203 protein-coding genes, 1 tRNA gene and 2 pseudogenes (1 of these 206 running past the window's edge) are annotated in these 229,212 nt (G+C 65.5%); 108 read left to right on the forward strand and 98 right to left on the reverse strand.

What is annotated here, in order from left to right:
- Together SPO_RS07020 and carA are read right to left on the reverse strand one after the other, a co-directional pair.
- Positions 1-798: the beginning of a glycosyltransferase family 2 protein gene (locus SPO_RS07020; RefSeq protein WP_051420428.1), read on the reverse strand. 1,137 nt of this gene lie to the left of the window's left edge; the window shows 798 of its 1,935 coding nt (coding positions 1-798); it begins with the start codon at positions 796-798; its stop codon lies beyond the left edge, outside the window.
- A gap of 101 nt (positions 799-899) precedes the next feature.
- Positions 900-2,066, reverse strand: a complete 1,167-nt coding sequence (gene carA, locus SPO_RS07025) for a glutamine-hydrolyzing carbamoyl-phosphate synthase small subunit (RefSeq protein ID WP_011047115.1) — start codon at positions 2,064-2,066, stop codon at positions 900-902.
- A 188-nt stretch (positions 2,067-2,254) separates the two neighbouring features.
- On the opposite strand from carA, the gene SPO_RS07030 reads away from it, so the two are divergent.
- Positions 2,255-2,734: a GatB/YqeY domain-containing protein gene (locus SPO_RS07030; protein ID WP_011047116.1), complete on the forward strand. Its 480-nt coding sequence runs from the start codon at positions 2,255-2,257 to the stop codon at positions 2,732-2,734.
- 213 nt (positions 2,735-2,947) lie between these two features.
- On the opposite strand, the gene SPO_RS07035 is transcribed toward SPO_RS07030, so the two are convergent.
- From SPO_RS07035 to SPO_RS07070, 8 genes are all read right to left on the reverse strand, one after another.
- Positions 2,948-3,175, reverse strand: coding sequence for a hypothetical protein (locus tag SPO_RS07035; protein ID WP_044028070.1), 228 nt, complete (start codon positions 3,173-3,175; stop codon positions 2,948-2,950).
- A 141-nt stretch (positions 3,176-3,316) separates the two neighbouring features.
- Positions 3,317-4,069 (reverse strand): prephenate dehydrogenase, encoded by a 753-nt coding sequence (locus tag SPO_RS07040; RefSeq protein WP_044028071.1) that lies wholly within the window; start codon positions 4,067-4,069, stop codon positions 3,317-3,319.
- Between the two features lie 162 nt (positions 4,070-4,231).
- A complete protein-coding gene (locus SPO_RS07045) occupies positions 4,232-4,729 on the reverse strand; it encodes a hypothetical protein (protein ID WP_011047118.1) in 498 nt (165 codons plus the stop codon).
- Positions 4,730-4,743: 14 nt separating this feature from the next.
- Complete coding sequence (locus tag SPO_RS07050) at positions 4,744-5,220, reverse strand: DUF2244 domain-containing protein (RefSeq protein WP_011047119.1); 477 nt, start codon at positions 5,218-5,220, stop codon at positions 4,744-4,746.
- A gap of 70 nt (positions 5,221-5,290) precedes the next feature.
- Positions 5,291-6,205 (reverse strand): glycosyltransferase family 2 protein, encoded by a 915-nt coding sequence (locus SPO_RS07055; RefSeq protein ID WP_044028072.1) that lies wholly within the window; start codon positions 6,203-6,205, stop codon positions 5,291-5,293.
- 206 nt (positions 6,206-6,411) lie between these two features.
- The gene (gene ctaD, locus SPO_RS07060) at positions 6,412-8,070 is read right to left on the reverse strand and encodes a cytochrome c oxidase subunit I (RefSeq protein ID WP_011047121.1); all 1,659 of its coding nucleotides are present in this window, start codon (positions 8,068-8,070) and stop codon (positions 6,412-6,414) included.
- Positions 8,071-8,308: 238 nt separating this feature from the next.
- The gene (locus SPO_RS07065; protein WP_011047122.1) at positions 8,309-8,770 is read right to left on the reverse strand and encodes a MarR family winged helix-turn-helix transcriptional regulator; all 462 of its coding nucleotides are present in this window, start codon (positions 8,768-8,770) and stop codon (positions 8,309-8,311) included.
- Entirely contained in the window at positions 8,767-9,915 is a 1,149-nt protein-coding gene (locus SPO_RS07070; RefSeq protein ID WP_011047123.1) for an Acg family FMN-binding oxidoreductase, read from the reverse strand. The genes SPO_RS07065 and SPO_RS07070 overlap by 4 nt, the downstream gene beginning before the upstream one ends.
- A gap of 210 nt (positions 9,916-10,125) precedes the next feature.
- Here SPO_RS07070 and SPO_RS07075 point away from each other — a divergent pair, with 210 nt between their 5' ends.
- From SPO_RS07075 to SPO_RS07085, 3 genes are all read left to right on the forward strand, one after another.
- Positions 10,126-10,548 (forward strand): HIT family protein, encoded by a 423-nt coding sequence (locus SPO_RS07075; protein ID WP_011047124.1) that lies wholly within the window; start codon positions 10,126-10,128, stop codon positions 10,546-10,548.
- Positions 10,549-10,627: 79 nt separating this feature from the next.
- Entirely contained in the window at positions 10,628-11,590 is a 963-nt protein-coding gene (locus tag SPO_RS07080) for a cation diffusion facilitator family transporter (protein WP_011047125.1), read from the forward strand.
- 232 nt (positions 11,591-11,822) lie between these two features.
- The gene (locus tag SPO_RS07085; protein ID WP_011047126.1) at positions 11,823-13,595 is read left to right on the forward strand and encodes an alpha/beta fold hydrolase; all 1,773 of its coding nucleotides are present in this window, start codon (positions 11,823-11,825) and stop codon (positions 13,593-13,595) included.
- A 5-nt stretch (positions 13,596-13,600) separates the two neighbouring features.
- On the opposite strand, the gene lipB is transcribed toward SPO_RS07085, so the two are convergent.
- Positions 13,601-14,251, reverse strand: a complete 651-nt coding sequence (gene lipB, locus SPO_RS07090) for a lipoyl(octanoyl) transferase LipB (RefSeq protein ID WP_011047127.1) — start codon at positions 14,249-14,251, stop codon at positions 13,601-13,603.
- Between the two features lie 46 nt (positions 14,252-14,297).
- Positions 14,298-14,957 carry a DsbA family oxidoreductase gene (locus SPO_RS07095; RefSeq protein WP_011047128.1) on the reverse strand — a complete coding sequence of 220 codons (660 nt, stop codon included), beginning with the start codon at positions 14,955-14,957 and terminating at the stop codon, positions 14,298-14,300.
- 141 nt (positions 14,958-15,098) lie between these two features.
- Here SPO_RS07095 and SPO_RS07100 point away from each other — a divergent pair.
- A tRNA-Leu gene (locus SPO_RS07100) sits at positions 15,099-15,185 on the forward strand.
- 191 nt (positions 15,186-15,376) lie between these two features.
- Here SPO_RS07100 and SPO_RS07105 read toward each other — a convergent pair.
- Positions 15,377-15,823 carry a carboxymuconolactone decarboxylase family protein gene (locus SPO_RS07105; RefSeq protein WP_011047129.1) on the reverse strand — a complete coding sequence of 149 codons (447 nt, stop codon included), beginning with the start codon at positions 15,821-15,823 and terminating at the stop codon, positions 15,377-15,379.
- 87 nt (positions 15,824-15,910) lie between these two features.
- Between SPO_RS07105 and SPO_RS07110 the strand changes: the two genes are divergently transcribed.
- From SPO_RS07110 to SPO_RS07120, 3 genes are all read left to right on the forward strand, one after another.
- On the forward strand, positions 15,911-16,405 hold the full coding sequence (locus tag SPO_RS07110) for an RrF2 family transcriptional regulator (protein WP_011047130.1): 495 nt from the start codon (positions 15,911-15,913) through the stop codon (positions 16,403-16,405).
- A 151-nt stretch (positions 16,406-16,556) separates the two neighbouring features.
- Complete coding sequence (locus tag SPO_RS22150) at positions 16,557-18,677, forward strand: serine hydrolase (protein WP_051420330.1); 2,121 nt, start codon at positions 16,557-16,559, stop codon at positions 18,675-18,677.
- 55 nt (positions 18,678-18,732) lie between these two features.
- Positions 18,733-19,962 (forward strand): helix-turn-helix transcriptional regulator, encoded by a 1,230-nt coding sequence (locus tag SPO_RS07120; protein WP_011047132.1) that lies wholly within the window; start codon positions 18,733-18,735, stop codon positions 19,960-19,962.
- On the opposite strand, the gene SPO_RS07125 is transcribed toward SPO_RS07120, so the two are convergent.
- The 3 genes from SPO_RS07125 to SPO_RS07135 are packed head-to-tail and all read right to left on the reverse strand — an operon-like array spanning position 19,874 to position 25,462.
- Positions 19,874-21,151, reverse strand: coding sequence for an MFS transporter (locus SPO_RS07125; protein WP_011047133.1), 1,278 nt, complete (start codon positions 21,149-21,151; stop codon positions 19,874-19,876). The genes SPO_RS07120 and SPO_RS07125 overlap by 89 nt on opposite strands.
- Positions 21,152-21,181: 30 nt before the next feature.
- Complete coding sequence (locus SPO_RS07130; RefSeq protein ID WP_011047134.1) at positions 21,182-24,310, reverse strand: efflux RND transporter permease subunit; 3,129 nt, start codon at positions 24,308-24,310, stop codon at positions 21,182-21,184.
- A 3-nt stretch (positions 24,311-24,313) separates the two neighbouring features.
- Positions 24,314-25,462 (reverse strand): efflux RND transporter periplasmic adaptor subunit, encoded by a 1,149-nt coding sequence (locus SPO_RS07135; protein ID WP_051420331.1) that lies wholly within the window; start codon positions 25,460-25,462, stop codon positions 24,314-24,316.
- 201 nt (positions 25,463-25,663) lie between these two features.
- On the opposite strand from SPO_RS07135, the gene SPO_RS07140 reads away from it, so the two are divergent.
- The 4 genes from SPO_RS07140 (at position 25,664) to SPO_RS07155 (ending at position 29,151) form a co-directional block, all read left to right on the forward strand.
- The gene (locus SPO_RS07140) at positions 25,664-26,635 is read left to right on the forward strand and encodes a GlxA family transcriptional regulator (RefSeq protein WP_011047136.1); all 972 of its coding nucleotides are present in this window, start codon (positions 25,664-25,666) and stop codon (positions 26,633-26,635) included.
- Positions 26,636-26,705: 70 nt separating this feature from the next.
- A complete protein-coding gene (locus tag SPO_RS07145; RefSeq protein WP_011047137.1) occupies positions 26,706-27,464 on the forward strand; it encodes a 3-keto-5-aminohexanoate cleavage protein in 759 nt (252 codons plus the stop codon).
- The gene (locus tag SPO_RS07150; RefSeq protein WP_011047138.1) at positions 27,461-28,783 is read left to right on the forward strand and encodes an aspartate aminotransferase family protein; all 1,323 of its coding nucleotides are present in this window, start codon (positions 27,461-27,463) and stop codon (positions 28,781-28,783) included. Before SPO_RS07145 ends, SPO_RS07150 begins: the two co-directional genes overlap by 4 nt.
- 134 nt (positions 28,784-28,917) lie before the next feature.
- The gene (locus tag SPO_RS07155) at positions 28,918-29,151 is read left to right on the forward strand and encodes a hypothetical protein (RefSeq protein ID WP_044028076.1); all 234 of its coding nucleotides are present in this window, start codon (positions 28,918-28,920) and stop codon (positions 29,149-29,151) included.
- Between the two features lie 111 nt (positions 29,152-29,262).
- Here the strand turns inward: SPO_RS07155 and metG are convergent, their stop codons facing one another.
- Positions 29,263-30,981: a methionine--tRNA ligase gene (metG, locus tag SPO_RS07160; RefSeq protein WP_011047140.1), complete on the reverse strand. Its 1,719-nt coding sequence runs from the start codon at positions 30,979-30,981 to the stop codon at positions 29,263-29,265.
- A gap of 81 nt (positions 30,982-31,062) precedes the next feature.
- Positions 31,063-32,289 carry an MFS transporter gene (locus SPO_RS07165; protein ID WP_011047141.1) on the reverse strand — a complete coding sequence of 409 codons (1,227 nt, stop codon included), beginning with the start codon at positions 32,287-32,289 and terminating at the stop codon, positions 31,063-31,065.
- A 473-nt stretch (positions 32,290-32,762) separates the two neighbouring features.
- On the opposite strand from SPO_RS07165, the gene SPO_RS07170 reads away from it, so the two are divergent.
- On the forward strand, positions 32,763-34,226 hold the full coding sequence (locus SPO_RS07170) for a tyrosinase family protein (RefSeq protein WP_011047142.1): 1,464 nt from the start codon (positions 32,763-32,765) through the stop codon (positions 34,224-34,226).
- The gene (locus SPO_RS22155; RefSeq protein ID WP_011047143.1) at positions 34,223-35,089 is read left to right on the forward strand and encodes a DUF2182 domain-containing protein; all 867 of its coding nucleotides are present in this window, start codon (positions 34,223-34,225) and stop codon (positions 35,087-35,089) included. Before SPO_RS07170 ends, SPO_RS22155 begins: the two co-directional genes overlap by 4 nt.
- A 112-nt stretch (positions 35,090-35,201) precedes the next feature.
- On the opposite strand, the gene SPO_RS07180 is transcribed toward SPO_RS22155, so the two are convergent.
- Positions 35,202-35,504 carry a DUF6476 family protein gene (locus tag SPO_RS07180; RefSeq protein WP_011047144.1) on the reverse strand — a complete coding sequence of 101 codons (303 nt, stop codon included), beginning with the start codon at positions 35,502-35,504 and terminating at the stop codon, positions 35,202-35,204.
- On the opposite strand from SPO_RS07180, the gene SPO_RS07185 reads away from it, so the two are divergent.
- Positions 35,503-36,531, forward strand: coding sequence for an RluA family pseudouridine synthase (locus tag SPO_RS07185; RefSeq protein ID WP_011047145.1), 1,029 nt, complete (start codon positions 35,503-35,505; stop codon positions 36,529-36,531). The genes SPO_RS07180 and SPO_RS07185 overlap by 2 nt on opposite strands.
- 150 nt (positions 36,532-36,681) lie before the next feature.
- Positions 36,682-37,578 (forward strand): RNA polymerase sigma factor RpoH, encoded by an 897-nt coding sequence (rpoH, locus tag SPO_RS07190; RefSeq protein WP_011047146.1) that lies wholly within the window; start codon positions 36,682-36,684, stop codon positions 37,576-37,578.
- A 132-nt stretch (positions 37,579-37,710) separates the two neighbouring features.
- Here rpoH and SPO_RS07195 read toward each other — a convergent pair whose 3' ends face one another.
- Positions 37,711-38,889: a dipeptidase gene (locus tag SPO_RS07195; protein ID WP_011047147.1), complete on the reverse strand. Its 1,179-nt coding sequence runs from the start codon at positions 38,887-38,889 to the stop codon at positions 37,711-37,713.
- 139 nt (positions 38,890-39,028) lie between these two features.
- On the opposite strand from SPO_RS07195, the gene SPO_RS07200 reads away from it, so the two are divergent.
- A complete protein-coding gene (locus tag SPO_RS07200; RefSeq protein WP_011047148.1) occupies positions 39,029-39,298 on the forward strand; it encodes a DksA/TraR family C4-type zinc finger protein in 270 nt (89 codons plus the stop codon).
- Positions 39,299-39,344: 46 nt separating this feature from the next.
- Positions 39,345-39,527 (forward strand): DNA modification methyltransferase, encoded by a 183-nt coding sequence (locus tag SPO_RS07205; protein ID WP_011047149.1) that lies wholly within the window; start codon positions 39,345-39,347, stop codon positions 39,525-39,527.
- A gap of 24 nt (positions 39,528-39,551) precedes the next feature.
- Here the strand turns inward: SPO_RS07205 and SPO_RS22825 are convergent, their stop codons facing one another.
- The 4 genes from SPO_RS22825 to SPO_RS07220 form a co-directional block, all read right to left on the reverse strand.
- Positions 39,552-40,217, reverse strand: coding sequence for a hypothetical protein (locus SPO_RS22825; protein ID WP_030003204.1), 666 nt, complete (start codon positions 40,215-40,217; stop codon positions 39,552-39,554).
- 373 nt (positions 40,218-40,590) lie between these two features.
- Complete coding sequence (locus SPO_RS07210; protein WP_011047150.1) at positions 40,591-42,411, reverse strand: M3 family oligoendopeptidase; 1,821 nt, start codon at positions 42,409-42,411, stop codon at positions 40,591-40,593.
- Between the two features lie 135 nt (positions 42,412-42,546).
- Positions 42,547-43,509, reverse strand: coding sequence for an alpha/beta hydrolase (locus SPO_RS07215; protein WP_011047151.1), 963 nt, complete (start codon positions 43,507-43,509; stop codon positions 42,547-42,549).
- On the reverse strand, positions 43,509-43,799 hold the full coding sequence (locus SPO_RS07220; protein ID WP_011047152.1) for an SCP2 sterol-binding domain-containing protein: 291 nt from the start codon (positions 43,797-43,799) through the stop codon (positions 43,509-43,511). Before SPO_RS07220 ends, SPO_RS07215 begins: the two co-directional genes overlap by 1 nt.
- 79 nt (positions 43,800-43,878) lie before the next feature.
- Here SPO_RS07220 and SPO_RS07225 point away from each other — a divergent pair, with 79 nt between their 5' ends.
- From SPO_RS07225 to SPO_RS07250, 6 genes and pseudogenes are all read left to right on the forward strand, one after another.
- On the forward strand, positions 43,879-44,448 hold the full coding sequence (locus tag SPO_RS07225; protein WP_011047153.1) for a tetratricopeptide repeat protein: 570 nt from the start codon (positions 43,879-43,881) through the stop codon (positions 44,446-44,448).
- 33 nt (positions 44,449-44,481) lie between these two features.
- On the forward strand, positions 44,482-47,361 hold the full coding sequence (locus tag SPO_RS07230; RefSeq protein WP_011047154.1) for a helicase-related protein: 2,880 nt from the start codon (positions 44,482-44,484) through the stop codon (positions 47,359-47,361).
- Positions 47,362-47,367: 6 nt separating this feature from the next.
- A pseudogene (locus SPO_RS07235) lies at positions 47,368-47,634 on the forward strand (RNA-binding S4 domain-containing protein); the annotation flags it as partial.
- A gap of 171 nt (positions 47,635-47,805) precedes the next feature.
- Positions 47,806-48,144 carry a ferredoxin FdxA gene (gene fdxA / locus SPO_RS07240; protein WP_011047156.1) on the forward strand — a complete coding sequence of 113 codons (339 nt, stop codon included), beginning with the start codon at positions 47,806-47,808 and terminating at the stop codon, positions 48,142-48,144.
- Between the two features lie 291 nt (positions 48,145-48,435).
- Positions 48,436-48,945 carry a CarD family transcriptional regulator gene (locus SPO_RS07245; RefSeq protein WP_011047157.1) on the forward strand — a complete coding sequence of 170 codons (510 nt, stop codon included), beginning with the start codon at positions 48,436-48,438 and terminating at the stop codon, positions 48,943-48,945.
- 116 nt (positions 48,946-49,061) lie between these two features.
- Positions 49,062-49,835 carry an ion channel gene (locus SPO_RS07250; protein WP_011047158.1) on the forward strand — a complete coding sequence of 258 codons (774 nt, stop codon included), beginning with the start codon at positions 49,062-49,064 and terminating at the stop codon, positions 49,833-49,835.
- An 11-nt stretch (positions 49,836-49,846) separates the two neighbouring features.
- On the opposite strand, the gene cobS is transcribed toward SPO_RS07250, so the two are convergent.
- Positions 49,847-50,611, reverse strand: coding sequence for an adenosylcobinamide-GDP ribazoletransferase (cobS, locus tag SPO_RS07255; protein ID WP_011047159.1), 765 nt, complete (start codon positions 50,609-50,611; stop codon positions 49,847-49,849).
- 78 nt (positions 50,612-50,689) lie between these two features.
- On the opposite strand from cobS, the gene cobT reads away from it, so the two are divergent.
- Positions 50,690-51,700, forward strand: a complete 1,011-nt coding sequence (gene cobT / locus SPO_RS07260; RefSeq protein WP_011047160.1) for a nicotinate-nucleotide--dimethylbenzimidazole phosphoribosyltransferase — start codon at positions 50,690-50,692, stop codon at positions 51,698-51,700.
- Between the two features lie 40 nt (positions 51,701-51,740).
- Here cobT and SPO_RS07265 read toward each other — a convergent pair whose 3' ends face one another.
- Positions 51,741-53,621, reverse strand: a complete 1,881-nt coding sequence (locus SPO_RS07265) for a monovalent cation:proton antiporter-2 (CPA2) family protein (protein ID WP_011047161.1) — start codon at positions 53,619-53,621, stop codon at positions 51,741-51,743.
- A gap of 19 nt (positions 53,622-53,640) precedes the next feature.
- Positions 53,641-54,096: an Lrp/AsnC family transcriptional regulator gene (locus SPO_RS07270; protein WP_011047162.1), complete on the reverse strand. Its 456-nt coding sequence runs from the start codon at positions 54,094-54,096 to the stop codon at positions 53,641-53,643.
- A 144-nt stretch (positions 54,097-54,240) separates the two neighbouring features.
- On the opposite strand from SPO_RS07270, the gene hppD reads away from it, so the two are divergent.
- Entirely contained in the window at positions 54,241-55,341 is a 1,101-nt protein-coding gene (gene hppD, locus SPO_RS07275) for a 4-hydroxyphenylpyruvate dioxygenase (RefSeq protein WP_011047163.1), read from the forward strand.
- A gap of 117 nt (positions 55,342-55,458) precedes the next feature.
- On the opposite strand, the gene SPO_RS07280 is transcribed toward hppD, so the two are convergent.
- Positions 55,459-57,711, reverse strand: coding sequence for a hypothetical protein (locus tag SPO_RS07280; protein WP_011047164.1), 2,253 nt, complete (start codon positions 57,709-57,711; stop codon positions 55,459-55,461).
- Between the two features lie 167 nt (positions 57,712-57,878).
- Here SPO_RS07280 and SPO_RS07285 point away from each other — a divergent pair, with 167 nt between their 5' ends.
- Positions 57,879-58,577, forward strand: coding sequence for an SIMPL domain-containing protein (locus SPO_RS07285; protein WP_011047166.1), 699 nt, complete (start codon positions 57,879-57,881; stop codon positions 58,575-58,577).
- A 95-nt stretch (positions 58,578-58,672) separates the two neighbouring features.
- The gene (locus SPO_RS07290) at positions 58,673-59,890 is read left to right on the forward strand and encodes an MFS transporter (protein ID WP_011047167.1); all 1,218 of its coding nucleotides are present in this window, start codon (positions 58,673-58,675) and stop codon (positions 59,888-59,890) included.
- 34 nt (positions 59,891-59,924) lie between these two features.
- Here SPO_RS07290 and SPO_RS07295 read toward each other — a convergent pair whose 3' ends face one another.
- Together SPO_RS07295 and SPO_RS07300 are read right to left on the reverse strand one after the other, a co-directional pair.
- Positions 59,925-61,217 (reverse strand): O-acetylhomoserine aminocarboxypropyltransferase/cysteine synthase family protein, encoded by a 1,293-nt coding sequence (locus tag SPO_RS07295; protein WP_011047168.1) that lies wholly within the window; start codon positions 61,215-61,217, stop codon positions 59,925-59,927.
- Positions 61,218-61,422: 205 nt separating this feature from the next.
- Positions 61,423-61,821, reverse strand: a complete 399-nt coding sequence (locus SPO_RS07300; RefSeq protein WP_011047169.1) for a rhodanese-like domain-containing protein — start codon at positions 61,819-61,821, stop codon at positions 61,423-61,425.
- A 114-nt stretch (positions 61,822-61,935) separates the two neighbouring features.
- On the opposite strand from SPO_RS07300, the gene SPO_RS07305 reads away from it, so the two are divergent.
- Positions 61,936-62,982, forward strand: coding sequence for an aldo/keto reductase (locus SPO_RS07305; RefSeq protein ID WP_011047170.1), 1,047 nt, complete (start codon positions 61,936-61,938; stop codon positions 62,980-62,982).
- Positions 62,983-63,064: 82 nt separating this feature from the next.
- Here the strand turns inward: SPO_RS07305 and SPO_RS07310 are convergent, their stop codons facing one another.
- Positions 63,065-64,051: a GlxA family transcriptional regulator gene (locus tag SPO_RS07310; RefSeq protein ID WP_044029132.1), complete on the reverse strand. Its 987-nt coding sequence runs from the start codon at positions 64,049-64,051 to the stop codon at positions 63,065-63,067.
- 133 nt (positions 64,052-64,184) lie between these two features.
- Here SPO_RS07310 and SPO_RS07315 point away from each other — a divergent pair, with 133 nt between their 5' ends.
- The 3 genes from SPO_RS07315 to SPO_RS07325 all read left to right on the forward strand — a co-directional run bounded on the left by SPO_RS07315 (position 64,185) and on the right by SPO_RS07325 (position 67,416).
- Complete coding sequence (locus SPO_RS07315) at positions 64,185-65,102, forward strand: 3-keto-5-aminohexanoate cleavage protein (protein ID WP_044028078.1); 918 nt, start codon at positions 64,185-64,187, stop codon at positions 65,100-65,102.
- A 92-nt stretch (positions 65,103-65,194) separates the two neighbouring features.
- Complete coding sequence (locus tag SPO_RS07320) at positions 65,195-66,658, forward strand: carnitine 3-dehydrogenase (RefSeq protein ID WP_011047173.1); 1,464 nt, start codon at positions 65,195-65,197, stop codon at positions 66,656-66,658.
- On the forward strand, positions 66,655-67,416 hold the full coding sequence (locus tag SPO_RS07325; protein WP_011047174.1) for an SDR family oxidoreductase: 762 nt from the start codon (positions 66,655-66,657) through the stop codon (positions 67,414-67,416). The genes SPO_RS07320 and SPO_RS07325 overlap by 4 nt, the downstream gene beginning before the upstream one ends.
- A 106-nt stretch (positions 67,417-67,522) precedes the next feature.
- Here SPO_RS07325 and SPO_RS07330 read toward each other — a convergent pair whose 3' ends face one another.
- Complete coding sequence (locus tag SPO_RS07330; protein ID WP_044028080.1) at positions 67,523-67,705, reverse strand: hypothetical protein; 183 nt, start codon at positions 67,703-67,705, stop codon at positions 67,523-67,525.
- An 87-nt stretch (positions 67,706-67,792) separates the two neighbouring features.
- Positions 67,793-68,656 carry a helix-turn-helix domain-containing protein gene (locus SPO_RS07335; RefSeq protein ID WP_044028081.1) on the reverse strand — a complete coding sequence of 288 codons (864 nt, stop codon included), beginning with the start codon at positions 68,654-68,656 and terminating at the stop codon, positions 67,793-67,795.
- A gap of 104 nt (positions 68,657-68,760) precedes the next feature.
- Between SPO_RS07335 and SPO_RS07340 the strand changes: the two genes are divergently transcribed.
- The 3 genes from SPO_RS07340 to SPO_RS07350 are packed head-to-tail and all read left to right on the forward strand — an operon-like array spanning position 68,761 to position 70,782.
- The gene (locus SPO_RS07340) at positions 68,761-68,964 is read left to right on the forward strand and encodes a DUF2061 domain-containing protein (RefSeq protein ID WP_011047177.1); all 204 of its coding nucleotides are present in this window, start codon (positions 68,761-68,763) and stop codon (positions 68,962-68,964) included.
- Positions 68,957-69,859: a fatty acid desaturase gene (locus SPO_RS07345; RefSeq protein ID WP_011047178.1), complete on the forward strand. Its 903-nt coding sequence runs from the start codon at positions 68,957-68,959 to the stop codon at positions 69,857-69,859. Before SPO_RS07340 ends, SPO_RS07345 begins: the two co-directional genes overlap by 8 nt.
- 20 nt (positions 69,860-69,879) lie before the next feature.
- Positions 69,880-70,782, forward strand: coding sequence for an EamA family transporter (locus SPO_RS07350; RefSeq protein ID WP_011047179.1), 903 nt, complete (start codon positions 69,880-69,882; stop codon positions 70,780-70,782).
- 214 nt (positions 70,783-70,996) lie between these two features.
- On the opposite strand, the gene SPO_RS07355 is transcribed toward SPO_RS07350, so the two are convergent.
- The 10 genes from SPO_RS07355 to SPO_RS07400 all read right to left on the reverse strand — a co-directional run bounded on the left by SPO_RS07355 (position 70,997) and on the right by SPO_RS07400 (position 81,880).
- Complete coding sequence (locus tag SPO_RS07355) at positions 70,997-72,412, reverse strand: DEAD/DEAH box helicase (RefSeq protein WP_011047180.1); 1,416 nt, start codon at positions 72,410-72,412, stop codon at positions 70,997-70,999.
- Positions 72,413-72,602: 190 nt separating this feature from the next.
- Positions 72,603-73,535, reverse strand: a complete 933-nt coding sequence (locus SPO_RS07360; protein ID WP_044028084.1) for a glycosyltransferase family 2 protein — start codon at positions 73,533-73,535, stop codon at positions 72,603-72,605.
- A gap of 57 nt (positions 73,536-73,592) precedes the next feature.
- The gene (locus SPO_RS07365; RefSeq protein WP_011047182.1) at positions 73,593-74,315 is read right to left on the reverse strand and encodes an SDR family NAD(P)-dependent oxidoreductase; all 723 of its coding nucleotides are present in this window, start codon (positions 74,313-74,315) and stop codon (positions 73,593-73,595) included.
- Positions 74,312-75,088: a cyclase family protein gene (locus tag SPO_RS07370; protein WP_011047183.1), complete on the reverse strand. Its 777-nt coding sequence runs from the start codon at positions 75,086-75,088 to the stop codon at positions 74,312-74,314. Before SPO_RS07370 ends, SPO_RS07365 begins: the two co-directional genes overlap by 4 nt.
- On the reverse strand, positions 75,085-76,341 hold the full coding sequence (locus SPO_RS07375) for an SDR family oxidoreductase (protein ID WP_044028085.1): 1,257 nt from the start codon (positions 76,339-76,341) through the stop codon (positions 75,085-75,087). Before SPO_RS07375 ends, SPO_RS07370 begins: the two co-directional genes overlap by 4 nt.
- Entirely contained in the window at positions 76,338-77,513 is a 1,176-nt protein-coding gene (locus SPO_RS07380) for a thiolase family protein (protein ID WP_044029133.1), read from the reverse strand. Before SPO_RS07380 ends, SPO_RS07375 begins: the two co-directional genes overlap by 4 nt.
- Complete coding sequence (locus SPO_RS07385) at positions 77,513-79,126, reverse strand: AMP-binding protein (RefSeq protein WP_044028087.1); 1,614 nt, start codon at positions 79,124-79,126, stop codon at positions 77,513-77,515. The genes SPO_RS07380 and SPO_RS07385 overlap by 1 nt, the downstream gene beginning before the upstream one ends.
- Complete coding sequence (locus SPO_RS07390) at positions 79,123-79,599, reverse strand: aromatic-ring-hydroxylating dioxygenase subunit beta (RefSeq protein WP_011047187.1); 477 nt, start codon at positions 79,597-79,599, stop codon at positions 79,123-79,125. The genes SPO_RS07385 and SPO_RS07390 overlap by 4 nt, the downstream gene beginning before the upstream one ends.
- Positions 79,600-79,616: 17 nt before the next feature.
- Positions 79,617-80,942: a Rieske 2Fe-2S domain-containing protein gene (locus tag SPO_RS07395; RefSeq protein ID WP_011047188.1), complete on the reverse strand. Its 1,326-nt coding sequence runs from the start codon at positions 80,940-80,942 to the stop codon at positions 79,617-79,619.
- An 11-nt stretch (positions 80,943-80,953) separates the two neighbouring features.
- On the reverse strand, positions 80,954-81,880 hold the full coding sequence (locus tag SPO_RS07400; protein ID WP_011047189.1) for a PDR/VanB family oxidoreductase: 927 nt from the start codon (positions 81,878-81,880) through the stop codon (positions 80,954-80,956).
- Positions 81,881-81,947: 67 nt separating this feature from the next.
- Here SPO_RS07400 and SPO_RS07405 point away from each other — a divergent pair, with 67 nt between their 5' ends.
- From SPO_RS07405 to SPO_RS07420, 4 genes are all read left to right on the forward strand, one after another.
- Positions 81,948-82,406: a MarR family winged helix-turn-helix transcriptional regulator gene (locus SPO_RS07405; RefSeq protein WP_011047190.1), complete on the forward strand. Its 459-nt coding sequence runs from the start codon at positions 81,948-81,950 to the stop codon at positions 82,404-82,406.
- Between the two features lie 113 nt (positions 82,407-82,519).
- The gene (locus SPO_RS07410; RefSeq protein WP_044028089.1) at positions 82,520-83,536 is read left to right on the forward strand and encodes a TRAP transporter substrate-binding protein; all 1,017 of its coding nucleotides are present in this window, start codon (positions 82,520-82,522) and stop codon (positions 83,534-83,536) included.
- Positions 83,537-83,592: 56 nt separating this feature from the next.
- Positions 83,593-84,087, forward strand: coding sequence for a TRAP transporter small permease (locus tag SPO_RS07415; RefSeq protein ID WP_044029135.1), 495 nt, complete (start codon positions 83,593-83,595; stop codon positions 84,085-84,087).
- Positions 84,084-85,397, forward strand: coding sequence for a TRAP transporter large permease (locus tag SPO_RS07420; RefSeq protein ID WP_011047193.1), 1,314 nt, complete (start codon positions 84,084-84,086; stop codon positions 85,395-85,397). The genes SPO_RS07415 and SPO_RS07420 overlap by 4 nt, the downstream gene beginning before the upstream one ends.
- Positions 85,398-85,399: 2 nt before the next feature.
- On the opposite strand, the gene SPO_RS07425 is transcribed toward SPO_RS07420, so the two are convergent.
- A complete protein-coding gene (locus tag SPO_RS07425; RefSeq protein ID WP_011047194.1) occupies positions 85,400-85,831 on the reverse strand; it encodes an acyl-CoA thioesterase in 432 nt (143 codons plus the stop codon).
- Positions 85,832-86,009: 178 nt separating this feature from the next.
- Here SPO_RS07425 and SPO_RS07430 point away from each other — a divergent pair, with 178 nt between their 5' ends.
- From SPO_RS07430 to SPO_RS22160, 5 genes are all read left to right on the forward strand, one after another.
- Entirely contained in the window at positions 86,010-86,489 is a 480-nt protein-coding gene (locus SPO_RS07430) for a MarR family winged helix-turn-helix transcriptional regulator (RefSeq protein WP_011047195.1), read from the forward strand.
- 7 nt (positions 86,490-86,496) lie between these two features.
- Positions 86,497-88,644: an indolepyruvate ferredoxin oxidoreductase subunit alpha gene (locus SPO_RS07435; RefSeq protein ID WP_011047196.1), complete on the forward strand. Its 2,148-nt coding sequence runs from the start codon at positions 86,497-86,499 to the stop codon at positions 88,642-88,644.
- A complete protein-coding gene (locus SPO_RS07440) occupies positions 88,641-90,194 on the forward strand; it encodes an indolepyruvate oxidoreductase subunit beta family protein (protein ID WP_011047197.1) in 1,554 nt (517 codons plus the stop codon). Before SPO_RS07435 ends, SPO_RS07440 begins: the two co-directional genes overlap by 4 nt.
- Before the next feature lie 100 nt (positions 90,195-90,294).
- The gene (locus SPO_RS07445; RefSeq protein ID WP_044028091.1) at positions 90,295-91,068 is read left to right on the forward strand and encodes an aspartate/glutamate racemase family protein; all 774 of its coding nucleotides are present in this window, start codon (positions 90,295-90,297) and stop codon (positions 91,066-91,068) included.
- Between the two features lie 75 nt (positions 91,069-91,143).
- Positions 91,144-92,358 (forward strand): OmpA family protein, encoded by a 1,215-nt coding sequence (locus SPO_RS22160; RefSeq protein ID WP_084790955.1) that lies wholly within the window; start codon positions 91,144-91,146, stop codon positions 92,356-92,358.
- Between the two features lie 12 nt (positions 92,359-92,370).
- On the opposite strand, the gene SPO_RS07455 is transcribed toward SPO_RS22160, so the two are convergent.
- The 3 genes from SPO_RS07455 to dctP form a co-directional block, all read right to left on the reverse strand.
- Positions 92,371-93,708, reverse strand: coding sequence for a TRAP transporter large permease (locus tag SPO_RS07455; RefSeq protein ID WP_011047200.1), 1,338 nt, complete (start codon positions 93,706-93,708; stop codon positions 92,371-92,373).
- Positions 93,709-93,735: 27 nt separating this feature from the next.
- Positions 93,736-94,239 (reverse strand): TRAP transporter small permease, encoded by a 504-nt coding sequence (locus tag SPO_RS07460; RefSeq protein ID WP_011047201.1) that lies wholly within the window; start codon positions 94,237-94,239, stop codon positions 93,736-93,738.
- Positions 94,240-94,303: 64 nt separating this feature from the next.
- Positions 94,304-95,332, reverse strand: coding sequence for a TRAP transporter substrate-binding protein DctP (dctP, locus tag SPO_RS07465; protein ID WP_011047202.1), 1,029 nt, complete (start codon positions 95,330-95,332; stop codon positions 94,304-94,306).
- A gap of 208 nt (positions 95,333-95,540) precedes the next feature.
- Here dctP and SPO_RS07470 point away from each other — a divergent pair, with 208 nt between their 5' ends.
- Together SPO_RS07470 and SPO_RS07475 are read left to right on the forward strand one after the other, a co-directional pair.
- On the forward strand, positions 95,541-96,620 hold the full coding sequence (locus SPO_RS07470; protein WP_011047203.1) for an NAD/NADP-dependent octopine/nopaline dehydrogenase family protein: 1,080 nt from the start codon (positions 95,541-95,543) through the stop codon (positions 96,618-96,620).
- Position 96,621: 1 nt separating this feature from the next.
- Complete coding sequence (locus SPO_RS07475; RefSeq protein WP_011047204.1) at positions 96,622-97,605, forward strand: 3-hydroxybutyryl-CoA dehydrogenase; 984 nt, start codon at positions 96,622-96,624, stop codon at positions 97,603-97,605.
- Positions 97,606-97,689: 84 nt separating this feature from the next.
- Here SPO_RS07475 and SPO_RS07480 read toward each other — a convergent pair whose 3' ends face one another.
- From SPO_RS07480 to SPO_RS07510, 7 genes are read right to left on the reverse strand one after another with little or no spacing between them, the layout of a single operon-like run.
- Positions 97,690-98,778, reverse strand: coding sequence for a pyridoxal phosphate-dependent aminotransferase (locus SPO_RS07480; protein ID WP_011047205.1), 1,089 nt, complete (start codon positions 98,776-98,778; stop codon positions 97,690-97,692).
- A 50-nt stretch (positions 98,779-98,828) separates the two neighbouring features.
- A complete protein-coding gene (locus tag SPO_RS07485) occupies positions 98,829-100,217 on the reverse strand; it encodes an FAD-dependent oxidoreductase (protein WP_011047206.1) in 1,389 nt (462 codons plus the stop codon).
- Positions 100,201-101,064, reverse strand: a complete 864-nt coding sequence (locus SPO_RS07490; RefSeq protein WP_011047207.1) for an isocitrate lyase/PEP mutase family protein — start codon at positions 101,062-101,064, stop codon at positions 100,201-100,203. Before SPO_RS07490 ends, SPO_RS07485 begins: the two co-directional genes overlap by 17 nt.
- Positions 101,061-101,681, reverse strand: a complete 621-nt coding sequence (locus SPO_RS07495) for a cysteine hydrolase family protein (protein ID WP_011047208.1) — start codon at positions 101,679-101,681, stop codon at positions 101,061-101,063. Before SPO_RS07495 ends, SPO_RS07490 begins: the two co-directional genes overlap by 4 nt.
- Positions 101,678-103,744: a hydantoinase/oxoprolinase family protein gene (locus tag SPO_RS07500; protein ID WP_011047209.1), complete on the reverse strand. Its 2,067-nt coding sequence runs from the start codon at positions 103,742-103,744 to the stop codon at positions 101,678-101,680. Before SPO_RS07500 ends, SPO_RS07495 begins: the two co-directional genes overlap by 4 nt.
- Positions 103,741-105,435, reverse strand: a complete 1,695-nt coding sequence (locus tag SPO_RS07505; protein ID WP_011047210.1) for a hydantoinase B/oxoprolinase family protein — start codon at positions 105,433-105,435, stop codon at positions 103,741-103,743. Before SPO_RS07505 ends, SPO_RS07500 begins: the two co-directional genes overlap by 4 nt.
- Entirely contained in the window at positions 105,432-105,998 is a 567-nt protein-coding gene (locus SPO_RS07510; protein ID WP_011047211.1) for a tautomerase family protein, read from the reverse strand. Before SPO_RS07510 ends, SPO_RS07505 begins: the two co-directional genes overlap by 4 nt.
- Positions 105,999-106,130: 132 nt before the next feature.
- Here SPO_RS07510 and SPO_RS07515 point away from each other — a divergent pair, with 132 nt between their 5' ends.
- From SPO_RS07515 to SPO_RS07535, 5 genes and pseudogenes are all read left to right on the forward strand, one after another.
- Complete coding sequence (locus SPO_RS07515) at positions 106,131-106,910, forward strand: GntR family transcriptional regulator (protein ID WP_011047212.1); 780 nt, start codon at positions 106,131-106,133, stop codon at positions 106,908-106,910.
- Positions 106,907-108,314, forward strand: a pseudogene (gene leuC, locus SPO_RS07520) (3-isopropylmalate dehydratase large subunit). The gene SPO_RS07515 and the pseudogene leuC overlap by 4 nt, the downstream one beginning before the upstream one ends.
- Positions 108,314-108,925, forward strand: coding sequence for a 3-isopropylmalate dehydratase small subunit (leuD, locus tag SPO_RS07525; RefSeq protein ID WP_011047214.1), 612 nt, complete (start codon positions 108,314-108,316; stop codon positions 108,923-108,925). Before leuC ends, leuD begins: the two are co-directional and overlap by 1 nt.
- Positions 108,926-109,201: 276 nt before the next feature.
- The gene (locus SPO_RS07530) at positions 109,202-109,786 is read left to right on the forward strand and encodes a sigma-70 family RNA polymerase sigma factor (protein ID WP_230981783.1); all 585 of its coding nucleotides are present in this window, start codon (positions 109,202-109,204) and stop codon (positions 109,784-109,786) included.
- On the forward strand, positions 109,783-110,418 hold the full coding sequence (locus SPO_RS07535; RefSeq protein WP_011047216.1) for a ChrR family anti-sigma-E factor: 636 nt from the start codon (positions 109,783-109,785) through the stop codon (positions 110,416-110,418). The genes SPO_RS07530 and SPO_RS07535 overlap by 4 nt, the downstream gene beginning before the upstream one ends.
- 139 nt (positions 110,419-110,557) lie before the next feature.
- Here SPO_RS07535 and SPO_RS07540 read toward each other — a convergent pair whose 3' ends face one another.
- Positions 110,558-111,283 (reverse strand): SDR family NAD(P)-dependent oxidoreductase, encoded by a 726-nt coding sequence (locus tag SPO_RS07540; RefSeq protein WP_011047217.1) that lies wholly within the window; start codon positions 111,281-111,283, stop codon positions 110,558-110,560.
- Entirely contained in the window at positions 111,280-112,050 is a 771-nt protein-coding gene (locus tag SPO_RS07545; protein WP_044029146.1) for a DUF1365 domain-containing protein, read from the reverse strand. Before SPO_RS07545 ends, SPO_RS07540 begins: the two co-directional genes overlap by 4 nt.
- Before the next feature lie 125 nt (positions 112,051-112,175).
- Between SPO_RS07545 and SPO_RS07550 the strand changes: the two genes are divergently transcribed.
- The 16 genes from SPO_RS07550 (at position 112,176) to SPO_RS07625 (ending at position 130,615) form a co-directional block, all read left to right on the forward strand.
- Entirely contained in the window at positions 112,176-113,519 is a 1,344-nt protein-coding gene (locus SPO_RS07550; protein ID WP_011047219.1) for an NAD(P)/FAD-dependent oxidoreductase, read from the forward strand.
- Complete coding sequence (locus SPO_RS07555) at positions 113,458-114,615, forward strand: SAM-dependent methyltransferase (protein ID WP_011047220.1); 1,158 nt, start codon at positions 113,458-113,460, stop codon at positions 114,613-114,615. Before SPO_RS07550 ends, SPO_RS07555 begins: the two co-directional genes overlap by 62 nt.
- Positions 114,608-115,102 (forward strand): hypothetical protein, encoded by a 495-nt coding sequence (locus tag SPO_RS07560; protein WP_011047221.1) that lies wholly within the window; start codon positions 114,608-114,610, stop codon positions 115,100-115,102. The genes SPO_RS07555 and SPO_RS07560 overlap by 8 nt, the downstream gene beginning before the upstream one ends.
- Positions 115,102-116,328 (forward strand): MFS transporter, encoded by a 1,227-nt coding sequence (locus SPO_RS07565; protein ID WP_044028096.1) that lies wholly within the window; start codon positions 115,102-115,104, stop codon positions 116,326-116,328. The genes SPO_RS07560 and SPO_RS07565 overlap by 1 nt, the downstream gene beginning before the upstream one ends.
- A complete protein-coding gene (locus SPO_RS07570) occupies positions 116,325-116,885 on the forward strand; it encodes a DUF3833 domain-containing protein (RefSeq protein WP_011047223.1) in 561 nt (186 codons plus the stop codon). Before SPO_RS07565 ends, SPO_RS07570 begins: the two co-directional genes overlap by 4 nt.
- A gap of 52 nt (positions 116,886-116,937) precedes the next feature.
- Positions 116,938-117,654: a hypothetical protein gene (locus SPO_RS07575; RefSeq protein WP_322786982.1), complete on the forward strand. Its 717-nt coding sequence runs from the start codon at positions 116,938-116,940 to the stop codon at positions 117,652-117,654.
- A 206-nt stretch (positions 117,655-117,860) separates the two neighbouring features.
- On the forward strand, positions 117,861-118,619 hold the full coding sequence (locus tag SPO_RS07580) for a helix-turn-helix transcriptional regulator (RefSeq protein ID WP_051420334.1): 759 nt from the start codon (positions 117,861-117,863) through the stop codon (positions 118,617-118,619).
- A 59-nt stretch (positions 118,620-118,678) separates the two neighbouring features.
- A complete protein-coding gene (gene iaaH / locus SPO_RS07585) occupies positions 118,679-120,058 on the forward strand; it encodes an indoleacetamide hydrolase (RefSeq protein WP_011047226.1) in 1,380 nt (459 codons plus the stop codon).
- A gap of 29 nt (positions 120,059-120,087) precedes the next feature.
- Complete coding sequence (locus tag SPO_RS07590; protein ID WP_202807077.1) at positions 120,088-121,236, forward strand: substrate-binding domain-containing protein; 1,149 nt, start codon at positions 120,088-120,090, stop codon at positions 121,234-121,236.
- Between the two features lie 10 nt (positions 121,237-121,246).
- Positions 121,247-122,095: a branched-chain amino acid ABC transporter permease gene (locus SPO_RS07595; RefSeq protein WP_011047228.1), complete on the forward strand. Its 849-nt coding sequence runs from the start codon at positions 121,247-121,249 to the stop codon at positions 122,093-122,095.
- A complete protein-coding gene (locus SPO_RS07600; RefSeq protein WP_011047229.1) occupies positions 122,070-123,818 on the forward strand; it encodes a branched-chain amino acid ABC transporter ATP-binding protein/permease in 1,749 nt (582 codons plus the stop codon). The genes SPO_RS07595 and SPO_RS07600 overlap by 26 nt, the downstream gene beginning before the upstream one ends.
- On the forward strand, positions 123,815-124,498 hold the full coding sequence (locus SPO_RS07605; RefSeq protein WP_011047230.1) for an ATP-binding cassette domain-containing protein: 684 nt from the start codon (positions 123,815-123,817) through the stop codon (positions 124,496-124,498). The genes SPO_RS07600 and SPO_RS07605 overlap by 4 nt, the downstream gene beginning before the upstream one ends.
- A gap of 281 nt (positions 124,499-124,779) precedes the next feature.
- The gene (locus SPO_RS07610; protein ID WP_044028097.1) at positions 124,780-126,051 is read left to right on the forward strand and encodes a 2-hydroxychromene-2-carboxylate isomerase; all 1,272 of its coding nucleotides are present in this window, start codon (positions 124,780-124,782) and stop codon (positions 126,049-126,051) included.
- Positions 126,052-126,289: 238 nt separating this feature from the next.
- Positions 126,290-126,997, forward strand: a complete 708-nt coding sequence (locus SPO_RS07615; RefSeq protein ID WP_011047232.1) for an ABC transporter ATP-binding protein — start codon at positions 126,290-126,292, stop codon at positions 126,995-126,997.
- A 7-nt stretch (positions 126,998-127,004) separates the two neighbouring features.
- Positions 127,005-129,368, forward strand: coding sequence for an ABC transporter permease (locus tag SPO_RS07620; RefSeq protein WP_011047233.1), 2,364 nt, complete (start codon positions 127,005-127,007; stop codon positions 129,366-129,368).
- Positions 129,365-130,615, forward strand: a complete 1,251-nt coding sequence (locus SPO_RS07625) for an efflux RND transporter periplasmic adaptor subunit (RefSeq protein WP_011047234.1) — start codon at positions 129,365-129,367, stop codon at positions 130,613-130,615. Before SPO_RS07620 ends, SPO_RS07625 begins: the two co-directional genes overlap by 4 nt.
- A gap of 35 nt (positions 130,616-130,650) precedes the next feature.
- On the opposite strand, the gene SPO_RS07630 is transcribed toward SPO_RS07625, so the two are convergent.
- On the reverse strand, positions 130,651-132,159 hold the full coding sequence (locus tag SPO_RS07630) for a fumarate hydratase (RefSeq protein WP_011047235.1): 1,509 nt from the start codon (positions 132,157-132,159) through the stop codon (positions 130,651-130,653).
- 235 nt (positions 132,160-132,394) lie between these two features.
- Between SPO_RS07630 and SPO_RS07635 the strand changes: the two genes are divergently transcribed.
- Positions 132,395-133,288: an alpha/beta fold hydrolase gene (locus SPO_RS07635; protein ID WP_011047236.1), complete on the forward strand. Its 894-nt coding sequence runs from the start codon at positions 132,395-132,397 to the stop codon at positions 133,286-133,288.
- Here SPO_RS07635 and pqqE read toward each other — a convergent pair.
- The 15 genes from pqqE to SPO_RS07705 form a co-directional block, all read right to left on the reverse strand.
- Entirely contained in the window at positions 133,285-134,379 is a 1,095-nt protein-coding gene (pqqE, locus tag SPO_RS07640) for a pyrroloquinoline quinone biosynthesis protein PqqE (protein ID WP_044029152.1), read from the reverse strand. The two genes, SPO_RS07635 and pqqE, sit on opposite strands and share 4 nt — an antisense overlap.
- Before the next feature lie 94 nt (positions 134,380-134,473).
- Positions 134,474-134,761, reverse strand: a complete 288-nt coding sequence (gene pqqD, locus SPO_RS07645; RefSeq protein WP_011047238.1) for a pyrroloquinoline quinone biosynthesis peptide chaperone PqqD — start codon at positions 134,759-134,761, stop codon at positions 134,474-134,476.
- Entirely contained in the window at positions 134,758-135,483 is a 726-nt protein-coding gene (pqqC, locus tag SPO_RS07650) for a pyrroloquinoline-quinone synthase PqqC (protein ID WP_011047239.1), read from the reverse strand. The genes pqqD and pqqC overlap by 4 nt, the downstream gene beginning before the upstream one ends.
- Complete coding sequence (gene pqqB, locus SPO_RS07655; RefSeq protein ID WP_011047240.1) at positions 135,480-136,367, reverse strand: pyrroloquinoline quinone biosynthesis protein PqqB; 888 nt, start codon at positions 136,365-136,367, stop codon at positions 135,480-135,482. The genes pqqC and pqqB overlap by 4 nt, the downstream gene beginning before the upstream one ends.
- Positions 136,368-136,394: 27 nt before the next feature.
- Positions 136,395-136,502 (reverse strand): pyrroloquinoline quinone precursor peptide PqqA, encoded by a 108-nt coding sequence (pqqA, locus tag SPO_RS22465; RefSeq protein WP_011047241.1) that lies wholly within the window; start codon positions 136,500-136,502, stop codon positions 136,395-136,397.
- Between the two features lie 85 nt (positions 136,503-136,587).
- Positions 136,588-138,801, reverse strand: coding sequence for a hybrid sensor histidine kinase/response regulator (locus SPO_RS07660; RefSeq protein ID WP_011047242.1), 2,214 nt, complete (start codon positions 138,799-138,801; stop codon positions 136,588-136,590).
- A gap of 6 nt (positions 138,802-138,807) precedes the next feature.
- Complete coding sequence (locus tag SPO_RS07665) at positions 138,808-139,977, reverse strand: FIST N-terminal domain-containing protein (RefSeq protein ID WP_011047243.1); 1,170 nt, start codon at positions 139,975-139,977, stop codon at positions 138,808-138,810.
- Between the two features lie 30 nt (positions 139,978-140,007).
- The gene (locus SPO_RS07670) at positions 140,008-140,724 is read right to left on the reverse strand and encodes a response regulator (protein WP_230981784.1); all 717 of its coding nucleotides are present in this window, start codon (positions 140,722-140,724) and stop codon (positions 140,008-140,010) included.
- Positions 140,725-140,934: 210 nt separating this feature from the next.
- Positions 140,935-142,713 carry a PQQ-dependent methanol/ethanol family dehydrogenase gene (locus SPO_RS07675; RefSeq protein ID WP_044028101.1) on the reverse strand — a complete coding sequence of 593 codons (1,779 nt, stop codon included), beginning with the start codon at positions 142,711-142,713 and terminating at the stop codon, positions 140,935-140,937.
- Between the two features lie 289 nt (positions 142,714-143,002).
- On the reverse strand, positions 143,003-143,410 hold the full coding sequence (locus tag SPO_RS07680; protein ID WP_011047246.1) for a c-type cytochrome: 408 nt from the start codon (positions 143,408-143,410) through the stop codon (positions 143,003-143,005).
- Positions 143,411-143,524: 114 nt separating this feature from the next.
- The gene (locus SPO_RS07685; RefSeq protein WP_011047247.1) at positions 143,525-144,316 is read right to left on the reverse strand and encodes an ABC transporter permease; all 792 of its coding nucleotides are present in this window, start codon (positions 144,314-144,316) and stop codon (positions 143,525-143,527) included.
- A complete protein-coding gene (locus tag SPO_RS07690) occupies positions 144,313-145,044 on the reverse strand; it encodes an ABC transporter ATP-binding protein (protein WP_011047248.1) in 732 nt (243 codons plus the stop codon). The genes SPO_RS07685 and SPO_RS07690 overlap by 4 nt, the downstream gene beginning before the upstream one ends.
- Positions 145,041-145,487: a hypothetical protein gene (locus SPO_RS07695; protein WP_011047249.1), complete on the reverse strand. Its 447-nt coding sequence runs from the start codon at positions 145,485-145,487 to the stop codon at positions 145,041-145,043. The genes SPO_RS07690 and SPO_RS07695 overlap by 4 nt, the downstream gene beginning before the upstream one ends.
- Positions 145,488-145,500: 13 nt before the next feature.
- The gene (locus SPO_RS07700; RefSeq protein ID WP_011047250.1) at positions 145,501-146,457 is read right to left on the reverse strand and encodes a YVTN family beta-propeller repeat protein; all 957 of its coding nucleotides are present in this window, start codon (positions 146,455-146,457) and stop codon (positions 145,501-145,503) included.
- A gap of 5 nt (positions 146,458-146,462) precedes the next feature.
- Positions 146,463-147,644: an ABC transporter substrate-binding protein gene (locus SPO_RS07705; RefSeq protein WP_011047251.1), complete on the reverse strand. Its 1,182-nt coding sequence runs from the start codon at positions 147,642-147,644 to the stop codon at positions 146,463-146,465.
- A 156-nt stretch (positions 147,645-147,800) separates the two neighbouring features.
- Between SPO_RS07705 and pedF the strand changes: the two genes are divergently transcribed.
- From pedF to SPO_RS07735, 6 genes are all read left to right on the forward strand, one after another.
- Positions 147,801-148,475: a cytochrome c-550 PedF gene (pedF, locus tag SPO_RS07710; RefSeq protein ID WP_011047252.1), complete on the forward strand. Its 675-nt coding sequence runs from the start codon at positions 147,801-147,803 to the stop codon at positions 148,473-148,475.
- A gap of 2 nt (positions 148,476-148,477) precedes the next feature.
- Positions 148,478-149,386 (forward strand): substrate-binding periplasmic protein, encoded by a 909-nt coding sequence (locus SPO_RS07715; protein WP_044028103.1) that lies wholly within the window; start codon positions 148,478-148,480, stop codon positions 149,384-149,386.
- 116 nt (positions 149,387-149,502) lie between these two features.
- On the forward strand, positions 149,503-150,027 hold the full coding sequence (locus SPO_RS07720; RefSeq protein WP_011047254.1) for a CoxG family protein: 525 nt from the start codon (positions 149,503-149,505) through the stop codon (positions 150,025-150,027).
- 51 nt (positions 150,028-150,078) lie between these two features.
- Entirely contained in the window at positions 150,079-150,549 is a 471-nt protein-coding gene (locus SPO_RS07725; RefSeq protein ID WP_193385782.1) for a (2Fe-2S)-binding protein, read from the forward strand.
- Positions 150,550-150,645: 96 nt separating this feature from the next.
- Entirely contained in the window at positions 150,646-153,012 is a 2,367-nt protein-coding gene (locus SPO_RS07730; protein ID WP_011047256.1) for a xanthine dehydrogenase family protein molybdopterin-binding subunit, read from the forward strand.
- Positions 153,013-153,111: 99 nt separating this feature from the next.
- A complete protein-coding gene (locus SPO_RS07735; protein ID WP_011047257.1) occupies positions 153,112-153,894 on the forward strand; it encodes an FAD binding domain-containing protein in 783 nt (260 codons plus the stop codon).
- 90 nt (positions 153,895-153,984) lie between these two features.
- Here SPO_RS07735 and SPO_RS07740 read toward each other — a convergent pair whose 3' ends face one another.
- Positions 153,985-156,054: a 4Fe-4S binding protein gene (locus tag SPO_RS07740; RefSeq protein ID WP_011047258.1), complete on the reverse strand. Its 2,070-nt coding sequence runs from the start codon at positions 156,052-156,054 to the stop codon at positions 153,985-153,987.
- A gap of 181 nt (positions 156,055-156,235) precedes the next feature.
- Here SPO_RS07740 and SPO_RS07745 point away from each other — a divergent pair, with 181 nt between their 5' ends.
- Positions 156,236-156,823, forward strand: coding sequence for a PQQ-dependent catabolism-associated CXXCW motif protein (locus SPO_RS07745; protein WP_011047259.1), 588 nt, complete (start codon positions 156,236-156,238; stop codon positions 156,821-156,823).
- 7 nt (positions 156,824-156,830) lie between these two features.
- Here SPO_RS07745 and SPO_RS07750 read toward each other — a convergent pair whose 3' ends face one another.
- The 8 genes from SPO_RS07750 to SPO_RS07785 form a co-directional block, all read right to left on the reverse strand.
- Positions 156,831-157,787 (reverse strand): quinoprotein relay system zinc metallohydrolase 1, encoded by a 957-nt coding sequence (locus SPO_RS07750; RefSeq protein ID WP_011047260.1) that lies wholly within the window; start codon positions 157,785-157,787, stop codon positions 156,831-156,833.
- Entirely contained in the window at positions 157,787-158,569 is a 783-nt protein-coding gene (locus SPO_RS07755; protein WP_011047261.1) for a quinoprotein dehydrogenase-associated SoxYZ-like carrier, read from the reverse strand. Before SPO_RS07755 ends, SPO_RS07750 begins: the two co-directional genes overlap by 1 nt.
- Positions 158,570-158,644: 75 nt before the next feature.
- Complete coding sequence (locus SPO_RS07760; protein WP_011047262.1) at positions 158,645-161,851, reverse strand: efflux RND transporter permease subunit; 3,207 nt, start codon at positions 161,849-161,851, stop codon at positions 158,645-158,647.
- The gene (locus SPO_RS07765; RefSeq protein WP_011047263.1) at positions 161,844-162,824 is read right to left on the reverse strand and encodes an efflux RND transporter periplasmic adaptor subunit; all 981 of its coding nucleotides are present in this window, start codon (positions 162,822-162,824) and stop codon (positions 161,844-161,846) included. The genes SPO_RS07760 and SPO_RS07765 overlap by 8 nt, the downstream gene beginning before the upstream one ends.
- A 146-nt stretch (positions 162,825-162,970) precedes the next feature.
- Entirely contained in the window at positions 162,971-163,567 is a 597-nt protein-coding gene (locus SPO_RS07770) for a polyphosphate polymerase domain-containing protein (RefSeq protein WP_011047264.1), read from the reverse strand.
- Positions 163,564-165,804: a hypothetical protein gene (locus SPO_RS07775; RefSeq protein WP_011047265.1), complete on the reverse strand. Its 2,241-nt coding sequence runs from the start codon at positions 165,802-165,804 to the stop codon at positions 163,564-163,566. Before SPO_RS07775 ends, SPO_RS07770 begins: the two co-directional genes overlap by 4 nt.
- A 5-nt stretch (positions 165,805-165,809) precedes the next feature.
- Complete coding sequence (locus tag SPO_RS22165; protein WP_051420335.1) at positions 165,810-166,445, reverse strand: DUF4956 domain-containing protein; 636 nt, start codon at positions 166,443-166,445, stop codon at positions 165,810-165,812.
- A gap of 243 nt (positions 166,446-166,688) precedes the next feature.
- Entirely contained in the window at positions 166,689-168,218 is a 1,530-nt protein-coding gene (locus tag SPO_RS07785) for a lipid II flippase MurJ (RefSeq protein ID WP_011047267.1), read from the reverse strand.
- 203 nt (positions 168,219-168,421) lie between these two features.
- On the opposite strand from SPO_RS07785, the gene SPO_RS07790 reads away from it, so the two are divergent.
- Together SPO_RS07790 and SPO_RS07795 are read left to right on the forward strand one after the other, a co-directional pair.
- The gene (locus SPO_RS07790; RefSeq protein WP_044028106.1) at positions 168,422-169,498 is read left to right on the forward strand and encodes a GNAT family N-acetyltransferase; all 1,077 of its coding nucleotides are present in this window, start codon (positions 168,422-168,424) and stop codon (positions 169,496-169,498) included.
- On the forward strand, positions 169,465-170,577 hold the full coding sequence (locus SPO_RS07795; RefSeq protein ID WP_044028107.1) for a GNAT family N-acetyltransferase: 1,113 nt from the start codon (positions 169,465-169,467) through the stop codon (positions 170,575-170,577). Before SPO_RS07790 ends, SPO_RS07795 begins: the two co-directional genes overlap by 34 nt.
- Here SPO_RS07795 and SPO_RS07800 read toward each other — a convergent pair.
- Together SPO_RS07800 and SPO_RS07805 are read right to left on the reverse strand one after the other, a co-directional pair.
- Positions 170,541-171,248 carry a hypothetical protein gene (locus tag SPO_RS07800; RefSeq protein WP_011047269.1) on the reverse strand — a complete coding sequence of 236 codons (708 nt, stop codon included), beginning with the start codon at positions 171,246-171,248 and terminating at the stop codon, positions 170,541-170,543. The genes SPO_RS07795 and SPO_RS07800 overlap by 37 nt on opposite strands.
- Before the next feature lie 30 nt (positions 171,249-171,278).
- Positions 171,279-172,421: a glycosyltransferase gene (locus tag SPO_RS07805; protein ID WP_011047270.1), complete on the reverse strand. Its 1,143-nt coding sequence runs from the start codon at positions 172,419-172,421 to the stop codon at positions 171,279-171,281.
- A 233-nt stretch (positions 172,422-172,654) separates the two neighbouring features.
- Between SPO_RS07805 and SPO_RS22170 the strand changes: the two genes are divergently transcribed.
- From SPO_RS22170 to SPO_RS07840, 7 genes are read left to right on the forward strand one after another with little or no spacing between them, the layout of a single operon-like run.
- Complete coding sequence (locus tag SPO_RS22170) at positions 172,655-173,854, forward strand: sugar transferase (protein WP_011047271.1); 1,200 nt, start codon at positions 172,655-172,657, stop codon at positions 173,852-173,854.
- 9 nt (positions 173,855-173,863) lie between these two features.
- Positions 173,864-175,144 carry a polysaccharide deacetylase family protein gene (locus SPO_RS07815; protein WP_044028108.1) on the forward strand — a complete coding sequence of 427 codons (1,281 nt, stop codon included), beginning with the start codon at positions 173,864-173,866 and terminating at the stop codon, positions 175,142-175,144.
- Entirely contained in the window at positions 175,141-176,376 is a 1,236-nt protein-coding gene (locus SPO_RS07820) for a glycosyltransferase family 4 protein (RefSeq protein WP_011047273.1), read from the forward strand. Before SPO_RS07815 ends, SPO_RS07820 begins: the two co-directional genes overlap by 4 nt.
- Complete coding sequence (locus SPO_RS07825; RefSeq protein ID WP_011047274.1) at positions 176,373-177,344, forward strand: sulfotransferase family protein; 972 nt, start codon at positions 176,373-176,375, stop codon at positions 177,342-177,344. The genes SPO_RS07820 and SPO_RS07825 overlap by 4 nt, the downstream gene beginning before the upstream one ends.
- Positions 177,332-179,116, forward strand: coding sequence for a GumC family protein (locus SPO_RS07830; protein ID WP_084790957.1), 1,785 nt, complete (start codon positions 177,332-177,334; stop codon positions 179,114-179,116). The genes SPO_RS07825 and SPO_RS07830 overlap by 13 nt, the downstream gene beginning before the upstream one ends.
- Positions 179,113-180,510 carry an O-antigen ligase family protein gene (locus SPO_RS07835; protein ID WP_011047276.1) on the forward strand — a complete coding sequence of 466 codons (1,398 nt, stop codon included), beginning with the start codon at positions 179,113-179,115 and terminating at the stop codon, positions 180,508-180,510. The genes SPO_RS07830 and SPO_RS07835 overlap by 4 nt, the downstream gene beginning before the upstream one ends.
- Positions 180,507-181,649, forward strand: a complete 1,143-nt coding sequence (locus tag SPO_RS07840) for a glycosyltransferase family 2 protein (protein WP_011047277.1) — start codon at positions 180,507-180,509, stop codon at positions 181,647-181,649. The genes SPO_RS07835 and SPO_RS07840 overlap by 4 nt, the downstream gene beginning before the upstream one ends.
- 124 nt (positions 181,650-181,773) lie before the next feature.
- On the opposite strand, the gene SPO_RS07845 is transcribed toward SPO_RS07840, so the two are convergent.
- Complete coding sequence (locus SPO_RS07845) at positions 181,774-182,685, reverse strand: LysR substrate-binding domain-containing protein (RefSeq protein ID WP_011047278.1); 912 nt, start codon at positions 182,683-182,685, stop codon at positions 181,774-181,776.
- A gap of 113 nt (positions 182,686-182,798) precedes the next feature.
- Here SPO_RS07845 and SPO_RS07850 point away from each other — a divergent pair, with 113 nt between their 5' ends.
- From SPO_RS07850 to SPO_RS07890, 9 genes are all read left to right on the forward strand, one after another.
- Complete coding sequence (locus SPO_RS07850; protein WP_011047279.1) at positions 182,799-183,857, forward strand: dipeptidase; 1,059 nt, start codon at positions 182,799-182,801, stop codon at positions 183,855-183,857.
- A gap of 49 nt (positions 183,858-183,906) precedes the next feature.
- Positions 183,907-185,511 carry an ABC transporter substrate-binding protein gene (locus SPO_RS07855; protein ID WP_011047280.1) on the forward strand — a complete coding sequence of 535 codons (1,605 nt, stop codon included), beginning with the start codon at positions 183,907-183,909 and terminating at the stop codon, positions 185,509-185,511.
- The gene (locus tag SPO_RS07860) at positions 185,512-186,570 is read left to right on the forward strand and encodes an ABC transporter permease (protein WP_011047281.1); all 1,059 of its coding nucleotides are present in this window, start codon (positions 185,512-185,514) and stop codon (positions 186,568-186,570) included.
- On the forward strand, positions 186,567-187,481 hold the full coding sequence (nikC, locus tag SPO_RS07865) for a nickel transporter permease (RefSeq protein WP_011047282.1): 915 nt from the start codon (positions 186,567-186,569) through the stop codon (positions 187,479-187,481). Before SPO_RS07860 ends, nikC begins: the two co-directional genes overlap by 4 nt.
- Positions 187,478-188,332: an ABC transporter ATP-binding protein gene (locus SPO_RS07870; protein ID WP_011047283.1), complete on the forward strand. Its 855-nt coding sequence runs from the start codon at positions 187,478-187,480 to the stop codon at positions 188,330-188,332. Before nikC ends, SPO_RS07870 begins: the two co-directional genes overlap by 4 nt.
- Entirely contained in the window at positions 188,329-189,093 is a 765-nt protein-coding gene (locus tag SPO_RS07875) for an ABC transporter ATP-binding protein (RefSeq protein WP_011047284.1), read from the forward strand. Before SPO_RS07870 ends, SPO_RS07875 begins: the two co-directional genes overlap by 4 nt.
- 373 nt (positions 189,094-189,466) lie before the next feature.
- Positions 189,467-190,408, forward strand: a complete 942-nt coding sequence (locus SPO_RS07880) for an ABC transporter substrate-binding protein (protein WP_044029162.1) — start codon at positions 189,467-189,469, stop codon at positions 190,406-190,408.
- Positions 190,409-190,491: 83 nt separating this feature from the next.
- Positions 190,492-191,505: a quaternary amine ABC transporter ATP-binding protein gene (locus SPO_RS07885; protein WP_044028109.1), complete on the forward strand. Its 1,014-nt coding sequence runs from the start codon at positions 190,492-190,494 to the stop codon at positions 191,503-191,505.
- On the forward strand, positions 191,505-193,481 hold the full coding sequence (locus SPO_RS07890) for an ABC transporter permease (protein WP_011047287.1): 1,977 nt from the start codon (positions 191,505-191,507) through the stop codon (positions 193,479-193,481). The genes SPO_RS07885 and SPO_RS07890 overlap by 1 nt, the downstream gene beginning before the upstream one ends.
- A gap of 170 nt (positions 193,482-193,651) precedes the next feature.
- Here SPO_RS07890 and SPO_RS07895 read toward each other — a convergent pair whose 3' ends face one another.
- The gene (locus tag SPO_RS07895; protein ID WP_011047288.1) at positions 193,652-195,004 is read right to left on the reverse strand and encodes an NAD(P)-binding domain-containing protein; all 1,353 of its coding nucleotides are present in this window, start codon (positions 195,002-195,004) and stop codon (positions 193,652-193,654) included.
- Positions 195,005-195,169: 165 nt separating this feature from the next.
- Here SPO_RS07895 and SPO_RS07900 point away from each other — a divergent pair, with 165 nt between their 5' ends.
- Positions 195,170-196,471, forward strand: a complete 1,302-nt coding sequence (locus SPO_RS07900) for an ABC transporter substrate-binding protein (protein ID WP_044028110.1) — start codon at positions 195,170-195,172, stop codon at positions 196,469-196,471.
- A 44-nt stretch (positions 196,472-196,515) separates the two neighbouring features.
- Here the strand turns inward: SPO_RS07900 and SPO_RS07905 are convergent, their stop codons facing one another.
- The 3 genes from SPO_RS07905 to SPO_RS22830 all read right to left on the reverse strand — a co-directional run bounded on the left by SPO_RS07905 (position 196,516) and on the right by SPO_RS22830 (position 199,190).
- Complete coding sequence (locus SPO_RS07905) at positions 196,516-197,235, reverse strand: FadR/GntR family transcriptional regulator (RefSeq protein ID WP_011047290.1); 720 nt, start codon at positions 197,233-197,235, stop codon at positions 196,516-196,518.
- Positions 197,236-197,368: 133 nt separating this feature from the next.
- On the reverse strand, positions 197,369-198,742 hold the full coding sequence (locus tag SPO_RS07910) for an ammonium transporter (protein ID WP_044028111.1): 1,374 nt from the start codon (positions 198,740-198,742) through the stop codon (positions 197,369-197,371).
- Positions 198,743-198,803: 61 nt separating this feature from the next.
- On the reverse strand, positions 198,804-199,190 hold the full coding sequence (locus SPO_RS22830; protein WP_144083978.1) for a hypothetical protein: 387 nt from the start codon (positions 199,188-199,190) through the stop codon (positions 198,804-198,806).
- Between SPO_RS22830 and SPO_RS07915 the strand changes: the two genes are divergently transcribed.
- From SPO_RS07915 to SPO_RS07940, 6 genes are all read left to right on the forward strand, one after another.
- On the forward strand, positions 199,184-200,866 hold the full coding sequence (locus tag SPO_RS07915; protein ID WP_011047292.1) for an NAD(P)H-dependent oxidoreductase subunit E: 1,683 nt from the start codon (positions 199,184-199,186) through the stop codon (positions 200,864-200,866). The two genes, SPO_RS22830 and SPO_RS07915, sit on opposite strands and share 7 nt — an antisense overlap.
- 1 nt (position 200,867) lies before the next feature.
- Positions 200,868-203,648: a formate dehydrogenase subunit alpha gene (fdhF, locus tag SPO_RS07920; RefSeq protein ID WP_011047293.1), complete on the forward strand. Its 2,781-nt coding sequence runs from the start codon at positions 200,868-200,870 to the stop codon at positions 203,646-203,648.
- Positions 203,649-203,676: 28 nt separating this feature from the next.
- The gene (locus SPO_RS07925) at positions 203,677-205,353 is read left to right on the forward strand and encodes a formate--tetrahydrofolate ligase (RefSeq protein WP_011047294.1); all 1,677 of its coding nucleotides are present in this window, start codon (positions 203,677-203,679) and stop codon (positions 205,351-205,353) included.
- Positions 205,354-205,412: 59 nt separating this feature from the next.
- On the forward strand, positions 205,413-205,718 hold the full coding sequence (locus SPO_RS07930; protein ID WP_011047295.1) for a chorismate mutase: 306 nt from the start codon (positions 205,413-205,415) through the stop codon (positions 205,716-205,718).
- Positions 205,719-205,781: 63 nt separating this feature from the next.
- Complete coding sequence (gene folD / locus SPO_RS07935) at positions 205,782-206,672, forward strand: bifunctional methylenetetrahydrofolate dehydrogenase/methenyltetrahydrofolate cyclohydrolase FolD (RefSeq protein WP_011047296.1); 891 nt, start codon at positions 205,782-205,784, stop codon at positions 206,670-206,672.
- Positions 206,669-207,547, forward strand: a complete 879-nt coding sequence (locus SPO_RS07940; protein WP_011047297.1) for a bifunctional 5,10-methylenetetrahydrofolate dehydrogenase/5,10-methenyltetrahydrofolate cyclohydrolase — start codon at positions 206,669-206,671, stop codon at positions 207,545-207,547. The genes folD and SPO_RS07940 overlap by 4 nt, the downstream gene beginning before the upstream one ends.
- Before the next feature lie 16 nt (positions 207,548-207,563).
- Here the strand turns inward: SPO_RS07940 and SPO_RS07945 are convergent, their stop codons facing one another.
- Entirely contained in the window at positions 207,564-208,409 is an 846-nt protein-coding gene (locus SPO_RS07945; RefSeq protein ID WP_011047298.1) for a DMT family transporter, read from the reverse strand.
- Between the two features lie 123 nt (positions 208,410-208,532).
- Here SPO_RS07945 and tdm point away from each other — a divergent pair, with 123 nt between their 5' ends.
- The gene (tdm, locus tag SPO_RS07950; protein WP_030003205.1) at positions 208,533-210,902 is read left to right on the forward strand and encodes a trimethylamine-oxide aldolase Tdm; all 2,370 of its coding nucleotides are present in this window, start codon (positions 208,533-208,535) and stop codon (positions 210,900-210,902) included.
- A 45-nt stretch (positions 210,903-210,947) separates the two neighbouring features.
- Positions 210,948-211,400 carry a group II truncated hemoglobin gene (locus SPO_RS07955; RefSeq protein ID WP_011047300.1) on the forward strand — a complete coding sequence of 151 codons (453 nt, stop codon included), beginning with the start codon at positions 210,948-210,950 and terminating at the stop codon, positions 211,398-211,400.
- A 5-nt stretch (positions 211,401-211,405) separates the two neighbouring features.
- Here SPO_RS07955 and SPO_RS07960 read toward each other — a convergent pair whose 3' ends face one another.
- From SPO_RS07960 to SPO_RS07970, 3 genes are all read right to left on the reverse strand, one after another.
- Entirely contained in the window at positions 211,406-212,620 is a 1,215-nt protein-coding gene (locus SPO_RS07960) for a glycerate kinase type-2 family protein (RefSeq protein ID WP_230981785.1), read from the reverse strand.
- A 46-nt stretch (positions 212,621-212,666) separates the two neighbouring features.
- Complete coding sequence (locus SPO_RS07965; RefSeq protein ID WP_011047302.1) at positions 212,667-213,644, reverse strand: HpcH/HpaI aldolase/citrate lyase family protein; 978 nt, start codon at positions 213,642-213,644, stop codon at positions 212,667-212,669.
- A 128-nt stretch (positions 213,645-213,772) separates the two neighbouring features.
- Positions 213,773-214,387 (reverse strand): response regulator transcription factor, encoded by a 615-nt coding sequence (locus SPO_RS07970; RefSeq protein WP_011047303.1) that lies wholly within the window; start codon positions 214,385-214,387, stop codon positions 213,773-213,775.
- Between the two features lie 228 nt (positions 214,388-214,615).
- Here SPO_RS07970 and SPO_RS07975 point away from each other — a divergent pair, with 228 nt between their 5' ends.
- From SPO_RS07975 to glyA, 6 genes are read left to right on the forward strand one after another with little or no spacing between them, the layout of a single operon-like run.
- Complete coding sequence (locus tag SPO_RS07975; protein WP_011047304.1) at positions 214,616-215,863, forward strand: aminotransferase class V-fold PLP-dependent enzyme; 1,248 nt, start codon at positions 214,616-214,618, stop codon at positions 215,861-215,863.
- 41 nt (positions 215,864-215,904) lie between these two features.
- Positions 215,905-217,104: a malate--CoA ligase subunit beta gene (locus tag SPO_RS07980; RefSeq protein ID WP_011047305.1), complete on the forward strand. Its 1,200-nt coding sequence runs from the start codon at positions 215,905-215,907 to the stop codon at positions 217,102-217,104.
- Positions 217,101-217,991: a succinate--CoA ligase subunit alpha gene (gene sucD, locus SPO_RS07985; protein ID WP_011047306.1), complete on the forward strand. Its 891-nt coding sequence runs from the start codon at positions 217,101-217,103 to the stop codon at positions 217,989-217,991. Before SPO_RS07980 ends, sucD begins: the two co-directional genes overlap by 4 nt.
- Positions 217,992-218,008: 17 nt before the next feature.
- Positions 218,009-218,983: a 2-hydroxyacid dehydrogenase gene (locus tag SPO_RS07990; RefSeq protein WP_044029164.1), complete on the forward strand. Its 975-nt coding sequence runs from the start codon at positions 218,009-218,011 to the stop codon at positions 218,981-218,983.
- Entirely contained in the window at positions 218,983-221,622 is a 2,640-nt protein-coding gene (locus SPO_RS07995; RefSeq protein ID WP_011047308.1) for a phosphoenolpyruvate carboxylase, read from the forward strand. Before SPO_RS07990 ends, SPO_RS07995 begins: the two co-directional genes overlap by 1 nt.
- A 25-nt stretch (positions 221,623-221,647) precedes the next feature.
- A complete protein-coding gene (gene glyA / locus SPO_RS08000; RefSeq protein WP_011047309.1) occupies positions 221,648-222,943 on the forward strand; it encodes a serine hydroxymethyltransferase in 1,296 nt (431 codons plus the stop codon).
- Positions 222,944-223,007: 64 nt separating this feature from the next.
- Here glyA and glnT read toward each other — a convergent pair whose 3' ends face one another.
- The 6 genes from glnT to SPO_RS08030 form a co-directional block, all read right to left on the reverse strand.
- Positions 223,008-224,336 carry a type III glutamate--ammonia ligase gene (glnT, locus tag SPO_RS08005; protein WP_011047310.1) on the reverse strand — a complete coding sequence of 443 codons (1,329 nt, stop codon included), beginning with the start codon at positions 224,334-224,336 and terminating at the stop codon, positions 223,008-223,010.
- 73 nt (positions 224,337-224,409) lie between these two features.
- On the reverse strand, positions 224,410-225,762 hold the full coding sequence (locus tag SPO_RS08010) for an FMN-binding glutamate synthase family protein (protein WP_011047311.1): 1,353 nt from the start codon (positions 225,760-225,762) through the stop codon (positions 224,410-224,412).
- 7 nt (positions 225,763-225,769) lie between these two features.
- Positions 225,770-226,447: a GXGXG domain-containing protein gene (locus SPO_RS08015; protein ID WP_011047312.1), complete on the reverse strand. Its 678-nt coding sequence runs from the start codon at positions 226,445-226,447 to the stop codon at positions 225,770-225,772.
- A complete protein-coding gene (locus tag SPO_RS08020; protein WP_011047313.1) occupies positions 226,448-227,377 on the reverse strand; it encodes a class II glutamine amidotransferase in 930 nt (309 codons plus the stop codon).
- Between the two features lie 144 nt (positions 227,378-227,521).
- Complete coding sequence (locus SPO_RS08025; RefSeq protein ID WP_011047314.1) at positions 227,522-227,740, reverse strand: hypothetical protein; 219 nt, start codon at positions 227,738-227,740, stop codon at positions 227,522-227,524.
- Positions 227,741-227,752: 12 nt separating this feature from the next.
- Positions 227,753-229,126 (reverse strand): ammonium transporter, encoded by a 1,374-nt coding sequence (locus SPO_RS08030; RefSeq protein WP_011047315.1) that lies wholly within the window; start codon positions 229,124-229,126, stop codon positions 227,753-227,755.
- Positions 229,127-229,212: the final 86 nt, after the last annotated feature.

Below are 229,212 nucleotides of genomic sequence, written 5' to 3' on the forward strand. Positions count from 1 at the left end.
CTTGTAAAGCGGTACCAGGACCGAGATCTTGGGCAGTCGCAGGCCCTGGATCTCTGCGGCCAGCCCGGGGGCATGCGGCGCGGTCAAATGGGACTGGTTCATCAGATGCGCCAACAGGGCCACCGCCTTGAGGCCAGCGAACAAGGACAAGGTGAACACCGCGGCCAGAAACAGCAGGGTAAGGCCCTTTATCGGTGCCAGCAGCAGCAGGATCAGCAGTGAAAGCAGGACCACACTGCCCGCGATCCGGCTGCGCCAGTTCCAGGTACGGCAGCTGTAGAGCGGCGCGACCCGGGTTTCGGCCAGTTGTGCCAGGGTCGGCGCGTAATGCCGGGCCAGGGCGGTGTCGATCTGGTCGCGGCTGGAAAGTGCCGGCATCAGGAGGATGCCGGTCTGCGCCATTTCGGCGCGCAACTGGTCGAACCGGTCGGGGCGGGCGGTGGCGATGATCACCATCGGCCCCAAACGCATCCAGGGGATGGCCCCATGCCGCAGCCAGAAATCGAGCGGCATCAGACCGCAGAGTTCGGCGCGCGGCGGGTCGGAGGCCAGATCGGCCCATTGCACCCCGTTCTGCAGGGCCAGCGCGCGCAGGATATCATTGGGTTCGGCCCAGCCCTCGGCGATCAGGATCTCTCCAATCGGCGCATCGAGCCGCAGTTGCATCTGCAGGGCCTGCACCAGCTGCGCCTGGCTGATCACCCCGCTGCGCACCAGATAGCGCCCCAGCGGCAGATGCGGTTCCGGCGCCGGATGGGCCAGGCTGGCAGAGCTTAGCCTGAGATGTAGGTCGCTCATGATGTGCAGCCCCGACAACCGTTCCGGCAGTCAGGGTTGCTCAATTCAGGTTAATAGAGCGTTAACAGCAGACAAAATCGTCTGAGAAAACAACTTCTTTGTCAGACTTCCGCTTTTTGCGCATCCATTGCCGCGGCAAAGCGTTCGAACAGATAGAAGCTGTCCTGCGGGCCCGGGCTGGCCTCGGGGTGATACTGCACCGAGAAGACAGGCCGCTCGCTCATGCGGATGCCGCAGTTGGAGCCGTCAAACAGCGAGCGGTGGGTTTCCACCACCCCCTCGGGCAGGCTTTGCGCATCCACGGCAAAGCCGTGGTTCATCGAGGTGATCTCGACCTTGCCGGTTTCCAGGTCCTTGACCGGGTGGTTGGCACCGTGATGGCCGTGGTTCATCTTGACGGTGCGGCCGCCAAGCGCCAGCGCCAGCATCTGGTGTCCCAGGCAGATGCCAAAGACGGGCAGGGAAGTGGTATCGAGGATCTCGCGGATCATCGGCACGGCATATTCACCTGTCGCTGCCGGGTCGCCGGGACCGTTGGACAGGAACACGCCGTCGGGTGCATGGGCCAGCACCTCGGCCGCGGTGGCCGTGGCGGGCAGCACGGTCACGTCACAGCCCGACGAGGCAAGGCAGCGCAGGATATTGCGCTTGGCACCATAGTCGATGGCGACAACCTTGTGCTTGGGCGCCTCCTGCCGGGCATAACCCTCGGGCCAGGCCCAGCGCATCTCGTCCCAGCGATAGCTTTGGGCACAGGTGACGTCCTTGGCCAGGTCCATGCCTTCGAGCCCGGCAAAGCCGCGCGCGGCGGCAATCAGGGCGGCCAGATCGAACTTACCTTCGGGATCGTGGGCCAGGGCCACATGCGGCGCGCCCTGCTGACGGATGGCGCGGGTCAGGCGGCGGGTATCGACACCACCGATGGCGATGCGACCGCGCCGGGCCAGCCAGCCCTTGAGCTCTTCGGCGGCGCGCCAGTTCGAGGCAGCGGTCGGGTCCCATTTCACCACCATGCCGGCGGCAACCGGATCGGTTGTTTCGTCATCTTCGGGGGTGACGCCTACATTGCCGATATGGGGGAAGGTGAAGGTCACGATCTGGCCCGCATAAGAGGGATCGGTCATGATCTCTTGATAGCCGGTCATCGCCGTGTTGAAGCACAGCTCGGCCACGGTCTGGCCGGTGGCGCCGAAGCCGGTGCCGTAAAACACTGTTCCATCGGCCAGAACCAGGCATGCGGTGGGCTTGGACAGGGGGTTCTGGGCCATGGCGCGACTCTCTATCTCTGGGTAAATCGGCGCATACCTAAGGGTCTTGTGGCCTTGGGTCAACCCTGATCAATTTTTGTGCTTTTGTTGTTTTTCAATAACTTAACTATATTGCGCCCCGGTTGTGTCGTGCTTTTTCTTTCGCTATGTTCGGGAACTTGAACAATGTCAGGGGATGGGCAGTTCCAATGGATATGCGGGCACGTGTGAATACCGCGCTGAAACAGGCGATGAAGGACAAGGCGGCCGATCGGTTGTCGACCCTGCGCCTGATCAATGCGGCGATCAAGGATCGCGATATCGCGGTGCGCGGCAGCGGCGATGAAGAGGCCGCCTGTTGCGGCGATGCCGAGGTTCTGGCCATTCTGGGCAAGATGACCAAGCAGCGCCAGGAAAGCGCGCGCGCCTATGAAGAGGGCGGACGGCTGGATCTGGCCGAGCGCGAGCGTCAGGAAATCTCGGTGATCGAGGAGTTTCTGCCCAAGCAGCTGGACGAGGACGAGGTCGAAAGCGCCGTGCGTGCCGCGATCACTGCGACCGGCGCCGGGTCGATCCGCGACATGGGCAAGGTGATGGGCGAGCTGAAGGCGCGCTATACCGGCCAGATGGATTTCGGCAAGGTCGGCCCGATGGTCAAGGATCAGCTCTGCGCCGCCGGCAATTGCTGATCCGACCTTGTGAGGACCAATAGAAAAGGCCCGCCCGCGCGGGCCTTTGCGAAAATGGTGCAACGTCGGGCCGGTCGCATTGTAGCCGTGACGCCATGTCGAATAGCAGCTTGCGAAGATATCTTCGGGAGCTGTCTGCGTCGGATGTCGGTGAAGCGGACTTAGCCGCCACTAATCTACCAATTTACCAAAGGTGTCGCTCACGCTCAAAGCTTATGTGCGAGGAAATACGGCAAACAACAGAAAACCGCTTGAAAGTATTGCTGCAAATACCAAGAACACCTTCCGGTTAAACCTGTAGTTTTCGTGAGTTGGATCAAGAAGTTCCCAATGGTTAAACGGTTGAACAAAAAAATGTCTGTAGAAAACGAAAACCATAAAGCTGAAAAAGGCGATCATCCAGATGCCTTCCGCCGCCACCCTTGCTTCTTCATTTACCATACTTAGGGTATCCTTTCCGGCAACATTTCTGCATGTGCACCAATGTCACGCAAGGGCTCGAAGCGGCAATTGCGCTTCGAGCCTTCAAGGGTCTCAACTGCACCACTTACCGCAAAGGGCTGGCGCCCGCGCGGGCCTTTACTAGTCTCGCCCCGCATAGGCGCGGTCCAGTCCCTCGATAAGGCCCAGGAATTCTTCACGCACGCGCGGGGCGAAGGGATTGGCGCTTTCGATGGCGGCCAGCACGCCGGGCGGGTCGTGGCGTACCATCTCGACCGCCTGTTTCAGCAGATCGAAACTGGCGGTGGTCATGCGGTCGGGCAGGGGGCCCATCCGGTTCATTGCCTGCGCGATCAGGTGGGTCAGCCCCTGTACCGTGGCGGCCTCGCGGTCATGGGCCTCGGGTGTGGTCAGGATCACCCGCAGCCCCAGCCGCGCGCGCAGGAACGCGGCCACCGGCAGATGGGCGCGACCCCGCAAGGGGCAAAGCGCGATCTTGTGCCCGGCGATGCCATGTCGCGCGCTTTGCGGGCCGAACAGGGGGTGGGTGCCGATCAGCGCTACATGGCCGGGCAGGGTCGCCTGCATGATCGCCGCCGGGGTCATCTTGACCGAGCCCACATCGGCCACCACCGCGCCGGGGCGCAGATGCGGGGCGATGGCGCGGCAGGCCTCGGCGATGCCCGCCACGGGCATCGCCAGAATGACCAGATCGCAGCCCGCCGCCTCGGCCTGCGAGGCGATGCTGAGGCCTGCGGGAAGATTCGCACCATCGGGCAGGGCGGGATCGTGGACCAGGCAGGGCAGATGCGGGGTCAGATGCGTCGCGATCAGCCGGCCAAAGGCGCCAAAACCGAAAAGGCCGACCGAGCGAAAGGTAAGGTGACAGGACATGACAGGCTCCGAAGGGGCCGCGATGCCGGGTCGTGTGGTCATGTGAGAAGCTGTTCGGACCGCCGGATCGCGGCGGTTGAACAGGAAATGCAGCCGCCGTTATGTGAACGGCGGATAATAGACGGTGCTGATAAAGGCGCGTGTCTGTTGCATGTGGCTTGCCTAGCTTGCGGCAGCGGGCCTGTCAATCACCGCGTTTCGCGGGCGAGTTTGTAGCGCTTTGTTACGTGCGGTGACGTGGTCGATCCGAGCAATGGAGTTGTAAGCCCGCTTCAAAGCATCTCCCGGGTACTGATCTGGCCCCCAAAACTTGCGCATGTTCAGTGCGGTGGTGTCGAGCAAATCAAAATCGACGAGTTCAATGCGTCCGGTCCAACCTGGATAGCGTGCCTGCCATCCCGCTTCGTAATGGCGCAGCAGGTTTTCGCGCAGCGCATATCCGTGATAGTCGAAACTTACGACCCCATCCGTGGCATAGATATGACTGCCAGGGAACCCGGAAGCTGGCAGGATCTGTTCGGCATAGAACCCTTCCAGCGGGGGCCATTTCAGATAGGCTCCGCACAGAATGTGACAGGCCCCAAAGCCAAAGAATATCCGGTCCGGCTTTTGCCAACGTTTTTTGAGGTCTCTCTTGCTGCCGGGTTTGGGCCAATACATGTCCGTTTTTCTTTCTACTTCGAAAGCATCTCCCGCAGATCATCGTAAAGCGCGATCCGCTCATCCTCGGACAGAAAGGCGCCGATCTCGACCTCGCGCCCGCAGCCCTGAAGGGTCACATAGTGGGGCACCGGCCCGCCATGGGCATGCAGGGTGGCGCGCGCCCAATAGCGGTTGCAATCCCATTCCTGCACCGCGCCGCGCGGGTTGTGGCGCACCAGATGCGCGCGCTCGGGGTCGAGCGTCAGCACCTCGAGGATGCGGCGCTGGCGGTAATTGGCCTCGATGGCCAGCCACAGCCCGGCCACCGCCAGCAACAGGAACGGCAACAGCCCCCAGAGCAGCGGCGACCCCAGTACCGCGATCAGCGGCAGCAGCCCGAGCGCAAAGACCAGAAGGACAAACCCCGCCGCCCCGCGCGGTGGCAGCGAATTATGCGGCCACAGGCGCAGCTCTTGCCGGGTTTCGGTGCGTTTCCAGTCATAGGGCATGGTGTCTAGGTATCACGTCCGCGGCCGCCGTCCAGAGCCCCGGATGCCGCAGAACGGTTGCATCCCCGCTTTAGTCCAGCAGCCTGACCTCGTGATATTGCAGCAGGTCGAGATCCTCCATCCGCTGGCGCAGATCCTCGGACAACACGCTGACCCGGTCGTAAAAGCCGGTGAGCAGTTGCAGCAGATCCTCTTCGGTGGGATTGTCCAGCGCCGCCGCCTCGGGCGCCACATAGGGCAGGATGTCGTAATTGCCGGTGCGCAGGTTATACGACCCGTCGCGCATCTTGTTCAGCGTCCGGTTCACCCACAGATCGCGGTTCTCGCAATGCATATGCGCGATCCAGGCATTGTCCATCTCATGAATGGCGTTTTCGATCTCGGCCGAGGCGGGACGGGGAAAGTGGATGCCATGGCCCCAGCCCTGAAGCCCGGCGCGCAGGATCGACTTGCCCTGGTAATGCCCGAACAGCCCGTTGCGAAACACCTGCAGATCGTCGCCATAGACATGCAGGCGGGCGCGGAATTTCAGGTGCCGGACCGAGCGGCGAAAGGGAACCGGCCCGTCATGATCCTCGGGCGGGACCATCGGTTCGAGCGTGCCCAGATGCGCCGTCTGGTGGCTGTCGGGGACGGTGGCCAGTTGTGAACCCAACGCGCTGTCCCGTGTCACCACCAACTCGTCGGCGTCGAAATGCGCCTGCCAGTCGGTCAGGCAGCGTTCATAGGCGACGCGCCCATTGACCAGTTGGCGCCGCTCGACATAGGGCGGGCGCCGCCGGTTCAGACCTCTCCAGTACGCGCTGTCGCAGCGCTGAGCGATTACGCCGGGCTGGTTGGCGAAAGTATCATAGGCCGGGTCATCGGGATCATCGAAGAAAAGATGCACATAACTGGCGCCGGCACTCAGGTTGTGCTCCACGAAGCGGCCCAGGATATGAACCGGTTCCCTGACCATGGAGAAGACGCTCCAGGTCGCTTTCATGATCTGCCTCAAATCTGCTTCTAATTTTCAGCAAATCTTCAACACTGGGCGCAGCGGCGCAAGCCCTGGTACGAATTTGTGACCGTCTGCGGATCACAACGTTGGTATTTTGCAACTGGGGCGGTCATGTCCGCGCGCATGAGACAAAAAGAAAGGCCCCCGGGCGGTTGCGCCGGGGGCCTTTCTGATTTCCTTGGCTCAGGCGCTTAGTGCGCGTGGCCCTTGTCCCAGTCTTCCTGCTTGGGCAGGGTCTCGAACGTGTGTTCCGGCGGCGGGGTGGGCAGCGTCCACTCCAGCGTATCCGCATACTCGTTCCAGTAGTTGTTGCGGGTTTCGCGGGCGCCACGGGTCAGCGCATAGAACACGATGCCGAAGAACAGCAAGAACGAAGCGAAGGAGATGAACGCGCCATAGGACGAGATCTTGTTCCAATAGGCAAAGGCTTCCGGGTAGTCGATGTAGCGGCGCGGCATGCCCTGACGGCCCAGGAAGTGCTGGGGGAAGAAGGTCAGGTTTGCGCCGATGAAGAACATCCAGAAGTGGATCTTGCCCCAGAACTCGGAGTACTGGCGGCCCGTCATCTTGGCAAAGTAGAAATACATGCCGGCGAAGATGGCGAACACGGCACCCAGGCTCATCACATAGTGGAAGTGCGCAACCACGTAATAGGTGTCGTGATAGGCCCGGTCCACGGCCGCCTGGCTGAGCACCACGCCGGTCACGCCGCCCACGGTGAACAGGAACAGGAAGCCGAAGGCGAACAGCATCGGCGTCTTGAACTCGATCGAGCCGCCCCACATTGTGGCGATCCAGCTGAACACCTTCACCCCGGTGGGTACCGCGATGACCATCGTGGCCAGCATGAAATAGGCCTGCTGGTTGAGGCTCATGCCGACGGTGTACATGTGGTGCGCCCAGACGACGAAGCCCAGAACGCCGATCGCGATGATCGCCCAGACCATCGGCAGATAGCCGAAGACGGGCTTGCGCGAGAAGGTGGCGATCACGTGGGAGATGATGCCGAAGCCGGGCAGGATCACGATGTACACTTCCGGGTGGCCGAAGAACCACAGGATGTGCTGGTACAGGATCGGGTCGCCGCCGCCTGCCGGATCAAAGAAGGTGAAGCCGAAGTTGCGGTCCATCAGCAGCATGGTGATGGCGCCGGCAAGAACCGGCAGCGACAGCAGGATCAGCCAGGCGGTCACGAAGATCGACCATGCGAACAGCGGTACCTTGAACAGGGTCATCCCCGGCGCGCGCATGTTCAGGAAGGTGGTGATCATGTTGATCGCACCCAGGATCGAGGAGGCGCCCGACAGGTGCACGGCAAAGATTGCCAGATCCATCGACATGCCGCCTTCGGTCGTCGACAGCGGCGGGTACAGAACCCAGCCCACGCCCGAGCCCAGCTGGTCGTTGCCACCCGGCGTCAGCATCGAGGCCACGCCCAGCGAGGTGCCGGCGACATAGAGCCAGAAGCTGAGGTTGTTCATGCGCGGGAACGCCATGTCCGGCGCACCGATCTGCAGCGGCATGAAGAAGTTGCCGAAACCGCCGAACAGGGCCGGGATGACGACAAAGAACATCATCAGGACGCCGTGATAGGTGATCATCACGTTCCACAGATGGCCGTTCGGCGTGCAGGGATCGGCCATGAAGCCTTCCAGACACATGTACTGAACGCCCGGCTCCATCAGTTCGAGCCGCATGTAGACGGTCATCAGCACCGAGATCAGACCGGCCAGCGCCGAAAAGATCAGGTACAGGATCCCGATGTCCTTGTGGTTGGTCGACATGAACCAGCGGGTAAAGAAACCGCGATTGTCCTCATGCCCGTGACCATGAATGGCTGCGTCTGCCATTTAGGTGCCTCCTTGCAGATTTCTACGCACAGCCGAAACGCTCCGGGCCGCGCGGATTCCTTGCGGTTTTAGAATGTGAGGCAGGGCGCATCAATGGCCGAGTTTGATCTGGATCAAGATAAATGGCCGCACCCCTCTTGAATGACGACCGCTCTTGCCGCCTTGGGTCGCCTTTCGGGCGCGAAACGGACCGGCCCGACAACATGCGACCGAGAGGCGCCGCCATTGGCAGACAGGATCAGCGGTTTTCGTCGAGATGGCGGCGGATACTGCTCAGATCCTCGCGGATGCGCAGCATCGCCTCGACATGTTCGGGCTTGAACAGATGCCCAAAGCGCGCGGCGACGCGCTGGATGGACTCCTCGCGAAAGCGCCGCCCCTCGGGCGTCAGAAACACCAGCTTGCCACGCGCGTCACCGGGGTTGGGGACCACGGTGACAAGGCCATGGTCCACCAGTACCCTGAGCGAATGGGTCATGGTGTTCTTCGAGACCTGCATCGCGGATGCGATGCTGATCGGTGTCTTGCCGTCTCCCAGCCGATACAGGTGGTTGACGATCCCGAAATGCGACGGGTGGACCCCCTGCGGCAGTGTCCGCGCCAGCAATGTCGAGGACAGCTGGTTGATGATCCCGATCTCGTTGAAAAAGGCGAAGATATCGCTTGCCGAGACTTCGCCGCTTTTGTCGTTCTTGCTCAATCCGTTACCATCTTTGCCTCGATCGGCCAGCGGGGGCTGACCGGAATATCCGGACCATAGCCAATGCGCGCCAGCATTTGAACCGTGCCGCCATCCGGCGCCAGCCGGTTGTGAACCCGGTGATACAGCTCTGCCATCTCCGGGTATTCCTGCAAGGCCTGGCTGAGCGGTTGCACGCCAAGACCGGCCCGGGTCACGGCGAGGTTGGCCCGCAACCAGTCACGACCGGCGGCGATCTGATCCATACGGGTGTTGGCGGCGGTGGTCATCCAGATATGCCCCATGGCACTGCGGCAATTGTCCATGACAGCCTCGATCCCCTGCGAATAGGCTACCGAGCCGGTGTCCAGCGCGACGTTGCGGTCGAAAAGACCCGCCAGCCGGAGGGATTCGAACATCGGGCCGGAAAAGTCGATCCCGTCCGGGTTCTCGTTGATTTCCGCCTTGCCGATGCGGAACAGCTCGACGCTTTCCTTGTAGGTCCGCGGGGTTTCGATTTCGATCCGCAGGGCCTGCGCCGACAACTCGCGCCAAAAGCCGATCTCGTCCGGGGCGACCGACCCGCCAAGGCGGGTGCCATGTTTGGTGCTGGCAAGGAGCGCGTCGAGGTCGGTCGCGGACACTGCGCGCGCGGTGTCGAAGGGTTCCTTGTTCGAGCGCCGTGCCGGCACATAAGGCCAGAGCGGGTCAGGTGCCAGCGTCGGATCCTCCCTGAACCGGGCCCGGGCCACGATCCGGTCGTCAAGGCCGGTTTCGGAGCTGCCATCGGGGAACAGGTCGAGCGTGACGGCATACCCGTTTGCCTGCGCCGCCATCACCATCAGTTCGAGGAAGCAGCCCAGGCCGATCGTCAATTGCCGGTCGAACGGGTCCGTATGGGGCAGCTGACGTTCGGTATCAAAGCGCAGAACGGCGGTCTTCTCGCCCTCCAGCGAGACCAGCCAGGGCTGCCGGTTATGCGGGTTTGGGGCGAGAATGGCATAAGACAACGCGTTCATCCGCGGGTCGGCATAGGCGGTTCCACCCGCTGTCGCCCAAGGTGCGAGCGCCTTGCCCGGGCTGCGTGTTGCCGCGAACAACGCCGCTCCGCCTGCCGCGAGTATGACGCCGCCACCTGCAAGTTTCAGAAAACCTCTACGTTTCATGGGAAAGCTCCTTAGGTTCGATGTAGAACTATATATGGTTCTACATCGAACCTAATCAAGGCCGGACCCGCTCACGCCCTCTGCCTTCCTTTCGGTTCCCCTGAGATGCCGCACGACCCGGGGTCCGTTGGGGCGGCAAAAACCCATGGCGGCGGCTTGACCAGATCGGATGCCTCGCCCACTACTCGGGCGACGTACAGAACAGGACGGATGACCATGGCCTATGATCCCGACAACATCTTTGCCAAGATCCTCAGGGGCGAGATCCCCTCGACCCGGGTCTATGAGGATGACGACACGCTTGCCTTCATGGATATCATGCCGCGGGCCGACGGGCATCTGCTGGTGATCCCCAAGACACCCTGCCGCAACCTGCTGGATGCCAGCCCCGCGCAGCTGGCCGCCGTGATGGCGACGGTGCAAAAGCTGAGCCATGCGGTGATGGCCGCCTTCGGTGCCGAGGGCGTGACCATCCAGCAGTTCAACGAAGCGGCGGGCGGGCAAGAGGTGTTCCACCTGCATTTCCATGTCCTGCCACGCCACGAAGGCGAGCGCCTGCGCCCGCCGGGGCAGATGGGTGACATGGCGGTGATTGCCGAACAGGCTGAAAAGATTCGCGCCGCCCTGGGGTGAAAAGTCAGATCGCCTCTTGAACCTACAGCCGCTGTAGCAATTAGGTGGGAAAGCGAACCGGAATCAGGAACGCTTTCTCATGCCACACGATCACGGGGCCGCACCGGCCCATTCCCATGCCCACGGGCATCATCACCATCATCACCACCACCATATCGACCCGGCCGCCGGCGATGCGCGCATCACCTGGGCGATTGCGGTCAACATGGTGCTGACCCTTGCGCAGGTGGTGGGGGGCCTCCTGTCGGGCTCGCTGGCGCTGATCGCCGATGCGCTGCACAATTTCTCGGACGCGGTGGCGCTGATCATCGCCTTTGGCGCCCGTCGTATCGCCCGGCGCCCGGCCGATGCGCGGATGAGCTATGGCTATGGCCGGGCCGAGGTGATTGCGGCGCTGATCAACTATACCACGCTGATCGTGCTGGCGCTTTACCTCGTCTACGAGGGAATCATGCGCTTTCTCGATCCGCAGCCCATCGACGGCTGGCTGGTGGTCTGGATCGCCGCGCTGGCGCTGGTCATCGATCTGGTGACGGCGGCGCTGACCTGGTCGATGGCCAAGACCTCGATGAATATCCGCGCCGCCTTTCTGCACAACCTGGCCGATGCGCTGGGCTCGGTTGCGGTGATCGTGGCGGGGTCGGCGGTGATCTGGTTCGGCTGGACCTGGGTCGACCCGCTGGTGACGCTGATGATCGCGGCCTATATCCTGTGGCATGTCTGGGTCGAGATCGGCGCCGCCATCGGGGTACTGATGCTGGGCACGCCGCCGGGCTACGAGCCCGAGACCGTAGCCCGGGAGATCGAGGCCGTCGAAGGCGTGCAATCGTTGCATCTGTTACATCTGTGGAGCCTGCAGGAGAATGCGGCCGCGCTCAGCGCGCATCTGGTGATCGAACCCGGCGCCTGGGGACAGGCCGATGCGATCAAGGCGCGGGTCAAGACCCTGCTGGAGGACAAGCACGGCATCGCCCATGTCACGCTCGAGACGGAATGCGCCGCCCATGCCTGTCACGATGCACAGCGGATTGGCAGCGCCTGAGTCGCATCCGCAAAAGAAATTGCCGTCCCGCTTGGGGCGGGACGGCAGAACCGGAAGAATAGGCACAGCGCTCGTCATGGGGACTGGCAACCGCGCCGGACTTGCTGAAAACACCACTCACTCACTGAACGGTAAGCTCAACCTGCCACAGGAGTTTTTTCCTCACATGACCCATTTGGGTCATTTTGTGCCGTTGCAGAAAAAAAACGGTTCTCCCCTCTGACCCATTCGGGTGATTGCCGCCTGCGAAGAACGTACTAGTCTTGTAGTAGAGGCAGAGGAAAACACGATCCGGGACGAAGCGACATATCTCACGCCGCCCAGCCGGGAACAGGTGATTGCGGCAATCTACGAGACGGTGCTGCGGCCCGACCTCTATGAGCATGTCATGGCGATGTGGGAAGCGCATATAGATGCACTGACCCGCGATGCCGATCCCGAAACGGGCAGCGCCACGGATATCGATCTCGATCGCGAACTGCAAAAACATTTCCAACGGGCCCATGTGATCCTGGAACAACTGGGCCGCAAATCGCCGCAATCCGAACTGGAGCTGCGGGTCGAAGGGGCACCGGGTCTTGTGATGCTGGCCGGGCCGGACCGCAGGGTGCGCGCCGCCAGCGCGCGGGCGCGTACGGTGCTGGGCGGGGCCCGGGACCTCTCGCTGGTCAGTGGCCATCTTGCCGGCAGCGGCGCGCAGATGCTCGACCGGATGGTCGAGGCCGCGCGCAGCGGCGATCTCCGGGTTCCGGCGGTGGTGCTGACCACCGATATCCGGCCACGTCATCTGATCGCGCGGGTGATCACCTGCCCGGACGGCGCTGGCCAGGTGATGATCGAGGGGCTTGATTATCAATGGACCCCGGCGGCCGAGCGGGTGCTGGTGGCCTCGTTCGGCCTGTCACCCGCCGAGGTCGAGATCGTGCGCAACCTGATGGAGGGGCGCAGCCTGCGCGAGATCGCCCAGAGCTCGGGGCGGTCCGAACATACGGTGCGCAATCAGGCGAAATCGGTGCTGGCCAAGACCGGCGCGCCGGGGCAGGTGGACCTGATCCGGCTGGTCGCCTTTCTGATCGACCGTGGCAATCAGCTGCGGCTGGGCGGGCATCCCGGGGCGGTCGACCTGAACGACGATGTGCTGGACATGGGCACCGGGCTCAGGATGCAGCTCTATCAATGCGGCGATCCCCGCGGGCGGCCGGTTCTCTACCTGCATGGCATGCTCGACGGGATGGCCCCGCTGGAATATCTCAAGCATGACTTCGCCCGGCGCGGATTGCGGGTGCTGGCGCCGGTGCGGCCCGGCTATGGCCTGTCCGAACCGGTCGCGGGGGTCGAGCCCGGGCTGCGGGCCATGGCCTCTCATGCTGTCGAGCTGATCGATCGCTTCGCCTTGGACAGGGTGGCGATCCTGGGCCATATGGCCGGGGCGGTGACCGGCTACGTGCTGCGCGCGGGCGGCGATCCGCGCCTTGCGGGTATGGTCGCGGTCGCCGCCAGTGGCCCGCTGTTGCGGCGTGCGCAGCTCAGCGGCATGGCGCGCCGGCAACGGATGATGGCGATGACCGCAAGGTGGACACCCGCCCTGTTGCCCTTTTTCGTGCGGGCCGGCATCGCCCTGATCGACAGTGAAGAGGTGGGGCGTTTCATGGACGCGCTCTATCCGCCCGGCAGCCACGAGCGTCAGGTGGTCGACCGGCTGGAGCTTGCCGCGCTGATGCATGCGGGATACCGGTTCGCGGCCCAATCCGGCACCGCCGGGTTCGAGGCCGACGCGCTGACCATGGTGTCCCCCTGGCAGCGCCTGAGCGATGGCGGCACCTGTCCGGTGGTGCATCTGCATGGCGCGCTCGACCCGGTGGTGCCGGCGGCCGAAACGGCCCGTTTCGCGGCCAGCATTTCGGGCGCCAGTTTCCGCCGGTTCGAGGATGTGGGGCAGTTCCTGATCTATGAACGCCCCGATGCGGTGCTGGATGCGATCGAGGCGATGCTGCCCCCACGCTGAGCCGCTCAATCGGCGCCGAACACCCGTTCGAAGCTCTGGCGCAGGGCCACGTCCACATCGCCCATGGTCACCGGCAGGCCCAGATCGACCAGCGAGGTCACCCCGTATTCGGTGATGCCACAGGGCACGATGCCCGAGAAATGGCTCAGATCCGGTTCCACATTGATCGAGATGCCGTGAAAGCTGACCCATTTGCGCAGGCGGATGCCGATGGCGGCGATCTTGTCCTCGGCGGGTTGGCCGCCAAGGGTCAGCGGCTTGTCCTCGCGCCTGACCCAGACACCGACCCGGCCCGGGCGAATCTCGCCGCGAATGTTGAACTCGGCCAGGGCCGCGATCACCCATTCCTCGAGCTGCTCGACGAAACGGCGCACGTCATGGCCGCGCTTGCCCACGTCGAGCATGACATAGACCACCCGCTGACCGGGGCCGTGATAGGTATACTGGCCGCCGCGCTTGCTTTCATAGACGGGAAAGCGGTCGGGATCGGTCAGATCGGCAGGCCGGGCAGAGGTGCCCGCCGTGTAAAGCGGCGGATGCTCCAGCAGCCAGATACATTCCTCGGCCTCGCCCGCCGCGATGGCCGCGGCGCGCGCCTCCATAAAGGCCACGGCCGCGTCGTAATCGGTCAGCCCGTCGGTGATCTTCCATTCCATGGCGCTGTCATATCGCGGCGACTGGGGCAGGGGAAGGGGGGCGACCCTAGGCCGCTTCGGCCAGACACCGCTGGATCACCTGCGCATAGGTGTCGGCCCCCTGCGCGCCGGTCAGCAGGTATTTGCCGCCAAACACCATCGAGGGCACGCCGGAAATCCCGTGCTGTGCCCAGAACTTCTGTTTCTCGCGCACCGGTGCCTGATGCGCGCCCGAAGTCAGCGCCGTTTGCGCGGCCTCCCGGTCCAACCCGGCCGCCTCGACCGCGTCAAGCAACACCGACAGGTCGGACACATCGCGCCCATCGGTGAAATAGGCCGCAAACAGCGCCTGTTTCAGCGGGTGCTGACGGCCTTGGCCCTCGGCCCAGTCGAGCAGTTGATGCGCGGCAAAGGTGTTCACGATGCGGCTGTCATCGGTGAAGTTGAAGGTGAACCCCAGCTCGGCCCCGATTGCCGTCAACCGGGCGCGCGCCTCGGCGCTCTGCTCTGGCGTCGAGCCGTATTTCTCCATGATATGTTCGCGCAGGTTCTGCCCCTCGGGGCCCATCTGCGGGTTCAGCTCGAACGGATGCCACCGCAGCCGCGCCAGCACGCCGGTCGCCGCAAGCGCTTGATCCAGCTGGCGAAACCCGACGATGCACCAGGGGCAGACCACGTCCGAGACGATGTCGATCTGAAGTTCGGGGCGAGGGGGGTGGGCGGTCATCGGCGGGCTCCTGGGGATTGGATACATGCTGTTCTGCGCTAGCAGATAGGGCGCCGGTCAAGAAATCAAAGTCATGTGTTTTTGTCTCTTCACATCGCGCCGACCCTCGTCTATACGCCGCTCTACCAAGTCACTGGCAGTGCGGTCGTGGCGGAATTGGTAGACGCGCAGCGTTGAGGTCGCTGTGGGGTAACACCCGTGGAAGTTCGAGTCTTCTCGACCGCACCATTGGCTCCTAGAGCCGGCATGAATGCCCAAACCCCTTCTGACATTTCGAAACGGCAGTTGCGCGGGATGCGCGACCGGCGCGGTTTGTTCTCGGGTCCGTCCTGCCCTTTGCCCCGTTCTTAACCCGGAAACGGCGCGCTCCTGGCGCCCTCATCCGGCGTGGAGGCTGCCGGATGAGGGGCCGGAGACGTTCAGACCGGTAGATGGGCGCTGATTGCCATTCGGTTCCACAGATTGATCATCGCGATCGAGGCGGTGAGGGCGGCCACCTCCTGTTCCGAAAACTCGGCGCGCGCGGCGTCGAAATCGGCCTGCGAAACTTCGGAGTCTTCCAGCCGGGTCAGCGTTTCGGCCCAGGCCAGCGCGGCCCGGTCGCGGGCGGTGAAGGCACTTGTTTCGCGCCAGACCGCGATCAGGTGCAGCAGCATGTCGGGCAGCCCGTCTTGCTGCGCCTCTTTCACATGCATGTTGACGCAATAGGCACAGCCGTTGATCTGCGATGCTCGGATCTTGGTCAGGTGAACCAGGCGGCTGTCGGGATTGGCCTGCGAGATGGCGGTGTTGAGCGCCAGCATGGCGTCATAGACCTGGGGTGTTTCCTTGGTGAAGTTGAAGCGCATGGTTGCATGTCCTTTCATGGGATGGTTGCGAACGAATCGTAGATAGTTTATATCCATGAATAGCCATGGCAAGCGGGATCGGCAAACCCAGAGAGGAGGCAGGGCATGCGGAGATTGGGTGACGGGGTAGAGGCGGCGCTGCATTGCGCGGCGGTTCTGGCAGAGCTTCCAGAGGGCAAGGTCCTGTCAGGCCGCGATCTGGCGGCCCTGCATGGTGTCTCGGAAAGCTACCTGCTCAAACATATGCGCGCATTGACCGCCGCCGGGGTGACCGAGGCGGTGCCGGGGCCGCGCGGCGGGTTCCGTCTGGCGCGCGCGCCGCGGCAGGTCTCGCTGCTGGATGTGGTCGAGGCGGTGGACGGCCCCGGTCCGGCCTTTGTCTGCCGCGAGATCCGGCGCAAGGGCGATGTGACCAGCAACGACCCCTGCGCCTATCGCAAGGATTGTTTCATCAAACGACGCATGCTGAGCGCCGAACAGGCCTGGCGCACCGCGCTGCGAGGGCAGACACTGGCCGATCTGATGGCGGATGCCCGCGCCGAGATCGGATTTGAGAATCTCCAGGCCGTCGGCGGATTTATCGAGGAAAAACAGCGCTAAGACGCACGACCCTCATCCGCTGAGTCCAAGCGGAACGGTCAACAAGGCGCGTCCCGCCTGTCCTCCCCTATAGGGAGAGACGACGGGCGGGGCGTGTGTCTGCTTCTGGTGGGGCGGAAATCGACACTCTCCAACCAGAAGGACCCTTTTGATGTCATATCTCGACAACAACGCGTTTGAAGCGACCCCGCAGCGGGTGCTGGACCAGTTCGCCGCCGCCAACACAGCCGCCCCTGCCGCGCTGATGGAGGTCTGGCGCGCGGGCCTTAGCGTGGCCAAGGCCCATGGCGAAACCGAACTGGGCAGCGGCCAACCGGCCAGCGCCGATGACCGGTTCGAGGTCGGCTCGCAAAGCAAGATGATGACCGCCGTCCTGGTGCTGCAACTGGTGCAGGAGGGCAAGGTCGCGCTTGACGACAAGCTCAGCGACCATCTTGACCTGTCGGGCCTGCCCGATATCGCCAATCTCGAAACCGCCACCATCCGGCATCTGCTGGCCAACCGGTCGGGCATTCCCGATTTCGACACCGTCATGGGCGATAGCGGCCTGCCGGTATTTATCGAGAATATCATCGCCAATCCGGATGTGCCGCAGGGGCCCGACGAGATGCTGGACATTGCCGCCGGGCATCCGGCGGCATTTGCGCCGGGGCAGGGGTATGAGTATTCCAACACCAACTTTCTGCTGCTCGAGAAACTGATCGAAAAGGTCACCGGCAACAGCATGGGGCACGAGCTGACAACCCGCATCTTTGACCCGCTGGGGATGGATGATACCCTGCCGGGTGCGCTGGAGCGGCCCGCCGACATCCTGCATTCCTATGCCACCCTGCCGGACGGGACGCCGCTTGAGGTCACCAATGTGCCGATCAATCTGGGCGGCGCCGGTGGAGTGGTCTCGACCACCGCCGACATGATCCGGTTTCTTGACGCGCTTCTGGTCTCCAAGACGCTTCTGTCGCCCGAGATGCTGGCGCAGATGACGGATTACCGCGACGGCGACAACCAGCCCAGCGGCAATGGCAACGGGCTGGGGCTTGGCGCCACGGAACTCAACGGCCAGCATTTCGTGGGGTTTTTTGGCGGCACGCTGGGCACCAATTCCGGTACCATCCTGCATGTGGAAAGCGGCACCATCGTCTCGGTCGCTGTGACCCATTCGGGGGTCGAGCCCTCGACGCTGGTGCTGACCGCCTTCGAGCTGATATTCAGCGATGGTCACTGGGCCAGCTTCGATCCCACCGATGACAGTTTCACCATCGAAGGATCCGCCGCAGAGGTCGACCTGTATCAGGATACCTCGGCCACGGGTGCGGTTGAAACGGTGCTGACCAAGGGGGATGTCTCGCTGTCGTTTGCCGGTGACATGGCCGGGTTTGACGAGGCACAGTTGAGTTTCTCCGACGGATCGGTGCTGCGCGTGGCCGATGCGGGTGGCGAATGGATCGACATCCTTCATGACACGCGCCTTGGTGACGGGGGCGAGACGGTCCAGGCCGGCCCACAGGATGCCGATAACCGGCTGATCGGCCTGGGCGGGAATGACGGGTTGTTCGGCGCATACGGTGACGACCGCATCAGCGGTGGCGGCGGCAATGACCGTTTGGGCGGCCGGGATGGCGATGACGCGCTGGAGGGCGGCGATGGGCATGACGTGCTCGACGGGGGGCGGGGCGATGACCAGCTCTCGGGCGGCGCGGGCAGCGACCAGCTGAACGGCGGACGCGGTGATGACACGTTGGAGGGCGGTGCCGGGCACGACCTGCTCGACGGGGGCCGGGGCGATGATCAGCTCTCGGGCGGTGCGGGCAGCGACCAGCTGAGCGGCGGGCGCGGTGACGACACGCTGGAGGGTGGCGCCGGGCACGATCTGCTTGACGGGGGCCGGGGCGATGACCAGCTCTCGGGCGGTGCAGGCAGCGACCAGCTGAGCGGCGGGCGCGGTGATGACACGCTCGAGGGCGGCGCGGGGCACGACCTGCTAAAGGGCGGCCGGGGCGACGACCGGCTTGAAGGGGGCGCCGGGCATGACATGCTGATCGGCGGCAGCGGTGATGATGTGTTCGTGTTCGCGGCAACCGCTGGTCATGATCATGTGCTGGACTTTCAGGCAGGCGCCGACCGTCTGGACCTCTCCGGCGCTGGCGTCAGCTTTGCCGAGTTGACAATAACCGCGCCGACAGACGGCTTTGCCCATGTCGCATTTGGTCAGACCGAGATCACCCTGACCGGCCAGTTCTCGGAATTGACCGAGGCCGACTTCCTGTTCTGATCATGCTAACACCGGGCGGCGTGACCCGCGCCGCCCACCATCTTCAAGGACCCGCATGAGCCCTCCTGACCTTGCCCCGGATATCGCGACCTTCGAAGTGGCGCTTGCCATGGCGCTGTTGGTTCTGTCGCTGTTCTGCGCCCATGCGCTGTGCCAGCCGCGCAAGGCGCTGGTGGTGCGCTGGCCGCTGGTGGTGTTCTTTGCGCTGAATGCCATCGGTCTTCTGCGCTATGTGATGCGCGGGCTCGACCCCGGGATGGAATGGCCGCGGACCCTGCTGCTGCTGGAACTGGCGAATATCCCGATCAGCCTGGCCCAGCCCGCGCTGCTGTGGTTCTATGTCTGTCTGCTGACCGGCGCCGGGCCGTTGCACCTGCCCAGGCGCGCGCTCTGGCATCTGCTGCCCGCGCTGCTGGCGGTGGGGCTTGTGACAGTTGCAGCCTTTCAGCCGCAATCGACCTTTGACAACCTGATCCTGCCCTTTGCCGAGATGAGCTGGCTCGAGCGGGGGCTGGTACTTGGGTTCTACCTGGCCACGGTGCTGTTTCACCTGATGGGGCCGGTCTACAGCCTGCTCGTGATCCGGCAGCTGATGCGCTATCGGATCGCGCTGAAGGACCTGTTCGCCAGCACCGAGCGGCGCGAGATGAGCTGGCTGCGCTGGCTGGCGCTGATGGCGCTGGCGTTCTGGTGCGTCAATATCGTCGACGTTCTGCTCGAGGTGCTCGAGATCGGCTTGCCCCCGATCAACCCCTGGCTGGACCTGACGGTGCTGGCGGCGGCGCATTTCCTGCTGGTCTGGGTGCTGGGCCTTTGGGGCTTGCGGCAGAAACCGGGCCTGTTGCCGCCCGAACGCCCGACGCCGACCGCACCCACGCCCCTACCCACGCCCAAGCCGATGCCGCCTGCACCGCGCAAATACGGAAAGTCGGCGCTCAGCGACAGCCGGATGGACCGGTTGGCCGACAAGATCCGCCTGCTGATGGAGGTCGACCATCTCTATCGCGATCCGAACCTGACGCTCTGGGATCTGGCGACCCGGCTTGGCGCCTCGACCAACCATGTTTCGCAGGCGCTGAACGAGGGGGTGGGGCAGTGTTTCTTCGACTATGTCAACGAATGGCGCGCGCGCGATGCGGCCACCCGGCTGCGCGGATCCGAGGACACGGTGCTGGATGTGGCCTTTGCGGTGGGCTTCAACTCGAAATCGGCGTTTTACAAGTCGTTTCGCCGGGTGTTCGAGACGACGCCGACCCAGTATCGCCAACGCCATCGCCGGGCTTAGCCCCGGACCACAGCCGCGCCGCGATCAGGCATCCGATCGCGCCCAGCAGTGCCAGCACCGTCAGCACCCCCTGCGGCGGGACGATGGTGGCCAGCCAACCGGCCAGCGGATAGGCCAGCAGCCAGCAGGCATGGGACAGCGAAAACTGCGCCGCAAACAGCGCGGGCAGGTCCTCGGGCCCGGCCGAACGGCGCAACAGCCGGCCCGAGGGTGTCAGCGCCGAGGCAAAGCCGATGCCGCTGACGAACCAGGCCAACAGCAGCGGCGGAGCGCTCAGCCCCGCCAGCGCCACCCAGAGCGCCAGCGCCAGCCCGGTGAGCGCCATTGCCGCGCCGCCCGCCAGCATGATCGGCCGGTCGCCCAGACGCGCCAGCAGCCGGGGCAGGGCAAAGGCCGCCAGCATCGAGCCGCCACCATAGGCCCCCAGCGCCAGTGCCACCATCCGGTCCGATCCGCCCAGTTCGCTCTTGACCAGAACCACCGTGTTGACCAGCACCATCGCGCCTGGCATCGCCACGCCAAGGTTCAGCGCCAGAAGCCCGCGCAGCCGGGGGATCGAGAGATAGAGACGCAGGCCCCGCAGGCTGCGCGTCGCCAGCCCGCCGGTGCGGCTGGCGCCGGGCTTGGGCAGGGCGACCGAGATCACCAGCAGCGCCGAGCCGACAAAACCCAGCGCGGTGCCCAGGAACAGCGCGTTGAAACTGACCAGACCCAGCAGCAGCGCGGCCAGCGCGGGGCTGACCAGGCTTTCCAGATCATAGGTCAGGCGGCTCAGCGACAGCGCCTTGGTATAGTCTTCCTCCTCGGGCAGCAGGGCGGGGATGGTGGCCTGAAAGGCCGGGGTGAACCCGGCCGAGGCCGCCTGTAGCACGAAGATCAGCAGGTAGATCTGCCAGATCTCGGTGACCATCGGCAGGCAGGCCGCCGCCGCCGCCCGCACCAGATCCAGCGTCACCAGCACCCGGCGCCGGTCCATGGCTTCGGTCAACGCGGCGGCGAGTGGCGACAGAAAAACATAGGCCAGCATCTTGATGGTGAGCGCGATGCCCAGCACTATACCCGCGCGCGGCCCGGCCAGATCATAGGCCAGAAGCCCCAGCGCCACGGTGGCGAGCCCGGTTCCGGTCAGCGCCACCACCTGCGCCGCAAAGAGGTGCCGGTAGGCGCGGTGTCGCAGCACGTCGAACATGAACCGCGCCCCTCTCTCAGCCCGCCGCACTCATTCAGCGGGGGCCGGGGCGTCGGAACTGCCCTTGATCCGCTCGCGCGCGCCCTGCATCACCGCGTAAAGCACCGGCACCAGCACCACGCCGATCACCGTGGCCGCCAGCATGCCGCCGAACACCGCCACGCCGATCGCCTTCTGGCTGGCGGCGCCGGCGCCATTGGCGGTCAACAGCGGCACCACGCCCAGCAGGAAGGACAGCGCAGTCATCATCACCGCGCGAAAGCGTTGATGCGCGGCCTCGGCGGCAGCCTCGCGGATGCTCAGCCCCTTGGCGCGCTGCTCCATTGCGAATTCGACGATCAGGATGCCGTTCTTGGAGGCCATGCCCACCAGCATGATCATGCCGATCTGGGTATAGAGGTTGATATCCGAGCCGACCACGGCCACCGCCGCCACCGCCCCGAACAGCGCCACGATCACCGAAAGCAGGATCGAAACCGGCATCGACCAGCTTTCATACTGGCCCACCAGGAACAGATAGGCAAACAGCACCGCCAGCCCCAGGATCACCGCGACCAGCCCGCCCGAGCTCAGCTGTTGCTGGGCGCTGCCGGTCCATTCAAAGGCATAGCCGGGCGGCAGGGCATTGGCGCTTTCCTCGGTCATCACCTGGATCGCGTCGCCGGTGGACAGGCCCGGCGCCGGCACCGCCGTCACCGTGGCCGAGCGGAACAGGTTATGCCGTTTCAGCAGCACCGGCCCCAGCACGTTCTCGACGTCGATCAGCGTGCCCAGCGGCACCATCTGGCCCTGTTGCGAGCGCACATAGAGGTTGCCGATATCCTCGACCTTGTCGCGATAGCTGCCCTCGGCCTGGATCATCACCCGGTAGACGCGGCCAAACAGGTTGAAGTCGTTGATGTAATAGGACCCCAGATGCGCCTGCATGGTCTGGAACACCTCGGCCACCGACACTTGCAGCGTCTTGGCCTTTTCCCGGTCCAGATCGACGAACAGCTGCGGCACGTTTGCGCGGAAGGTGGTATAGCTCTGCCCGATCTCGGGGCGCTGGTTGGCGGCATAGACCAGCGAGCCGACCGCCGCGGCCAGATCCTGGGCCGAACCGCCACCGGTCTGCTGCACCTCCATCTCGATGCCCGCCGACATGCCCAGGCCCTGGATCGGTGGCGGGTTGAAGGCCACGATCGAGGCCGCGCTTTCGCCCCAGGCGATGTTGAGGATGCGTTTGAGCAGTGCATCGGCGCTCAGCTCCGGGTCCTGTCGCTGGTCCCAGTTGGTGAGGTTGACGATGATCATGGCACCGTTGGGGCTGAGCCCGTTCAGCATCGAGAACCCGTTCACCAGAACCGTATTGGCCACGCCGTCAAGCTGTTGCAGCTTGTCGTTCAGCCGTTGGGTCACGGTTTCGGTGCGGCCCAGCGTGGCGGCATCGGGCAGTTGCACATCTACAAACAGGTATCCGTTATCCTCAAGCGGCAGGAACCCCTTGGAGGTGTTGGAGAAGATGCCGCCAGCCCCGGCGCCGATCGCCGCCACGATGGCCAGCGAGATCACCGGCAGGATCAACAGCTTGCGCACCAGCGCTACATAGCCGTCGCGCACCCCGCCGATGCCGCGTTCGAACAGGGCCAGCACCCCCTTGGGCGGGCCCGAGCGGGCCCGCAGCACCAGGCCACATAGTGCCGGCGACAGGGTCAGCGCGTTGATTGAGGAGATCGCGACCGCGACCGAGATGGTGACGGCGAATTGCGAATAGAGCCGCCCGGTGATGCCGGGCATGAAGGTGACCGGCACGAACACCGCCAGCAGCACCAGCGTGGTCGCGATCACCGGCCCGGTGATCTGGCCCATCGCCTTGCGGGTTGCCTCGGGCGGGCTCAGCCCCTCTTCGGCGATGATGCGTTCGACGTTTTCCACCACCACGATGGCATCATCCACCACGATGCCGATGGCCAGCACCAGCGCAAACAGCGAGATGGTGTTCAGCGACATGCCAAAGGCCAGCAGAAACGCGAATGTGCCGATCAGTGAGACCGGGATCGCCACCGCCGGAACGAGCGTGGCCCGCCAGTTGCCCAGGAACACAAACACCACCGAGACCACCAGCACAAAGGTCAGCATCAGGGTCGTCACCACGTCATTGAGCGACTGTTCCACGAAATCGGTGGTGTTGAAGGGGATCTCGTAGTCCACATCCTCGGGAAAGGCGCGCGACAGCCGCTCCAGCTCGGCGGTGACCCGCTCGGACACCGCCAGCGCATTGGCGCCCGGCGCCTGATAGATGCCCAGCACAGTGGCAGGCTTGCCCTGGTAATAGCCCGAGGCACTATAGAATTGCGCCCCCAGCTCGACCCGGGCGATATCGCGCACCCGCACCACGGCGCCGGCGGCGCCGGTGCGGATCACGATGTTCTCGAACTCTTCAACCGTGCTCAGCCGGCCCTTGGACTTGATCGTGTACTGGAATGTCTGCCCCTCGGGTGCGGGCGGCGCGCCGATCTGGCCCGCCGACACCTCAAGGTTCTGCTCGCGCACGGCGGCAATCAGGTCACCCGGCGTGATCGACAGGGCCGCCATCTTGTCGGGGTCCATCCACATCCGCATGGCATATTGCAGATCGGTCAGCACATCGGCCTTGCCCACCCCCTGTACCCGGGCCAGCGCGTCCTTGAGGTTGATCGAGGCATAGTTGGACAAAAACACGCTGTCATAGGTGTCATTGGGCGAGGTGAGCGTGACCACCATCAGCATGTTGGTCGAGGATTTCTGCGTCACCACGCCGGAATTGGTCACTTCGCTGGGCAACGAGGACAGCGCCTGCGCCACCCGGTTCTGCACGTTGACCGAGGCAATGTCGGGATCGGTGCCCACCTCGAAGGTGACGCTCAGCGAATAGGAGCCGTTGTCGGCCGAGGTCGACGTCATGTAGAGCATGTCGTCGACGCCGTTCACCTGCGCCTCGATCGGGGCGGCGACGGCGTTTTCCACCGTCTCGGCATTGGCGCCGGTATAGTTGGCCGAAACGCTGACCACCGGCGGCGTGATATCGGGGAACTGCGCCACCGGCAGCACCAGGTAACCGATGCCGCCCAGGATGGTCAGGACCAGCGAGATGACAAAGGCCAGCTTTGGCCGGCTGATGAAAAGAGCCGAGAACATGGGTTACTCTCCCGGCTGTTCTGCGGCGACGACCGCATCGACGGCAACGCCGGGGCGCACCCGTTGCAGCCCTTCCACGATCACGCTTTCCCCCTCGCGCAGGCCTTCCAGCACGATGGCTGCGGTGCCGACCGTGTCGCCCAGCGTCACGTAACGCTGTTCGACCATCTGCTTGTCATTGACCACCAGCACGAAATCGCCGCGCTGGTCGCGTTGTAGCGCCGCCTGCGGCACCAGCACCCGCAGCGTCGGTTTCAGCGCCGAGATGCGCACATGCACAAAGGCCCCGTCCACGATCAGCCGCCCGGTATTGGCGAACTCGGCCCGCATCACGACCGATCCGGTCAGCGGGTCGATGCGGTTGTCGACAAAGACCAGCCGCCCGGTCTCGCCCAGCGGGGTGCCGTTGGGCAGGGTGACATGCACCTCGGGGCTGCGCTGGCTTTCGGCCAGGGTCTCGGCGGTTTCGCCCAGCTGTTGCAGCACATCGACCAGCCGCTTCTCGTTCAGGGCAAAGGTGACATGGATCGGCGTCTCGCGTACCAGCGTCACCAGCGGCGGGTTGGCGGGCCCCACCACATCGCCGACCGAGGTCGCGACCCGGCCCAGCCGCCCGGCAAACGGCGCGTCGATCTCCGTATAGCTGAGGTCCAGTTCGGCCTGCCGGATCGCCGCCTTGGCCGATTTGACCGCCGCCTCGGCCACCAGCTCGTTGGCGCGGGCAATGTCCACTTCCGAGGCCGGGGTGGCCTCGCGGCGCAACAGCTCTTCCTTGCGGGCCAGTTCCACGCCCGCCAGCTCCAGATTGGCCTCGGCCTTGTCCAGATCGGCGCGCCGCGCCTCCAGCACCGCCTGATAGAGGTCCGGTTCGATGCGGAACAGCAGATCGCCCTCGGCCACCGTGCTGCCATCCTCGACCAGCTGTTCGTCCAGAAATCCGCTGACCCGTGCCACGATATCGACCTTGTCGATCGCCTCGCCCCGGCCGATGAACACCGCCTCTTCGGTGATTTCCTTGCTATAGGCCGCCGCGACCGAGACCTTGGGTGCCGCCTGTTGCGCATCCAGCTGCACAGTATTCAGGCCAAACGCGAGGGCCATGGCCGGTATCCAGTGCAGGCGCTTCGAAAAGGACAGGGGGCCGGTCTGCATGGAAAACCTCTTTCGTCTGATGCGATATGCTGTCGGAACCGGAGCGGTCCGGGGCCGAGTCGGAACGATTTCCCTTCGACAATGCAGGTATCGGGTTATTTTCTCAAGCAAACCCTCAACTTGCGATGCGCGTCACGGTGTTGCGGTTGGTTGCGCGCCCGTGGTCTTATGCAAGCGGGAAACCAGAGGGCGGCACAGCGCATGGGGCAGAACGCGGCGGGGCGGCATTTCGTCTTTGTCCTCGACGAGGGGTTCACCATGCAGGCGTTCTCTTCGGCGGTCGAGGTGGTGCGCCTGCTGGAACGGGTGCGGCCCGGAACCGGATATCGCTATAACGCGCTCAGCCTGTCGGGCGGGCCGGTGGCGGCATCGAACGGGTTTCGCCTGATCCCTGATCTTGCTGCCGAAGCGGTGCCGCCCCGGGCGGTCATCGTGGTGGTGGCCGGGGTTCGGGCCGGGCATAGCGCGGAACCGGCGCTGGCGGCGCGGTTGCGTGGCTGGGCGCGGCGGGGGCATCCGGTCTGGGGCATTTCCTCGGGCGTGGTGCGGCTGGCGCAGGCGGGGCTGCTGGAAGGGCGCCGGGTGGCCGCCCATTGGGAGGACGTCGCCTATCTGCGCGACAGCCATCCCCGGGTTCAGGTCACCGCCTCGCTGTTCGTGAGCGATGGCGAGGTGATGACCTGTGCCGGTGGCGGGGCGGCCAGCGATATGATGCTGACCGTGCTGCGCCGCGATCTGGGCGGCGAGATCGCCGACGAGATCGCGGCCCGGCTGGTGATCGACGCGGTGCGCGGCGGTGGCACCCGCCAGCGCCGGGCGCTGGACATGCGGTTCGAGACCCGCAACCGGGTCGCCTTTGCCGCGCTGCGTCTGATGCGCGCCAATCTGGTGCCGCCCCTGCCGATTGCCGCCATTGCCCGGGCGCAGGGCGTGTCGGAACGCCAGCTGGAACGTGTCTTTGCCCGCGAGTTCGGCAAGACCCCCAGCGCGCTTTACCTGGACGTGCGGTTTCAGGATGCCCGCGCCGAAGTGCGCGACAGCCGCCGCAGCCTGACCGAGATCGCGCTGGATCACGGCTATAGCCCGGCGGGGTTTGCGCGGGGCTACAAGCGGTTGTTTGGCCTTCTCCCGTCCGAGGATCGGCGGCAGGCCATGTCGGATGAGATCACTTGAGATGTCGAAAATGGTCACTTGGAACCGAGGTGACCGCACTATCCTGCCTCTCGTAACACGAGGAGATACGATGACCGCTCCCCTGATCATGGTCGCGCCAAATGGCGCGCGGCGCGGCAAGGCCGATCATGCCCGCCTGCCGATCACACTGGACGAGATGCTGGCCGAGGCGAGCGCCTGCCGCGCCGCCGGTGCCGATGCGCTGCACCTGCATGTGCGCAACGCCGACGGGACCCATTCGCTGGATGCGGGCCGGTATCGCGAGGCGTTGGACGAACTGGCGCGCGCCGTGCCGGACATGGCGGTGCAGATCACCACCGAGGCGGCGGGTGTCTACAGTCCGGCGGAGCAATATGCCTGCCTTGATGCGTTGCGCCCGCCCTGGGCCAGCGTCTCGCTGCGCGAGATCGCCCGCGACCCCGATCTGGCACCACGCCTTTATGCGCTGGCCGCCGATCAGGGCATCCGTCTTCAGCACATCGCCTATGATCGGGCCGATCTGGAGCTTTTGGCACGCAGTCGAGCGGCGGGCATCATCCGCGCCGAACAGGACGAGGTGATTTGTGTGCTGGGCGCCTATGCGCCGCCGCGCGCGGGCCGACCTGAGGATCTGGACGCACTTGCCCCGGCGCTTGTCGGCCTGCGGCTGGGCCTGTGTGCCTTTGGCGCACAGGAACAGGACTGTCTGCTGGACGGCGCCCGCGCGGGTGCCGAGATCCTGCGCGTCGGCTTCGAGAACAACCTTCTTTCGCCCGATGGCACCCCCTGGCCCGACAATGCCGCTGCGGTGGCCTCGCTCGGGCATCACCTGGAAAGGAAAGCGGCATGAGCCATGTCTTCCCCCGTCACTGTCACGCGCAGCTCCCCATCGCGGTGGGCGGCGAGGGCTGTTACCTTATAGACAGCACCGGCAAGCGCTATTTCGATGCCTCGGGTGGGGCGGCGGTGTCCTGCCTTGGCCATTCCAACGATCGGGTGAAACAGGCGATCAAGGATCAGGTGGACCGGCTGGCCTTTGCCCATACCGGGTTCTTCACCTCGGACCCGGCCGAGGAGCTGGCCGATCTCTTGATCGCCAACGCGCCCGAGGGGATCGAGCGGGTCTATTTCGTCTCGGGTGGGTCCGAGGCGGTCGAGGCCGCGATCAAGCTGGCCCGGCAGTACTATCTGGAAGTGGGCCAGCCCGAACGGCGTCACCTGATCGCCCGGCGGCAGAGCTACCACGGTAACACGCTGGGGGCGCTGGCAGCGGGCGGCAATGCCTGGCGGCGGGCGCAGTTCGACCCGCTGCTGATCGGGGTCAGCCATATCGCGCCCTGTTATGAATATGCCGAACGGGCCGCGGGCGAGAGCCTCGTCGACTATGGCCGCCGCGCCGCGGACGAGCTGGAGGCCGAAATCCTGCGTCTGGGCCCGGATACGGTGATGGGTTTCATCGCCGAGCCTGTGGTGGGCGCCACGCTGGGCGCGGTTGCGGCGGTCGAGGGCTATTTCTCCCGCATCCGCGAGATCTGCGACACCTACGGCGTGCTCCTGATCCTGGACGAGGTAATGTGCGGCATGGGGCGCACCGGGCATCTCTTTGCCTGCACGGGTGAGGGGGTGCGGCCCGATATCGTCACCATCGCCAAGGGGTTGGGCGCTGGGTATCAGCCGGTGGGCGCGATGCTGTGTTCGGGGGCGATCTATGACGCCGTCGCCAGCGGTTCGGGCTTCTTCCAGCACGGGCATACCTATATCGGCCACCCGGTTGCCACAGCCGCCGGGCTGGCGGTGGTGCAAGAGATGCTGGAACACGACCTGCCCGCGCGGGTGCAGGCACTTGGCGGCGCGATGGAGGCGGCGCTGCGGTCGCGGCTCGACCAGCATCCGCATGTGGGCGATATCCGGGGGCGGGGCCTGTTCTGGGGCGTCGAACTGGTGGCCGATCGCGCCGGCAAGACGCCGTTCGACCCGGGCCTTGGCCTTGCGGGCAAGCTGAAGAGAGCGGCCTTTGCCCGCGGGCTCATCTGTTACCCGATGCCCGGTACACGCGACGGGCGGAATGGCGATCATGTTCTGCTGGCGCCCCCCTTCATCATGGAGGAAGCGGATGCGACATTGATCGCCGAGCGGCTGACGGCTGCGATGGGGGATGTGCTGCCGTGATCAAAGCAGTGCTGTTCCCGGGATTGTCGCCGATTCGGTAACAATCCCGGTGAAGAGCGGCCGCCAGGTGCAAGGAATCTTTGGCTTTTGTCGCAAATTGCGCCAGACTGGCGCAAAGCTGTGGGGAATATGTGATGATCAGAACCGTTTCCGGCCTTGTGGCCCTTGGCCTTCTTGCCGCCTGCAACAACCCGATCCGGCCGTTGCCCGCGAATCTGGCGGATCAGAAGCCGGCCTGCGCATCCGGCGATTATTCGGTCTGTTCCGAGATTGGCCATGCGGTGCGCGATCAGGAGGGTGGGGTCAACACCTATCCCATCGCCCAGACCCCCACGACCTATGTGATCTCGCAACCCATCATCGACTGAGCGGGCGCAGGAATTTAAGAAAATTCCTGCCTCCAGCGCCTTGAAAAGGCGCTGGAACACGATTTGGGACAAATCGTGGAGACAAGGTTTCCATGAAACCTTGTCCGGTGGTCAGCTCCGCACGCCCGCGAAACGCTGTTGCCAACCTTCGCGATCCTCGTCGCTGATCTTGGCGAACAGGACCTCGGGCACCGTGAAGGCGTGACCCGGCGCCAGCGCGTTCAGCGCGGTTGCGATATCGACGGGCCAGTTGTCATCGCTCGTCTGCATCGCCTCAAGCATCCGCGCCGAGGCGGCGGGGATGAAGGGCGCGCTGAGCACTGCGTAAAGGCGGATCAGGTTCAGGCCCAACCGCACTTGTGCCGCCGCCTGCACCGGGTCGGTCTTGAACAGGGTCCAGGGCGCCGCGCTTTGCAGATACTCATTGCCGGCGGCCCAGATCGCGCGCAGCTCCTGCGCCGATTTGCGCACCTCCATCGCCTCCATATGCCCCTCATAGGCGCGCAGCCGGGTGGTCAGCTCGGCGATCAGCGCCTCTTCCTGCGGACCGTATGCGCCGCCCTCGGGCACTTCCTCGCCGAACTTCGAGCGGCAGAACTTGGTGATGCGGCTGACGAAGTTGCCCAGCACATCGGCCAGGTCCTTGTTCACACTGGCCTGGAAATTCTCCCAGGTGAATTCGCTGTCGCTGTTTTCCGGCGCATGGGAGAGAAGCCACCAGCGCCAATAGTCGGCGGGCAGGATTTCCAGCGCCTGATCCATGAACACGCCACGACCCTGCGAGGTCGAGAACTGGCCGCCGTCGTAATTCAGGTAGTTGAAGGATTTCAGGTGGTCGACCATCTTCCACGGCTCGCCCGAGCCGATCAGTGTGGCCGGAAAGCTCAGCGTGTGGAACGGCACGTTGTCCTTGCCCATGAACTGCACATAGCGCACGTCATCCGCACCCTTGTCGGTGCGCCACCAGCGTTCCCATTCCGCGTCGCTCTTGCCATGCGCCTCGGCCCATTCGCCCGCACAGGCGATGTATTCGATGGGTGCGTCGAACCAGACATAAAAGACCTTGCCCTCCATCCCCGGCCAGTCCTGTTCGCCCTTCTTCACCGGGATGCCCCAGTCCAGATCGCGGGTGATGCCGCGATCCTGCAAGCCGTCGCCGTCATGCAGCCATTTCTTGGCGATCGAGGTGGTCAGCACCGGCCAGTCGGCCTTGCTGTCGATCCAGGCATCCAGCTGATCCTTGAGCGCGGACTGGCGCAGGTAGAGGTGCTTGGTCTCGCGCACCTCCAGATCCGTCGATCCGGAAATCGCCGAGCGCGGCTCGATCAGGTCGGTCGGGTCCAGCTGCTTGGTGCAGTTCTCGCACTGATCGCCGCGCGCCTTGTCGTAACCGCAATTGGGGCAGGTGCCCTCGATATAGCGATCAGGCAGGAACCGGCCATCGGCATTGGAATAGACCTGCCGCTCGCTCACTTCGCGGATCAGGTCGTTCTCGGCCAGCTTACCCGCGAAATGCTGGGTCAGCTTGTGGTTCTGCGCGCTGGACGAGCGTCCGAAATGGTCAAAGCTCAGGCCAAAGCGGCGGGCGATATCGGCCTGCACCCCGTGCATCTCGGCGCAGTATTCGGCCACCGGCTTGCCCGCCTTGGCGGCGGCCAGCTCGGCGGGGGTGCCGTGCTCGTCGGTGGCGCAGAGGAACATCACCTCGTTGCCCCGGCCACGCTGATAGCGCGCATAGAGATCGGCGGGCAGCTGCGAGCCCACCAGATTGCCGAGGTGCTTGATCCCGTTGATGTAAGGGATCGCCGAGGTGATCAGAATTCTTGCCATTGTCCCACTTCCGCGAAAATCGTCTGCGGTTCCTTTAACCCAGCCGCGCAGGGGGAGAAATCCCCCTTTTCGCGCGCGCCGCTACTCGCGCCCCTCGCGCGAGCGTTTCTGCAGCCGCCCGATGGTGAACGAGGTGCGCGGTGCAAAGACATAGTTGGTGCGCGCTTCGGGCGTCGGGCGTGCCCGCATCCGGGTCAGCCCGAAGCCGATCAGCAACAGATGCGCGAGCGCGATCAGGGCGAACAGGGCGGGGGGGCCGAACCCTTCGATCAGGTTCGAGGCCAGATAGGGCGCCGCGATGGCCCCCAGCGCATACCAGAACATCAGCGCCGCCGACAGCTCGACCCGCTGTTCCGAGGTGGCAAAGTCATTGGCATGCGCCGCCGAGATCGAGAAGATCGGGAACGAGGTGAAGCCGAAAAGCCCCGCCGCCAGCATCACGCCCAAGGTGCCGGTGCCGCCCGCCGCCGCGATCACGCCACAGGATGCCATCGCCGCAACCGAGATCCAGATCAGCACCCAGCGGCGGTCGTACTTGTCGGCGAGCCAGCCGATCGGATATTGCGCCGCCACCCCGCCCAGCACAAAGGCGGCCAGGAAAAAGGCGATCTGGTTCACCGCCAGACCCACCTCTTGCCCGTAAAGCGGCCCCACCATGCGGAACGAGGCGGAGCTGACCGCCGAGACGATCACGCCAGCCACCGCCAGCGGCGAGCAGAACCAGGCCAGGCCGGGGCGCAGGCGGGGGGCATCGGGGGTCTCGGGCTGGCTGGCCTTGGACAGGGTCAGCGGCAACAGCGCGGCACAGCACAGCACCGCCAGCAGGTTGTACGAGACGTAAGAGGCCGGCGGCAGCACCGCGATGATCAGCTGCGCACAGAGCGAGGCGCCGGAATCGGCAATCCGGTAGGTGCCCATGGCGCGGCCCCGGATCTCGTTGGTCAGCTTGGCGTTCAGCCAGGCCTCGATCACCGTGTAACACCCCGCGACGCAGATGCCCGAGGCGATCCGCATCACCGCCCAGGCATAGGGGTTCTCGGTCAGGGTATGGCCGATCAGCCCCATCGCCCCCAGCGCGGTGCAGGCGGCAAAGGCGCGCGAATGGCCGACCGAACCCATCAGGCGCGGCGCCCACCAGCAGCCGATGAAAAAGCCGAAGAAATGTGCCGACCCCAGCATGCCGATCTGAGCCTTGGAGAAGTTCAGCACCAGCCCCGAGATCGCATCCAGAGGTCCGACGCCACCGGTCGACAATTGCAGCAGGATGACCGAAAGAAACAGGGCGGCAAAGGAAATGACTGTACGCATGGGATCCGCTGATAACCGGGACGGAGGATTCGATCCCCCGATTTACCGATGATTCGTCGCCGGATACGAGCGCAATCGACCTTGCACCGGCACTCAGGCCACAACCGCCTGCCCGCGCGGGCGCGCGCAAGCATCGGCCACAGGATGATGGCGATGTTCAGGCCGTTCCAGACGATGACGAAGACCAGGCCCAGCGGATAACAGGGCACAATGCTGCCCTGGGCCGGTCCGAACAGGGGGCTGACCAGGTATAGTGACTGTGGTGAACCGGGTGCGTCATACCGGCATGCCAGGCGCGCGCGTCCTGACCAGTGACAAAGGCGGGATCGGCGCGGTCGCAACGGGGCCAAAAGCAACAGGTGAGAATCTCCTCAACCTGTGGTAGTATCCGCGCATTGATCCCGCCCCGGGCCCGTCTTTGGCCAGGGCACACCGTTTGAAATTCGGACTTTTCAGCAGATGGAGGCACTCTTATGGCCGGAACTCGCAAGGACATCGCCAAATTGAACGGACCCTGGTCCGACGAGATGTTGTGGTATGCGCGCGCGGTGCGCGCCCTGCAGGGGCGGGCGCCCGCCGATCGCACCAGCTGGTGGTATCTCGCCGCCATTCACGGCATCGACATCCCCGGCTGGGTGCAGCAGGGCATCGTGCCCTCGGCGGGCACCCTGCCGCCGCAGGGCGAACAGGACCTGATCTTCAACCAGTGCCAGCATGCGGGCTGGTTCTTTCTGCCCTGGCACCGGGGCTATCTGGCGGCGTTCGAGGCCATTCTGGATGCCTGGATCTCGGCCCAGCCCGGCGGCCCGCAAGACTGGGCGCTGCCCTATTGGAACTATCTGTCCGACAGCAATCCGAACGGTCGGGCAATTCCACCGGAATTCCTTGACCCGACCCTGCCCGACGGCAGCGCCAACCCGCTGTCGCAGGTGCGCCGCAACGGCATGCATGTGCTGGGGCCGCAGCCCTGGTTTCCGGGCGATATCAGCCTGTCGGCCCAGACCCGCAGCCTGCCCTTTACCGCCGCTCCGGGGACCGAGGGCTATGGCGGCGCGATCAGCGGCTTTGCCCAGCAGGGCAGCCTGACCGGCGCGGTCGAGGGCGACCCGCATAACCGGGTGCATGTGATGGTGGGCGGGGTGCAGCCGGTGCCGGGCTGGATGAGCGATCCGGATTTCGCCGCGCTTGACCCGATCTTCTGGGTGCATCACTGCAATATCGACCGGTTCTGGGCGGCCTGGATGAGCGATCCGGCCAATCAGCAAGAGGACAGCGGCGCCTGGTCGAACGGGCCGTTCCCGCGCCAGTTCCTGATGCCGAACCCGGCCGGGGGCGGCAATGTGTTCCTGCCGGGTGAAACCCTGCCCGGTGGTGCGCTGGCCCCGGCCTATGACGATCTGCATGACGGCACCGGCATCCCTCAGGTGGTGGCCGGCGGCCCGGTGACGGAGGGCGTGATGATCACATCCAAACAGGCGGGCGGCTCGGCGCTGCTGGGCTCCAACAGTGCGCCGCTGACGGTGGCGGCGGGACCGGCAGCGACCGAGATCGCCATCCCGGCCACGGCCGCGACCGAATTCGCCGCGCCGCCGGGGTTGGGCCCGGAACCGCGGCTCTACCTCAACCTCGAAGGGGTGCGTGGCGCGGCGGCGGCGGGCGTGTTGCAGGTGCATCTGCGGCTGCCGGGCGCCGATGGCGGTCTGCGACTGGTCGATACGGTGGCGCTGTTCGGGCTGGGCAAGGCCAGCTCGACCGAGGGCGTGCATGCGGGCAATGGCCTGTCGCTGGCGATCGACATCACCGAACTGGCGCGCGAGGTGCAGTCGGCGGCCCCCGGTGCGTTGGAGCGGCTGTCGGTCGAGTTGAGCCAGCCCGGCGCCCCCGAGACCGAGATCACGGTTGAACGGGTCAGCCTCTACCGGCAGGACATGGGATGATCCCCGCGCGCCCGCGCGCGGCGCGTGGCCTGCACGTGGCGCGACGCCTGCGCGCGGCGGGGGCGCATCTGCGGCTGGGGCCGATGCCCTGGCTGCTGGCGCTGGCTGCAACCGCGCTGGGCGTGTCGCGTCTGTTGCCTGCCGGTGATGGCCTTGCCGCGCTTTGTGGGCGGCTGTCGCTGGTCCAGCTTGCCGACCCGGCGGCGCGGGCGCTGGTGTTGCCGGCGCCGGGGCTGTTGGTGGGGGGCTGGGTCCTGATGGTGCTGGCGATGATGCCGCCGCTGGTCTCGGCACCGCTGGCGCATCTGTGGCAGACCACCCCGCGAAGCGGGCGCGCCGTTGCGGTGGCGCTTTACGGGCTGGCTTATCTGGGGGTCTGGATCCTGGCCGGGCTGGCGCTGGTGCCGCTGGCGCTGCTGCTGGCCAGCGGCTCGGCGGCGCTGCCGCTGTTACTGGGCGCAGCGCTGATCTGGAGCGCTTCGCCCCCCGCGCAGGCGGCGCGCAACCGCTGTCACCGGATGCGCTGGCTGCCCGCCGGGCGGGCCCGCGCGGCCCGGGCGGCGCTGGGGCACGGGCTGGCCCATGGCGGTGCCTGTCTGGCTGCGTGCTGGCCCTGGATGCTGGTCCCGCTGACGGTTCAGACCGGGCATGGCGTGGCGATGGTGCTGGTGGCGGCCTATCTGCTGGCCGAGAGGGGCATGCAAGCGGCACCCGCCCTGTGGAGGGTGCCGCCCGGCATAGTCGCATTCAACGGTCTTCTGCCGCCTGGAATGCGCCGGATCACCGGTCTGCGCCGGTTTGGACCTGGCCTGATGTCGGACGGGTTCGCGGAGATACCCCCTCAACCACGAACCCGTCCCTGAGTGAGTGGTGGAGTTTCACCTGCCTGTTACATTAGCAGAGGTTGCACGGCATGTTGGCGTGCAGGGGTATAGGCACTTATACAAAAGTATAGGAACCAGGGATGACCTTGCGTCAGTCCGTCGTGACCGTCTGGCGCAGCTTGCCGGTGGTCTTGTCAAAGATCAGGATGCGCTCGTCCTCGGTGACCACGGCGAACCAGTTGCTGCCGATGGTGACCGCCACGGCGCGGGCGCCGTCGGGAAGCTCCACCTGATCGGGGAGCGTGGGGGTTCGGTCGCTCAGGCGGATGACAATCAGTGCGAATGTCACTAGAACCCCGCCAATCATCACCGCGGTCAGTGCCATGACCATGCGCCGCAGCAGTTTCAGCTGTGGGGTTTCCTGCGGTATCTCGGGCTCGGAAGGGGCGGTCATGCAAAGCACCAGGCTGGAATTCGTCATCGCGGCAGCACCGCCGCCCCGCCTTGATAAGGCGCTTTCGCGGGATGTGCCAGAGACGGCGGCGCTGTCGCGTACCCGGCTGGCGCGGCTGATCACCGAGGGCGCGGTCAGCGTCGACGGGCAGGTGGTCACCGACCCCAAGGCCCGTGTCGTCGAGGGCGCGCAGGTGGCCATTGCCCTGACCGAGGCCGAGGAGAGCCATATCGCGCCCGAGGCGATCCCGCTGGTGGTGGTCTACGAGGATGACGACCTGATCGTGATCGACAAGCCCGCCGGCATGGTGGTGCACCCGGCGCCGGGCACGCCCTCGGGCACGCTGGTCAATGCGCTGCTGGCCCATTGCGGCGACAACCTGTCTGGGGTGGGCGGGGTGAAACGGCCCGGAATCGTGCACCGCATCGACAAGGACACCAGCGGCCTTCTGGTGGTGGCCAAGAGTGACGCCGCCCATCACGGGCTGGCCGCGCAATTTGCCGCCCACAGTGCCGAGCGGCATTACACCGCGCTGTGCTACGGGGTGCCCGATGGCAGCGACCCGCGCCTGCGCGGCGTTAAGGGCGCCAGCTTCGAGCCGGGTAACATTCTGCGCCTGACCACTCAACTGACCCGCCACCCGACCGATCGCCAGAGACAGGCGGTGGTGTTCCATGGCGGGCGGCACGCGGTGACACGGGCGCGGGTGGTCGAAAGCTTTGGCCAGCCTGCCGCCGTGTCGCTGATCGACTGCTGGCTGGAAACCGGACGGACCCATCAGATTCGGGTCCATATGGCCCATGCGGGCCACGGGCTGCTGGGCGATCCGGTCTATGGCGGGCGGCGCAAACTGTCGCCGCGCGCCCTGTCACCCGAGGCGGTCGATGCCATCGGCGCCTTTCCGCGCCAGGCGCTGCATGCCGCCGTGCTGGGGTTCGAGCACCCGTTGAGCGGTGAAAAGTTGAGCTTTTCCGCTCCTTTGCCGGATGATCTTGAAAGGCTGCTTGAAGTGCTGCGGCGGACCTGAAACACTTTGCACGGCAAGGTGATGGGCAAGGTCTCACATTTTCTTAATCGAAGCTTAATATCACTATCGTACCCGTTGGCCCTTGAATGGGCAAAATAGGTGACCCATATCCTATGTTAAGTCCTTAAACATTTGGGAGGGACATTGATCATGGCAAATTACACCACACTGCCGGCCCCCACGCCCGAAGGCGGTCTGAACCGCTATATGCAGGAAATCCGCAAGTTCCCGCTGCTGGAGCCGGAAGAAGAATACATGCTGGCCAAGCGCTGGGTCGAGGAACAGGATGCCGAGTCGGCCCACAAGATGGTCACCAGCCACCTGCGGCTCGCCGCCAAAATCGCCATGGGCTATCGCGGCTATGGCCTGCCCCAGGCCGAGGTGATTTCCGAGGCCAATGTCGGCCTGATGCAGGCCGTGAAACGGTTCGACCCGGAAAAGGGCTTCCGCCTGGCGACCTATGCCATGTGGTGGATCCGCGCTGCGATCCAGGAATACATCCTGCGCTCGTGGTCGCTGGTGAAGCTGGGCACCACCAGCGCCCAGAAGAAGCTGTTCTTCAACCTGCGCAAGGCCAAGGCCAAGATCGGCGCGCTGGAAGAGGGCGACCTGCGCCCCGAGAACGTCGCCCGCATCGCCCATGACCTGGGCGTGAGCGAGGATGACGTGATCAGCATGAACCGGCGCATGTCCGGCGGCGATGCCTCGCTGAATGCCACTGTCGGCTCCGAAGGCGAGGGCACGATGCAATGGCAGGACTGGCTGGAGGACGAGGATGCCGACCAGGCCGCCGATTACGAGGCGCGCGACGAGCTGGAGGCGCGGCGCGAATTGCTGGCCTCGGCGCTGGATGTGCTGAACGAGCGCGAAAAGGACGTGCTGACCCAGCGGCGCCTTTTGGACCAGACCGTGACGCTCGAGGATCTGAGCGCGCAGTACAATGTCAGCCGCGAACGCATCCGCCAGATTGAGGTGCGCGCCTTTGAAAAGCTGCAAAAGCGCATGCGCGAACTGGCCCGCGAAAAAGGGATGCTGATCCCGGCCTGACCGGCTTGCAGGTGAGTAATTATGGCGGAATGAAGAGAGGGGCCCGGCGGGGCCCTTCTTGTTATGCGTTCTCTAAAGAGGGCGCGATGTCGCCATGCGGCGAGGCAACCAGACCCACACGCCCGTCAGGGCTTACCGCAGCCGGGCGCGCAGGACGCGGACCATGTTCTCGCCCATCACCTTGCGGATCTGATCCTCGGCCACGCCCGCATCCAGCAGCGCCGAGGTGAGCGCGGCCAGTTCCGAGGTGTCAAAGGCGGTTTCCACCGAGCCGTCGAAATCGGACCCCAGCGAGACATGATCGGCGCCCACCGTCTCGATCGCCTTGACGATCATCCTGGCGATACCGGTGGGGGTGATGTCGTCACAGGCGACCTCGGCCCAATAGCCCATGGCGATGACGCCGCCGGTGGCGGCGATCTCGCGCATCAGATCGTCGGGAAAGTTGCGTTTGACGGGGCAATGGCCGTGCAGCCCGCCATGGCTGACCACCAGCGGCATGTCGGTCATCGCCAGCACGTCGCGCGCCACCTGCTGGCTGGAATGAGCCAGGTCGATGATCACCGGACGGCGGGCCAGTTCGGCCACCACGGCGCGGCCGAATTCGGTCAGGCCGGTATCGGCCTCGCCATGCAGCGAACCGCCCAGCTCGTTGTCGAAGAAATGTTGCAGGCCATAGACCCGGTGGCCGGCGTCAAAGATCGGGTCGAGATTGGCCAGTTCACCTTCGAGCGGATGCGCGCCCTCGATGCCCAGGATGCCGCCCACGATGGCCTCGCCGCGCGCCTTTGCGGCCAGCACGTCCTCAAGATCGGCGGCCGTCTTGATGATCTTGAGGCGGCCATCAGCCTGGGCCTCGACCCGGTGCAGCTTTTCCGCCTGCCAGATCGCCCGCTCGCGCAGGCTGGTCCAGGTGCGCAGCGGCCAGAGCTGGCCCACCGCCAGCAGGGTGATGTTGTCGAACGCCTCGGCCGAGTTGCTGTCATAGTTTTGCCCGGCGGGGGACTTGGTAACGGCGGTAAAGACCTGCAAGGCGACATTGCCCTCGATCAGGCGGGGCACGTCGACCTGGCCGCGCTTGCCGCGCTGGCTCAGATCGCGGCTCCAGAGCAGGGGGTCGGCATGCCAGTCGCCCACGATCAGCTCCTTGTGCAGGGCGGCGGCGCGCTCGCTCACCGGATAGGGGGCATGGTCGATCACGTTGTTGGACGTGTCCTCGACATAGGCGGGCAGAAAGCCGAAGAACACCACCGCCCCGGCAACCACGGCCAGCGCCAGCAGCCGCACCGCCCATTTCACAACCCTGCGCATGATCATCTCTCCCTGATGCGATCTGGCGCCAGCCTAAGGCGCGATGATGACAGGACAAAGGCTGACCCCGCGTCGCGCGGCGCAGAGTTGCATCATGGCCCGGCCGCGCTAGGATAGAGGCCCCAAGGGAGGAGCGTTCATGGCCGGAGGCTGGGCCCGCGACGGCGCGGTGAGCGAACAGATCGAGGCGTCGATTTCCGACGAGCTGGCGCGGCTGAAGGCGCGCAAGGCGCCGGTGGGCGAAAGCCTGACCCATTGCGCCGAATGCGAGGAGGACATCCCCGAACCGCGCCGACAGGCGATCCCGGGGGTGAAGCTCTGCCTGGACTGCCAGCAGGAACGCGACAGCGCTTTCAAGACGCGCGGGGGCATCAACCGGCGAGGGTCAAAGGACAGCCAGTTGAAGTGAGGGGGGTGGTGGCGAAAACGGTCGTTTTTGGCAGTGACAGAAACGTATGAGTTTTGGCCACCCTCAGGGAAAAACTCGCGCCGTCATCGAGCGGATCGAGACGATCGACCACCAGACCTATTTCGAGCCTTTTGTGGGCATGGGCGGGGTGTTCTCGCACCGTACCTGGCGACCGCGGCTTGAGGTGGTCAATGATCTTAACGGCGAGCATGTTTTCTTGTTGTGCTGAAATCGAAAATACACGGAATCGGAACTACACCTGCGGGGGCACCGTGTTCTCGTTGTTTTCGCCGAACCCTTCCAACTCGTATTCGCCGTCAAAACCTTCAATTGTAATCCCAATTCCACTCATGCCCGCAGGGTTATGGTCATCTATGGGGTCCGCCACAAATCTAAGTACGTCCGCCCCGCGCGCATAATATGCAAGCCCGACGGAGAGGTGAGGAAATTTATAAACATTGTGCTCTAAACCCTCTGGATTGAACACTTTTGCCTTATTCGGATCCCTGTCATTCGCCCATTTGCACTCTGCAATCCACCCAGACCAGTCGTTTACCCAGAAGAAATAGTCGGCAAACTGACTAGGTTGTGGCCAGTCAGCCACGCTTGGTGGGTGGCCTGGATATGCGTGGTACCGAAATGGCGCGGCTGTGGCAGCTGATGGGCAGTCCAACACAAACAGGGCTAGATTTGCTTCGCTTCTAAAGCCTATTTTGTCTACTCCCCTGGCCGAGTACAACCCATAGTGCGAAGAGTACCGGAGTGTCCTTTTTTGACCTGCTGCCATCAGCGCAACTTCGAAGCTCTCAGAATTTGCCGAACCGATTCCGAAAAAGTAGTCACGCGGACCAGCAATGGCAGGTGCGTTCAAATAATGAATATTACCATTTAGGTTCAGGAGGCTCGCTCTTACTTTCATCAGTTCAATCCCAAGTATTAGCCGATAAATTAGGTTTTCGATTATTGCATAGTTGCGTTGTTGCTATCCGACATCCCCCAAATGGTCTACCGTTTGATGGCAGGATCGCCTAAAGGCGCTGCCAAATCAAGTTTTCCCGGGCGGCGTCTGCCGTCGCGCAAGCGGTTGGACGCTACCTACGAATGACTGAAATAGCTGAACATCGAAAAAAGGTCGTTTTTGGCTGGGTTCCCTGTCCAGCCTAAGATCATGCGCTTCTCTAAGACAACAACTCGGCAAAACCTTTGCGGTTTTGGCGGGGTTTTGTCTTGCGCGGCTCTGTCTGTTCTGAGCCGCGCCACAGGCGTCTTTGCCCTGTGGCGCGGGCCGGGCATCAGCCCTCCATCGCTTCCAGCTCGTCGATCATGTCCGAGATCATGCTCAGGCCCTTGTCCCAGAACTTGGGGTCGCTGGCATCGAGGCCAAAGGGCGCCAGAAGCTCTTTGTGGTGTTTCGAGCCACCCGCCTTCAGCATGTCGAAATACTTCTCTTCGAATCCTTCGGCGCCCTCGGCATAGACCGAGTAGAGCGCGTTCACCAGCCCGTCGCCGAACGCATAGGCATAGACATAGAAGGGCGAGTGCACGAAATGCGGGATATAGGCCCAGAAGCTTTCATAGCCCTCCATGAAGTCGAATGCAGGCCCAAGGCTTTCGCCCTGCACGCTCATCCACAGATCGCCGATATTCTCGGGCGTGAGTTCCCCCTGGCGGCGGGCGGCGTGCAGCTTGCATTCGAAGTCATAGAACGCGATCTGGCGCACCACCGTGTTGATCATGTCCTCGACCTTGCCCGCCAGCAGCACCTTGCGCTGTTCCTGGGTCTCGGCCTTTTCCAGCATCTTGCGGAAGGTCAGCATCTCGCCGAACACGCTGGCGGTTTCGGCCAGCGTCAGAGGGGTCGAGCTGAGCATTTCGCCCTGACCGGCGGCCAGCACCTGATGCACGCCATGGCCCAGCTCATGGGCCAGCGTCATCACGTCGCGCGGCTTGCCCAGATAGTTGAGCATCACATAGGGGTGCACCTCGGTCACGGTGGGATGGGCAAAGGCGCCGGGCGCCTTGCCGGGTTTCACGGCCGCGTCGATCCAGCCCTTTGAGAAGAAGGGCGCGGCGATCTCGCCCATGCGCGGGTCAAAGGCCTCATAGGCCTCCATCACCATGCGCTCGGCCTGGGCCCAGGGGATGGTGCGGGTATCCTCCATCGGCAGCGGCGCGTTACGGTCCCAGACCTGCATCCGGTCCAGCCCCAGCCATTTGCGCTTGAGCTCGTAATAGCGGTGGCTCAGCTTGGGATAGGCGGCAACCACGGCCTCGCGCAGGGCCTCGACCACCTCGGGTTCGACGTCGTTGGACAGGTGACGGCCGGTCTGGGCGCTGGGCATCTTGCGCCAGCGGTCGATCACTTCCTTTTCCTTGGCGGCGGTGTTGTGGACGCGGGCGAAGGTCTTGATGTTCTCGCCAAAGACGCGGGCCAGCTCGTGGGCGGCGGCCTCGCGCTTGCTGCGGTCCTGCTCGGTCAGCAGGTTCAGCGTGCCTTCGATGTTGAGCTCTTCACCGTCGATGTCAAAGGTGAGCCCGGCGATGGTCTCGTCGAACAACCGCTCCCAGGCGTCGCCGACCACGCCCAGGTCGTGCAGGAATTTCTCCAGCTCATCGCTCAGCTGATAGGGTTTCATTGCGCGGATGCGGCGGAATACGGGCGCATAGCGGGCCAGGTCGGCGTTTTCTGCAAAGCGCGCGGTCAGCGCGTCATCCTCGATCCGGTTCAGTTCCAGGGTAAAGAACACCAGCGGCGTGGTGAAGTTGGTTATCTTTTCCTGGCAGTCGGACATGAACTTGGCCCGGCCCGCGTCGATGGTCAGCTGGTAATAGCGCAGGCCCGCAAAGGACATGATGCGGCCCGCGATGGCGCTGATCTTTTCGTTGCGCTGCACGCAGGTCAGCAGGGCGGCCGCATCCAGTTCGGCCAGCTTGCCCTCGTAATCGGCGGCAAAGGCGGCGCATTCGGTTTCCAGCCAGTCGAGGTCGTGGGCAAGCTCCGGCGCGTCCTCGCCGGAATAGAGATCGCTCAGATCCCATTCGGGAAGGTTGCCGAGTTCCTTGGAGCCGGAACCGGCGTTGGCGTCGCGAAGGGGAAAGGGCAGATGAAACATGGGGGCCTCGTCATTTCTGGTTGCCCCACACTTAAGGAGCGCAGCCGCCCGCCGCAACCGGCAAGACCGTGAGCGCGCGCGTGCGGCAGGCGGCGAGAAAATTCGACGAATTTTCTCGGGCGTGCGGTCTCGGGGTCAGGCGCTGCGTTGCAACTGGTCGGGGGCCGAGAACAGGGCCGCCATCCGGTCATAGGCCGGGTCACGCACCTCGGGGGCCTCCATCAGCACCTCGTGTTCGCCGTCCGGGATCTCGACCAGCTCGCCGCGCGGCCAGCGCGCCATGCGGGCGCGCACCGCCTTGCGGTCGACGATCTGCTCATGGCTGCCCAGAAAGGTCAGGCAGGGCAGATCGGGCGAGGGGCGATCGCTGAGTGCACGGCATTCGGCCAGCGCCTCGCGCAGCCAGATATTGGTGGGCGCCCCAAGTGCCAGTTCCGGATGCGCGGCCAGCTGGCTGCGCATCATCTCGTACATCGCCGGGTCGCGGGTCAGCGAATTGCCCTCGAACTCCTGCGCCTGCACATAGGGTTCCAGCGTGGTGGTGGCGGGATGTTTGTGCCCCATTCCGATCGCCGGAGCGAGGTTGGCGGTGATCCAGCTCAGCGGCTTCATCACCGGGGTAAAGAAAATGCCCCACATCGGGCCGGTAAAGGCGCAGGCCGCCACCGGCAGCCCCTCCATCACCGCGCGCAGCCCGATGGCGCCGCCCATGGAATGGCCGACCACGAACCAGGGTCTGGGCAGGTCCAGCGTGGTGGCCAGTTCCACCACTGCCGCCACGTCGCGCTGGTAATCGGTGAACTCCAGCACATGGCCCAGGCGCCGGTCCTCCAGCAGCCGGTCGGCCAGGCCCTGGCCGCGCCAGTCCACCGCCAGCATGGCAAAGCCGCGCGTCACAAAGGCCTGCGCCGCATTGCCGTATTTCTCGACATATTCGGTGCGCCCGGGAAACATCAGCACGGTGCCGCGTACCTCGCCCTCGGGGCGCCAGTGACCGGCACGGATGCGCAGCCCGTCGCTGGTCTGCATCCAATGGGCCGCGCCACCGGCGGGGCCGCCGGCCACATCTTCGAACAGGGGGGCCGGCGTCAGGGTCATCAGGCCAGCACCGAGGCCAGTTTCATCGCCACGCCCATATCGCCGTCGATGGTCAGCTTGCCGGACATGAAGGCGCCGGTTGGGTTCATCTCGCCCGACAGGATCTGTTGAAAGGTCTCGGCATCCGCCGACAGGGTCACGTCGGTCTCTTCGTCGCTGATGCGGGCACCCGAGCCATCCAGCACGATCGCACCCATATCGGCGATGGCGAATTTGGCGGAGGCGTCGAATCCGGCACCTGCCAGCTTTTCGTTCAGCTCGGCTGCGGCCTGTTCAAGAGTGTCGCTCATTATCTTCCTCGGTCTTTGCTGAATGCGTGACGTGGCCCTCATGGACAACGCCGTTTAGCGCGCTAAAGTAACATCTGTTATGATCGCATTGACTGCAAAGCTCAAAGATATCGTTGCGGCACTCTGGCTGATATCCGCCATTTCCGGGGGGGTGTCGGCGCAGGAGGTCGAGCCCTCGGACGAAACCGTTCTGCTCGAGGAGCTGGCGGGCGCCGACCCGATGCGCGCGCGCCAGATCGACCGCGAATTGCAGGCGCTTTGGGCGCAATCTGGCTCGGCCTCGGCCGATTTCCTGCTCAAGCGCGGGCGCGATGCGCTCGAGGTGCAGGATATCCGCGCCGCCATCGAACATCTGACCGCGCTGACCGATCATGCGCCCGATTTCGCCGAGGGCTGGCATGCCCGCGCCTCGGCCTATTTCGCCGCCGATCTCTATGGTCCGGCGGTGGCCGATCTGGAACGCGCGCTGGCGCTCAACCCCAATCTCTATGATGCCATTTTCGGGCTGGGCCTGATCTTCGAGGCGCTGGAGCGGCCTCAGACGGCCTATGCCGTCTATACCCGCGCGCTGGCTATACATCCCCATCACGAGGAAGTAACCAGTGCCCTGAATCGACTGAAGCCCCGGATCGAGGGCCAGGCGCTCTGACGCGCCGGACCGGGCCGGGCAGGGGGCAGACAGGTGAGCGGATCCTCGCGGATCGTGGCCGTTCTCGGCCCGACCAACACAGGCAAGACGCATTACGCGATCGAACGGATGCTGGGGCATCGCACGGGGGTGATCGGCCTGCCGCTGCGCCTGCTTGCGCGCGAGGTCTATGACAAGATCGTGGCGCTGCGCGGCCCCTCGGTGGTGGCGCTGGTCACCGGCGAAGAGCGAATCGTGCCGCCGCGTACCCAGTACTGGGTCTGCACGGTCGAGGCGATGCCCGAGGGGCTGGGCGCCGATTGCGTTGCGGTGGATGAAATCCAGCTCTGCGCCGATCCCGAGCGCGGCCATGTCTTCACCGACCGTCTGCTCAGGGCGCGCGGTCTGCACGAGACGCTGTTGCTGGGGTCCGACACCATGCGCGGCCCGATCGCGGCGCTGGTGCCCGAGGCGCAGTTCGTCCGCCGCGAGCGGATGAGCCAGCTGGTCTATACCGGCTCGAAAAAGATCACCCGGATGCCGCCGCGCAGCGCCATCGTCGGCTTCTCGGTCGAAAACGTCTATGCCATCGCCGAGCTGATCCGCCGGCAAAAAGGGGGTGCTGCGGTGGTGATGGGGGCGCTGTCCCCGCGCACCCGCAACGCGCAGGTGGACCTCTATCAGAATGGCGAGGTCGATTACCTGGTCGCCACCGATGCCATCGGCATGGGGCTGAACCTCGATATCGACCATGTGGCCTTTTCCGCGCTCAGCAAGTTCGACGGCCGCCGCATGCGCCCGCTGGCGCCCAACGAACTGGCCCAGATCGCGGGCCGGGCCGGGCGTGGCATGGCCAGCGGCACCTTTGGCGTGACCGGCGAGGCGCGGCCGCTCGACGAGGGCATGGCGCAGGCGATCATGGAGCACCGCTTTACCCCGCTCAAGAAACTGAACTGGCGCAACAGCGCGTTGCGCTTCAACTCGGTCGATGCGCTGATTTCCGCGCTGGAAGAGGCGCCCAGCGGCGAACATCTGCTCAAGGCGCGCGAGGCCGATGACCTGAGGACGCTGAAATCGCTGGCGGGCGAGGCCGAGGTTCTGGCCCGCGCCAGCGATGGCGCTTCGGTCCGGTTGCTGTGGGACGTGTGCCGCATCCCCGATTTCCGCGGCATCAGCCATGCCGAACATGCCGGTCTTTTGCAGGTGATATTCGGTCATCTGCACGAGCGTGGGGCCATTCCCGACGATTTCATGGCCCGGCAAATCCGTCGCATCGACCGCACCCAGGGCGACATAGATACTCTTTCCAAACGGCTGGCCTATATCCGCACGTGGACATATGTCGCGCAACGGAACGGCTGGGTCCGCGACGAAAGCCATTGGCGCGGGGAAACCCGCGCTGTAGAAGACAGGGTGTCGGATGCGCTGCACGAGCGGCTGACACAGAGATTTGTGGACCGGCGCACCAGCGTGCTGCTGCGCCGGCTCAAGCAGAAGGAGGCCCTTTTGGCCGAAGTGAACGACAAGGGTGAAGTGACGGTCGAAGGCGAATTCGTCGGCCGTCTCGAAGGATTCCGCTTCATGCCGGACAAGTCCGCGCAGGGGGCCGAGGCGAAGGCGCTGAAATCGGCGTCCTTGCAGGCGCTGGCGCCGCAGTTCCATCTGCGCGCCGACCGGTTCTATAACGCACCCGATACCGAGATCGACTTTACCGAACAGGGCGGTCTGATGTGGGGCGAATATGCGGTGGGCAAGCTCACCGTCGGCGCCGATCCGCTGAAACCGCAGGTCGAGGTGTTTGTCGACGAGGCCGCTGGCCCCGATGTCGAACAGAAGGTGCAGCGCCGCCTGCAGCATTTCATCGACCGCAAGGTCGCGGCCCTGTTCGAGCCGCTGCTCGCGCTGTCGCGCGACGAGGCGCTGAGCGGGCTGGCACGCGGCTTTGCCTTCCGCATGGTCGAGAATTTCGGCATCCTGCCGCGCGCCGATGTGGCGCAAGAGGTCAAGGACCTGGATCAGGAGGCGCGTGGCGCCCTGCGCAAGCATGGCATCCGCTTTGGCCAGTTCACCATCTTCATGCCGCTCCTGCTGAAACCGGCGCCGACCCGTCTGCGGCTGGTGCTGTGGTCGCTGACCAAGGGCCTGTCGGAGTTCCCCGAGGCGCCGCCGCCGGGGCTGGTGACGGTACCCTCGGTCAAGGATGCCGAACCGGGCGTCGATACCATGTGCGGCTATCGCATCTCGGGCGAGCGGGCGATCCGCATCGACATGCTGGAGCGTCTGGCCGATATGCTGCGCGCCAAGGACAGCCGCTCGGGTTTCGAGGCGACGGCGGATATGCTGTCGATCACCGGCATGACGCTGGAACAGTTCGCCGACCTGATGCAGGGGCTGGGCTACAAGGCCGAGCGCGGCGAGCGGGCCAAGGTGAAACCGGCGCCTGTCGAGGCCGCTGCCGAAGGTGAACCCGCGCCCGAGGAGGGCGCCGCCACCGAGGCCGCGCCAGCGGCTGAGGTTGCCGAGGCAGAGCCGGCGCCGGCGGAGACCGCCGAAGCCGCAGCCGAGGCCCCCGCCGAGACAGCCGAAACGACCGAGGCCGCCGCAGACGCAACAGAGGCCGACCCCGAGATCGAGGTCTTCTTCACCTTTACCTGGGCCCGTCCCGCCCGCCAGCAGCAGGGCCGTGGCCCGCGCCGCGAGGGGGGCCGTGGCCAGCCGGGGCAGGGCGAAGGCCGCGCCAAGGACCGTCCGCGGGGCGGCAAGCCGCAAGAGGGCGGCCGCCGCCGCGATGGCAAGCCCCAGGGCGGCAAGGGTGGCAAACCCGGCCAGCAAGGCGCCAAGACCTATTCCTCGCGCCCGCCGAAGAAGGAAAAGGCGATCGACCCCGACAACCCCTTTGCCGCCGCGCTGATGGGGCTCAAAGAGGGCAACTGAGCGGTCATGACCGAGGCGCCCACCCGGCTCCGCATCGACAAATGGCTCTGGCACGCGCGTTTCTTCAAGACGCGCGGGCTGGCGGCCGAGGTGGCCGGATCGGGGCGCATTCGCGTCAATGGCAATCGGGTCAGCAAACCCGCCCATGCGGTGGGGCCGGGGGATGTGCTGACCTTTGGCCAGGGCCGCCAGGTCCGGGTGATCCGGGTCGAGGCGCTGGGCACCCGGCGTGGTCCCGCAACCGAGGCGCAGACGCTGTACACCGATCTGGACGCGGGGCGGAACGATGCTCTGCCCGACGAAACCTGATCGGAACGCTGTCGCGCCAGACCGTGTTGCGGCGGGATGCCCGGCCTTTCCGGTCCCGGAAAGGGGCGATCCTCCCTTGAAGAACGCGCCACTCTGATTTAGCTAGTCGGGCAACGAACCAGTGGAATTCAGCTCATGACCTATGTCGTCACCGAAAACTGCATCGCCTGCAAATACACCGACTGTGTCGAGGTATGTCCGGTGGACTGTTTCTACGAGGGTGAAAACGCGCTGGTCATCCATCCCGACGAATGCATCGACTGCGGCGTGTGCGAGCCCGAATGCCCGGCTGATGCGATCCGCCCCGATACCGAGCCGGGGATGGAGCAATGGGTCGAGTTCAACCGCAAGTACTCCGAAATGTGGCCGGTCATCGTGACCAAGAAAGACCCGCTGCCCGAGGCCGAAGAGCGTGACGGCGAGTCCGGCAAGATGGAGAAATACTTCTCCGAGGCCCCCGGCGAAGGCGGCTGATACATCGCACCGATTCGCGCGCGGAACCAGCCCCGCGCCAGGGCGGATCGGGCCAAGGTTCTGATCACAAAGGGGGAATGAACCTTTGTGATACCTCTCCCTTTCAGGGGGCTCAATTTTATGATATATTCCCTTCTTACATGATGCCAACGATCGGGATGAGCGCCAAAAGCTGGCTCGCTTTTGGGCAATAGCGTTTGTGATGAAACTCAGCGACTCACGGGAGCCTGCGTTCCCGAGTGTCGGTTTTTTGTCGCGGCGATCCCGGTCAGCAACCAAGGAAAGACCTGAATGACCAAGTCGAAAAAGCTCGAGTTCCGCCCGAACGATTACGTGGTCTATCCGGCGCATGGCGTCGGCCAGATCCTCTCGATCGAAGAGCAGGAAGTCGCCGGGTTCAAGCTCGAGCTGTTCGTGATCTCCTTTGAAAAGGACAAGATGACCCTGCGGGTGCCCACCAACAAGGCCACCGAATCCGGTCTGCGTTCGCTCAGCTCTCCGGATGTAATCAGCCAGGCGATGAAGACGCTCAAGGGCAAGGCCAAGGTCAAGCGCGCGATGTGGTCGCGCCGGGCGCAGGAATACGAGCAGAAGATCAATTCGGGCGACCTGATCTCGATCGCCGAAGTGGTCCGCGACCTGCACCGCACCGACGACCAGCGCGAGCAGTCCTATTCCGAGCGTCAGCTGTACGAAGCGGCACTGGAGCGGCTGACCCGCGAGGTGGCCGCCGTGTCGGGCGCCGACGAGATGGCCGCCGCCAAGCAGGTCGACGAAGTGCTGACCTCGCGCGCGGCCTGAGCCAGGATGCGACATTTTGCGGGCCGTCCCCCAGGGGGCGGCCCCTTCTTTTTGCGCGGTGTGCCCGTGCGATTGGCATTAGAGTGACCTGACGGCGGCCAGCACGGAGAGGGCAGATGCATACGGTCAAGGCAGCGGTGCGCAAGCTCTATGTCGGGCGCGATCCGGGGTCGGTCCGGTTCCGCTATGGGCTGATCGTCTTCGATCTGTCCACCATCCTGTTTTTCATCGCGACGGCCCACCTGCCGCATGGCCCGGTTCTGACCGCGCTCAGCGTGGTGATCGGCTTTGTGATCCTGTGCGATTTCAGCGCGCGGCTGTGGATCGCCAAGCGGCGGCGCGAGTTTCTGACCCGCATCTATACCATCGCCGATATCATCGTGATCCTGTCGCTGCTGCTCGATCCCTTCCTGACGCAGAGCCTGGCCTTTCTGCGCATCCTGCGCGGCCTGCGGCTGATCCATTCCTATCATCTGCTGCACGATCTCAGGCGCGACAGCCAATTCTTCCGCACCCACGAGGATGCGATCGTGGCGGCGGTCAACCTGCTGGTCTTCATCTTTCTGACCACGATGGCGGTGCTGGTGTTCTTCATCCCGCCGGGCAGCCGCGAGACGCCCTATATCGACGCGCTCTATTTCACCATGGCGACACTGACCACCACCGGGTTCGGCGACATCACCCTGGGCACACCGGCGGGCAAGCTGTTTTCGGTCTTTGTCATGGTGGTGGGTGTGGCGCTGTTCGTGCGTCTGGCGCAGGCGATCTTTTCGCCGCAGAAGGTACGCTATCGCTGTCCCGATTGCGGCCTGTTCCGGCATGACCCGGACGCGGTCCATTGCAAGCATTGCGGCGGCCTGCTGAATATCGAGACGGGCGGGGCGGGATAGGGCCGGGATGTCTAAAGCGCGGCAGACAGCGCCAGCAGGCAGGTGATCTCGGCCAGTTGCTGCGCGGCGCCCAGGATATCGCCGGTCTGGCCGCCGATCTTGGCCCGGGCAAGTGCCGCAAGACCCAGCACCGACAGCACTGCCAGCAGGGCCGGGATCAGTACCGCCCAACCGGCCAGCAGCAGCGCCAGCACCGCCGCCAGCCCAAGGCCCAGCGTCACCGCCTGCGGCGTCGGGCGCCCGACCGATTGGCTGAGGCCGGTGCCGCGCGCATTGGGCAGGGCGGCCATCAGCACCGGCATCAGCGCGCGCGACCAGACCGCCGCCGCCACCGCCGCGCCAAGCGCGCCACCGGCAACCAGCGCGGACAGCGCCGCCAGCCGCAATCCCTGTGACAGGATCAGGGCGAGCACGCCATAAGTGCCGATATGGCTGTCTTTCATGATCTCCAGCCGCCGCTCTGGCGTGAAGCCGCCCCACAGCCCGTCGGCGGTATCGGCCAGCCCGTCCTCGTGCATGCCGCCGGTGGTCATCACCAGCACCACCAGCATCAGCCCGGCCACCGCGACCGGCGCCAGCCCGGCGGCAAGCGCCAGCGCGCCCGTGGCCCAGGCCAACGCGCCCACCGCCAGCCCTGCCAGCGGAAAGGCCCAGACGGCCGCGGCCTGCCGGGCAAAGGCGGCCTCGGGCAGCGCGGGCAGCGGCAGCCGCGTCAGTAACACCAGCGCCAGCATCGGATCCCGGGGTGAAATGTCCGCAATGTCGTTTTTGCGCATCTCTCCGCCTTTCAAGGTCTTGTCGTGTCGGGTGCATTGGTTAAACACGGGCGGACCCAGGATGCAAAGAGGCTTTCCATGTTGCCAGCGCTTACCGATCTCGCCCAGTTCCGCGACCTTCTGGGCGCGGCACCCGGACCCGATGCCGCCGCCCGCGCTGGCGCCGAAGAGCGCAACGGTCAGTTGACCAAGCCGCCGGGCGCGCTGGGGCGGCTCGAGGATCTGGCGATCTGGTATGCGGGCTGGCGTGGCGATGCCCGGCCCCGGATCGAGGCGCCGCAGGTGATTGTGTTTGCCGGCAATCATGGGGTGACGGCACAGGGTGTCTCGGCCTTTCCGGCCGAGGTCACGGTGCAGATGGTGATGAATTTCGAACATGGCGGCGCCGCCATCAACCAGCTGGCCCGCGCCGCCGGGGCGCGCATGGATGTGCACGCGCTGGAGCTGGACCGCCCGACGCAGGATTTCACCCAAGCCCCTGCGATGACCGGGGACGAATTGCTGGCCGCGCTGCAATGCGGCTGGGCGGCGGTCGATCCGGCGGCCGATCTGCTGGTGGTGGGCGAGATGGGCATCGGCAACACCACCCCGGCGGCGGCGATCGCGCATGCGCTGTTCGGGGGCGCGGCGGGCGACTGGACCGGGCGCGGCACCGGGGTTGACGACGCCGGGCTGGCCAACAAGACGCGGGTGGTCGCCGAGGGCGTCGCCCTGCACACCAGCCGCGACGGGCTGGAGGTATTGCGCTGTCTGGGCGGGCGCGAGATCGCGGCCATGGCGGGTGCCATCGCCGCCGCGCGGCAGCTGCGCATTCCGGTGATCCTGGACGGGTTCATCTGCACCGCGGCAGCGGCGGCGCTGGCGGCGGTTGCGGCAAATGCGCTGGATCACACCGTTGCCGGTCACCAGAGCGCCGAGGGCGCCCATGCGGTGCTGCTGGCCAAGCTTGGCAAGGCGCCTTTGTTGTCGCTGGGGCTGCGACTGGGCGAGGGATCAGGCGGGGCGCTGGCGATCAATATCCTGAAAAGCGCCGTGGCCTGCCATTCCGGCATGGCCACCTTTGCCGAGGCCGGCGTTTCCGACGGCTGAGCGCCGCTCCTCCGGCCCTTGCGGGCCGTCCTCGCGGGGATCAGGCCGAGCGTCGCGAGGCCAACTCTTCGCTCAGCTCCATCAGTGCGGTCTCAAGATCCTTTTGCAGCGCCTGCGAGCGTTCGACATAGGCCTTATTGTCGGCGGTGGGGATGTTCGGGTCCCAGACCTCGGCCAGGTCGCGTACCGCCTGGCGGTCGTGGTGGTAGAACGTCTGCGCCGCCTGCGCCGCCTCGTATTCGCTGAGGCCGACGTTTTCCAGCACATAGCGCCCGGCGCGGACCGAGCTGTCGAACATCTCGCGCACGATGTCATTGGCGCCGGCGCGGTAGAGTTCATAGACATGGTTGCGGTCGCGCGCGCGGGCGATGATATGCAAATCGGGGCGCTGGCGGCGGGCATAGGCCACCAGCTTGGTGACCTGATTGTCATCATCCAGCGCCGCCACCAGCACCTGTGCCTTGGCCAGTCCCGCCGCCTTGAGCAGTTCGGGCCGGGTCGGATCGCCCAGGAACCCCTTGACGCCAAAGCGCCGCATCAGCTGGATCGTCTCCATGTCGTGATCCAGCACGATGGTCTTGAACCCGCTGGCGGTGACCAGCCGATTGACGATCTGGCCAAACCGGCCGATGCCCGCGATGATCACCGGGCCCTGTTCGTCGATCGTGTCGGGCACCATATCAGCAACATGGTCACGCATCCGGCGCGACAACAGCTCGTAGAGGATGAACAGAAGCGGCGTGATCATCATGGTCAGCGCGATGATCATCAGCAGCTTCTGCGACAGATGCGCCGGGATCACGTTCTGCTGGGTGGAAAAGGCCAACAGGACAAAGCCGAACTCGCCCGCTTGCGCCAGACCCAGCGTGAACAGCCAGCGGTCGCGGCCCTTCAGCTGGAAGGCGCGACCGACGATATAAAGGATGACGCCCTTGAACAGGATCACCAACAACGCCAGCCCGATCAGATCGAGCGGATCGGCAAGGAAGAAGCCCACATCGATCCCGGCGCCCACGGTGATGAAGAACAGGCCCAGCAGCAGCCCCTTGAACGGCTCCAGGTCGCTTTCCATCTCGTGGCGGAATTCCGAGTTGGCCAGCACCACGCCGGCCAGAAAGGCGCCAAGCGCGGGCGACAGGCCCACCAGCGTCATCAGGAACGAGATGCCCACCACGATCATCAGCGCCAGCGCGGTATACATCTCGCGCAGGCGGCTGGCATGGATGAAGCGGAACAGCGGCCGGGTCAGGTAGATACCCGCCAGCACCACAAAGGCGACCGCTGCGATGGTGACCAGCGTCACCGCCCAGCCGGGCAACCCCTCGACCAGCGACAGGCTGGCCTCGTGCCCCGCGCCCGCCTTATGCACGCGGTTGATCGACCCGTCGCCCGCGAAATGGGCCACCGGCGCGCTGGCCAAGAGCGGCAGAAAGGCCAGGATCGGGATCACCGCGATATCCTGCGTCAACAGGACCGAGAAGGTCGCCCGCCCGCCATTGGTCTGCATCAGCCCCTTTTCCGACAGGGTCTGCAACACGATCGCGGTCGAGCTGAGCGACAAGGTCAGGCCCACCGCCAGCGCCACGCTCCAGGGTTGGCCCGCCACCATCGCGACCACCATGATCGCCAGCGTCGAGACCCCCACCTGTAGCCCGCCCAGGCCCAGCAGCTTGTCGCGCATGTCCCAGAGCGCGCGCGGCTCCAGCTCCAGCCCGATCAGGAACAGCATCATGACAACGCCGAATTCGGCCACATGTTGCAGATCGGCGGTTTCGGCGCCGACCAGGCCCAGGACCGGCCCGATGATCAGACCCGCCGCCAGATAGCCCAGCACCGAGCCCAGCCCCAGCCGCGCCGCCAGCGGCACGGCGATCACGGCCGCGGCCAGGTAGATCGTCGCCTGATACAGAAAGCTTTCCATCTCTCTCCCTTGTGCCGCCTCAGGTGGGCAGCGGTGCGTCGCGTTTCAGCTGATCCATCACGATCTGGCTTTGTACCCGGGCAACAGCCGGATGCGGCAGAATCACCTCGTGCAGCAACCGGTTGAGCGCGGGCAAATCGGCGCAGTAGACATGCAGCAGATAATCCGCTTCGCCGGTCATCGTCCATGCGCTTGTGATCTCCGGGCGGGAATTCACCATCCGGGCGAATTTGGCCGACTGATCGGGGCCGTGGGTGCCCAGATGCACCTGGATGAAGCCCTGCACATGCAGGCCCAGTTTCAGCGGGTCGAGCTTGGCGGCGTAGCCGGTGATATAGCCCTCGGATTCCAGCCGCTGGCGCCGCCGCCCGGCCTGGCTGCTGGACAGGTGCAGCATCTCGCCCAGCTGCTGCGCGGTCAGATGCGCGTCCTTTTGCAGGGCGTCGAGCAGGCGCAGATCCATCGAATCCAACATATGCGCGTTTTCCTCGTTTTTTACCATCCTAATGCGTAAATCTCGCACGTAAACCAGATCAGCTCAAAAATAATGCGCAAAATCGGCGTGACTGAAGGCGTATTCTCGACTCAGCAAATGTTTCGCCACATCAGGAGACGCGCCATGGGTCCTTTCCCGCATAACGCCCCGAAATCCGAAATCACGCCCGAGAACCCCGCCGGCACTGACGGGTTCGAATTTGTCGAATTCGCCCACCCCGAGCCGCAGGTGCTGCGCGACCTGTTTGCGCGGATGGGGTTCGACATGGTGGCCCGCCACAAGGACAAGCCCGGGATCGAGCTGTGGCAGCAGGGCGATGTCACCTATATCCTGAACGCCGAAAAAGGCAGCTTTGCCGAGAAATTCATCGAGCTGCACGGCCCCTGCGCCCCCTCGATGGGCTGGCGCGTGGTGGATGCGCAGGCGGCCTTTGATCACGCGGTGAAGATGGGCGCCGAACCCTATGAGGGCGACGACAAGACGATGGACGTGCCCGCGATCAAGGGGATCGGCGGCTCGCTGCTGTATTTCGTCGACCAGTATTACGACACCTCGCCCTACAACACCGAATTCGAGTGGCTCAAGCAGTCCAAGCCGCGCGGCGACGGGTTCTTCTACCTCGATCACCTGACCCACAATGTCTACAAGGGCAACATGGACAAGTGGTTCAAGTTCTATGGTGACCTGTTCAACTTCCGCGAAATTCGCTTCTTTGACATCCAGGGCAAGTTCACCGGGCTGTTCAGCCGCGCGCTGACCTCGCCCTGCGGACGCATCCGCATCCCGATCAACGAGGATCGCGGCGAGACCGGCCAGATCGTCGCCTATCTGAAGAAATACAATGGCGAAGGCATCCAGCATATCGCCGTGGGCACCGACGACATTTACGACTCGGTGGATGCGATCGCGGCCAAGGGCCTGAAATTCATGCCCGGTCCCAACGAGGCCTATTACGACATGTCCTATGACCGGGTTTCCGGCCATGACGAGCCCAAGGACCGGATGATGGAACACGGCATCCTGATCGACGGCGAAGGCGTGGTGGATGGCGGCGAGACCAGGATCCTGCTGCAGATCTTCTCGAAGACCGTGATCGGCCCGATCTTCTTCGAATTCATCCAGCGCAAGGGTGACGACGGCTTTGGCGAGGGCAACTTCAAGGCGCTGTTCGAAAGCATCGAACGCGAGCAGATCGAAAGCGGCGAGATCGAAGCCGCCGAGTGAGGCCGCAAAGAGGGGGGCTCTGCCCCCCGATGACAAAATTCGACGAATTTTGTCCTCTCTCCCCGGAGTATTTGAGGCGAAATGAAGGGCGGGGCCGGCAGGCGCCGCCCTTTTTCGTCAGCCGCTGGGGATCTTCAGCGTCAGATTGCGCGAGCCTTTCTGATAGCGCAGCTCGCTGTCGCCGATGGCGGTGATGCGGCCACCGTCGATACTGTCGCCGACCTTGACCTTCTTGTAGCGGCCCGAGGGCAGGCGGACCAGCGCACGCCGGTTGGCCGGGGTGCCGTAGACGCCGATCAGGTTGAGGTCGCGCAGGTTGATCGCATTGTCGAGCGTGGCCTGACGCGCAACCGAGGTGGGCGAGGGGGCCTTGGGCTTGACCGTGGCGGCGGTGAAACTGCCGCTGTCATCGGCATCGGCGCTGCGGTTCAGCCCGGCGGTCGAGCCGAGATTGCCTTGACTGCTCGCCGCCGCAGCGGCTGCGGCGGCCGCCAGCTTCTCGGGGCGCAGGCGCGGCTTGCGGGCGCTGGCCACCGCCAGCGGGCTGACGGTGCCGGCCTCTTCAGGGTCGGCTTCCTGCTGCTCGGCCAGTTGTTCCTGCAGCGACACGGGGCGCGCCTTGGGCCGCAGGCCGGCCAGTTCGCTGAGAGAGCGGCCGCCGAATTGCGAGCGTTCGGATTGTTCCACCAGATCGCCGGGGCGCAGTTTGGGGCGCACGCTGGCCAGGCGTTCCTGGGCCACATCCACCTCGGGGGGCGCCTCGAAACGAACCGGCGGCGCGGGCGGCACCTTGACCGGGCGTCCGGCATAGACCAGCACCCCATCGGGGTTGAGCGTGCCCTCGGGGCTTGCCTCGACCAGCCCGCGCGTGTCCAGATCGAAGCTTTGGCCGGGGGTGGAGGAGGGCGCGCTGCCATCGGGGGCGGCATCGGTGTCGAACCCGGCGACCGGGGGCAGGGCGACCGCGTCCTGGAACAGGTCGGTACGGTCGATCGAGGCGACAAACAGGTCGTTGAGCCCGATCAGACCGGGAACCTCGGGCGGCTCCGGTGCCTCGGACAGCGCCAGTTCGGTGGCCTGGGTGCCGCTGGGTTCGGGTTCGTAATCCAGATCCTCGACCTGTTGCGGGTCGGTGCGCAGCGCCTCGAGCACGGCGCTGTCGGTGCCGCTGAGGCCGGGCAGTTCGGGCACATCCTGCGGCGCCACCAGATCTTCGGGGTCCTCGTCGATTGAGGCCGGGGTTGGCGGGGCGACCTGCTCGGGCGCCGTCTCGGGCGTGGGGGCGGGGGCCTCGACAGCGGCCGCGGGCGGTTCGGCCAGCGGATCGGGGTCGCGGAACAGCCCGGTCAGCCCACCCGGAGAAAACAGCGAGGCAAAGGCGGCGACTGCGGCGAGAAACAGCAGCAGACCCACGGTCAGCATCACGCCCAGATAGCGCGGCTTGCCACCGATACCGCCGCTGCGGGCGCCGAAGATGGTCAGCCGGTCCGCCTCGGTCCGGGGCACCTGCTGGGGACGCTCGGCCGCTGCGAAGGCGGTAACCGGCATTTCGTCGAGGATCGGGCGCGGTGCGTCCGGCGCAAGGGTGCGGCGCGAAGCGAATTCCGACGCGACGGCAGCTTGAACCGCCGCTTCGGGTTCAGGCGCCTCCGGTGCCTCGGCGACAGGCGCCGGCACGTCCGGTTCTTCCGTTACCGCTGGCGCGACAGGCGGCGGCGCGGGCGCGGGGTCGTCCTCGGACATCTCCCCGGTCGCCTTGGTCCTGCGGCTGGAGAAGCTGACCGGTGGTGCGGCGGGGGCGGCGGGCGGCTCGGTGTCGGGGAACACCGCCGGGCCGATCACCACCACGGCGATTCCGTCCGGTTCGACCGCCTCGGCGCCGGTGCTTTCGGCGGTGGTGCTGCTTGGCCCGAAAAAGGGTTCTCCCAGGAACGGGTTGTCGCCGGGCGCGGCCACGAAGCTGACCGGGTTGAACCCGTGTTCGGTGGCAAAGGCCTCGGCCTCGTTCAGGGTTTCGCGCGCAACCGCGGCCACATGGGTCAACTCGCCATCGGGCGAGGTGTCATAGGCCAGTTCCTCCAGCGCATAGGGGGTGGCGGTGCCGACCTCCTTTTCGATCAGGGCGTGGCGAGCCTCGCCCTTGAACGGTCCGGTCTCGACGGTCAGATAGCGGATTTGTTCGTTGGGCAGGATCAGCTTGCAGCGGATATCGGGTTCCAGCCGCAGCGCGTCCTGGCGCAGCTTGCGCAGCGCCGCCGCCAGATCGGGCGCATCCAGCGCCACCGCCCCCACCTGCCGCCAGCCACCGGCGGCACGATGCAGGAGCGTGATCCCCTCGAAGGAAAGCGACAGCGCAAAGGCGGGTTTCATGTGACCAGACTAACCGTTCCTGAATGGCTCGGAGCGCCCGCCGGGGCGCACCACGACGGGACATTAAAGCAGAGAATTGCCGAGGGAAAGAAAAACACCGGCTTTCCCCTTGCCGCGCGACATGCCGCCACCCCATCTTTGCGGGTGAGGATAGCAGGAGAACATAAATGAGAATATTGATTTTTCTGGTGGCCGCCTTGCTTTTTGCCGCGGTCGGGCTGGCGCGCGCGGATGAACAACCCGGACATATCACGGTGACCGGCTCGGGCACGATCGAGACCGTGCCCGACATGGCGGTGATCACCCTGGGCGTCACCCACGAGTCCCAGGAGGCGCGCGCGGCGCTGCTGGCGACATCCGAGGCGGTGCAGCAGATCTTTGACCGTTTGGGTGAAATGGGGGTCGATGTACGCGACATGCAGACCAACGATCTGTCGCTGTCCCCGCTCTGGTCCAATCGTGCCTCCAGCAGCGAGCCGCCGAAGATCACCGGCTTTCAGGCCTCGAACCGGGTGACGGTGCGGGTGCGTGACCTGGCAGCGCTGGGCGGCATTCTGGACGCGGTGGTCAGCGACGGGGCCAATACGTTCAACGGGCTGGAATTCGGGGTGAAGGAGCCCAAGCCGCTGCGCGATCTGGCCCGGGCCAAGGCGGTTGCCGATGCCCAGGACCGCGCCCGGCAACTGGCCGAGGCGGCCGGCGTCAAGCTGGGCCGGGTGGTGTCGATCTCGGAACTGCCTCATGACCCGCAGCCGCGCCCGATGATGCGCATGGCGGCGATGGCCGAATCCATGGATGTGCCGGTCGCCGGTGGCGAGATCGGGCTGAGCGGCAGCGTCACCATGGTGTTCGAGATCCGGCAATGATCCAGGCTGCGGGCGGTGTGCCGCCCGCATCGACCCCGCATTGACCTCCCGGCGCGGCGGCGCCACTCTGACCCGGACCTGACCGGGAGACAGAGATGGCCGCACCGCTGGTAATCCGAAATCGCAACTTCCGCCTGCTCTTCACCGCCGGCGCGCTTACCAACCTGGGTGACGGGGTGCTGGTGCTGGCGGTGCCCTGGCTGGCGGCGCTGATGACGCGCGATGCGGTGGCGATTGCCGCCGTGGCGGCGGCGGCGCGGCTGCCCTGGCTGCTGTTTGCCCTGCCTGCCGGGGTGATCATCGACCGCAGCGACCGGCGCAAGCTGATCGCGCGGGCCGATCTGATGCGGGCGGGCATCGTGCTGGCGATCCTGCTTTTGGCCTTGGGCGATCCCGCGCCGGGCGCGATCTGGGCGCTGGCGGGGCTGGCCTTTCTCTTGGGCTCGGCCGAGGTGCTGCGCGACAATGCCGCCCAGACCATCTTGCCCGCGCTGGTCGATCCCGACGATCTGGAGGCCGCCAATGGCCAGCTCTGGAGCACCGAGCAGTTGACCGGCCAGTTCATCGGCCCGCCGCTGGCGGGCGTGCTGATCTCGGCCGGAATCGCGGTACCCTTTGGCCTGGATGTGGCGGTGCTGGTGCTGGCCGCCGGTTTGGTCTGGCTGATCTCGCTGCCGCCGCAGGTACCCAGCCGCGCGCGGTTTGCCCAGGCACTGGCCGAGGGGATCGCCTTCATGCGCGGCGACGCGCTGTTGTTGCGGCTGGCGGTGGTGCTGGGGCTGGCCAATTTCATTGCCATGGCCACGATCACGGTGCAGGTCCTGTTCGCGCAGGAGGTACTGGGTCTTGGTGCCGCGCATTATGGCATGGTGCTGTCGGCGGGGGCGGTGGGCGCGATCTGCGGCAGCCTGCTGGCGCCGCGCGCGATGCGGTTGATCGGCACGCAAGCCTGCCTGTTCCTGTCGATCGCGGTCTGGGGCGCGGGCTATGCCAGCATCGGCCTGTCGAACAGCGGCTGGGTGATGGGTCTGGCGCTGACGGCGATCATGGCGGCGGCGATGCTGTGGAACGTGATCACCGTGTCCTGGCGCCAACGCCGTATTCCGCCCGCCATGCTGGGCCGGGTCAACAGCATCTATCGCTTCTTCGGCTGGGGATCGATGCCGCTGGGCGCGCTGGCGGGCGGCGCCCTGGTGGTGCTGGCCGAACAGCAGATGAGCCGCGAGATGGCATTGCGCGCGCCCTTCCTGCTGGCGGGCCTGTGCTGTCTGGCGCTGCTGATCTACGCGCTGGCGCGGCTGCGGCTGGAGTGAAAAGGGCGGCCCCTGAGGGCCGCCCCGGTTCCGATCAGGCGGTGGCCTTGGTCAGCGCCTGATCCAGATCGGCGATCAGGTCGTCGGCATCCTCGATCCCGATCGAGACGCGCACCACATTGGGCCCGGCGCCCGCCGCTTCCTGCTGCTCGGGTGTCAGCTGGCGATGGGTGGTCGAGGCCGAGTGGATGATCAGCGAGCGTGCGTCGCCCAGGTTGGCCACATGGCTGAAGATCTCGAGCGCGTTGACCAGCTTGACGCAGGCCTCGTAGCCGCCCTTGACCGCAAAGGTGAAGAGCCCGCCAGCGCCCTTGGGATAGCAGCGCTCTGCCCGCTCGGCATAGGGCGAGGAGGGCAGGCCCGCATAGGTGACATAATCGACGCGCGGATCGGCCTCGAGCCAGGCTGCGACCTGTTTCGCGTTCTCGACATGGCGCTGCATGCGCAGGCTCAGCGTTTCGATCCCCATCAGCGTGTAATGGGCGGCCTGCGGGTTCATCGTCATCCCGAGGTCACGCAGGCCGATGGCAATGCCATGGAACGTATAGGCAAGCGGCCCGAAGGTCTCGTGGAACTTGAGCCCGTGATAGGCCGGTTCCGGCGCGCTGAGCGAGGGGAACTTGTCGCTGGCCGACCAGTCGAAGCGGCCCGAGTCGACCACGCAGCCGCCGGTGACGGTACCGTTGCCGGTCAGGTATTTGGTGGTGGAATGCACCACCAGCGAGGCGCCCTGTTCGAACGGGCGGCACAGATAAGGGGTGGCGCTGGTGTTGTCGATGATCAGCGGCACACCGGCGGCATCGGCCACATCGGCCACCGCGCGGATATCGGTCACATAGCCGCCCGGATTGGCGATGGATTCGCCGAACACCGCGCGGGTATTGTCGTCGATGGCCTCGCGCAGCGCGTCGAGATCGTCGAAATCGACGAACTTGGCCGACCAGCCAAAGCGTTTGATGGTCTGACTGAACTGGGTGACGGTGCCGCCATAAAGCCGGGTCGAGGCGACCACGTTACAGCCCGGTCCCATCAGCGGGAATAGCGCCATGATCTGTGCCGCGTGCCCCGAGGAGCAGCAGACCGCGCCGACGCCGCCCTCAAGCGTGGCGATACGCTCCTGCAACACGGCCACGGTGGGGTTGGTCAGGCGGGAATAGATATAGCCCACCTCTTGCAGGTTGAAGAGCGCGGCGGCGTGATCGGCGTCGCGGAACACATAGGCCGTGGTCTGATAGATCGGCGTCTGCCGCGCACCGGTGGCCGGGTCGGGCCGGGCACCGGCGTGGATCTGCAGCGTGTCGAACCCGTAGTTGGGCGTATCGGACATGGGTGGGGTCTCCCTTTGGAACAGTCTTGCACCGATCTCTAAGCGATGCAGGCCCGCCAGACAACAAGCGCCCGCATGCGGCAGGAGCGGGAACAAGGATTTCCTGAAATCCTTGTCCACAGGATTTTGGAAAATCCTGTGCAAGCGCCTGGATCAGGCGCTTGGGACAAAGTGTCTTTCTACACTTTGGGTCGCTGCGGTGCGCTCAGGTCTTTTCGGCGACGGGACCATCCTGTTTCACCCATGCGCTGAAGCCGCCCTCGAGATGCATCACCGGGGTAAGGCCCATCTCCTGCGCGGCCTGGGCCGCCAGCGCCGAACGCCAGGCGCTGGCGCAGTAGAACACATAGGTCTTGTCCTGGTCGAAGACGGGTTTGTGATAGGGGCTGTCGGGGTCGATCCAGAATTCCAGCATCCCGCGCGGGCAGGAGAAGGCGCCCGGGATCATGCCGCTGCGCTGCACTTCGCGAATATCGCGCAGATCGACAAACACATGATCGGGATCGTCATAGAGCGCCTTGGCCTCGGCCACTGGCAGGGTTGCGACCTGCGCATTTGCCTCTGCCAGCAAGGTCTTGATTCCCTTTGTGATCTTCTGCGCCATTGTCTGCCCCTCCGGTTGCCGTTCAGGCTGACGCAAATGGCGACAAAGCTCAAGAGGGGTTGCCGCCGCGTGTCCCTCCGCTAGGGTCTGGCCCGGACAAGAGGGAGCCGAGACATGAAAACGAGACCGCTGGGCCGCACCGGCATCGAGGTGAGCGCGCTGTGCCTGGGCACCATGACCTTTGGCAGCCAGACGAGCGAAGCCGACAGCCATGCCCAAATCGACCGCGCCCTGGCAGCCGGGATCACCTTTGTCGACACTGCCGAGATGTATCCGGTGAACCCGGTCAGCAAGGAGACCGTGGGCCGCAGCGAAGAGATCATCGGCAGCTGGAACCGGGCGAACCCGGCCCGGCGCGGCGACTATGTACTTGCGACCAAGCATTCCGGCGCGGGCATGGCACATTTCCGCGATGGCGCGCCGATTTCGGGTCAGACCATCGCCGGGGCGGTCGAGGGCTCGCTGAAGCGGCTGGGAACCGATCATATCGACCTCTACCAGTTCCATTGGCCCAATCGCGGCAGCTACATGTTCCGGCAGAACTGGCGCTATGACCCGTCGGGGCAGGATACAGGCGCGGTGCTGGAGAACATGGCCGATTGCCTCGAGGCGCTGCAGCGCGAGGTCGATCGCGGCACCATCCGCGCCTTTGGCCTCTCGAACGAAAGCGCCTGGGGCACCGCGCAATGGCTGCGGCTGGCCGAGTCCGGGCAGGGCCCGCGTGTCGCCTCGATGCAGAACGAGTATTCGCTGCTCTGCCGCCTTTACGACACCGACATGGCCGAGCTGAGCGTGAACGAGGATGTGGGGCTGATGGCCTTTTCACCCCTCGCGGCGGGGTTTCTGACCGGCAAGTATCAGCGCGGCGCGGTACCCGAGGGATCGCGCATGTCGCTGGTGCCCGAGATGGGCGGGCGCAAATCCGAGCGGGTGTTCGACGCGGTCGCGGCCTATCTGGACATTGCCCAACGGCACGGGATCGACCCGGTGCATATGGCGCTGGCCTGGTGCCAGACCCGGCCATTCATGATGTCGGCGATCTTTGGGGCCACCACTCTGGCGCAGCTCGATCATGTGCTGGCCGGCGCCGATCTGACCCTATCGGATGAGGTGCTGGACGAGATCGCGCGCGCCCACAAGGCGCATCCGATGCCCTATTGAGCGGGGCGGGGGCGCTGCCCCCGGCCTACAAAATTCGTCGAATTTTGTAGGCTCCCCCGGAGTATTTGCCGCGGAATGAAGATCAGGATGCCGCGGGCTGGGTTCGGGCCTGCCGCAGGTCGCGGGCGGATTGACCGTTCTGGGTGCGAAAGGCGCGGGCAAAGCTTGATTGCGAAGTAAAGCCGGTGGCCTGCGCCACCTCCATCAGCGGCATGTCGGTGTCGGTCACCAGCCGCCGCGCCTCGGCCAGGCGCAGTTGCAGGTAATGGTCCTGCGGCGTGGTCCCCAGCCTCAGGCGGAACTGCTGTTGCAGGGTGCGCGGGCTGGTGCCCAGCGTCTCGGCGATCTCGGCCAGCGACAGCGGCTCGTCCAGCGCCGCCTCCATCAGCGCGTTGGCCCGCGCGGTCAGCTTGTTGTGGCGGTGCGGCGCGCCGGTGCGGCGCTGCGGGGTGCCGGGCTGGGGTGCGCCCTCGTAAAGGAACAGCCCCGCCACCCGTGCGGCAAAGCCCGCGCCGTGGCGCGCGGCGATGATATGCAGCATCATCTCGATGGCGGGCATCGCCCCGCCCGAGGTCAGCCGGTTGCCCGAGACGGCAAAGCGGTCATGGCGCACGTCGATCGCCGGGAACCGGCTGGCGAAATTGTCCAGATCCTCCCAATGGGTGGTGGCGGCGTGACCGTCGAGCAGCCCGGCCTCGGCCAAGAGCCACGGGCCGCCGTCGATCCCGGCCAGCGTGGCGCCGCCCGCCGCGATCCGGCGCAGCCCGGCCAGCAGGCTGGGCGTGGCGTGGCGCGCCAGCTGGAAGCCCGCCACCACGATCAAGAGGTCGCAGCCCTCGAGCCGCGCCAGCGGCAGACCCGGCACCATCAGCCCGCAGGTGAGCCGCGCGGGCGCGTCGGTGGCGGTGACATAGTCCCAGTCGAACGCGTGGCGGTCGGCGAGCCGGTTGGCGGCGCGCATCGGGTCCACCGCGGCGGCAAAGCTGAGCGTGTTGCAATCGTCCAGCACCAGCAGCGCGCATTTCAGCGCGCGGTGTTCCGGCTGGAGAATGTTTTTTGCGGATTTTATCAAGTTCGATTCGCATTCTGGCAAGTGGTCGCCGCAAGGCTGCGCCAGAGTCGAACGCAACGCAAATCGGAATCCGGGGACAAATCTGGGGAAATCCCAGGGGAGAAGCCGGTAAAAACAAGGGAAAACCGACATGCCTCTGGAAATGAACCGCGAGGTCTTCATCACCTGCGCCGTCACCGGCTCGGGCGGCACCCAGGATCGCAGCCCGCATGTGCCGCGCAGCCCCAAACAGATCGCCGAGAGCGCGATTGCGGCGGCCAAGGCCGGGGCGGCGGTGGTGCATTGCCATGTGCGCGACCCCGAGACGGGGGCGCCCTCGCGGCGGCTGGACCTCTATCGCGAGGTGACCGAACGCATCCGCGACGCCGAGGTCGATGTGGTGCTGAACCTGACCGCCGGCATGGGCGGCGACATGATCTTTGGCGATGTCGAAAACCCGCTGCCGTTGCGGGCGCAGGGCACCGACATGGTCGGCGCCTCGGAACGGGTGGCGCATGTGGCCGAGTGCTTGCCCGAGATCTGCACGCTCGACTGCGGCACGATGAACTTTGCCGAGGCCGATTACGTGATGACCAACACGCCCGGCATGCTGACCGCCATGGGCCGGATGATGACCGAACTGGGCGTCAAGCCCGAGATCGAGGCGTTTGACACCGGCCACCTGTGGTATGCCAAGCAGCTGGTCAAGGATGGCGTGCTGGAGGGCCCGGCGCTGGTCCAACTCTGCATGGGGGTACCGTGGGGCGCGCCCGATGACCTCAATACCTTCATGGCGATGGTCAACAACGTGCCCGATGACTGGACCTTCAGCGCCTTTGCGCTGGGGCGCAATCAGATGGCCTATGCGGCGGCATCGGTGCTGGCGGGGGGCAACGTGCGGGTCGGGCTCGAGGATAACCTGTGGCTCGACAAGGGCGTGCTGGCCGAGAACTGGCAACTGGTCGAACGGGCCGCAGGGATCGTGTCGAACATGGGCGCGCGGGTGATCGGCCCGCAGGAAGTGCGCGAAAAGCTGGGGCTGGTGAAACGCGCGCCAGTGGCGAAGTAAGTCTTTTGCGGAGAGGCTGGGGGCGCTGCCCCCGGACCCCCGGAGTATTTCCGGCGAAATGAAGAGCCGGGTAGCGACAAGGAAAATCGGGAATGACAACGGCTGCAATCATCGGTGGCGGCGTGATCGGCGGCGGCTGGGCCGCGCGCTTTCTGCTCAACGGCTGGGATGTTCGGGTGTTCGACCCCGACCCCGAGGCCGAGCGCAAGATCGGCGAGGTGCTGGCCAATGCCCGCCGCTCGCTGCCCGGTCTCAGCGACATGCCGCTGCCGCCCGAGGGCAAGCTGAGCTTTCACGCCGATCTGGGGGAGGCGGTCACAGGGGCCGCGTGGATTCAGGAGAGCGTGCCAGAGCGTCTGGACCTGAAACTGAAAGTCTATCGCTCGATCCAGGAAGCCTGCGATCCGGGCGCGATCCTGGGGTCCTCGACCTCTGGCTTCAAGCCATCGGAATTGCAGGAGGGGGCGCTGCGCCCCGGTCAGATCGTGGTGACGCACCCGTTCAACCCGGTCTACCTGCTGCCGCTGATCGAACTGGTGACGACGCCGGAAAACAGCCCCGAGATGATCGAGCGCGCCAAGGAGATCATGCGCGGACTGGGTCAGTTCCCGCTGCATGTGCGCAAGGAGATCGACGCCCATATCGCCGACCGCTTTCTCGAAGCCGTCTGGCGCGAGGCGCTCTGGCTGGTCAAGGACGGCATCGCCACCACCGAAGAGATCGACGAGGCGATCCGCATGGGGTTCGGCATCCGCTGGGCGCAGATGGGCCTGTTCGAGACCTATCGCGTGGCGGGCGGCGAGGCGGGCATGAAGCATTTCATGGCGCAGTTCGGCCCCTGCCTCAGCTGGCCCTGGACCAAGCTGATGGATGTGCCCGAATTCACCGATGAGCTGGTCGACCTGATCGCGGGCCAGTCGGATGCGCAATCGGGTCATCACACGATCCGCGAACTGGAGCGTATCCGCGACAACAACCTTGTCGGCATGATGCGGGCGCTCAAGGCGCAGAACTGGGGCGCGGGCGCGGTGCTGAACAAGCATGACGCGGCGCTGAAGCCCAAGGCGCTGCCCGATCTGGATACTGCCGACCTGACCCAGCCGATCCTGACCTTGTCGCGCGCGGTGCCGCTCGACTGGACCGATTACAACGGCCATATGACCGAGTCGAAATACCTGGAGGCGTTTGCCAATTCCACCGACCGGTTCATGGAGATCATCGGTTGCGATGCTGACTATATCGCCGCAGGCGGCAGCTATTTCACCGCCGAGACCCATATCCGCCATCTGGATGAGGCCCATGCGGGCGCGCGGATCCGGGTCGAAACCCAGATGCTGCTGGGGCAGGGCAAGAAGCTGCACCTTTTCCATCGCATGTACGAGGGCGACAAGCTCTTGGCCACCGGCGAAAGCTTCCTTCTGCATGTGAGCCTGGAAACCCGCAAACCCTGTGCGCCTTCGCCCGAAATCGAGGCCGCCATGGCCCGCATCGCCGAGGCGCAGGCAGGCCTGTCCTACCCCGAGGGCGCGGGCAGCGCGATCCGGAAACCGGCATGAGCGCGCGCGTTCTGATCACCGCTGGTGCCGGGGGCATCGGCTGCGCCATGGCCGAGGCCTTTGACGTGGCGGGGGCGCGGGTCTGGATCGCGGATGTGGACAGGGCGGCGCTTGCCGCCTGTCCCGGCCACTGGCGGCAGAGTGTTGTGGATGTGGCCGACGAGGCCTCGGTTGCGGCCTGGTTCGGTGAGATCGAAGAGGCATGGGGCGGGCTCGATACGCTCTGTTCCAATGCCGGGATTGCCGGGCCGACCGCGCTGGTCGAGGACATGCCGCTTGAGGGCTGGCGCGCCTGTGTTTCGGTCAATCTCGACGGTGCGTTTCTGTGCGCCAGATACGCCGCGCCGATGCTGAAACGGCAGGGCGCAGGCAGCATTGTCATCACCTCTTCAACCGCGGGGCAGTATGGCTTTCCTTATCGCGCGCCCTATGCGGCGGCGAAATGGGGCGTGATCGGGCTGGCCAAGACGCTGGCGATGGAGCTTGGCCCGCACGGGATCCGCTGCAACGTGATCTGTCCCGGCTCGGTCGAAGGCCCGCGGATGGAAGGCGTGCTGGCGCGCGAGGCCGCGGCCAAGGGCATGAGCCGCGATCAGGTCTATGCGGGTTATGCCTCAGGCACCTCAATGGGCCGCTTTGTCGAGGCGGCGGATATCGCCAATATGGCGGTGTTCCTTGGATCTGACGCGGCGCGGCTAGTGTCGGGGCAGGTGATCGCGGTCGACGGCCACACGGTGAACCCCGACCCCAAGGTCTGATCTGTCGGATCCTCAGGGCGGGACGGGGACAAGGTTTTTCAAAAACCTTGTCTGCACGATTTCGACGAAATCGTGTTGCCGTCGCGCTGCGCCTTTGGGGTGCGTTTCAGCTCTGGTTGGCGCCGCGCATCTGGCGGATGGCGCGGCGCACTGCCTGCCAGCTCTGCGCCTCATCCCGGTTGCCCAGCGCCTTGCTGTGCTGTTCCTTCTGAGCCGCTTCGGCCTCGGCCTTGTCGCCATGTGCGGCATAAAGCGCGCGGGCGTATTCTGCGGTTCGGATGGTGTCCATTCGGGGCTCCTCCGTCTGTGGATTCGAACTGCGTCGGACAACCAGTATAGCACAAAGCCGCCCCTGGGGCAGACCGCATGCGCGCAATCAGCCGGGAACCGCCTCTCGCAGCTGCTGCAGATGGGTCGGCAGATGCCGCGCGGTCAGGTCTGCCTCGCGCACCAGCGTGTCGAACTGGCGGGTGAAGATCTCGATCCGGTCACGGTCGCGGAACGCCATGTAATGGCTGCCTGCGTAGAACACGCAGAGCAGCGGGCCAAAGATCGTCATCGGCGCCGAATAGAGCCGCTTGGCATCGTAGAGATAGATGCGCAGCCGCGGATAGAGCTGTTCGCAGAGCGCCAGCAGATGGTCGATCTGTTCGCGCCGCACCGCCGGGTCGAGGCCACGGTAATAGCCCGCGCCATGGGCAAAGCTTTCCAGCTCGAACAGGGGCATGGCGATCTCGTAATCCGATTGCGCGCTGCGCATCCAGGCCAGCCTGTCCTCGGATGCGCCGATGGCCTGATCGGCCGTGCGGCCCAGATGCGGCGCATATTCCCATTCCAGCACCGCGCGGGTCTTGAGCATGTCGGGCAGGGCGGCGGGGACATAGCGGATCTTGTATCCCGCCGCCTCGCGATGCCAGTCATAGATACGTTCGTCGACCAATGCCCGGGGGGCCTCGGTCATGGTCATCGACAGGGCCAGCAGTTCGGCGGCGCTTTCGGGCCGGTCAGACAGGCCCAGGAGCCAGTCCGCCGAGACTCCGAGCGCCGAGGCACAGGCGCCCACCACATGGCCATTGGGCAGCCGCGCGCCGCTATCGGTCAGCAGTTGCGAAATGGTCGAACGGTCCACCCCCACGGCGCGCGCCAGCGCGCTTTGCGTGGCCTGGCGCAGCTCCATCGCGCGGGCCAGTCTCTGGCGAAACTGGGCAGCACGGTCGCGTTTGTCCATTCTATCCAACATATGATGACAAATATCACACCTGATGAGTTTTGTTAATCATATTCAGAATTCTCACCTTCGTCACTGCTGGGTAACAAACCTGTGAGCATGATGATGGAGGGCTTATGGACACGCGGCAGAGATCAGTGGTCAAGGCGGTGGTCTGGAACCTGCTGGGGCTGGTGACCATGACGCTGGTGGGGTTGGCGGCGACCGGATCGGCGGCGCTGGGTGGCACGCTGGCGCTGGTGAACACGGCGCTGGGCTTTACCCTGTACCTAGTCTACGAGCGTGTCTGGGCAGGTATCCGCTGGGGCCGGCATGTCTGAGCCGCGCCTGCCCGAACGCGCCGAATGGGGCACCTTTGCGCTGATCCTTGCCTGTTACGGTGCCTGGTTGGCGGTGATCTTCGGGCTGGCCGGGCTGTCGCTCTGGCTCGCCATTGCGGCGATGGGGTTGGTTGCGGCGCTGCATTCCTCGCTGACACATGAGGCGCTGCATGGCCACCCGTTCCGCTATCGCTGGCTGAACGAGGCGCTGATGGCGCTGCCGCTGACGCTGTGCATCCCCTATAACCGGTTCCGCGACCTGCATCTGGCCCATCATCTGGATGCAAACCTGACCGACCCCTATGACGACCCCGAAAGCAACTATCTTGACCCTGCCATCTGGTCGCGCCTGCCGGGCTGGCAGCGGCGCCTTTATGCGCTCAACAATACGCTGGCGGGGCGCATGGTGCTGGGGCCGCTGATCGGAACCGCCTGTTTCCTGCGAGACGAGGCGCGCGGCGCGCTGCGCGGCGACCGCGCGATCCTGCTCGCCTGGGCGCTGCACCTGCCGGGCATGGCCGGGGTGCTCTGGGTTGTGTCGCTGTCGCCGATGCCCATCTGGGCCTTTGCGCTTTCGGCCTATATCGGGCTTGGCCTGCTCAAGATCCGCACCTTTCTGGAACATCGCGCGCATGAGAAATCGCGCGCCCGCACCGTGGTGATCGAGGATCGTGGGCTTCTGGCCTTTCTGTTTCTCAACAACAATTACCACGTGGTGCATCACATGAACCCGGGCGCGCCCTGGTATGCGCTGCCTGCGCTCTACAGGGCGGGCAAGGAGCGGTACCTCGGCTGTAACGAGGGTTACAGCTATCGTTCTTATGGCGAGGTGTTCCGCCGCTATTTCTGGCGCGCCAAGGATCCGGTGCCGCATCCGCTCTGGCCAAAGCCCTGATTTGAGGCCACAAGAGGCGGATGAGCCTCTGGATCCCCGTCACCCTCGCCGCCGCGCTGTTTCAGACCGTGCGCTTCATGTTGCAGAAATCGCTGGCGACGGTGAAACTGTCGGCCTCCGGCGCCACCTTTGCCCGCTTTCTCTATTCCGCGCCGCTGGCGCTGGCGGGGCTGCTGATTGCCACAACCGCCGGCGGCTATGACCTGCCGGCGCTGGGCGCGCGCTTCTGGATATTTGTCGCCATCGGCGGCACCGCCCAGATCCTTGCCACGATCTGCGTGGTGGCGCTGTTCAAGCAACGCAACTTTGCCGTCGGCATCACCTTCAAGAAGACCGAGGTGATCCAGACCGCGATCGTTGGCTTTGTCATCCTGGGCGAGGGCGTCTCCTTTGGCGCACTTGGCGCCATCCTGTTGGGGCTGGTGGCGGTGCTGCTGTTGTCGAAGACACCGGGTGGCAGCGGCGCCTGGTGGCGGCATCTGACCAACCGTGCCTCGCAGCTGGGGCTGGGTTCGGGCGTGCTGTTTGCCTTTTCGGCGGTCAGCTACCGGGCCGCCTCGCTGGAACTGGGCGATCTCACGCCCTGGTTCCGGGCACTGGTGACACTGGCCGCGGTGGTGTCGTTCCAGCTGGTGTCGATGGCGCTCTGGCTCTGGTGGCGCGACCGGGCGCAGCTGGCCGCCGTCTGGGCCACACGCAACACCGGCGCCTTTGTCGGGCTGACCAGCCTGGGTGGCTCTTTCTGCTGGTTCCTCGCCTTCACGCTTCAGAACGCGGCTTATGTCAAGGCGCTGGGGCAGGTGGAGCTGATCTTCAGCCTGATGGCCTCGACCCTGTTTTTCCGGGAAAAGATCACCACGCGCGAGATTGCGGGCATCGGGCTGTTGGGCCTGTCGATCCTGGCATTGGTGCTGGCGATCTGACCTCGGGGCGGGGCGCTCCCGCCCCCGGACGGGGCTCTCTGCGAGAGCCCCGTCCGGCGTTGGGCCGGGCCGCGCGTGCCGCGCGGCGGTGTTTTGCGAGGCTCTGCCTCGCGCTCCGGAGTATTTCTGACCAGAAAGAAGCCAGGGCCGTCCCCGGTCTCTTCATTCCGCTGGGGAGAGTCCGCAGGACGGGGGAAGCGCCCCCTGTGCCGGCTCAGCTGGCGCGGCGTTCCTCGAAGCTGAGGGCGATGAAGCTGGGCAGATGATCGCCCATGCCCACCACCCTGGCGCCGCGGTCGTCCTTGCGGTCGCGGCGCTCGCCACCCTTGCGGTCGCGCTTGTCCGCCTCACGCTTGACCGGGTCGCGCTTGTCCGCCTCGCGTTTGACGGGTTCACGCTTGTCCGCGTCGCTGCGGGCGGGTTTGTCGGCGCGGGCCGGTTTCTCCTCGCGGCGGGGCTTCGCCTCGGGCTTTTCCTCGGTCCGGGCCGGGTTTTCCAATCGCGGGATATCCTTCTGGATCAGCTTCTCGATCGCATCGAGCGCCTTTTCGTCGCGCGGGATGCACAGCGTGATCGCCTTGCCGTCGCGGCCGGCGCGGCCGGTGCGGCCGATCCGGTGCACGTAATCCTCGGGGTGGCCGGGGACGTCGAAGTTGAACACATGGCTGACCGAGGGCACATCCAGCCCGCGCGCGGCCACGTCCGAGGCCACCAGCAGGCGCAGTTTGCCTTCGCGGAAGCCGTCCAGCGTACGGGTGCGCTGGCTCTGGTCCAGATCGCCATGGATCGGCGCCGCGTCATAGCCGTATTTCTGCAGCGATTTCGCGACGATATCCACATCCGTCTTGCGGTTGCAGAAGATGATCGCGTTGGTGCATTTCTCGCCCTCGGCGTCGATCAGCGCCCGCAGAACGGCGCGTTTCTCGCTGGCCTCGCGGTCGCGGCGCGAGCCCTTGAACAGCACCACGCCCTGTTCGATGGTCTCGGACGCGGTGGCCTGGCGGGCCACCTCGATGCGCGCGGGCGCGCTGAGGAAGGTGTTGGTGATCCGCTCGATCTCGGGCGCCATGGTGGCCGAGAAGAACAGGGTCTGCCGGGTAAAGGGCGTCAGGCTGAAGATGCGCTCGATATCGGGGATGAAACCCATGTCGAGCATCCGGTCGGCCTCGTCCACCACCATGATCTGCACGCCGGTCAACAGAAGCTTGCCGCGCTCGAAATGATCCAGCAGCCGGCCCGGGGTGGCGATCAGCACGTCGACACCACGGTCGATCAGCGCATCCTGCTCCTTGAAGCTGACACCGCCAATGAGCAGCGCCTTGGTCAGTTTCAGGTGCTTGGTATAGGTGTCGAAATTCTCGGCCACCTGGGCGGCCAGTTCCCGCGTCGGGCACAGCACCAGGCTGCGCGGCATCCGTGCGCGGGCGCGGCCGCGGGCCAGAAGGGTGATCATCGGCAGGGTGAAACTGGCGGTCTTGCCGGTGCCTGTCTGGGCGATGCCCAGCACGTCTCGGCCTTCGAGCGCGGGCGGGATGGCGCCTGCCTGGATCGGAGTCGGCGTTTCATAGCCGGCCTCTTCAATGGCCTTGAGAACTTTGGGGTTGAGATTCAGTTCAGAAAATTTTGTCATGAGTGTCCGATGTTTGCGGACACTATTCGGGCCCGCACGTCTGTCGTATCGCCGGGTCCGTGCGACCTGATTGCGCGTCTTTCGCGTAACGGCTGGGCGGGGCATACCAAAATCCCAGGCCAGCGTCAAATGGTGCGCGTGCAGCAGCGGATTTGGTGACTTTTGTTTCCTGATTGGAAACTATGATGCGCTATTTTGGAAACTGTTTTTGCATCGCCCCGTCGAGGTCAAGCGGGCGGTGCTTCAGCATCCCCTCGGCCCTCAGCCGCGCCCGGCCTTCGGGGGCGCAGGCATTCAACTCGTCGAAAAAGGCGCGCAAGCCGTCCTCGCCTTGTTCTTCTTCGATACCGCTCAGCAATTCGTGCATGCTCAGCCCGCCGGCCTCGCGCGGGACATTGGGGGCCAGGTCGGGACGATAGGAGCCTTGGGCGATGCGATAGCGATAGGCGGCGATCCAGTGGTCCCAGTCGGCGCCGTGCCGGTGGCACAGGTCGACCATGTCCAGTTCCACCTGGTGCGGGTTCATTTCCTTGTTGCGAAAGATGTTGTGGATGCGGAAATCGACCTTCTCCATGCCGGTGCGGGCAAAGACCTTGCCGGCCACATGGCTCATGAAGCCGCCTTTTACAAAGGCGCCGAAGGTCGGGTAGAGGCGGCGCACAATGCCGTCGCGGGCCGGACCGCCGGGGATGAAGGCCTTGTAGAGCGCATCGCCTCCGGCCAATGCCTCGATCGGGCGCATCCGGGCGCAGAGCGTGTCATCGGGCAGGCCGGACAGAACAGCGGCGATCGGGGTTTCAGACCAGATGAATTCGTCGACGTCGATATGGGCCAGCCAGTCCACATCGGCGCGGTTATAGGCATGGCGGGCATTCATCGTCTGGCGGGCCTGGTGCTTGACCGGGCGGGACAGTTTGCGCCGCTGCCAATAGCTGTCGTCGCAAGCAAAGACCCGGATACGCGGATGCGCCTTCAGCCGCGCAAAGACCGCCGGATCGGGATCGTCGAGATAGAGGAACAGCCGATGCGCGCCCAGTTCCAGGTGCCAGGCGGCAAAGCGCAGGATCTCGTGTTCGGGCGCCTTGACGGTGGCCACCACGCCCCAGGTCGGTGATGTGTTCATGGGGCTATTGGTGACCCGGGGGGCGGGTCTTGGCAAGGTTGGAAATTCCGGGTGGCCTCAGATCTGAAGTGACCCGACACTGGCGCCGCCGCAGACATAGAGGGTCTGGCCGGTGACAAAGCTGTTTTCGGGATCGCAGAAGAATAGAAAGGCGCGGGTGACGTCGTCGACGCGGCCAAGGCGGCCCATGGGAATGCGTTTGGCCAGCGCTTCTTGCTGGGGGCTGTCCTTTTCGACGATGCCCCAGAAATTGTCGGTCAGGATCGGGCCTGGCGCCACCACGTTGACGGTGATGCCATGCGGGGCCAGCTCCAGCGCCCAGGTGCGGGCCATGCCGATCATGCCCGCCTTGGTGGCGCCATAGGCGGTGCGCGTGGGCGCCCCGAGCGCGGCGCGTGAGCCGTTGAACATCACCCGCCCGAACTGGCGCGCCTTCATCGCGGGCAGAAACGCCTTGAGCAGGGTCAGGGCGGATCCCAGATGCAATTGCGCCAGCCCGGTAATGTCCGAGGGCTCGGCCTCTTCGATCAGGTTGGGCCAGATCAGGCCCGCATTGTGGATCAGGTGGGTGACCTGGTGACTGGCAGCCACTTGTGCGGCGGCACCTGCCACTGCCTGCGGGTCCAACAGATCGGCCTCGACCGAGTGGAGGCGCGGGTGGGTGACCTCGGGCGTGTGGCGCGAGATCGAGATGACGGTGTAGTCACGCGCCAAGAGCGCCTGCGCCAGATCGGCGCCGATGCCCTTGTTGCCCCCGGTGATGACGGCGGTATGGGTCATGTCTCCTCCACCAGCGCCAGTACCCTGAGCGGGCTGCCGGTGCCGTTCTTGATCTTGAGGGGCGCGGCGATCAGCACCGCGCCGGTGGGCGGTAGCTGGTCGAGGTCCGAGAGGCATTGCAGCCCATAGCGGCCCGCACCATGCAGGTAGTAATGCGCCGGATAGGGCGGGGTGTAATGGCTGCCCTGTCCGGCATCGGTGCCCACCGTTTCCACGCCAAAGCCGCGAATGTCGCGCTGGTCGATCAGGAAGCGGATGGCCTCGGGGGTCGGCCCCGGCGAATGCGGCCCGTCCTCGCGCATGTTGAGGTATGCGGCGCCACGCCGTTTCGACCAGTCGGTGCGCATCAGCACCCAGGCCCCGGCGGGGATGCGGCCATGGACGGCTTCCCAGCCTTCGATCAGGGGAACGGTCAGTTCGAAATCCTCGTCCTCTGCCGCGCCGTCGGAACAGTCGATGACACAGACCGGGCCGATGAAATCGGCCGGGTCGATCTCGTCCACCGCCGCACGCGGCAGGTCGCGGCCCGAGATCCAGTGCGCGGGCGCGTCGAAATGGGTGCCGGTATGTTCGGACATCGTGATATTGTGCCACTTCCACGCCGGGCCGCGATGGTCATAGGCGCTGATCTCTTCCATGCGAAAGCGGGCGCATTGGCCGAACTCGGGCGGCAGGATGATGACCGGGAAATCGGGGTCGAGCGTGTGGGTCAGGTCGACCACCCGGATCTCTCCGCTGGCGATGCGGGTGGCGAAATCGGTCAGAGTGCTCATGCGCCTTCTCCTCCCAGCGTCATTTCGCGTTCCAGCACCTTGGGGTCGCGGCGGAAACGGTCGCGCAGGTCCTGGGCGATGTCGCCGCACCAGACGTCCTCCAGCCCGCGTTGCAGCCCGTCCACGACCGAGCGGGCCAAGGCGTATGCGGTGACGCGCGGCGGCGGCAGCGGCTGGTACCAGTCGTCCTCTTCGGTGGGGCCGAAGAACACGTTCATCACCCTGAGGCCCGAGGGCCGGAATTCGGCGCGCAGCGACTGGCTGAGCGAATAGGCCCCCGCCTGGCTGGCGGAATAGGCGCCGAAGGGGCGCGCATTGCTCAGCGCGCCGACGCTCAGCAGGTTGACCCATGCGGCGGCGGCGTTCACCCCGTCGGCGGCGCGGGCGCACATGCCGGGGCCGAATGCCTGCGCCAGCCGCATGAGGCCAAGGTAATTCACCTCCAGCTCATCGCGGGCAAAGCCGGTATCGCCCCGGTCCAGCACCCCGCCGGGGCGCAGAAAGCGGGCGGTGTTGATCAGGATATCGGTCTTGCCGCCGATCTCGCCCGCCAGTTTCTGCACCGATGCGGTGTCGGTCACGTCCATCGGCAGGATCTGCACCCCCAGCGCCTCCAGCTCGGCGCGCTGCGGATAGGGTCGCCAGCTTTCTGGCTCACCGGCGAAGATGATCGCGGCACCCGCCTTTTGCAGGGCGCGCGCCAGCGCGGACGCCTGGGCGCTGCGGGCGTCGGTGATCAGCACGCGGCGGTGTTTGGGATCGGCAGAGAGGGCACGCATCAGCGGATCGTCCTCCATGTTCGGGGTGTCGGTTTCGGGCAGGGCGACCAGCACGCCCTGTCCCGACTGGTCGAGCCGGGCGGTGATGCGCACCCGGGCGTGGCGCGCCACGTCGCCATGGATATGGGCGAGCACGGTGGGGCCGTCATCGAGCTGCACGGTGCCCGCGCGCCACGGCATCCGCTCGCGAAAGTAAAGCCGGGGCGAGGTCTGCACCGTGGTCTCGGCGATCAGGGTCCCGCCCGGCGCCATGTCCTGCCACGGCAGGTCTGTGCTCAGGCAGGCGGAACAGGCATCGCGCGGCGGGTATTGCACCTTGCCGCAGTCGGCGCAGCGTTGCAGGGCAAACCGCCCCTCGGCGGCGGCGGCGGTCAGGTGGAGCGCGGCGCGCGAGCGTACCTCGGGCGGGCGAGTCGGTGAGACCGAGCGTTTCTGCGGGTCTTTCCTGGGCGGCGGGGACAGGGGATGGGTCATGCGCGCGCTCCGCTGGTCAGGACGGCGGCGCTGGAACACAGGCCGCGGTCGAAGTTGATCATGCCAAAGCCCGACACCAGCGCCCGTTCCGCGCCCGGCACCTGCGTGCCGTCCGCCTGTCCGGTGACCTGGCGGATCGCCTCGACCATGCCGATGAAGCCGCCTGCCGCCCCGGCCTGACCGCCGGAAAGCTGGCCGCCCGAGGTGTTGTGGGGGAAATCGCCCGCCACGGTCAAACCCTTGTCACGCAAAAAGGCCGGGCCGTCGCCCTTGGCGCAGAAGCCCAGATCCTCGATCTGCATCATCGAAATCACCGGATAGTCGTCATAGGTCTGTACCAGATCCATCTCCTGCGGTCCCATTCCGGCCTGATCCCAGAGCACATCCACATCCATCGTCCAGCCTCCGCGCAGCTGGATCGGGTCGTCGGCATGGGCATTGTGGCGCTCAATCGCTGCCGCCAGCCGTGCATAGGGCAGGTTCAGCGATTGCGCCCGATCCTCGGACATGACCAGAAACGCCTCGGCCCCCGCGCAGGGCATCACGCAGTCAAAGAGCGCGATCGGGTCAGCGATGGGGCGGGCATCCAGGTATTGCTCCATCGTCAGGGGTTTCTTCATCACCGCGTTGGGGTTTTTCAGCGCATTGGCGCGCTGGGCCACGCAGATGCGCCCGAAATCCTCGCGCGTGGCGCCGTATTCGGTCATGTAGCGGTCGGTGAGCAGGGCAAAGCTCGCGTTCGGGCCGCCGTAGCCATAGGGATAGCTGGCATCCATGGCAAAGCGCGAGAAGCTTGACAGCAGTTGGCGGAAACTGTCGATGTGGTTGGTGTCGCCCGCCACGCAGGCGATGATCTCGGCGTCGCCTGCCTGCACCGCACGCGCCGCCCGGCGCAGCGCCACCCCGGCCGAGGCGCCGCCCATCGGGATGTGATCAAGCCAGCGCGGGCAGAGGCCTAGATGCTGGGTCAGCCCGACAGCGGTATCAGGGAAAAGTGTGAAGGAGGCGACCTGGAACCCGTCTAGATCAGCGGGTTTCAGACCCGCCGCCCGCAAGGACCCGCGCAGGGCGGTGGCGATCCAGTGATGCGCGGTGTCGATGGAATAGCGCTGATAGGGCGTCGAGAAGGGCGCCACCAGCGCCACGCCCTCATAGCTGGCAGGTCGTGCCATCATGCCACCTGCCGTTTCTTGAGATGGGTCAGCGTCACGGTGGCCGGGTCCGAGAGCAGCGCCTCGGCCATCTCCTTCAACGCCTTGCGCTGGATCTTCTGGGTCGGGGTCATCGGCAACCTGTCCACAAAGGCAATATAGCCCGGCACCTTGTAATAGGCCATCTGGGTCAGCGCCCACTCTGCAATCTGCTGGGCAAGATCGGGCGAGGGGGCATCGACGCGCAGGCAGGCAAACACCTCGTCCCCGCGCATCGGGTCGGGCACGGCGGCCACGCCCGCCGCCCGGATGGACGGGTGGCGCATCAGCACGCTTTCCACCTCGACCGCAGCGATATTCTCGCCCGAGCGGCGGATCACGTTCTTCTTGCGGTCGACGAAGAAAAACCGCCCGTCACCATCGCGTCGCACGATATCGCCGGTATGAAACCAGCCGCCTTCCCAGGCCTCTGCCGTGGCCTCGGGGTTCTTGTCGTAATGCGAGAAGAAGCCATAGCGCGGGTCGGGACCGGCATTGCGGACGAGGAGTTCGCCCGGCTCGTCCGGTGCCGCGTCCTGTCCGGTATCGGTGACCACGCGGGCGGCGACCCAGCCCTCGGCCCGGCCCAGGCAGGATTGGCCGATCAACCGGTCATGCGTGTGGGCGGCGATTACCGCGCCCGCGCCGGTTTCGGTCATCGCCCAGGCCTCGATCAGGGGAAAGCCGAACCGCGCCTCGAACCCGGCCTGCAGTTTCGGGTCGATGCCCGCGCCAAAGCCGAAGCGCACCTGATGGGCGCGATCCTCAGGTGTCTCGGGCAGGGACATCAGGATCGAGGGCATGACGCCCAGATAATGCAGGCAGGTGGCGCGCGCCTCGGCCACATCGGCCCACCAGCTGGATGGGTGGAACCGGTCGAGCGCGATCAGGCAGCCGCCCACGGTGACCATCGCCATGAAGGAATAGGCCATCGCGTTCATGTGAAAGATCGGCAGGGGCGTGATCATCCGCTCACCCTTTTCGGTCAGCGAGGCGACCCCGCCCAGATCGGCATACCACCGCCCCGCCAGCAGGAAATAGGCATTGGGCAGCACGCAGCCCTTGGGGTTGCCGGTGGTGCCCGAGGTATAGAGCAGTGCCGCCTCGCGCGCCTCACCCTCACGCGGCTCGGTCACGGCGGCATTTGCGCGGGGTGGGGGCGGTGCATCCTCGTCCCCGATGACCGGGGCTTTGACGCCTGCCGCCATGGCCGCTGCGCGCAGCTCGTCCGCACGGGCGGGCAGGGCGACGATCAGCGCCGGTTGCGCATGGCCGATCAGGTATTCCAGTTCCGCCGCCCGCAGGTCGGGGTTGATTGGTACGATCGAGGCGCCGATGCGGTTGAGCGCGGCGAACAGCTCGAAGAACACGGGCCGGTTTTCCAACAGCGCCGCCACCCGCATCCCAGCGCCATAGCCCGCCTGTTCCAGCGCCTCGGCCCGGGCATCGACGCGGGCAAGGAAGGTGGCATAGCTGACCGCGCCGGCCGCGATCCCATAGGCCGCCGCCGTGCCGGGCAGCACGTCAAGCACCGGGCGGTCTGGCCAGCGTTCCGCCGTGGCCGCGATGGCGGCGTAGACCGTTTCGGCGCTCACGGCAGCAGCTGGATATTGCCGAAGGCGGCGTCGCAATTGAGCAGCTCCACCTTCTTGCCCGCGATGCGAAAGGCGCCATCCACCAGTACCAGATCATGGGTCACGGTGAGGGCCAAAAGCTGCTGTTCGTCCAGCCGGGTTTCGACATAATGCATGTTGGTCACGGTCTGGAACCTGCCCGCCGCGGGGTCGAAGACATCGACAAAGGGCCGCTGGATCACGTGATGACAGCGCGATTTCGGTTTCTGCGAGAATGTCCGCTCGCCGTTCAGCCGCTCGACCCTGAGGCGCAGCATGAAATTGTCCTCGTAAAGGAACGAGGTCGCATTGACCGGATCGGCCTGCTTGTAATCGAGCGGCATCCAATAGACCGCATCGGGCAGCCACAGGTCGAGCCATTCGGTGTAACGACCCTCGTCCAGCAGCCGGGTCTCGCCATAGATGAAGTCGATCACGTCCTCGCGGGTGGTCATGGCTCCGCTCCCCTCGCTCATTGGGCGGCGACGCCGGGGGCGTCCTCCATCGACATGGTCATGAACTTGGCCCAGGCGTGGAACTGGTTGCGCATCTGCCGTTCGGTGGTGCCGTTTTCGACCGCCTCTGTCTCGAAATTCTCGGGGCCTGTATGCAGGCGCCGGATATCGACCCATTGCATGCCCTCGGCATGCAGCCCCTCTTGCGCGCGCTCGTACATCTCCAGGTCGTCATGGCCCACGATCGAGGTGGGGGCGTTGATCATCCGGTTGTACATGGCCGACATCGCGGTCAGCTGCTCGGGAGCGCCGACCAGCCGGTAGACATAGCTTTCCGCCAGCGTCCGGTCGGCCCCCAGCGGGATGAAGTTGCGCAGCTGTGTCAGCGGCGCCTTGACCATGACATTGGGGAAATAGACGGTGTTGTGCCGGCTCTCGTCCAGGATCGCCTTGGCGCGCTCCTCGCCATGGCTTTCAATCATCGCCTCGAAATAGCCGGGGATGGCGTCATAGTTCGAATGGATCGACATGTTGACGCCGGTATGGCCGTGGCCGTTGGGCCAGGTGCGGATGCCCATATCCTCGAAGAACTCATAAGGGCTCATGAACGGCGCGATGATCTGCATCGCGGGCGGACGCGGTTCGGGGTTGCCCATCTGCTCATAGATTTTGACCGCCGTCCCGGCCGAGCTTTCATGCGCGACCATCGGGTGGCAGGTGTCGGTCTGGTTCTCGACCAGCATTTTCCAGTTGCACTTGTGCATGTAGCGCAGCGGCGGGCCGGAAATTTCCACGCGGCCTTCAGGTGCGCGGTCGACCATGTTGTCGATGGAACTGAGCGAGCCGCCAAAGAACTCGTCAAACCCGATCCCGTCTTCGGCAAGCCGGGCAAAGACAAAGCCGCGATAGTTGTACACCGCGCCCACGGCCTGCATGCCCTTGCCGTTCTGGGACTCGGACAGGCCGGTACCCTCGTAGCCCTTCTTCAGCGGGATGGCGAGCAGGCAGCCGTCGGTCTTGAAGCTCCAGGCGTGATAGGGGCAGCGAAAGAACTTGCCGGTATTGCCCGCCCGGTCGATGGCGATCTTGGTGCCCTTGTGGGGGCAGCGGTTGTAAAGAACCTTCACCTCGCCATCGGTGTGGCGCACCATGATCACCGGCTGGTCGCCGACCTGGGTGGTGATGTAATCGCCCTTGTTCGGGGTCTGGCTGTCATGGCCGACAAAGATCCAGGCATTGGTGAAAAGGTGGCGCATCTCCAGCCGATAGACCGCATCGCTGATATAGACATCGCGATGGACCTGGGCGGGCTGGATCATCGCCCTGATATCGTCCGCGTTCATGCCGTCCTCCCTTACAGATCCAGCACAAGGCGCGTGCTGCGCGCCCGGCTGACACAGATTTGCATGACCTTGCCGCTGTCGCGTTCGGCCTGGCTGAGCACCACGTCGCGGTGATCGGGGGTGCCCGCGATCACCTCGGTCTGGCAGATGCCGCAATCGCCGCGCTGGCAATCGTAAAGCGGGTCGAGGCCCGCGGCCTCGAGCGCCTCGATGATGGTCTGATCGGGTGCCACGGTGATGACCTGACCCGACGAGGCGATCTCGACCTCGAAGGCGCTGTCGCCTGCGGCGTGCGCGGCATTGGTGAACAGCTCCACATGGATGTCGGTGAGGCCCGCCGCCTCGGCGGCGGCGCGGGCCGCCTCGATCATGCCCTTGGGGCCGCAGATATAGAGGGCATGACCGCTCAGGCCCGCCATCAGCGCGCCCAGGTCCAGCGGCGCGGTATCGTCGAAATGCGGGCTGTAGCGGTCGCCGAAGATGGTCGCCAGTTGCTCGACATAGGCCATGTCGCCCGCACTGCGGCCCGCATGATGAAAGACAAAGGGGCGCCCGGAGGCGGCCAGTTCCGTCGCCATCGAGATCAGCGGCGTCACCCCGATCCCGCCCGCCAGCAGGGCGACGGGCATGTCCCCGGGGCGCAGTTCGAAATCGTTCTTGGGTTCGGTGGCCTCGATCGTGTCGCCCGGGTTCAACGCGTGCATGGCGCGGCTGCCGCCGTCGCCGTCGTCCTCTCGCTGGACGGCTATCTGCCAGGCGCCGGGCTGCCGCTCGGGCCAGTCGATCAGCGAATAGGCGCGCGGCCCGGCTGCTGTCTGCACCTCGATATGGGCCCCCGCGCCATGGTCGGGCAGGGGGCCGCCCTCGGCCGCGACCAGGGTAAAGGCCGAAATCCGCTTGGTCACGGCCTGTTTCTGGGCAATTCTCAGCAAGAGCATGTTTCGGCGCCTCCCTGCTGGAAATATGAAAAATCATATAAATCGAGTCAAGACAATTCCGGATCTCATGAACGACACGCCCGACGACACCTTTGTTTCCGGCTATCTGCTGTATCTTCTGGCCGCCTCCAGCGAGGAGGCCAGCGCCCAGTTCCACGACCATATCCGCGCCCAGGGGCTGCGGGTGCCCGAATGGCGGGTGCTGGCCTGCCTGGTGGACAATGACGCGATGATGATCACCCGGCTGGCCAAGCTGTCGTTGATGGAACAGTCGCGCATGACCCGAATCGTCGATCAGATGGATGCGCGCGGATTGGTGACCCGGGTTGCTGACGCCAAGGACAAGCGCCGGGTGCGGGTGCGGCTGACCGATGACGGCCGCGCGCTGGCCGAGTCGCTGGTCGCCTCGGCGCGTGCGCATGAGACGCGGCTGCTCTCGGCATTGGCCGATACCGATGCCGCGCGGATCAAGGGGGTTTTGCGCACGCTGCTGGATGTGCTGGATCGTCCGCGTGAGAGCAGGTGATCCGAGATACATGCAATTTCATATTTCTTGACAAGGGGCAAAGCGGGGTGTGATGCTGGTCCGTGAACAGGTGCCCGGATGCTCTGGCGCACCGATTCACGAGGGAGGAAGACATGAAGCATTTTGCACGGCTGGTCGCCGCCGCGATCGTGGCCGCCAGCACCGGCGCCGCCGCCTGGGCCGCCGATACCACCTTGCGCATTTCCACCTGGCTGCCGCCCACTCACGGGATCAATACCGAGATTTTCGCGGGGCTGATCGGGATGATGGAAGAGGCCACCGACGGGCAGGTCAGCGGCGAGCTGGTCTTTGGCCTGGCGCCGCCGCCGGCGCAGATGGACCTGATCCAGGACGGCGCTGCCGACATGGCGATCATCTTTCACGGCTACCAGCCGGGCCGGTTCATCGGCACCAAGCTGATCGAACTGCCGGGATACGAGGGCAATGCCGAGGCCGCCTCGGTCGCCTACTGGCGCGTGCATACCCAGCATCTGGGCAAGCTGGGCGAGCATCGCGGCGTCAAGCTGGTGGCGCTCAACACCCATGGGCCGGGCCAGATTCATACCAGCAAGGACGTGGCCTCGCTGGCAGACCTGAACGGGTTGAAAACCCGGATCGGCGGCGGTGTCGCCGGCGATGTCGGCGCGGCGCTGGGCCTGGTGGGCATCAACGTGCCCGCGCCCAAGGTCTATGAGACGCTGGAATCGGGTGCCGCCGACGCGGTGGCGATGAACGTGGGCGAGCGGGTGGGCTTCAAGCTCAACGAAGTGGCCAAGAACCTGTATGACATGCCCGGCGGGCTTTATCGCGGCTCGTTCGCCATCATCATGAGCCAGGAGACCTTTGACAGCCTGCCCGCAGATGTGCAGGCGGCGCTGGATGAAAAGGTGTTCGGCGAACCGGCCAGCCGCATGGCGGGGGCCGCCTGGGACAAGTCCGACATGATCGCCTATGAGGCGACGCGCGGGACCGAGGGCGCCCGGATCGTCGAGGCCTCGGCCGAGGATCAGGCGGCATTCGCGGCCATCGCCGCCGAGGTGACGACCAAGGTTCTGGCCGAGCTTGACGCCGCAGGGGTCGATGCCCAGGCCGCCTATGACATGGTCAAGGCCGAAATGGCCGCCAATTGAGCGGCAGGCCCGGCGCCGCGCGGGCGCGGCGCCGGTTCTGATGGCATGACCTCATGATGAAACGCGTTCTTTCCCTTTCGGTCTGGCTGCCGGGGCTGCTGGCCTCGGCGGCGCTGTTCGTGCTGATGGTGATGACCTTCGCCGATGTGCTGCTGCGCTCGATCTTCAACGCGCCCATCGAGGTGGCCGCTGACCTGACGCGGCTGTTGATGGCGGTCATGGTGTTTTCGGTGATGCCGGTGCTGTCGGGCAAGAATGCCCATGTCAGCGTCGATCTGCTGGACGGCCCGTTCCGCCGCCTGCGCCTGTCGCGCTGGCGCGATGCGGCGGTTTGCCTGTTCTGCGGCATCATCCTGTTCTGGCCCGCCAGCCGGGTCTATGACCTGGCCGAACGGTCGCGATCCTATGGGGATGTGATGGAATATCTGCGCTTGCCGCTGCATTACGTGGGCTGGTTCATTGCCCTGCTGACTCTGGTCACGGCGGTGGTGCTGGTGGTGCGGGGCGTGCTGCTGCTGGTGGCGCCGCGCCTGGCGGGAGGCGCCTCATGACCGCATCCCTGATCGGCTTTGGCGCGGTTCTGGCGCTGATCTTGCTGCGTGTTCCCATCGCCTTTGCCATGGGCTTTGTCGGCATGGTCGGTTTCATGACCGAGACCAGCTTTCGCGCCTCGATCTCGATGGTGGCGCGGCTGATCATCGACACCAGCCAAGATTACGGTCTGAGTGTCGTACCGCTGTTCATCCTGATGGGGCTGTTCGTGAACAAGGGCGGTATCAGTCGCGAGCTTTACGCCGCCTCGAACGCCTTTCTGGGCCATCTGCGCGGCGGTCTGGCGATGGCGACCATCGTGGCCTGTGGCGGGTTCGCCGCCATTTCCGGCTCTTCCCTGGCGACGGCGGCCACCATGGCCAAGGTCGCCATGCCCGAGATGCGCCGGTTCGGCTATTCCGACGCGCTGTCGACCGCCTCGATCGCGGCGGGGGGCACGCTGGGCATCCTGATCCCGCCCTCGGTGATCCTGGTGATCTACGGGCTGTTGACCGAGACCTCGATCGGCAAGCTGTTTGTGGCGGGCATCGTGCCGGGGATGCTGGGCATCCTGCTGTACCTTTGCGCGGTACGCTGGACGGTCTGGCGCAATCCGGCGGCGGGCCCCGCGGGCGAGCGGGTGCCGCTGCGCGGACGCCTGGCCGCCCTGCGCGAGGTCTGGGCGGTCATCCTGCTGTTTTTCCTTGTGATCGGCGGGCTTTACGGCCTGTTCGACATTCCGCCGCTCAACATCAACTTCTCCCCGACCGAGGCGGCGGGGATGGGCGCGATGGGCGCCTTCCTGATCGCGCTGGCGCGTCGCCGGCTATCCCTCAAAGACACGCTCGAGGTGCTGCTGGAAACCTCGATCACGGCGGCCAGCCTCTTCGCGGTGCTGATCGGCGCCTGGATATTTTCCAACTTCGTCAATATCGCCGGGCTGCCGGCAGCGCTGAGCGAGATCATCACCGCCTATGAACTGCGCCCCTGGCAGGTGATGGCGGTGATCCTGGCGATCTATATCGCGCTGGGTTGCGTGTTTGAATCGCTGTCGATGCTGCTGCTCACGGTGCCGATCTTCTTTCCGCTGGTGACCGGGCTGGGCTATGACCCGATCTGGTTCGGAATCGTCGTCGTGGTGGTGACCGAGATCAGCCTGATCACCCCGCCCGTGGGGCTGAATGTCTTCGTCCTGAAGGGCGTGGTGGGTGATGTGTCGACCGGCACCATCTTTCGCGGGGTCACCCCGTTCTGGATGGTCGATATCATCCGGCTGGCCTTGCTCCTCGCCGTTCCGGCGCTGGCGCTGTATCTGCCCGGGCAGATGTGACCTCAGAACCCCAGCTCGTCGGCGCTTGTAAGACGCGCCTCCAGTGCCGCGCGCATCGCGTCGGGCCAGGGGATCGAGGTATGTTTGTCCAGATCGCTGGCCGCCAGCACCTGGGTCGAGGACCAGCGGACCTCGTCACCACAGCTGATCCGGTGGCGCACGGTGACCGAGGAACGGCCGACCTTGACCACCCCCAGTTCGAACCGCAGCGTTTCGCCAAAGAACGAGGGTTTCGAGAAATCGCAGCTCAGGTGCACGGTGGGCGTGCCCCAGCGTTCGTTCCAGATGATATCGTGCCAGGCAAAGCCGAGACTGGCCCAGAATTCCTCGTTCACGCCGTTCAGGATATCCAGATAGGACGGGAAATAGGCGGTCCCTGAAATGTCGCAGTCGCCAAAACGAAGCTCGCGTTCGGTGATGAAGATCTTGTCCATGTCGCGGGTCTGGCCTCTCTCTGGTCCTGTTGTTGCCCGCCCGTGATTGCCGGGCCGGGGGGATTTGACAAGCCCGAAGCTCCAAAACCGGCGGGTTGCGCCGCCGAGGGGTCGAGTTTACTTGCATTTGCATATAATTTCGGGAACTCTGAAGGGCAGCAACGACCGAAAGACCCAGATGGCCGAATCGACCGATCAAACCGAGCAGCTCAGGGAATTGGCCGAAATCGGCCTCGAAGGCTATGCGCCATACCTGATGAACCGGATCATGGGGCGCTACAACGCCAACCTGCGCAAGGAAATGACCGCGCTGGGGCTGAGTACGGCCAAGATGCGGGCGCTGGCGATCCTGTCGGCCAAGGATGGGTTACCGATCGGTACACTCGGTATTTTTGCGGTGGTCGAACAATCCACCCTGTCACGGGCGCTCGACGGGTTGCAGGCCGACGGATTGGTGCGCCGCGAGGTGGACAGCGATGACCAGAGGTCCAGCCGGGTGTACCTGACGCCTGCGGGCCGAGCGGTCTATGACCGCCTCTGGCCGCATATGCGCGCCAGCCACGACCGCATGTTCCAGGGTATTACGCCTCAGGAGCGGCAGGCCTTTCTGGCGACGCTGAACAAGATGCTCGCCAATATCCGCGTGCACGAGATCTGAGGCGGCCATGGCAGAGCGATCCTTCAAGCGCGAGGTGCAGGATTTGCGTCTGGGCGCGGGCGAGACATTCACCGGCGAGGGCATCCTGGCCATCACCAAGGCCTTGCTTGAATCGGGCGTGGGCTATGTCGGCGGCTATCAGGGCGCGCCGATCAGCCACCTGATGGATGTGCTGGCCGATGCGCAGGACCTGCTGGGTGAGTTGGGCGTGCGATACGAGGCGAACGCGTCCGAGGCGGCGGCGGCGGCCATGCTGGCGGCCTCGGTCCATTACCCGATCCGGGGCGCGGTCACCTTCAAGGGCGCGGTGGGGGTCAACGTGGCCTCGGATGCGCTGGCCAATCTGGCCTCGTCGGGCGTTACCGGCGGCGCGCTGGTGATCGTGGGCGAGGATTATGGCGAAGGCTCCTCGATCATGCAGGAACGCAGCCACGCCTTTGCGATGAAATCGCAATTCTGGCTGCTCGACCCGCGCCCGAACCTGCCCTCGATCGTGCAGGCGGTGAAACAGGGGTTCGAGCTGTCCGAGGCGTCGAACACGCCGGTCATGCTGATGGTGCGGATTCGGTCCTGTCATGTGACCGGCCAGTTCGAATGCGCCGATAACCTGCGACCGCCGCTCAGCGTGCGCGATGCGCTGTCCGAGCCGCGCCGCGACTTTGCCCGCGTGGTGCTGCCGCCGATGTCCTATCAGCACGAGCGCGACAAGGTGGAAAACCGCTGGCCTGCTGCCGAGCGGTTCATCACCGAACAGGGATTGAACGAGGTGTTTGGCCCCGAGACCGCGCCGGTGGGTCTGGTGGTGCAGGGTGGCATGTACAACGGTGTCATTCGCGCGCTACAAAGACTGGGTCTGGCCGATATCGAGGGGCGTTCGGCCATCCCGCTTTATGTGCTGAACGTCACCTATCCGCTGGTGAAGGACGAGTTTCTGGCCTTTGCCAGGGGCAAGGACGCACTGCTGGTGGTCGAAGAGGGGCAGCCCGAATTCATCGAACAGGGGCTGGCCGCGATGCTGCACCGGGCACGCTCGCCGGTGACCCTGCAGGGCAAGGGTCTGTTCCCGATGGCGGGCGAATATACCGGCCAGATCATGCTGGAGGGGATCGCGGGTTTCCTCAAGGACGCGGCGCCACAGCTGTTGCCGGGGCAGGTGATCGCCCCCAATGCGCCGCCGCCCGAGATGCCCGACCTGTCGCAGACCGTGCCGATCCGGCCGCCGGGCTTCTGCACCGGCTGCCCGGAACGGCCTATCTTTGCCGCGATGAAGCTGGTCGAGCAGGAACTGGGCAAGCACCAGATCACCGGCGATATCGGTTGCCACCTGTTTGCCGCCCTGCCGCCCTTCGAGATCGGCGGCTCGACCATGGGATACGGGCTTGGCCCGGCCTCGAACGCGGCGTTTGACGGCGGCGGCGCGCGGCGGGCGGTCTCGTTCATCGGCGATGGCGGGTTCTGGCATAACGGGCTCAGCTCCTCGATCGGGAACATGGTGTTCAACCGGTCCGACAGCGTGGCCATTGTAGTGGACAATTACTATTCGGCCGCCACCGGCGGGCAGGATGTGCTCTCCTCGCGCGCCAAGAACCCGTCAAAGGCCACCGGCAACCCGATCTCCAGGGCGCTGGAAGGGGTGGGCGTGAAATGGGTGCGCCAGATCGACCGCACCTATGACGTGGGCCATATGCGCGACACCATCCGCGAGGCGCTGACCACCGATTATGACGGGCCGAAATTGATCGTCGCCTCGTCGGAATGCATGCTGAACCGGCAGCGGCGGGAAAAACCCCTGCGCGCCCAGGCGATCCGCGAGGGGCGCCGCGTCGAGGCGCCGCGCTTTGGCGTGGACGAGGATATCTGCACCGGCGATCATGCCTGTATCCGTTTGTCGGGCTGCCCCTCGCTGTCGCTCAAGGTGCTGGACGACCCTCTGCGCGACGACCCGGTGGCCAGCATCGACCAGACCTGCGTCGGTTGCGGCAATTGTGGCGAGGTGGCGGATGCGGCGGTGCTCTGCCCCTCATTCTATCGCGCGGACCTCGTGCACAATCCGGGGCGGTGGGAACGGCTGTTGGCAGGCTGGCGCAGCCGTATCATCACCTGGTTGCAAGACCGGCGTGCGCGTCGACAGCTCGATTTCGGAGAGGCGTCATGACCCGGATGGACGGCGTGATGACACCGCAGGGCGCCGACAGCGCCCGTGCGATCACCAAGCTGGTGGTCATGGCCGTGGGCGGGCAGGGCGGCGGCGTGCTGACCGGCTGGATCGAGGCGGTGGCCCGCGCGGCGGGCCGCGCGGTGCAGGCGACCTCGGTCGCGGGCGTGGCCCAGCGCACCGGCGCCACCATCTATTACATCGAAATCGCGCCCGAGGGCGTGGCGGCGCCGGTCTTCTCGCTGGCCCCCGCCGCCGGGGACGTCGACATCCTGATCGCAGCCGAGATGATGGAGGCGGGCCGGGCGATCCAGCGCGGCTTTGTCACGCCGGACCGGACCGTGCTGATCGCCTCGGAGCACCGGGCGCTGGCGGTGTCGGAAAAGATGGTGCCGGGCAACGGGATCGCGCAGGCCGACGAGGTGATGGCCGCCGCAGAGATCGCCGCAGCGCGGTTCCTGTCCGCGGATATGGAGCGGCTGGCGGTCGCCAAGGGGTCGGTCATCTCGGCCAGCCTGTTTGGCGCGCTGGCAGGCTCGGGCGCGCTGCCCTTCCCGCGCGATGCGTTCGAGACCGCGATCCGGAACTCGGGCAAGGGGGTCGAGGCGAGCCTTGCCGCCTTTACAGCCGGGTTCGAGGCGGTCTCGGCCGGTCCCGCGCAGCCAGAGGCCGCTGTTACGGCGAAAACGCCTGCGGAGCCTGCCGTTCAGGGGCCATCGGCACAGCTGGCGGCCTGGGCCGCTTTGACCGCACGGGTCGAGGCCCTGCCTGCCGATGCGCGCGAAATGGCCCTGGCCGGGCTGCGTAAGGTCGTCGCGTTCCAGGATTGTACCTATGGCGGCGAGTATCTTGACCGGCTGACCGCACTGGCCCGGCAGGACGAGCCCGCGCAAGGTTTTGAACTGACCCGCGAGGCGGCCAAACATATCGCCAATGCGATGGCCTATGACGATGTGATCCGGGTGGCGGGCCGCAAGACCCGCGCCGCCCGGCGTGCCCGGATCGATGCCGAAATGGGGCGCTCGCCCCAGCAGGGGATGCAGGTGACCGAGTTCCTGCATCCGCGTGCCGAGGAGATATCCTCGCTGTTGCCCGCGGGACTGGGGGCACGGGTGGCGGCTTCTCCGCGCTGGATGGCGCGGCTGGACCGCTGGTTCGGCCATGGCCGCCGTATCCGCAGCGACCGGGTGAGCGGTTTTCTGCAGCTCTACCTGCTGGCCGGGCTGCGCGGTTATCGCCGCCGCACCCTGCGCCATGCGCAGGAGCAGGCGCATCTGGAGGCCTGGTTGCACAAGGTCGGTGAAACACGCGAGCGCGACTACGATCTGGCGATGGAACTGCTGCGTTGCCGTCGGCTGATCAAGGGTTATTCCGACACCCATGCACGCGGCCTGTCCAAGTTCGATCGCGTGATGGCAGGGGCCGATCTGGTTGCCGGGCGGGTTGATGCCGCCGACTGGGTGCGCCGCCTGCGCGAGGCGGCGTTGCAGGATGAAGAGGGTAGGGCGCTCGACGGGGCGCTGAAGACCGTGCGGTCGTTTTCAAGTTGATTTATTGCGAGGCTCCGCCTCGCGCTCCGGAGTATTTTGAACCAGAAAGAAGCAGGAGCATGCGCACAGCTTGCACGCGCGCGGGTCAGGGAGGAAGCCAATGAAACTCTGGTATCAGAGCTATGTGGATTACGAGAACGGAGCGGAATACTGGGACATGCTGGGGCCGCATCTGGACGCGGTGTCGGAGGTTGGCACACAGGTCGACATCCGGGGGATAACGCCGTTTGACAGCTATGCCCATCCGCTGGTGGAATTCCGCTGCGCGCGCGAGATGATCTGCAACGCGATCCGGGCCGAGCGCGAGGGGTATGACGCCTTCATCGTCGGCCATTTCCAGGATGCGGGGCTGTATGAGGCGCGCTCGGTGGTGGATATCCCGGTGATTGGCCTGGGCGAGGCGACCATGCTGTGGTGCTGCCAGATGGGCCAGCGGCTGGGGATCGTCACCATCAACCCACGCTTCATCCCGTGGTTCCATCACCAGATCGGCAAGTACGGGCTGCGCGAGCGGGTCTCGGGCGTTCATGCGATGACCTTCGAGCCGGGGCAGATCCTGGGCGCCTATGGCGATACGGACAAGGCCGCCGAGGTCAAGCGCCTGTTCGAGGAACAGGGCCGCCCGCTGGTGGCGGCGGGCACCGACGTGCTGATCCCCGGCGGCGGCATCCCGATGCTGCTGTTCTCGCAGTTCCACGACCATCAGATCGACGGCGCGCCGGTGGTCAATGGCATTCCGATCGCGGTGAAGATGGCCGAGATGGCAGTGAACCTGAAACGGCTGACCGGGCAGGGTGTCAGCCGTGTGGGCGATTACACCAAGGCGCCCGAGCACATCATCGAAGAGTTCATGACCCATCCCAAGGGGCTGTAGCTTGCTAAGCTGACGGTTTTTGCGCATTCTGGACGCAGAGATTTGTTCGTTCCATTTGTCCGGGGCCAGCCCGTCATGACTGTTCGTCTCCTGCGTCTTGCCGCTTGCTTTGTTGTGATGCCATATGCCGGCACGGCGCAGGATGCTCAGCCACGGTCCGATCTGATGACCTTTGCCCAGGGCGTTCTGCCGGTCTCTGTCGAGACCGGGCCAGAGCAGATGCGCACCGGCAGCCCACAGGCTATTGCCGCCATAGACGGCAATGCGGGGGGCTTTGGAATGACCCCGAAACCCGGGAGTGCGCAAGCCCAGGTCACGATCATCTACGCTCTGCCCTCGCTGACGAGGTTCGATCGTCTGGCGGTGCCCAATATCGGGGAAACCCCCAGCCCGTCGCAGACCTTTTTTCGCGATATCGTGATTTCCGGGGCGGTGGAGGGGCCGGATGGTCCCTACATTCCGATTGCGGGCGGCACACTTGCAACCCATGCCGACCCCGGATTGGTGACCGAGTTGGCGATGGAGGATGCCGTTCCCGAAGTGCTCTGGCTGAAGGTGCTGCTGTCTGGTGGGATCAATGTCGAGCGCGACAAGACCTATTTCGAGTTTTCAGAACTGATCGGCGAGGGCACGCAGCAGCCCATGCCCATGTCCGAGGGGTTCACAGGAACCTGGAAAGGGCGGGGCGTATCCATCGAACTGCTGCAAGAGGGGGCGCATGTCACCGGATGCTATGACAAGACCGGCACGCTTTCCGGGACGGTCGATGGCAGGGTCCTGCGGGCGCTGGGTTCGGACCCGGCTGGCATCCCTTCCCAGTTCATTCTGATCGCCTCCGCCGATGGGGCAATGCGGGGGTTGCGCTCCACCAATGGTGCGCCGTTCAAACCCTATGATGGCGAACCTGCGGCTGGAGCTGTCGTCTGCGCGCGCCCCGAGCCTGCGCCTCCGGGGTGCGGCGCGGTACTGCACGGGATCGGGTTCAACTATGACAGTGCCGCGATCCGTCCCGAGTCCGCTGTCTTGCTCAATGCCTTGGCCGACGGACTGCGCGGGACGGATGCAGCCCGGATCGAGATCGTCGGTCATTCCTCCAGTGAAGGGGCGGCGGAGTACAACCGTGCCCTGTCGCAGCGCCGGGCGGCATCGGTGGTTGCGGCGTTGGTGGATATGGGATTGGCGGCCGACCGTCTCGCCGCCCTGGGCAAGGGCGAGGATGAGCCCATCGCCAGCAATGCCGACGAGGCGGGACGCTCGCTCAATCGGCGGGTCGAGGTGCACTGCCGCTGACCGGCGGCTGTGTTACTGACCAAGCCCGGGAAGCCAGAGCGCGATGCCGGGGAATATGATCAGCAGCGCAACCAAGAGCATCGAACAGCCTATGAACGGAAGCGCCGACACATAGATGTCGCGCATGCTGGTGCCCGGCGCCGAGACCCCCTTCATCACGAACAGCAGCAGGCCAAAGGGCGGGGTGGTGAAGCTGATCTCGAGCGCCAGCAGCACGATCACCCCGAACCAGATCAGGTCGAACCCCAGCGTCTGCGCCAGCGGAAAGAAGATCGGCACGGTCAGCAGCATCATGCTGAGCTGGTCCATGAACATGCCCAGAACCAGCAGGATACCGAACATGATCAGGAGCATCGTGATGGGCTCCAGATCGAACCCCGTGGCCCAGCGGATCAACCCCGAAGAGGCGCCGGAGAAGGCCAGGAGCGCCGAGAAGGTGGCCGAGCCGAAGATGATCAGCAGTGCCATCGTGGTGACCTTGAGCGCGCCGGCCACGGATTTGACGATCCCCTCCCAGGTCAGCGAGCGGTAGAGCGCGGCCAGAACGATCACGCCGAGGCAGCCGAAGGCGGCGCTTTCCGAGGGCGTGGCGATGCCGAACATGATCACCAGGATCACGCCGATCACGATGGACACCATCGGCAGGATATCGACGAAGAGCAGGCGCAGTTTCTCGACCCAGTCAGAGCTTTCGACCTCGTAAGCAGGGGCGGCGCTGGGGTCGTATAGCGCCATGCCCAGGATCATGACCGCGTAGAAGATGGCTAGCATCAGGCCGGGCATGATGCCTGCGATCAGCAGGTCGCCGATGTCCAGCTCTGCCAGCGTCGCCAGCAGCACCGCCAGCGCCGAGGGCGGGATCAGCATCGCCAGCCCGCCGGTGCCCAGGATCGGGCCGATGGCCATATGCTTCTTGTAGCCGCGTTTCTGCATCTCGGGCACCATCAAGGACCCTAGCAGCGCGGTGGAGCCCATCGACGACCCCGACAGCGTGGCAAAGGCGGTGCCGCCTGCCACGGTGACAAAGGACAGGCGCGCGGGCAGCTTGCCCATCAGCCGGTCGACCGCGCCGAACATGCGGTTGGCGAGCCCGGTGAAGAAAAAGATCTCGCCCATCAGCAGGAACATCGGCACCGGCATCAGGTTGAACGAGGTGACCGTCGGGATCGCGTTATTGGCCAGCTGCCCGATGCCGCGCGCCATCTGGCTGGCGATATCGCCGCGCCCGCCCATGAAATAGGCCGCGCCGATCATGTTGGCCGCCAGAAAGGCCAGCGCCACAGGAACGCCGAGCGCCATGAAGAACAGGATCATGCCCAGCAGGAAGACGAGCGCCTCATACCATTCCATTGCCTGCGCCTTTTGTATTCTTGAGTGTCATTCGTGCACGCCCGCTTCGCCGGTATGCATGGTCACGGGGCCAAAGACGAAGCGGAGAAACTGTGCCGCCATCAGGCCGAACCCGATCGGCATCGCGCCCAGAAGCAGGTATTTCGGCATGTCGAGGCTGCGCATCTCGGCATCGCCAAAACGCCAGGCTCGGGCCGTTGCGCCCCAAGTGTACCAGACCAGCGTCAGGCAGATCACGACACATAGCGCCGAGATCGCCCGGCTATAGGATCGCTGCATCCGGCGCGGCAGGGCCGCACTCAGCAGTTCGATAAAGACGTGCCCCCGGTGGCGCACCAGCCAGGGCGAGGCGGCCATCACGATGTAGAGCAGGCCGAATTCGGTGAAGGTGAAGATATGGCTGGACCAGGATCCGGACAGGTTCAACGTGCGGGCCAGCGCGCTGATCACGATCCCGAACATGATCCCCACAAGGTAGATACCGGCCAATATGGCCAGCAGGTCGCAAATACGGTCGATCAGACGCATCATGTCCTGGCTCTGTTTGTTGGGGGCAGGCCGCCGCTTGGACAGGGCGGCCTGCCTTCAATCAGTCTTATTCGGCCAGAGCATAGGCCTTGCGCAGGGCCATGTAGGTCTCGGCACCGGCGCCGCCGCCGTCAATACGCTCGTACATGCGTGCCCATGCGGAATCGTCTGCCATCTTGCGATAGGTTTCGCCCGCTTCGGCAGAGTGGCTGACAAAACTCATGCCGCCATCGGCAAGTGTCTTGGCATCCGCCGCGACTTCGGCCTGACGGTCGGCATAGGACTTGCCTTCCCACTCGATCACGACATCCTGGATCAGTTTCTGGCTTTCGGGGGAAAGCGCGTTCCAGGCGTCGAGGTTGAAGATCACACCGATATCGGTGTTGTAGAAGGTGGGATCGACCCGGTATTTCAGGAACTCGTTCCACTTGAGCTGCGGAATGCCGATCTCGGTCCAGGCTGCGGCGTCGACAACGCCCTTTTCAAGCGCCGAATAGACTTCGGTCGCCGGCATCGAGGCGGTGGTCGCGTTCAGCTGTTCGAAGAAGGCGTGATAGATCGGGTTGTCGCGCAGCTTGACCCCGGTCAGATCCAGAATGCCGTCATCGCGGAACTTGGGCTCGCTGTTCATGTAGATGTGGAACTTGATACCGCCATCGACCCAGCCCAGGTGGCGGACGTTGAAGCGCTCTTGATGCGCCTTGTCCATCAGCGCCGCGCCGCCATTGGCCCGGGCCTCCATCGGGGTCACGCGCGAGGCGACCATAGCGTCGATCTCGGGCACGTTGGCGCCATAGAAACTGCCCGGCGTATGCACCATGTCGACCACGCCGTCACGCACGGCGGCGGGCTGTTCGAACATGCCGATCGCCTCGGGGCCGCCGCGCACGTCGATCTGGACGATGCCCTTGCCGCGTTCGTTGATATCGGCGACCATCGCAAGGAAGGTCTTGGTGTAAACCAGGAACTCGGGGAACGCATGGACCGCGCTGACCCGGTCCTCGGCCTTGGCTGACATAGGGGCAGCCATGACGGCGAGCGCTGCCGCCGCCATCAGGTAAGTGGCTTTTCTGGAAAGCCCGCTGAAGATTTTCATGTCACAACTCCCTGTTGATCCAACGGGGGTATGAACCGCCTTCTGTCGGGCGGTGCATGCCCTTAGGTGAAGTTAGGTCGGTCTGCCCCGACTTCTATGCATTTTCATGTAAGACCGCCCGCTAGGGGCAATGCAATAGAAATATCCTTGATATATGATTTTTCATGTATGTAATCTGCTCCAGCAACTATCGGTGCGGGAGGGGGCGATGGAGATTGCAGTTCTAGGCGGTGGCAACGGCTCGACCGCCGCGGCGGTTGATCTGACGGCACAGGGGCACAACATACGGTTCTGGCGCAGAAATGCGTCTGCGCAGGCAGAGCTGAAGGCGCGCGGCAATGTCATCACACTCAAGGATTTCGAGGGCGCGCGTCCGATTCGGATTACCATGGTCACCGATGACATCGGCGAAGCGATCCGGGGGGCCGAGCTGATCGTCTGCCCGACACCGGCTACGGCGCAATCCGATATCGCGGCGGCCATGGCCCCGCATCTGGCGGACGGACAGGTGGTGTTTCTGCCGCCGGGCAGCTTTGGCAGCTGGATCATGGCCGACATCGTTCGCAAGGCGGGAAACCACGCCGATGTCAGCTGGGCCGAGACCGGCACCCTGCCGTATCTTACGCGGCTGCACGGGGCCGATACCGTTGCCATCACCACCCGCGCCACCCGCCTGCCGACCGGGGTCTATCCGCTGCGCAACGCGGAACATGCGCATTCGGTCCTTGCGCGGGCCTATCCTGCGGTCGAACCGGCGGGCGATGCGCTGTCGGGGGCACTGATGAACGCAGGCCCCATCATCCACCCGCCGCTGATCACGATGAACGCGGGCCCGATCGAGCATTTCGACCATTGGGACATCCACAACGAGGGCACCCAGCCCGCCATCCGCCGGGTCACCACGCGGCTTGACGCCGAGCGCATGGCTGTGCGCGAGGCGCTGGGCTATGGCGCGCCGCATTTCCCGCTGGCCGATCACTACGAGACCTCGGACTGGATGTATGGCAACCTCGCCCATGACAAGCTGGTCGACAGCGGCGACTGGCGCGAGCATCTGGTGCTGACCGAACATCGCTACATGCGCGAGGATGTGGCGGTGGGGCTGGCCCTGCTGGTTTCGGTCGCCGATTGGGCCGGCGTGCCCGCGCCTACGGCGACGGGGCTCTTGGCGCTGGGCTCGGCGATCTGCGACGACGATTTCCGCCAGAGCGGCCGGACATTGGAGAACCTTGGGCTGGCCGACATGGACCGCGCCGCTTTGCAGACCATGCTGCGGGACGGGGCCTGAGATGGCGGCGCGGGAAACCATCGCCGCTGTGGGCGCCGGGCGCATGGGCCGGGGCATGGCCGTGGCCTTCGCCTATTCCGGCCACCCGGTCCGCCTGATCGACGCCAAACCGCGACCCATGGACGAATTCGACCGGCTCAAGGCCGAGATACGGGCCGAGCTGGGCAGTACCTTCGTGCTGATGGCCGATGTAGGCCTGATGCAGGCGAGCGAAGCTGACGCCATGCTGGCCCGTGTCGAGGTTGTGGGCCACGACGATCTGGCGGCGGCGCTTGCCGGGGTGCCCTTCGTCTTCGAAGGCGTGCCCGAGACGCTGGAGGCCAAGCGCGAGGTGTTCGAACGCCTGTCGCGCCATGCCGACGCGGATGCCGTCATCGCCTCGACCACCTCGACCATCCTGTCAAACGACCTTCAGGGGTTTGTCACCCCGCCCGACCGGTTCCTCAATGCCCACTGGCTCAACCCCGCCTATCTGGTGCCGCTGGTCGAGGTTTCGCCCGGCGATGCCACCGATCCGGCGGTAACCGCCCGCCTGCTCGACCTGCTGGAGCGGATCGGCAAGGTGCCGGTCACCTGCGCCGTCAGCCCCGGCTATATCGTGCCGCGCATCCAGGCGCTGGCGATGAACGAGGCCGCTCGGCTGGTTGAGGAAGGCGTTGCCAGCAGCGCCGATATCGACAAGGCCACGAAATACGGCTTCGGCTTCCGGTTCGCGGTGCTGGGCCTGTTGGAATTCATCGATTGGGGCGGCGGCGATATCCTCTACCACGCCAGCCGCTACATGACGCGCGCCACCGGGCAGAACCGGTTCGCCGCGCCCGATATCATCGAGACCAACATGGCCGAGGGCCGGCGCGGCCTGCGCGACGGGCGCGGTTTTCTCGATTATGACGGGCTCGACGTTGCCGCCTATCAGCGGGAACGTATCGGCGCCTTTGCCGCCATGCTGCGCCATCTCGACAAGATGCCGGTCAAGGGCGACTAGATCGGAGTTTGCACCCCAGCTTCTGCTTCTTTCTGGTCAAAAATACTCAAAAAGCACCGGTGCGCCCGCGCCACCATTCCCGGTTCATCCCTGCCCGATGAACCTGCGGATACTGTCCAGCAGCAGATCGTTATGCGCGGGCAGCGACAGCGAGAAGCGGAAGAACGCTTCCAGCCCCGCCTCGCGGGTGCGGTTGACGACGATCCCGGCATCCTCGAACAGATGCTCGACCAGTGCTTCGGTCCGGGCCGCGTCGCCCTCCCGAAAACGGGCCATCAGAAAGTTGGTCCGGCTTGGGGTCACGACCAGACCCAGCTGTCCCAATGCACCGGTCAGACGCGCGCGTTCGGACACGATCTCATCGACCCTCTCCTGAATGGCGGCAGGGTCGGCAAGACCCGCCACCGCCCCGGCCTGCGCCAAGGCATTGACCGTGCCCATGCCCCGCGCGGCATAGAGGACGGGCACCATCCATGCGGGGGCGTGGCACCAGCCAACACGCGCCCCGGCGAGGCCATAGGCCTTGGAAAAGGTCCGGGTGACAACGATGTTTTCGTGATTTGCCGCCAGGCTGTGCACCGCCGCGCAATAGTCGGGTGCGGCGAACTCGCCATAGGCAAGGTCAAGCACCAGCACGACCTGCGCAGGCAGGTCGCGGGCCAGCCGGGAAAGCTCGTCGATCTCCAGCATGGTGCCGGTCGGGTTGTTCGGATTGGCCAGGAACAGGAGCCGCGTGTGCTCGCTCACCGCCGCCAGCAGGGCATCGACATCGCTGGTGTTGTCACGCTCGCGCGCCTTCACCAATGTCGCCCCCACCCGGTTGGCGGTCAGGGCGAACTGGATATAGCCGAACTCCGAGATCAGGATCTCGTCGCCGGGCCGGGCGAAACAGCGGGCGATCACGTCGAGCAATTCTTCGGACCCGTTGCCGCAGACGATCTGCTCGGGGTCCAGCCCATGCGCCGCGCCCAAGGCATCGCGCAGCGCGTCACAATGTGGGCTGCCATAGGATTGCGCCCGCTCGGCGGTCTCCTCCATCGCGGCGCGGATCGCGGGCAGGGGTGGATAGGGCAGCTCGTTGTAGCCCATGTTGATGACGGGCAGGCCCTTGGGTTGCGGCCGGCTGATGCGGCCGCGCACGGGGATCGGGGCAAGATAGGGCGTTGGGCGCATGGTATCCTCGGCGTTGCTGCGTTACAGGAGATGGTGTTTTTTTGGCAGCTTCAAGACGCAGCCACGCGACACGATCCCGCGATCCACCCCAGCACAACCGCGCTCAGCAAGCCGTTGCCGGACAGATATCCGCTGTCCCCGTTGCCCGACACGCCACAGGCCGCGCCGCCGCCTGCGTAGAGGCCCGGCACCGGCGTGCCATCGCGGCGCAGCACGCGCGCCCGCGCATCGGTGCGCAACCCGCCCTGGGTGTGAAACAGCGCCCCCGTCACCTGCACGCCGCAATAGGGCGGGGCAAGCGGTGGGGGCTGGAACAGCCGCCCGAACCCATCGGTTCCGTCGCGAGGCAGGTCGCGCAGGGTTTGCGCCAGCGCGTCGGGCGGCAGGCCAAGCAGGTGTGCCAGCGCCTCGGGCGTATCGGCCTGCCGGATCGCGCCTGCGGCTTCGGCGCGGCGAAAGTCCTCGAACTGGCGCGCGATACCCGCGATACGCGCGTCGAAGATTGCAAATGCCGCGCCCCCCGGCTGTGCCATCACCGCGCGGGCGGCCTCGGAATAGCCCTGCGCCTCGTTCCAGAACCGCAGTCCATCGCGGTTCACCTGCACCCCACCCGAGGTGATCACCGCCCAGGTGATCAGGATGCCGTGCGGATGGGCGACATTGCCATGCCCCTGATAGGCCCCGAGGTGGCGCAGATCGGCCCCCAGCGCCGCGCCCCACAGGACCGCCTCGCCCCGGTTACCATCATGCCCGAACCAGAGCGCCTCGCGGATCTCGGGCATGTGGTCGGTGACCAGTTGCCGGTTGCCGCCGAACCCGTTGCAGGCCAGGATCAGCCGGTCGCAGGCGATACTTTCGCCGCTGCCGTCGGAGCCAAAGACCGTGACGCCACGCACCCGACCCTCTTCCATATGCAGGATATGCGCCCGACGGGAACAGACGATGTCGATCCCCTGCGCCTCGCAGGCCTGACGCAGCGCGTCGATCAGCTCTTCGCCCGAGCGGCCGGGCAGGCCGTGCATCCGGCGGCGGCTGTGGCCGGGATAGTCGAAATCGGTGACAACCGAGAAGGGCAACCCATGGCGCTCGGCCAGCCAGTCGATGAGTGGCCCGGCCCCTGCGGCCAGGGTCTCGACCAGATCGGGGTCGTTCTGCCCCTTGGCCTTGGTCTGGATATCCTGCGCAAACAGCGCGGCATTGTCTTTGATCCCCGCCGCGCGCTGCATGGTGGTGCCGGGCGCCGGGATCAGGCCCGCCGACAGCGCGGTCGAGCCGCGCGGCAGGGCGTCGGCCTCGACCACCAGCACCTCTTGCCCCGCTTCGCGCGCCGCAAGCGCGGCCACCAGCCCACAGGCCCCGGCGCCGATGATCAGCGTCTGGGAAGCGATGTCGAAGCGCGCCGGCGGCGGCGCGATATGCGGGTCACTGTCCGGGGTCATAGCGTTTGCCGCGCTCCAGCATCTCGGTGGTTCCAATCACCTCGTTCAGGCCGGCAAAATCATACATCCGGTCCCGGAACGGCGCCGTGGTGCCATGCGCGCGCAGGCTGGTGTAATAGTCGCGCGCCGTATGGGCGAGCGCCCGCACGATGCCACCGGGAAAGATCACGAGGCGGAAGCCCAGCGCCTGCAACGCCTCGGCCGAGCGGATCGGCGTCGCACCTCCCTCGACCATGTTGGCGAGCAGCGGCACACGCGCCGCAAAACGGTCCGCTATGCCTGAAAGCTCTGTCTCGGTCTGCGGCGCCTCGACGAACAACACATCCGCCCCGGCGGCCAGATAGGTCTCGGCCCGCTCCAGCGCCGCGTCGAAGCCTTCGACCGCGATCGCATCGGTGCGGGCGATGATCAGCGTCCGGTCCGAACGGCGAGCGTCGGCCATGGCCGCGATCTTGCCTGCCATCTCGGCAGCCGGGATCAGCGCCTTGTCCTTCAGGTGGCCGCAGCGCTTGGGATAGGTCTGGTCCTCGACCTGCAAGGCTGCCGCGCCTGCACGTTCATAAAGCCGCATGGTGCGCTGGGCGTTCAGTGCGTTGCCGAAGCCGGTATCGGCGTCGATGATCACCGGCAGGCGGGTGCGGTCGGCGATCAGCGTCATGGTCTCGGCCATTTCGGTGACCGAGGTCAGGCCGATGTCGGGACGCCCCAGCCGGGTATAGGCCACCGCCGCGCCGCTCAGATACAGCGCCTCAAACCCCGCCTGTTCGGCGATCAGCGCGGTCAGCCCATCGTAAATGCCGGGCGCCAGTACGATGTCTTCCCCCGCCAGTCTTGCCTTGAGCGTCATGGCGCGCCCTCCAGCCAGCCCAGCGCCTCGGCACAGGTCATCTGATTCGTGACGGTGCCCAGCGACAGCAGGGTGGCGTCATGCACCTCGTCCCGGAAGGCGGCGCAACCGTCGCTCAGCATCACGGTGTCGATGTCGCGCAGATGCGCGTCGCGCAGGGTCGAGGCGACGCCGCCATTGGTGACGATGCCGCCGACGATCAGCTGGCGGATACCCATGGCCCGCAGGATGTATTCCAGCCGGGTCTGGTAGAAGGCGGAATAGGCCACTTTCTCGACCGTGAAATCGGCCGGTTGCAGCGCGTCGACCAGTTGATGCCCGAAACTGCCGGGGGCGAAATCGCCCCGCGTCAGAAAGGGCCGCAACGCCTTGAGATGCGGTGAGATCAATGGTTCGCCCCTAGGGCCGGGCACCAGCGTGAACTGGGCCGAGATGTAAAGCCCGCCCTTGGCCCGCAGCGCCGCAACAAGCGGCGCGATGCGGGCGGGCAGGGCGGCGATGGCCGCCGCCCCCTGTCCGGCCCGGCCATAGGCGCCCTCGGGATGCAGAAAGTCGTTTTGCAGGTCGATGGTCAGCAGCGCGGTCTGCGCCAGGGTCCAGGTTTTCGGGTCACTCATGCGCCTGCCTCCGGTCCGGTTTCGATGATGACATTGCCCAGCGGGTCGACGCGGCCCACAAGGCCCGGCTCGATCAGCACCGTGGTATCGGGCTGTTCCAGGATCGCGGGGCCGGTGATCAAGGTGCCGACCGGCAGCGACAGCCGGTCATAGATCGCGGTTTCATGCCAATCGGTGCCAAAATGCACCTTGCGAGAGGATTTCGGCCGGGCCGGGTCGGTCACCGTGGGCGCAAGCGTGGCCAGATCGAACTTTGGCCGCTTGCCGGTCACCGCGCTGCGCAGGTTCAGGATGCGCCGCACCCCGCCGGGCAGAAGCCGCCCGAAAGTGTCGCGATAGACGCTGTCAAAGGCAGCGGCGATCTGGGCCTGTGTCGGCGAATGCACCTTGCCCGCACTCACCTGCACGGGGATCGGCACCGAAACGGTATGGGTCTGGCCGATATAGGCCATGTCGAGCGCGAATGTCGCCTCGCGCGCTTCGAACCGGGTGCCGGCAGCCTTGAGCATCGCCATGCCGCGATCATGATGGTCCTGCATCACCGTGCCCAGCATATCGGTATCCAGCCCGTCGAGCATCGCGTTGAGGGTCTGCACGAAATCCTGCCGCATGTCGGCGATCACGCAACCCAGTGCCGAGGTCACGCCCGGATAGCGCGGCACGATGGCGCGCGCGATCCCGACCTCGGCCAGCATCGCACCCGCATGCAGCGCACCGCCGCCGCCAAAGGGCATGAAGGCGAATTTCTTGGGGTCGAAACCGCGCTCGATGCTGACCAGCCGCAAGGCGCCCGCCATGCGTGAGTTGGCCACCCGCAGGATCGCCTCGGCGGCCGCCAGCGTGTCGAGGCCCAGCGGTTGCCCGACATGGATGTCGATGGCCCGCGCCGCCGCCTCGACATCGAGGCGCGCAAGCTTGCCGCCGATGGGGTTCTCGGGGTCGATCCGGCCCAGCACCACATTGGCATCGGTCACGGTGGGGCGGTCGTTGCCCAGCCCATAGGCCACTGGCCCCGGATCGGAACCGGCGCTTTCGGGACCGATGTTCAACAGCCCGCCCTTGTCGACCCAGGCGATGGAGCCGCCGCCCGCGCCGATAGTGGTGATCTCGATCATCGGCGTGCGCACCACCATGCCAAAGTCGATCGAGGTCTGCGGCGCCAGCATCGAGCGCCCCTCGGCGATCAGTGAGACATCGAAACTGGTGCCGCCCATGTCACCGGTGATCACGTTGTCGTACCCGGCCGAGCGGGCGATAAAGCCCGCCGCGATCACCCCCGCCGCAGGGCCCGACAGCGCCGTTCTGATCGGAAAGCGGCAGGCGGTGTCCACATCCATGACGCCGCCGTTCGACTGCACGATCATGAACTCGCCGCCAAACCCGCCCGAGTCGAGCGCGGCGCCCAGCCGGCCCAGATAGCCCGAGACCTCGGGTTGCAGATAGGCGTTGAGCGCGGTGGTCGAGAACCGTTCGTATTCGCGGATCTCGGGCAGGATTTCCGAGGAGGCCGAGACATGTTCGTTGGGCCAGATCTCGCGCAGCGCGGCCACGGCGGCGGCCTCGTTGGCGGGATTGGCATAGGCGTTGGCAAAGAGGATAGCGACAGCGACACAGCCCTGATCCTGCAATTGCCGGGCTGCGCGGCGCACTGCATCCAGGTCAACGGGTGTGCGGATGGTGCCATCGGCAAGTGTCCGTTCCGGCACCTCCAGCCGGTCGCGCCGGTCCACCACCGGCTCGAAATCACCACGCAGGCCCCAGGTGCGGGGCCGGTCGCGGCGGCGCATCTCCAGCACGTCGCGCAGGCCTTGGGTGCAGATCACGCCCGTCCGCGCGCCCTTGCGCTCCAAGAGCGCATTGGTGCCCGCCGTGGTGCCATGCACCACCACGCCGACGCTGCCGATATCGGCAACCGCATCGGTGATGCCTTGCAGGAAGCCCGTGGACTGGTCGGGGCGCGAGGTCGGCACCTTGCCGACGCGGGCGGTGCCGTCGTTTTCATCGAGGACAAAGATATCCGTGAAAGTGCCGCCGACATCGACGCCGATCATCTTGCCGCTCATCGCATGCCCTCACGCCAGGTTGGGCCATAGAGGCGGTCGGCCTCGGCCGCGCTCAGGTAATCGCGCGCCACGTCCAGCGCCACGGCGGCCGGGTCGCGTTCGGCGGGTGGGCCATAGCCGCCGCCGCCGGGGGTCTCCAACCGCACCGCCTCGCCCTGTTTCAGGCGGATGCCGCGCATCTTGGACACCAGCGGCGGGTGTGGCCAGTCCGCGCCCTGTTGATACGAGAACACGTTCAGCGCCCCTTCCTCGCCACCGGCCACGCCCTTGGGCGCAAAGCGCCCGCGCTCGCCGAACAGGAACCCTTCGGCGCCGTTTTCCTCCAGAACTTCGATTTCATAGACCGCGCCCAGCCCGCCGCGATGCCGCCCCGCGCCTGCGCTGTCGCGCCTCAGCGCCCATTGCCGGAACATCACCGGATAAGCGGCCTCGAGGATCTCCAGCGGCGGGATGGTTGCCGTGGAAATCGGCGCGTTGCCGTGGTTCAGCCCGTCGCCCTCGGGCGATCCGCCATGGCCGCCGCCGTAAAAGCTGAACATCACCCAGGGCTTGCCATTGCTGCGCCGCCCGGCAATGGAAAGCGCGTTGATGGTGCCGTAGGCGTTCGCCACCACCCGGTCCGGCACCGCTTGCGCAAAGGCGCAGAACACAACGTCGATCATCCGCAGGATGGTTTCGGTGTAGCCGCCGGTTGGTGCGGGAAACTCCGCCGACAGGATCGAGCCCTCGGGAACCGTGACCTCGATAGGCCGCATCACACCCGCATTGGCGGGCAGCAGCGGGAAAATATGTTTGATGGCTACATAAACGGTGGCGATGGTGGTGGGCAGCGCGATATTCACCGGCCCGGCGCATTTCGGGGCCGAGCCGGTGAAATCGAGATGCATCCGGTCGCCCTTGATCTCCAGCGCCACCCGGATCGGCAGCGGTGTGTCGTCGATCCCGTCGTTGTCGAGGAAGTCCTCGGCCTCCCACCGCCCGTCCGGAATGGCCGCCAGTTCCGAGCGCATCAGCCGCTCGGCCCGTATACCCAGCGCGTCGAGCGCCGCATCGACCGTGCCCGCGCCGTATTCGTCCAGGAGTTCGTCCATGCGACGCACGCCCAGATCCAGCGCGCCCAACTGGCCGTTCAGATCCCCCTGCGCCGATTGCGGCAGGCGGGTGTTGCGCAGCAGGATGTCGATGATGTCCTGGTTGACCACACCCGCGCGCGCCAGCCGCACGGGCGGCAGCACAAACGCCTCTTGAAACACTTCGGTGGCGGCGGGGTTGTAATTGCCCGGCACCGCGCCGCCCACATCGTGCCAATGACCGACCGAGGCCAGCCAGCAGAACAGCTTCCCCTCCCGGAAATAGGGGCGCACAAGGCGCATGTCGCTCAGATGCGTGCCGCCGATATGGGCGTCGTTGAAGATGAAGATATCGCCATCGGCCAGGTCGCCGTCGGCGGCGACCTTCTCGATCACCGCCTTTACGGCAAAGGACATGACACCGACAAAGATCGGCAGGCCCGATTTGCCCTGCACCAGCGTGTCGCCTGTTTCGGCATGGTAAAGCCCGTGGCTCGCATCATGCGCCTCGGCGATGATCGGATTGAAGGCGGCGCGGAACAGGGTCGCGTCCATCTCGTCGGCGATCTGTTCCATGCGCCCGGCCAGGACCGACAAGGTGATCGGGTCGATATCGGTCATGTCCGCCCCCGCATTTCGCCCATGTCGTTCCACACGTCCTGCCGGGTGATCCTACCGCCGATCAACTCGAACCGGTCGATGAAACGGATGCCGGAAAAGGCGGTGCCATCCAGCCATTCGCCCGACAGCGTGCCCCGGCAATAGACGACCGAAGTATCGCCCGCTCCGGGCATGGCATCGAACCCGTCATAGGTCTTGGTCACAAAGCTGTAGCGTGGACGCGCCCAGTCGATCAGTTCGGACAGATCGGCCATGGGGCCGGTGCCGGGGAAATACATGGTGAACCCGTCGCCCTGCATCGCGCGGGCGGCGTCCAGATCGCGCGCCTCCATCGCGGCCAGATAAGCGCGGACCACCTCGGCCGGGTCGGGCAGGGCGGGGGCGGGGGTTTTCGTGTCGCGGCCGCGGTAATAGGCGTCGGGGGCCATTTCGTGGATCATCACCGTGATCCCATCCAGCGGCGCCGGCAGCACGAAGCGCACCGCATCCGTCAGCGCATGGCCCAGGCGGCGCTTGTCCTCTTCGCCATACCCTTTGATCAGGTGCAGTTCGACCACCGGCATCACATCCCTCCCTCGGATGAAAGCTGTATCATTGATAATACATTTAACCGGGATATAGTCAGAGGCAATTCTTTCCTTTAGAACGGGTCGAAAATGACAGAGCCGGGGATGCAGACGGGGGGCGGGGCGCGGATGCCCGCGGGCGCGAAATCGCGCCGCGTCTACCTGTCCTTGCTGGAACAGATTTCCGCCGGGCGGCTGGAGCCGAGCCGGAAACTGCCGGGCGAGGAACAGCTGGCCGAGGATTACGGCGTCTCCCGTGTCACCGTGCGCCGGGCGCTGGATGCGCTGACGGAAAACGGGTTCCTGTCGCGGCGTGCGGGCAGCGGCACCCGGGTGCGGCCCCGTCCCGCCGCGCCACAGCCGGTGACGATGGATTTCTCGACCCTGCTGCCGCAACTGGTGGAAATCGGGCGCAGCACCGAGGTGCGGCTGTTGTCCAGTCGCATGGATCAGGCCCCCGAGCATGTGGCGCGCGCGCTGAGCCTGGGGCCGGGCGAAGCGGTGCAGATCGCACAGCGAACCCGCAGCATCGGTGGAACGGCCTATTCGCATCTGACCACCTATGTGCCGTCGCGCATCGCGGCGGGCATCTCGGACGAGGACCTGTCGCGCGAGCCGCTGCATGTGCTGCTGGAGCGCAACGGAGTGCAGATCGCCGATGCGCGGCAGTCGGTTTCAGCCACCCTTGCAGGCCCCGAGGTAGCCTTGGCGCTGGGCTTGCCCGAAGGCGCGGCCTTGCTGTCGCTGGACCGGGTCATGCGCGACGCCGGGGGGCGTGGGGTCGAGTTTCTGAAAGGGCTTTACCGGCCCGACATGTTCCGCCTCGACATGAGCCTGGCGCGGGTCGAAAATGGCGAGGGCCGCCATTGGGAACCGGCCATCACCCCGCTCAAGGATACGCCCCGATGAGCGCGCCGCTGACCTTGCTGGACAGGCTGGTGGTCGACCCATGAGGTGCTGCGCCGCGAGGACGGCAGCGCGCTCCTTTGGGTCGACCGGCATCTGGTGCACGAGGGATCGCACCACGCCTTTGCGCGGCTGGCCGAGAGGGGCTTGCCGGTGGCCGAACCCGGCCTGACATTTGCGGTGGTCGATCACTATGCGCCCACGCGCCGGGCGGGGCCGATCGCCGATCCGGCGATTGCCCGCATGATCGAGACCCTGCGCGGCAATGCCGTCCGGCATGGGGTGCGCCTGTTTGATCTGGATGACCCCGATCAGGGGATCGTGCATGTGGTCGGGCCCGAGCAGGGGCTGACCCTGCCCGGCCTGCTGATCACCTGCGGCGACAGCCATACCTCGACCCATGGGGCATTCGGCGCGCTCGCCTTTGGCATCGGCGCGACCGAGGTGGCGCATGTGCTGGCAACCCAGACCATCTGGCAGCGCAAGCCGCGCGCGATGCGGATCACCGTCGATGGCACGTTGCCAGCGGGTGTGTCGGCCAAGGATATCGCGCTCAACTGGATCGCGCGGCTCGGCGCCGACGGGGCACAGGGCCATGCGGTGGAATATGCGGGCAGCGCCATTCGTAGCCTGTCGATGGAGGGTCGGATGACCCTGTGCAACCTGACCATCGAAGGGGGCGGGCGCATGGGCATGGTGGCCCCGGACGAGGTGAGCTTTGCCTATCTACGTGACCGGCCGCACGCACCGCGGGGCGGGGACTGGCACAAGGCGTTGGACAACTGGCAGGCCCTGGCCAGCGATGCCGATGCCCGGTTCGACCGCGATGTCGCCCTGTCGACCGAAGAGATCGCGCCCATCGTGACCTGGGGCACCAGCCCCGAACAGGCCCTGCCCATTGATGCGTCCGTACCCATCCCCGACACATTGCAGCCCGCCAAGGCGCAGGCCGCCCGCGCCGCGCTAGACTACATGGGGCTGGTGCCGGGCCGCCCGTTGGCGGGCACGCCGGTTGATCAGGTGTTCATCGGCTCCTGCACCAATGGCCGGATCGAGGATTTGCGCGCCGCCGCCGCTGTTCTGGCCGGGCGCAAGGCACGCGTGCCGGGGCTGGTGTCGCCCGGTTCGGCCCGGGTCAAGGCGCAGGCCGAGCAGGAGGGGCTGGACCGCGTGTTCACCGAGGCAGGGCTCGACTGGGTCGCGTCGGGCTGTTCCATGTGCGTGGGCATGAACGGCGATCTGGTCGCGGCGGGCAAGCGATGCGCCTCCTCGACCAACCGCAACTTTCGCGGCCGTCAGGGCAAGGGCGCGCGCACACATCTGATGTCGCCTGCCATGGTGGCGGCGGCGGCGGTGACCGGCACGCTGTGCGACGTTCGACCCATGTTGCAGGGGAGGGCGCTCTGATGGCGGGGTGGCGCGAACAGCGGGGCAGGGCGGTACTGCTGGCGATGGCCAATATCGACACCGATCAGCTGATCCCGGCGCGGTTCATGTCGACACCGCGCGCCGAGGGTTATGGCCGGTTCCTGCTGCACGACGTGCGGCGCATGTCCGAAGGCGCGCTTGACCCGGAGTTCCCGCTCAATGCCCATCCGGACGCCTGCATTCTGGTGACAGGGCGCAATTTCGGCAGCGGCTCCTCGCGCGAAGCGGCGGTTTATGCCCTTGTCGATGCAGGGATACGCGTGGTTGTGGCGCCCAGTTTCGGCGATATCTTTGCCGGCAACGCGGTCAACAACGGCCTGCTTCCGGCCCGCGTGAGTGAGGCGGATGCGGACCTGTTGGCCAAGACCCTGTCCTCAGGCGCGGGGAACGGTGTGGCCGATCTCGCCTCCGGGCTGCTGCGTATCGAGGGCGTGTCGGTTCCGTTCCAGTTGGATGAGGTCTGGCGGACCAAGCTGCTGAACGGATGGGACGATATCGACCTTACCCGCCTCCACGGCGCCGAAATCGCGGCCTATCGCACGCGTCTTCGCGCGGAACCGGGCCGCTTTCCGGGTGGGGATGCAACCTGACGCCCACGGCAGGGTGGCCAAGGCAGCAGGATTTCGCGGCCCGTGTGTGAAGCCGCTACAGACCTTGCCCGGAAGAGGCGCAAGACCCTCGCCCAAATGACTCGTTTCTTCGCTAGGCGCAAACGCGAGATACGCATCGCCCCCCTGAAACGATACATCCGCAGGCCCCGCGAAAACTTTCCGTAAAAAAGTGATCCATGTTTCACGGGCCCGCGTAATGGGGCTATGTTGACACAGACCCTAGATAGCCCGAGCGGCGCGAAACGCCTACGCGTCATGTCTCGCCACGAAAGAGAGCCTGTGTCGCAAAGCAAGACCGACTTTTCGCAGCAGACCAGGTGGATGCTGGCCGTTCGGGACAACCGCGATCGTCTGGCCTTTGCGGCATTGTTCGACCATTTCGCGCCGCGGCTGAAGGGGTTCGTCATTCGGTCGGGAACACCGGCCCATCAGGCCGAGGAAATCGTTCAGGACGTGATGCTGACCATTTGGCGCAAGGCGGCGATGTTCGATCCGCACCGTGCGCAGGTCTCGGCCTGGATCTATCAGATCGCGCGCAATCGTCAGATCGACATTGCCCGCAAGGAAAACCGGCCGATGCCGGAAGAGCTGAAAGAAGAGCCGGGCACGGAACCGGACGCCAGCCAGATACTTGGCCTTGAACAAGAGGCCGGACAGCTGAAACAAGCTCTCGCCAATCTGAAACCGGAACAGCGCGAGATCATCGAGAAGGCCTATTTGGGCGAGCTGACGCACCAGGAGATCAGCGCCCAGACCGGTCTGCCGCTGGGAACCATCAAGTCACGTATCCGGCTGGGGCTGGAACGTTTGAGATACGAGTTGAAGGACCTCAAGCAATGAGTGCCATAAACCATCACGTCCCCGACGCCATGTTGGCGGCCTATGCGGCAGGAACGCTTCCCTATGCGTTTGCGGTTGCCGTGGCCAGCCATGTGTCGCTGTGCGCGCAGTGCCGTGTGGCGCTAGAGGCGCATCAGGCTGTTGGCGGGGCCGTATTGGAAACCGCTGATGCCGTGGCGGTGTCTTCCTCGCTCAAGGACAGCATTCTTGCGCGGCTGGACGATCCGTTTACGCCCGAACCTGTCTATGAGCGCAGCGGAATCTACCCGGGTCCGGTGATCGAGGCCATGCAGCGCCGGGCGCCCAAGTGGAAGAAACTGGGCATGGGCGTGCGTCAGGATATCCTGTCGGCGGATGCCCATGGCTCTGTCAGGCTGCTTTACATCCCGCCGGGTCAGGCCGTTCCGGACCACAGCCACAACGGGCTGGAGATGACGCTTGTCCTGCAAGGCAGCTTCAGCGACGCCACCGGCCATTTTGGCGTGGGCGACATAGAAATTGCCGACGAAACGCTGGAACACACACCGGTTGCCGATCAGGGCGATGCCTGTATCTGTCTTGCCGCAACGGATGCGCGATTGCGCTTCAACGCGCTGATGCCAAGGCTTCTGCAGCCGCTGTTCCGGATCTGATCGACCCAGGTCGCAACACCAGGACAAGCACCGGGTGGGTGGTGGTTGGTTTTCTGTGTCAGATGGCCGGGTTGCGAACCCGCACGGGGTATCATCGGAACCTGCCGCTTCGCGATCGGGTGCGGATGCGCCGACGCCGTTACCTGCCGCGATAAACGAGGATGTCGGGCAGGTAGTCCATGCAGCGTATCGCCCAGGAAAACGGGGCCGGGAAATCCGTGCGAAACCGGCGTTTTCGCATCGCTTTCAGCACATGCTCGGCGGCGGTCTCGGGCGTCATCAGCATCGGCATGCGAAAGCTGTTCTTGGCGGTCAGGCGGGTCTTGATGAAACCGGGGTTGACCAGACGCACGGTGATACCGGTGCCTTTGAGGTCAAAGCGCATGGTTTCGGCCAGGCTGACAAGCGCCGCCTTGCTGGCCCCGTAGCCGATGGCTGCGGGCAGCCCGCGATACCCGGCCAGAGACCCGACCAGCGTGATATCTCCGCGCCCCTGTCTGACAAAGCCCGGCACAACCTCGCCAAGCACACGCAGCGCGCCGGTGAAATTGACGTCACTCATCCTGAGCGCCGCATCGCTGTCCCAATCGGTGGCACGCATCGGCTCATAGGCGCCGGCGTTGTAGATCACGCCATCGAGCGGGCCGACCGAGGCCGCGGCCTTTTGCACGGCGGCTGTGTCGGTAACGTCCAGCGGGACCACCAGGGCGTTTTGCAACTCGTCACGCAGCTGTTCAAGCCGGTCCCCGTTGCGCGCGGACAGGATCACGCGCGCACCTTCGCCATCCAGGCGTTTCGCCAAAGCGCGCCCCAGGCCTTCGCTGGCGCCGATCAGCCAAAAGGTTTTGCCGGAAAACTGCGTCATTCTTTGGTACCGCGCAAATCATACCCGTCGCTGACAAGATGCTCTGGCGGGTGCTGCTTCTTCAGAAACGGCGCGCGCTTCAGATAAAGGATCGCTGCCTGCCAATGGATCAACGCCAGAACTCTGGCCGCCCCCAGGGGCCGGCGGATCGCGGCCCATGCCAATGACGCACTGGTTGCGGGGCGGCGCTCGCCCGACAAGGTCGCCAATACCCCGTGATCGCCGTTCTCGAACGAAATACGAATGTCGATCTGCGTGTCGGTCATGCCAAAATTGAACGCATAGTGACCCGCGATTCTCTGGAAGGGCGAAACATGCATGAGCTTTTCGGCGATCAAGGTGTCGCTCTTGCGGATCGGCGCAAACCCGTCACGGGCGCAGAAATAGCAATGGCGCTGCCCGAAGGTGCTGTTGACCTCGGCCACGAAGGCGCGCGGCGTACCGTCAACGAGGGCGATCCAGAAGCTGACCGGGTTGAAATGGAACCACAGGAAACTGGGTTGCGTCAGCAGCAGGAGCTGGGCATTTTCCGTCGCCAATCCGCGCTCTTGCAGCAGTGACCGGAACCAGTGCACGCCGTGCCCGTTATCGCGCGCGCCGCCGTGGCGGTGATCCCAAAGGGACCACAGGTTAAAGCGATTGCGCGAGATCAGCAGGGGCCCGGCGGGGCCAAGATCCGTCAGCACGTAATCCACGCCATATGTGAACGAGTTTCGAAGCGCGCCACGGCGCGCGTGATGGGTTCGGGCCTGAATATGTTCCAGCATCATGATGGGTCTACGCGCGCGCGCGGGGATCGGATCACTTTGAACAAATGTTCCTCGAAACAAAAATGATCCGGCTGCCAAGGCCTTACGTAATCGCCTCATACCATTCCTGAGGCGAGGACAGCATGTACGATCAAACCCAAGGCCCCCGCAAACGGATCGCCATCGTCGGGGGCGGCATTTCGGGCCTTTCCGCCGCGTATTACCTGGCACCGTTTCACGACGTCACCCTGTTCGAAGCGGCCCCGCGTCTGGGCGGGCACGCGCGCACGGTGCTGGCAGGAAAGAACGGCGATCAGCCGGTCGACACGGGTTTCATCGTCTTCAACTACGTCACCTACCCCTATCTGACCCGGCTGTTTCGCGATCTCGACGTGCCGGTGATCAAAAGCGAAATGAGCTTTGGCGCCAGTATCAACGACGGGCAGCTGGAATATGGCCTGAATACCCTGACCGCCATCCTGGCCCAAAAGGGCAATCTGCTGCGCCCGCAGTATTTCAAGATGATCGCCGACATCCTTCGGTTTGGAAAACGTGCCGAAGCGGCCGCCCGGGATGACGACAAGACCATCGGTGAGCTGGTCGACGAGCTGGGGTTGGGATCGTGGTTTCGCAACAACTATCTGATGCCGATGTGCGGCGCGATCTGGTCGACGCCCGTGGCCGAGGTGGACCGGTTCCCGGCGAAATCGCTGGTGCAGTTCTTTCGCAACCATGCGCTGTTGGCAGGCTCGGGCGAGCATCAGTGGTGGACCGTCAAGGGTGGCAGCATCGAATATGTCCGCAGGCTCGAGGCTGCCCTGGTCGCGCGTGGATGCACGCTTCGCACCAACATGCCTGTCGAACAGGTGCAGCGAGACGATTTTGGCGTTCATATCCAGACAGGCGATGCGCAGCGTGCCACCTTTGACGAGCTGATCCTGGCCTGTCATTCGGACCAGACCCTGAAGATCCTCGGCGCAAACGCCACCAAGGCGGAGGCAAGCGCGCTTGGCAGTATCCGCTACCAGGCCAACAAGGCGGTTCTTCATTGCGACACCGGGCAGATGCCGCGTCGCAGGGCCTGCTGGTCAAGCTGGTCCTACCGGTCGCAAGATGGCGATATCGGCGTCACCTATTGGATGAACAAGCTTCAGGGCATCCCGGAAAGCGATCCACTCTTCGTCACCCTGAACCCGTCCAAGCCCATCCACAGCGAGGCGGTCTATGACGAGGTCCAGTTTCACCACCCGGTGTTCGACAAGGCCGCGCTGAAGGCCCAGCAGGATATCCGCCAGATGCAGGGCCAGAACCACACATGGTTCGCCGGCGCGTGGAACCGGCACGGATTCCACGAGGATGGCATCGCCAGCGCCATGCGCATCGTGCGCGCCCTTACCAATACGCAGCAACTCAAAGGAATGGACCATGCGTTTCACGAACAAAGCCCTGAAGTCGAATTTCCTGTCGACATGCGAGCGTCTGCATGAGGGGCAACTGACCCTGCGCACGCCCGAGGGCGAGCGCTATCGGTTCGGTACCCGCGGTCCCGAGGCGGAAATGGTCATCCGCGATTGGGCCGCCGTGTCGGCCATGGCCGCGCATGGGCAGGTCGGGCTGGGCGAGACCTATGTTCAGGGAATGTGGGATACGCCATCCATCGAAGGTTTGATGACCCTGGCGATGAACAATCGCGACCACCTTGGCGCCTATGATCAGGCCAGCCCGTTCCACAAGGCCAAGTTCCGTCTGGTCGATACCGTGATGCGCGCAAACTCGCGCCGCGGATCGCGCCGGAACATCCGCTCTCATTATGACGTCGGCAACGAGTTCTACGGGCTTTGGCTGGATGACGGCATGACCTATTCGTCGGGCCTGTTCGAAACTGGCGACACCGACCTTGCGCGTGCGCAGACCCGCAAGAACAACCGCGCCCTTTCCCGGCTCTCGCAAGGCGAGCGCGTTCTCGAGATCGGCTGTGGCTGGGGTGGTTTCGCCGAACAGGCCAGCCAGGAAGGCTGGGATGTGACGGGTGTCACGATCTCCCGCAATCAGCACAGCTATGCGGAGTGCCGCCTTGATGGGCGGGCCGATATTCAGCTGCGGGATTATCGCGACATCACCGGGACATACGACAACATCGTCTCGATCGAGATGATCGAGGCCGTTGGCGCGCGGTACTGGCCCAGCTATTTCGCAACCCTCAAACGCAACCTTGCCGAAGGGGGGCGCGTGCTGTTGCAGGCGATCACCGTCAAGGACAGCTTTTTTGAAACCTACAAGACCACCTCCGACTATATCCGCCAATATGTCTTTCCCGGCGGCATGTTGCTGTCGGACAGCGTGATCGCGAAGCAGGCCGGCGATGCCGGGTTTGCACTGTGCGACAGCTTTGCCTTTGGTCAGGACTATGCCCGGACCTGCCGGATATGGGCCGAGCGTCTGAGCGCGCAGAAGCGCCGGATTGCCGAGATGGGGCATAGCGAGAGCTTTTTGCGCAACTGGCAGTACTACCTCGAAATCTGCGCGGCCTCCTTTGCTGTGGGTCACACCAACGTCGTTCAGGTGGAACTGGCCCATGCGTAGCAGCATCGCGCTTCTCTGGGTGCTCCTGACCTCGGTCGGCGCACAGGCCAACACGGTGGGCGGCGTGCTGCCGGATGCCGAGTTGCGCGGCGCTGCGACCTTCCGTTTCGTGGGCTTGCCGCTTTACGAGGCGCGGCTGTACACCCGGTCCGGCGCGCCGCTGGACTGGAACGAGGATTTCGGGCTCGAACTGCGGTATCTGCGCACCCTCACGCAGCGTGATCTGGTCGAGGGCACCCTGCGCGAGTTCGCGCGACTGGGCTCGTCACTGCCTGTGCGTGAGCAGCTTGAAACCTGCTTCAGCGACGTGCGCAAGGGAGACCGCTACACAGCGGTGTCCAAGGGGCCGAACAGGATCGCATTCTGGCTGAATGGCAGGAAAACCTGCACGCTTGCGCATCCGCAGATCAAATCCCGCTTCATGGGTATCTTTCTGGGCGAAAGCACCCGCTCGAAATCCTTTACCCACAAGCTGAAAGGCGAGTGATGCTGTACCCGCGCGTCAGTCTCTATGCCTTGATGCTGGCGGCGGCGGGCATACCGCTGTACATTCACCTGCCGCGCTTCGCCTCGTTGAATCTGGGGATCGGGCTGGGCACGGTCGGGGCCATCCTTTTGCTGATCCGGCTGGTCGATCTAGTGCAGGATCCGTTGATCGGCTGGGCCATCGACCGCTGGCCACGGGCGCAAACCACGTTTGCAATCACCGCAGCGCTTGGGCTGGCAACCGGCTTTCCGCTGCTGTTTTCGCTCAGCGCCGGTCCGCAGGTGGAAGCCCGGGTCATCGCGATCCTTGTGCTGCTCTTTTCCTCCTACAGCCTGGGGATGATCCTTCTTTATGCCCGCAGCGCAACCCTTGCCGCGACCCCGGCGCCGCGTGACGTGATGACGATGGCGGCCTACCGCGAAGGCGGGATGCTTGCTGGGGTCGTGGTCGCGTCCATCGTGCCAACGCTCTTTGTTGCCATGGGTGCAGGCGCGCAGGGCTATCCGGCCTTCGGGCTGTTTCTTGGCGCGCTCGCGCTGGTCTGTGCCGCCATATCGCTGCCTATCTGGCAGCGCCATCCGGTTCCGGGCCATCCCTTGTCACTTGCTGGTCTCGCTCGATCCGGCGCGATGCGGCTTTTGGTGCTGGCATTGGTCAACAGCCTGCCGGTTGCCATAACATCCACCCTGTTTCTGTTCTTCGTCGAGGATCGGCTTCAATTGCCGGGCAAGGCGGGTCCGCTGTTGATCCTGTTCTTTCTCAGCGCCGGTCTGAGCCTGCCGCTGTGGACAGGGTTGAGCCATCGCGCCGGACCCAAGGCCACACTTCTGATCGCAATGCCACTGGCCATCCTCGGCTTTGTTGGCGCGGCGTTTCTGGCCCCCGGAAATCTGGTCGGTTTCGCCCTTGTGTGCATCGCCTCGGGCGCGGCGCTGGGGGCGGATATGGTGATCTTGCCCGCCATGTTCTCGGTCGCGTTGAACCGGGCCGGGCTGGAACCCTCGCTTGCCTTCGGGATCTGGTCCTTTGCGGGCAAGCTTGGCCTTGCGCTGGCCGCCTTCCTTGTCCTGCCCTTGCTTGAACGCAACGGGTTCACCCCCGGCGCGCTGAACAGCGCCCAGGCACTGACCAGCCTGAACATCTCTTACGCCGTCATTCCCTGCATCCTGAAACTTGGCGCAATTGCCCTTGTCCTTGCGCTCCCCTCCGAGGGTCGATCCACATGAAACTTCTGACCATCCTCTCGCTGCTGGTGCTTTTGGTCATATTCGCCAAAGCCATGTTCCTGAGCTTTCGCGCGCAAAGCCCCGAGGACTATGCGGGCACCGGCCCTGCCTTTGTCCTGAAGACGCACCTGTCGGGCCCGATCCTGTCCGAGGGGCTGATCTATGGGCCGACGGGCAAGATGACCAACAGTTTCGTCGCCAGGATGGTGGGCGAATGGGAGGGCGATACCGGAACGCTGAGCGAGGAATTCACCTATTCCAATGGCAAACGGCAAAGCCGCAAGTGGTTCCTGAAACAGGGGGAGGGCAACAGTTTCACCGCCACGGCCGATGACATCATCGGCGAGGCGCGCGGCACCGTTTCCGGGTCTACCATCAAGATGGAGTACAAGATCGTGCTGCCCGAAGATGCCGGAGGTCACAGCCTGTCGGTGACCGACTGGCTGTATCTGACCGAGAATGGCGTGATCATGAACAAATCCGAGATGCGCAAGTTCGGCATCAAGGTCGCCGAGCTGATCGCCACCATGCGCCCGGACCCTGATGCACAACCCTGAACCCGGATCGTTCAAACCCAAAGGAGCCGCCCGCATGACAAGAAAACGTCCCTTGCTGGCGATTGCCGTTGCCCTGGCAACGGCGGCCTTTGCGCTGTCCCCGTTCCTGACCCAAGAGTTTGCGGGTTTCAGGCCCGAGCAGTTCCCCGTGGTTATCGATTTCTGGCCGGTTCAACCCGCCGGCTGGGCCTTCGGCATCTGGGGCGTGATCTACCTCTGGCTGCTCGCGGGCGCGCTTTGGGGATGGTTCCGGGCGCCCCATGACCCCGACTGGCAGCAGATGCGCATCCCACTGTTGGTGAGCCTTTGTCTTGGCATTTTCTGGATTGCGGCGGCGAATGCGGCGCCGATCCTGGCGACTGTCATGATCTTTGCCATGGCGGCAGGCGCCATCGTCGCCATGCTGCGCGCCGGGGACGATGCCCGCGTCTGGCAGGTCCGTCCGGTGGCGCTCTACGCGGGGTGGCTGACGGTGGCGAGCGGGGTTGGCACGGGCGTTGTGCTGAGCGGCTATGGCGTGATGACAGCTCAATCGGCGGCGTTGACAATGCTGGCCTTGGTTATGCTGGTTGCACTCTGGGTCCAGTTCCGCAGGCCAGCCGAATGGGCCTATCCGGTGGCAATCATTTGGGGCCTTTGCGGGGTGTGCGCGGCCAATCTGCCGTCAGGAAACTGGCCGGTGATCGTGCTGTCTGCGATCGGCGTTGCGGCCTTGGCCGCCGGCTTTGTGTTGCGTGGGCGCGCGGGGAAGTCGCGCCGCGCTTCTTAGGGGCATTGGTTTTGGCGGCGCCGGTGCAGGGTTTATCCGTCGATGAGCCCGACCAGGCATCACGCCAAGCTGCCATCGGTGTCGCGCACAGCAACCGCGCAACACCGGTCCGCAGCGCCGGACCGGATTGCAGGCAGTCATGCCTCCCTTGCCGACGCGCCGAGTTGTTGAAACAATGGGGGTGGCCATAGATCGGATCGCAGAGCGTGAACCTGACGGATGAAGAAGCTGACCTGATCTTTTCGATCATGCGGGACCTGAGTGGAGAGTTCGACCATTCCGAGGTCCGTCGGCGCGTGGGTCAGAAGCTGCTCGATCTTCTCAAGGCGGATTACTTTGCCTCTTACGTCTGGGACAGCGATGCCCAGCAATTCGTCTCGTGTGTCCAGATCAACATGACGGATGACAACCTGCGACGATACGAAAGCTATTTCCAGTTTCACGACCCGATCACACCGACCCTGCAAAGGCGAAAGAAGGCGACGCCTGTAAGCGAGGTGATGCGCCACGACCGCCTGGTCAAGACCGAATTCTTCAACGATTTCCTGAAACAGGACGGCCTGTGCTACGGGATGAATTACTTTGCCTATGACCGGGGCGACAACATCGGCGATCTTCGCATTTGGCGCGGTGCACATCGCGAGGATTTCACGCCCAGGGATGCCCAGTTTGTCGATGCGGTCGGGCCCAGCCTGGTCAATGCCCTGATCCGGGCGCGGAGCGCCAAGGAACAGGTTCCCTCTCTCCGCTTTGCCCAGATTGCCGATGATCTGGGGTTCACCTCTCGCGAAGCCGAGGTATCGGATCTGTTGGTGACCGGCCTTACCGACGAAGAAATCTGCACCAAGCTCGGCTTTTCCAAGCCGACGCTGCGGTCGCATATCGCGTCGATCTTCCGCAAATCCGGGCTTAACCGGCGCAGCCAGCTGGCCCAGTTCCTGGCCGAGAAAAATCATCATTTGTGATGATAGGAAACTGATCTCGCGAAATCCTATCCTGCTCTCCAGTCATGAGGGAGGCAGGAATGACGCTGGATTTGGCGCGTTTGAGCGCAACCGAAACCGTCGCCGCGATCCGCGAGGGATCGCTCTCACCGGTCGCATATGCCGAAGCTCTGGCGGATCGGGCCGCGCGGCATGCGGGCCTGAACGCGCTGCAGAGTTTCGATGCCGGTGACCTGATACAGGCGGTACGCCAGGCTCATGCGGCGCACCGACTGGGGGCGCTTTCCGGGCTGCCGGTCGTGGCCAAGGACAACATCAACACCACGACCCATCCGACGTCCGCCGGGACCGGGGCGCTGCTGGGTCATAAGCCCGCGACAGATGCCGGCGTCGTCAGGCGGATCACCGCGGCGGGCGGGGTCATCGGGGCCAAGGCCGGTATGCACGAACTGGCCTTCGGCATCACGTCCAACAACGCGGTGACCGGGGCGGTCCGCAATCCGCATGACCCCGCGCTGATCCCGGGCGGGTCTTCGGGGGGCACCGCCGCCGCCATCGCCGCGGGGATTTTCCCCCTGGGCCTGGGGACCGACACGGGCGGGTCCTGCCGCATTCCGGCGGCGCTGTGCGGCACCGTGGGCTTCCGGCCCAGCACGGGCAGATACCCCCGCGACGGGGTGGTGCCGATCTCGCATACGCTCGACACCGTCGGCTCGTTTGCACGATGTGTCGCGGATATCTCGTTGCTTGACGAGGTGATGACCGGTCACCCGACGCTTCGGCGCGATGACCTGGCGGGGGTGCGCCTGGGGCTGCCGACAGTCCGGTTCTTTGAAAACCTGGATCCCGCTGTCGAAAGGGCCACCGCCGACGCCCTGACCAGGCTCGAGGCCGCGGGGGCCACGATCGTCGAGGTTTCCTTGCAGGACATCTGGGCCCATGCCGAGGCATTCAGCATCCCGGTCGGCCTGTACGAGGTTGTGCGCGACCTGCCGCACTACCTTCAGGAACACGCGCCAGAGGTCAGCTTCGAGGCGCTGGTCGCGGGGATCGGTTCCCCGGACGTCAAAGGCTTCATCGCCAGTCAACTTGGCGAGGATGCCATCCCCGAACAGGCCTATCGCGAGGCGATGGAGGTTCACCGCCCGGCGATGCTTCGCATTTACAGGTCGGTTTTTGGTGAAAACGCGCTGGACGCGATCGTGTTTCCGACCACGCCGCTGACCGCGCGCCCGATTGGCGACGACGAAACGGTCGAGCTGAACGGGGCACGTGTGCCCACGTTTCCAACCTATATCCGCAACACCGATCTGGCACCGAATATCGGGGCACCCGGTATCTCGCTTCCCTGCCAGCTGTCCTCGGGTCTTCCGGTCGGCATCGAGTTCGATGCCCTGCCGGGCGCCGACGGGTCCCTGCTGGCCCTGGCCAGCGCCGCGGAAAAGGCAATGGCGCAATAGACGCCGCACTCAACAAAGGGAGAAGAATGATGTTCAAAATGAAAGCGAAACTCTTGGCGGGCGCCGCTGTGGCGCTGGTTCTGGGCACGGCATCCGCCGTTGCCGATATCAAGGTCGGGGTGCTGCTGCCGGAGTCCGGCCCGGCGGGCCTGTTCGGGCCATCCACCCGCAACTCGGCCCTGTTGGCCGCCGAGGCGATCAATGCCGGTGGCGGCATCAACGGCGAACAGATCGAGCTGGTCTTTGCGGATGTCGGTGTACCGCCCGCCGAAGCGGCCCAGGCCGCATTGCGCCTGTGGAAGGGGCAGGGCGCTCAGGCCTTTGTCGGCATGCATGACTCGGCGGTGCGCGAGGCGCTGATCGGGCGTTTCAACGGGCAGGTTCCCTATGTCTATACACCTGTCTACGAGGGCAACTCCTGTGCGCCCGGCCTTTATGTCACCGGCGAGACGCCAAGCCAGCAGCTTGCGCCGGTGATCCCCTATCTTGCCGGGAAAGAGGGCGTGTCGAAATGGTATCTGATCGGCCATGACTATAACTGGCCCCGTGATACCAATGCCCTGGCCAAGGGATATATCGCCGAGGCGGGCGGCGAGGTCGTTGGCGAAGAATACGTGCCGTTCACGGTCAGCGAGTTCGACTCCTCGCTGCAACGTATCCGGGAGAGCGGCGCCGATGCGGTTCTGATCACGCTTGTGGGCGGCGGCTCGGTCGGCTTCAACGTCAGCTTTGCCGGCTTTGGCCTGGATGATCAGGCGATCCGCCTGGGCACGCTGATCGAGGAAAACACCCTGGCCGGGATCGGGGCGGAGAATGCCGACAGGTTGTATTCCTCCTCGGGCTATTTCGCCTCGATCAAGACCGAGGCGGCGGCGTCTTTCGCGGCCGATTACGCAGCTGCCTTTGGGGGGGACGGGGCCGCGCTGAACGGTCTTGGTCAATCGGCCTATGAGGGGCTGATGCTGCTTGCAGCGCTGGCCAACAAGGCCGGAAGCCTGGATGTTGCGGCCATGGATGCCGCTGCCGAGGGCACCAGCTGGACCTCGCCACGGGGCGCCAATGTCCTGACCGGTCGCCATATGGCGCAGACGATCTATCTTGCCGATGGCAGCGGTGGCGCCTTCGAGGTCGTTGCCGCGTTTGACAGCGTAGCCTCCTCCGAAGCCTGCACGAACTGATCGCCCGGCCATGTCATCCGTTCTGTTTCTGAACCTCGCCTGGCAGATCAGCACCCTGGCGCTGGTGGCCCTGGGGCTTGCCATCGTGTTCGGCAAGTTGCGGATCATGAACATGGCGCATGGCGAATTCGTGATGATCGGGGCCTATGCCCCGGTCATCACATCGTCGCTGGGCCTGTCTGGGTGGTGGCAGCTTCCCGTTTGTCTTCTGAGCGTCGGGCTGGTTGCCTTCGTGCTCGAGCGTGCGATCATCCGCCACCTTTATGGCCGGATGTTCGACAGCCTTCTGGCCACCTGGGGCATTGCCATTCTGCTGCGTGAAACGGTCGAGCTGATCTTTGGGCGCGGCTATCAATCGGTCAGCCCGCCAATCGGCGGCACGCTCCGCCTGTTCGGGGCCGATTATCCCGCCTATCGCATCGCCGTGATCGTCGGCATCGTCTTGGGATTCGCGGCCCTTTACTGGTGGAGCACCCGGTCCCGCGTTGCGGTCCGGATCAAGGCGATGGTCGGCAACCCCGAGCTGGCCGAAGCCGTCGGTATCGACACCGCCCGATTGTCCGCCGGCGCTTTCGTCTTTGGCTGCTGCACCGCCGGGTTGGCCGGGCTGGTTCTGGCACCAACCATCCGCATCGAACCGATGATGGGGCTCGATTACCTGATCCGGTCGTTCTTTGCCCTTGTCGTCGGCGGCCTTGGCAGCCTCGAGGGGCTGGGCATCGGCGCGGGCATCATCGCGGGAACGCAATCCGTCCTCGGAGCAGTCGCCAACCAGACCTATGGCTATCTGGCAGTTCTCACTCTCTCGATCCTCTTTCTCTGGGTGAAGCCCGATGGCATCCGTTCTTCTTCCCGTTAGCCTGCTTCTGGCGGCGCTGCTTCTGATCCCCGAGCTGTTCGGGGATTTCACGGCCTATCAGATCGGCCTTTACCTGATCTATGGCATCGCGGCTCAGGGCATCGGCTTTCTCTGGGGCAAGACCGGGGTTTTGCCGCTGGGGCAGGCGCTGTTCTTCGGCTTTGCGGCTTATGTCACCGCCATCACCCTGCGCGCCGAAACCGGCCTGATCACGGAGCTGGCGCTTGCCGTTGCCGTACTGGTCGCGATTGCCGTGTTTGCCTGCGCCCTGGCCGCCCTGATCTTTCGGGGGCGTAATGACAGCGGGCCCTACTTCTCGCTGATCACGCTGGCGCTGGTGATGATCGCCGAACAGATCGCGGGCACGGCGACCACCCTGACCGGCGGTTTCAACGGGCTGAGCGGTTTCGACAGCCTCGGCAAGCTCGACCCGTTTGCCGGTTTCTACTACGTCATCGTCGGGGTCACGGTTGCGGTCAGCCTGCTGCTTTTTGTGTTGAACAGGCTGCCGGTCAACCTGATCGCCAGGGCGGTGGCGGATAACGAGCCGCGCCTGCAATTGCTTGGCTTTCCCACTCATATCATCAAGGGGGCGGCCTTTGCCTTTTCTGCCGTCATCGCGGCGCTGGCGGGGGGGGGCTGTTTGCCTTCGCATCAGGGGATCGTGACCCCGACTTCGATGGGATTTGGCCTGTCGGCAGAGCTGGTGATCCTAACTGCCGTGGGCGGGCGCTATCACGTGCTTGGTCCCCTGATCGGGGCGGTGCTGGTCGGCTGGGCCTCGGCCGAGCTGCGCGACAGTTTCCCCTATTGGGAACTTCTGATGGCGGTGGCCTTCATCCTTGTCGTGTTGAAGGCGCCCGGCGGGATCGCGGAACTGCTGGAGGCCGGATACCGGCGCGTGCGCGCCACGAAACCCGGTGCCCCCTCCAAGGTCATTGCCGCCCCGCCCACCAAGGCGGTCGACGCGGCGGGCCCCTTGCGCTTTGACGATGTTCATCTGCAAATCGGCGTCGTCCGGATCCTGAATGGCGTGTCTTTCCAGACCCCCGCCACCGGGATCGTCAGCATCATCGGCCCCAACGGCGCGGGCAAGACCAGCACGCTGAACACCATCACCGGCAATCTGCGCATAACCGGTGGCCGCATTACGTTCGGCAGGCGCAAGATCGACTCCCGCCCGCCCTACAAGGCCCTGCACAGCGGAATTGGCCGCAAGTTGCAGGTGCCTTCGGTGTTCTTCTCGATGAGCGTGTCGGAAAACCTTGCGATTGCGATGATGGCGAACCGGTCGCGGCTGCTCGATCTGCTGCGCCCCTCGACCTATCGCTGGCGCTCACGGTCGCTGTCAGACCTGCTTGACCATCCCTCGGTACCGTTGAAGGAAGAGCTTGTCGAACCGGTCGACCACCTGCCACAGGGCCACCGCCAGTTTCTGGAATATGCCATGACGATCGCGGCGGAACCGCAGGTCTTGCTGCTGGACGAACCCTGTGCGGGTCTGTCGCCGGATGAAACGGCGCTGATGACCGATCTGGTACGACACTATCAGGCCGAAACGGGCGGGCTGGTGATCGTGATCGAGCACGACATGAGTATCGTCGAGGCGATCTCTGACAAGGTGCTGGTGATGCATCTGGGGCAGGTTCTGGCGTTCGATACGTTCGAACAGGTCCGCCGCAACCCAGAGGTTCAGGCCGTTTATGCCGGAGGCACGAAATGAGCGCATTGCTTGAAATCGACGCCCTGACCGGCGGGTATCGCGATACCAATGTCCTGTTCGGACTCTCCGCCCGGATCGACGCGGGCAGCGTTCTGGGTGTCTTCGGCAGGAACGGTGTGGGCAAGACCACGCTCGCCCGGCTGGTACAGGGAAGCCTGCTCGCCGTCAGCGGAGACATTCGGATATCGGGGCATTCCGTCGCTGCCCGCCCGGCACATGTTAGAAGAGCGATGGGGATCGGCTATATGCCACAGACTTCGATGGTGTTCGACGATCTGACCGTCAGAGAGAACCTGAACCTGGGCACCAACCGGGACACGCCTGAGCGCTATTTCGAGCGCTTTCCCAGGCTGGCGGAGCGGCTGGACCAGCCGGCGGGCACCATGTCGGGGGGCGAGCGCAAGATCCTGGCCTTTGTCCGCACGATGATCGAAGACACCAGCATTCTCGTTCTCGATGAACCCTCCGAGGGCGTCCAGCCCGAAAACATCGAGCTGATGGCGGACTGCCTTGAGGAGCGTGCGGCGGCGGGGGCGGCAGTGCTGTTATGCGAACAGAACCTTGGCTTTCTGGCGCGCATTTCAACCGGGTATCTGGGGCTTGATGCGGGCAAGGTGGTGCTGGAGAAACCTGCAGACGAGGTATCGGTTGCGCAATTGAGGTCGGTCTTGAGCCTCTAGTCAGAACCGGCCGTTTCACCCCCGGTTGAAATCCCGCCGTGCGGGCCTTGCCTGTCATGCCACCTGCATAGGACACAAGCAGATGGTGCGGAATTGATTTGACCTTGGCGAGGGCAGGCCGCGAAATGGCCAGGCGGCTTTGTTCATCAAAGCTTATCCGAGCATTAAACAGGGTGACAACGACATGAATGGGCCGCGCCCGATATCAACCGGACAGGGCCATCACCTGTCATGCGACCTTTCTGTCTTGGGCTTTGAGCCGTCCCGGTATTGGAAATCAGATGTCCTTTGATAGCCTGGTCAAGTCGCGCATCATCGCGCATATCGTCGGCGAACGGCGCCAGATGCAAAGGCGCGCCGCGTTCGAACGCCGCCGCGCCCGCCGGGGGGCGGGGCATGTCGTGGATTATTTCCATGACATGGCCGACCCTTACTGTCACCTGACGGCGCAGGTGCTGCACCGTTTTCAGGAACGCTACGACATCGCGCTGCGCCCGCACCTGATATCCGGGCCGCCGGACTGGGCCGCGCCCGACCGGGCCGGGCTGGACGCCTATGCACGGGCGGATGCCGCGCGGCTGGCGCAAAGGGCGGGGCTTTCCTTTCCGGCGACACCTGTGCCCCCCACCGCCGAACGGCTGGCCAGGGCCCGCGCTCAGTTGGCCGCATCGCTGACGCAACCCGATTTCGCGCAGACAGCCGTTGCGCTCTCCAACGCGGTGTGGCAGGGCGCCGCGTTTCCCACCGCGCCCGAGACCGACCCGGCCGAGGCGATGGCGCAGGGCGATGCCCGGCTTGCGCAACAGGGGCACTATCTTGGCGCAACCTTCTGTTATGGCGGCGAATGGTACTGGGGTCTCGACAGGCTGCATTACCTCGAGACCAGATTGCGCGCGCTTGGTGCCGCCAGGCCCGGTGCGCCCACGGACCTTATCTTCTCACCACCCGACCCCGACCCGCAGCCCGCCCATCACCGGGGGGAAGTGATCGAGGCCTTCATCTCCTTTCGCAGCCCGTATTCCTATCTTGCCTTTGACCGCGCCCGCGACCTTGCCCGGGCCCGTGGGGCCGAATTCCGCTTTCGCCCGGTTCTGCCGATGGTCATGCGCGGCCTGCCGGTGCCCAGGGCGAAACGGCTCTACATCATCCATGATGCCGCCCGCGAGGCGCGGCGGCTGGGCCTTCCCTTTGGCCGTATCTGCGACCCGCTGGGGCTGGCGGTCGAGCGCGGCTATGCCTTGATCGGATATGCGCGCGAGGCCGGGCGGCTTGACGATTATGCCTCAAGCTTTCTGCGCGGGGTCTGGGCAGAGGGGATCGATGCCCGGACCGACCGCGGTCTGGCGCGGATCGTCGAACGGGCCGGCCTTGACTGGGATCGGGCCAGGCCCCGGCTTCAGAGCGACGCCTGGCGCGCGGAGGTGGAAGACAACCGCAACGCCCTGAGCGCACTCGGCCTTTGGGGCGTTCCCAGCTTTCGCGTCGAGGACAGGGCGTTTTGGGGGCAGGACCGGCTGTGGCTGTTCGATACAGACCGCGCCAAAGGCAGCTGAATACCCCCACTGGCTATTCCTCGCCTGCATATCCTTGGGTGACAAACGGCTTTTGGTACATGCGCTCGCCCCGGCGGCCCATCGGCGCGCAGATCGGCATGTGCGGTGTATCGCCGCCCTCGGGCCGAAGCCGGCCCGCCTGCCTTGCTGAGACCGGGTGTGCCGCCCTAGATTGAGTTCGAACAGGGGAGTGTCGCGGATCAGGCGAAAGACCCGGGCAGAGTGGAAAGGTGCGGTCTTGACCGAGAACACGTATACCATTCGAAATCTAAAGAAGATTTACGGCCACGGAGAGACCGCCGTTCATGCCCTGCGGGGTGTCGATCTGGACATTCCGGCGGGCGAGTTCGTGGTCCTGCTCGGGGCCTCGGGCAGCGGGAAATCGACGCTTCTCAACATTATCGGAGGGCTCGACAGGGCCAGCGAAGGAACCGCGCTGTTTCGTGATCGCGAACTGACCACGATGTCGGACAGCGAACTGACCCGATACCGGCGCGACCATGTGGGCTTTGTCTTTCAGTTCTACAACCTGATGCCCAGCCTGACCGCGCGCGAGAATGTCGAGCTGGTGACCGAGATCGCCCGCGATCCGATGGATGCCGATACCGCGCTGGCGCTGGTGGGGCTGGCCGAGCGGGCCGGGCATTTTCCCGCCCAGCTCTCGGGCGGGGAACAGCAGCGGGTGGCAATTGCCCGCGCGGTGGCCAAACAGCCCGATGTGCTGTTCTGCGACGAACCCACGGGCGCGCTGGACAGCACCACGGGGCGCGCGGTGCTGCAAGTGCTCAAGGAGGTGAACGAACGCCTGGGCGCCACCGTGCTGGTGGTCACCCATGCGGCGTCGCAGGCGGCCATGGCCGACCGGGTGATCCGGTTCGGCGACGGGCAGGTGATCGAGGTCAAGGTGAACGAGACCAAGCTGACCCCGGAGCAGATCGAATGGTAGGCGGGCGATGTCAGCGCTGAGCCTCAAACTCGGCCGCGATCTGTGGCGGATCAAGGGCCAGGCCGTCGCCATCGCCCTGGTGGTGGCGGTGGGGGTGCTGCTTCAGGTCATGCAGACAGGTCTGGTGCGCAGCCTCGACGAGACCCGGCGTGCCTATTACGAACGCTATCGGCTGGCCGAGGTCTTTGCCCCGGTCACCCGGGCGCCGGTCCTTGCCGCCGCCGAGCTGCGCAAGATCGCCGGCGTCGCCGCGGTCGAAACCCGGGTGGTGGGCGCCGCGCTGGTCGATCTGCCCGGCGCGGTGGTTCCGGTGCGGGCACAGGTCACCTCGCTGCCGGGGCTTGGCGCGCCCCGGCTGAACGATGTGCTGCTGACCGACGGGCGCGGCCTGTCGCGTGAACGTCCCGATGAAATCCTTCTGTTGCAAAGCTTTGCCCGCGCGCATGACCTGAGCCCGGGCGACCGGATCAGCGCCACCATGAACGGGGCGCGACACGAGTTCACCATCTCGGGCCTCGCCGTCTCTCCCGAGTTCATCTATACCACCGCGCCGGGCGAGCTGGTGCCCGATGACAGCCGATTTGCCGTTCTGTGGATGACCCGGACCGCGCTGGAGGCGGCGTTCGACATGGATGGCGCCTTTAACGAGGCGCTGCTGTCACTGTCGCGCGGGACCCAGCCCGACGCGGTGATGGCCGAACTGGACCGGCTGCTGGACCGCTATGGCGGCACCGGCGCCTATGCGCTGGACGATCTGCCCTCGAACAAGTTCGTGGTCGAGGAGATCGCGGGCCTCAAACGCACCTCTGCGACGGTGCCGCCGGTCTTCATGGCGGTGGCGGCCTTCCTGCTCTACATCGTGATCTCGCGCTTGGTGGATGCCGAGCGCAAGGAGATCGGGCTGATGAAGGCCTTTGGCTATACCAGCTGGGAAGTGGGGGCGCATTACCTCAAGATGGTGCTGGTGATCGCGGTGGGGGGCGCGGCCCTGGGCGGGGTGCTGGGCATTCTGGCGGGGCGCTGGATGGTCGATCTCTACATGCTCTATTACAAGTTTCCCTTTCTGGTGTTCCGGCTTGACCCGTCCAGTTTCGCAACCGGTTTCGGGGTCAGCGTTCTGGCTGCCTCGGGCGGTGGGCTGCTGGTGTTGCGGCGGGTCTTTGCCCTGACCCCGGCGGTGGCGATGCGCCCGGCGGCGCCCGCCGATTACAGCCGCGCCCGCCCGCTGGCGGGCTGGCTGGGCCGGGTGGTCGATCAACCCACGCGCATGGTGCTGCGCCGGCTGGTGCGCCAGCCGGTCCGCATGGGCGGGGCGATTGCCGGGGTCGGGGCGGCCACCGCGCTGGGCGCGGCGATGGCCTCGCTGCTGGCCAGCTATGACACCATGGTCGAGCTGAGCTTTGGCATCCTTGACCGCAGCGATGTCACCGTCACCTTCATCCACCCGATCGCCGAGCAGGGCCGGCATGATCTGGCCGCCATTCCCGGCGTCATCGAGGTGGAGCCGATCCGGGTGGTCAGCGCGGTGCTGCGCAACGGGCGTCACAGCTATCGCGGCGCGGTCAACGGCATGATCGAGGCGCCGCGCCTGTACCGCGCGGTCGATGCGGACATGACTGATATCCCGATCCGCCGCGACGGCATCATCCTGTCCACAGGTCTGGCGCGCGAACTGGATATCGCGGCGGGCGACCGTCTGGTTCTGGATGTGCGCGAGGGCCGTCGCCCTCTTGTCGAGGTCCCCGTCAGCGGCATTTCGGAAAGCCTGATCGGCTCGCCCGCCTATATGGAGATCGGCGCGCTCAATCGCCTGCTGAAGGAGCCGCAGCGGATCTCGGGCGCCTTCCTGCGGGTCGATCCGGCACAGGGTGACAGTGTCTACCGCATCCTCAAGGATCGGCCCATGGTGGCGGGCGTGGCCCTGAAATCCGAGACCCGCGCCGCGCTGCGCGAGGTGCTGGACCGGGGCGCCGGCGCCATGCGCTATGTCATGGCGCTGGTGGCCGGGGTGATTACATTCGGGGTGATCTACAACGCCGCCCGGGTCGCCCAGGCCGAGCGCGAGCGCGATCTGGCGGGGTTGCGGGTGCTTGGCTTTACCCGGGGCGAGGTCGCCTTTGTCCTGCTGGGAGAGCTGGCGGTGGTGGTGGTGCTGGCGATGCCCCTGGGGGCGCTGGGCGGCTATTGGCTGAACCTTGCGGTTTCGGCGGGGTTCAGCACCGACCTTTATCAGATTCCGGCCAGTTTCGGACTGGTCGGGTTCGGTCAGGCGATGATCGTGGTGCTGATCGCGGCGCTGCTGTCGGGCTGGCTGGTGAAACGCGATATCGACAGGACCGACCTGATCCTGGCGCTGAAAAACAGAGAGTGACGACATTGGCCCGGCAACAGAGACGATCCCGCAGCTTTCTGACCCTTGTTACCGCGCTGGGCGTGGCCGGCTTTCTGGCCTATGCCTTCTGGCCGCGCCCGATGCTGGTGGACATGGCCGAGGTCGTGCAGGGCCGCATGGTGCTCACCATCGACGAAGAGGGGCGCACCCGGGTCAAGGAACCCTATGTGGTCTCCTCTCCGGTGGCCGGAGAGTTGCAGCGCGTCACGGTCGAGCCGGGCGAAGTGGTCGAGCGGGGCAAGACCGTGGTGGCGCAGATGCGCCCCGCAAACCCCTCGGCGCTGGATGTGCGCACCCGCGAACAGGCCCATGCCGCCGTCACCGCCGCCGAGGCGGCGCTGCGTCTGGCCCATGCCGACCTGAACGCGGCCGAGGCCAAACGCGACTTTGCCGAAAGCGAGCTGGACCGCGCCGGCAAGCTGGTCGAGCGCGGCGTGACCAGCCAGGTCACCCTGCAACGGGCAGAGCAGGAGGCGCGGGTGGCGCGCGCCAATCTGGACACGGTGAGCGCCGCCATCGCCATGCGCGAGGCAGAGCTGGCCAATGCCCGCGCGCAGCTGATCGGCTTTGACGACGCGGCGCTGGGCGCCGTGCTTTCCGAGCGCAATCCCGAAGGTTACAGCATTCCGCTGCGCGCGCCCATCGACGGCACCATCCTGAAGGTGATCCAGAAGAGCGAGACCACCCTGCCGGCCGGTGCCCCGATCCTGGAAATCGGCGATATCGAGGGCGATCTGGAGGTGATGGCCGAGCTGCTCTCCTCGGACGCGGTGCAGGTGCAGACCGGGGATCGGGTGATCATCACCAATTGGGGCGGCGCGCGCGATCTGGTCGGTATCGTCAGCCGGATCGACCCCTATGGCTATACCAAACATTCCGCCCTGGGGGTCGAGGAACAGCGGGTGCAGGTCATCATCCAGTTCGAGACGCCCAGCGACAAGCGCGAGAACCTGGGCCATGGCTACAGGGTCGAGGTGCAGATCGTGGTCTGGGAGCGCGAGGATGCGCTGATCGTGCCCTCGGCGGCGCTGTTCCGCCATGGCGACGCCTGGGCGGTGTTTGCGGTCGAGGAGGGGCGCGCGGCGCTGCGCGAGGTCGAGGCCGGGCGCAACAACGGGCGCGAGGCCGAGATCCTGTCGGGGCTGGAACCCGGCGCGCGAGTGGTGCTGTTCCCCTCGGCGGAACTGGTCGAGGGGATGAAACTGGCGCAGCGCCAGCTGGATTGAGGGGCGCGCGGGACGGTTCCCGCGCGCCTTGCGCCTCAGCTGCCTGCGGCAGTGGCGCGGCGCCACTTGGCCGGGCCGGTCTGGTGGATCGAGTTGCCCTGGGTGTCGACCGCGACACTCACCGGCATATCCTCGACCCTCAGCTCATAGATGGCTTCCATCCCCAGGTCCTGGAACGCCACCGGCCTGGCCGCCTTGATCGCCTTGGACACCAGATAGGCCGCACCGCCCACCGCGATCAGATAGGCCGCCTTGTGCTTGGCAATGGCCTCGATGGCGACCGGGCCGCGCTCGGCCTTGCCGACCATCACCTTGAGCCCGGTATCGCCCAGGATACGGTCGGTGAACTTGTCCATCCGGGTCGAGGTGGTCGGGCCCGCCGGGCCGATCACCTCGTCGCCCACCGCATCGACGGGACCGACGTAATAGATCGCCTTGCCCTTCAGGTCGACGGGCAGCGGCTCACCCTTGTCGAGCATGTCGACCATCCGCTTATGCGCGGCGTCACGGCCCGTATAGAGCGTGCCCGAGAGCAGCAGTGTCTGCCCCGGCTCCAGCGACGCCAGCACCGTGTCGTTCAGATCGTCGAGGTCCAGCCGCGTCGCCTGCGCCCCGGCCGCATCCAGCAGGATGTCGGGATAAAGGTCCATCGAGGGCGGGGTGAATTCCGCAGCCCCCGACCCGTCGAGGGTGAAATGCACATGCCTTGTGGCGGCGCAGTTGGGGATCAGCCCCACGGGCAGCGAGGCCGCATGGGTCGGAAAGCTCTTGATCTTGACGTCAAGCACGGTGGTCACGCCACCCAGGCCCTGTGCGCCGATGCCCAGCGCGTTGACGCGGTCATAGATTTCCAGCCGCAGCTCCTCGGTCTTGTCCGAGGGGCCGCGACGCAGCAGGTCGGACATGTCGAGCGGTTCGCTCAGCGCCTGTTTGGCCAGCGCCATCGCCTTGTCCGCATTGCCGCCCACGCCGATGCCCAGCACGCCCGGCGGGCACCAGCCCGCGCCCAGCGTCTCGACCGTCTGCACCACCCAGTCGGCCACATTGCCCGAGGGGTTGAGCGTGGTGAATTTCGACTTGTTCTCGGATCCGCCGCCCTTGGCCGCGACCTCGACCTCGATCGTGTCGCCGGCGACCATCTCGACCGTCAGCATGCAGGGCGTGTTGTCGCCCGAGTTCTTGCGGGCGCCGAACGGGTCGACCACCACGCTGGCGCGCAGCGGGTTGGTGTCGCGCTGATAGCCTTGGCGGGTGCCCTCGTCACAGATCTCCTGCAGCGAGCGGGAGAAGTCGGTCTTGGCCTGCACCCCGACCTTGACGTGGATATTGGCGGCGCCGGTGTCCTGACAGATCGGGCGGCGGCCCATGGCGCACATGCGCGAATTGACCAGGATCTGCGCCATCGCGGCCTTGGCGCCGGGGTTCTCCTCGCGCTCCCAGGCGCTGGTCATGGTGCCGATGAAATCGGCCGGGTGGTAATACGAGATATATTGCAGCGCCTCGGCGATGCTTTCGATCATGTCGCTTTCGCGGATCACGCCCATGTCGGTCCTCCTGGGTACGGCGGGCCGCGCCGGGGGCGCGCGGGTTGCCGGGTTGCCTGATCTATGCGTCCGGTCACGCGGGTGGGCGACCGGTTTCAGCGGGGTTTAGCGCGATTCCGGGGGTTGCTTCCATAGGGATATGCCCGGTGCGGCCTCGCGCCCCAATCGGGGCTTGCCTGTCGCGGCGCGCTGGCGCAGCCTGCATCCGGGATTGCGACACGGGAGGGCAGGGAAGATGCAGCAGCGAACCGTTACCGCCGGGGTGCTTGAGGTCAGCTATCTGGAGAGCGGGCCCGCCGATGGCTGGCCCTGTATCCTGAGCCACGGCTTTCCCTATGACGTGCAGACCTATGCCGAGGCCGCGCCCTTGCTGGCGGCGGCGGGCGCGCGGGTGATCCTGCCCTGGCTGCGCGGCTATGATCCGACCCGGTTCCTGTCGCCCGATACGCCCCGTTCGGGCGAGCAGGCGGCTTTGGCCGCCGATCTAAGGGCGCTGATGGATGCGCTGGGGATCGGGCGCGCGGTGCTTGGGGGCTATGACTGGGGCGGGCGCGCCTCGTGCATTGTCGCGGCGCTCTGGCCCGACCGGGTCGAGGCGCTGGTGAGTGGCAATTCCTACAACATCCAGAACATCCCCCGCTCGGGCGAACCCGAGACGCCCGAGGTGGAGGCAAGTTTCTGGTATCAATACTATTTCCATTCCGAACGTGGGCGGCGCGGGCTGGAACGGGACCGCCGCGCGCTGGCCCGAACACTCTGGCGGATGTGGTCGCCCACATGGGCGTTTGATGCGGCAGAGTTCGAGCGCACAGCAGCCGCCTTCGACAACCCCGATTTTGTCGAGGTGGTGATCCATTCCTATCGCCACCGTTTCGGCCTGGTGCCGGGCGACCCGGCCTATGCCCATATCGAGACGCAGCTGGTGGCCCAACCCAAAATCAGCGTGCCGACGGTGGCAATCGACGGCGACCGCGATGGGGTCGATACCGGAACCGCCGGGCATGCGGCGCAGTTCACTGGCCCGTTCGACCATCGGGTTTTCAAGGGCGCGGGCCACAACCTGCCGCAGGAACGGCCCCGCGACTGGGCGCAGGCGGTGCTGGATGCGCGGGCAATGGCGCGGCCCTAACCCTTGCGCGGCATCCGGCGATAGGTGAACTCTGCCCCGTCCCCCCCGGCCAGCGCGGCCTCGAGCAGGGCGGTGACCTTGTGATGATCAGGTGAACGCGAGCAGACAGGATCGGTCGCCGCCGGGTCGCCGGCCAGCGCCAGCGCCTGGCAGCGGCAGCCGCCAAAGTCGATGTTGACCCGGTCGCAGCTGCGACAGGTCTCGGGCAGGTGATCGGTGCCGCGATAGGCGTTGAAGGCGGCACCCTCATACCAGATCTCGCGCAGGGTTTTGTCGGGAAAGCGGTCAAAGCTGAGATGCGGGATGGTCTCGGCCGCATGACAGGGCAGCACGGTGCCATCGGGCGCGATGTTCAACCCGGCCGAACCCCAGCCGCCCATACAGGCCTTTGGATAATCGGCGTAATAGTCGGGGGGCACGAAATCGAAGGCAAGCGTGCCGCGCAGGCGCGCCTCGGCCTCGGCCACGATCCGCTTGGCGGCCTCGGTCTGGGCGCGGCTGGGCAGCAGCGCGGCGCGGTTGCGCGTGGCCCAGCCGTGGAACTGCACGCAGGCCACTTCGAGCCGGCGCGCGCCCAGCTCGATGGCCAGTTCGATGGTACGCTCCAGATCGTCGAGATTGTGGCGATGCATCACCGCGTTCAGGGTCAGCGGGATGCCGCGCGCCTTGATCTCGGCGGCCACCGCCATCTTGCGGGCAAATCCCCCCTTGTAGCCGCCGATGCGATCGGCCAGATCCGGAGTGGTGCCTTGCAGGGACAGCTGGATATGGTCAAGCCCCACGGCTTCGAGCGCGTCAAGCCGGGCCGGGGTGAGGCCGATGCCGCTGGTGATCAGGTTGGTGTAAAGCCCGGCCTCATGGGCCGCGCGGGTCAGTTCGACCAGATCGGGACGAGAGGCGGGTTCGCCGCCCGAGAGATGCAGTTGCAGCACCCCCAGCGCGGCAGCCTCATCAAAGGCACGCGCCCAAGTCTGGGTGTCCAGTTCGCGCGCCTTGCCGTGAAGCGCAAGCGGGTTCGAGCAATAGGGGCAGGCCAATGGGCAGCGATGGGTCAGCTCGGCCAGCATGGCGATGGGGGCGGGAACCGTCATCTCGGGCGCCTCGCCGCCGGAATTCGGCACGAATTCCGGCCCGGAAAACCAACGGTTTTCCGGATCGTTTTCCGTGCCGGAAAACGCCCCCCCGTCATGGTGCCACCATCAGGAACATGCGGGCGCGCAGGCCTTGCAGAAAGGCCTGCACGTCCTGCTCGATCTGTTCCCGGGGCGCGTCATAGGCCTCGACCAGCTGATCGACCAGCGCCGCCAGGCTGGTCTGCCCGTCCACTCGTGACAGGATCGCCTCGCCCACTGCATCCAGCGCCACCGCCTTTTCCGGCGCCAGCAACACAATGCCGCCGCGCACCCGGTCCGTCACCAGCCGCACGCCGCGCGGCAGATAGGGGCGGTCGGTGGGGGCCAGCGCCAGTGTCATGCCATGCCCTCGCCGGGGCGCCATGCGCCGGGGGGCACATGGCCGTCCACATAGGCGCCCCAGAGCGCGTCGAGCTGCGCCCAGAGCACATCCGTCTTGAAGATCAGCGCCGCGCAGGCCATGTCCTCCTTCTCGGGCGTATCCGCATGGTCCAGCACCCAGCCGAGCCCATAGGCGACGTCGCGCGGTGCCTCGCTCAGGCGTTTGCGGAAATAGCTCAGGCTGCTCTCATCGGCGAAATCGTAATGCCTGAGCAGCCCCTCGATGCGGTTCTCGTGGATTTTCGGCGCAAACAGCTCGGTCAGGGACGAGGCCACCGCCTGCAACAGCGGCTGTTCGCGTACATAATGGAAATAGGCCTCGACCGCGAAACGGGTGGCGGGCAGGATACCGCGCCCCGAGGCCACGTAATCGGGGTCGAGCCCCACCGCCTCGGCCAGTTTCAGCCAGCGCCGCAGCCCGCCGCCGCTGTCGACACCGCCATCGTGATCCTCGATCCGCGACCGCCAGGCGCGGCGGATATCAGGATCGGCACAGCGCGACAGAAAGGCCGCGTCCTTCATCGGGATCGCTGCCTGATAGGCCCATCGGTTGATCACCCAGGCACGCACCTGATCGGGGGTGCAGTCGCCGCCATGCAGCTTGTGATGGAACGGATGCTTGTCGTGATAGCGCTCGGCGCCGATGGCGCGCAGCCGGGCCTCCAGGTCTTCGCGGCTCATAGCACGATCTCCAATCCGTCATGGGCCACCTGCCAGCCCCGGCGCGCCAGTTCGGCGCGCTCGGCGCTGCCCGCGCGCCAGACCGGATTGGTGTTGTTGATATGGATATAGGTCTTGTCCGCCGCCAGACCGGCCAGCCGCACCAGCGAGCCATCGGGCCCCGAGATCGGGATATGGCCCATCCTGCGTCCGGTCTTGATGCCGGTGCCGCTGCGGATCATCTCGTCATCGTCCCAGAGCGTTCCATCAAACAGCAGATGACCCGCATCCGACAGCCGGTGCAGCAGATCGTCGGGCACATAGGCGCAGCCGGGGATGTAATAGGCGGTATTGCGCCCGTCGCTGAGGCGGACCCCCACCGTCTGTTCGCCGATCAGCCCGGTATCGACGCTTTCGCCCTCCATGAACAGGGGAACCTTGCCGGGCACTGCGAACAGCATCGCCTCCAGCCCGTCATGCAGCGCAAATGGCGACTCCAGCGCCACCGGGCGACGCGCAACCTTATCGCGGGCCAGCGCGTCGAAAATGCGGTTGCCCTCGAGCACCTCGTGAATACCGGCGGTGGCAAACAGGTCAAAGGGCGTCTGCTCGCGCAGTGACAGCAGCCCGGCGATATGGTCGATATCGCCATTGGTCACCAGCACCGAGGCCACGGGCGAGCCGCGCAAGCCCTGCGGGTGCAGGACGGATCGGTCCTGCATCTGCTGGCGGATATCGGGCGAGGCATTCAGGATCGACCAGCGCGACCCATCAGCCGAAACCGCCAACGACGACTGGCCGGACGGCCTGAGCCGCCCGGCGCGCGCATCGCTGCAATTGACGCAGCCGCAATTCCATTGCGGCAGGCCCCCACCGGCCGCGGCACCCAGAACGACGATCTTCATCTTCGGGCCTCCGCGGCGGGGTCGTGGTTACAGGATCGGGTCGGTGCCGCGACCGCCTTCATCCTCTGCCGGGGCGTACATGTTGATTTCCATGCCGCAGTTCACTTCACGAAGTTTCGGAGCCGTCCAAGCCATTTTTCACCTCCACTGGCTGATGATCTTGCCTGTCAGCCTAGCCTGTGCCGCCGGGCGGGCAAATGCTCCTTTGGTCGAATGCTGCTCAGGACGTTCTGGGGGTCGCCCCTGACAGAAAGCCGCGCAGGGTTTCGGCGGCAATCGGCTTGTGAAATACCGCCCAGCCCTGCTGTACGCAGATGTCGATCACCGCCGGCGAGCGCGAGGCGGTGATGATGCACGAGGGCACAGGGCCCACCCGCGTGCGGATCATGTTGAGCAGCACGGTGCCCATCTCGCCCCGGTCCAGTTGCAGATCGGCGATCACCGCGTCGGGCTGGATACCCTCGTCGTCGATCAGCGCCAGCGCTTCGGCGATCGAGGCGACCGGCAGCACGCAGACATCCCAGGCCTCCATCGCGATGGTCAGCGCATTGCGCAGCTCGGCGTCGTTTTCGACCAGAAGCACGATCAGCCCGTCCAGACCCGAAGGCGTCAGCGCCGGGCCCGAGGTGCGGCGGAAACTGGTGAAATCGGGGGTCGGGGCGAGCAACAGTTCGACCAGAAAGCCCGATCCGCGCCCGACGGTGGACACCAGATCCAGCGGATGGCCCAGCAAGGCACAGGCGCGGTCGACGATGGCCAGGCCCAGCCCCATCCCCTCGGCGGCCGAGGCGGCGGCATCCAGGCGCTGGAACTCGCGAAAGATGATGTCGCGCTGCTCGGCGGCGATGCCCGGGCCGGTATCCCAGACCTCGAGCCGGACCGATTTGCCCCGCCGCCGCACCCCCACCACGATCTTGCCCTTGCGGGTATAGCGGATGGCGTTGACGATCAGGTTCTGGGCGATGCGCCGCAGATAGGTGGCATCCGACAGCACCATCGCGCTGGAGGGGATCACCCGCAGGTCCAGCCCTTTGGCGCGGGCGGTGGGGGCCAGCTCCTCGGCCAGCTGGGCCAGGATCACCCCCAGCGGCACAGGGGCGCGATGCACCTCGGCCTTGCCGGAATCCAGCGTCGAGATGTCCAGCAGCGCCTCGAGGATGGTCTCGACACTGTCGAGCGAGCGCCGCGCCTTGTCGGCGATCTGGTGGGTCTGGGAGGGGTCCTGACCGGGTTCGATCGAGGCCATGTATAGCTTGGCCGCCGAGAGGGGCTGCAACAGGTCATGACTGGCCGCCGCCACAAAGCGCGATTTCGAGGCATTGGCGCGCTCGGCCTCGGACAGGGCATCGGCCAGTTCCAGCGTGCGTTCGGCCACCCGCGCCTCGAGCAGCTCGTTGGCCTGGCGAATGGCCCGCACGGCGGCGCGTTCGGCAGAGACGTCGCTGAACGAGATCACGAAGCCGCGGTCGGGCATCTCCTGGGCATGGACCGACAGGGTCTTGTTCTCGCCCTGACGGATTTCGAACCCGATCGGCGGGCGGCTGTCTGTGGCGTTGATCCAGGCCCGGATCGTGTCCTCGGTGATGCCGCTGGAATATGAAGAGTTTCGTGCAAACCCTTCGAAAAGAGAGAAAAAGCGAACGCCCATGGAAAAGCGCCGGGCCGGGATCGACAACATCTCTCCCACGCGCTGGTTCCAGCCCGCCAGCCGGCCCTGATTGTCGAAGATGCACACGCCCTGATCCAGATGTTCCAGCGTGGCGCGGATCAGCCGGGCCTGGTCGTCCAGCATCCGGTCGCGTTCCTGCCGCTCAAGCCGCATGATGTCGCTGACATCGGTCTGCAGGATCACGGTGCCGCCATCGGGGGTGCGATGCTCGCTGACCTGCACCCAGCGGCTGCCGACCATGCGCACGTTGAAGATGACGTGATCGTCCTTGTGCCGCCGTATCCGCTGGGCCGCCCAGTCGCGCGGGGTCTTGTTCTCGGGCAGCGACAGATAGCGCGAACCGCTGACCAGATCGACATATTGGCGAAAGGTGATGCCGGGGCGGAACCGGTCGCGGATATCGGGCATATGCAGGCCGAAGCGCGAATTGCACATAACCAGCCGCTCGTCGGGATCGAACAGGGCGAACCCCTCCTGCACCGTCTCGATGGCATTGGCCAGGTTCGAGCGCGCCTCCTCGGTGGCGCGGTTGGCTTCGGCCAGGCGGGCGTTGGAATCGTTGAGAAGGTCGAGCGCGCGTTCCAGATCACGGGTGCGGTTGCGTACCTCTTCCTCGAGCAGCGCAGCGCGCTCGAACTGGGCATAGGCAGCCCCCGAGGCATCGGTGGCCTGTTCCACCCGGCGCATCAGCGCGGCGTTGATCTTGACCAGCTTCTCGATCTGCCGGTCCGGCGTATCGGTGGGGTTGATCAGCGATCCCGGCATGGGGCCTCACATATCGTCGGGCGGGTAGATGGCCACGCCCGTCAGCGTCTGGTTGACATGCATCGAATTGAACTGTTCCCCGTAAGTAGAGAAACCCACAACACGATTTTCGCGCAGGATATCCGAAAGCGCACCCAGGACCTGTTTCTGCTGCGCTTCCATCCGGCGCAACAGACAGTCACAGCCAAGGATCACCGCAGGCGGTCCGTCGGCGGCGAGGCGGCCCAGTTCCTCGCGCAGGTGTTCGCGCATGTCGCGCGCCTCGGCCAGGGTCAGCACCAGCCCCTCGTCGATGGCCGAAAAGAACACCAGATCGCCATTCTCGGCCACCCGCTGGATCGAACGCACGTGATGCTGGCCGCCGATGCGCACCACGACCGGATGGGCGGCAAAGGTGAAGGTGGTCAGCTGTTCGGGGTCCTTGCCCAGAACGCGGGCATATTCGCGCGCCGCCGGCTCGGCATTGATCTCGTGCACCAGGCGCCGGTCGGGATCGGCGCCGGTGACCACCATGCGCTTTTCGGTGGGGATCAGGTGGTCGGTCTTGAACACCTGGATCGGGCAGCGGGTGCGTACCTGCATCAGCACGGCGGCATTGCCATGGGCGCGACCCTCGTGAAACACGAAGGTGGTGCCAAAGCGTTCGCCATCCCCGGCCGAGCCGCCGAACAGCGGCACCGGCCCAAGCCCCATCGCCAGATCCGAGACCAGCCGATCCTCGAGCGTCGACAAGCCGTCGATCAGCAGAAAGTTGAACTCGTGCCCCCATTCGGGCCGGGCCGCGGCCAGATCGTTGCGGGTCTGGATCATCCGGTCGATGATGGCCTGGGCGTCATAATCGGTCAGATCGTCGATCAGCATCGTCTGCGCCTTGAAATAGGCGCGCGGCATGCCGATGGCGACGATCTCGCCCTCGGTATAGCCCGCTGCCGAGATCTCGCCCGCCGTGGTGCAGCCGACGATACGGGTGCCGGGCAGGACGGCGGCGGCGCGGGCCAGCAGGGCCGGGATATCGGTCTGGGGCGAGGCCATCAGCAGGATCAGTTCCAGTTCGACCGGGCCCAATGCCTCGACCAATGTCTCGATGGCATGCGGATGGTCGTGGTGCACCGAGGCGGTGCACAACACCTGTGGCGCGGCCTGCGCCGCGCGAACCGGACCCTGGCTTAGGTCCAAGCGCTCCTCCCTTATCTTTCGGCTGGCAGGTTATGCCTGTTTCTGCGTCTCTGGCAAGAAACTCGAAAAACTGGTCTTCTTGGCGATCAGCACCGCCTGAGTGCGGCTTTGCACCCCCAGTTTGCGCATGATGGCGGTGACATGGGCCTTGACCGTGGTTTCGGCAATCGACAGGTCATAGGCGATCTGCTTGTTCAGCTTGCCCTCGCAGACCAGTTGCAGGATGCGGGCCTGCTGGTTGGTCAGCGCCGAAAGCCGGGCCAGCGCATCCTCGACCTCGGGGCCGTCGCCACCCTCGCGGGCGACATCGACGAACCCTTCGGGAGTGAAGACCGCGCCGGTCGAGACGGTCTCGATGGCGGTGCGGAACACCTCGCGCTGGGAATGCTTGGGTACGAATCCGGCCGCGCCTGCCTGGATCACGCCCGAGATCACCCGGTTGTCGGCCATCGAAGAGACGACGATCACCGGGGCGCGGGCGGCGGTGCGGATGCGGACCAGCCCGTCGAGCCCTTCGACATCGGGCAGGTTGAGGTCGAGAATGACCAGATCGGGGGCAGGGTGGTTGCCCAGCCAGTCCAGCGCGTCCTCGAGCCGGGCCAGGGTCTGCACGGTGCGGATGCCCGAGACGGCCTGCAGGGTCATCGAGAGGGCATCGCAGAACAGCGGATGATCGTCGACGATAAGAGCGGAGCGAAACGGTTGCGCCGGCGATGTCCCTGCCTGGGTCTGCATGATCCGATCCATAGGTTTGTTCATGCTTCAACTGTAACGCCGGTGCGGCGAAACGCCATTGGCCAAAGGTCGAATACCGGCTCTCGCGTCCAGCGGTGGCGGAATTCTGCAAGAATTCCGGGCCGGAAAACAGGGTTTTCCGAGCCGTTTTCCCTTGGAAAACGGCCTGCCAACAAAAAACGCGCGCCCGGGGGGCGCGCGTTTGTGGTCATGGCTTTGCCGTCAGTTGGCGGCGGCCAGCTGCTTGGGCAGCTTGAAGGTCCAGAGCAAGCCGCCCTGGTTGAGATAGTTCACCTTCTTGGCGACCTCGCCACCCCAGAGCGGCACCGCGCCGCCCCAGCCGGAGATGACCGAAACATATTGCTCGCCGTCCATCTCCCAGGTGACCGGCTGGCCGACAATGCCCGATCCGGTCTGGAACGACCACAGGATCTCGCCGGTTTCGTCGTCAAAGGCGATGAACTTGCCCTCGGGCGTACCGGTGAACACCAGCCCGCCCGCAGTGGTCATCACGCCACCCCAGAGCGGGGCGTCGTTCTTGAACTCCCACTTCAGCTCGCCGGTATCGGGATCGATCGCCTTGAGGCTGCCGATATGGTCCTCGTAGTTCGGCTTGATGGTAAAGCCCGCGCCCAGATAGGCCGCGCCCTTCTTGTAGGTAATCGGCTCGTTCCAGATATCCATGCCCCATTCGTTCGAGGGGACATAGAAATTGCCGGTCTTCTGGCTGAAGGCCATCGGCATCCAGTTCTTGCCGCCCAGGAACGAGGGAGAGGCAAAGATCACCTCGCCCTTGGCGCCATCGGCCGCTGCCGCCGGGTCGCCCGGGCGGTTGTCCTCGTTGAAGATCGGGCGGCCGTTCTCATCCAGGCCCGAGGCCCAGGTGATATCCTTCACAAATGGCACGCCGCGCACGAATTTGCCGTCCTCGCGGTTCAGCACGTAGAAATACCCGTTGCGGTCGGCGGTGGCCCAGCGCTTGTTGCCGTCGCGGTCGGTATAGGCCACGACCTCGTTCACACCGTCATAGTCCCAGCCCTCGCGCGGGGTGGTCTGGAAATGCCACTTGATCTCGCCATTGTCGGGATTGATGCCGATGCGGCTGGCGGCATAAAGGTTGTCACCCTTGCCATCGTTGTTCTGACCGGCATCGCGCAGCCAGCTGTTCCAGGGGGCGGGGTTGCCCGCGCCAAAGACCAGCGTATCGGTCTCGGCGTCATACGAGCCGCCCAGCCAGGTGGCGCCGCCGCCGGTTTTCCACATGTCGCCCGGCCAGGTCGCGTTCAGCGTGCCGGTCATGGTGCTTTCTTCGCCTTTGAAAGTGCCCATGTGACCTTCGATCACCGGACGGGTCCAGACCATCTCGCCGGTCTCGGCGTCGCGCGCCTGCACCTCGCCCACAATGCCGAACTCACCGCCCGAGTTGCCGGTGATCACCAGCCCCTTCACGATCAGCGGCGCGGCGGTATAGGAGTAGCCTGCCTTGTAATCGGCGATCTTCTTGTTCCAGACGACATCGCCGGTTTTCAGGTCGAGTGCCACGATACGGGCGTCGAGCGTGCCGAAATAGATCTTGTCGCCATAGATGGCGCCGCCCCGGTTGATCACGTCGCAGCAGGGCAGGATGCCCTCGGGCAGGCGGGCGTCATATTGCCAGAGCTCTTCGCCGGTGTTGACGTCGATGGCATACATGCGGCTGTAGGAGCCGGTGATATACATCACCCCGTCATGGATCAGCGGCTGGGTTTCCTGCCCGCGCTGCTTCTCTCCACCCAGGCTGAAGGCCCAAGCGGGCATCAGGTTCTTGACGTTGTCCTTGTTCAGAATGTCCAGCGGGCTGTAGCGCTGCAAATGCCGGCCCATGCCGTTGGTCAATACGCTGGACGTGTTGGCCGTGTCATTGGCCAGGTCCTCTTCGGTGACACCGGCCGCCAGCGCGGCGCTGTGCCAGCCCGCCGTCGCGACCAGGCCCGCCACTGCGGCCATGATGATCTTGTTCATCGGTTTCCTCCCTTGCATCCTCTCCAAGCCGAACCACCCCAAACCGCGGGTTTTTGGCTGAGCGGTATTATTGGAACGAAGCCGCTCGCGCGAAATTGAACAAAGGTCGTAGGGTCAACCAGAGATGTGTCGGAAGGGGGCAAGACCAGAGGCAAGGTGCACCGGGCGATGTGCTCGATACGGGTTCATCTTTTGCCGAAGATTAGTGTCTCTAAATATTGATTTTAAACAAAAAGAGTTTTGTTATGACCCGACGCCAGACCGTACTGTCCGACGTCGGGCTGCGGGGTCAGTCGGAAATCTGCTTGGGGTCGCGGGTGCTGAGGCTGGCCAGATAGGCCAGAATGAAATCCTGCACTGTCCGGTCCTCGATCCCGACATGGCGCATCTTGGTACCGGGCATGAAGCCGGTATTGTCCTCCATCCATGCGCGCAGCGCCGCAGGCGTCCAGACGATGCCCGAGGCCTCGAGCGCAATGGAATAGTCGTAATCGGGATAGGTGCCGGCCCCACGTCCCAGCACGTTCTCCAGCGGTGGGCCATAGCTCTCGTGATCAGTGTCCGAGGCATGGCAGCGCCGACATTCGCCATCATAGAGCGCCGCGCCCGCCTCGATCTTGATCTGCTCGAACTTGGTGTCGGCAAGCGCAGGCGAGGCCGCCATCATCAGCGCCAGCGCATAGGAAACAGGTCTCATCTCTCACTCCTGAATGAGGTCCCCGCCGGGGCGGGTGCAAGCGCGCGTTTCCTGTTGCCGTCATAGCAAGCGCGCGCGCCGCTTTCCCTTGTTCTTTGGTCGAAGGCGGGCGGATCAGCCCTTGCGCCGCAGCAGCCCGCGCGCCGGGTCATATCCCCAAAAGGCAAGGCCCAGAAACACGGTCCCCGCCAGCACGGTCCAGCCCAGCGCGGGTCCGTTGAACTGGCCATAAAGCGCAAAGCGGATCAACTCGACCGCATGGGTGAACGGGTTCAGCGCGCAGATATCGCGCAACAGGGTCGAGCTTTCGGCCATTTTCCACAGCGGGTACAGTGCGGTGGACAGGAAGAACATCGGAAAGATGACAAAGTTCATCACGCCCGCGAAATTCTCCAGCTGCCGGATCAGCGAGGACAGCGCCAGCCCCAGCGCGCCCAGCATGATCCCGGCCACCACCAGCGCCGGCAGCACCGCGACATAGCCCCAGACCGGAAGCTGGATGCCAAAGGCCGCGGCCACCGCCAGAAAGCAATAGGTTTGCAGGATCGAAATGGCGGTCGAGGCAAGCAGCCGGCAGAACAGGAGCCACCATCGCGGCAGCGGCGAGGTCAAGAGCAGCCGCATCGAGCCCATCTCGCGGTCATAGACCAGGCTGAGGCTGGATTGCATGCCGTTGAACAGGGCAATCATGCCGCAGAGGCCCGGCACGATATAGACCTCGTAAGTGATATAGGTCTGATAGGGCGGCGTGATCGACAGGCCCAGCGCGGCGCGAAACCCGGCGGCAAAGACCAGCAGCCAGATCAGCGGCCGCACCAGCGCCGCCACGAACCGCCCCCGCTGGCGGACAAAGCGCAGCGCCTCGCGCAGGACGATGGCGCGCAGCGCGATCAGCGCGGCGTTCATGCCGGTTCCCCTGTCTTGTCGCTCGTCTGGGACAGGAAATGCTCGCGCAGCGGCAGCGCTCCGCGCAGCGCGCCGGCGGTGCCGTCCTGCAACAGCCGCCCGCGATGCAAGATCAGCAACTGATCGTCATCCTCGATCTCGTCGGTCAGATGGGTCGCCCAGAGCACGGTCAGCCCCCGCTCGCGCGACAGCGCATGCACATGGTCGGTGATCGCCTTGCGGCTGGCCGCGTCCAGCCCCACGGTGGGTTCGTCCAGCAGCAGCACCGAGGGGTCGTGGATCAGCGCGCGCGCAATCTCGGTCCGGCGCCGGTGGCCGCCGTTCAGGTCGCGCGCACGCTCGTGGGCGCGCTCGCTCAGGTCAAGCCGCTCCAGCGCGGCGGCGATCCGGGTGTGTGCGGTGCGCCCCGACAGCCCGTGCAGGGCGGCGAAATAGGTCAGGTTGCGCATCACGCTCAGGTCCAGGTCCAGCGTCGGCTGCTGGAACACCACCCCGATCCGCGCCAGCGCCGCGCGCGGGTTTTGCGACAGGTCATGCCCGGCGACCGAGATCTGGCCCGAGCGGGTGGTGAAAAGCCGGGTCAGCAAAGAGAACAGCGTCGATTTTCCCGCGCCATTGGGCCCCAGCAGCGCCGCGAACCGGCCCGGCGCCACGTCAAAGCTGACCGTGTCCAGCGCCCTGCGGCTGCCATAGGAATAGTCGAGATTTCGGACACTTAGCCCTGTCACTTGATGGTAATCTCCAACCGCTGGGTTTCGCCGGTGCTGCCCGGTACCTTCAGGTAATAGCGGCCCGGCTTGATCGCGACAAAGCCTATCTCCATCTCGCCGGCCTCGTCGAATTCGACCGAGTCGAGGCCCAGCGGCCGGATTTCCAGCCCCTCGACAACGATCTCGTCGATCCAGATGGCGCGAAAGAACTCGGGCCCCACCAGCGCCAGTTCCTGGCTGCCGTCGCCCTGGATCTCGAACTCGTAATAGGTGCCCGATTGCAGCACCCAGGGCGCGTCGGCCAGCGGCATTCCGGCCGACAGGATGATCGGCGGCAGGTCTTCCTTGTTCTTGCCCGAGAGCAGCCCGGCCAGACCCAGCCGACCGTCATCGCCGTCGGCCAGTGCGCTCAGGGGCAGGGCCGCAACCAGAAGGGCGGCAAGACAGGGTTTCAGCATCATGTATCCTTTCCTCTCACGGGCGCAGGGCGGCGCCCCATGGGAAGCGCCCGACCTTGATGGATTTGATCGCCTCGCGCCGGGCCACGTCGATCACCGTGACATCGCCCGAAACGCCGTTGGTGGTGAACAATAGCGACTTGTCGCTGTTGAACGCCATATGCCAGACCCGGCGGCCCACCAGGATGTAATCGACCACCTCATAGGTGGCGGTGTCCACGACCGCCACGTGGTTCGAGGGGCCAAGCGCGACAAAGGCGGTTTTCTCGTCCGCCGTCAGCTCGAACCCGACCGGCTGCACCCGGTCGGGATGCACGCCCTTGACCTCGAAGGCGATCTTGGCCTTTTCGGCCTGGGTGGCAACATCGAACACGGTCACCGTGCCGCCGATCTCGGAACTGACCCACAGCTCGGCCCCGCCGTGCACGAATTCGGCGTGGCGCGGGCGGGCATCGACCAGCGTATTGGCAAACAGCTGGCGCGTCTCGGTGTCGATCCAATGCGCCATGTTGGTGGTCTCGGACGTGGTGATGGCGATGCGGCCATCGGGGCTGACGGCCATGCCCTCGGGTTCGATGCCCACGTCGATCTGGGCGATCACCCGGCGGGTTTCGGTATCGACCACGGTGGTGATCGCGTCATCCTCGTTGGCGATGTAAAGGTGGCGGTCGTTGGGATGCAGCACGAATTGCTCGGGGTCTTCGCCCGAGGGCAGGTCATGCAGGATCTCTCCGGTCTCGGGGTCCATCACCTGCACCGTGTCGCTGTCCGAGGCACAGATATAGACCCGGCTGAAATCGTGGGAAAAGGTGATGCCGCGCGGCCGTTCGCCGGTGGCGATGGTGCGCACCACCTCGAGCGTGGCGACGTCGATCACGCTGATCGTGTCGTCCTTTTCATTGGTGACCCAGATTTCCTCGGCCCCCAGCGGCGCGGCGAGGGTCAGGGCCAAAAGGGCAAGGGCAGTCCGCATGGGGTTCACTCCTGAAACGCGGTGCAACGGGATTCGGGCGCATCGAGGCCCAGCGTGTCGAGCTCGCTGCGCTGGTGCAGGAAGCCCTCGACCGGGGCCTGCATCACCACCGCGCGTTCGGTAACCACCGGGATCGGCTGGCGCAGCTGGCCGTTCCAGGGGCGAAAGCTCATCGGGCGGCCCTTGAACCCGGCCAGTTCGAAGGCGTCCGACAGGATATAGGCGCGCAGGGTGGCGGGGTCGGTGCTGTTGGTGCGGGTGACCGCCTCGCCCAGCACACGCAGCGCCGCCCAGGCGGCATAGTCACGCGGGCGCATGTCGCGCCCGGCAAGGTCCCAAAACCGCGATTGCAGCTGCGCCGCGCCCCATTGTTCCACCACCCGCGACCAGGCCACGGGCACCAGCCCCTCGGACCCGGCCACCGGGCGTGGGGTCCAGGTGTTATAGGCGATGTAGCGCCCGAAATCGCCGATCTCGTCGGCAATGAGCAGCATGTCATGTTCGGCGAAATCCTGGGTGAACAGCGGCACTTCCTGGCTGGCATTGCGGCGCATGTCGGCGTCAAAGGGCCAGGGTTTGTCGGCCACCATCTTCAGGCCGAACTTGGCCGCCGAGCGCCTGAGCGCCTCGGCAAATGCCAGATCGGGGGCGCCATGGCCGGTGATCATCGCCAGCCGCGAGAACCGCTTGCGCTGCAGGACCTGCATCAGCGCATCCGCCCGCATCGCCAGCGAGGGCGCCGTGTGCAGCAGGTTGGCACGGCAGGCCGCGTCGCGCAGCGCGCTCTCTTCGGCACCGGCATTGAACAACAGCGCGCCCTCGGCCTCGGCCAGGTCGGCGATGCGCAGCACAGCCTCGGCGGGGGCGTCGATGACCAGCATCCGCGCCTCGGCCAGCGCCGCGCGCGCGGCCGCCTCGAGATCGCCGCCGATCGGTACCTCATACGTGTCGAGCGTATAGGTCTGGCCCAGAAACCGCCCGCTGGTCCGGTTGTCTTCCAGCCCCAGTTGGGCACCGTCAAGGCCCAGCCCGGCGGGCTCGGGGTCGAGATTGGACAGGACCGGCGGGCGCTCGACCTCCTGTCGCAGATAGGCCACGCGCAGCTGCACCTCGCCCAGGGCGGGCAGGGCGGCCATTGCCATCGCCAGCGCGGCGATGATCGGTCTCAGCAGGCTGTGCACGCGCATTCTCTCTCCCTTGTCGGCCAAGGCTAAGGCGCCCGCGCGGGGCGGTTCTATTCGACCAAAGTCCACATTCCCCGGCAGATCAAACCAAGGTCGAATACCGGGGACGGGTTCGAGGCGCTATCACCGGCCCCGAACGAGGAGACTGGAGGACCGCAGATGATCAACGCTGCAAAAGCGGGCGCATTGAGCCTGTGCCTGAGCGCGGGGATGGCGCTGGCGCATGGCGATGTTGCGCCACAACCCGTCAATACCGATGCCCTGCCCGAAGTGGGCGAGGACTGGCTGATCGAGAACCCCTATCGCGCCGAGACCGCGGGGGAAGAGGTCTGGGCCGCCGCCATCCGGATCGGCGATTCCGGCTATAACCAGAACTGCGCGCGCTGCCATGGGCTGGGCGTGGTGTCGGGCGGTCTGGCGCCGGACCTGCGCTATCTCGAGGCTGCCGAATATGGCGATGAGTGGTATGTCGAGCGGTTCCGCCATGGCTATACCCAGAACGGGATCACCAAGATGCCCGGCTTTGGCGATCTGCTGGGGCAGAAGGCCGCCTGGGCCATTCGTACTTATATCGAGACCCGGCCCGACGACGGGGCGCTCGACGCCCATACGCCGCGGCTGAAGGAGATTCGCGACCAGCTGGCGGCAGGCGAGGGCGATGCGGCTGCGTTGGCCGCCGAGTTGAGCGAGATCGCCGCCGAGGTCGAGACCGCCTCGGGCGCGCCGGTGGCCGACAGTGCCGCCTCGCGCGCGGCGAGCCTGATCTCGGGCGCGGCGCCCAATTTTGTCGCCGCCGCCGAGGCGCTGACCATCGGCCTGTCGGCGGCGCATTGAGCATGGCGCGGGCGGGGACGCTTGGCGCTGCGCTGGCGGTGCTGCTGCTTGGGGCCGGCCTGCCGGCCTGGGCACAGACCCGCTGCGGCGATCACGTGCCCCAGGCCCGCCCGCAGAATGCCGGGCGCGACATCGTCGGCGCCGATCTGGACGCCATACAGGAACGCGGCTGGATCGCGTTCGCCGCCTACGAGGATTTTGCGCCCTGGAGCTGGGAAGAGAACGGTTCCGTGCGCGGCGTCGATATCGAGCTGGGCCGGCTGATTGCCGAGGAACTGGGGGTGGAGGCCCGGTTCACCCTGGTGGCGGCGGGCGAGAACCTGGAGGCCGATCTGCGCAACTGGGTCTGGAAGGGACCCATCGTGGGCGGACGGGTCGCCAACGTGATGCTGCATGTGCCCTATGACAGCAACTTTGCCTGCCGGGTCGAACAGGTGGTGTTCACCGGGCAATATCATGTCGAGCGGATGGGCATCGCCTTTGGCCGGGCCGAGTATCCCGAAGACAAGCCGGTACCGGCCTATTTCCGCTTCGACACGGTCGGCGTCGAGAATGACTCGATCGCCGATTTCTATCTGACTGCCTTTCCCGGCGGCCAGCTGCGCGCCAATATCCGCCGCTATCCTCACATGGGTGCGGCGATGGCGGGGCTGGCGACGGGCGAGGTCAAGACCGTGATGGGGCCGCTGGCGCAGCTGGAACACGGGCTGACGCCCGAGCTGGACGTGCACAGCCCGCCCTTGCCGGGCTTTGCCACCGGCAGCTGGACGGTGGGGGTGGCGGTGCATTTCGCCTATCGCCCTCTGGCCTACGCGGTTGATGACGCTATCGTTGCAGGGATCGGCGATGGCCGGATCGGAGAGATTTTTGGCGCATACGGGCTGACATTTTCACCGCCCGAACTGCGCTGAGCGGGCGCTCGATCCGCCCTGCGGGCGTCCTCGCGCGGGGGCGTCTACACCCAAGGTCGAATGGAACAACCCGACCGCGCCGCGTAGCGTGGTCGCAACGGACGGAGACGAACGACATGGAACTGAGCGATTCAAAGGTGATCGCGGCGGACCGGGCCACGGTCTGGGCGGCGCTGCTCTCGCCAGAGGTGTTGAAAGAATGCGTGCCCGGCTGCCAGGAGATGAGCGGCAGTCCCGACGAGGGTTTCGAGGCCACCGTCGTCCAGAAGGTCGGGCCGGTGAAGGCCACGTTCAAGGGCGGCGTGACGCTGTCGGAGATGGTGGCGCCCGAAAGCCTGACCCTGAGCGGCGAAGGCAAGGGCGGGGCCGCGGGCTTTGCCAAGGGCGCGGCCCGGGTGCGGCTGGAGGAGGGCGCGGATGGCACCACCATCCTGTCCTACGAGGTCGAGGCCAAGGTTGGCGGCAAACTGGCGCAGCTGGGCAGCCGCATCATCGACGGGTTCGCCCGCAAGATGGCCGACCAGTTCTTTACCCGCTTTCAGGAAGTGCTCGAGGGGCCGGGTGAGGCGGAGAGCCCAGAGGCCGAAGCCTCTGGCGATGCAAAAAAGAAAGGCTGGTTCAAACGGGTTATTTCCGGTTGAATTGCCTGAAAGAGAGACAGACAAGGGAGGAATGTCGTGCCTGAGATAAACATGGTTGTGAATGGCCGGAGCGTGCGAGGTGAGGTTGAGCCCCGTGACTTGCTGGTCGATTTTCTGCGCGAAGGCCTGTCGCTGACAGGGACGCATGTGGGCTGCGACACGGGCCAGTGCGGCGCCTGTGTGGTGCATGTGGACGGCGTGGCGGTGAAGTCCTGCAACATGCTGGCTGTCGAAGCGGCGGGCAGCGAGGTGTCCACGATCGAGGGGCAGGCTGCACCCGACGGGACGCTGAACGCGCTGCAGCAGGCGTTTCAGGATCATCACGGATTGCAATGCGGGTTCTGCACGCCGGGCATGGTGATGTCGGCGGCGGCGCTTCTGAAGGACAACCCGACGCCCAGCGAGGCCGAGGTGCGCGCGCATCTGGAGGGCAACCTGTGCCGGTGCACCGGCTATCACAACATCGTGCGTGCGATCATGGCGGCATCCGGTCAGGATGTGAGCGGGATCGCGGCGGAATAGGACCAGGGACCGCTTATCGGCCCTGAACGGGCCTCTTCGCGAGGACGCCCGCAGGGCGGATCGAGCGGCATTTCCACACGAGGGAGGAGATCAGACATGCCCAAGGACAGTGGCATCGGAGCCAGCAGCAAGCGACGCGAGGACGTCCGTTTCCTGACCGGCGCCGGCAATTACACCGACGATATCAATCTTCACGGCCAGGCCTATGTGCATTTCCTGCGCTCGGACATGGCGCATGGGCGGATCGTGTCGCTGGACACGGCCGCTGCGGCGGCGATGCCCGGGGTTGTGCGCATCTTTACCGGCGCCGATTTCGAGGGCGTGGGCGGTCTGCCCTGCGGCTGGCAGGTGACCGACAAGCATGGCGAGCCGATGCAGGAGCCGGGCCATCCGGTCCTGGCCCAGGGCAAGGTGCGCCATGTGGGCGACCCGATCGCGGCGGTTGTGGCCGAGACCCCCGATCAGGCGCGTGACGCGGCCGAGGCGATCGGGGTCGAGATCGAGGAACTGCCGGCGGTGATCGACATGAAGGCCGCTTTGGCCGAGGGCGCGGCCAAGGTGCATGACGACCTCAGTTCGAACCTTTGCTATGACTGGGGCTTCGTCGAAGAGAACAAGGGCGCGGTGGACGCGGCCTTTGCCGAGGCGGCGCATGTCACCACGCTGGAGCTGGTGAACAACCGGCTGGTGGCCAACCCGATGGAACCGCGGGTGGCGATCGGCGATTATGCCCGGGCAACGGGGGACTCGACACTTTACACCACCAGCCAGAACCCGCATGTGATCCGCCTGTTGATGGGGGCCTTCGTTCTGGGCATCCCCGAGCACAAGCTGCGGGTGGTGGCACCCGATGTGGGGGGCGGCTTCGGCTCGAAGATCTTCCACTATGCCGAGGAGGCCTTCTGCACCTTTGCGGCCAAGGCGCTGGCGCGGCCGGTCAAATGGACCTCGTCGCGGTCGGAGGCGTTCATGTCGGATGCACATGGGCGTGACCATGTGACCAGGATCGAGCTGGCGCTGGACGCGCAGAACAACTTCACCGCGCTCCGGACCGAGACGCTGGCCAATATGGGCGCCTATCTGTCGACCTTTGCGCCAAGCGTGCCGACCTGGCTGCACGGCACGCTGATGGCAGGCAATTACAAGACGCCGCTGATCTATGTGAACGTCAAGGCGGTGTTCACCAACACGGTGCCGGTGGATGCCTATCGCGGCGCTGGCCGGCCCGAGGCGACCTATCAGCTGGAGCGCGTGATCGACAAGGCGGCGCGCGAGCTGGGGGTCGACCCGATCGCGCTGAGGCGGCAGAACTTCGTGACCGAGTTCCCCTATCAGACGCCGGTTGCGGTGGTCTATGACACCGGCGACTACAACGCCACGATGGACAAGCTGGAAGAGATTGCCGATCTGTCGGGCTTTGCGGCGCGGCGGGCGGAATCCGAGGCACGCGGCAAGCTGCGGGGCCTGGGCATCAACTGCTATATCGAGGCCTGCGGCATCGCGCCCAGCAACCTTGTGGGGCAGCTGGGCGCGCGCGCCGGTCTTTACGACGCGGCGACGGTGCGGGTGAACGCCACCGGCTCGATCTCGGTGATGGTGGGGGCGCATAGCCACGGCCAGGGCCACGAGACAGCGTTTCCGCAGGTGGTGGCCGAGATGCTGGGCATCGACGAGAGCATGATCGAGATCGTGCATGGCGATTCCAGCAAGATCCCGTTCGGCATGGGCACCTATGGTTCGCGCAGCCTTGCGGTCTGCGGCTCGGCCATGGTGCGGGCGACCGAAAAGATCATCAACAAAGCCAAAAAGATCGCGGCGCATCTGATGGAGGCCAGCGAGGCCGATATCGAGCTGAAGGACGGCCAGTTCAGCGTTGCGGGCACGGACAAGTCCGTGGCCTGGGGCGACGTGACGCTGGCGGCTTATGTGCCGCACAACTACCCGCTGGAGGATATCGAGCCGGGGCTGGAGGAGACGGCGTTCTACGACCCGTCGAACTTCACCTATCCGGCCGGGGCCTATGCCTGCGAGGTGGAGGTGGACCCCGACACCGGCAAGGTGACGGTGGAGCGGTTCAGCGCGGCCGATGATTTCGGCAATATCGTCAACCCGATGATCGTGTCGGGACAGGTGCATGGGGGTCTCGGCCAGGGCATCGGCCAGGCGCTGCTGGAGAACTGCGCCTATGATCCCGAGACCGGGCAGCTGCTCAGCGCATCCTACATGGATTACGCGATGCCGCGCGCCGACGATGTGCCGTTCTATGCGGTGGATCATTCCTGCGCCACGCCCTGCACCCACAACCCGCTGGGGGTGAAGGGCTGTGGCGAGGCCGGGGCCATCGGCAGCCCGCCGGCAGTGGTCAATGCGGTGATCGACGCGCTGCAATCGGGCGGCAAGACCGTCACCCATATCGACATGCCGATGAGCCCCTCGCGGGTCTGGTCGGCGATGCAGGGCTGAGACGAGAGGGCGCGCGCGCGGGGCTGACCCCGCGCGCGCCCCGGGACATTTTCAGCAAGGGGAAAGGGCAGGACCCGGCCCTCTTGGAGGAGGAACGAGATGTATAATTTCGAGTTTGAGCGGCCCGGCAGCGTGGCCGAGGCGGTGGCGGCGCTGAAGACCGAGGAGGCGCAGGCGCTGGGGGGCGGGCAGACCCTGATCCCGACGTTGAAACAGCGGCTGGCGGCGCCGGCGAAGCTGGTGTCGCTGGGCGGCATCGCCGAGATGAAGGGCGTGTGCAGGAACGACGATGGCTCGCTGTCGATCGGCGGCGGCACCACCCATGCCGAGGTGGCGCGCGCGGCGGCGGCGCATTATCCGGCGCTGGCGGCGCTGGCGGGGGGCATCGGCGATCCGGCGGTGCGCAACCGCGGCACCATCGGCGGCAGCCTGGCCAATAACGACCCCTCGGCCTGCTACCCGGCGGCGGCGCTGGGATCGGGCGCGACCATCGTGACCGACCGGCGCGAGATCGCGGCGGACGACTATTTCCAGGGCCTCTTCACCACCGCGCTGGAAGAGGGCGAGATCATCACCAGCGTGCGCTTCCCGGTGCCCGAGAAGGCGAATTACCAGAAATTCGTCCAGCCCGCCTCGCGCTTCGCGCTGGTGGGCGTGTTCGCGGCGCAGACGGCCGACGGCACGCGGGTGGCAGTGACCGGCGCGTCTGAGGACGGGGTGTTCCGCTGGAGCGCCGCCGAGGCGGCGCTGGCCAGCGGTGCCTCGATTGATGGTATGGCGCCCGAGGCCGATGGCATGATCGCCGACCTGCACGGCACCAAACCCTATCGCGCCCACCTGACCGGCGTCCTCACCCGCCGCGCCCTCCAGGCCATGGCCTGACATCAACACCCGCGCGCGCCAAGGCGCGCGCACCCCCAAAAACAACGCAACACTACAGAGTTTGCAAAAGCAAACTCTGTAAACAAAATCTCACCAGAGATTTTGCGCCCGCGCCTCGGAGCGCCGGCGTGCCAGGATCAGCGGCACGCATTGGGTTGGCGAGTCGTGGATCGTTACGCAGTCAAGGCATTGGAAACATTCATCATACGCAATTTCTCCATCGGGCCGGATGGCACGGTAATTGCAGCGTACCCGGCAGAGCTGGCAGGGGCTGCCGCATTCGGGGCGACGCGGAATCCAGCGGCGCAGGCGCAACAGCCCGCCAATCGCCATCAGCGCACCCAGCGGGCAGACATAGCGGCAGAACCCCTTGAAGGTCACCATTGAGAGGGCGATCCAGGCAGCGGCATAGAGGGCGAAATACCATTCGCGCAGGAAGAAGGTGGTGATCGCTGTCTTGAACGGCTCCACCTCGGCCGCGGTTTCCAGCTCGGCCGGCGCGAGCAGCACGATGGCCACCAGAGTGGCCAGCACCGCGTATTTCAGCCATTTCAACTGCCGGTCCCAGGCGTCGGGCAGGGGCAGGCGCGGCAGGTGCAGCCAGCGGCCCAGGTGATGGGCGAATTCCTGCATCGCGCCATAGGGACAGAGCCAGCCACAGAACAATCCGCGCCCCCACAGCAGGAAGCCCAGCACCGCTGCGCCCCAAAGCAGCAGCGAGACCGGATCATAGAGCAGAAAGGCCAGGCTGCCGCCATCCAGGGCACCGCGCAGCACCGCCAGCGGCGTCACCACCGACAGCTGACCCTGTGCCCACCAGCCGACAAACCCCAGGGTGACCGCCAGCACGCCCAGTCGCAGCGGCACAAAGGTACGCAAACCCGCCAAACGGCTTTGCCCGAGCAGCAGCGCCGGAATCAGCCCCCCCAGAAACACCACGAGCAGGCCAAGATCGCCGGCGCGTCCGCGCAGCGCCTCCTGCCAGGGCGGCAGGGCGCTGGGACCGGTTTCGGACAGAAAGAACCGCTCGGGCGTGGCATGGGTGAAACCGAAGCTGCGGGAGCCGATCACCGGCTGGAAACTGCCATGGGCGCGCTGGATTTGCAGGGTCAGCTCCCACTCCGAGGTCGGATCGAAACCCAGCCGGCGATCGGCCCGCAGGATCATCGCGCGGCCTTCGGGCAGGCCGGGGGCCAGTTCGACGAACAGGTCGGCATCTCGCAGCGCCACCGGCAGGCCACCCTGTTGCGCCGAGATCAGATCGGGGGCGGTGTTGCGCACGAAATCCTCGCCCACCAGCCCATGGCGCGCGCTTTCGATCAGCAACAGCGGCTCGTCATGGGGCGACAGCGCCTGAAACTGCTGCAACTCTTCCAATGCCTGCGCCGACAGCACCGCGCGCGCGATCGCGGGCGGACCCAGATCGAGGATCCAGAGATCGACATGGGCGGCCTCGGGATCGGCCAGCGCCTCGGGATCATCGCCCGCCCAGAGCGTGCCGTCGAACCCGGCCTGCACCCGGGCGTTGCTGACCAGGTGATGGCTGGCGATGCCTTGGGCCACCAGCGCGGCCCAGTCGAGCGGCTCGTCATGGTCCAGGTCGGGCGCGCGCGGCGGCGCGGTGGCGACGCCCTGCATGCGCTCGCGCGCCACGGCCAGGCTGGCGGCCAGCACGGTTTCATGGGCGATGCGGATCGAGGCCGTGGCCTTGGTCACCCCGTCCAGATAGGTCAGCGCCGAGGCGCCACCGCCACTGTTGCCATACGGTGTCCCCACCACCATGGGCGAAGCGATGTTGAGGCCGCGATACTGCTCCAGGAACTTCTCGAACGGCGCCACGCCCAGGCCCGAGACAAAGATCGGCTCGTTCTGCTCGATCAGGCGTACCTCGATGAAACTGCCCGTCGCATCGAGCATCACCAGGAGGTTGACCGGAGCGCCGGAAAAACCGGGCAGGGGCGCCAGCGGCTCGGTCTCGAACACATAGCCCGCGGGTTTGCCATAGACGTCGATCAGCGCGTACACCCCGGTCTCGTCGACCTCTTCGCCCAGCAGCAGCGGCGGTTTGACATAGCTGGCGATCTGGTCCGGGGTCAGCGGATCAGCCCCGGCAGCCAGGGTCGTCAGCATCAGGCAGAAGGAAAGGAAAAGCGCGCGCATGGCGCCAAGGCTAGGCCGGGTTTTGGGGCCAAGACATTGGACCAAGGTCTTAGGGGTAGGGCTCTGGCACGCGGTCCCGACAAATGGTGCGCAGCGGGGGCGGTCCGAAAATTTGAGCAAAATGCTTGACAGCGCGTGCCAACCCGGTCCCAATCGCCCGCGGGGGCAATGGAGATCGTGCATGCGGATCGCGGCTGCACTGCTGGCAATTGCCCTGACCGGGCTATCTGGGGCGGTTTGGGCCGAGACCTCTGCTGCCATCGTTGCGCGCAAGCCCGATTTGTTCCATCCCGAAACCGGCCTCAGGATCGACCGTCAGCGGGCGCCGGTGCCCGAGGATATTCCACCGCCCGCCCGCAAGATTTCGGCCCTTTGGGCGCGCAAGCTGATCGCCCGCGGGGCACTGGCGCTGGATGTCTATGGCGCGGCGCAGTCGCGTTATGACGAGCTGGACGGGACCTGGCTGGTGCCCGAGCCGCGCCAGAGCCTGCCGGGCGCGGTCTGGCTGCCCGAGGTCGGGCGCGGCGTCCTGGATGCCGCCTTGCAGGTCTATCTGGAGCGCGAGCTGGAGCGGCTGACCGGCGGCAGCAAGGCGCGCGCCATCGTGGTGTTCTGCGTGGCCGATTGCTGGATGAGCTGGAACGCGGCGCAGCGGATCGCCGGGATGGGATACCTTCAGGTCTATTGGTTTCCGCTGGGCACCGATGGCTGGCGCGAACTGGGCTGGCCGCTGGAACCGGTTGAACCAGTGCCGGTCCCGGTGGACTGAGCGGGCGCTAGTTCGCCCGCGGCAGCACCGCGCGTTCCACCCCGGGGAACAGATGCGCGACCGAGCGGTGAAACTCCTGCGGTTGCGCACCCATCGCGGCAAACTCCTGTGGCAGCGGCAGATCCATCACCTCGACCATGTCCAGACCGGTGCGCGCGGCATCGTGCAATGTCGCCTCCAGCCAGGACAGATAGGCGCGGGTCTGGCGCAGCGACGCGCCGGTGCGGTCGAACGGGCCATGGCCGGGCAGCACGGCGGGGGCGCCCAACCCCTCGAGCGTGGTGAGCGCCTGTTGCCAGCCTGCCAGATCCGCATGCGGCGTGGTGGGCGCGCGGTCCAGAAAGGCGAGATCGCCGGTGATCAGCAGCCCGGTTTCAACGTCGACCAGCGCCAGATCGGCCTCGGTATGTCCGCTGAGCGGCAGCGTGGCAAACCGGCGACCGTCTATGGTCACTTCGCCCCCGTCCAGCGCGGTATTGGGCGGCACCGGCTCGGTGCCGCGCATCCAGTCACCCAGCAGCCGGTACATGTTGTCGGCGAAGGCGTCGCCGTCGCGGCGGGCGGCTGCAAGCGTGTCGCCCAAGGCAAGGATGGGGCGGTCGGCAAAGACCTGGTTGCCAAAGAAATGATCCGGGTGGTGGTGCGTGTTGACCACCGCCGACACGCCACGCAGGTCCAGCGCGCGCAGGGTTGCCGCCAGTGCCTCGCCATAGCGGCGCGAGGGGCCGCTGTCGATCAGTATCAGCCCCGATTGCCCCTGCAGCACCGCGCAATTGACGATGGCGCCGCCATTGACCTTGTCGAAATAGTCGGTGACGCCCTCGATCATCCAGACACCGGGCAGCACCGGGATTGGCGCCAGATCATAGCGCAGCTTTGCCTGGGCAAAGACCGGGGCGGCGGGCAGGGCGGTTAGACCCAGCCCGGCGGCGGCACCGGCCAGCAGGGCACGGCGGCTGGGCATCAGTTGACTTCCTCGCCCGTCAGGGTGCCCGCGATCTGGTTGCCGTTGTTGTCCCGCCCGCTCACATGCAGCAGCGGCGGCATCCGCGCGGGGTCGAAATAGAGGGTAAAGGCCGGGTCTTCGTTCACCGGCTCGCTCAGCGCCAGCCGGGCCAGTTCCTGCCCGGCGTCGTTGGTAAAGCTGAGGTCGCGGATGATGAAGACCGGGATGCCATCGGCCAGCCCTGTATCCATCGGGTGATCCACGATCAGCCGGGCCCGCCCGGTGGCGGCCCAGAGTCGCCCGTGGATCTCGCCCAACTTCTCCTCCCAGTCGTCCGAGGCATAGGCCTCGGCCGGTGCGGTACAGCCGCCGCCCGCCGCGTCGATCAGGGTGCCGCCCACATGCCAGCTGCCGCTTTTGGTGCGCACCGAGGCGCGCACGGCGGTGGCCTGGTCGATCTTGAAGCGCAGCGCCAGTTTTGCCTGCGCCTCGCCGGGGAAATAGCTCAGGATCTTGGGGATCGGGCCGTAATCGGCGGTGACCACGATCTCCTCGACATCGGGGATGGCGGTGGCGTCGATCAGCAGCGGGACGTGAAACGCATCCTCGGCGGCGGCGGGCGCAAACACGCGCACCCGGTCGTCGAACCGGATATCTGCGGGGTCGCCCAGGATCGCGATCTGGTGATCCTCCCACATGCCCGAGGCAAAGGGATCGTCAAGTGGCACTTGCGGCGTATCTGCGGCCAGCGCCGCACCCGCCAGCAATGTGGCGCACAGGGAAAGCCCGTATCTGAACATCTCTCTCTCCTCCGCGCCGCATTGGGCCAGATGGCGGCGCGAAGGGCAATGGCACTTTGGTTCTATACCGCCCGCTCAGGTCTTGAACACGCGGTAGATGGCCGGGATCACCAGCACCGTCAGCAGGGTCGAGCTGAGCAGCCCGAACAACAGCGACAGCGCCAGCCCCTGAAAGATCGGGTCGGTCAGGATCACCGCCGCCCCGATCATCGCCGCCACCGCTGTCAGCAGGATCGGCTTGAACCGGATCGCCCCGGCCTCGATCAGCGTCTCGATCTTGTCGCGTTCGGGATTGGCGTGGCGGATGAAATCCACCAGCAGGATCGAGTTGCGCACGATGATCCCCGCCAGCGCGATGAAGCCGATCATCGAGGGCGCCGAAAAGGGCGCATTGAACAGCCAATGCCCGATGATGATGCCCAGAAAGGTCAGCGGCACCGGCGTCAGCACCACCAGCGGCAGCCGGAACGAACCGAATTGCGCCACCACCAGGATGTAGATGCCCAATAGCGCCACGCCAAAGGCCGCGCCCATGTCGCGGAAGGTGATCCAGGTGACCTCCCATTCGCCGTCCCACAGCAGGGTGATGACGCTTTCATCCTCGGGCTGGCCGTTCAGGCGGATCTGGGGCTTGCCCCCTTCGGGCCAGTCCATCGCGTCCAGCGCCTCGGCAACCGCCAGCATGCCATAGAGCGGCGCCTCGAAGTCACCGGCCAGTTCGGCCATCACCATCTCGGCGGCGCGCCCGTTGTGGCGGAACACGGGGTAGGAGGCGCGCTCTTCGCGCAGCTCGACCACATCGCCCAGCTCGACCACGCCGCGCGCGCCGGGCAGCACATTGGCCGGAACCGGGGTCGACAGGAACCGCTCGTCCACCACCCGGTCGGCGCTGTCGCGCGCGACCTCGATGGGGATCGGGCGGCGGCCCTCGCCCCGGTGCGAATAGCCCACCGTCTGGCCCGCGTTCAAGATCGCCAGGGTCGAGAAGACGTCCCGCTCCTGCACGCCGAAGAATTCCAGCTGATCGGTCGAGACCGTCGCCCTGAGGCGGCGGGCCTGAGTGCCGAAACTGTCGTCCACATCGACCACGAAAGGCACGCTTTCAAAGGCCTCGCGGATGCGGGTGGCAGCGGCGCGGCGGCTGTCGGCATCGGGGCCATAGACCTCGGCCAGCAGGGTGGCGATGACCGGCGGGCCGGGGGGCGGCTCGACCGTTTTCAGCACCGTGCCCTCTGGCAGGTCGAGCGTGGACAGCCGCTCGCGGATATCCAGCGCGATGTCGTGGCTGGTGCGGGTGCGCGCATCCTTGGGCAACAGGTTGATCTGCACATCGCCCAGCTCGGGCCGGGCGCGCAGATAGTAATGGCGCACCAGCCCGTTGAAGTTGAAAGGTGCCGCATCGCCCGCATGAGTCTGGGCCGAGATCACCTCGGGCAGTTCCAGCACCCGGCGCGCCACCTGTTGCGCCACCGCGTCGGTATCCTCGACCGAGGCGCCCTCGGGCAGGTCGATCACCACCGACAGCTCGGACTTGTTGTCAAACGGCAAGAGCTTGACCGTCACGTCGCGGGTATAAAGCGCGCCCAGCGAGCCAAAGGACAACACCGCCGCCACCAGCAGGAACAGCCCGCTGCCGGATTTGGTGCGCAAGAGCGGGCGCGCCACCGCGCGATAGAGACGCCCCAGCGCGCCGCCGTGCTGGGCGGCTGCGTCATGGGCATGGGCGGGCGCGCGGCCCGCGATCTTGACCATCAGCCAGGGCGTGATGATGACCGCCACGAAAAAGGAAAAGATCATCGCCGCCGAGGCATTGGCGGGGATCGGGCTCATATACGGCCCCATCAGCCCCGAAACGAACAGCATCGGCAACAGCGCCGCCACCACGGTCAGCGTGGCGACGATGGTGGGGTTGCCCACCTCGGCCACTGCGCGGATCGCCTTTTGGGTGCGGCTGGCACTGTCGGGCATGGCCCAGTGGCGGGCGATGTTCTCGATCACCACGATGGCGTCATCGACGAGGATGCCGATGGAAAAGATCAGCGCAAACAGCGACACCCGGTTCAGCGTGTAGCCCATGACCCAGGCCGCAAAGAGGGTCAGCAGGATGGTGACCGGGATCACCACGGCGACCACGATGCTTTCGCGCCAGCCGATCGAGAACAGCACCAGCACAACGATGGACACGGTGGCCAGGCCCAGGTGGAACAGCAGCTCGTTGGCCTTTTCATTGGCGGTTTCACCATAGTCGCGGGTGACGGTAACCTCGACACTGTCGGGGATCAGATCGTGTTCCAGCAGATGCACCCGGTGCAGGATCTCTTCGGCCACCACCACGGCATTGGCCCCGGCGCGCTTGGCCAGCGCCAGCGTCACAGCCGGGCTGCGGCGGAACCCGCCACTGTCGTCGCGGGTGACATTGGCCACGATCCGCTCGGACGTGTCGGGGACAAAGCGCACATCGGCCACGTCGCGCACATAGACGGGCCGGTTGTCGCGGGTGGTCAGCAGCAGGTTGGCGATCTCGGCGGGCGCGTGCAGCGTCTCGCCCGCCACCAGCGCGATCTGTTCACCACCGTCGCGCACCAGCCCGGTGGCCAGTGCCCGGTTGGCGCCCTCGACCTTGGCCGCCAGCTGTTGCAGCGTCACGCCGTAAAGCGCCAGCCGCTCGGGGTCGGGCGCGATGCGGATCGCCTCGGGCGCCTCGCCCACCAGATAGGTCAGGCCCACATCGCCGATCTTGGCCAGCTGCACCTGCAACTCGCGCGCGATGCGGGTCAGGTCGTTGGCCGAGACATCCCCGGCCCCGTCGCGCGGGGACAGGGTCAGCGAGACGATGGCCACATCGTCGATGCCGCGCCCGACGATCAGCGGTTCACCGATGCCCACCGGGATGCGGTCCATGTTGGCGCGCACTTTGTCATGTACGCGCAGGATGGCGGTATCGGCGGGTGTACCGACCAGGAACCGGGCGGTGACCATGGCATAATCGTCGCCGGTCTGCGAATAGACATGGTCCACATCGCCGATCGCCTTGACGATGGTCTCCATCGGTTCGGTGACCAGTTTCACCGCATCCTCGGCCTTGAGCCCCGGCGCTTGGATATGGATATCGACCAGCGGCACCGAGATCTGCGGCTCTTCCTCGCGCGGCAGGCTGATCAGCGCCACCAGCCCCATGGCAAGGGCCGCCAGGATCATCAGCGGCGTCAGGGCCGAGCCGATGAAACCGCGTGTCAGCCCGCCCGCGATCCCCAGGGGCGTGTTCTGTGATCCCTCACTCATGTCCGGCCACCAGCACTTCGCCACCCTTGAGGCCGGACAGGATTTCGACCAGAGGCTCGCCCTCGGCCTCGACCGGGGTTCCGATCACCACCACCCGTTCGCTGGCGCTGCCATCCGGCCTGGCGACACGCACGAAATCAAGCCCCATGCGCGAGGCGACCGCCGCGGGCGGCACCGCCACCACCTCGGCCCGGCCCACCGGCAGGCGCACCAGCACCCGGCGCCCGATGAACTTGGACGACAGGCCCGCAACCTCGACATCGGCGATCACCCGGCCATTTTCGATCTGGGGATAGAGCTTGGCGAGGGTGCCGGTCTCGGCCCCCTCGATCCCAGCGATGGCGATGCTGTCGCCCTCGGCCAGGAAATCCGCATGCCGCTCGGGCACCGCGAGGCGCAGGAAGAAGCCGCCGCCGCCGATCACCGCAATCATCTCGCCCGGCAGCACGACCGAGCCTTCGGTCACCGGCACGTCGATCACCGTGCCCGAGATCGGCGCCAGGATGCGGCCCTCGTCGGTGCGTTGCAGCAGGACGTCACGCTGCGCGCTTGTGGTGCCGATACGGCCCTCGATCACCTGCACACGGGTGCGCAGTGCGTCGACATTCTGTTCGGTGGTCACCCCGCGTTCCAGCAGGTTCTGGCCGCGCGCCAGCTCGGCCTCGGCATTGCTCAGCTCTGACCCAAGCGCGCTGAGTTGCGCGTCGATGGCGCGCAGTTCCAGCTCCAGCTTCTCGTCCACTGTGGTGCCGATCTGCTGGCCCCGGGTGACGGCGCTGCCCTCGGCCACGGTGATTTCCTGCAAGGTGCCACCCAGGCGCGAGCGGGCGGGCAGGCTGTCGCGCGGCTCGACCTTGGCAAAGACGGTCTTCCATTCGGTGACGGTGACGCGGCGGGCGGTGGTTTCGGCCAGCGCCGGCACCGCGCTCAGCGCGGCAAGGCAAAGGAGCAGGGCGGGGAGGATCATTTTCATGAGGCACCTTTCGGTTCGGCCAACCGGTCTGGACGACGGGTTGAGGCCGCTTGTCCCATATATATTCAGAAAATTGATTGTGTTTCAATGGGCGGCCCGGGTTTTTGTGCAGAAAACCCGGTGTCAAAGCGTCGCGTCGGCCTTGGTCACGCCCGGGCGATTACGGCCGAGACCCCGTTACAAAACTTGGAAAACCGCCGCCGGGGCACCGGCAGGATATGGTGCAGCGCATCCAGCGGCGCCTCGGCGGGGGCCTTCAACTCGCACACGGTCCAGGCCTCGCGCCGCGCCGTCTGCCCATCGGGGCGGGCATAGGCGATATCGCGGTCAAAGGTGATGCGCAGCCCATCCAGGCTGTAATAGGCGCGGCGATAGCTGACCGCCACCATCGCCTGCAAAGTGCCGTAATCGCGGTCGAAATGCCCCTGGCGCAACAGCCGCCGCTCGGTTTCGGGGGCGACGGGCAGGGCGGTCTTGAACCGCCCCTCGACCGAGGAGATCTTGGTCTCCAGCACCGCGCCCGCGTCGGCCTGTTCGGGATAGCGGCGCAGGCGCACCTTCTTGCGCGGCAGCACCCCTTCTTCGGAGTCCGAGAACATCTGCAACCCGCTGGTGTCGAAATAGACCGAGCGGATCAGCCGCGCGGGATAAAGCGGCACCATGCCCCGGGCTTGCAGGTCAGCTTGCAGGCGCGCCATGTCGCTGGCGGTCAGAACGATCTTTTCCTCGATGCGAAAGCTCATCCGCTGTCCCCTTGCAGGTCGAGAACCGACTCTGCATCGACCCGGCCCGCCGGGCCGGAGCAGGGCGCGGGATCGAGGCGCAGATAGGCGCCGGGGAATTCCTGTTTCTTGCGGAAGACTTCGTAACAATGCAGCGTCGCGCCGATACGGGCCTGACCCACCGTCACACCCGACCCGTCCTTGGACGAGATGCCAATGGCGCTGGCGCTGGCCTCGAGATCGCCGATGGCGACCTCGCTTGCCTCGCCGACCGATACCGCCTTGTCACCGCAGGCGCTGGCCAGCACCCGGTCGAACCGGTACTGACCGCCGCTCAGGTCAAGGCAGTCATTGCCCGCCCCGGTGATCCGCGCCTCGGCCACGTGCAGATCGGCAAAGTCCATGTCCACCGCATCCGAGACGGCATCCTGAACGTCAAGCAGGGCAATGTCGCCCCGGGCCGAGACGATGTTGACGCTGTCCTCGCAGCCGCCGCCGGTGGCGGTGATCCGCACCTGCGACAGCCGCATCCCATAAAGGGTCAGGCAGCCCGTCAGCCCATAGGGGTTGAACCGCTGCTCGGGCGCGGCGTCGCCCCCGTTCAGCGCCGGGGGCGGCGGCAGGCCGCGAAACGCGATCTCGACCCCCTCAAGCCTGTCGCCCATCAGAAGCGCCCAGTCATCGGGGGCGGTCTGGGTCAGCACCAGCCGCCCGCCCTGCGGGTCGCTGGTGACCTTCAGGCCGGGGCTGTGGCGCAGGGTAAGATCCCAACCGGTCAAGGGCGTGGTCCGATAGACCATGCCACCCGGTGCCTGCGCGCCGAGGGTCATCACCGGTTCAACCCCGTCAATAACGGCGCCCGAGAGCGCCTCGACCAGGGTTTCGCGGTCCAGGCGCTGGGCGGTGCAGCCGCCGCGCGTGCAAAGCTGCGCCGTTGCGATGCCGCTGGCCGGGTCGGGGGCGGCGATGTCGCGGCTGCGGATCTCGGGCAGGTGATCGAACAGGCGCGCGGTGAAACCGGGCCAGGGATCGGCGAGGGCGGGCGGGGCGCCCTCGGCAGGCAAAACCAGCGCGGGCAGATTGGCGGCAACACCGGTCAGAAAGTGCCCGCCCGCCTCGGGCGCACAGCCGCCAGCGCACAGCGCCCGGTAGCGCGCGCCAAAGGCCTCGCCATCCAGCGCCGCCACCGCCGCAGCCAGCCGCGCCATCCGGTCGGCGGTGAAATGGGGCGCATAAAGCGTCCTGTCGCGTGCGCGCAGATAGCGCGGTTTGCTTCGCTTCAGATCGACCTCGCCATCGTAATAGATCGGCTCGATCCCCTGCAAAAAGGCGTTCCAGTAGAATTTGCGGTTATGCGGGCGCAGCCCGTGGCTGGCGCGCATCGCGAACATCAGCGCGGCATAGTCCCACCAGATGCGCGCGGCCTCGGCGCTGGTGGTGTCCGGCAAGGGCAGGCCGGTCAGCGCCTGCGAGGGGTCAAGGGCATTGCTGTTGCCATAGGTGGCATAGGCGGTCTGAAGCCGGGTAAAGGCCTCTACCGTCATCGCCACCGAGGCGGCGCCGCGTTCGACCCATTTGCCGTTGACCACCCGCGCCAGCCCCAGATCCTCGAGCAGATAGCCGCCCCGGTCCGACCACAGCGCCAGCAAGGCCTCGTCGCCCTCCAGCAGCGGCCCCTCGCGGCGGCGGTTGTGCTCCAGAAACTCCTTGGCCACGGTTTCCTGCCACAGCATCCGCACCGGGGTGCCGTTCTGCACCACGTCAACCACCCGGGTGCGCGGCGCCAGAAAACCCAGCCGCGACAACAGCAGGGTGGCCAGCACCTCATTCTCGGCATTGCGGGTCTTTTGCAGGAACAGCTTGAAGCGCACCGCATGGGCGATGTTGCCCTCGTCCAGGCGGATGTTCAGGCTTTGCAGCAGGCGGCCCCGGTCCAGTTCCACGTGATCCTTGAAATCGCCGTTCTGGCGCAGCCGGGCGGCAAAGTCGCAGCGGCCGAAATCGTAGAACACCGAAACGGTTCCGGCAAAGCTGCGCTTGTATTTCGGGGCGATCTGCTCACCCTCCGAGGTGATGATCCGCAGCCCGTTGCGGGCCCATTTGCGGGCCTTGTCGACATTGACCTCGATCCGCCGGATCGAGGCGATATCGGCCAGTTCCGCCCGGTATTGCCCGGTGGCAAAGTCACAGCCCGCCTCGGCCGCAGGCGCCAGCAGCAGCGCGGGGAGCAGGGCCAGGGGACGCAGCCGCCGCCACATGGCACTCAGGCCGCCGCAAAGGCGATGCGGGTGATCCCGGTCTGGCCGTTGACCGCGCCGCTCAGCGTCAGCAGATCCTGGCGCGAGGGGCTGGCAAAGCGATAGACGATCCCCTCGGGCGTCTTGTCAAACCCGACCAGCGCGGCATGGGCCAGCAGGTCCGGCATCTCGGTTTCGGAGAACACCTCGAGCGTGTGCAGCGCGTTGCCCTCGGTAAAGGAGGTGGTGTAAAGCGCCACCCCGCGCACCCGTCGCGACCAGCGGTTGAACAGTTCGGCCACGACCAGGGTGCCCACCGCGCTGCCCACCAGAAGCACCAGCCACGAGACGCTGACCGCTGCGGCGATCCCGCAGGAGATCATCAGGAAATAGGTGACCAGTTCCAGCGGCGATTTCACCGGGTTGCGGAACCGCACGATCGACAGCGCCCCCACCATACCCAGCGACAGGGCGATATTGCCCGAGATGACCGAGGTCAGCGAATAGGTGACCAGCGGCAACAGCAGCAAGGTCAGCGTATGCGAAAACGTTCGGATCCAGGTCTGACCGGAAAAGATCACGGCCTGTCGCACCAGCAGCGAGGCGCATAACAACAGCGCCACGGCCAGCAGCTTGTCCAGTTCGGATGTCAGCACGCCCATATCTCCCCCTCCGAGATTGTGCGGCAATCCTGAGATACGGCAACGCCGAACCCGCGCCATGCAACAAGCGCACCACATGGCAGTTCAGCGAAATCGGCAAGGCCCCCACCTCTGGATTACGCTTCTTGCGACCGGCGTCCTCGAACCCCCCGGGGCAACCGGATACGTATATCCTAATCAATAACTTGCCTCGTGGCCACGGTAATCGACGACCTTGGAAACTGTCTGTTTCCAGAATGGCCGCTAACCCCGGTGCCGCCTGCGGCGCAGCAGCGCGAACAGGGCCTCGATCTCGGGCAGACGACACAAGGCGCATCCGGCCAGGAACAGTGCTGCAACCGTCAGCGCATGGGCGCAGAGCAGCACCAGATCGCCCAGTCCGAATGGCTGCCAAAGCAGGGCCGAGACAAGCGCCGCAGCCACAGCCGCCCCGATCATCAGCGCGATCTGGCGCAGGTCCTGCCAGCTGCCCAGCGTGCCATGGCGGCGATGGAGCGCGCGCGCCAGCACCAAGGCCGAGCCGGTCGAGGCCAGCAGGATCGAGCTTGCCACGCCCTTGAGGCCGAACAGCGCGCCCAGCGGCAAACCGGCGGCAAAGCGGATCAGTAGGGCGGCGGCCGAGAACCAGAGGAAGACCCGCACCAGCGGCAGCCCGTCATCGGCCAGAACGGCGGGCAGAAAGGCGGCCAGCACCGCGTTCACCAGCAAGAGCGGCGCCAGGAACCGGACCAGATCGGCGGTGGCGGCGGTATCCTCGGCGGTAAAGGCGCCGCGCTCCAGCAGAAAGGTGATCAGGGGGGTGGCCGCGATCATGACAAAAGCCACCAGCGGCAGGGTCAGGAACAGGCTGATCCGAACAGCGGCGGCGATGCTGGGGCGGGCACCGGCCTCGGCCCCGGCGGCATGGGAGTATTCGGTGTAATAGGCCGAGTTCACCGCCGAGTTGACGGCGCCCGGTGCGGCACTCAGCAGGCGCTGGGCGACGAACATGATGGTGACGCCGCCCAGACCGGTCAGCGAGGCAAGCGCGGCATCGGCCCAGCCCATCGCCATCTGCGCGGCGGCGTTGATCGTGACCGCCGCGGCCCGGCGCGGCGTGCTCGGGCGGCGCGGCGTGGTGAGGCCGCCGCCGCCCATCCGGCGCAGGTCGCGCCAGCCCTGCACCGCGATCATCAGCGCCATCAGCGCAACCCCGATCACCAGCGCCCAGGACAGCGATAGCGGCGTCACCGCCGCCCCCGCGACCAGCAGCACCGGCAGCAGCGCCACCCGGGGCAGCAGACGCGCCAGCGTGGTCAGGCCAAAGCGGCGGCGGGCAAAGTTGAACGCCCCCGCCAGCGCCGCGATCCCGGTCAGCGGCAGGCACAGGGCGACCACGCCCAGCAGTTCGGCCGCCTTTGCCAGCCGGTCGTCATCGAAGCCCGGGGCCAGCAGCCGCACCACCGGCTCGGCAAAGACCCAGAGCGCCAGCGCGATCAGGCAGAGCAGCCCGATGATCGGGATGCCAAAGCGCATCAGCGCCCGCCGCATGCCGGAATGACCGCCGCCCTGCACCTCGCGCACGAATTCGGGTACCGCCAGCTGGTTGGTGGCCTCAAAGGTCATGGCGATGGCCGACAGCACGAACCGGCGCACGGTGAAATAGGCATCTGCCGCCGGGGTGGTGCCAAAGGCGGCGGTCTGCAGCACGATCAGCAGCACGCTGAGCAAAAGCCCGACCAGCTTGAGGGCGGTCATCAGCACGATATTGGCCAGAAGGCGCGCGGCGGACATGATCAGGTCAGGCCTTTCTGCGGGGGCCGAGGCCGCGCCCGCAAAGGGAAAACGGCGGTCCCTGCCGCCGGGAAACAAAGTGTTTCGGTACAAATCATCGAAATTCAGGTTGAATGCTTTCCGCCCTTGCTTGCAACATGAAATATTCGTCCCACCCGGCAGCTGTTGCTGCGGGCAGGGGCGGAAACCGTCGAGGGGGACGGATGTACGCCTATGAACGCATCACCGATCCGGCCGGGTTCGCCGCGATCGAGGACGAGTGGCGCGCGCTGGCCGAGGCCTGCGGCGGTGGCGGTGTCTTTGCCAGCCATGCCTTTCTGCTGAGCTGGGCCGAAACCTTTGGCCAGGGGCGGCGGCTGGCGGTCTCGCTGCTGCGCCACAAGGGCGCGCTGGTGGGTGCCCTGCCGATGTTTCACACCGGGCAGGCCCGCGCGGTTGCCGCCATGGGCGAGGGGCGGGCCGGCATGGCGCAATGGTTGCTGCATCCCGATCTGCCCGATGCCGACGCGGCGCTGGCGGCGCTGCTGCGGCCCGACTGGCTCAGCTTCTGGCGGCTGGAGCCGCTGGAAACCCCCGATGCCGAGGCACTGGAACGCGCGGCCCGGCGGGCCGGGCTGGCGGTACGGCGCAAGGCGACGATGCGCGCCTGCAGTGTGACGACCGAGGGCGATTTCGACAGCTATCTGGGCGGGCTCAAGTCCAAGACCCGGCAGGTGTTCCGGCGCAGCGAGCGCAAGCTGGCCGAGATGGAGGTGCGTGATCTGCGCTCGGACCGGGACGGGCGCGCCGCGCTTGATGCCTATCTGGCGGCCTCGCGCGCCTCGTGGAAGGGGCTGACCGGTACCGGCTACGGGGCCGCGCCCGAGGGGGTGGCCTTTGTCGAGAAGCTTTTCGAGCGGTTGGGCCCCGAGGCCTGTTACCTTGCCGCCCGGCAGGTCGGCGAAGTGGCGATCTCGGGTCGGTTCGTGCTGGTGCATGACAATATGCACTACGGAATGGCCAATGATTTCAACGAGGAATACGCCGATCTTGCAGTTGGGCGAAACTCGATCATGCAAAGTGTCCGCGACGCGTTCGAGGGTGGCGCGGCGGGCTTCGACTTTACCCGCTGCAACGGGTTGGTGCGTGAGGTTTCGACCGATGAACGCCCGCTGGAGCGGGTGCTGATCCATCGGCGGGGCGATCCGACGCTGGCGGCCTTTTTCGCCGCGCGCGGGCTGCGGCGTCTGCGCCGCAAGGCCAGCGGATGGCAGAAAGGCCGGCGCGGGGTGGTGTCGTGAAAGTGGTGCTGAGCCCTGACCTGACACACGCGCAACACGCCGCGGTCAGGGCCTTTTGCGATGCCAGCCCCGGCTACAGCTACCTTCAGGATCCCGACTGGCCCGACGTGATGCAGGGCGAAGGCGGGCGGCACAGCTATCGGCATGTGCTGGTCGAGCGCGACGCGGGCGGGCTGGCTGCCTATGGCGTGCTGCGGCTCAGCCCGGTGCCGGGCGGCCTGGCGCTTGGCGCGTTCCGGCGCGGTCCGGTGGTGGCCGCCCCCGCCGATCTGGAGCCGGTGCTGCGGGTGCTTCTGCCCGCCCTGCGCAATGCGGGCCTGATCACCGTCGCCATGAACCCGCGCTGGGAGGATGCCGAGGCCGAGACGGTCGAACAGGTGTTGGCGCGGTTGGGCGGGCAGGTGGCCCCGCCTGCACGTCAGCGCCTGCACAGTTGCACCGGCCTGATCGACCTTGCCCCGGTGCCCGAGGAGATCTTTGCCGCCTGCACAGCTCATGCGAGGCGCAATCTGCGCAAGCTCGACAAGCTGGGCCTGACCCTGCGCCCGGTCGCGGACGGGGCCGAAATGGTGCGTGTGCGTGACTGGACCGAGGCTTTTGCCCGCGCCCGCGATCTGACCACGCGCGGGCTGCCGGGGCTTGAGGCGCAGCGCGACTGGATCGCCCGCCATGGCGGCGCGCTGGTGATGGTCGAGGCCGAGGGCGCCCCGGTCGGGGCCTTTTCCCTGCTGCGCGACGGGCCGCGCCTGCTTAACATGTCCAACGGCTGGGCCGATCCCGATGCGCGCCTGCCGCGGTCCTATCTGGTCTATTGGTATGCGATCCGGCGCTGGGCGGGGAACGCCGAGCCGGACGGGCCGCGCTGGCTGGACCTGGCCGGGCGCGACGACCCGCGCGTACCCCGCAGCGATGCCGGGGCCGAGGGGCGCGAGCGGTTCAAGGACGGGTTTCCCCAACGCCATGTGGTCCTGCCCCGGATGCACCGGTTCGTCCTGCGCCCGCTGCTGGCCCGGGCGCTCGACGGGGTCGAGCGCCTGCGCGCTCAGGGCCAGCGTTCCAAGGTGACGGCCCCCAGATAAAGCGTGACGGTCTCGGGGTTGGAATTGGCGGTGATCCCGATCTGTAACCGGTCGATGGCGGCACGCTCGGCGGGCACATCGGGCAGGGTGCGGCCCCGGTTGTCGAGTACGCTTTTACCGTCGAGATAGACTTGCGAGTGGCCCGGCGCCGCATCGGTGCCCAGGCGCAGGTCCCAGGTGACCAGATGCCAGCGGCCGCTGGTCAGCGCGGGCGCGCTGTCATCGGCCCAGGCATGGCCGCCGCCGATCTTCTTGCGATCCACCCGCAAGCGACCATGACGCAGGTAGAGCCGCAGGCCCGGATTGCCGGGCTGGCCACAGAATTTGCATTCCAGATCAAACAGATGGATCGAGTTGGCGGGGGTGCCGGGGGGCAGGAACAACTCGGCTGTGACACGGATGCGACTGCCCGGGCCAAGCGGATCGAAAGGCAGGATCAGCGCCGCCTTGCCCACCTTGCCTGCCTGTTTCGCTCCGGCCCGTGCCCGGATCACCTGCCGGGCGCCGACCGGATCAGGGGCGGGGGCAAGGGTGCCGTTCTGCTGTTGCAGACGCAGGTCGGGGCGGGCCATCAGGTCGGGCGCGGTGGCATGATGCTCGACCAGTGGCGCCGCCTGCGCCGCGGTGGCGGCGATCAACAGGAGAACAAGCGATCTGAACAGCGGGTACATCCGGGCCTCGGCTCTGGTCGCCTCAGGCTGTCACCCCCGGCGCCGCGCCGCAAGGGGGGCGATGCAATCGGCAAAGGTCTGGGCCGCAGCGGCATGGGCATAGCGCGCCGAGAGGGTCGGGGCGGCGGTCTGCGCGGCGCGCAGCGGTTCGGGCTGGCCCGCCATTTCGACAATGCCGCGCGCCAGCGCGTCGATATCGCCGATGGGAACGATGCGGCCCGCAGCGCCCGCCTGCGCCAACAGCCGCCTTGGTCCGTCGCAATCGGTGGCCAGCACCGGCGTGCCCTGGGCCAGCGCCTCGACCACCACATTGCCAAATCCTTCGCGATGGGACGGCAGGACCAGCAGACCGGCGCCCGCCATATGCCGCGCCACATCCGGGCTGTAGCCGGGTAGCGTGACCGCGTGCTGCAAGCCCAGCGCCGCGATCAGCGCCTCCAGCTCAGGCCGGGCCGCGCCCTCGCCCAGCAGCGTCAGCCGCAACTCGGGGCGTGTGCGCAGGGCCCGGGCAAAGGCCTGGATCAGGTCGGCATGCCCCTTGGCCGGATGCAGCCGCCCCACCGCCAGCACCAGCGCCGGATCGCGCGGCGGGCCGTTGCCCTCAGCCACCGTCTGCGCCAGGGCCATTGCCTCGGGCGACAGGACCGGGTTGGGCAGGGTGGCGACGGCGGGCCGGTCCAGCGCCAGCGCCGCCAGCCAGTCAGCACCCAGCCCCTCGGTCGGGACCGCCAGCAGATCGGCCAGCGGATAGAGCCGCCGCATCAGCCAGCGGCGTGGCCCGGGATGGCGTGCCATCGCCAGATAGGCGGCGGGAGAGCTGTGTTCGCTGATGATCACCACGGGGCGCTGGTGGGCGGGCAGCAGCCGGGCCGCCAGCAGTGCCGCGATATTGCGCGCATTGGTGCCGGAATAGACCGCGTCCATCCCCGCCAGCGCCGCGCGCAGCGCCCAGAGTGAGGCCATCGCCCGTCGCCCACCCAGATCGACGATCTCGACCGTTTCGGGGATCTGGTCCAGCAGTTCGCCGGTACGGCTGCCCAGGATCAGGCGGATTCGAAAACGGCGGTCCTGCAACTGCCGGATCAGCGCGAGGGTCGAAATTTCGATGCCACCCGAGCGCAAATGCGGCAACACAATGGCAAGCCGGGGAGGCGTGACAGGGGAATTATCCATAATCGTATCGCCCCGGAATTGTATACGGGTGACAACCACGCTGCGAGGGGGCTAACATTCTCATATTAAGGCAAAACAATAATGGCCATCGAGCTGAACTGTATCGGAAACAGACTGTTTCCAACCGCCCGTTATGTTCAAGGTTAATGTGGCGATAAGGTGGCGACATTGTGACCGTTTCGAAGGGGGAGCCCATTTTCGGGCAAGCGAGACGGGTATGAGGGGTTTGGCAGATGAAGATAGACATCTACAAGGTCGATACCGACCTTGCCGGTGTCGACGGGGGGCGTCGGCTGTTTGACGCCATCGCTCCGTTGCCGGCACAAGTGTACCGCGAAGCGCCTTCGGTGCAGGGGCTGCGCGACGGGGCGTTTGTTGCGCAGCCCCCATTGGTTCGACCACACAAGGGGCCAGCGGCGCCACGTGGGCTGATGTCGCCGGCGACCGTCAGGTCGGGCTATGTGCCGCGATATCCGCTGTTCGACGCGGCGCTCAACCGGGTGCTGGCGGCGCTGGCCGTGATGGCGGTGGCTCCGGTTCTGCTGTTTCTATCCTGTCTGGTGCTGTTATCCAGCGGGCGTCCGGTCTTCTACTCGGGCGTCCGTTTAGGAAAGGACCGCAAGCCATTCAAGATATTGAAATTCAGAACACTCGTGCCCGATGCGGCAGCACAGACCAGCCGGTCCACATTGCCAAAGCGAACCCTGCTGGAAACCAATATCGGATCCTATCTGCGCAAATCCCGGCTGGACGAACTGCCGCAGCTGATCAACATCCTCAGGGGCGACATGGTCTTTTTCGGCCCGCGTCCGGTGCGCCCCGAACTGCTTGATCTTTATATGCGCGAGGCGAGCGGCTTTGCGCTGCGGTTCAACGTCAAGCCGGGCCTGGTGGGCATGTCGCAGGCGCTGTTGCCGCATTCGGCGGGCAAGCGGCTGCGCGGGCGGTTCAACTCGCTGTGTTGCCGGGCGCCGATGAATTACTGGGCGACGCTGGGTTTCGTGCTGCATGTGGGGGTGACGGTGCTGCGCCGGGCCGGGCGTGGGGTGCTGGACATGGTTCTGCACCTGGGCAGCCCGGCGATGCGGTTCAATTTCCTGCGTTCGGGCTTTCACCGGCCGCGCCACACGGTGGCGCAGTTCGAGATGGAAGGCGAGACCGTAACTGCCGGCGTGGTCGGCATTTCGGATCAGATCGTGCAATTCGTCAGCCCGCTGCCGCCCCGGCGCCGGCGCTATGCGCTGACCATCGACCGCAAGCTGGCCTCGGGCCGGCACCTGCGGATCAGTGTCGAGGTCGAGGTGAAATCGGTGTTTCCGCTGGGTGTCGGCAAATCCGGTTTCCTGTGCCATGCCTCTTATGCAGCGGGCAGCCCCTATCAGCGGTACCGGATCGAGCGCTATCTGCTCGACGAGACCGTGTTGTCGACCTGAGGTGGTGTGATGTCCGATGCCCGCTCCCTGACAGCGCATACCACCGCCCGCCGCGCCACGCGCCGGCGCCTGCTGGTGCGGCTGCTGGCGGTGGCGCTGGTCAGCGGCCTCGCCGGTGGCGCTGTGGCGGCGCTGACCGGGGCGGCGGGGTGGGCCTTCGGGCTGCTGGCGGCGGTTTCCGGCTATCTGGTGGCGGCGCGCCTTTGGCGCCTGGAACCGGGTGTTCCGGTGCTCACCTATCACAGTGTCAGCGACAACGCCGCCTGGCTGCCGTGGCGGGCCGAGATCTCGATCCGGCCGGCCTCGCTTGACCGGCAGCTGCGCCTGTTCCGCCGCATGGGGCTGCAGGTCGTCGACAGCGAGACGCTGGTACGGGCGCGGCTGGCGGGGCGGCCGGTGCCGGGCAACTGGCTGGCGCTGCATTTCGACGATGGCTATCTGGACAACTGGGTGGCCGCCGCGCCGATCCTGCGCCGCCATGGCGCCTGTGCCACGCTGTTCGTGTCCACCGACTTCATCGCGCCGCCGCAGCCCCTGCGCCCGATGCTGGGGCAGGACGGTCCGCTGCGCTGGGATGGTTACCTCAGCTGGGACGAGCTGCGCGCGCTCGAGGCCGAGGGCACCTTTCGCATCGAGGCGCATGGTACCGATCATGGCCGCATCGCCACCGGGCCCGAGACGGTGGACCACCTGACGCCCGAGAATGCGGGGCGGCTGTCGTGGATGCAATGGGCGCGGATGCCCGGGGACAAGCATGACTGGTACCTGCGCCGCAGCCGCCCGGTGCCGCTGGGCAGTGCCGTGCCCATCAGCGCGCCCGCATTGGCCGCGCGGGGCTGGTCGCCCGCCACCGGGCAGGAAAGCGATGCGGCATATGACGCCCGGGTGCGGGCGGTTCTGGCCACCAGCCGGACCCTGATCACCCGCGAGATGGGCCGCGCGCCGGTGCTGTTCTGCTGGCCGCAGAATCAGACCAGCGACCGGGCGAGGGTGCTGGCGCAACAGGCGGGGTTCCTTGCCACCACGGCTGGTCAGGCGCGCAATACCGCGACGGACCCGGCGGCGACCCTGTCGCGGCTGCATATCGGCGAGGATTACGCGGGCCTGCGCTGCGGCTGGATCGACGATCTGGCGGTGCGTGCGCAGATCCGCTGTTTCCAGGGGTTCGTGGGATGGGTCGCCGTGCTGGGCGCAGTGGGCGCGCTGCGCCGCATTGTGCGGGTGCTGGTGCGGCTCCGTTCCCATGGGCGCCGCACCGGATCGGGCGCCTTGCAGGAGGGGATGTCATGAAACTGGCCGTCATCGTCACCGAGTTTCCCAAGACCACCGAAACCTTCATCCTGCGCGACCTGATGGTCTTTCTCGAGGCCGGGGTGGACCTGCGCCTGTATCACCTGGCGCCCTGGCGCAATGATCAGATCCTGCACGATTTCGGCGCCGAGGCGGGGCGGTGCGCGCGGCATGTGCCGCTGGTGTCGCCGCGCTCGCTGGCGGCCCTGGCGGCGCATCCGCTGACCGCCGCGCGGCTGGCGGGCAGCATCGCGCTGCATCAGGGGCGCGAGGCGAAATTCGCGGCCAAGTCGCTGGCGCTGCTGCCTGCGGCGATGCGGCTGGGACAAGAGCTGCGCGACTGGGGCGCTGATCACATCCATGCGGAATTTGCCGGCCATCCCGCCACCGCCGCCTGGATCGCCCATCGCGTCTCCGGCGTGCCCTATTCGATCAGCTGCCGGGCGCATGACATCTTTCGCAGTCAGCGTCTGTTGGAGCAGAAATTCGCCGACGCTGCGCTGGTGCGGGCGGTCAGCACCTATGCCAGCCGCTTTCTGGCCGAGCATGTGCCGGGCATCCGCCAGCAGGATGTGGCCGTCATCCATTCCAGCGTCGATGTCTCGGCGATCACCCCCAGCGCGCCGCCGCCGCCCGAAGACGGGTTCCGCATCCTCTATGTCGGCTCGCTGCAACAGCGCAAGGGTGTGGATGTGCTGCTGAAGGCGCTGGCCGGGTTCGACCGGCCGGGCTGGCAGCTTGACATCGTCGGCGACGGGCCGGACCGGGCCAAGCTTGAGGCCTTGAGCGCCCAGCTGGGCCTGAACGACCGGGTGCATTTTCTCGGCCAGCGGCCATTCGGAGAGATCGACGGGTTCTACCGCGCCGCCTCGGTCTGTGTCGCGCCCTCGATCATCGGGCCCAATGGCCGGACCGAGGGCATTCCCAATGTGATGATCGAGGCGCTGGCCTATGCCCGGCCCGCCATCTCGACCAATGTCTCGGGCATCCCCGAACTGATCCGGCCCGGCGAGACCGGCTGGCTGACCGAACCGGGCGATGTGGCGGGGCTGACGGCGGCCCTGACAGAGGTGCATGACGCGCCCGAGGCGGCCAGCAAACTGGCGTGGAAGGGGCGCGCGCTGGTCGAGCGCGAGTTCGACCTGCGGGTCAATGCCCGGCGCCAGCTGGAGCTGTTCGCCGCCGCGCGCAAGGGGCAGGCGCCGCAGGGCGCCCGCACGGTGACGCCATGATCGCGCCGCGCCCCATCTTTGTTCTGGGCCTGCAACGATCTGGCACCACGCTGATCGGCAACCTGCTGGCGGCGCATCCCGATGTGGCGGCGGCAACCGACCCGCATCATCGCGGCATCCACGAGAGTGTCTTTTTCTCGCATTTCGCCCGCGCCTGGGACTGGCGCGACCCCGCCGCCCGCGCGCGCGCCGTCGCGGCCTTTCTGGACAGCGATTATGGCCGCCTGCTGGACCTGACGGCCGAGGACTGCCACCGGCTGGAGCGGATCGGCGACCCGGAGGTGTTCTTTCGCCAGGCGATGAGTGCCCATGCCCGCCAGCAGGGTGCGCTGGCCTGGGTCGAGAAATCGCCCCATCATGTGCACGAGGCGGCGCGGATCGCCGCCGCCTATCCCGATGCGCGTTTTGTTGCGATCCACCGCGACAGCGCCGGTCTGGTGCGCTCACGGCTCTGGGCCTATGGCCGGGTGCCGCGCGCCGGGCTGGCCCGGCTGCCCGCGGTGCTGCGCGGCGCGCTGTCGAACGCCTATCACCGGCGGGTTCTGCGCCGCTTTGCCCACCATTTCCCGGACCGGGTGGTCACGCTTGAATATCGCGCTTTTGTGGCGGGCGGAGCCGCCTCGGTGGCGGCGATGATCGCGGCGCTGGGCCTGCCGTCCGCGCCCGGCCTTGCGCCCGAATACGCGCCCAACAGCAGCTTTGCCGGGCCCGACGCGGCGGCGTCGCTGACCCGGATTGACCATGCCGCCATCGCGCTTGCCGGGGTGCTGTGTGCGCTGGTGCCGCTGTGGCTGCTTGATCGTCTGCGCGCCGGGGCGTCCTCCCGCCGGCGCCTCGAATTTCCCCGCTGGGTGTGGAGCGGCCTCGTGCCGCCGCCAGCCTCTCATTCCGGGCCTTCGCTGGCGGTGCCGCTTGGCGCCGACACGATGACCCATATGCAGGAGAATCCCTCGCCATGTCGCGACTAGAGTTGATCCACGACCTGCCCAGCCCGGCCCGCACCCGGCCCGCCGACCCCACCGGGCCGCGCGACGGCGCAAACGAGGCACCGCGCCAGAACGAGGCGGGTGCCGCCATCCGTCACGTGGCCGAGCTGATGCGGCAGAGCCGGCGGATGATCCTGCTGCTGATGCTGGGCTGCGCGGCGCTGTCCTGTGCCTATGCGGTCTACAAGCTCAACTTCTCGCCGGTCTACCGGGCCTCGGCCAAGGTGACCGCCCAGCCCACCGATGCCGAACTGCGCTATTCGCAGGTCTATGTGCGCTCGTCCTCGCTGGACAGTGCCAATGTGATCACCCGCAGCCATATCGAATATCTCAAGAGCCGCGAGATCGCCGAGCGCGCCCGGCTCGAGGTGTTCGGCGCCGCGGGGGCCGCGCCCGAAGAGCAGCAGATCCCGGCGCTGCTCGCCTTTGCCAAGACCGCCAAGCAACAGGTCGAGGCCGGTCTGCGCTGGCTCAACTCCGGCAGTGCCGGAGCAGCGGCGGGTGAAAAGGATCTGGTGACCGAGATCCAGGACGCGATCGAACTCAGGATGGTCGAAAGCTCGTTTGTGATGGAAATCTCGGTGGCCTGGGAGGATCCGAAGATCGCCGCCGAGCTGGCCAATGTGCTGGCGCGGGTCTATCGCACCCGCAGCCGCGAACAGGTGGCCGCCACCACCGGCGAGTTGACCAGCTTTCTTGAGACCCAGAAACTGGCGACCGAGCGCCGCCTGTCCGACCTGATTGACGAGCGCAACGCGCTGCGCACCGCCTCGGGCGTGGTCGAGATCGAGACCGAGCGGCGCGAATTGCTGGCCCGCCTGTTTGCCGAATCCGCCCAGCGCGATGCCGACCGCCGCAGCCTGCTGGCCATTCAGGCGCAGCTGCGCGCCTTTTTGCCCGACCGGCCGCTCAACCGGCATGACGGGCTGACCCAGACCACCAAGGAAGAGCTGAACCTGTCGCGCCTGCGCGAGGTGGAACTGGACGCCGCCGTGGTCGAAAGCGACAAGATCGTCGCCCGGCTGGAACAGCGGATCGCGGCGCTGGCCAAGCTTGAGACCCGGTTCGAGGGGCTGAACTCGGAAATCGAGCGCACCCGGGGGCAGCTGAACGATATCGACGCGCGCCTGTTGGAGGTCCGCATCAGCGAGGCCGAAAGCATCGAGACCCTGCGCATCGTCGATCTGGCAACGCCGCCGGCGCTTCCGGAAGAGCCCAAGGTGGTGAACCGGACCGTGATGGGGGCGATGTCGGGCTTCCTGCTGGCGATGATGCTCGTACTCAGCCGCGATTACATGGCGACCCGTCTGCGCACCCAGACCGATCTGTCCGGCGTGTCCGGGCTGCGGGTGCTGTCTCCGGCGGCGCTGGGCGCGGCGGAGCTGACGGGCGCACCGGCGGCCGAGGAAAAGGGCGCCACCGCATCCGAGCTGTCGCGGCCCTATCTGGACTGGGATGCGCTCGATACCGACGACATGGTGGCGGTGCTCGATATCTCGGACCCGCGCCGCGCCGAGGCGGTGGGCCGCCGGGTGATGCAATGTTACCCCTATAGCGATCAGGTTCATACCGGGCTGCTGCGGCGCGCGGTGCGTCCGGGCAACATGCCGCCCAGCGCGGCGGTGCTGATCACGCTGGGCCGGGACGAGCTGTCGGCGGGTGAATTGCGCGACTATCTCGACCAGCTGCGCGCCCTGTCGCGCGCGCTGCCGGTGGCGGTGGCCTTTGTCGATATCCGGGGGCGCGTGGGATGATCCCGGCGCCCCGGCAGCTGGCGCTGGGCTTTGGCGGCGCGCTGCTGGCCGCCGCCGCCGCGCTGTCCGGCCCGGCCCTGGCCGTGGGGGCATTGGCCGGGGCGCTGGCCGGATTTGCCGTACTGGGCAACACCGTGCTGGGCGCCTATCTGCTGGTGGCGCTGGCCCAGCTCGACGGGATCGCACTGCTGGTTGATCGACACCTGCCGATCTCGCTGTTCAAGCTGGTCAGCGCGCTGGTCCTGCTGTCGCTTGTGCTGACGGTGCGGCGCCATCCGCTGATGCAGGGCCGGTTGCGGCTGTCGCCCACCGCGATGTTCACCCTGCTGTTCGCGATCTGGCTGTGTGTCTCGTATCTGGCCTCGGATTGGCGGGCCTATTCCTATGACCATACCAAGGGGTTCCTGCAGACCCTGCTGCTGGTGCCGATCCTTGGCCTGACCGTCACCGCGCCCCGGCACCTGCGGCGCATGGTGCTGGTGATCGCGGCCAGCGGCGCGATTTCAGCGGTTTTCGTCATCCTCGAGACCGTGTTCGGGCTGCGGCTCTTGCCCTATGCGGACGAGGGCGATGTCGCCGCATGGCTGGGGGCGGTGCGCTCGGCCGGGGCCTCGGCCTATAACCCCACCACCGCCTCGCATCTGATGGCGGTCAGCCTGATGCTGGCGCTGGTGATGGCGCTTCATGACCGGCGCGGGCGCCGGCTGTGGGTCTTGATTTCGCTGCTCTGCCTGGTGGCGCTGCCGATGATGGGCGCGCGATCGGGCGCGATTGCCGTGGCCATGGGGATCGGGCTGATCGGCTTTCGCATGCGTCATCACCGGCTGTTCCCGGCGGTGGCATTGGCGGCTGTCGGGGCGCTGGTCTTTGCGGTGCTGAACGCGCCGGACACGCTGGTCGAACGGTTCGGCGTGCTGGGCGATTTCCTGGGCGAGGGCGACACGGCGGACCGCTCGCTGCTGCGGCGGCTCAGCTACAACCAGATCGGGCTGTCGCTCTGGGCGGAAAACCCGGTGACCGGGCTGGGGCCGGGGGCCTATCCGGTCAATTACGCCAGCGACGCGTTCCGCTGGTATCCCGGGCGCGAGGCCGAGGCGCGCCAGCTTCACAACGCTTATCTCGAGGTGGCGGTGGAAACCGGCATCGTCGGCATCGCGCTGTTCCTGGGCGCGCTGCTGAGCGCGGCCTGGGCGGCGCTGAAGGCGGGGCTGCACCCGGTGAGCGAGGTGCAGGTACTGGCACAGGCGCTGGGGGTTGCAATGGCGGTGTTCATGTTTGCCAGCCTGTTCATGCCGAACGAGGATATCAAATACACCTGGATACTGGCCGCGCTCTGCGCGCGCGCGGCGCAGCTGGCGCGCGGCTGGCGTCCGGATGCGGGGCAGGGGTCATGACGCTGCTGTTCTGGACCTGCCTGGGGCTGATCCTGTTTTCGCTGGTTGGTTATGGCCTGCTGTGGATCGGATTGGCGCGGCTGGTGCGCGACCGCCCGACCCATCCGCCGGTGACGCAGTCGGCCACAGTACTGATTGCCGCGCGCAACGAGGCGCGCGATATCGGCGCCAAGATCCGCTCGCTCAGGGCGCAGCGGAGGGGCGCGCACCGGGTGCGGGTGCTGGTGGTCTCGGACGGGTCCGAGGATGCCACCCTGGCCGAGGCCGAGGCGGCGGCAGCGGGCGACCGCGATATCCAGGTGATCGGGTTGTCGCAGCATGGCGGCAAGGCGGCAGCGCTCAATCACGGGCTGGCGATGATCCCCGAGGGGGAGATCGTGATCTTTTCGGATGCCAACAGCCTGCTGGATGAGGATGCGCTGATCCGCCTGTTGGCACCCTTTGCCGACCCCGGCGTCGGGGGCAGCATCGGCCAGCTGGGCATCAAGGGCCGTGACGGGCTGATGGCGCGGGCCGAGCGGCTTTACTGGCGTTACGACAATGCGCTGAAACGGGCCGAAGACCGGATCGCGGGCACGGTTTCGGCCCAGGGCACGCTTTACGCGGTGCGCCGGGGGCTGGTCGGGGTGGTGCCGGCGGATATGGCCGACGATCTGGCGATCTCGCTGGGGGTGGTGGCGCGCGGCTATCGTCTGGCCTATGCGCCCGGCGCGGTGGCGCGCGAGGCGGTGACCTCGAACCTGCGCGGCGAGTTCGGGCGGCGGGTGCGCTCGACCGAGCGCGGCTGGCGCGGGCTGATGCATTACGGCGGGCTGATGAACCCGGCTCGGACCGGGCTCTATGCGGTGCAGCTCTTCTGTCACAAGGTGCTGCGCCGGCTGGTCGCAGTGCTTCTGCCGCTGTTGCTCCTCTCCAATATCGCGCTGCTGGATCAGGGCATGTTCTATGTGGTGACCTTCCTGGCGCAGATCGTACTCTGTGCGGTGGCATTGGCCGCGGTGAGCACCGTCTGGGGCAAGCGGCTGCCGGGGGCCTCGGTCGCGGTGCTGTTCGTGATGGGGCACGCGGCGATCTTCTGGGCGCTGCTGCGCTATGCCATGGGGGTACGCTCGACCAAATGGGCGCCCGTGCGCGGCTAGCGGGCAAGACTTTTAAGTAAAAGTCTTGGCAAAAGTCTGAATTCAGACTTTTGTTCCGACGGGTTCGAAACTCGGTGCCCTCTCTCGAGGGCAATAGGGCGCCGATACCGGGCCCGGCATCGGCTCAGGCCTTGCGCGAGAACGGGTCGGGAGGGGTGTTGAGGCGAAGATGCCGCATGAAGGCGCGCGCGGGTCTTGTCATCGGCCGGGTCTCGGAGACCAGGAAATAGCTGCGGTACTCCAGATCCGAGGCAAAGGGCACAAAGGCCAGATCACCGGCGCGGTAATGGTAGATGGGGAAGGGGTTGATCACCGTCACCCCAACCCCCTCGCGCGCCAGATCGGCGGCGGCAAACGAGGTCGAGACCTCGGCCACGATACGCGGTGTGGCGCGGGCCTGATGCAGCAGCCGTTCCAGCTGGCCCCTGCGCACATGGCGGCGGGTCAGCGCGATCATGTCCTGCCCGTGCAGGTCGGCCGGCCCGATCTGCCCGCGCCTTGCCAGCGGGTGATCCGTCGGCATCGCACAGACCGCGCCCGAGACCCGATAGGGCATGGTCTTGACGCCCGCGCGGCTCTGCTCGATGCCGCTGATGCCCAGGTCAAAGCGGTCGTCCAGAATGCCGCGCGTGACCTCGTCCGAGGTGTTGACCTCGAAACTGACGAAAAAGGCCGGGTTCATCTCCATGAAACTGCTGATCTGCGCCACCAGAAACCGGTGCGCGTAAGAGGGGGGGGCGATCAGGCGCAGCGTCTCGCGCACCGGTTCGGTCTGTCCGTCGATCCGGTCGAGCGCCTCGAACAGCGGATCGAGCCGCAGGTTGAGGCGCACCGCCTCTTGCGTCGGGCGCAGCCGGCCCGCCTCGCGCTCGAACAGCGGGCTGCCCAGCCGGTTTTCCAGGCTGGCGATCGAACGGCTGACCGCCGATTGCGACAGGCCCAGCTGATGCGCGGCGCCGGTGGTGGTGCCGGTCTGCATCAGCGCGCGCAAGGCGAAATATTCGGGCAGCGAATGCCAGGTCTTGGGTCTGGTCATGGAGTGGTCTCAAAATCAGACTAGATTTATGAGTTCAACTCATACAGTTTTTCCTCTCCCATGCAAATTTCTTCTTCTATCATCCGGGAAACCGCCATCGGGGGAGGGTCATCATGCCGGCAACGCATCCGGCGATCATCGACGGACATAACGATGTCCTGCTCAAGCTGTATCGCGCGGGCGGGCTCGCGCAGGCGGGAAGCTTCCTGACCGGGCGCGACGGCGCGCTTGATCTGCCCAAGGCGCAGGCGGGCGGTTTTGGCGGCGGCTTCTTTGCCGTTTACGTGCCCTCGCCGATGGATCGCGAAGCCCGCGATGCAGAGATGACCAATGTCAGCTATGACCTGCCGCTGCCCGAACCGATCGACTGGGAGGACGCGCTGCCGGTGGTGTTGAGCCAGGCCGCGATCCTGTTCGAGCTGGAACGCCAGGGCGCGCTGAGCGTCTGCCGCAGCGTGGGAGAGATGCGCGCGGCGCTGGCGGCGGGACGGATCGCCGCCATTTTCCACATCGAAGGGGCCGAGGGGATCGACCCCGACCTGCATATGCTGGATGTGCTGCACGCGGCCGGGTTGCGCTCGCTGGGGCCGGTCTGGAGCCGCAACACGATCTTTGGCCACGGGGTGCCGTTCCGCTTCCCTTCGGGGCCCGATATCGGGCCGGGGCTGAGTGATCACGGCATCCGGCTGGTGCGGCGCTGCAATCAGCTGGGTATCCTGGTCGACCTGTCGCACATGAATGCGGCAGGGTTCTGGGATGTTGCCCGCCATTCCGACAAACCGCTGGTCGCGACCCATTCCAATGCCCATGCGCTCTGTCCTATCTCGCGAAACCTGACCGATGATCAGCTGCGCGCGATTGCCGAGAGTGACGGGATGGTGGGGCTGAATTTCGCGGTGGCCTTTTTGCGCGCGGATGGGCGCAAGCTGAGCGATGTGCCGGTCGAGACCATGCTGCGCCATCTCGATCACATGATGGGCATCCTGGGCGAGGACGGCGTTGGCCTCGGTTCGGATTACGACGGCGCCATCGTGCCCGAGGCACTGACCACGGTTGCCGACCTGCCGGTGCTGCGCCAGGCCATGGCAGACCATGGCTATGGTGCGGTGCTGATCGACAAACTGTGCCGCGACAACTGGCTCAGGGTTCTGGAACGGACCTGGGGCGGGTAAGCGCGGCCGGAATTGACCAAGACCAAGATAACAGGAGAGGAAAAGACAAATGAACGCTTTGAACCGACTTCTATCAAGTGCCGTGCTGGGTGCGGCGGTCCTGATGACCGCGCCCGCGCCGATGGCGATGGCCGAAACCCCGCCCAACATGCTGGTGATCGCGCACCGGATCGACGACATTACCACGCTGGACCCGGCCGAAAGCTTTGAATTCGCGGGCTCCGACCTCAGCCGCAATGTCTATATGCGGCTGGTGAATTTCGACCCGATGGACCTGAAAGCAGGCTATCAGCCCGAGATCGCCGAAAGCTGGACAGTGAGCGAGGACAAACGCTCGATCACCTTTACCATCCGCGAGGGGCTGAAGTTCCATTCCGGCAATCCGGTGCGCGCCGAGGATGTGGAATTCTCGCTGCAACGGGCGGTGATCCTGAACAAAACGCCCGCATTCATCCTGACCCAGTTCGGCTTTACCGCCGAAAACGCGGCCGAGACCATCAAGGCCGAGGGCAATACGGTGACCATCACCACCGACAAGCCCTATGCGACCTCGTTTGTGCTGAACTGTCTGACCGCGGTCATCGGCGGCATTGTCGACAAGGAAGTCGTCATGGCCAACGAGCAGGATGGCGACATGGGCAATACCTGGCTCAAGACCAACACCGCCGGCTCGGGCGCCTACAAGCTGGTCAGCTGGAAGCCGAATGAAAGCATCACCATCCAGTCCAACCCCGACTATTACCGGGGTGCCCCGGCGATGGAGCGCGTGATCGTGCGCCATGTGCAGGAAAGCGCCAGCCAGCGCCTGCTGCTGGAGCGCGGCGATATCGACATCGCCCGCAACCTGAACCCCGAGGATATCGCCGGCGCGCGCAATGCCGAGGGTGTCAAGATCGACGAAGAGCTGAAGGGGCGGTTGATGTATGTCTCGCTCAGCCAGAAACACCCCGAACTGTCCAAGCCGCAGGTGCGTCAGGCCTTCAAGTATCTGGTCGACTACGAGGGGATGAAGAACAGCTTCCTCAGCGGTCAGTACACCATTCACCAGAACTTCCTGCCGCAGACCTATCTGGGGGCCTCGGACGCCGCACCGTTTACCTATGACGTGGAAAAGGCCAAGGCGCTCTTGGCCGAGGCGGGCATCCCCGAAGGCATGGAGATCGAGGTCGGCGTGCGCGAGGCGCAGGAGCGGATCGAGATCGCCCAGTCGTTGCAGAACGCGCTGGGGCAGGTGGGCATCAAGATGAACATCACCATCGGCACCGCCAAGCAGATCCTCAGCCGTTATCGGGCGCGGGAACTGGATGTCTATCTGGGCGCCTGGGGTCCGGACTATCCCGATCCGCACACCAATGCGGGCACCTTCGCTTATAACCCGGACAATTCGGACGCGGCACAGGCCACCGGTCTGCTGGCCTGGCGCAACAGCTGGGACACCGGCGGGCTGACCGCCAAGACGGACGCCGCCGTGGTTGAAAACGATCGCGACATGCGGGCCAAGATGTACGAGGAGATTCAGGCCGAGTTCCGCGAAACCTCGCCCTTTGTCATCATGTTCCAGCAGATCGAGCAATCGGCGCAGCGCGACAACGTGATGAACTTCTCGACCGGGCAGGCCATCACCTCGGCGTCTTACTGGCAAGTCACCAAGTAAATGGCACTGAGCGAAAACAATCGTGAGAGGCGCGTTCGCGCGTCTCTCAGCCCTTGGCTGAAGGGGGTCCTGGTGGCCCTCGGGTCGGTCTCGATCACCATGCTGGGGCTGCTGCTCATCACCTTCATCATCGGTCGGGTGATGCCGATCGACCCGGTGCTGGCGATCGTGGGCGAGCGTGCCAGCCAATCCACCTATGATGCGGTGTACGAGCAGCTTGGCCTCGACAAACCGCTGTTGGTGCAGTTTCTCTATTACCTCTGGGATGTGCTGCATGGCGATTTCGGCATGTCGCTGCTGAACGCGCGCCCGGTCTCCGAGGATATCGCCCGCGTCTTTCCCGCCACGCTGGAACTGGCCACGCTGGGCACGCTGATCGGCGTGCTGCTGGGCGTGCCGCTGGGCGTCATCGCCGCCGTGCGCCGGGGCAGCTGGATCGACCAGATCGCCCGCGTCGTGGCGCTGGTGGGCTATTCGATGCCGATTTTTTGGCTGGGCCTGATGGGCCTTTTGATCTTTTACGGCGTGCTTGGCTGGGTCGGCGGGCCCGGTCGGCTGGATATCTTCTATCAGGACATCGTGCCCACGCGCACGGGCATGATCCTGATCGACAGTGCCATCGCCAGCGAATGGGGCGTGTTCCGCAACGCGTTTTCGCACATCATCCTGCCCGCGACGCTCTTGGGCTATTACTCGCTGGCCTATATCAGCCGCATGACGCGGTCCTTCATGCTGGAACAGATGTCGGCGGAATACATCACCACCGCCCGCGTCAAGGGCATGTCCGAACGGCAGGTGATCTGGGGTCACGCGTTCCGCAACATCCGGGTGCAGCTGATCACCGTGATCGCGCTGAGCTATGCCAACCTGCTCGAAGGGTCCGTGCTGACCGAGATCATCTTCAGCTGGCCGGGGATCGGCAGCTATATCACCACCGCGCTTCTCAGCGCCGACATGAACGCCGTGCTGGGCGGAACCGTTGTGGTGGGGCTGATCTTCATCTGTCTCAACCTGTTTTCCGACCTGCTTTACCGGGTCTTCGATCCGAGGTCGAAATGAGCGAAACACTCACCCTGCGGCAATGGCTGCTGACCGACGAGCCGACCTCGCGCCGTCACGCCCGGCTTGCCAGCCTTTACAAGGGCTGGCTGACCCTGCGCGGCAACACCATGGCGATGTTCGGGCTGGGCATCCTGGTGGCGCTGGTGCTGATGGCGCTGTTTGCGCCACTCATCGCTCCGCATGATCCCTATGTGCAGAACCTGGGCAACCGGTTGCAGCCGCTGGGCAGCCCCGGCCACCCGTTCGGCACCGACAGTCTGGGCCGCGATATCCTGAGCCGGCTGATCTATGGCAGCCGCATCACCCTTTACATCGTGACGCTGGTGGCGCTGATCGCGCCCGTGGCGGGGCTGCTGGTGGGCACCGTGGCGGGCTATGTCGGCGGTTGGGCCGATGTGGTGCTGATGCGGATCACCGATATCTTTCTGGCCTTTCCCCGGCTGGTTCTGGCGCTGGCCTTTGTGGCGGCACTGGGCGCAGGGATCGAGAACGCAGTGCTGGCGATCTCGCTGACCGCATGGCCGCCCTATGCGCGCATGGCGCGGGCCGAGACGCTGACCATCCGCGCCTCGGACTATATCAGCGCGGTGCGCCTGCAGGGGGCAAGTCCCGTGCGGATCATCACACGGCATATCTGGCCGCTCTGCATCTCGTCGCTGATCGTGCGGGTGACGCTGGACATGGCCGGCATCATCCTGGCTGCCGCGGGCCTGGGCTTTCTCGGCCTTGGCGCGCAACCGCCCAGCCCGGAATGGGGCGCGATGATCTCCGAGGGGCGCCGTTTCATCCTCGATCACTGGTGGGTCGCCACCATGCCGGGCCTGGCGATCTTTACCGTCAGCCTGGCCTTCAACCTGTTGGGCGACGGGTTGCGCGACGTGCTCGACCCCAAGGAGGGCAGCCAATGAACCTGCTGGAGGTCGAAAACCTGTGGGTCAAGTTCCCAACCCGTCAGGGCGTGGTCGAGGCGGTGCGCGGCATTTCCTTTTCGCTGGGGCGCGAGCGGCTGGGCATCGTGGGCGAAAGCGGTTCGGGCAAGTCGATGACGGGCCGCGCCATCCTGCGCCTGATCCGCCCGCCGGGGATGATCGAGGCCGACCGGATCGCGCTGGAAGGGCAGAACCTGCTGGACCTGAGCGAAAAGGACATGCGCGCGGTGCGGGGCGAACGGATCTCGATGGTGATGCAGGACCCCAAATTCTCGCTGAACCCGGTGATGCGCGTGGGCGACCAGATCATGGAGGCCTATCTGCTGCACAACAAGGTGGGCAAGGCCGAGGCGCGCAAACGCTCGCTGGAAATGCTCGAGGCGGTGTCGATCCGCGACCCCGAACGGGTGATGCGGGCCTATCCGCACGAGGTGTCGGGCGGTATGGGCCAGCGGATCATGATCGCGATGATGCTGATCCCCAACCCGCAGATCCTGATCGCGGACGAGCCGACCTCGGCGCTGGATGTGTCGGTACAGCGGCAGGTTCTGAACATCATGGACGATCTGGTGAAACAGCGCGGTATGGGGCTGATCTTTATCAGTCACGATCTCAATCTGGTGTCGGAATTCTGCGACCGGGTGCTGATCATGTATGCGGGCCGCATCGTCGAGGTCTGTGATGCCGACAAGCTGCATCAGGCGACCCATCCCTATACGCGGGGTCTGCTGAATTCGCTGCCGCGGCTGGATCAGCCGCGCGCCAAGCTGGAGGTGCTGAGCCGCGATCCTGCCTGGTCCGATGCGCCAAGTGTCGGAGGGCGGGCATGAACATGATCGAGATCGAAGGGCTGAACGTCTGGTTCGGCCATGGCATCGACCGGGTCGACGCGGTGCGCGGCGCCAGTTTCTCGGTGGCACGCGGCGAAAGCTTTGGCCTGGTGGGCGAAAGCGGTTCGGGCAAGTCCACCATCCTGCGGGCGATCACCGGGCTGGCGCCGGACTGGTCCGGGCGGGTCACCATCGACGGGCAGGCGCTGGCGGGCGGCAAGCGTGACCGGGCCTTTTTCCGCAAGGTGCAGATGGTGTTTCAGGATCCCTACGCCTCGCTGCACCCGCGCCATTCGGTGGATCAGGTCCTGTCGGAAACCCTGCATCTGCATGGCATCCCCGATATCGACACCCGGGTTCGCAGCCTGTTGGACGATGTGGGGCTGGGCGGGCGGTTCCGCTTCCGCTATCCCCACCAGCTGTCTGGCGGTCAGCGCCAGCGGGTGGCGATTGCCCGCGCGCTGGCGGGCGAGCCCGAGATCCTGCTTTTGGACGAGCCGACCTCGGCGCTGGATGTCTCGGTTCAGGCCGAGATCCTGAACCTGCTGACCGATCTGCGCGAGGAACATAACCTCACCTATCTGATGGTCAGCCATGACCTGTCGGTGATCGGCCATATGTGCGACCGCCTTGCGGTGATGAAGGACGGCGAGATTGTCGAGGTGATGGATGTGGCCGCGTTGCGCGACATGCGCGCCGAACACGCCTATACCCGCGATTTGCTGGCCGCATCGGTGGCGCCGGGGGTGCGAACCGCTTGACGGCCGTGTCTCCAGGGGCGCGCTGGATTGGCACGCACCTGTGCACCTGCCAAGTCGCATCCAGATATGTATTCAAAATCAACGCGCAATGCGAATGTTCTCATGTTTTTCATGAGCTTTCTTGAGCGATTCGCTCTGCTTTGACATGAGTTCGGGCTCTACGCGCCAACACTCATGCGGGGCCGTTCGATTTGGTCGTATTTGCACAAGAATACAGCATCTTGGTGGGTTCAGAAAAACACTGATTATCCTGCGGTGAAAAATATTTGACAGAAAGTAAAGTTTTGGAGACACTCTCTCCAGGTTCGGCGGCGTGCGATTGTTTCGAGAAATCGCTGCAAATGATCCGGGCCCAACAGGGAGAATGAAAAACATGAAGACATTTACCACCGCTCTCGCCACCGGTGTGCTGGCGCTGTGCCCGCTGGCCGCGCTGGCCGACAGCAGCGATCCAATCGTTATTCCGATCCATAACTGGTCCTCTCAAATCGTCATGTCGAACGTGGTGGGCCAGATCTTCGAAGAGATGGGCGTCGCCGTCGAATTTGTGACCACCGACAGCCAGGCGGTCTATGAATCGGTCCGCCTGGGCGATGTGACCCTTGAACTGGAAGTGTGGGAAGGGGCCTTTGGCGCCTCGTTCCGCGCCGCGCTGGAAAAGGGCGGCATCGTCGATGTGGGCGATCATGACGCCGTCACCCGCGAGGATTGGTGGTACCCGATGTGGACCAAGGACGCCTGCCCGGGTCTGCCCGACTGGAAGGCGCTGAATGACTGCGCCGCCGTGTTCGCCACCGCCGAGACCGGCGACAAGGGCCGCTATCTGGATGGTCCGGTCGACTGGCTCAAGCATGGCAAGGAGCGGGTCGAGGCCCTGGGCATGAACTTCGAGGTGATCAACGCCGGGTCCGCCGCCGCGCTCTGGGCCGAGATCGGCGCCGCCGAGGCCGACAAGCGCCCGGTGGTGGTGTTCAACTGGACCCCGAACTTTGCCGAAGCGGTCTGGCCCGGCGAATTCGTCGAATTCCCCGAATGGGTCGATGGCTGCGACAAGGACCCTGCGGTCGGCCCCAACCCCGATGCGCTTTATGACTGCGGCAACCCCGCCACCGGCTATCTGAAGAAAGCCGCCTGGGAGGGGATGGAGGCCAAATGGCCCGATGCCTATGCGGTGCTGACCCGTATCTCCTTCACCAATCCGCAGATCGCCGAGATGGCCAAGCTGGTCGATGTCGACGAGATGGAGCCCGACGAGGCCGCCGAGGCCTGGCTGGAAGCCAACGAGGATGTCTGGCGCCCCTGGCTGGACGGCTAAGCCGTTCACCTGACGACGACAGACCATCGCGCTTGTCCGGCACCTGCGGTCGGACAAGCCATTTCTCTTGAAAGGTGAGGTTCATGGGCAGTCCTGTCATTTCGGCAAGGAATGTGTGGAAGATATTCGGCAAGGATCCGGTTGGTTACCTGAAGACGCTGCAACCGGGTCGGTCGTTCGACGATATTCGCGCCGACGGCTATATCGCCGGGGTGCGGGATGTCTCGCTGGATGTGGCGCGGGGCGAGATGCTGGTGATCATGGGCCTGTCTGGCTCGGGCAAGTCGACACTGGTGCGCTGTTTCTCGCGCCTGCACGAGATCACCGGCGGCAGTATCGAGGTTGATGGCCAGATCATCGGCGATCTGAGCGAGAAGGACCTGATCGAGCTGCGCCGCAACAAGATGGGCATGGTGTTCCAGTCCTTTGGCCTGTTGCCGCACCGCACGGTGCTGGACAATGTGGCCTTTCCGCTGGAAATGCGCGGGCAGGACCGCCACACCCGGCGCAAGCGCGCGCTCGAGGTGATCGAACTGGTCGGCCTTGCCGGGCGCGAGGATTATTTCCCGCGCGAGCTGAGCGGCGGCCAGCAGCAGCGCGTCGGCATTGCCCGCAGCCTGGCGATCGAACCCGATATCTGGTTCCTGGACGAGCCGTTTTCGGCGCTTGACCCGCTGATCCGGCGCGAGATGCAGGACGAATTCCTGCGGCTTCAGGCGATGCTGGGCAAGACCATCGTCTTTATCACCCATGATTTCGACGAGGCGCTGCGCCTGGCCGACCGGATCGCCATCATGAAGGACGGCGCGGTCGAACAATGCGACACGCCCGATCAGATCGTGATGAACCCGACCACCGGCTATGTCGCCAAGTTCACCGAAGAGATCGACAAGGCCCGTGTGGTGCATGCCGGTGTTCTGGCGCGCGCGGGGGTCGTGGGCGAGGGCCAGCCGGTCGAGGCCGGGGCAACCGTGCAGCAGCTGGCGCGCCTGTTGGTCAACGACAGCCGCGACCTGATCCCGGTTGCCGACAAGGGGCAGGTGATCGGGGCGCTCGACCGTCAGGGCGCGCTCGACATCCTGTTGAAGGCAAGCTGATGAGCGTGACCACGACCGAGACGACCGGCACCGCCCCGGCGCTGCCGCGCAAGACCCTGGGTCTGGCCATGATCGGGCTGGCGGTGATGATGACGCTGTTGCACTATGCCGGGCTGCTGCCCGCATGGCTGCACCGGCTGCCCGAGGCGATCATTCCGCCCTTTGCAACCTGGCTTGATGCCATTTTCAACTTTGTCAAGGACGATCTGGGCCTGCTGGCGCTGACCCGTCTGCTGACCGACGGGCTTGAGGTGGTGCTGGACGCCACCGCCAACCTGCTGTTCGGCAAGCGGCGCTGGCCCAATATCGGCCCCATCCCCTGGAGCGCGATTGCCGCCATGACGGCGGTGGTGGGCTATTACCTGGGCGGCTGGCGCATGGCGCTGCTGGCGGGGGGCACCTTTGTCTGGACCGCGATGATCGGACAATGGGACATCGCGATGCAGACCATGTCGGTGCTGGTCGTTGCGGCGCCGCTGGCCTTTGCCATCGGGCTGGTTCTGGGCATCTCGGCCTGGAAATCGCCCAGCTTTGACGCGGTGCTGCGCCCGGTATTGGCGGTGTTGCAGACGCTGCCGTTTTTCACCTACCTGCTGCCGGCGGTGATCTTCTTCAAGGTCGGGCCAACGGCGGGGGCGGTGGCGACCACCGTCTATGCGATCCCGCCGATGATCCTGATGACCACGCTGGGCCTGCAAAAGGTCAGCCCCGAAGTGGTCGAGGCCGGCAAGATGAGCGGTTGCACCCGCTGGCAGATGCTGCGCCATGTCTATATCCCCGCCGCCCGGACCGAGATTCTGGTGGGTGTCAACCAGGTCATCATGCTGTGTCTGGCGATGGTGGTTCTGACCGCCTTTATCGGCATGCCGGGGCTGGGGGCCAAGCTGCTGGCGATGATGGGCAGTTTCAAGATCGGCCGCTCGTTCGAGATCGGGGTGACCATCGTGCTGCTGGCGGTGACGCTGGACCGCATGTCCAAGGCCTGGGTGGTCAAGCTGCCCGAGCATTTCGAGCGCGGCACGCCCTTCTGGATCCGGCACAAGTTCCTGCTGATGGCGATCGGCGCCTTTGTCGGCTTTACCCTGATCGCGCAGGTGGTGCCGATCCTGTCCGAGGTCGGGCGCAAGCAATCCTGGTCGCAAGGCAAGGAGATCGACACGCTGATCAAGGGCTTTCTGGCCATCGACGCGGTACAGGCGATCACCAACTCGATCCGCTATGTGCTGAATATCTGGGTGCTGAACCCGCTGCGCGATTTCATGCTCAGCATTCCGACCGTGGCCTTTGTTCTGTTCATCTCGGCGGCGGCGCTGCTGGTGGCGGGGCGGCGCGAGGCGGTGCTGGCGGCGGCCTTCTTCGGCCTCGTCGCGCTGACCGGCTGGTGGGACCGTTCGGTGATCACGCTTTATTCGGTGCTGGCAGCGGTTAGTATCGCGCTGCTCTTGGGCGTGCCCATCGGCGTTGTCGCGGCGCGCAAGGAAAAGACGGCCAATGCGGTGCTGCTGGCCTGTGATACGGCGCAGACCTTTCCCAGCTTCATCTACCTGATCCCGGCGATCATGCTGTTCGGCATCACCGCGACCTCGGTCGTGATGTCGATCCTGATCTTCTCGATGGTGCCCTTGGTGCGCTACACGATCGAGGGGCTACGCAATGTGCCCGACGAGATGACCGAGGCCGCCGACATGGCGGGCGCCACCCGGATGCAGAAACTGTGGAACGTGCAGCTGCCGCTGGCGCTGCCGACCATGGCGGTGGGGTTCAACCAGGCGATCATGTTCGCCTTCTTCATGGTGATCATCGCCGCTTTCATCGGTACGCAAGACCTGGGGCAAGAGTTGCAACGCACCCTGGCGGGGACCGATCTGGGCAAGAACTTTGTCCTGGGCATCTGCGTGACGCTGATGGCGCTGACCTTTGACATGGTCATCATGAAATGGGCCGATGACAAGAAGGCGCGGCTGGGTCTGAACTGACCGGGCCGTTGCCCCATTAGGGTCCCGCGGCAAGACGGGGAGAACAGAATCGAACCTGCCGCGGGAGTGTCGCCGGTACGGATGGGCCGAACGGGCGAGTGTGGCGACCTCCGCGGGCAAACGGAGGTGCCGGGACATCCGGGGCGGTTTTCGAGCCCGCCCCGGACGTATCAGTTGCGCAGATACGCCTCCATGCTGTCGTCCAGCGCGTCCTTCCACGGGGTGTGATGCACCGGGGCCAGCGTGCCGGTGATGACCGAGGTATAGCTGTTGTTGCGGAAGGCCATGATGTCTTCGCCCTTGTGTTTCTTCCATTGGAAGAAGGCCTCGCAGGCGCCGTCGATGTCAAAGCTGGGATAGTCGGTTTCGGCCACCAGTTCCTTGACGTAATCGGCCTGATAGCGGATCGCGTATTTCACGTCATCGCTGGCCTCTTCGCGGGTTTCCCGCTCAGTCACGTCTGCCAGCATCTGTTCCTTGGTGACATTGGACAGGTCGATCTTGCCCATGATCGCGTCGCGCACCCACCAGGCCTGGGCGTCGAACATGTTGAAGGTGAACCACTGGTCCTGCATGCCTAGATAGAACATCTTGGGGTTATGGACATAGACCACACCCTTGTAGAGATCGGCGGTGGCCAGGCGGTTGGCGGTCTTCAGGCGCAGATCGTCGGGCAGGAAGTTGAAGAAATGCTTGTAGCCGGTGCACAGGATGATCGCGTCCACCTCGCGCGAGGTGCCGTCCGAGAAGAACACGGTGTTCTTGTCGACCTTGACCAGCGCGGGCTTTTCTTCCCAGTTGTCGGGCCATTTGAAGCCCATGGGCGCCGAGCGATAGCATGAGGTGATCGACTTGGCGCCGTATTTCCAGCACTGCGAGCCGATATCCTCGGCCGAGTAGGAGGAGCCGACGACCAGAATGTCCTTGCCCGCGAATTCGCGCGCGTCGCGGAAGTCATGGGCATGCACCAGCCGGCCGTTGAAGGTTTCGAATCCCTCGTAATGGGGCACGTTCGGGGTCGAGAAATGGCCCGAGGCACAGATCACATGATCGAATTCCTCGGAATAGACGCGGTCATTGGTGTGGTCATGCACGGTGACCTTGAACAGGCCGGTCTCGTCATTGTAGTCGATCCAGCGTACGGCGGTGCTGAACCGGATCCAGTCGCGCACATTGGCCTTCAGCACCCGGCCCTCGATATAATCGAACAGCACGGCGCGCGGAGGGTAGGACGCGATCTGCTTGCCGAAATGCTCTTCGAACGAATAGTCGGCGAATTCCAGACCTTCCTTGGGGCCGTTCGACCACAGGTAGCGATACATCGAGCAATGAACGGGCTCGCCGTTTTCATCCAGCCCGGTGCGCCAGGTGTAATTCCACAGCCCGCCCCAGTTGTCCTGTTTCTCGAAACAGACGATCTCGGGGATCTCCTCGCCCTTGGCGGCGGCGGATTGAAAGGCGCGCAATTGCGCCAGGCCGGACGGTCCCGCGCCGATGATCGCCACACGTTTGCTGGTGGTCATGTCGGTCTCCCTGCTTGGTTGGATCAATTGGTTCTTTTTGGTCTGAACCAGATGTTGCTTTTCACGGACCAGTCTGTCAACGATTTTTCACCGCAGGGATAAAATTTCCCCACTGATAAAGGTGATCTCCTTTTGACATTGCCCGGCGGAGTGGTAGAAATTGGTATGCTATCCTCCAGTTTCGCACATCGCATGGCGGTCACCTCTCTCTTCCCGCAGGACCGGGTGGGGATGAGCGATCCAATCAAGATCGGGTTTCTGGCGCCCCTGACCGGGCCGGTCAGCTCCTGGGGGCTGCCGGGCCTGCATGGCTGCCGTTTGTGGGAAGATTGGTTGAACCGGGCAGGGGGCATATTGGTTGGCGGGCGCCGCTATCCGGTCAGCATCGTGCCTTTCGACTGCGGTTATGACCCCGAGCGCGCGATGGAGGGGGCGCGCCATCTGGTGCATACCGAGCAGGTGAAGCTGCTGATGATGCTGGGGGGCGATACCTTTACCCCGCTGCGCGGCTTTCTGACGGCCAACAAGGTGCTGACCTCGACACTGTTGCCCAGTGACCTGTCCCCCGATACCCGCTATCTGATCGCGCCCTCCGAGGTGCACCCGATCTATAACGTGACCGGGGTCGACTGGCTGGCGCGCAACCGGCCCGAGCTGCGCCGGGTTGCCATGTGCAGCCAGAAGGACGCGCTGGGCCTGCCCTCGATCGCCACCTATCGCGCCGCCTTCGAGGCCGCAGGCGTGCCGGTGGTGAAAGAGGTGGAATACGACCCCGAGATGACCGATGTCGCCACCATCGTGCAGCCGATGCTGGATGCCCAGCCCGATGTGCTGTGCTGGTGCACCAGTTACACGCCAATGGTGCACGCGATGACGGAATATGCCCATGCCAAGGGGTTTTCCGGGCAGATCCTGTCCTGCACGCTGGACAATTACCAGCGGCTGGTCGCGCGCACCTCGGCCGAGTTCATGGAAGGCGCGCTGTTCCAGTTTCCCGATTTCGACGACCCGAAACTGGCGCGCAAGGCGTTCTTCTTCAACCGGCCCAGCACCTTCTTCAAGGAATACAACGCCCGCTATCCCGGCAACTGGAGCGCGGTGAGCTGGGAATATGTCGCCATCCTGGATATCTGGCATGCCGCGGTCGAAAAGGTCGCCTCGGTCCACCCGGTCTCGGTGCTGGCGACCATGAAACAGATGGACCCGGTCACCCATGCCTTTGGTCCGGCGCGCTGGTGGGGCGAAAGCATCTTTGGCATCGACCACGCGCTGGTGGGCGACTGGCCTGTGGTGCGCATACAGGAGGGCAAGGCCCGGATCGTCGAATTCGGCTCGATCCCGGCCTGGCTCGACAAGCACGAGGACATGCTGCGCCGCCATATGCAGGCGGCAGGCCAGATGTGGCAGCAAAGGCTGGAAACCGGCGAGGCGCAGACCGGCCTGACCACCCGCGATCTGGTGGACTAGGCTCAGGATGAATGGATCCTGAGCCTAAGGCGCCCGCGGCGCGCTCAGCCCTCGTGCAGGAACAGTTTCTGTTCTTCCACCAGATGCAGCTTGGTGATCTCGACCGCTGCCTCGACATCGCGGGTGGCGATGGCGTTGAACAGCGAGTTGAAGCGGGTCTGATAATTCTGGATGCGGTCCGGGGTCAGATGCTTGCGCATCAGCGCGGTGCGAAAGCTTTGGCGGCAGACCTCGATCGTCAGCTCATAGCAGGATTCCAGCAGCGGATTGCGGGTCGAGCGCGCGATCCGGCGATAGAAATCCTCTTCGCAGCGGGTGAACTCGGCCTGATCGGCGCGCACGGATTCGATCCGGGCGACGGTCTGCGCCAGCTCGTCCAGCTCCTTTGGGGTCATGTTCATCACCGCCAGCCGGATCATCTCGGGTTCGATGATCGAGCGCACGATCAGATGGTCCAGCGGGCTGGTGCGTTCGCCGACCGAGCCGGGGGCAGGGGTGTCCTTGCTGTCCAGCTGATAGGTCACGAAACTGCCGCTGCCCTGGCGGCGGCGGATCATGTCGCGGCTTTCCAGCACATCCAGCGCCTCGCGCACCGTGTTGCGCGACACGCCCAGCTCGGCGGCCAGCGCCCGTTCGCTGGGCAGGCGCGAATCCGGCGGATACTCGCCCGAGCTGATGCGCGCGAACAGCGTATCCGCCACGATGCGGACGGTTTCGCCGATGGATTGGCCGATCGGCATCTCTGCCTTCAGTGTCTGGTTCATTTGGCCCTCGTTGCGGCGCGCGTCCTGCTCTTGCTGGTGACCATGTTAGGGCAATCGCCCGGCCAACCACAAGCGCGGCGGCGCAAAGCAAAGGGCCCCAGCACATGCCGGGGCCCTTTTGGTGTCTCAGCGATCAGGCGCGCGGGACGCTGTCGGCATGGGTATGCACATCCGGTTCCAGATCCCAGATCTTCTTGTCCAGACCGTCGATCTGGTCATGCTCGTCCACCCGCAGGCCAACGGTCTTTTCCAGGATGACCGACAGGATCAGCGCGGTGACAACACCGGCACCGATGCAGACCGCGATCCCCACCAGCTGCATCCCCAGCGAGATCTGGCCATGCTGGAAGGCATAGGCGCCCTCTTCGAAGCCCAGATAGCCACCGCGCGGCGTGCCCGCCTTGAACACGCCCAGCACGATCATGCCAAAGGTGCCGCAGCCCAGGAACAGCGGGAACAGCTTGTGCTCGTCGATGCCGCGCTTGAGCGTGAACTCGTAGACCGCATAGGCGATGAAGGGTGCAGCCAGACCGATCAGGAAGGCCTGCCAGGGCAGGTAGACGTCAAAGCCCGACGCGCCCGCCACGTAACCGGCAAGCGGCCCCAGCAGCGTGTAGGCATAATTGCCCGAGCGATAGGCCAGGATCAGCCCGGTGACCGCGCCGCCGGCCCAGACCAGCGCATAGTTGTTCAGCGCGATGCCGACGCTGGTATCGGCCATGGTCACACTCACGGCCAGCGCCTCGGGATCAAAGAAGAACAGGCAGGACATGATCACCATCGGCAGGCCGCCAAAGATCAGCAGCAGGCCCGGTGCACACAGCCCGATGCTGGGCGCCAGGTAGGCCGAAACGCGGGCATGCGGCTCCATCATGCCGGGGCGCGCGCCCAGCTTCGGGGTAAAGACCAGCGCCATGCCGGCCGGGAACAGATAGACGAAACCGACGCCGAAGAAGTCGTGGAACCCCGCATTGGTCAGCGGCCCGACCGACCCCCAGGTGGCCCAGCTGAGCACCGAGGACACCACCGCGGCAACCACGCAGGTGATGTAATAGGCCGAGGCCTTCATCCGTTCCGAGACCGAGAAATGCAGCAGGATGTTGATGATCCCAGCAAAGACGGCCAGGAAGAAGACGAAGATCTGGAAGGTGTTCAGCCCCGGAAACAGCGCCGGGTCCACGTGATGGGCCAGCGAGTTGGTCATGCCCCCGCCCAGCCACCAGTCCTTGATCGAATCCGTCATGGTGGCATCGACCATGATGTAATACTGCGAGGCCCAGATGCCGAAGCCGATCACGTAATAGGTGGCAAAGCCCAGGAAGAAGCCCAGCGTCTTCTCGATGGTCGAGTTGAACAGGTTCTTGCGCCGGGCGGTGCCCGCGTCGATCAGCAACAGCCCGACCACGACCAGAATGGCCCCGACCGTGCCCGAGGCATAGAGCAGGTTCTGCACCAGTGAATTCAGCGTGACCTGTTCTGCATGTATTGCGCTTATGTCCAGTGACATCTTGTTTCCCTCTTGGTTCTCAGTTGGCTCCGGCCTTGCTTTGCCGGGTGTGGCTGGCGTTTCAGGGGACCAATCGGGCGACCAGTGCCAGCGTCTTGTGGGCCAATTCAGACCAGATTGGCGATCTGAGAGGCGGTGCGGGGATGATGGCCCAAAATTGGCACTTTTCAAACATCTTTTTAACCCTAGGGAAATATTTTTGCCCCTTCGTATCTTGTTGCGTTTGTTGGCTTGCCTGCCGAATAACCAAAAAGAACCAATCTTGCGCAAATTCAGGTGGTTCCGGTCTGATTTTGGGTGACAGCACCGCGCGCGGCCCTGTTCGGGCCTGCGGATGATCACGGAAAAGGGCCAATTTCGTATTGACTGTCAGGAAAATAAATTGAGTATAGAGAATATTGCATGCGGTGGTATGTCGTGTGCCGCAGGAGGTGTTGACGGATGTCACTGGATGACGCGGGCGTATGGAAGAGTGGACGTGGTCGTGGACGTCGATTGCCGAAGGGTCGTGTTTACAGCGATGAGGCGTTGGCGGCTGTTCGGGGTGTGTTGGGGGATCGTCCTCGTCGGCGGGATTTGCTGATCGAGTTCCTGCATCTGATCCAGGACGCTTGCGGGCATCTTTCGGCGGATCATCTTGCGGCTCTGGCGTTCGAGATGAAGCTGGGGCAGGCGGAGGTTTACGAGACCGCAACCTTTTACGCGCATTTTGACGTGGTGAAGGAGGGCGAGACACCGCCGCCGGCGCTGACGATCCGGGTTTGCGATTCGCTGAGCTGCGAGCTGGCCGGGGCCGAGCAGCTGCGCGCGGCGCTGGAAGAGGGGCTCGATCCGGGCCAGGTGCGGGTGTTGCGGGCGCCCTGCATGGGGCGCTGCGACACCGCGCCGGTGCTGGAGCTGGGCCATAACCATATCGATCACGCCACGCCGGAAAAGGTGCGGGCGGCGATCGCGGCGGGCGATACCCATGCGCATCTGCCCGCATACGAGACGTTCGATGCCTATGCGGCGGCGGGCGGTTACGCGGTGCTCAAGGGGCTGCGCGCGGGCGGCGACTGGGAAGCGGTGCAGGACAGCGTGCTGGCGGCGGGCCTGCGCGGCCTGGGCGGCGCGGGTTTCCCCTCGGGGCGCAAATGGGGCTTTGTGCGGGCCAATCCGGGTCCGCGCTACCTGGCGGTGAATGGTGACGAGGGCGAGCCGGGCACCTTCAAGGACCGCTATTACCTGGAGCGGGTGCCGCATCTGTTCCTCGAGGGCATGCTGATCGCGGCCTGGGCGGTTGAGGCCGAGACCTGCTATATCTACATGCGCGACGAATACCCCGCCGTGCTGGAGATCCTGCGGCGCGAGATCGCGGCGCTGGAGGCGGCCGGGATCGTGGCCAAAGGCTATATCGACCTGCGCCGGGGCGCGGGCGCCTATATCTGCGGCGAAGAAAGCGCGATGATCGAGAGCATCGAGGGCAAGCGTGGCCTGCCCCGGCACCGGCCGCCCTTCGTGGCGCAGGTGGGGCTGTTCGGCCGTCCGACGCTGGTCCATAATATCGAGACATTGCATTGGGTTGCGCGGGTCTGCCGCGAGGGGCCGGAGGTTCTGAATTCGGTCGAGAAGAACGGCCGCAAGGGCCTGCGCAGCTATTCGGTCTCGGGCCGGGTGGCCAGGCCGGGGGTGCATCTGCTGCCGGCGGGCTCGACCATCCGCGACGTGATCGCGGCGGCGGGCGGCATGGCGGCGGGCCATGTGTTCAAGGCCTATCAGCCGGGCGGCCCGTCCTCGGGCCTGCTGCCGGCGAGCATGGATGACATTCCGCTCGACTTCGACACATTGCAGCCCCATGGCAGCTTCATCGGCTCGGCGGCGGTGGTGGTGCTGAGCCAGCAGGACAGCGCGCGCGACGCGGCGCTGAACATGCTGCGCTTCTTCGAGGACGAGAGCTGTGGTCAGTGCACCCCCTGCCGGGCGGGCTGCGAAAAGGCGGTCAAGCTGATGCAGGCCGAACATTGGGACCAGCCGCTGCTGGAAGAGCTGTGCCAGGTGATGGCGGATGCCTCGATCTGCGGTCTGGGCCAGGCGGCGCCGAACCCGATCCGGCTGACCATGAAACACTTCGCGGAGGAGATCTGAGATGGCCGACGGCGCACATGTCGAGATGGTGAGCTTTACCCTCAACGGCGAAGAGGTCACCGTGCCCGAGGGGCTGACCATCTGGGAGGCGGCGCATGGCCGCGGCCTGGTGATCCCGCATCTCTGCCACAAGCCCGACCCGGGCTATCGCCCGGACGGCAATTGCCGCGCCTGCATGGTCGAGGTCGCGGGCGAGCGCACGCTGGTGGCCTCCTGCATCCGGCCGGTGGCGGCGGGCATGGTGGTCACCACCGACAGCGCCCGCGCCGAGGGTGCGCGCAAGATGGTGGTCGAGCTGTTGCTGGCCGACCAGCCCGAGGTGGCGCATGACGCCTCGAGCCATTTCCACGCCATGGCCGGTCTGAACGGGGTCAGCGAGAGCCGCTTTCCGGCCCGTGACGCGGCGCATGTGCCGCTTCTGGATGCCAGCCATGTGGCGATGCGGGTCAATCTGGATGCCTGCATCAACTGCAATCTCTGCGTGCGCGCCTGCCGCGAGGTGCAGGTCAACGACGTGATCGGCATGGCCGGGCGCGGCGCCGGGGCGCAGGTGGTGTTCGACCAGAACGACCCGATGGGCGCCTCGACCTGCGTGGCCTGCGGCGAATGCGTGCAGGCCTGCCCGACCGGCGCGCTGATGCCGGCGACCGTGCTCGATGCGGAGCAGGCCGGCGACAGCAAGGATTACGACCGCGAGGTGACCTCGGTCTGCCCGTTCTGCGGGGTGGGCTGCCAGCTGAGCTTCAAGGTCAAGGACAACAAGATCAAATATGTGACCGGCGTCGACGGTCCGGCCAATGAAAGCCGGCTCTGCGTCAAGGGGCGGTTCGGCTTTGACTATATCGACCACCCGCACCGGCTGACCAAACCGCTGATCCGCCGCGCGGACGCGCCCAAGGGGCTGAACGTGGATCCGGGCAATCCGCTCAGCCATTTCCGCGAGGCCAGCTGGGAAGAGGCGCTGGATTTTGCCGCTCGCGGTCTGGCCGATCTGCGCGCGCAAAAGGGCAGCTATGTCGCCGGGTTCGGCAGCGCCAAATGCTCGAACGAAGAGGCCTATCTGTTCCAGAAGCTGATCCGCCAGGGCTTTGGCCACAACAATGTCGACCATTGCACCCGGCTCTGCCATGCCTCCTCGGTCTCGGCGCTGCTGGAGAATGTCGGCTCGGGCGCGGTGACGGCGACCTTCAACGAGATCGAGAATGCGGATGTGGCCATCGTGATCGGCTGCAACCCGATCGAGAACCATCCCGTGGCGGCGACCTATTTCAAGCAGTTCACCAAGCGCGGCGGCAAGCTGATCGTCTGCGACCCGCGCGGCGTCGGCATGGGCCGCTTTGCCACCCACCGGCTGCAGTTCAAGCCGGGCGCGGATGTGTCGATGCTGAACGCGATGATGCACGTGATCGTCGAAGAGGGGCTGTATGACCAGGCCTATATCGACCAGTTCACCGAGAACTGGGAGGAGATGAAGGCGCATCTGGCCGATTATAGCCCTGAGAAGATGGAGCCCATCTGCGGCATCGCGGCCGGTGAGCTGCGCGACGCGGCGCGCACATTTGCGGCGGGCAAGGCGGGCATGATCTTCTGGGGCATGGGCGTCAGCCAGCATATCCACGGCACCGACAACTCGCGCTGCCTGATCTCTCTGGCGCTGATGACCGGCAATGTGGGCAAGCCCGGCGCGGGCCTGCACCCCCTGCGGGGTCAGAACAACGTGCAGGGCGCGTCGGACGCGGGCCTGATCCCGATGTTCCTGCCCGATTACCAGTCGGTCACCGATGACGGCGTGCGCTCGGCCTTTACCTCTGTGTGGAACTCGGGCGACTTCTCGAACCAGAAGGGGCTGACCGTGGTCGAGATCATGCATGCGATCCATGATGGCGACATCAGGGGCATGTATATCCTGGGTGAAAACCCGGCCATGTCGGACCCCGATGTCGACCATGCCCGCGCCGCGCTGGCGATGCTCGAGCATCTGGTGGTGCAGGATATCTTCCTGACCGAGACCGCGAACTATGCCGATGTGATCCTGCCCGCCAGCGCCTGGGCGGAAAAGACCGGCACCGTGACCAACACCAACCGCCAGGTCCAGATGGGCCGCCCCGCCGTGGCGCCCCCGGGGCAGGCAAAGGAAGACTGGTGGATCGAGGTGGAACTGGCCAGGCGCCTCGGCCTCGACTGGAATTACAGCCACCCCAGCGAAGTGTTTGCCGAGATGAAGCGCAACATGAAATCGCTCGACAACATCACCTGGGCGCGGCTCGAAGGCGAGGCGGTCACCTATCCCTCGCTCAGCCCCGAGGATCCGGGCCAGGCCATCGTCTTTGGCGACGGCTTCCCGCGTGCGAACAAGCGGGCCCGCTTCACCCCGGCGAAGATCGTCGAGCCCGACGAGCGCCCCGATGCGGACTATCCCTTCGTGCTGATCACCGGGCGGCAGCTGGAACATTGGCATACCGGCTCGATGACCCGGCGCGCCAGCGTGCTCGACGCGGTCGAACCCGAGGCCAACTGCTCGATGCACCCCGCCACCCTGCGCGCCATGGGCATCGAGCCCGGCGACATGATCCGCCTCACCACACGGCGCGGCAGCGTCCAGGTCATGGTCCGCGCCGACCGCGCCATCGCCCAGGACAACGTCTTCCTCCCCTTCGCCTATGTCGAAGCCGCCGCAAACATCCTCACAAACGCTGCCCTCGACCCTTACGGAAAAATCCCAGAGTTCAAATACGCAGCCGTAAAGGTCGAGCGCACAGATACCGCCGCATCCGCGGTCTAACCCACAGCAGAAACAGGGAAATCATCAGATGGCGTACAAGAGTGACATTGAGATAGCGCGCGAGGCGCGGAAGTTGCCGATTTTGGAGATTGGCGCGAAGCTTGGGATCGCGGCGGATGAGCTGCTGCCTTATGGCCATGACAAGGCGAAGGTGAGCCAGGGGTTCATCGATTCGGTTCAGGACCGCGCCGATGGCAGGCTGATCCTGGTGACGGCGATCAACCCGACGCCTGCGGGCGAGGGCAAGACCACGACCACGGTGGGTCTGGGCGACGGTCTGAACCGGATCGGCAAGAATGCGATGATCTGTATCCGCGAGGCGTCTCTGGGGCCGAACTTCGGCATGAAGGGGGGTGCTGCCGGGGGCGGCTATGCGCAGATCGTGCCGATGGAAGAGATGAACCTGCATTTCACCGGCGATTTCCACGCGATCACCAGCGCCCACAGCCTGCTGAGCGCGATGATCGACAACCACATCTATTGGGGCAACGAGGCCGATATCGACACCCGCCGGGTGGTGTGGCGCCGTGTGGTGGACATGAACGACCGGGCGCTGCGCCAGATCACCTGCTCGCTGGGCGGGGTCTCGAACGGATTCCCGCGCGAGGCGGGGTTCGACATCACCGTGGCCTCGGAAGTGATGGCGATCCTGTGCCTGGCCCGGGATCTGAAGGACCTTGAGAAGCGCCTGGGCGACATCATCGTGGCCTATCGCCGCGACAAGAGCCCGGTCTATTGCCGCGACATCAAGGCCGAGGGCGCGATGACCGTGCTGTTGAAGGACGCGATGCAGCCCAACCTGGTGCAGACGCTGGAGAACAACCCGGCCTTTGTGCATGGCGGCCCGTTTGCCAATATCGCGCATGGCTGCAACTCGGTCATCGCCACCAAGACGGCGCTGAAAGTGGCCGATTACGTGGTGACCGAGGCCGGTTTCGGCGCCGATCTGGGCGCCGAGAAGTTCATGAACATCAAGTGCCGCAAGGCCGGCATCGCGCCCTCGGCGGTGGTGCTGGTGGCGACCGTGCGCGCGATGAAGATGAACGGCGGCGTGGCCAAGGGCGATCTGGGCGCGGAAAACGTGGCCGCGGTCAACAAGGGCTGCGCCAACCTGGGCCGCCATATCGAGAACGTCAAATCCTTCGGCGTGCCGGTGGTGGTGGCGATCAACCATTTCGTCACCGATACCGATGCCGAGGTGCAGGCGGTCAGGGACTATTGCGCCAATCACGGGGTCGAGGCGGTGCTGTCGCGCCATTGGGAGCTGGGCTCGGAAGGCTCCGAGGCGCTGGCGCGCAAGGTTGTCGAACTGGCCGAATCGGGCAAGGCGAATTTTGCCCCGATCTATCCCGACGACATGAGCCTGTTCGAGAAGATCGAGACCATCGCCAAGCGCATCTACCGCGCCGACGAGGTTCTGGCCGATGCCAAGATCCGCAACCAGCTGAAGGAATGGGAAGAGGCCGGCTATCGCAACCTGCCGGTCTGCATGGCCAAGACCCAGTATTCCTTCACCACCGATCCGAACCGGCGCGGCGCGCCGACGGGCCATTCGGTGCCGGTGCGCGAGGTGCGCCTGAGCGCGGGCGCGGGCTTTATCGTGGTGGTCTGCGGCGAGATCATGACCATGCCGGGCCTGCCGCGCAAACCGGCGGCAGAGACCATCCGGTTGAATGACGCGGGCCAGATCGAGGGCTTGTTCTGAGCCGCGATATGCGCAATTCACGGCCCGGGACCGATCCCGGGCCGTGAGAGTTTCAAGACATGAGCACATCCATCCCGCCGCAGGATTGCACGGATATGACCAGCCTGCGGGCGCAGATCGACCGGCTGGACCGCGAGCTGATCAGCCTGCTGGCCGCGCGGGCGGGCTATATCGACCGGGCGGTGGAGCTGAAGCAGGGCAATGGCTGGCCGGCGCGGATCCCCGAACGGGTCGAGGAAGTGGTCATGAACGCCCGCGCCGCCGCCGAAGGCCAGGGGCTGGACCCCGGCCTGATCGAGGATCTGTGGCGGCAGCTGGTGGACTGGTCGATCGCCCGCGAGGCGCGGGTGATCCGGGAAGTATGAAGGCCGGGCCCGGGCGGGCGCGACCCCAAGGCGGCAACAAGGCGGCAACAAGGAAGAAAGCAAATGGCAGCAACTGTGATTGACGGCAAGGCCTTTGCGGCCCGGATACGGGGCCAGGTGGCGGAACATGTGGCAGAGCTGAAGGCCGGGCATGGGATCACCCCCGGCCTGGCGGTGGTGCTGGTGGGCGAGGACCCGGCCAGCCAGGTCTATGTGCGCTCCAAGGGCAAGCAGACCGTCGAGGTCGGCATGAACTCGTATGAGCACAAGCTGGACGCCGACACCTCCGAGGCGGATCTGCTGGCGCTGATCGACCGGCTGAATGGTGACCCGGACGTGCATGGCATCCTGGTGCAGCTGCCGCTGCCCGGCCATCTGGACGAGGACCTGGTGATCAACGCCATCGATCCGGCCAAGGATGTGGACGGGTTCCATATCTCGAACGTGGGTCTTCTGGGTACCGGGCAAAAGAGCATGGTGCCCTGCACGCCGCTGGGCTGCCTGATGATGCTGCGCGACCATCACGGCTCGCTTTCGGGGATGGACGCGGTGGTGATCGGGCGCTCCAACATCGTGGGCAAGCCGATGGCGCAGCTCTTGCTGGGCGACAGCTGCACGGTGACCATCGCCCATAGCCGCACAAAGGACCTGGCCGATGTGGTGCGCCGCGCCGATATCGTGGTGGCCGCGGTGGGCCGGCCCGAAATGGTGCCCGGCGACTGGATCAAGCCCGGCGCCACCGTGATCGACGTGGGCATCAACCGGATCGAGCGCGACGGCAAGACCAGGCTGGTGGGCGATGTCCATTACGACAGCTGCGCCCAGGTGGCGGGCGCCATCACCCCGGTCCCCGGCGGCGTCGGCCCCATGACCATCGCCTGCCTGCTCGCCAACACCCTCACCGCCTGCACCCGCGCAAACAAACTCACAGAACCAGACGGACTAACCCCGTGAGCACGGTTGCGGATACTCGCCTGCTGCCGGGAAAACCGGTGCGCGCGCGGATCCTCTCCGAGGTGAGCGCCTATGTGAACCAGGTCGGGCGGATCGGCAAACTGGTCTCGATCTCGATCGGCAACGTGCCCGAGGTGGCGGTCTATGTGCGCAACCAGGCGCGCGCCGCCAGCGCGGTGGGCGTGCCTTTCGACCAGCAACTCTGGGATCGTTCGATCAGCCAGGAGGTTTGTCAAAGCCTCATCCGCGAGATGAACGATGACCCGGATGTGCTTGGAATCATTCTGCAACGCCCGGTTCCCGATCATATCAACGTGCGCGCGCTTCAGGCCGCGATCCATCCGCTCAAGGATGTCGAGGGGATGAACCCCGCCTCGATCGGCAATATCGTTTATAACGATGTGGCGATGGCGCCCTGTACGGCGGCGGCGGCGATCGAACTGATCCGCGAGACCGGCCTGAGCATGGCCGGGCTCGAGGTGGTGATGGTCGGTCATTCCGAGATCGTGGGCAAGCCGGTGGCGATGATGCTGATGGCCGAGGGCGCCACCGTCACCGTCTGTCACCACATGACCCGCTCGGATGCGATGCATTCGCGCCGTGCCGATGTGGTGGTGGTGGCGGTGGGCAAGGCGCATCTGATCGGACCCGACATGATCAAGCCCGGCGCGGTGGTGATCGACATCGGGATTAACCATGTGCCCGGTCCCGATGGCCCGGTTGTGGTCGGCGATGTGCAGACCGACGCGGTCAAGGACGTGGCGGGCTGGATCACGCCGGTTCCGGGCGGGGTCGGGCTGGTCACTGTGGCGATCCTGCTGCGCAACGCGATCCGCGCCCATCAGCAGCAGCGCGCGGCGGGCTGGATCCACTGAACCCGCACCGGGCGCCTTACCAGGCGAGATAGCCGATGGCCAGGAAGGCGGCCAGACAGCCGACCCATTGTGGCCGGCTCATGCTTTCGCGCAGAAAGGCCCAGGCCAGCACGATGGTGATCAGGCCGAACATGGACGAGGCCACCGCCGCCAGTTGTGGATGATCCAGCACCCCCGCCGAGATCACCGCCAGCAGGGCAACCCCGTCAAGCAGCCCCATCACCACCAGCGGCAGCAGGGCGGCGGCGCCCACCCGCAGCGTCTGGCGCCGAATCACGATGAGCGCCAGCAACAGCACCAGCGCCGTGACCCGCGCCAGCAGCGTCGCGTTCAACTCTCCATCCAGTGTGGCGGCCATCTGACCCAGCTTGAAGGTGGCGGCAAAGCCGATGGCGGCGATCATCGACAGCGCGATGGTCGGCCCCTTGGGCGGGGCGGGGTCGCCGCTGTCATCGGACAGGCCCGCCACCACGCCGACCGCACCCACGATCACCAGCACCGCCAGCACCTGATCGGCTCCGATCGGCGCCCCGGCCAGAAAGGCAAACAGCAGCGACAGAATAGGATAGGCGCCTATGATCGGCGCGACCAGCCGCACAGGCCCGCGTTCAAAGGCAAAATAGAGGCCGAGACTGGCCACCAGAAAGGCCAGCCCGGACCCGATCGAGAGCCACAGCGCCGGGCCTTGCGGCAGGCGCGCGCCCTCGGTTGCGGCCAGCACCGTGGCCTGAAACCCCAGCCCGGTCGCCAGCACCACCGCCAGCGCCCCCATCAATGGCACGGTTCGGCTGAGATAGCGGATGGTGATGTCATGCAGCCCCCAGCAGAGCGCCGCGATCAACCCCAGGCCCAGCGCGCTCATGACGTGCCTCGCGGGGTGGAAATCTGCCGGAAACGGGTTCGAATGGCTTGCACGGTGGGTCCTCGAGATATATTCTCTTCAATAAAGAAATTTTCCGCTAATGCAAATGACCGGAGTGGCAACGTGCTGGATACCAAATATCCCGAGATCATCCCCGGGCCGCCAAAGCCCAGCGCCATCCTGCAACCGCGGGTGTTTTCGCTGCCGCCTGGAACGGAACGCTATGTGGTTCCGGGGGCGGGGGCAATCCTGCTTCGGCTGGAAACCGGCGACCGGATCGAGATCGAGAATACCGAGGGCGGTCAACCGTGTGAGATCGTCTGTGCCGACCTGCTTGGCGGTTTCGATGCCGGGCTGATCGGGGCGCGGGCGCAGGGGGCTCCCTCGGGGCTGATGGCGCTGCTCACCTCGGACGATCCCTCGTTGCGAGGCCTGCGGATGGGGATCGAGGCGCGTGGCCTGAACCTGTCGCAGGCGGGCGCGGTGCATCTTTTTGAACACAGCACGCCGGCGGGCACGACCGAAAGCTTTACCGCCAGCCGCGAGGGGATCGTGATCATCGCGGCCCCCGGCGGCATCATGGATTTTCAGGCGCAGGATACCGCCACGCCGTTGACCGTGTTCATCCGTCGCGCGGTGCTGAAAAGCGCGGCCCGGTTCGAGCTGCCCGACCCGCTGGCCGATCCGGTTGCCGATATCCGGGTGCATTCCGCCACTGCCGAGGCCTATTTCGTCAAGGCGGGCGACTATATCCAGATCCTCGATGTGGACGGGCGCCAATGCACCGATTTCCAGTGTTTCGCCGCGCGCAAGCTGGACAAGGGCATCGCCCATGCGCTGGACGTGACCACCACCCGGACGTTGATGGGCCATGCCTATCCGATGCCGGGTCTGCACGCGAAATACTATGATCAGGAGATGCAGCCGCTGGTCGAGGTGATTCAGGACACCTGCGGGCGCCACGATGCCTTTGCGCTGGCCTGTGCCGCCAAGTATTACGACGATATCGGCTATCCCGGTCACATCAACTGTTCGGACAATTTCAACGCCGCGCTGGCGCCGCACGGGGTCGCGGGGCGGGCCGGCTGGATGGCGATCAACTTCTTCTTCAACACCGGGCTGGACGATCACGGGGTGATGTATGCCGACGAACCCTGGTCGCGCCCGGGCGATTATGTGCTGCTGCGCGCGCTGACCGATCTGGTCTGCGTCAGTTCGGCCTGTCCCGACGATACCTCGGCCGCCAATGGCTGGAACCCGACCGACATCCATGTCCGCACCTATAGCGGCAAGGAGACCTTTCAACGCGCCGTAGCTTACCGGCCCACCCCCGACGCGGAACCGAAAATGACCAAACAGACAGGCTTTCACGACCGGTTCGCCCGGTTCACCGAGAACTTCATCGAATACAACGGCTTCTGGCTGGCCAATTGCATGTCGACCGCAGGCCCGATCGAGGAATATCACGCCTGTCGCGAGAAATGCGTGGTGCTCGACCTCAGCGCTTTGCGCAAGTTCGAGATCACCGGACCGGACAGCGAGGCGCTGTGCCAGTATATCTTTACCCGCAACATGAAGACCCTGCCGGTGGGTGGCGTGGTCTATACCGCCATGTGCTATCCCCATGGCGGCATGATCGACGATGGCACCGTGTTCCGTCTGGGCAAGGACAATTTCCGCTGGATCGGCGGCTCGGACTACGGTGGCGAATGGATCCGGGAAAAGGCCGCCGAACTGGGGCTCAAGGTGCTGGTGCGCTCGTCGACCGACATGCAGCACAACATCGCCGTGCAGGGCCCCGAAAGCCGCGAACTGCTGAAAAAGGTGATCTGGACCGCGCCGCATCAGCCCAAGTTCGAAGAGCTCGGCTGGTTCCGCTTTGCCCCGGCCCGGATCGGCGACGATCAGGGCGTGCCGGTGGTGGTCAGCCGGACCGGCTATACCGGCGAGCTGGGGTATGAAATCTTCTGCCACCCCAAACATGCGGGCGCGGTGTTCGACGCGGTGTGGGAGGCGGGCCAGGCCCATGGCATCCGCCCGATGGGGCTGGAAGCGCTGGACATGGTGCGGATCGAGGCCGGGTTGATCTTTGCCGGCTACGACTTCAGCGACCAGACCGACCCGTTCGAGGCCGGGATCGGCTTTACCGTGCCGCTCAAGTCCAAGCCGGACGATTTCATCGGGCGCGAGGCGCTGATCCGGCGCAAGGAGCATCCCGCGCGCGTGCTGGTGGGGCTGGATATCGACAGCAATGTCGATGTGGGCCATGGCGATTGCGTGCATATCGGACGGGCCCAGATCGGCGAGGTCACCTCGTCCATGCGCTCGCCTATTCTGGGCAAGAACATCGCGCTGGCCCGGGTCGACGTGGCCCACCACGAGGTCGGCACCAGGGTGGAGATCGGCAAGCTGGACGGGCACCAGAAACGGCTGCCCGCGACCATCGTGCCCTTTGCCCATTACGACCCGCAGAAAACCAGACCCCGCTCTTGACCTTGGTCAAGGCGGGCCAGCGGCAAGGCAGGACAGGATAGGCCCATGACATCGGCTCTGACATCCATCGGCGGCGAGGACGCGCTGCGCGACCTGGTCGAAACCTTTTACGACCGGATGGAGACCGACCCCGAGGCCTGGCCGCTGCACCGGCTGCATTTTCGCGGTCACGGGTTGAACCATACCCGGCAGGCGCAGTTCGAATTCCTCAGCGGCTTTCTGGGCGGGCGCGCCTATTACCGCGAGCGGTTCGGCCATATGAACCTGCGCGAGATCCATGCCCATGTGCCCATCCGCGAGGCCGATGCCGAGCTGTGGCTGAAAACCTTCGACGCGGCCCTGGCCGAGTGCGGCCTGCGTGGCGAGGTGGTGGACAAGTTCCGCGCCACCCTGCGGCGGGCGGCGCTGATGCTGGTCAATGACGTGCCCGACTGGCGCGAGGAAAGCGACGGCAAGGCGCGCGCCGCCGCTGGCTGCCCGGCGGACGGCGCGGCCTGAACCGCTCAACCCAGTAGCAGGATCTGCACATCCGCGACATTGGTGCCGGTGGCGCCGGTCACCAGCAAATCGCCCGACAGGGTCAGGGCGCTGTTGCTGTCATTGCGCGCAAGGAAGGTCTCGGGCGCGGCCCCGGCTGCACGGATGCGGGGCAGGGTGCCCGCATCGACACAGGCACCCGCAGCCTCGGTCGGGCCGTCGCGCCCGTCGGTCCCTGCTGACAGGAACAGCCAGGGCCGCGACAGCGGCGTGTCCTCCATCAGCGCGGCCAGCCGCAGGGCCAGTTCCTGATTGCGCCCGCCAATGCCGCTGCCGCGCACGCGCACGGTGGTCTCGCCACCCCAGATCAGGACCTGCGGCCCCTCTTCCTGTGCGGCGCGGGCAAGGGCGGCGGCCACGGTCTCGGCGGCCTCGCCCACGTCACCCACCAGCGGCTCGTCGATCACCTGGACCTCGCCAAACACGGTCAGCGCCGCCGCTGCCGCCGCCAGGCTCTCGCGATTGCCGCCGATCAGGTGATTGCCCGCTTTTGGCAGCGGGTGGGCGCTTTCAGGCTGGCGCAGATGGCGGCGGATGCTGTCGGGCAGCGCGTCGGCGATTCCCTTGCGCTCCAGCAGGTCGCGGATCTCGGCCCGGCTGGCGATCGGGGCCACGGTCGGGCCGCTGGCGATGGCGCGCAGGTCGTCACCGATCACATCGGACAGGATATAGGCGGTGACCGGGGCAGGGGCCGCGTGGCGCAACAGCCCGCCGCCCTTCAATACCGACACATGCTGGCGCACCGCGTTCACCGCGTTGATATCCAGCCCGCTTTGCAGCAGCAGCCGGTTCAGCGCCTGCTTGTGATCCAGCGTGACCCCGTCGGGCGGTGCCGGCAACAGGGCCGAGCCGCCGCCCGAGATCAGCGCCAGCACCACGTCGCGCGCGGTGGTCTCGGCCAGTATCTCGCGCACGCGGCGAGCGGCATGGTGGCCGATCTCGTCGGGCACCGGGTGCCCGGCGCGAAACACCTCGGCCCCGGCCACCGGCTCCTGATTCTCGCGATGGGTGACGCAAAGCATCACCCGAGGGCCCGTGATCTGGCCATGCAGCGCCCGGATCATCGCCGGGGCGGCCTTGCCCAGGGCCAGCACGATGGTCTTGCCGTCGCCGTTGGGGCGGGGCAGGCCGGTCCGGCGCAGGCAGTCTGTCAGCGCCAGGCCCGGATCGGCCCGGCGCACGGCGGCCCGGAAGGCCCGGACCGCCGCCGTTCGCAGGCTTGTCGTGTCAGTTGCCGGCAATTTGGCGGGCCTTTTCCACCAGCACCTCGGCCTGACGGATCGAGGCATAGTCGATCAGCCGCCCATCGAGCGAGACCGCGCCCTTGCCAGCGGCCTCGGCCTCGGCCATCGCCTCCAGAATGCGGCGCGCCTTGGTGACCTCGGCCTCAGACGGGCTCATCACCTCGTTGGCCAGCGCGATCTGGCTGGGGTGGATGGCCCATTTGCCTTCGCAGCCCAGCACCGCGGCCCGCTTGGCGGCGGCGCGATAGCCCTCGGGGTCCTGGAAATCGCCAAACGGCCCGTCGATCGGGCGCAGCCCGTTGGCGCGGGCGGCGACCACCATGCGGGCCAGGGCATAATGCCACATGTCGCCCCAATGCACCGCGCGGCTGCCATCCTCCAGCGGGTCGGTCAGCACCGAGTAATCCGGGTTCACCCCGCCGATGATCGTGGTGCGTGCCCGCGTCGAAGCGGCATAATCGGCCACGCCGAAATGCAGGCTTTCGTTGCGTTTCGAGGCGCCGGCGATCTCGGTCACGTTCTGCATGCCCAGCGCGGTCTCGATGATATGTTCGAAACCGATCCGTTTCTTGTAGCCCTTGGCGTCTTCGATCTGGGTCACCATCATGTCGACCGCATAGACATCGGCCGCCGTGCCGACCTTGGGAATCATGATCAGATCCAGCCGTTCGCCGGCCTGTTCGACCACATCGACCACGTCGCGATACATGTAATGCGTGTCCAGCCCGTTGATGCGGACCGACATGGTCTTGGTGCCCCAATCGAGGTCGTTCAGGGCCTTGATGATGTTCTTGCGCGCCTGTTCCTTCTCGTCGGGCGCGACCGCGTCCTCGAGATCCAGAAAGATGACGTCGACATCGGATTGTGCCGCTTTTTCAAACATTTGCGGCTGCGAGCCGGGCACGGCCAGTTCCGAGCGGTTGAGCCGTGCGGGGGCTTGTTCGATGGGGTGGAAGGACATGGGAAAGGACCCTTTTCTGCGTGTCTGAGGGATGTGTCCCTTTCAGCCATTGGCAAAAATAGATTTCCTGTCAATTAAAAAATTTGCATCCCAGTGTATACCGAGTGCGTGGGCAGACCTCTCCCCGCTCAGCCCTTTGCCTGTGCAGAGTAGTAGAAAGCGATGGCCTGCGCGCGGTTCTTTACCGACAGTTTGTCGAATACATTCGACAGGTGGAACTTGACCGTGTTGGTCGAGATGCCCAGTCGCGCGGCCAGTTGTTTGTTGGTCAGCCCCTCGGCCAGCGCCTCGAGCAAGAGCCGTTCCTTGCGCGACAGCGTGCTGATCGGATCGGCGCGCAATTCGCGCACGTCGAGGAAGGGAAACACCATCTTGCCCTCGGCCACGTCCAGGCAGGTCTGCACCAGTTTGTCGATCGGCGCCGAGCGCGAGACAAAGGCCGCCGCCCCCACCGCCATGGCGCGGCGCGGCAGGCCCGGGTCCTGGTCGTGGCCATAGATGACGACGCGGGGCGCGCGCTCTTGCGCACGCAACACCTCGGTCAGTTTCTCTGCCCCCAGCGCGGGCAGGTTCCAGTCGATCACCCCAACCTGGATCGGCACCCGCATCGCCATGCCCAGAAACCCCTCGGCGGTGGCGGTGGTGGCGACCAAAGAGAATCGCGGATCGCGCTCGAACACCTCGGACATGGCCGACAGCACCAGCGGATTGCCGTCCCCCAGCATGATTTCGATCCGTGGCATGATTTGCTATCCTTCTGATCACAAAGGCGGAAATCGAATTTCCTACCCAATCGGGTAGTGTCTTTTTCAGCATACACTGGGATACATACCAAAATGGGTAGGTTTCTACCCACCCTATTGGGTGCCCAAAAGCAGGAGTATCGGACGTTTTTTCACCGGGCAAGAGATTTTATCACTGTGGGTAATCCGACCGGCCCCGCTGGCCCGGCCCAATCTCAAGGAGCCCACATGTCCGCTGACACGCTGTTTCCCAAACTCGACATTCCGGCCACCATCGCGGCGGGCCCTGGCCCCGGCAATACCGATGCCCGCGTGCTTGCCGCCTTCAGCGGTGCGGGTCTGGCCGATCACATGCATGGCGACGTCCTGCGCGGCATGGTCGAATGCAAGCTGATGCTGCGCCGGATCTGGGGCACCGACAACATCCACACATTCGGTGTCGCCGGCACCGGCTGGAGCGGGCTGGACGTGATGTTCAGCGCAGTGATGCCGGGCGACAAGGTGGTGGTGTTCACCAACGGCACCTTCTCGGGCATCGACGGGCTGACCGTCCGCATGAAAGCCGCCACCGCCGAGGAGCTGGCCGCCAATCCACTCGACCCGCGCCCCGCCTCGGTTGTGATCGTCGATATCCCGCATGGCCAGTCGGTCACCGGCGAGATCGTCGAGACCGCCCTGGCCGAGCACAAGCCGAAATGGGCGGCCATGGCCCATTGGGAGACCGGCTCGGGCCGGATCAACGACATTGCCGGGTTCAGCGCCGCCTGTGAACGCCATGACGTGATGGGCCTGGTCGACGCCGTGTCGTCACTGGGGGTCGAGGATTTCCGGATCGACGATTTCCCGGGCGTGCATGGCTGGGCGTCCTGCCCGCAAAAGGGCATCTGCTGCCTGCCGCTGACCTATGCGCCGGTGTCCTTCACCGACCGCTATATCCAGACGCTGCGCGCCACCGGTACCCGCAGCTTTGTGCATCACCCGATCCTCGAGGCGCGCCACTGGGGCGTCATTGAGGGCAAGGATGTGGACAAGGGCACCTATCACCGCACCCATTCCGCCTATGCGGTCGCCGCCTTTCACGAGGCGCTGCGCATCACCCTGCAACAGGGTGTGGCCAACCGGGCCAAGGACTATGCCTATCACGAGGCGGCGCTGCGCCGCGCGGTCGAGGCGCTGGGATGCGAGGTCACCTCGAACATGACCTCGCTGGTGGTGCTGAACCTGCCGGGCGACCTGCGCGGCCGCGAGATGGAGCTGGTGCAGAACTGCCGCGCCCGCAACTTCGGTATCTGGCCGACCCTGTCGGCGCCGGTACAGGTGCGCATCGGCATCCTGAACCTGCTCAGCCGTGCCGCAGTCACCGATATCGTGACCCGCTTTGCCGAAGCGATCCGCGAATTGGGCGGGGCAGGCGACGAGGCCACGGCGCTGGCCGCACTGGACGCACATTACGACAACGCGATCGCGGCGGAGTAACCCCGCGCGCCCCCTTTCCATGGTCGAGGAGGAGAGACCTCATGGACATTCACGAATATCAGGCCAAGGAAATCCTGGCGAATTTCGGGGTCGACATTCCCCCCGGCGCGCTGGCCTACAGCCCCGAACAGGCCGCGTATCGCGCCCGCGAGATCGGCGGTGACCGCTGGGTGGTCAAGGCCCAGGTACATGCCGGGGGCCGTGGCAAGGCGGGCGGCGTCAAGGTCTGCTCCAGCGATGCCGAGATTCAGGAGACCTGCGAGAACCTGTTCGGCCGCAAGCTGGTCACCCATCAGACCGGCCCCGAGGGCAAGGGCATCTATCGCGTCTATGTCGAGGGCGCGGTGCCGATCGAGCGCGAGATCTATCTGGGCTTCGTGCTCGACCGCAGCTCGCAACGGGTGATGATCGTCGCCTCGGCCGAGGGTGGCATGGAGATCGAGGAGATCTCGGCCGAGAAGCCCGACAGCATCGTGCGCGCCACGGTGGAACCGGCGGTGGGTCTGCAGGATTTCCAGTGCCGCCAGATCGCCTTCAAGCTGGGCATCGACCCGGCGCTGACCGCGCGCATGGTGCGCACGCTTCAGGGCTGCTATCAGGCGTTCAGCGAATATGACGCCACCATGGTCGAGATCAACCCGCTGGTGATCACCGGCGACAACCGCATCCTTGCGCTCGATGCCAAGATGACCTTTGACGACAACGCCCTGTTCCGTCACCCCCATATCAGCGAGCTGCGCGACAAGAGCCAGGAAGACCCGCGCGAAAGCCGCGCCGCCGACCGGGGCCTGTCCTATGTCGGGCTCGACGGCAATATCGGCTGCATCGTCAACGGGGCCGGTCTGGCCATGGCGACCATGGACACGATCAAGCTGGCCGGGGGCGAGCCTGCCAACTTCCTCGATATCGGCGGCGGCGCCACGCCCGAACGGGTGGCCAAGGCGTTCCGGCTGGTGATGTCGGACAGCAATGTGCAGGCGGTGCTGGTCAACATCTTTGCCGGCATCAACCGCTGCGACTGGGTCGCCGAGGGCGTCGTGCAGGCGCTGAAAGAGGTGCAGGTCGAAGTGCCGGTCATCGTCCGCCTGGCGGGCACCAATGTGGAAGAGGGGCAGAAGATCCTGGCCAAGTCCGGCCTGCCGATCATCCGCGCCCGCACCCTGATGGAGGCCGCCGAACGCGCGGTGGGCGCCTGGCAGAACGATCTTTCCGAAAACACCATTGTGAGGGCTGTGCAATGAGCATCTTCATCGACAGGGAAACGCCGGTCATCGTGCAGGGCATCACCGGCAAGATGGCGCGCTTTCACACCGCCGACATGATCGCCTATGGCACCAATGTCGTGGGCGGTGTGGTGCCCGGCAAGGGCGGCCAGACAGTCGAGGGCGTGCCGGTTTTCGACACCGTCGAAGAGGCGGTCGAGCGCACCGGCGCCGAGGCGAGCCTGGTCTTTGTGCCGCCGCCCTTTGCCGCCGACAGCATCATGGAGGCCGCCGATGCAGGCATCCGGTATTGCGTCTGCATCACCGACGGCATCCCGGCCCAGGACATGATCCGGGTCAAGCGTTACATGTACCGTTACCCGCGCGAGCGCCGCATGGTGCTGACCGGCCCCAACTGCGCCGGCACCATCAGCCCCGGCAAGGCGCTGTTGGGGATCATGCCTGGCCATATCTATCTGCCCGGGCCCGTGGGCATCATCGGCCGCTCGGGCACGCTGGGATATGAGGCCGCCGCCCAGCTCAAGGAACACGGCATCGGTGTCTCGACCTCGGTCGGTATCGGTGGCGACCCGATCAACGGCTCGTCCTTCAAGGACATCCTGCACCGGTTCGAGCAGGATGACGAAACCCATGTCATCTGCATGATCGGTGAGATCGGCGGCCCGCAAGAGGCCGAGGCCGCGGCCTATATCCGCGACCATGTGTCGAAACCGGTGATCGCCTATGTGGCGGGTCTGACCGCACCCAAGGGCCGCACCATGGGCCATGCCGGCGCGATCATCTCGGCATTCGGCGAGAGCGCCTCGGAAAAGGTCGAGATCCTCACCGCCGCCGGTGTCACCGTGGCGCCCAACCCGGCGGTGATCGGCGACACCATCGCCAGGGTCATGAGGGAGGCGGCGTGATGAACATGCCGGTTATCATGAACAGCAAGCCCCGCGTTCTGGTCACCCGCCGCTGGCCCGCCGCCGTCGAGGCGCAGCTGGCCGAACGGTTCGACACACAGTTCAACCGCACCGATACCCCGCTGACCAGTGCCGAGTTCCGCTCGGCCCTGGCCCGGTTCGATGCGATCCTGCCCACGGTCACCGACAAGCTGGGGGCCGAGGCGCTGGATGTGACCGCGCCGCAAACCCGGCTGCTGGCCAATTACGGCGTGGGGTACAGCCATATCGACTCCGACGCGGTGCGCGCCCATGGCATCACCGTGTCCAACACCCCCGACGTGCTGTCGGAATGCACCGCCGATATCGCCATGACGCTGATGCTGATGGTGGCGCGCCGCGCGGGCGAGGGCGAGCGCGAGCTGCGCGCCGGCCAGTGGACCGGCTGGCGCCCGACCCATCTGGTGGGCTCCAAGGTCTCGGGCAAGGTGCTGGGCATCGTCGGTTTCGGCCGCATCGGTCAGGCCATGGCCCAGCGTGCCCATCACGGGTTCGGCATGAAAATCCTGGTGCAGAACCGCTCGGCGGTGCCGCAGGATGTTCTGGATCGCTATGGCGCCACCCAGGTCGAGACGCTCGACGCGATGCTGCCGCAATGCGACTTCGTTTCGCTGCACTGCCCTGGTGGCGCGGCCAACCGGCACCTGATCAACAGCCGCCGGCTGGACCTGATGAAGCCCGATGCATTCCTGATCAACACCGCGCGTGGCGAGGTGGTGGACGAGCATGCGCTGGCGCAGGCGCTGATGTTCGACTGTATCGGCGGCGCCGCGCTGGATGTCTTCGACGGTGAACCACGCATCGCGCCGGTGCTGCTCGATTGCGACAATCTGGTGATGCTGCCGCATCTGGGCAGCGCCACCCGTGAAACGCGCGAGGCGATGGGCATGCGGGTACTCGACAATCTGGTCGACTATTTCGAGGGGCGCGACCCGCGCGACAAGGTGCTTTGATGCCGGCGGCGGCGGAAACCGCGCCCTCTGCGGATGCGACGGTCTATGCCGCCGAGGTGCATGCGCGCCTGCGCTTGGCCTGGTTGCGGGTGCTGCGGCGGCGTGCGCCCGTCGTGGCGCGCGCGATCGAGGGCGGGGCCGAATTCTGGGACGCGGCGGCCTATGCCGAACATCTTCAGGCCGCGACGATCTGGTTTCACCTGCAACAGATCATGGACGAGAATCTGGCCATCCGCGAGGCGCGCCAGGCCGAACGCAGCGGTGCCGCTCGCGACGTGCCGGGCAGTTTCGCCCGCGCGCTGGCCGATGCCGACCCCGATGCCCGGCGCGAGATGCGGCGCCTCTTGGCCGAGGCGAAGCTGTCCGTCGGCCCCACCATCACCGCCCATCCGACCGAGGCCAAACGGGTCTCGGTCATGGAAATTCACCGGCGCATCTATCGCCATCTGGTGCAGTTCGAATCCCGCCGCTGGAGTCCTCAGGAAGAGACCCGGCTGGAACAGCGGCTCGAGATGGAGATCGACCTTCTCTGGCTCACCGGCGAGCTGCGGATGGAGCGCCCGAGCCTGGCGGCGGAAATCGACTGGGGCCTGCAATTCTATCGCACCAGCCTGATCGCGGCGGTGCCCCGGCTGTATGAACGCTATCGCAGCGCCGTCGAGGCCGAATTCGGCCCCGGCTTTCCCGGCACCGCCTGCCTGAAGTTCCACTCGTGGATCGGAGGCGACCGCGACGGCAACCCCAATGTCACCGCCCAGGTGACACGCCTGGCGCTGGAACGCTCACGCGACATGATGCGCGGCGTCTATGTCACGGCGCTGGACGAGATCGTGCAGCGGCTGAGCCTGTCGGACCGGCTGGTGCCTGTGCCGCCCGCCGAACGCGCCGCGCTCGAGCGGATCGTGACCCGGCGCGCGGATGACCCGGCGGCCTGCGCCCAACGCAACCCCAACGAGCTGTTCCGCCAGGCCGCCGCCGCCATCGCCCAGTCGGTCGAGGGCAGCCGTTACGCCCATGTCGCCGATTTCATCGCCGATCTGGAAACGCTGGACCGGGGGCTGCAAGCCATCGACGCCGGTCTGTTGGCCGATCTGCTGGTGCGACCGCTGATCTGGCAGGTCAATGTCTTTGGCTTCCGCGCCCATACCCTTGATATCCGCCAGAATTCCGAAGTGGTGACCCGCGCGCTGCACGATCTGTGGCAGGTCACGGGCGAGGCCCCCGAACCGCTGTCGCCCGCCTGGTCGGCGCGGCTGCGGGCCGAGCTGGGCAAACCCGATCTGCCTTATGTGAACCGCGCGCGCCTTGGCCCCGAGGCGGCGGAGCTGATGGCCCTGCTGGAGCTGATGCGCGAGATACGCACCGGTGCCGACCCGCAGGCGATCGGCCCCTTCATCCTGTCGATGACACGCTCGGCCGACGATCTTCTGGCGGTCTATCTGCTGGCGCGCTATGCCGGCTTTGGCGCCGAGCGCTTGCCGCTCAAGGTGGTGCCGCTGTTCGAGACCATCGAGGATCTGCGCGCCGCCCCCGCCATCCTGCGCGATGTGCTGGAGGTGCCTGTCGCCGCCCGCAGCCTGCGTGACGGATCGGGCCAGATCGAGATCATGCTGGGCTATTCCGACAGCAACAAGGATGGCGGTTTCCTCTGTTCCACCTGGTCGCTGGACCGGGCGCAGCGGGCGATCACCCGGGCGCTGGCGCGCAGCGGGCTGAAACCTGTCTTCTTTCACGGGCGCGGCGGCTCGGTCAGCCGGGGCGGGGCACCCACCGAACGCGCCATTGCCGCCCAGCCACGCGGCACGCTGAACGGCACCCTGCGCCTGACCGAACAGGGCGAGGTGGTGACCGCCAAATACGCCAATACCGGCACCGCTGCGGCGCAGCTGGAGCTGCTGGCCTCGTCGGTGCTGCGACACAGCGCCCAGCCCGCCTTCGAGGCGGTCGATCCCGAGGCCGAGGACGTGATGGAGACGCTGTCGAGCCTCAGCCAGACCCGGTATCAGACGCTGCTGCAACACCCGGCCTTTCTGGACTATTTCAACCAGGCCAGCCCGGTGAACGAGCTGGCGCTGCTGCGCATCGGCTCACGCCCGGCCCGGCGCTTCGGGGCGCAATCGCTGGCGGACCTGCGCGCGATCCCCTGGGTGTTTGCCTGGAGCCAGAACCGCCACATGATCAGCAGCTGGTACGGGTTCGGCAGCGCGGTCGAGGATTTCTGCACCGTGCGCGGCGAGCGTGGCCGCGCGCAGTTGCGCCGGCTGTTCGAGCGGGTGCCGCTGTTCCGGCTGATCGTGGACGAGGTCGAGAAATCGCTGGTTCTGGCCCGGCTCGACATTGCCGAGGGCTATGCCGCGCTGGTGTCGGACCGGGCCGGGGCTGAGGCGATCTTTGCCCGGATCGGCGCCGAGCATGGGTGCAGCCGCCAGGCCATCGAAATGCTGACGGGGCAGGGGAATGGGGTGCGCTTTCCCAACTTCCTAGGACGGGTGGCTCGCAATGACGCGACGCTGCGCGCCGCTCATGCCGCCCAGATCGGCCTGTTGGGAGCGCTGCGCGCCGATCCGGGGCAAGACCGCCGCATCCGCCTGATGCAAACCATGAACTGTATCTCGGCCGGCCTTGGCTGGACGGGATGACCCCCCGCAATTTTCAGGAGCTGTCATGAACGCGAGCCACCAGGATACCGGATTTTTCACAGAGGCGCTTTCGGAGCGTGATCCCGAGCTGTTCGGGGCGATCACGTCCGAGCTGGGGCGTCAGCGCGACGAGATCGAGCTGATCGCGTCGGAAAACATCGTTTCCGCCGCCGTGATGCAGGCGCAGGGCTCGGTGATGACCAACAAATACGCCGAAGGCTACCCCGGCCGGCGCTATTACGGCGGCTGCCAGTATGTCGACATCGCCGAGAACCTGGCGATCGAGCGGGCCAAGCAGCTGTTTGGCTGCGGCTTTGCCAATGTGCAGCCCAACTCGGGCAGCCAGGCCAACCAGGGCGTGTTCCAGGCGCTGATCAAGCCGGGCGACACCATCCTGGGCATGAGCCTGGACGCGGGCGGCCACCTGACCCATGGCGCCGCGCCCAACCAGTCGGGCAAATGGTTCAACGCGGTGCAATACGGCGTGCGCCAGCAGGACAACCTGCTGGATTACGACCAGGTCGAGGCGCTGGCCAAGGAGCACCGGCCCAAGCTGATCATCGCCGGCGGCTCGGCGATTCCGCGCCAGATCGATTTTGCCCGGATGCGGGAGATTGCGGATATGGTCGGGGCCTACCTCCATGTCGATATGGCGCATTTCGCCGGTCTGGTTGCGGCGGGCGAGCACCCGAGCCCGTTTCCGCACGCGCATGTGGCCACCACGACCACGCACAAGACCCTGCGCGGGCCCCGTGGCGGTATGATCCTCACCAATGATGAAGATATCGCTAAGAAGGTGAATTCGGCGATCTTTCCCGGTATCCAGGGCGGCCCGCTGATGCATGTGATCGCGGCCAAGGCGGTGGCCTTTGGCGAGGCGCTGCGCCCTGAATTCAAGACGTATATTCAACAGGTTATCGCCAATGCCCAAGCGCTGAGCGACCAGTTGATCAAGGGCGGTCTGGACACGGTGACCCATGGCACCGACACCCATGTGGTGCTGGTCGACCTGCGCCCCAAGGGGGTCAAGGGCAACGCCACCGAAAAGGCTCTGGGGCGCGCGCATATCACCTGCAACAAGAACGGCGTGCCGTTTGATCCGGAAAAGCCGACGGTGACCAGCGGCATCCGCCTGGGCAGCCCCGCGGGCACCACGCGCGGCTTTGCCGAGACCGAATTCCGCCAGATCGCCGACTGGATCATCGAGGTGGTCGATGGCCTGGCCGCCAATGGCGAAGACGCCAACGAGGCCGTCGAGGACAAGGTCAAAGCCCAGGTCGCAGCCCTCTGCGCAAAATTCCCTATCTATCCAAACCTTTGACTCCGCAATGAAAAGGGCCGCTGCGCACTTGCAGCGGCCCGATCCTTGGCACCCTTGATATCGCTCAGATATCGAGGGTGTTTTCCTTTTCCCAGCGACTGAAATGGGTCACGAAGGAATTCCATTCCTGCATCTTCATCTTGATGTAGGAGGCCGAGAACTCATCTCCCATGCTCTTCTTCAGCTCCTTGTCGCGGTCGAACTCGCGGATCGCGTCCAGCATGTTGAGGGGCAGTTTCGGCGCGCCGCGCACCTTGTGGCCCTCGGCATACATGTCGATGTCCCAGCGCTTGCCCGGATCGGCCTTTGAGTGGATACCGCTGAGGCCGGCGGCGATGATCACCGCCTGCAGCAGATAGGGGTTCACCGCGCCGTCGGGCAGGCGCAGCTCGAACCGGCCGGGGCCGGGGACGCGCACCATATGGGTGCGGTTGTTGCCGGTCCATGTCACCGTGTTGGGTGCCCAGGTCGCGCCCGACATGGTGCGCGGCGCGTTGATCCGCTTGTAGCTGTTCACCGTCGGGTTGGTGATCGCGGCCAGCGCGCTGGCATGTTTCATGATGCCGCCCAGGAAATGCTTGCCGCGCTCGGACAGGCCCACCTCGCCGGTGGGGCCGTCACCGGCACCGGCAAAGACGTTGACCTTTGACGCCGCCCCCGGCGCATCCCAGACCGAGATATGCGCGTGGCAGCCGTTGCCGGTCAGCCCCTCGATCGGTTTGGGCATGAAGGTGGCGCGGAACCCGTGTTTCTCGGCCACCGATTTGGTCATGAACTTGAAGAAGCTGTGCTTGTCCGCCGTCGACAGGGCGTCGTCGAATTCCCAGTTCATCTCGAACTGGCCGTTGGCGTCCTCGTGGTCGTTCTGATAGGGGCCCCAGCCCAGCTCCAGCATATAGTCGCAGATCTCGCGCACCACGTCATAGCGGCGCATCACCGCCTGCTGGTCGTAACAGGGTTTGGCGGCGGTATCGAACGGGTCGCTGATCTGGTCACCCTCGGGGGTCAGCAGAAAGAACTCGGCCTCGATGCCGGTCTTGACATGCATGCCCTCGGCGGCGGCCTCGGCGATCAGGCGGCGCAGCACGTTGCGCGGGGCCTGGGCGACGTCGGCGCCCTCCATCACGCAATTGCCGGCGACCCAGGCGACCTCGGGTTTCCAGGGCAGCTGGATCACCGACGAGGGATCGGGCACCGCCAGCATGTCGGGATGCGCCGGAGTCATGTCCAGCCAGGTGGCAAAGCCCGCAAATCCCGCACCGTCTTCCTGCATGTCGGCGATGGCCTGGGCGGGCACCAGCTTGGCCCGCTGACCGCCGAACAGGTCGGTGAAGGAGATCATGAAATACTTGACGCCTTTGTCCTTGGCGAATTTGGCCAGATCAATGGTCATTCTTATCGTCCCTGTTGTCGTCTGTTTTTGAATTGGAAAGGGCGCGGGATGGCCCCGCGCCCCGGTTTCACTCTCAGAACCCTGCGCCGGTCTTGCCGGGCCACCACTCGGTGCCGGCAAGGGGGACGCGGGCCATGGCGGCCGCCTCCATGGTCAGCGCGCACAGATCCTCGGGTTCGAGATTGTGCAGGTTGTTATGGCCGCAGGCCCGTGCGATGGTTTGCGCCTCGAGGGTCATGACGTTGAGATAGTTGCGCAGGCGCCGCCCGGCATCCACCGGGTCGAGCCGGGCCTGAAGCACCGGATCCTGTGTGGTGATCCCGGCGGGGTCCAGCCCCTCGTGCCAGTCGTCATAGGCGCCGGTGGTGGTGCCCAGCTTCTGATACTCGGCCTCCCATTTCGGGTCGTTGTCCCCCAGCGCGATCAGGGCGGCGGTGCCGATGGCGACCGCGTCGGCCCCCAGCGCCATTGCCTTGGCGACGTCGGCGCCGGTGCGGATGCCGCCCGAGACGATCAGCTGCACCTCGCGATGCACGCCCAGATCCTGCAGCGCCTGCACGGCGGGGCGGATACAGGCCAGCGTCGGCAGGCCCACATGTTCGATGAACACGTCCTGGGTGGCGGCGGTGCCGCCCTGCATGCCGTCCAGAACCACCACATCGGCCCCCGCCTTGACCGCCAGCGCGGTGTCGTAATAGGGGCGGGTGCCGCCGACCTTGACATAGATCGGCTTTTCCCAGGCGGTGATTTCGCGCAGCTCGAGGATCTTGATCTCCAGGTCGTCGGGGCCGGTCCAGTCGGGGTGGCGACAGGCCGAGCGCTGGTCGATCCCCTTGGGCAGGTTGCGCATCTCGGCGACGCGGTCGCTGATCTTCTGACCCAGCAGCATGCCGCCGCCGCCGGGCTTGGCGCCCTGGCCGACCACGACCTCGATGGCGTCGGCCTTGCGCAGGTCGTCGGGGTTCATGCCATAGCGCGAGGGCAGGTACTGATAAACCAGCTTGGTGGAATGGCCGCGTTCCTCGGGGGTCATGCCGCCGTCACCGGTGGTGGTCGAGGTGCCGGCCTCGGACGCGCCGCGCCCCAGCGCCTCCTTGGCGGGGCCGGAGAGCGCGCCAAAGGACATGCCCGCGATGGTGATCGGGATATCCAGCTCGATCGGTTTCTTGGCAAAGCGCGTGCCCAGCGTCACCCTTGTGTCGCAACGCTCGCGATAACCCTCGAGCGGGTAGCGGCTGATCGAGGCGCCCAGGAACAGCAGATCGTCGAAATGCGGCACCCGGCGTTTCGCCCCGCCACCGCGGATATCATAGATGCCGGTGGCCGCGGCGCGGCGGATCTCGGCGTTGATCGGGTTGGAAAAGGTTGCCGACTGGATCGGCACCGTCCGCGGGGGAGCGTTTTCCTTGTTGTCTTTCACGGTCATGACTCCCTCAATACGCGTTGTCGACTTTGAAATTATAGAGCTGGCGGGCAGAGCCGTAGCGCTTGAACTCTTCGGGTTTGGCATCGCAGCCGCCACGCGCCAGCAGGTCGCGCAGCAGCTCGATATGTTCGGGGCGCATCTCCTTTTCGATGCAGTCGGCGCCCAGCGACTTGACCGAGCCGCGCACGAACAGACGCGCCTCGTAGATCGAGTCGCCCAGCGCGTCGCCGGCATCGCCGCAAACGACCAGATTGCCCGACTGCGCCATGAAGGCCGACATGTGGCCGACATTGCCATGCACCACGATGTCGATGCCCTTCATCGAGATGCCGCAGCGCGAGCTGGCATTGCCCTTGATCACCAGCGTGCCGCCATGGCCGGTGGCCCCGGCATACTGGCTGGCATCGCCGTCGATCACCACGGTGCCCGACATCATGTTCTCGGCCACGCCGGGCCCGGCCGAGCCATGCACATGTACGGTGGCCTGCTTGTTCATGCCCGCGCAGTAGTAACCGGTCGATCCCATCACCTTGACCTCGATGGGCGCATCCAGCCCCACGGCGATGGCATGGCTGCCGCGCGGGTTCACGATGGTCCATTCGGTTTGGTTGGTCTCGTCCGACTGCGCTTGCAGCGTTGCGTTCAGGCCGCGCAGGCCGTCGGCTGCCAGGTCGTAAGTCTGCATTTACGCGGCCTTTCCGGTTGGGGTTGCGGTGTCGCCATGAGTCCAGAAATAGACGGTGGCGGGTTCGGGTTCCCAGACGCGGGCCTGTTCGATGCCGGGCAGGTTGACCAGCGCGCGGTATTCCGAGCCGAAGGCCACATACTGATCGGTCTCGGCCATCACCGCCGGTTTGCAGGCGATCGGGTCGCGGACCACGCCGAAGCCGTCGCGGGTGCCCACGACGAAGTTGAAGAAGCCGTCCAGATCCTCCAGCGACTTTTCCAGCGCCTCACCCAGGGTGGCGCCGGTCTGCATCTTCCAGGTCAGATAGGCGGCGGCGACCTCGGTATCGTTCAGGGTCTCGATATGGATACCCTCGCGGCGCAGCTTGCGGCGCAGCGAATTGTGGTTGGAGAGCGAGCCGTTATGCACCAGGCACTGGTCCGAGCCGGTGTTGAACGGGTGCGCGCCCAGCGTGGTGACCGCCGATTCCGTGGCCATGCGGGTATGTCCGATACCATGGGTGCCGGTCATCGAGGCGATGTCGAAACGCGCGGCCACATCCCGGGGCAGGCCGACCTCTTTATAGATTTCCAGCGAGTCGCCAAAGGACATGACCCGCACATCGGGGGCGACCTCGCGCAGCTGGCGGCGCAGGGCCTCGGCGGTGCCATGGGGCACGCTCAGCACCGCATGGGTGTCGCGCCGGCTCAGCGAGACCGGGCCACCCACCATCGGCTGCACCTTTTCGGCCAGATCGGCAAAGTCCCGGTCGGGATTTTCCGATTGCACCGTGACCTTGGACACGGTGGGCGAGGGCTCGCCATAGATCGCGATGCCGGCGCTGTCGGGGCCCCGGTCGGTCATGGTGATCAGCATGTCAGTGAGCAGGACGCCCAGCTGAGATTCTAGCGATTTGTCCTTCAGGAACAGTCCAACAATTCCGCACATTTCGGCGACGCTCCAAGATTGTGATTCTGCCTGTCTTCCAGGCTCTGTCAGCAGGCTAGCACCGGAAAACCAAAGCCGCAACTGCTGTGAAACAAATTTCACTGATAGGCAAGGCGTGCGTGAGCACGCCTTGCCGGGATCGCTCTAGTAGCGTTCGACGCTTTTCTGGATGCGCTCATGGTCCAGCGCCCGTTTCTTGGCGTTTTCCAGATGTGCGTTCTCGCGCACGAACTGGATGCGGTGCCAGCCGATCCAGAACAGCACCCCGATCACGGTCATCGCGACCTCCCAGCCCTGAAAGGGATAGATGGCGCCCACTTCGGCCAGATCGACGGCCCAGCTTTCATATCCGATTGTCGACATATCCTGTTCTCCTTATTCCGCAGGCGACACTTTGGAGGCCAGATAGGCCTTGTCGGCTTCGATGATGGCTTCCTTGGCGTCCTCGTAGGCGTGGTGTTCGGCGTAATCGAGGCCTTCAAGCTCCACTTCCTCGGGGATGCGCAGCACGCCCGCGGCGGCCTGCATCTTGGCCACCACAAAGGCGGGCAGGAAACCGAGACCGAAGAACATGATCAGCGCGCCGATGAACTGGCCGACCGGGTTGATGGTGGCATACCCTTCGTAAGGCGACGAAGGTGCGCCCCACAGGACAAAGCCCGCGATGATCAGGCCGATGAACCCGGCATAACCATGCACGGCCACCGCGCCCACCGCATCGTCCAGCTTGAAGCGGCGTTCGACCCAGTAATGCAGGCGATAGACGATCACCACGCCGATGGCGGCAATGATCATGGCCTGGATCGGGTGGTAGAGGTCATTGCCGGCAGAGGCGGTGATCACCCCGGCCAGACCGCCCGAGAAGGTCCAGAACGCATCGCCCTTGGACACCACATAGGCCGCCATCAACCCGCCCGAGAGCGACATCAGGAAGTTGAAGGTGATGCCCGACAGCGACGTCGGTGCCAGATAGATGTTGGTCGCCGTCCAGGTGGTGCCGGTGATCTGGCCGCCGATCGCCTCGGGCGAGATCGCGGGCACGTTGCACGCGGCATAAAAGCCCCAGAACCCGGTATAGATCAGGAAGATCCCGATGGTCAGCATCCAGGGGTTATGCGGCGGGATGTCCCGCGGCGTGCCATCGGGGGCGAATTTGCCGATCCGCGGTCCCAGAACCATGATGACCCCCAGCGCATAACCGCCGGCGATGGCGTGAATCACGCCCGAGGCATAGGCGTCGTGATAGCCCAGATACTGGACCATCCAGCCGCCATAGTGCCAGCCCCAGGCCGCGTCGATGATCCACCAGACCGAACCGATCAGCACCGCATGCACCCAAAGCGCCGAGGACCGGATGCGTTCGATCACCGCGCCCGAGACGATCGAAGCAGCCGTCCACGAGAACAGCAGGAAGGCGGCCCAGAACACGCCGGTGATTCGGTCGGCGGCGTTTGGCCCCATGGTCTCGGCCCAGGGCAGGTTGGCGGCACCCGCTTCGGTGTTCAGCCCGCCAAAGAAGGGGAACATCGGGAAGGCCCAATAGATCCACCAGCCAAAGAAGAAGAAGGTGACGGTGACCAGCGGGATCACCATCACGTTTTTCATTAACGTGTGCATATGGTTGCGCCGACGGCTGGCGCCGACCTCGTACATGCAGAACCCGACGTGAATCAGGAACATGAACACGACCGTCACCCAGTAGTAGAACTCGGTAAACACCGTCGTCAGTGCGTTAAGATTTCCATCCATTTCTGTCTCCCCGGTTGGATAACTCTGACTGCTGCGAAAGTTTTTTTCCTAAAAGGGAAGCTCTCGATTATGCTATGTGTCAACAA

Source organism: Ruegeria pomeroyi DSS-3 (assembly GCF_000011965.2).
GTDB lineage: Bacteria > Pseudomonadota > Alphaproteobacteria > Rhodobacterales > Rhodobacteraceae > Ruegeria_B > Ruegeria_B pomeroyi.

Excerpts from the sequence above, each read along its gene's own strand:
- SPO_RS07685 (WP_011047247.1), bottom strand. The coding sequence starts at position 144,316 with ATGAACGCCGCGCTGATCGCGCTGCGCGCCATCGTCCTGCGCGAGGCG.
- SPO_RS07295 (WP_011047168.1), bottom strand. The coding sequence starts at position 61,217 with ATGTCCGATACGCCCAACTACGGGTTCGACACGCTGCAGATCCACGCC.
- pqqE (WP_044029152.1), bottom strand. The coding sequence starts at position 134,379 with ATGACGGTTCCCGCCCCCATCGCCATGCTGGCCGAGCTGACCCATCGC.
- SPO_RS07760 (WP_011047262.1), bottom strand. The coding sequence starts at position 161,851 with ATGAGTGAGGGATCACAGAACACGCCCCTGGGGATCGCGGGCGGGCTG.
- SPO_RS07560 (WP_011047221.1), top strand. The coding sequence starts at position 114,608 with ATGCGTAGCAGCATCGCGCTTCTCTGGGTGCTCCTGACCTCGGTCGGC.
- SPO_RS07745 (WP_011047259.1), top strand. The coding sequence starts at position 156,236 with ATGCGGATCGCGGCTGCACTGCTGGCAATTGCCCTGACCGGGCTATCT.
- SPO_RS07545 (WP_044029146.1), bottom strand. The coding sequence starts at position 112,050 with ATGCTGGAACATATTCAGGCCCGAACCCATCACGCGCGCCGTGGCGCG.
- SPO_RS07515 (WP_011047212.1), top strand. The coding sequence starts at position 106,131 with ATGCCCGCGGGCGCGAAATCGCGCCGCGTCTACCTGTCCTTGCTGGAA.
- SPO_RS07880 (WP_044029162.1), top strand. The coding sequence starts at position 189,467 with ATGAAGACATTTACCACCGCTCTCGCCACCGGTGTGCTGGCGCTGTGC.
- SPO_RS07540 (WP_011047217.1), bottom strand. The coding sequence starts at position 111,283 with ATGACGCAGTTTTCCGGCAAAACCTTTTGGCTGATCGGCGCCAGCGAA.
- SPO_RS07875 (WP_011047284.1), top strand. The coding sequence starts at position 188,329 with ATGAACATGATCGAGATCGAAGGGCTGAACGTCTGGTTCGGCCATGGC.
- ctaD (WP_011047121.1), bottom strand. The coding sequence starts at position 8,070 with ATGGCAGACGCAGCCATTCATGGTCACGGGCATGAGGACAATCGCGGT.
- SPO_RS07375 (WP_044028085.1), bottom strand. The coding sequence starts at position 76,341 with ATGACCCATCCCCTGTCCCCGCCGCCCAGGAAAGACCCGCAGAAACGC.
- SPO_RS07630 (WP_011047235.1), bottom strand. The coding sequence starts at position 132,159 with ATGGGCGTGATCCGCGAAAGCGACATGATCGAAAGCATCGCCGAGGCG.
- SPO_RS22160 (WP_084790955.1), top strand. The coding sequence starts at position 91,144 with ATGACTGTTCGTCTCCTGCGTCTTGCCGCTTGCTTTGTTGTGATGCCA.
- SPO_RS07860 (WP_011047281.1), top strand. The coding sequence starts at position 185,512 with ATGGCACTGAGCGAAAACAATCGTGAGAGGCGCGTTCGCGCGTCTCTC.
- SPO_RS07380 (WP_044029133.1), bottom strand. The coding sequence starts at position 77,513 with ATGGCACGACCTGCCAGCTATGAGGGCGTGGCGCTGGTGGCGCCCTTC.
- SPO_RS07680 (WP_011047246.1), bottom strand. The coding sequence starts at position 143,410 with ATGAGACCTGTTTCCTATGCGCTGGCGCTGATGATGGCGGCCTCGCCT.
- SPO_RS22825 (WP_030003204.1), bottom strand. The coding sequence starts at position 40,217 with ATGAAAGTAAGAGCGAGCCTCCTGAACCTAAATGGTAATATTCATTAT.
- SPO_RS07195 (WP_011047147.1), bottom strand. The coding sequence starts at position 38,889 with ATGCGCAGGGTTGTGAAATGGGCGGTGCGGCTGCTGGCGCTGGCCGTG.
- SPO_RS07825 (WP_011047274.1), top strand. The coding sequence starts at position 176,373 with ATGATCGCGCCGCGCCCCATCTTTGTTCTGGGCCTGCAACGATCTGGC.
- SPO_RS07675 (WP_044028101.1), bottom strand. The coding sequence starts at position 142,713 with ATGAACAAGATCATCATGGCCGCAGTGGCGGGCCTGGTCGCGACGGCG.
- SPO_RS07435 (WP_011047196.1), top strand. The coding sequence starts at position 86,497 with ATGGCAGAGCGATCCTTCAAGCGCGAGGTGCAGGATTTGCGTCTGGGC.
- SPO_RS07775 (WP_011047265.1), bottom strand. The coding sequence starts at position 165,804 with ATGTGGCGGCGGCTGCGTCCCCTGGCCCTGCTCCCCGCGCTGCTGCTG.
- SPO_RS22150 (WP_051420330.1), top strand. The coding sequence starts at position 16,557 with ATGTCATATCTCGACAACAACGCGTTTGAAGCGACCCCGCAGCGGGTG.
- SPO_RS07905 (WP_011047290.1), bottom strand. The coding sequence starts at position 197,235 with ATGAACCAGACACTGAAGGCAGAGATGCCGATCGGCCAATCCATCGGC.
- SPO_RS07315 (WP_044028078.1), top strand. The coding sequence starts at position 64,185 with ATGCCTCTGGAAATGAACCGCGAGGTCTTCATCACCTGCGCCGTCACC.
- SPO_RS08015 (WP_011047312.1), bottom strand. The coding sequence starts at position 226,447 with ATGCAGACTTACGACCTGGCAGCCGACGGCCTGCGCGGCCTGAACGCA.
- SPO_RS07165 (WP_011047141.1), bottom strand. The coding sequence starts at position 32,289 with ATGCGTACAGTCATTTCCTTTGCCGCCCTGTTTCTTTCGGTCATCCTG.
- SPO_RS22165 (WP_051420335.1), bottom strand. The coding sequence starts at position 166,445 with ATGGGCGTGCTGACATCCGAACTGGACAAGCTGCTGGCCGTGGCGCTG.
- SPO_RS07125 (WP_011047133.1), bottom strand. The coding sequence starts at position 21,151 with ATGTTCGACGTGCTGCGACACCGCGCCTACCGGCACCTCTTTGCGGCG.
- SPO_RS07805 (WP_011047270.1), bottom strand. The coding sequence starts at position 172,421 with ATGGATAATTCCCCTGTCACGCCTCCCCGGCTTGCCATTGTGTTGCCG.
- SPO_RS07480 (WP_011047205.1), bottom strand. The coding sequence starts at position 98,778 with ATGCGCCCAACGCCCTATCTTGCCCCGATCCCCGTGCGCGGCCGCATC.
- SPO_RS07930 (WP_011047295.1), top strand. The coding sequence starts at position 205,413 with ATGAGCACATCCATCCCGCCGCAGGATTGCACGGATATGACCAGCCTG.
- SPO_RS07770 (WP_011047264.1), bottom strand. The coding sequence starts at position 163,567 with ATGAGCTTTCGCATCGAGGAAAAGATCGTTCTGACCGCCAGCGACATG.
- SPO_RS07445 (WP_044028091.1), top strand. The coding sequence starts at position 90,295 with ATGAAACTCTGGTATCAGAGCTATGTGGATTACGAGAACGGAGCGGAA.
- SPO_RS07035 (WP_044028070.1), bottom strand. The coding sequence starts at position 3,175 with ATGGTAAATGAAGAAGCAAGGGTGGCGGCGGAAGGCATCTGGATGATC.
- SPO_RS07080 (WP_011047125.1), top strand. The coding sequence starts at position 10,628 with ATGCCACACGATCACGGGGCCGCACCGGCCCATTCCCATGCCCACGGG.
- SPO_RS07225 (WP_011047153.1), top strand. The coding sequence starts at position 43,879 with ATGATCGCATTGACTGCAAAGCTCAAAGATATCGTTGCGGCACTCTGG.
- SPO_RS07425 (WP_011047194.1), bottom strand. The coding sequence starts at position 85,831 with ATGGACAAGATCTTCATCACCGAACGCGAGCTTCGTTTTGGCGACTGC.
- SPO_RS07405 (WP_011047190.1), top strand. The coding sequence starts at position 81,948 with ATGAACGACACGCCCGACGACACCTTTGTTTCCGGCTATCTGCTGTAT.
- SPO_RS07475 (WP_011047204.1), top strand. The coding sequence starts at position 96,622 with ATGGCGGCGCGGGAAACCATCGCCGCTGTGGGCGCCGGGCGCATGGGC.
- SPO_RS07735 (WP_011047257.1), top strand. The coding sequence starts at position 153,112 with ATGTATAATTTCGAGTTTGAGCGGCCCGGCAGCGTGGCCGAGGCGGTG.
- fdhF (WP_011047293.1), top strand. The coding sequence starts at position 200,868 with ATGGCCGACGGCGCACATGTCGAGATGGTGAGCTTTACCCTCAACGGC.
- SPO_RS07415 (WP_044029135.1), top strand. The coding sequence starts at position 83,593 with ATGAAACGCGTTCTTTCCCTTTCGGTCTGGCTGCCGGGGCTGCTGGCC.
- SPO_RS07845 (WP_011047278.1), bottom strand. The coding sequence starts at position 182,685 with ATGACCAGACCCAAGACCTGGCATTCGCTGCCCGAATATTTCGCCTTG.
- SPO_RS07785 (WP_011047267.1), bottom strand. The coding sequence starts at position 168,218 with ATGTCCGCCGCGCGCCTTCTGGCCAATATCGTGCTGATGACCGCCCTC.
- hppD (WP_011047163.1), top strand. The coding sequence starts at position 54,241 with ATGGGTCCTTTCCCGCATAACGCCCCGAAATCCGAAATCACGCCCGAG.
- SPO_RS07395 (WP_011047188.1), bottom strand. The coding sequence starts at position 80,942 with ATGAACGCGGACGATATCAGGGCGATGATCCAGCCCGCCCAGGTCCAT.
- rpoH (WP_011047146.1), top strand. The coding sequence starts at position 36,682 with ATGGCAAATTACACCACACTGCCGGCCCCCACGCCCGAAGGCGGTCTG.
- SPO_RS07855 (WP_011047280.1), top strand. The coding sequence starts at position 183,907 with ATGAACGCTTTGAACCGACTTCTATCAAGTGCCGTGCTGGGTGCGGCG.
- SPO_RS07500 (WP_011047209.1), bottom strand. The coding sequence starts at position 103,744 with ATGAGCGGCAAGATGATCGGCGTCGATGTCGGCGGCACTTTCACGGAT.
- SPO_RS07945 (WP_011047298.1), bottom strand. The coding sequence starts at position 208,409 with ATGAGCGCGCTGGGCCTGGGGTTGATCGCGGCGCTCTGCTGGGGGCTG.
- SPO_RS07965 (WP_011047302.1), bottom strand. The coding sequence starts at position 213,644 with ATGTCCTTCCACCCCATCGAACAAGCCCCCGCACGGCTCAACCGCTCG.
- SPO_RS07975 (WP_011047304.1), top strand. The coding sequence starts at position 214,616 with ATGTCCGCTGACACGCTGTTTCCCAAACTCGACATTCCGGCCACCATC.
- SPO_RS07530 (WP_230981783.1), top strand. The coding sequence starts at position 109,202 with ATGTCTCGCCACGAAAGAGAGCCTGTGTCGCAAAGCAAGACCGACTTT.
- SPO_RS07180 (WP_011047144.1), bottom strand. The coding sequence starts at position 35,504 with ATGACCGCCCCTTCCGAGCCCGAGATACCGCAGGAAACCCCACAGCTG.
- SPO_RS08030 (WP_011047315.1), bottom strand. The coding sequence starts at position 229,126 with ATGGATGGAAATCTTAACGCACTGACGACGGTGTTTACCGAGTTCTAC.
- SPO_RS07570 (WP_011047223.1), top strand. The coding sequence starts at position 116,325 with ATGAAACTTCTGACCATCCTCTCGCTGCTGGTGCTTTTGGTCATATTC.
- pqqA (WP_011047241.1), bottom strand. The coding sequence starts at position 136,502 with ATGGCTTGGACGGCTCCGAAACTTCGTGAAGTGAACTGCGGCATGGAA.
- SPO_RS07535 (WP_011047216.1), top strand. The coding sequence starts at position 109,783 with ATGAGTGCCATAAACCATCACGTCCCCGACGCCATGTTGGCGGCCTAT.
- SPO_RS07750 (WP_011047260.1), bottom strand. The coding sequence starts at position 157,787 with ATGCCCAGCCGCCGTGCCCTGCTGGCCGGTGCCGCCGCCGGGCTGGGT.
- SPO_RS07400 (WP_011047189.1), bottom strand. The coding sequence starts at position 81,880 with ATGCTCTTGCTGAGAATTGCCCAGAAACAGGCCGTGACCAAGCGGATT.
- SPO_RS07270 (WP_011047162.1), bottom strand. The coding sequence starts at position 54,096 with ATGTTGGATTCGATGGATCTGCGCCTGCTCGACGCCCTGCAAAAGGAC.
- SPO_RS07150 (WP_011047138.1), top strand. The coding sequence starts at position 27,461 with ATGAGCCATGTCTTCCCCCGTCACTGTCACGCGCAGCTCCCCATCGCG.
- SPO_RS07705 (WP_011047251.1), bottom strand. The coding sequence starts at position 147,644 with ATGCGCGTGCACAGCCTGCTGAGACCGATCATCGCCGCGCTGGCGATG.
- SPO_RS07490 (WP_011047207.1), bottom strand. The coding sequence starts at position 101,064 with ATGACGCTCAAGGCAAGACTGGCGGGGGAAGACATCGTACTGGCGCCC.
- SPO_RS07720 (WP_011047254.1), top strand. The coding sequence starts at position 149,503 with ATGGAACTGAGCGATTCAAAGGTGATCGCGGCGGACCGGGCCACGGTC.
- SPO_RS07995 (WP_011047308.1), top strand. The coding sequence starts at position 218,983 with ATGCCGGCGGCGGCGGAAACCGCGCCCTCTGCGGATGCGACGGTCTAT.
- SPO_RS07170 (WP_011047142.1), top strand. The coding sequence starts at position 32,763 with ATGGCCGGAACTCGCAAGGACATCGCCAAATTGAACGGACCCTGGTCC.
- SPO_RS07320 (WP_011047173.1), top strand. The coding sequence starts at position 65,195 with ATGACAACGGCTGCAATCATCGGTGGCGGCGTGATCGGCGGCGGCTGG.
- SPO_RS07830 (WP_084790957.1), top strand. The coding sequence starts at position 177,332 with ATGTCGCGACTAGAGTTGATCCACGACCTGCCCAGCCCGGCCCGCACC.
- SPO_RS07290 (WP_011047167.1), top strand. The coding sequence starts at position 58,673 with ATGGCCGCACCGCTGGTAATCCGAAATCGCAACTTCCGCCTGCTCTTC.
- SPO_RS07600 (WP_011047229.1), top strand. The coding sequence starts at position 122,070 with ATGGCATCCGTTCTTCTTCCCGTTAGCCTGCTTCTGGCGGCGCTGCTT.
- SPO_RS07330 (WP_044028080.1), bottom strand. The coding sequence starts at position 67,705 with ATGGACACCATCCGAACCGCAGAATACGCCCGCGCGCTTTATGCCGCA.
- SPO_RS07340 (WP_011047177.1), top strand. The coding sequence starts at position 68,761 with ATGGACACGCGGCAGAGATCAGTGGTCAAGGCGGTGGTCTGGAACCTG.
- SPO_RS08025 (WP_011047314.1), bottom strand. The coding sequence starts at position 227,740 with ATGTCGACAATCGGATATGAAAGCTGGGCCGTCGATCTGGCCGAAGTG.
- iaaH (WP_011047226.1), top strand. The coding sequence starts at position 118,679 with ATGACGCTGGATTTGGCGCGTTTGAGCGCAACCGAAACCGTCGCCGCG.
- fdxA (WP_011047156.1), top strand. The coding sequence starts at position 47,806 with ATGACCTATGTCGTCACCGAAAACTGCATCGCCTGCAAATACACCGAC.
- SPO_RS07470 (WP_011047203.1), top strand. The coding sequence starts at position 95,541 with ATGGAGATTGCAGTTCTAGGCGGTGGCAACGGCTCGACCGCCGCGGCG.
- SPO_RS07670 (WP_230981784.1), bottom strand. The coding sequence starts at position 140,724 with ATGGATCGGATCATGCAGACCCAGGCAGGGACATCGCCGGCGCAACCG.
- leuD (WP_011047214.1), top strand. The coding sequence starts at position 108,314 with ATGGCGGGGTGGCGCGAACAGCGGGGCAGGGCGGTACTGCTGGCGATG.
- SPO_RS07145 (WP_011047137.1), top strand. The coding sequence starts at position 26,706 with ATGACCGCTCCCCTGATCATGGTCGCGCCAAATGGCGCGCGGCGCGGC.
- SPO_RS07055 (WP_044028072.1), bottom strand. The coding sequence starts at position 6,205 with ATGAAAGCGACCTGGAGCGTCTTCTCCATGGTCAGGGAACCGGTTCAT.
- SPO_RS07555 (WP_011047220.1), top strand. The coding sequence starts at position 113,458 with ATGCGTTTCACGAACAAAGCCCTGAAGTCGAATTTCCTGTCGACATGC.
- dctP (WP_011047202.1), bottom strand. The coding sequence starts at position 95,332 with ATGAAAATCTTCAGCGGGCTTTCCAGAAAAGCCACTTACCTGATGGCG.
- SPO_RS07715 (WP_044028103.1), top strand. The coding sequence starts at position 148,478 with ATGGCGCGGGCGGGGACGCTTGGCGCTGCGCTGGCGGTGCTGCTGCTT.
- SPO_RS07790 (WP_044028106.1), top strand. The coding sequence starts at position 168,422 with ATGTACGCCTATGAACGCATCACCGATCCGGCCGGGTTCGCCGCGATC.
- SPO_RS07390 (WP_011047187.1), bottom strand. The coding sequence starts at position 79,599 with ATGACCACCCGCGAGGACGTGATCGACTTCATCTATGGCGAGACCCGG.
- SPO_RS07305 (WP_011047170.1), top strand. The coding sequence starts at position 61,936 with ATGAAAACGAGACCGCTGGGCCGCACCGGCATCGAGGTGAGCGCGCTG.
- SPO_RS07955 (WP_011047300.1), top strand. The coding sequence starts at position 210,948 with ATGACATCGGCTCTGACATCCATCGGCGGCGAGGACGCGCTGCGCGAC.
- SPO_RS07220 (WP_011047152.1), bottom strand. The coding sequence starts at position 43,799 with ATGAGCGACACTCTTGAACAGGCCGCAGCCGAGCTGAACGAAAAGCTG.
- SPO_RS07765 (WP_011047263.1), bottom strand. The coding sequence starts at position 162,824 with ATGAAAATGATCCTCCCCGCCCTGCTCCTTTGCCTTGCCGCGCTGAGC.
- SPO_RS07355 (WP_011047180.1), bottom strand. The coding sequence starts at position 72,412 with ATGACAAAATTTTCTGAACTGAATCTCAACCCCAAAGTTCTCAAGGCC.
- SPO_RS07045 (WP_011047118.1), bottom strand. The coding sequence starts at position 4,729 with ATGTATTGGCCCAAACCCGGCAGCAAGAGAGACCTCAAAAAACGTTGG.
- SPO_RS07070 (WP_011047123.1), bottom strand. The coding sequence starts at position 9,915 with ATGAAACGTAGAGGTTTTCTGAAACTTGCAGGTGGCGGCGTCATACTC.
- SPO_RS07155 (WP_044028076.1), top strand. The coding sequence starts at position 28,918 with ATGATCAGAACCGTTTCCGGCCTTGTGGCCCTTGGCCTTCTTGCCGCC.
- SPO_RS07900 (WP_044028110.1), top strand. The coding sequence starts at position 195,170 with ATGCTATCCTCCAGTTTCGCACATCGCATGGCGGTCACCTCTCTCTTC.
- SPO_RS07335 (WP_044028081.1), bottom strand. The coding sequence starts at position 68,656 with ATGTTGGATAGAATGGACAAACGCGACCGTGCTGCCCAGTTTCGCCAG.
- SPO_RS07725 (WP_193385782.1), top strand. The coding sequence starts at position 150,079 with ATGGTTGTGAATGGCCGGAGCGTGCGAGGTGAGGTTGAGCCCCGTGAC.
- cobS (WP_011047159.1), bottom strand. The coding sequence starts at position 50,611 with ATGCGCAAAAACGACATTGCGGACATTTCACCCCGGGATCCGATGCTG.
- SPO_RS07140 (WP_011047136.1), top strand. The coding sequence starts at position 25,664 with ATGGGGCAGAACGCGGCGGGGCGGCATTTCGTCTTTGTCCTCGACGAG.
- SPO_RS07440 (WP_011047197.1), top strand. The coding sequence starts at position 88,641 with ATGACCCGGATGGACGGCGTGATGACACCGCAGGGCGCCGACAGCGCC.
- pqqB (WP_011047240.1), bottom strand. The coding sequence starts at position 136,367 with ATGAAGATCGTCGTTCTGGGTGCCGCGGCCGGTGGGGGCCTGCCGCAA.
- SPO_RS07075 (WP_011047124.1), top strand. The coding sequence starts at position 10,126 with ATGACCATGGCCTATGATCCCGACAACATCTTTGCCAAGATCCTCAGG.
- pqqD (WP_011047238.1), bottom strand. The coding sequence starts at position 134,761 with ATGACACTGGCGCTGGCCCCCACCGACCGCCCCTATCTGCCGCGCGGC.
- SPO_RS07040 (WP_044028071.1), bottom strand. The coding sequence starts at position 4,069 with ATGTCCTGTCACCTTACCTTTCGCTCGGTCGGCCTTTTCGGTTTTGGC.
- SPO_RS07325 (WP_011047174.1), top strand. The coding sequence starts at position 66,655 with ATGAGCGCGCGCGTTCTGATCACCGCTGGTGCCGGGGGCATCGGCTGC.
- SPO_RS07200 (WP_011047148.1), top strand. The coding sequence starts at position 39,029 with ATGGCCGGAGGCTGGGCCCGCGACGGCGCGGTGAGCGAACAGATCGAG.
- SPO_RS07420 (WP_011047193.1), top strand. The coding sequence starts at position 84,084 with ATGACCGCATCCCTGATCGGCTTTGGCGCGGTTCTGGCGCTGATCTTG.
- SPO_RS07695 (WP_011047249.1), bottom strand. The coding sequence starts at position 145,487 with ATGATGCTGAAACCCTGTCTTGCCGCCCTTCTGGTTGCGGCCCTGCCC.
- SPO_RS22170 (WP_011047271.1), top strand. The coding sequence starts at position 172,655 with ATGAAGATAGACATCTACAAGGTCGATACCGACCTTGCCGGTGTCGAC.
- SPO_RS07885 (WP_044028109.1), top strand. The coding sequence starts at position 190,492 with ATGGGCAGTCCTGTCATTTCGGCAAGGAATGTGTGGAAGATATTCGGC.
- SPO_RS07815 (WP_044028108.1), top strand. The coding sequence starts at position 173,864 with ATGTCCGATGCCCGCTCCCTGACAGCGCATACCACCGCCCGCCGCGCC.
- SPO_RS07850 (WP_011047279.1), top strand. The coding sequence starts at position 182,799 with ATGCCGGCAACGCATCCGGCGATCATCGACGGACATAACGATGTCCTG.
- SPO_RS07660 (WP_011047242.1), bottom strand. The coding sequence starts at position 138,801 with ATGCCGGGATCGCTGATCAACCCCACCGATACGCCGGACCGGCAGATC.
- SPO_RS07455 (WP_011047200.1), bottom strand. The coding sequence starts at position 93,708 with ATGGAATGGTATGAGGCGCTCGTCTTCCTGCTGGGCATGATCCTGTTC.
- SPO_RS07620 (WP_011047233.1), top strand. The coding sequence starts at position 127,005 with ATGTCAGCGCTGAGCCTCAAACTCGGCCGCGATCTGTGGCGGATCAAG.
- SPO_RS07135 (WP_051420331.1), bottom strand. The coding sequence starts at position 25,462 with ATGCAGACCGGCCCCCTGTCCTTTTCGAAGCGCCTGCACTGGATACCG.
- cobT (WP_011047160.1), top strand. The coding sequence starts at position 50,690 with ATGTTGCCAGCGCTTACCGATCTCGCCCAGTTCCGCGACCTTCTGGGC.
- SPO_RS08020 (WP_011047313.1), bottom strand. The coding sequence starts at position 227,377 with ATGTGCGGAATTGTTGGACTGTTCCTGAAGGACAAATCGCTAGAATCT.
- SPO_RS07990 (WP_044029164.1), top strand. The coding sequence starts at position 218,009 with ATGAACAGCAAGCCCCGCGTTCTGGTCACCCGCCGCTGGCCCGCCGCC.
- SPO_RS07460 (WP_011047201.1), bottom strand. The coding sequence starts at position 94,239 with ATGATGCGTCTGATCGACCGTATTTGCGACCTGCTGGCCATATTGGCC.
- SPO_RS07350 (WP_011047179.1), top strand. The coding sequence starts at position 69,880 with ATGAGCCTCTGGATCCCCGTCACCCTCGCCGCCGCGCTGTTTCAGACC.
- pqqC (WP_011047239.1), bottom strand. The coding sequence starts at position 135,483 with ATGAGCCGCGAAGACCTGGAGGCCCGGCTGCGCGCCATCGGCGCCGAG.
- SPO_RS07245 (WP_011047157.1), top strand. The coding sequence starts at position 48,436 with ATGACCAAGTCGAAAAAGCTCGAGTTCCGCCCGAACGATTACGTGGTC.
- glyA (WP_011047309.1), top strand. The coding sequence starts at position 221,648 with ATGAACGCGAGCCACCAGGATACCGGATTTTTCACAGAGGCGCTTTCG.
- SPO_RS07370 (WP_011047183.1), bottom strand. The coding sequence starts at position 75,088 with ATGAGCACTCTGACCGATTTCGCCACCCGCATCGCCAGCGGAGAGATC.
- SPO_RS07215 (WP_011047151.1), bottom strand. The coding sequence starts at position 43,509 with ATGACCCTGACGCCGGCCCCCCTGTTCGAAGATGTGGCCGGCGGCCCC.
- SPO_RS07835 (WP_011047276.1), top strand. The coding sequence starts at position 179,113 with ATGATCCCGGCGCCCCGGCAGCTGGCGCTGGGCTTTGGCGGCGCGCTG.
- SPO_RS07925 (WP_011047294.1), top strand. The coding sequence starts at position 203,677 with ATGGCGTACAAGAGTGACATTGAGATAGCGCGCGAGGCGCGGAAGTTG.
- SPO_RS07840 (WP_011047277.1), top strand. The coding sequence starts at position 180,507 with ATGACGCTGCTGTTCTGGACCTGCCTGGGGCTGATCCTGTTTTCGCTG.
- SPO_RS07605 (WP_011047230.1), top strand. The coding sequence starts at position 123,815 with ATGAGCGCATTGCTTGAAATCGACGCCCTGACCGGCGGGTATCGCGAT.
- metG (WP_011047140.1), bottom strand. The coding sequence starts at position 30,981 with ATGGCAAGAATTCTGATCACCTCGGCGATCCCTTACATCAACGGGATC.
- SPO_RS07365 (WP_011047182.1), bottom strand. The coding sequence starts at position 74,315 with ATGACCCATACCGCCGTCATCACCGGGGGCAACAAGGGCATCGGCGCC.
- SPO_RS07285 (WP_011047166.1), top strand. The coding sequence starts at position 57,879 with ATGAGAATATTGATTTTTCTGGTGGCCGCCTTGCTTTTTGCCGCGGTC.
- SPO_RS07635 (WP_011047236.1), top strand. The coding sequence starts at position 132,395 with ATGCAGCAGCGAACCGTTACCGCCGGGGTGCTTGAGGTCAGCTATCTG.
- SPO_RS07185 (WP_011047145.1), top strand. The coding sequence starts at position 35,503 with ATGCAAAGCACCAGGCTGGAATTCGTCATCGCGGCAGCACCGCCGCCC.
- SPO_RS07265 (WP_011047161.1), bottom strand. The coding sequence starts at position 53,621 with ATGGAAAGCTTTCTGTATCAGGCGACGATCTACCTGGCCGCGGCCGTG.
- SPO_RS07105 (WP_011047129.1), bottom strand. The coding sequence starts at position 15,823 with ATGAAAGGACATGCAACCATGCGCTTCAACTTCACCAAGGAAACACCC.
- pedF (WP_011047252.1), top strand. The coding sequence starts at position 147,801 with ATGATCAACGCTGCAAAAGCGGGCGCATTGAGCCTGTGCCTGAGCGCG.
- SPO_RS07740 (WP_011047258.1), bottom strand. The coding sequence starts at position 156,054 with ATGCGCGCGCTTTTCCTTTCCTTCTGCCTGATGCTGACGACCCTGGCT.
- glnT (WP_011047310.1), bottom strand. The coding sequence starts at position 224,336 with ATGACCATTGATCTGGCCAAATTCGCCAAGGACAAAGGCGTCAAGTAT.
- SPO_RS07895 (WP_011047288.1), bottom strand. The coding sequence starts at position 195,004 with ATGACCACCAGCAAACGTGTGGCGATCATCGGCGCGGGACCGTCCGGC.
- SPO_RS07345 (WP_011047178.1), top strand. The coding sequence starts at position 68,957 with ATGTCTGAGCCGCGCCTGCCCGAACGCGCCGAATGGGGCACCTTTGCG.
- SPO_RS07870 (WP_011047283.1), top strand. The coding sequence starts at position 187,478 with ATGAACCTGCTGGAGGTCGAAAACCTGTGGGTCAAGTTCCCAACCCGT.
- SPO_RS22155 (WP_011047143.1), top strand. The coding sequence starts at position 34,223 with ATGATCCCCGCGCGCCCGCGCGCGGCGCGTGGCCTGCACGTGGCGCGA.
- SPO_RS07495 (WP_011047208.1), bottom strand. The coding sequence starts at position 101,681 with ATGAGTGACCCGAAAACCTGGACCCTGGCGCAGACCGCGCTGCTGACC.
- nikC (WP_011047282.1), top strand. The coding sequence starts at position 186,567 with ATGAGCGAAACACTCACCCTGCGGCAATGGCTGCTGACCGACGAGCCG.
- SPO_RS07030 (WP_011047116.1), top strand. The coding sequence starts at position 2,255 with ATGGATATGCGGGCACGTGTGAATACCGCGCTGAAACAGGCGATGAAG.
- SPO_RS07800 (WP_011047269.1), bottom strand. The coding sequence starts at position 171,248 with ATGTACCCGCTGTTCAGATCGCTTGTTCTCCTGTTGATCGCCGCCACC.
- SPO_RS07130 (WP_011047134.1), bottom strand. The coding sequence starts at position 24,310 with ATGTTCTCGGCTCTTTTCATCAGCCGGCCAAAGCTGGCCTTTGTCATC.
- SPO_RS08010 (WP_011047311.1), bottom strand. The coding sequence starts at position 225,762 with ATGACCGTGAAAGACAACAAGGAAAACGCTCCCCCGCGGACGGTGCCG.
- SPO_RS07730 (WP_011047256.1), top strand. The coding sequence starts at position 150,646 with ATGCCCAAGGACAGTGGCATCGGAGCCAGCAGCAAGCGACGCGAGGAC.
- SPO_RS07410 (WP_044028089.1), top strand. The coding sequence starts at position 82,520 with ATGAAGCATTTTGCACGGCTGGTCGCCGCCGCGATCGTGGCCGCCAGC.
- SPO_RS07050 (WP_011047119.1), bottom strand. The coding sequence starts at position 5,220 with ATGCCCTATGACTGGAAACGCACCGAAACCCGGCAAGAGCTGCGCCTG.
- SPO_RS07565 (WP_044028096.1), top strand. The coding sequence starts at position 115,102 with ATGCTGTACCCGCGCGTCAGTCTCTATGCCTTGATGCTGGCGGCGGCG.
- SPO_RS07700 (WP_011047250.1), bottom strand. The coding sequence starts at position 146,457 with ATGCGGACTGCCCTTGCCCTTTTGGCCCTGACCCTCGCCGCGCCGCTG.
- SPO_RS07510 (WP_011047211.1), bottom strand. The coding sequence starts at position 105,998 with ATGCCGGTGGTCGAACTGCACCTGATCAAAGGGTATGGCGAAGAGGAC.
- SPO_RS07820 (WP_011047273.1), top strand. The coding sequence starts at position 175,141 with ATGAAACTGGCCGTCATCGTCACCGAGTTTCCCAAGACCACCGAAACC.
- SPO_RS07210 (WP_011047150.1), bottom strand. The coding sequence starts at position 42,411 with ATGTTTCATCTGCCCTTTCCCCTTCGCGACGCCAACGCCGGTTCCGGC.
- SPO_RS07970 (WP_011047303.1), bottom strand. The coding sequence starts at position 214,387 with ATGCCACGGATCGAAATCATGCTGGGGGACGGCAATCCGCTGGTGCTG.
- SPO_RS07110 (WP_011047130.1), top strand. The coding sequence starts at position 15,911 with ATGCGGAGATTGGGTGACGGGGTAGAGGCGGCGCTGCATTGCGCGGCG.
- SPO_RS07280 (WP_011047164.1), bottom strand. The coding sequence starts at position 57,711 with ATGAAACCCGCCTTTGCGCTGTCGCTTTCCTTCGAGGGGATCACGCTC.
- SPO_RS07505 (WP_011047210.1), bottom strand. The coding sequence starts at position 105,435 with ATGACCGATATCGACCCGATCACCTTGTCGGTCCTGGCCGGGCGCATG.
- SPO_RS07550 (WP_011047219.1), top strand. The coding sequence starts at position 112,176 with ATGTACGATCAAACCCAAGGCCCCCGCAAACGGATCGCCATCGTCGGG.
- SPO_RS07485 (WP_011047206.1), bottom strand. The coding sequence starts at position 100,217 with ATGACCCCGGACAGTGACCCGCATATCGCGCCGCCGCCGGCGCGCTTC.
- SPO_RS07915 (WP_011047292.1), top strand. The coding sequence starts at position 199,184 with ATGTCACTGGATGACGCGGGCGTATGGAAGAGTGGACGTGGTCGTGGA.
- SPO_RS07430 (WP_011047195.1), top strand. The coding sequence starts at position 86,010 with ATGGCCGAATCGACCGATCAAACCGAGCAGCTCAGGGAATTGGCCGAA.
- SPO_RS07590 (WP_202807077.1), top strand. The coding sequence starts at position 120,088 with ATGTTCAAAATGAAAGCGAAACTCTTGGCGGGCGCCGCTGTGGCGCTG.
- SPO_RS07120 (WP_011047132.1), top strand. The coding sequence starts at position 18,733 with ATGAGCCCTCCTGACCTTGCCCCGGATATCGCGACCTTCGAAGTGGCG.
- SPO_RS07610 (WP_044028097.1), top strand. The coding sequence starts at position 124,780 with ATGTCCTTTGATAGCCTGGTCAAGTCGCGCATCATCGCGCATATCGTC.
- SPO_RS07890 (WP_011047287.1), top strand. The coding sequence starts at position 191,505 with ATGAGCGTGACCACGACCGAGACGACCGGCACCGCCCCGGCGCTGCCG.
- lipB (WP_011047127.1), bottom strand. The coding sequence starts at position 14,251 with ATGGAATGGAAGATCACCGACGGGCTGACCGATTACGACGCGGCCGTG.
- SPO_RS07980 (WP_011047305.1), top strand. The coding sequence starts at position 215,905 with ATGGACATTCACGAATATCAGGCCAAGGAAATCCTGGCGAATTTCGGG.
- carA (WP_011047115.1), bottom strand. The coding sequence starts at position 2,066 with ATGGCCCAGAACCCCCTGTCCAAGCCCACCGCATGCCTGGTTCTGGCC.
- SPO_RS07250 (WP_011047158.1), top strand. The coding sequence starts at position 49,062 with ATGCATACGGTCAAGGCAGCGGTGCGCAAGCTCTATGTCGGGCGCGAT.
- SPO_RS07360 (WP_044028084.1), bottom strand. The coding sequence starts at position 73,535 with ATGAACACATCACCGACCTGGGGCGTGGTGGCCACCGTCAAGGCGCCC.
- SPO_RS07910 (WP_044028111.1), bottom strand. The coding sequence starts at position 198,742 with ATGTCACTGGACATAAGCGCAATACATGCAGAACAGGTCACGCTGAAT.
- SPO_RS07300 (WP_011047169.1), bottom strand. The coding sequence starts at position 61,821 with ATGGCGCAGAAGATCACAAAGGGAATCAAGACCTTGCTGGCAGAGGCA.
- SPO_RS07755 (WP_011047261.1), bottom strand. The coding sequence starts at position 158,569 with ATGTTCAGATACGGGCTTTCCCTGTGCGCCACATTGCTGGCGGGTGCG.
- SPO_RS07095 (WP_011047128.1), bottom strand. The coding sequence starts at position 14,957 with ATGACCGCCCACCCCCCTCGCCCCGAACTTCAGATCGACATCGTCTCG.
- SPO_RS07595 (WP_011047228.1), top strand. The coding sequence starts at position 121,247 with ATGTCATCCGTTCTGTTTCTGAACCTCGCCTGGCAGATCAGCACCCTG.
- sucD (WP_011047306.1), top strand. The coding sequence starts at position 217,101 with ATGAGCATCTTCATCGACAGGGAAACGCCGGTCATCGTGCAGGGCATC.
- SPO_RS07205 (WP_011047149.1), top strand. The coding sequence starts at position 39,345 with ATGAGTTTTGGCCACCCTCAGGGAAAAACTCGCGCCGTCATCGAGCGG.
- SPO_RS07795 (WP_044028107.1), top strand. The coding sequence starts at position 169,465 with ATGGCAGAAAGGCCGGCGCGGGGTGGTGTCGTGAAAGTGGTGCTGAGC.
- folD (WP_011047296.1), top strand. The coding sequence starts at position 205,782 with ATGGCAGCAACTGTGATTGACGGCAAGGCCTTTGCGGCCCGGATACGG.